Here is a 228,989-nt window from a genome sequence, read left to right as displayed (position 1 = left end):
GCACCTGCAGCGCCATGTCCTTCACCTGCAGATGGATCGGCTGGTTCTCCTCGTGATTGGTGTTCGACAGGAACACCGAGGACAGCCGGTCGAAGGTCAGGACCCCGTCCGCCTTCGGATAGACGATCCTCTTGTGCTTGGAGGCTGGGTCTAGCGTGGCGTAGTCGGCCTTGCCATGCTTCAAGGTGCCGAACAGCGAGACGCCGAACAGCGTGTTCAGCCACATGTCCAGCCCGCCGAGGCCGACGCCGAGCACGGTGCCGAAGCGCGACCAGAGCGGCTTCACGTTGCGGACCTTCTTCAGATCCTTGCCGATGTCGCTGTCGCGCCAGGCATCCTCGTAGGCGGTCAGCTCGTCATTGGCGCGGCCGTCGCCGAGCGCCTTGGCGACATGCTCGGCAGCGAGCATGCCGGATAGCACCGCATTGTGCGATCCCTTGATGCGCGGCACGTTGACGAAGCCGGCCGAGCAGCCGATCAGCGCGCCGCCAGGGAAGGAAAGCTTCGGCACCGACTGCCAGCCGCCCTCGGTGATGGCGCGCGCGCCGTAGGAGATGCGCTTGCCACCCTCGAACGTGTCGCGGATCGCGGGATGCGTCTTGAAGCGCTGGAATTCCTCAAACGGCGAAATCCAGGGATTCTTGTAGTTGAGGTGGAGCACGAAGCCGACCGCCACCTGGTTGTCCTCGAGGTGATAGAGGAAGGAACCGCCGCCGGTCTTCATGTCGAGCGGCCAGCCGAAGGAGTGCTGCACGAGACCCGGCCTGTGCTTCTCGGGAGCGACCTCCCAGAGTTCCTTCAGGCCGATGCCGTATTTGCCCGGCTCGCGACCGTCCGAAAGATTGAACTTGGCGATGAGCTGCTTGGCGAGCGAGCCCCGCGCGCCCTCGCCGATGAGCACATATTTGCCCATCAGCGCCATGCCCGGGGCGTAGCCCGGACCGTGCGAACCATCACGCTCGATGCCCATGTCACCGGTGTAGACCCCGGTCACGGCGCCTGCGTCATTGTAGAGAAGGCCCGCGGCGGCGAAGCCCGGATAAATCTCGACGCCAAGCGCCTCGGCCTTGCCGGCCAGCCAGCGGCAGACATTGCCGAGCGACACGGCGTAGTTGCCGTGGTTGTTCATCAGCGGCGGCATCAGGAAGTTCGGCAGGCGGAAGGAACCCGCCGGTCCGAGCACGAGGAAATGATCGTCGGTGACCGGCGTCTTGAACGGATGGTCGGCTTCGTCGCGCCAGCCGGGCAGCAGCCGGTCGATACCGATCGGGTCGACCACCGCGCCGGACAGGATGTGGGCGCCGACCTCGGCGCCCTTCTCCAGCACCACGACCGAAAGCTCGGGGTTCACCTGTTTCAGCCGGATCGCAGCGGCGAGGCCAGCCGGTCCCGCCCCGACGATCACAACGTCGAACTCCATGCTTTCACGTTCGATTTCGCTCATTCCGCTCCCCACATCGGCTCGCTCAGGCTGCTTGGGTAGGCCATTTTGCTGGCTCATGGGCTCCTTAGCTTATCCAGGTGCGAGGTGAAACCGCTTTTCCAGTGTTCGGGGGCAAGGTTCTCGTCCATACTGAGCCGATGCGGCAGACCGGGCTCTCCTGTTCCGTATCGCAGCAAAATCAACGGCTTCCCGGCAGGATGGCCGGCGCCGCCGCGTTCCTTGCGGCGATCCTGCTGACCCTGGGGCGCGTTGCCGCAGAGGAAGCACCCTCAAAACAGTGGCAGGCGGGCGCCTACAGCTTCTCGGATGAACTCGGCGGTTTCCGGATCGTCGGGGTCTCTGGAGCCGGCACGAAGGACGATCCGATCACCATCCGGGAGGAAATGAACTCGGCCTCTCCGGTCACCATGGTCATCCGCACAGTGCGCCCGATCCGGCCATTCGACTATTCCGGCCGCTATGCCAACGGCTTCCTGCATGTCCGCATCGAGATGCTGAACAACAGCGAGCTGCCCTGGATCGAGTTCGAATTCGAGTTGCAGGAGCAGCTCGGCAAGGCGAGCGTCTTCGGCGACGGCCTTTCCTTCGACCAGCGCCGCACCGACAGCGGCAACATCTGGTCGGAAAGTTTCGGCCAGTACAGCCGCGCCTTCGAACCGTATGACCGCCTGCTTTTCCGCAAGGGGAAGATCGATCATCTCGACAGCGCGTCGTTCAATTTCATGATCACCGATTTCACCCCGCGCTGGGAGTTCTTTCTGGTGCAGGATCCCCGCATCCCCTCCTCCTGACCTTGCAAATGCGGCCATGAGAGCCGATGGTCGCGCCCATGGATCTTCCCCTCGAAAAGGATCGGCCCGGCCTGCGCGAGTTGCTTGCCTTCTACGCAGAGGCCGGCGTCGACGAAGCGCTCACCGACGAACCTGTCGATCGCTTCGCGGTGAGCGAGGCGCAGCCCGCTCCGCTGGCAAGGCAGGCCGAGCCCGCCAGGGCGATGCCCGCTCCATCGCGCTCGCCGGAGCCGAGGATGCCGCCGCCTGCAGTGAAGACGCCCGTCGCCGTGCCTGACGAGGGGCAGGTTGCGCTGGCCCGGCAGCGTGCAGCGACGGCCGCGACGCTGGACGAACTGCGCGGGCACCTGGCCGAGTTCGACGGCTGCAACCTCAAATTCACCGCGAAGAACCTGGTCTTCGCCGACGGCAATCCGCAGGCCGACATCATGCTGGTCGGCGAGGCGCCCGGCCGTGACGAGGATCTGGAAGGCCTGCCCTTCGTCGGCCGTTCCGGCCAGTTGCTCGACCGGATGCTGGCGGCGATCGGGCTCGACCGGCAGACGGCCTACATCGCCAATGTCATCCCCTGGCGGCCGCCGGGGAACCGCACGCCGACGCCGCAGGAGACCGAGATCTGCCGCCCGTTCATCGAGAGGCAGATCGAACTCGCCAATCCGAAGGTGCTGGTCACGCTTGGTGGTCCCTCCGCAAAAACCCTTTTGCGGGTCACCGAGGGGGTGTTGAGGCTGCGCGGCACTTGGAAGGTGCATGTGACGTCTTCTGGGATGGAGATCCCCGCCATGCCGACGCTGCATCCGGCCTATCTGCTCAGAAACCCCGCCCACAAGAAGCTTGCGTGGCGGGATTTCCTGGAGATCAAGGCGAAGCTCCGGTCGCTCTCCTAGGCGTTCGCCGTCGTCCGGCGCAGCCCGACGAGCTGCAGCCCGGCAAGTAGTGCGACGGCCAGCGCCTGCGCGACGACGAAGGCGTATCCGAGCAAGGTCGGCGCCACCGCGCCACTGGCCAGCAGGCCGAAGCTCGCCGCTACCCACAGCGCGTTGATCGCGATGATGTCGATCAGCACGAGCCGCGAAGCTTCGCCGCGCCGCGCGACGGCGACAAGGAACGCGACGAACGGGAACAGCGCGAGGCCCGCCCAGAAGATCAGATTTTCAGGCAATCCGAGCAGCGGCGACAGAAACGGCGCGCCGGCGACCATGAGCAGACCCGCGGCGCCGCTGACAGCGGCGTCGATGAACAGTATCTGGCGGTGAAACGGGCTGAGCGTAAAGGACATGACGATTTCCTCTTGTTGGGCCGGCTTGCTTGCCGGCATGACAGGAAGATCGTTCGCGCTGATTGGAAAGACGATTACGCGAGAGGTAATAGATGTGATTTCCTTGCTCGCCTATCATCTGGAACATGCTGATGACTGAGAATTCACCCGGGGCACTGCTGCGCGAATGGCGGGTGCGGCGGCGCATGAGCCAACTCGACCTCGCCAGCGAGGCCGAAATCTCGCAGCGCCATCTGAGCTTCCTTGAAAGCGGCCGCGCAAAGCCCTCTCGCGACATGGTGCTCCATCTCGCCGACCAGTTGGACATCCCGCTCAGGGAGCGCAACCATCTGCTGCTCGCGGCCGGCTTCGCCCCACGTTACGGCGAGCACAATCTCGATGATCCCTCGCTGGCCGCCGCCCGCCAGGCAGTGCGTCTAGTGCTCAAGGGCCACGAACCCAACCCGGCCATCGCGCTCGACCGGCACTGGCACATGGTCGACGCCAATGCCGCGGTCGCGCCGCTGCTCGCCGACATTCTCGACCCGGCGCTGCTGCAGCCACCCGTCAATGTCCTGAGGCTTAGCCTGCACCCGCAAGGATTGGCGCCGCGCGTCGTAAACCTGTTCGAATGGCGCAACCATCTGATCGAACGGCTGAAGCGTCAGCTGGACGCCACGGGTGACCCGGTGCTCGCCGAGTTGGAGCGGGAACTGCTGTCATATCCGTCCGGACCGCGGACGCAACGCGCGCAGGACGCAAACCTTGCGGCGATCGTCCACCCGCTGAAGCTTCGCATGGGCAATGAAATCCTGACATTCATCAGCACCACGACGGTTTTCGGCACGCCGCTCGACGTGACGCTGTCGGAACTGGCGATCGAATCGTTCTTCCCCGCCGACGAGGCCACTGCCAGGGCATTGCAGGCGGCGGCAGCCGCGTCCTGACCCCCTATTGCGGGATCGACGCCTTTCGCGCCCTGCGCCGCTCGATGCCGAGCCGGCTTTCCCGCCAGACGATGAAGATGCCCGCGCCGATCACGATCGCCCCGCCGACGATGATGTGGATCGTCGGGGACTCGCCGAAAGCCAGATAGCCGATGGTTATCGCGACGATGATGGAGGTGTATTCGAAAGGCGCCACGGTGGAAGCCTCGGCATGGCGATAGGCTTCCGTCATGAGTATCTGGGCGATGCCGCCACAGACGCCCGCCATGATCAGGAACAGCGCCTGGCTGGCATCGATCGGCTGCCATCCGAACGGAAACGTCATCAGCCCGGCGACACTGGCCGTCAGCGAGAACCAGATGACGATGACCGCGCTCTTCTCTGAATGCACCAGGCTTCGGACCTGCAGCATCGCCGCCGCCGAGAAGGACGCCGCCAGTAGCGCGGCGATCACGCCGAGGATTTCGTCATTGTCCATCTGAGCGCCACCGCTCAGCAGCGACAATTTCGGCCATGAGACGATCACCACGCCGACCAGTCCTACCGCGACCGCGCTCCATCGATAGACGCGGACCATCTCGCCGAGAAACAGGGCGCTGAACATGACCACGAAAAGCGGTTGCGCATAGTTGAGCGTGATGGCTTCGGGCAGCGGGAGGCGTGTCAGGGCGAAGAAGGAGAGCCCCATCGCGCAGACACCGATAACGCCACGCACGACATGGCCGAGCGGCCTCTTCGTATAGATCGCGGTGCGCAGTTCCCGGCGATAGGCCAGGTAGGCCATCACCGGCAGAAAGGCGAAAAACGACCGGAAGAAGACGATCTGTCCGGCCGGGAGCTGGCCCGAGGCCTTGATGAAGGCCGACATGACCACGAAGACCGTCACCGAAATGACCTTCAGGCCTATTCCGACCAGAGGGTTGGCGACGTGGCTTGGGTTCAATTGCCGGTCGCCGACTGGATCGCCGTCCAGATTCGCGCCGGCGTGGCCGGCATCTCCACATGGCCGATGCCGTATGCCCGCCACAAGGCATCGGTGACGGCGTTGAGCGCGGCCGGCGCCGCGCCGATCGTGCCGGCCTCGCCGGCGCCCTTGATGCCCATGGCGTTCGTGGTCGACGGTACGTTGCGCGTGCCGAAACGGAAGAACGGGAAACTGTCTGCCCGCGGCACCGCATAGTCCATGAAACTCGCCGTCATGAGCTGCCCGTCATCGCCATAGACGGTGTCCTCGCACAGAGCCTGACCTATGCCCTGCGCGACGCCGCCATGCACCTGGCCGGCGAGCAGGACCGGATTCACCGTGACGCCGAAATCGTCGACGATCGTGTAGCCCACGACCTCCGTCTCCCCGGTTTCCGGATCGATCTCGACCTCGCAGATATGGGTGCCGTTCGGATAGGTGGCCTCGTCCTGGACGAACTCGCCCATCCCCTGCAGATCGTCGGGCTTCTTCGCCGCCTTGGCGATGTCCGCATAGCTCATCGAGCGGTCGGTGCCGACGATCCGCGCCGCGCCCTCGTGCAACTCGATGTCGAGCGACGAGGTCTCCAGTTCGTCGGCGGCGATGCGCCTGATCTTCTCGGCAAGCGCGTCACCCGCACGCGACGCCGAGACGCCGCCGAGCGGGATGGAGCGCGACCCGCCGGTGCCCTCGCCCTCGTCGAGATCGTCGGTGTCGCCCTGGCGCGTGACGATCCTGTCCACCGGGATGTCGAGCTTCTCGGCGACGATCTGGGCATAGGCCGTGGCGTGGCCCTGGCCTGTCGTCTGCGTGCCGATCTTCAGCGTTATGGTCCCGTCGCCGTTGAGTTCGACGAAGGCCGGCTCCGATCCCGGGAAGGCGCAGGCTTCGATGTAGGTCGCCATGCCGATGCCGCGAATCCTGCCAGCCTTTTTCGAGGCGGCGAGACGATCCTCGAAGCTCTTCCAACCGGCATGTTCCATGGCGAGCGTCATGTGCCCGTCGAACTCGCCAACGTCGTAGAGGCGCTTGGTCGGCGTACGGTAGGGGAACTGCTCCGGCCTGATGAAGTTCAGCCGGCGTATCTCGTCCCGTCCGAGCCCCATGTCCCGCGCGCAGGCATCGACCAGTTTCTCGACCAGGAAAGCCGCCTCGGGCCGGCCTGCGCCGCGATAGGCATCGAGGGGACAGGTGTTGGTGTAGACGCCGACGACTTCGACATCCAGCGCCGGTATGTCGTAGACACCGGTCGACATGGTCGTACCAGTGTGCGGGATCTCCGCTCCATACTGGGAAATATAGGCACCCATATTGGCGATGAGGTCGACCTTGAGGGCGAGGAAGCGGCCTTTCTCGTCCATCGCCATCTGCCCGACCGCGACGTTGTCGCGCCCCTGCGCATCGGTGAGAAAATGCTCGTTGCGGTCGCCCGTCCACTTCACCGGCCGGCCGAGGCGCTTCGCAGCCTCCATGACCAGGGCGTATTCGCGGTAGACGAATATCTTGGTGCCGAACCCGCCGCCGACGTCCGGCGTCACGACGCGCAACTGCTTCCGTCCGATCCCGAACACGCCTGCCAGGATCTTCTGCACCGAATGGACACCCTGCGATCCCGTGGTGAGCACGAAACGGCCCTCGTCGGGCTTCCACTCGCCAAGCGCCGATCGCGTTTCGACAAAATTTGCCACGAGGCGATTGTTACGGAATTCGATGCGCGTGATTTTCGCAGCCTTCGCGAAGGCGGCGTCGGCCTTCGCCCGGTCGCCGTGACGGTAGGTGAAGGCACGGTTGCTGCCGAGCTCCGGCCAGACGAGCGGTGCATCCGGATCGAGCGCGGTCGCCGTGCCGGCCGCCGCGTCGAGGCCGTCATACTCGATCTCGATGAGATCGGCGGCGTCCTGGGCCAGCGCGCGCGTATCGGCGACGATGAAGGCGACCGCGTCGCCGACATAATGCGCCTGGTCGCGGCAAAGGATCGGAATGTCGCGCGTCGGCGCCTTGGTGCCGTCCGGCTGCCGCTTCATCGAGGTCGACGTCAGGTCGCGGAGATGTCCGAGATCGGCGCCGGTCAAAACCAGATGAACACCCGGCGCAGCCTTGGCCGCTTCCACGGAAGCAATCGTGAAGCGGGCATTGGCGAAGGGCGAGCGCACGACATAGCCATGGAGCACGCCGCTTGGGGCGATGTCATCGGTATAGCGACCCTTGCCGGTGATGAAAGCCTGATCTTCAAGGCGAAGCACCGAAGCGCCCATTCCGAATTTCGGCGTGGCGACCGTCATTTATGCCTCATGTACTGATTTGAGATGCGTGCCTGAAATAGAGCACCTTTCAGTTTTGTCGATAGAAAGCCATCGTGTAAAGAGCGGCGACCTCCACGGGAGGTGTGGCGCGGCGACGGGACTGCGCGGAATTCGACGGGTAAAGCGAGAAGATGCGTACAGATACAGGCCAGGTTTTCCGGCTCGAGGACTACCGTCCCAGCGACTATCTCATTCCGCGCACTAGCCTCGCCTTCCGGCTGCACCCGGACAAGACAATCGTCACGGCCGAACTGACGATCGCAAGACGGGAAGGCGTGTCGAAGAAGGCGCCCCTCATCCTTGACGGGGACGGCCTCGTCCTGAAGAGGATCGAGATCGACGGCGCGCCGCTGGACGCTTCCGCCTACCAGGCGACGCCCGACCAGTTGACCGTGCCGGCTCCCCCCGCCGCACAGAATTTCCGGCTGACGCTGGAAACGGAAATATCGCCGTCGACCAATTCCGCATTGATGGGCCTATTCCTCACAAGCGGCGTCTACTCTACCCAGTGCGAGGCCGAAGGGTTCCGCCGTATCACCTATTTCCTCGACCGGCCGGATATCCTCTCGGTCTACACGGTGCGCATCGAGGCGCAGAAGCGCCAGGCTCCGCTGCTTCTCTCCAACGGCAACCGGCTGGAGATCGACGACCTGGCCGACGGCTGGCACTATGCCGTCTGGCACGACCCCTTCCCCAAACCGTCCTATCTCTTCGCGCTGGTCGCCGGCGATCTCGGTGTCGTGACGGACGAGTTCGTCACCGCCTCCGGCCGCAAGGTCGATCTCGGCGTCTACGTGGAGCACGGCAAGGAACGGCTCGCGGCCTATGCGATGGACGCGCTGAAGCGCTCGATGCGCTGGGACGAGGAGGTGTTCGGCCGCGAATACGACCTCGACATCTTCAACATCGTGGCTGTGTCCGATTTCAACATGGGGGCGATGGAGAACAAGGGCCTCAACATCTTCAACGACAAATACGTGCTGGCCGACGACGAGACCGCAACCGACGCGGACTTCGCCAATATCGAGGCGATCATCGCGCATGAATATTTCCACAATTGGACAGGCAATAGAATCACTTGCCGCGACTGGTTCCAGCTCTGTCTGAAGGAAGGGTTGACCGTCTTCCGCGACCACGAATTCTCGGCTGACCAGCGCTCGCGCCCGGTCAAGCGCATCGCGGAGGTGCGAACGCTCCGCGCCCACCAGTTCCCCGAGGACCAGGGCCCGCTGGCGCATCCGGTCCGGCCACGCCGCTATCGCGAGATCAACAATTTCTACACGGCAACCGTCTACGAGAAGGGTTCCGAAGTCGTCCGCATGATCAAGACGATCCTCGGCGCCGAAACCTTCCGCAAGGGGATGGATCTCTATTTCGAGCGCCATGACGGCGAAGCGGCGACGATCGAGGATTTCCTAAAAGTCTTCGAGGATGTGTCGGGCCAGGATCTCCAGCAGTTCGCGCTCTGGTATCATCAGGCGGGCACGCCGAACCTCACCGTCTCCGCTTCCCACGATGCGCGGAAAGGCGAATTCGTCGTCGAGATCGAGCAGTCCGTGCCGCCGACGCCGTCGGAGGCACGCAAACGGCTTATGCACATACCGCTTGCCTTCGGGCTGGTCGGAAGCGACGGCAAAGACATCGCCCATGGCGCGGCAGATGGCGCGGCCGTCGAGAACGGCGTCATCCACGTGAAGAAGCGCCGACACGTGGTGCGCTTCCCGGGGATCACCGAGCGCCCTGCCCTTTCGCTCAACCGCGGCTTCTCCGCGCCGGTGACGCTGTCGGTCGAGCAGCGCAAGGAAGACCAGTTCTTCCTCGCCCGCCACGACAACGACCCGTTCTCGCGCTGGCAAGCCTACAACACGCTGCTCACTGAGGCGCTGATCGCCGCCTTCCGCAGCGGGCTCGGAGGAAAACCGCCGAAGTTCGCTCGCCAACTCGTCGACCTGGCCGGGGCTATCGCGGCGGACGAGGGGCTGGAGCATGCCTTCAGGGCGCTGGCGCTGACGCTGCCCGGCGAGGCCGACATCGCCCGCGAGATCGGCAGCGGCATCGATCCCGACATCATCCTGGCTGCGCGCAACGCGCTGGCTGGCGAGATTGCACGCTCGAACGAGACCGCTTTCCGCCGCCTCTACGCCGCGCTCGAGTTCAACGGACGCTTCAGCCCGGACGCCGCGAGCGCGGGCCGCCGCTCACTGCGCAACACGCTGCTCGACTACCTCGCCCTGCTTCCGGGCGGTGACGAGCTTGCCGGCCGCCACTTCGCCGTTGCGACCAACATGACCGACCGCGCCGCGGCGCTGACCGTGCTCGCCCACCGGCATGGAGACGGGAAGCTGGCCAGGGATGCGCTCGCCGCCTTCGAGAAGCGCTACCACGCCGACCCGCTGGTCATGGACAAATGGCTGATGATCCAGGCTACGGCGCCGGGCGCGGCGACGCTCGACAAGGTGCGCGCGCTGACGGGACATCCCGGCTTCACCATGACCAATCCCAACCGCGTGCGCGCGCTGATCGGCACCTTCGCCAGCGCCAACCAGACCGCGTTCAACCGGACTGACGGCGCCGGCTACGACTTCTTCGCCCGCGCCATCCTGGAGATCGATCCGCGCAACCCGCAGCTTGCGGCGCGGCTGGCGACGGCGCTGCGCTCCTGGCGCTCATTGGAGCCGGTGCGTCAGGGCAAGGCGCGCGAGGCGCTGCTCATGATCTCCGGCACTGAGGGCTTGTCGGCGGACCTGCGCGACATCGTCGAGCGGACGCTGGCATAGGGGCTGGCAGGAAGGAATTTCGGCAATTTTCGGTCTTTTTGCCGGCTGCCACTGGACAAGCCGAATCACCTTTGATTCCTTATGGATGATTCGGATGTGCGGTGTCGCCGGATCGTCAACAGGAATGTTTGGGGGAACGGCATGGCCGGAGCGGACGCGTTGGGCGCGCCCGAGGGCTCGACTTTTGCTCGCCACAACGAGGGGCGGGACAATGTCGCAGGGAATGCGCGCATCATCGCTGCGCCAGCCTATCGCCGTCTGCTTGCTGCGGAGCCTCTGCTGAAGCGCTCGATCCCCGTCCTCATCCTCATCTTCCTGATCGTCATCGCCTCGGTGCGCTTCCTGTCGCTGATGGCGCTGCGCGACGACGTCGAACGCGATGCCAAGGCGGTGCTGGGCCTCGCCGCCGGCGAACTCGCCAACGCGCTGACGCTTGTCGACGGTGAACGCGACGATGCGGAGGCCGAAGCCCGGCGCCTGATCCAGAAGATGGCACAGGGCGGCATGCTGGCGGACGGCCATGTGCTCGCCATCACGGACGCTTCCTTCAAGGTGGTCGCCTCGACCGCAAGCGCGGCAGCGTGGAAGGGTCAGTACCTGGACGCCATCGTCTTCGGTGGCCAGCCCCTCTTCATGTTCGGCGACCGCGCCGGCGTCATGGAAGTCAGGGTCGGCGACGGCACCTGGTATGCCGCCCTCGATCTCACAGAGAACCGCTCAGGCGCGGCGGTCGTGATGATCCCGCGCGACGTCGTCTTCGCCGGATGGCGCAGCATCGTGTCGATGAACGTCACGCTGTTCGTGGTGACGGCGGGCGTCCTGCTCGTCATCCTCTACGCCTATTTCAGCCAGGCGGCGCGCGCCCAGGCCGCCGACCGCATCTATCTCGAAGCGCACCAGCGCATCGACCTCGCCCTCGTGCGCGGCCGCTGCGGGCTGTGGGACTGGGACATGGTGCGCGGCAAGATGTACTGGTCGCGCTCCATGTACGACATGCTGGGCTACCGGGCGCACGACACGATGCTCTCCTTCGGCGAAGTCGCCGAGATCATCCACCAGGACGACGGCGACCTCTTCGAGCTGGCCAAGCGCATCGTGGCGCGCGAGATCGACCAGATCGACCAGGTCTTCCGCATGCGCCACGCCAACGGGCAATGGGTCTGGGTACGCGCCCGCGCGCAGGTCATCGACCCCGAGGCGCCCGAGATCCAGTTGATCGGCATCGCCGTCGACGTCACCGAGCAGCGGCATCTGGCGCTGCGCTCGGAGGCCGCGGACATGCGGTTGAGGACGGCGATCGAGAGCATCAACGAATCCTTCGTGCTCTGGGATGCGGCGCAGCGGCTCGTCATGTGCAACTCGAAGTACCAGCAGGACAACGGGCTGTCGGACCGCGACATCATGCCGGGCGCGACGCGCTCCGAGCTCGAGGTCAAGATGCTCGCCTTCGCTTCCGAGCGGCGGCTTGCCAACGCCAACGGCCCGAAGGGCGGAGCCAGCTTCGAGCGGCAGCTCGCCGACGGCCGCTGGCTGCAGGTCAACGAACTCAGGACCCGCGACGGCGGCACCGTGTCGGTCGGCTCCGACATCACGCAGATCAAGCAGCATCAGGAGAAGCTGGTCGACAGCGAGCGTCGTCTGATGGCGACCATCCACGACCTCAGCCTGGCGCGGCGTTCCGAACAGGAGCGGTCGACGGAACTGGTCGAGCTCAACCGCAAATACATGCGCGAAAAGGATCGCGCCGAGGCCGCCAACCGGGCCAAGTCGGAATTCCTCGCCAATATGAGCCACGAGCTGCGCACGCCGCTCAATGCCATCATCGGATTCTCCGAGGTGATGGAATCGAAACTGTTCGGCCCGCTGGGATCGGACCGCTACGAGGAATACGCACGCGACATCCAGTCGAGCGGAGCCTATCTGCTGGGCGTCATCAACGACATTCTCGACATGTCCAAGATCGAGGCCGGCCAGTTCTCCGTCGACCGCGAGGAGATCGACCTCTGCCCGCTCATCCACGAGACGGTGAAGGTCATCTCGCTGCAGGCGGCGCAGAAGAACATCTCGGTGGAGACACGGATCGCCGACTCCATGCGCGTCTACGCCGACCGCCGCGCCATCAAGCAGATCGCCATCAACCTGTTGTCCAACGCCGTGAAGTTCACCGGCGAAGGCGGACGCATTTCGGTGCGCGCCCGCAACGTGGCGGGGGCGCTGATGCTGACCATCGAGGACAATGGCTGCGGCATTCCCAAGACCGCTCTGGGCAAGCTGGGGCGGCCTTTCGAGCAGGTGCAGAACCAGTTCTCGAAGAACCACACCGGTTCGGGGCTCGGGCTCGCGATCTCGCGCTCCCTGGCGCAGTTGCATGGAGGCGCGCTGAAGATCCGCTCCAAGGAAGGGACGGGCACCATCGTGTCAGTACGCATCCCGACCAGACAGCCGGAAACCAAGGGCAAGGCCGCTGCCAAGCAGGCCGCATAAGACGATCCCAGGAAAAGCCGGTCCGGTTCAGCGCTTCTCGCCGAGCAGGCGCTTGAAATGACCGCGGACCGTTGTCGCCGTCTCCTTCAGATGCGCCTCCAGCACCTTGATGTCAGGCAGGTCGGTCGCGGCGAGCAGCAGGTCGATGAGGCCGGGCGGGCTGTCGTCCTTCTCGAACGGCCCAGTGAGGCAAAGCCTGATCATCTGCGTCAGCGCCAGATAAAGCGCCCAGGCGTTCGTCAGGTCCTGCCTCGTCTGGCCGTCAGCAAAGCCGGGCGACAGCCGCGCCAGCGTCGCTGAGGTCCCCGTCACCCTGCCCTCGCCTTGCACCTGCCCGGTAAGCACGGCAACCTGCGCAATGAATTCGAGATCGATCAGCCCGCCCGGCACGAGCTTGAGGTCCCACATGTCGCTCGGCGGCTTTTCCTGCTCGATCAGCGCCCGCATCTCGGCCGCCTCGGCGGCGACTTTCTTCGGATCGCGGGGCAGCGCCAGAATCCCGGCGACCTCAGCTTCGATCTCGGCGGCAAGCTCGGTATCGCCGGCAATGACGCGGGCGCGGGTCAGTGCCATATGCTCCCACGTCCAGGCGTCATTGCGCTGGTACTTCTTGAACGCATCGACATGAGTCGCCACCGGCCCCTTGTTGCCGGACGGCCGCAGCCTGAGGTCTAGCTCATAGAGCACGCCTTCGGCGGTCGGCGCCGAAACCGCGGCGATGAGGCGCTGCGTCATGCGGGCGTAGTAGTGCGACGGCGCCAGCGGCTTGCCGCCGTCGGATTCGTCGGCTTCCGAGTCGTGGTCGTAGAGCAGGATGAGGTCGACATCCGAGCCGGCGGTCAGTTCGCGGCTGCCGAGCTTGCCCATGCCGAGGATCGCCACCCTGCCTCCGGGAACGCGCCCGTGCCGGCCCGCGACTTCGGTTTCCACTGCTTCGAGCGCCGCCCCGATGGTCAGGTCCGCGAGATCGGAAAAAGCCCGGCCGGCCCGGTTGGCATCGATCGCGCCCGCCAGCAGCCGTACGCCTATCAGGAATTTCTGCTCGGACCCGAAGATGCGCAGCCGGTCGAGCACCTCTTCGTAGCCGACCGAATTCTGGATGAAAGCCGCGAGGCGGCCGGCCAGATAGTCGCGATTCGGCAGTTCGGCAAGCAGCGCCGGATCGAGCAGCCCGTCGAAGACATGGGGCCGGCGCGTGATGACGGCTGCCAGCCTCGGCGCCGCGCCCATGATCGTAGCCAGCAGCTTCAGCAAGCTCGGATTGGACTGCAGCAGCGAGAAGAGCTGGATGCCCGCCGGCAACCCCGCCAGGAACTGGTCGAACCGCATAAGCGCCTTGTCGGCTTTCTTCGTCTTGCCGAAGGCTTCGAGCAGGGCCGGCGTCAGCTCGGTCAGCCGCTCCCGCGCTTCGGCCGACTGGGTCGCGCGATAACGCCCGAAGTGCCAGCTGCGAATGACCCGGGTAATATCGCTCGGCCGCTTGAAGCCAAGTTGTGCAAGCGTCTTCAGCGTGTCGGGATCGTCGACATCGCCAGTGAAGACTAGGTTGCCGACGCCGGACGAAAGCTCGGGCGCGGCCTCGAACAGCGCCGCATAGTGGCGCTCGACCTCATGCAGCGAGGCACGGAATGCGGCGGAAAAATCCTCTTCGCCGGCGAAACCGAGCATCTTCCCGATCCGCTCCAGCCCTTCGTCCGTGTCGGGCAGCATATGCGTCTGCTCGTCGGCCACCATCTGGACGGCATGCTCGACGCGGCGCAGGAACCAGTATTGCGCGGTCAGCGCATCGCGCGCTTCGGCGGTGATCCAGCCGCGCTTGGCGAGTTCGCCGAGCATCGGCACCGTTACGCGGCCACGCAACTCCGGAAAGCGTCCGCCGGCGATCAGTTGCTGGGTCTGCACGAAGAACTCGATCTCGCGGATGCCGCCGCGCCCGAGCTTGACGTTGTGCCCCTTCACGGCCACTTCGCCATGGCCCTTGTGGGCATGGATCTGGCGCTTGATCGAATGGACGTCGGCAATCGCCGCATAATCCATGTACTTGCGCCATACATAAGGCTGCAGTTCCTTGAGGAAGGCCTCGCCAGCCTTGAGATCGCCTGCCACCGGGCGCGCCTTGATCATCGCGGCGCGCTCCCAGTTCTGACCGCGGCTCTCGTAATAGGTCAGCGCGGCCTCGACCGGGATTGCCAGCGGAGTCGAGCCGGGGTCGGGGCGCAGCCTGAGATCGGTGCGGAAGACGTAGCCGTCCCCGGTGCGGTCCTGGAGGATGCGGACCAGCCGTCGTGCAAGCCGCACGAAAAGGTCCGTCGCCTCAAGTGGATCGACGATTGCCGGCGCCTCCGGGTCGAAAAACAGCACGAGATCGATGTCGGAGGAGAAATTCAGCTCGTGCGCGCCGAGCTTGCCCATGCCGAGGACCACCCAGCCGGAGCCCTTGCCGGGGTTTTGCGGCTCCGGCAGTTTGAGCTTGCCCTGCCGATGGGCATCGAGCAGCAGGAAGTCGATCGCCGCGTTGACGCAGGCGTCGGCGAGATCGCTCAACCGCTCGACGGTCTTCGCCGTATCGGCTTCGCCGGCAAGGTCGGCCAGCGCGATCAGGAAATGCGCCTCGAGCTTCAGATCGCGCAGCGCCGTCATCAGGCCCGCCTCGCTGACGTCCTGCGCCAGCGAGCTTGCAGCGATCTCCTTCAGCAGAGCATCAAGCCTTTCGGCGACAGTACTGTCGAACAGCCGGTCGAGCATGTCGGGCCGCCGCCGGGCGCAATCGCGCAGGAAATCCGAGAGATCGAAGACGGCCCCGAGAAAATCCTGCACTTCGCCTTTGGCAGATAGAAAGGTCGCCAGCCGCGTCAGGCCGTTCTCCTCTGCGGCGGTGGCCGCCTCTGCAAGTTCTGCCTGGGCCGCGGCGGGATCGAGAGGCAATAAAGTGATGTCCGGCTTGAGACGCAGCCCGGAACCCCTAGCCTTCGCCGCCGCGCCTGTCTTCGTCACCCGCTCTTGGCCTCCGGAAAGGTCATCGCCACCGTCAGTCCGGGCTCGCCCGGCAACAGTTCCAGCCGTCCTCCATGGAACTTCATAACGGCCTTGGCAAGACTGAGGCCGAGGCCCGAACCCGGCTGCGAGCGGCTCTGCTCCAGCCTGACGAAGCGTTCGGTGGCACGGTCGCGATCGGTCTGGTCGGGAATGCCGGGGCCGTTGTCTGCCACCTTCAGGCTGATCCCGCCGTCCGTTCGCTCGACGCTGACGCGCACGGTCGGCTCGTCCGCTCCGGCGGAATATTTGATCGCGTTGTCGACCACGTTCGACAGGGCCTGGCCGATCAGTTCCCTGTTTCCGTCGACCATGAAACTTCCGTCAACCGACGCCTCCAGCTTGACGCCGAGCTCTTCGGCGGCAGGCTCGTAGAGTTCGACGACGTCACGGGTGGCCGCGGCGAGGTCGACCTTGACCAGTTGCTCCGCCGAATAGCCGGCTTCCAGCCGCGAGATCATCAGGATCGCGTTGAACGTCTTTATGAGACGGTCGGATTCGGCGATCGTCGCCTCCAGCGCCTCGCGATACCCTTCCGCCTCGGGATTGCCCGCCAGCGCCGCTTCGGCTCGGTTGCGCAGCCTGGTCAGCGGCGTCTTCAGGTCATGTGCGATATTGTCGGAGACCTGCCGCAGCCCCTCATTGAGACCGGCGATCCTCGTCAGCATGGTGTTGAGGTTCTCCGACAGGCGGTCGAACTCGTCGCCCGCGCCGGTCACCGGAAGCCGCCCGCTGAGGTCGCCTCCCATGATGCGCTTGCCGGCGTCCGAAATGCTGTCGATGCGCTTCAGGGCGCGGCGGCCGATGAAATACCAGATCAGCAGCCCGCCGACCGCCATGATGCTGAGCGCGAAGATCAGCGCACGCTGCACGACGACGCGAAAGCGTTCCGGCTCGCCTAGGTCGCGGCCGACCAGCACGATCATCTGGTTGGGCAGGCGGGAGACGAGCGCGATCGCCGCGTGCCGGGTCTCGGTCGTTGCGGACGGCGCTTCGAGATCGCTGACATTCGGCGCCCGCCGCTCGACGATGCCTTCGCCATAGCGCTGGTAGGTGAAGGGCTGCTCCGTCCAGCCTTCCGTCTCCAGCACGCCAGGCTCCAGGCTTTCGACGTTGCCGGTCAGGATGCGGCCGTTGACGTCGGCAATCAGGTAGAGATTCGCGCCCGGCTGCCGCGAGCGCTGGCCGACGACCCGCACCAGGAACGGCAGGCCGCCGCGGCGATAGGCGCGGTCTAGCCCCTGCACCTCCTCGTTGATGGTCTCCATCGTCTGCGCGGTGAGGATGCTCGCCGACAGCGAGGTCATGTAGTGGACGAGCAGAATGGCGCAGAGCGCGAAGAGTATGAAATAGAGCGCGGAGAGCCTGGCGGCCGTCGTCCTCATGATCGCCGGCAGCCGGAGCGCCATCGATCAGGCAGCCTTCAGCATGTAGCCCGCGCCGCGCACCGTATGCAGGATCGGGCTGTCGAAGCCCTTCTCGATCTTGCCCCGCAGGCGCGAGACATGGACGTCGATGACGTTGGTCTGCGGGTCGAAATGATAGTCCCAGACATTCTCAAGCAGCATGGTGCGGGTGACCACCTGGCCGGCGTGCCGCATCAGATATTCAAGCAGGCGGAACTCGCGCGGCTGCAGCGTGATCTCGCGGCCGGCCCGCTTCACCGTATGGGAGAGCCGGTCGAGCTCGAGGTCCCCGGCCCTGTAGACCGTCTCCGCCTCCTTCGAGCTGGCACGCCGGTTCAACACCTCGACGCGGGCAAGCAGTTCGGAGAAGGCATATGGCTTGGTCAGATAGTCGTCGCCGCCAGCGCGCAGGCCGGTGACGCGGTCGTCGACCTCGCCGAGGGCGGAGAGGATGAGCACCGGCGTCGTGTTGCCGCGCGAGCGCAGCCCGGCGATCAGCGAGAGGCCGTCGCGGCGAGGCAGCATGCGGTCGACCACCATGACATCGTAGTCGCCAGCGTCGGCCAGCGCGAAACCGGTCTCGCCGTCCCGCGCCACATGGGCGGTGTGTCCTGCCTCGGCGAAGGCCTTGTCGAGATAGTCGGCGGCTTCGCGGTCATCTTCGACGATGAGAATCTTCATGGGACTTCTATACGCGAAAATGCGGCCAATGCGGATGTCGGGGGCAGAGATTTCCGGCAGCAGGCGATGGTGAGCCTGCTGCCGCCGGACGTCCCACGGAAGACTGACTAATCGTGGGACGTCCGGGATCCGGCACGCGGCTCAGGGGGTGGAGAGACGCTATCGCCGGAAACGTCAGAGCATGATCCCGAAAAACGCCCCCGCCTCTTGGAATCGAGTTCTGACGAAGAGGAGCGGGATGACGGCTGGAGGAACGTCATCCCGCCCGGACCTGCTCAGCCCTTGGCGACCGGCAGAGTGACGAAGCGGCTCGCGTCGTCACGGGTCACCTGAACCAGAACGGCTCCGCGGCCGGCCTTGGCGGCGTCTTCCATAGCCTGCTCGATGTCGCTGACACCCGAGACCGGCTTCGAGTTGACGTTGGTGATCACGTCGCCGGCCTGAAGGCCGCGGTCGGCTGCATCGCTGCCCGGATCGACATCGGTGACGACGACGCCCTTGCCGTCGTCGGACGGCGTGATCGTCAGGCCAAGGTCGCCAAGCTGGTCGGTCTGGGCCGGGGCCTCGTCGTTGCCCTGGAGCGCCGCCTGCTTCTCGGCACCCGGCAGTTCGCCGAGGTCGACCTTGACGGTTTCAGCCTTGCCGCCGCGCCAGACAGTGACGTCGACCGACCTGCCGGGCGCTATAGCGGCGATGAGACGGGCGAGTTCCTTGGGCGACGCCACGTCCTTGCCGTCCACGGCGGTGATGATGTCGCCTGCCGCGACGCCGGCCTTCTTGGCGGGGCCGTCATCCTGGGCGTTGGACACAAGCGCGCCCTTCTCGTTGTTCAGGCCAAGCGAATCGGCGATCTCCGGCGTCACCGGCTGAATCTCGACGCCGAGCCAGCCGCGCTGCACCGCGCCGTCCTTGATCAGATCCTGGACCACCTGGCGGGCGGTCGAGGCGGGGATGGCGAAGGCGATGCCGACATTGCCACCCGACGGCGAGAAGATCGCGGTGTTGACGCCGACGACCTCACCGTTGAGGTTGAAGGCTGGGCCACCCGAATTGCCGCGGTTCACCGCCGCATCGATCTGCAGGAAGTCGTCATACGGACCGGCGCCGATGTCACGGCCACGCGCCGAGACGATGCCGGCGGTCACGGTGCCGCCGAGGCCGAAGGGATTGCCAACGGCGACGACCCAGTCGCCCACCCGCACCTTGGCGTCATCGGCAAAGTCGACATAGGTGAACTTGCTGCCGTCCGGCTCGGCCTTCAGTACGGCCAAGTCGGTGCGCGGATCGGTGCCGACGAGCTTCGCGTCGTATTCCTTGCCGCTGTCGGTGACGATGGTGAACAGCGCGCCGCCTTCGACGACGTGGTTGTTGGTGACGAGATAACCGTCCTCGGAGATGAAGAAGCCCGAACCCTGGGCGACCGGACGGGGAGCGTCATCGCCACGGCGCTGACGGCGCTCGGAACGGGGGCCTTGCTGCTGATCGCCCCAGCCGCGGAACTCCTTGAAGAAACGCTTCATCGGATGGTCGTCGGGCAGATCCTCAAAGCCGCGGCCGAACATCTGGACGTCGGGACCGCTCGAAGCGGGCTCGATCTTGGCCTTGACGCGGACGCTGACGACGGCGGGCGAAACGCGCTCGACGACATCGGCGAAGCCGGGGGCCTGTGGCGCCTCGACCTTGACGGCCTCGGCGAAGACGGGAACGGTGCCGGAAGTGACGGCGCTGAAGCCGGCCGCACCGGCGATGGCGACCGAGGCGACGGCGGCGAGGAGCCGCTTGCGGCCGCTGGAAATGGGCTTGCTGGAGTTGGTCATCTGATTTCAGTCCTCTTCTCCGGATGCTTCGGCGCATCCTTGGCAAGAGAGATAGAAATCAGGACATTACGGCGCCATTTCCGGCATATGAAATTTTGGTAATGTTGAAGGCGTTGTGACTGATCGCCCAGACCCCTCTTTCGCAGAATCGCGCGCCATCATCGACTGGCTCATCGGGCCGGCCAGACAGAGCGCGACGCCGGAAAAGATCGTCGAAGGTCTCGCCGAATGGCTGGTCGGCGCGGGCGTTCCGCTGTTGCGGGTGCGTATCGGACAGCAGGTCGCCAATCCGCTTATCAGCGCATGGGGTGTCATCTGGAACCGCATCGACGGGTCGGAGACCTATACCGTACCGCGCGGCATGCTTGCCACGCCGTCCTACAAGGGCAGCCCTTTCGAGCGGGTGATCGAAACCCGCCAGCCCTTCCACAAGTCCCTGGAGGCCCTCGTGCCCGGTAAGGACCATCCCGTCCTGTTCGAGCTCGCGGAGGGCGGCAGCACCGACTATTTTGCGTTGCCCATCCACTATGGCGACGGGTCGTTCCAGGTCAGCGCCTTCAGCGCAAGCCGGCCCGGCGGCTTTTCCGATGCCGACATCCGCCTGATAGAGCATCTCGCGCCGGCCTTCGGCGCGGCGCTCGAACCCGCTGCCATGCGCCATTCGATGGCGAGCCTGCTCGAAGTCTATCTCGGTCGCGGGCCGGCCGAGCGCATCGGCAAGGGCGCCTTCCTGCGCGGCGAGACGACCGAGATCGACGCCGCCGTTCTGATCACCGACCTTCGCGATTCCACCGGCCTGTCGGAACGATTGCAGCCGGATGCCCTTCTCGAGAGGCTGGGCGCCTATTTCGAAATCGTGGTCGACGCCGTCCGCGCACAGGGCGGCGATGTGTTGAAGTTCGTCGGTGACGGCGTGCTTGCGGTCTTCCCGGCCGGCGTGGAGGAAGGCCGGCAGGCTGCGTGCCTGCAGGCTGCGCGCGCCATCGCGAATGCGTTCGCCGACCCGGCTGCCGCTGGCATGCGATTCGTTGCCGCGCTGCATGTCGGCCCGGTCGTCTACGGCAATATCGGCAGCCCCGACCGTCTCGACTTCACCGTGGTGGGGCCGACGGTAAATTATCTCAGCCGCCTGGAAGGCGTCGCGAAATCGCTTGACCGGCGCGCAGTCTGCTCGAAGGAGGTTGCCGCCGCTCTGACGGGCGAGGCGACGGTCAGCCTGGGCCATCGGACGCTGAAAGGTTTTTCTGATCAGCAGGAAGTGTTCGAACTCACACTCCCGGACCGCCCTCCGGACTGAGCTTAAAGGCTCGTCTCTGGCGATTTCGGGTTTGCGCCCAGGATGCGGTCGAGTTCCGCCGTCTCTTCCTCCGTGAGCGCAGAAGCCTCCGATCTCCGCCTCCTCTGCGAGTAAAACAGGACGCCGGCTCCCGCTACCAGCAAGAGCACGGGCGTACCCCACAGCAGCGCATTGCGCAGGCTGAAGCTGGGCTTCAAGAGGACGAACTCGCCATAACGCGACACGACATAGTCGAGGACTTCTTCGTCGCTGTCGCCCGCCATCAGCCGTTCGCGAACGAGCACGCGCAGGTCGTGCGCCAGCTCGGCATCGGAAAGATCGATCGACTGGTTCTGGCAGACCATGCAGCGCAGTTCGGTCGACAGAGCGCGCGCCCTCGCCTCCAGCGCGGGATCGGCAAGCGCTTCGCCGGGTTCGACTGCTACAGCCGGGCCATGCCAAAGCGCCATCGCCAACACTGCAAGCAGGACAGCTCGTTTCATGACGCTGCTGCCGGCTCTATCGCTTCGCGGCGGCGTCGGGCGGGCGCTCCGACCCGCAGCCGGCGATCGAACAGCGACACCGCGCCGCCCGCCATCATCGCCAGCGTTCCACCCCAGATCAGCGTGACCAGAGGCTTCCACCAGATGCGCACGACCAGCGAGCCGTCCGCCGTCTCATCGCCAAGCGACACGTAGAGCTGGCTCAATCCCATCGTCTTGATGCCGGCCTCCGTCGTCGGCATCTGCCGCACCGGATAGAAACGCTTCGACGAGACGATTTCGCCATAGGGTTTGCCGGCTGCGTCCAGCAGCGAGAACTTGGCGCGGCTTTCGGTGAAATTCGGCCCCTGGACCGGCGCGATCTCGTCGAAGCGGAGCACGTAACCGGAGATTTCAGTCGTCTCTCCCGGCTTCATCGTCAGGATGTGTTCGCTCTCGAAGGAAAGTACGCCGACGAGGCCGAGTGTTGTCAGGCCGAGGCCGAGATGCGCCAGCGCCGTCCCGAACATCGAGAGCGGCAGGCCGGTGAGGCGCCGCAGCATCGTGCCCGGCGATGCGCTTCCAAAGCCGGCCTTCAGCGCAAGATCCGTCAACGCGCCAAGCACCAGCCAGGTCGCAAGCCCAATGCCGAGCGCGGCAAGCACGGTGGCCCCGTCGATGAAGAGCATCGTTGCGAGCACGGCAAGCAGTGTGCCGGCGAAGGCGGTCATCAGCCGCTGGGCGGCTGCGAGCACGTCGCCGCGCTTCCACGCGAGCAGCGGCCCGAACGGCACCAGCACCAGAAGCGGTATCATCAGCGGCCCGAACGTCAGGTTGAAGAACGGCGCGCCGACGGAGATCTTGTCGCCGGTCAACGCCTCGACGACGAGCGGATAGAGCGTGCCGACCAGCACCGTCGCCGTCGCCGTCGTCAGGAACAGGTTGTTGAGCACGAGCGCGCCCTCGCGCGAAATCGGCTGGAACAGACCGCCCGCGGTCAAGCTCGGCGCGCGCAACGCGAAGAGCGCCAGCGATCCGCCAATGAAGACCGTCAGGATGCAGAGGATGAAGACGCCGCGGCTCGGATCCGTGGCGAAGGCGTGCACGGAGGTCAGCACCCCGGAGCGGACCAGGAAGGTGCCGAGCAGCGACAGCGAGAAGGTGAGGATCGCCAGAAGCAGCGTCCAGATCTTCAGCGCCGAGCGCTTTTCCATGACGATCGCCGAATGCAGCAGCGCGGTGCCGGCCAGCCATGGCATGAACGACGCGTTCTCGACCGGATCCCAGAACCAGAAGCCGCCCCAACCGAGTTCGTAATAGGCCCAGTAGGAGCCCATGGCGATGCCGCCCGTCAGGAACGACCAGGCGGCCAGCGTCCACGGCCTCACCCAGCGCGCCCAGGACGCATCGATACGTCCGTCGATGAGGGCCGCGACGGCGAACGAGAAGCAGACAGAAAAGCCGACATAGCCGAGATAGAGCAGCGGCGGATGGATGGCGAGGCCGATGTCCTGCAGGATCGGGTTGAGGTCACGCCCTTCGATCGGCGCCGGGGTAAGGCGGGCGAAGGGATTCGATGTCGCCAGGATGAAAAGCAGGAAGGCGGCGCCGATCCAGCCCTGCACCGAGATCACCGTCGCGCGCAGGGTCGCCGGCAGATTGCCCCCGAAAAGCGCGACCAGCGCGCCGAAGAACGTCAGGATCAGCACCCAGAGGAGCATCGAGCCCTCGTGGTTCCCCCATGTGCCGGTGATCTTGTAGATGAAGGGTTTCAGCGAATGGGAGTTTTCCCACACATTCGCCACCGAGAAATCGGACTGCGCATAGGAGACCGTCAGCACGGCGAAAGCGAGCAGCACCAGCCCGAAGCCTGCCATCGACACCGGCTCGGCGACCGCCATCATGCGGCTGTTGCTCGTGCGTGCGCCGACGAGGGGGACGACCGATTGCACCAGCGCCAGCGCGAAGGCCAGAACGAGCGCGAAGTGGCCGATTTCAACCATGCGCGGTCCGCCTCATTGCGTTTCCTCCTGCCAGACGCCCTTGGCCTTCAGGCTGTCGGCGACCTCCTTGGGCATGTAATTCTCGTCGTGCTTGGCGAGCACGCTGTCGGCGACGAACACGCCGTCCGGCCCGAAGCTGCCTTCGGTGATGACGCCCTGCTCCTCGCGGAAAAGATCGGGCAGAATGCCGGAATAGGCAACCTTCACCGAACGCTCGGTGTCGGTGACGGAAAATTCCACCTCGGTCCCCTGGTCGCGAACGATCGTGCCCTTCTCGACCAGTCCCCCGAGCCGGATGCGCTGGCCCGGCTCCAGTGTCACATTGGCCAGATCGGCCGGCATGTAGAAATAGGACGCCTTCTGGCCGAGCGCATAGAAGGTCAGGCCGACAGCCACGGCGAGGAAACCCAGCCCGCCCGCAATCACCGAAAGTCTTTTCTGCTTGCGCGTCATCGCTTCATTCCGCCGCCGTCAGGCCGAGCGAGGTCGAGAACTCGGCAAGCTGCCTGCCTTCCGCACTGTCCTGCCCCAGCGCCGCCGTGCCGCGCTTCAGCGCATCGCGAGCCTCGTCGCCGCGGCCGAGCACATGGTAAGAACGGACGAGCCGCTGCCAGCCTTCCAGGTCGCGCGGATTCTCGCGCAGCCTCTCGTCCAGCCCGGCCACCATCTGTTCGATCATAGCGGTGCGGTCTTCGGCGGACATGCTCGCCACCGCGTCGATCTCTTGCTGCGTCGGTCCCGGCGGCGCCTCGTTTCCGGCAGCCGCCAGCCTGCTGTTCGCCTCCTGGACGGCTTGCGCCACGGCCCCCCTCCAGGGTGAATCCGGCGGCAGAGTGATCATCATCGCCTGCCAGGCTTCCAGCGCCTCGGCGACCTTGCCTTCCTGCGCAAGCGCCGACGCAAGGAAGAATCTCGCCTTCGGCTGGCCCGGCTCAAGCTGCAGCGCCCGGGAAAAGGCCGCCTGCGCCTCGGCCGTCACCATTCCGCCGGCCACACCGGCGAGCGCCTCACCGAGCCCGGATTCACGCCCGGCACTTGCGCCGTCGAGGCGAATTGCGTTGCTGTAGGCCGTCACCGCCTCGTCAAAGCGGCCGAGCCGCGCGTAGATCGGGGCCAGAACATCCCAGCCGCGACCATCCTGCGGATTGGCGGCAAGATGCGCCTCGGCCCGCGCGACCAGTTCGTCGACAGTCGCATCGGCCGGGTTCTTTTCGAGACGGGCCGCCAGCGGCTGCGAAGGCAGATCAGGCGAACCGATCGCCGTATAGATGCCCCAGCTGACCAGCGGGACGGCGAGCACGGCGGCCACGCCGAGTGCACGCGTGCTTCCGCCGCCAAGACCCACCGAGCCGGCCGCCGCGGCCTTGCCGGCCTTGAGGATGCGGCGCGCGATCTCCGCCCTCGCCTCGCCGGCCTCGGCGGGCTGGATCAGTCCGCGCCCGGCATCGCGGTCGAGTTCGGCGAGTTGGTCGCGATAAACTTCGAGGTCATGCGCGCCGTCAGCCGCACGAACGGCGCTCCGGCCGGCAAGCGGCAGGAGCACCGCGAGGCTGGCGCCCAGTGTCAGCAAGGCGGCTATGACCCAAAACAGCATGCTGTCTCAAATAGCCCTCGGCACGGCAGCTGCCAATATCGAGTGTCTGCGGCGGATTGTCGGAAACGGCCGGTCCGCAGCATTTCCCGTTCAACAAAACGTCAGGTCAGCGGCGTCCAGCTGCCGTCCGGGTTCCTGCATGCGGTGCCGCGCGCGGTCTGGTTGCGGCCCCCGTTCGAAACCGCATGCGTATATTGCCGGCAATCCTGCGAACCGACGCGATAGGGCTGCGCCGCCGTCACCGAGCCGGAGACCCCGCCCGCCCCCTGCCAGTCAACTGGCTTCCCGGCCGGCGTATATTCCAGAGCGCGATATTCCGCCTGCAGGGCCTCGCGGCGGTCGCTCTCCCTGAGATTGGAACCGATCGCTCCGCCGATCAGGCCGCCGTCCATCGCCGAAATGATGGTTTCGGGCGCTGCCGGAGCGGTCGAGCCGGCCGCCGCCGAAGTCCGTCCGGCGTCCGATCCGATGGTCGAGCAGCCCGACACGGCCACTGACAGGACTATCGTCGCGGCGAAGGACGCCACCTGAATTTTCATGGATGTCACCCGGTTCGACAACGCCGCACGAGGTTTGAAGAGATTCGGGCCAGACCGGGCCGAAAACGGTGGGTTTCGAGCACCTGAGCGGTGCGTACACTCCGTATAAAAGCACCGGAAGCGCAGAAAACCGCCATTTTTAGGCCGGCCTCACCCAATGTCGACAAACCTCATCGAAGACCTCGCGTTAGGTGCCATATTTGTCCGAAATTTGGCCCGAACGCCATGGCGGAGATTCGCAAGGCCCGATCCGGCTAATACAACGGCTTTCCGTGGGATCATACCGGTTCCGAAGGTCAGGTCTCCCGCCGGGATCGCATGGAGCCGTCATCCGCTGACGCTGCGCAGTTCGACCGTCGCCTTCAGGCCGCCGAGTGCGGACCGGTCCAACGACAGCTTGCCGCCATATTCGCCAACCAGTTCGGAAACGATGGCAAGACCCAAACCCGTCCCCGGCTTCGTCTCGTCGAGCCTCTTGCCGCGTTTCAGCGCCTCGCGCGCCATCTCCTCAGGGATACCCGGACCGTCATCCTCGATGATGACGGCGAAACGCCTCTGCGCCTCACCGGCGACGGCCGGCAGTTCCTGCACCGACACCGCTATGCGGCTCTTCGCCCATTTCATGGCATTGTCGAGCAGGTTGCCGATGATCTCCTCCAGATCCTCGCGCTCGCCGGCAAAGACTATCTCGTCAGGCGGCGGGGTTAGCGACACCTTCATACGCCCGAGTTTCTCGATCACCCGCACCAGGCGCTCGAGCAGCGGCGTCACCGGGGTGCGGTAGACGACGCTGTCGCGCTGCGCCGCGACGCGGGCGCGGGAAAGATAGTGATCGACCTGCTCGCGCATTGCCGCGGCCTGCTCCGAGATCAGCGCACCCTTGGCGCCGCCGAGCGCGCGGCCTTCGTTGATCAGCACCGCCAGCGGCGTCTTCAGCGAATGGGCGAGATTGCCGACCTGCGTGCGCGAGCGCTCGACGATGCGGCGGTTGTTCTCGATCAGCGCATTGGTTTCGTTGGCGAGCGGCTCGATCTCGGCCGGGAAACGCCCATCCAGCCTCTGCGCCTGGCCCTCGCGTACCATCGCCAGCGCGTTCCTCACCCGGCTGAGCGGCCTCAGCCCGAGCAGGATCGCCATGGCATTGATCGCGATCATGCCAATGCCGAACAGCGACAGGTAGGTGAACAGACGCCGGTCGAAAGTGCCGATCTCGTCCTCCAGCTCGCTGCGGTTGCCCATGACGCGGAAGCGCGCGATCCGGTTCGCCGCATCGAGCACGAACTCGCTCTCGACGACGATCAGCTCCTCGCCGGCGAGGCCGTCGGCAAGATAGCTGCGCTGGAATTGCGGATTGAACGGCACCTCCGAGACGGGTGGCGACGGGATCGCCTCGGTCATCGAGGTCGAGCGGATTTCCCCGGTCAGCCCCTCGGAGACCGGTTCGACCGAATAGTACCAGCCGGAATTCGGCTCGGAGAATCTCAGGTCGCCGAGATTGGGGCTGCCGCTCAGCACGCCCTGCTCGTTGACGCCGACCGAACCGATCAGGTTGAAGAGATGTGCCGAAAGCAGGCTGTCAAAGCCGCGCTCACTGGCCTGCCTGTAGAGCGTCGAGATCACCGTCGAGATGACGATCAGCGCCAGGATCGCCCAGCCCGTCGAGAAGGCGATGACGCGGAAGGCGAGCGAGCGCGGGCCGAACGTCATTCCGGACGAGCGCGCCGCCATGTCCTGCCGTTCAGGCCTCGGGCTCGCGCATGCGATAGCCCATGCCGCGCACCGTCTCGATCATGTCGACGCCCATCTTCTTCCTGAGCCGCCCGACGAACACTTCGATCGTGTTGGAATCGCGGTCGAAATCCTGGTCGTAGAGATGCTCGACCAGCTCGGTGCGCGACACCACCTCGCCCATGTGATGCATCAGATAGGCGAGCAGCCGGAACTCGTGCGAGGTGAGCTTCAGCGGCGTGCCGTCGATATCAGCCTTGGACGCCTTGGTGTCGAGCCTCAGCGGCCCGCAGGTCAGCTCCGACGAGGCATGCCCCGCTGCGCGGCGGATGAGCGCGCGAACCCGCGCAAGCACTTCCTCGATGTGGAAGGGTTTCGTCACATAGTCGTCGGCGCCGGCGTCGATGCCGGAAACCTTGTCGCTCCAGCGGTCGCGCGCCGTCAGGATCAGCACAGGCACTTTCTTGCCGTCGCGGCGCCAGCGCTCCACTACGCTGATGCCGTCCATCTGCGGCAGACCGATGTCGAGCACCACCGCGTCATAGGGCTCGGTGTCGCCGAGAAAATGCCCTTCCTCGCCGTCGAAGGCCTTGTCGACGACATAGCCGGCGTCCGTCAGAGCCTCCGAGATCTGGCGGTTGAGCTCCTTGTCATCCTCGACGACGAGTATTCGCATGAGAGAATCCTGTTGTCCGGGACGGGATCAGAAATGGGCACAAACCGGATGCATGGAAAGCACAGCCCGCGTCAATTCGCGGGAACCGTGAATTCCTCGCGACGCGGGCGCCCGCCATCCTTGCCCGGAACGAGCACCACGACCACGCACACAGTCTGTCCGCCCTTGTTCGCCTCGCGCACGTTGGCCAGCTGCCCGCCGTTTTGAGCAGCGATCTGCTGCCCTATGCCGTAGCAGTCCGCCGCCGCGGCCGGCCCGGCGCCAAGCAGCCCGGCCAAGAAAAGGCCGAGCGCGGCAAGGCTGGATATGGCGCGGAACGTCTTCATGACACGCTTTCTAGCCCATTGCCGCTGAACGGGGAATGAACGTGAAGGCAGAATTTTCGTCGATTCCGCGCCATCGAGCCGGTTCTATCCAATCCTGCTGCTCGCGCCCAGCCGCCCGAAAATCGCCACCAGGCCGCTGATCGCGGTGATCGCCTGGAGCAGCGTCTCGGTCAGCGCGGCATTGTCGAGGCCGGCGACGGGCAACCCCAGAATGCCGGCGGCCGCCGTCAGAATCGTGATCAGCGAGGCCCAGATGGTGCGCGAAAGATACCACGGCTTGGAGTTGGTCATTGTTTCCCTCGATGGTTGGAGTTCAGAGAAGCGAAAGGCGACGCGTGGCCGGAATGCCCCAGCCGGCTGCTAGGCTGAGCTGGCGCACGGTCACGTCGATCTCGTCCGGCGGCGCGCCGAAATCGGCCGCGATGTCGGCGCTGTCGTAGACGAAGCCGGGCTGAAGCGTCGTCGCGGTCCGCACCAGCGCTCCGCCTGGATGCGCGATCTGGACCTGGTATTCCTCGCGCTCCTCGCCGAGCGGTATGTCGCTCGCCGTCCAGCTGTCGGCGTCGATGCGTCCGCGCCGGACCCACGACAGCGCCACGTCGCCCGAACCGTCCTTCGTTGCCCTGACATGCACCGGTGACAGCGGCAGCAACGCGCGCAGCCCTCCGATCCCCGAATGATCGGAGAAATCGGCGCCGGACAGATCGGCCCCTGCCGGGCCGACGCGCCAGTTGAGCAGCAGCCCGGCCTCGCTGGCGAGCAATCCCGCCGGCTGAACGGCATCGTCGAGCACGACCAGATGCGCCCCCGCCGCAGCGCCCGCGGTGGTCGCATCGTCCGTGCCGAGCTGGCCGCGCAGCAGGCCGCCGAGCCGCCAGATTTCAGGCGCGATCTCTTCCGCCGTCTCGAACTGCACGACCTCCCACGCGCCACCGGTCGAGCGGATCGCGACCGAATTCGCGCCGTTCAGCAGTTGCGCGCGGCTGATGCTGGAGAACTCGCCGCCATACAGCTCGATGGTGAGCGTGACGGAATGATCCCGGCGCCCGACGACGCCCGGCGGCAATGGCTCGGCCAGCACGCCGACATCGGCCGGTAGGGCGATGGTCGTGCGCTGCGTGAAGCCGGTATCTTCGGGCGATGCGAAGACCGCCTGGCTCCGCCACGGCTTCTGCCATGCGGCGAGGCGGAATTGGTCTTCCGCCGCGCCCGGCCCCGCGCCCGTCGGCAGGTCGAGGAACAGCGCCAGCGGCTGCCCGATGGCCGGCGGCGGGGCGTTGGCGATCGCATCCGGATTGGCCGACTGCCATTGCATTCCCGCCGCACGCAGAATCTGCCGTGCCGACACCTTTCGCACCAGCCCGTCCTCGATCTCGGTGACGAGCCAGTCGTCCTCGCGGCCTGGCAGGCGCACGACAGCGCCAGGCACGACATCTTCGTTCGGCTGCGTCATCGCGAAGGCCACGCTTTCGCGCTCGGTCCAGGTGCGGCGCAGCCATTCGCCGATCAGCGCCCTGCCCTGCCCGGCCTCAAGCACGCCGGGAAAACCGATCGCGTGCTGCCGGCTGCCCAGCTCGCCCGTTCGCGCGTGACGCACCGAGATCACCTGGTATTCAACTAGCGGGTCGCGAAAGCTGAGCACCGCCTCGGCCGGCAGCTGGTGGTCCGGCTGGCGCACTGTTTCCGTGACCGGATCGCGTCCGTCCGAGACCATTTCGGCGATCTCGACCGACCCGGCCGCCGGGGCGGCGCCGCTCCGGAAGACCAGGCTTCCGGGCGTCTCAAGCACGGCAAGGCCGAACAGCTCGACTAGTGGCTCCAATGCCCCGCGCGCCGAACCGGGCTCGTCGATCACATAGCCGTGCACCGTCCCGTCCGCACCGTCGATATCAGCGGCGGGCAGGCCGTGATCGGCGAGGATCGCGTTGATCAGCGTGCCGACGTCAGGATTGCCGAGCCTGCCGTTCAGCCAATGGCCGTAGTGCCAGTTGCCATGATCCGACCAGCGGTCGGAGCGCAGCGGAAAGGCCGGATAGGGCCGCGCGTCCCAGGCCCAGACATAGAGCCGCTCTGGATCGACCATTCGCCTGCCATCGACCGTCGAGACGGGATTGTCCGTCTCGTCGAAACCGTCGCTCCCCGGATCCCAATGGCGTTGGTGCGCCATGAGGAACCGCTGTTGCGCGAGGTCCGAACGCCCGCCGCTGGAGAAATAGGGCAGCGTGCTCTCCGCCGACTTCGGATCGGAAAAGACATTGGGCTGGTTAGGCCCCTTGTCGGTCGCGGGACAGCCGACCTCGGTGAAGAAGAACGGCTTGCTCTCAGGCACCCAGCCCGTCGGCTCCGCGGCCTCCTCGCCTCCGATGCGGTTGAAGTGCGGCTCGGACCACCAGCTTTTCAGGTCCTTGTATCGGAACATCCAGGGCTTGCCGAAAGCTCCGTCGGTAATCGGGGCGCGCTCGCGTCCGCGCCTTGCCTCGAAAGTCGGATAATACCAGTCGAAACCTTCGCCGCCCGCTATCGCCGCTCTCAGCCCGGCCGGATCGTAGGGACCCGCAAAACCATCCGGATTGCCTGTCGCGTGATCGCCGTCGCGCCAGTCAGACAGCGGCATGTAGTTGTCGATACCCACCGCATCGATAGCGGGATGAGCCCACAGCGGATCTAGATGGAAATAGGTATTGCCGGTGCCGTCGAGCGGATGGTGTCCGAAATACTCGCTCCAGTCCGCGCCATAGGTGATTGTGGTCGAGGCCCCGAGCATGGTGCGCACCTCGCCCGCCAACGCGCAGAGCGCCGCGACAAATGGGAACGCGTCGTTCTCGTCGCGCAATGTCGTCAGACCGCGCAGTTCGCTACCGATGAGGAAGGCGTCGACGCCGCCAGCCGCCTGCGCCAGCTTCGCGTGATGCAGCACGAAGCGCCGGAACCTCCAGTCGCCGGCGGAACCGGAAAAATTGATCGTATTGGAGGAAGCCGAGAACTGCCCCGGCAACGCATTGCCGAGAAAATCCTCGATCTGTTCGCGGGCCGCAGCCGTGCGGTCGGCTGTGCCGGGCATCAGCGGCGCTGGGTCAGCGGTTATGCGTCCGCGCCAGGGATAGGCCGGCTGCGCCGGGTTGCCGTGAGGATCGGGCAGCACGTTACCATCAGGCACATCCATCATGATGAAGGGATAGAGCGTCACCTTCAGCCCGCGCGCCTTTATCTCGGCGATGGCGTCCATCACGCTGCGGTCGGACGGCGTGCCGCCATAGGCCGCGCCGTCGCCATGCGTAGAGACCACCATCGCCGCGCCGCGCGACAGACCCGACACCCGCCAGTCCCTCGAGAAACCCGAGCCGTTGGTCGTGGTCACCGCCGGCCGTACCCGGCAATGCCCTGCCCTGAGATCGTCGCCGAACCACGAGACGACCAATGCGACATGCGCGAGATTCGGGCAGAGCATCTGCAGTTCGTCGAGCGAGGCACTGAGGTCGCTGCCTTCCAGCAGCGTATGGCGGTTCACCGCCTCCGTCTCACCTTCGCGGTGCTTGCGCGTCACCAGCGATGGCGACAACCCGTATTCGGTCGCGCCCGGGATCAGCGAGACCGCCCGTATCTTCTTCGGCAGCTCGCCGACGGGCCGCAGCACCTCGAACTGGAATTGCGGGATACGGTTGCCGTAGTCGGCCAGCGCAAAGCGCTCGATCGCCACATAGGCCGTGCCGCGATAGGCCGGTGTGTTGCCCGCGCCCTGCTTCGCGGCGATCAGCGGATCGGCGGCCTGCGCCTCCGTCCCGCGGTAGACGCGCAGCTCGATCCTCTCGCGGTCGATCTCGCGCCCGTCCGCCCATACGCGCCGGATACCCGCGATCTCGCCCTCGCAGAGCGCGAAGGCGACGTTGGCGAAATAACTGTATTCGGTGAGCTTCGGCCCGGACTTGCCGCCCTGCCGCTGGGTCTTGCGTTTCTCGTCGAAGCGCGTCGCCCAGATCATAATGCCGCCGACGCGCGCGGTGCCGTAGACGCGCGGCAGCGCCGCGCCCTCCTCGGCGGTGAAAGGCCGCGCACCGGACAGCCTCGGCCCCTCGATGCGGCGCGTCCCGTTGATCAGCGCCTGGTCGATCGTATAACCGGCGAGCGCGCCTGCCGCCGCGCCGATCACGCTGCCGATCGGACCGAGTAGGCCGCCTATGGCCGCGCCCGCGGCCTGAAGCAGGATGGTTGCCATGCGGCGCGTCCGATCTCAGTTGACTGGATTTCGTTCCGGAAAGGCGAAGACGCCGGCGACCCGCCTTCGCCACTGCGGCACCAGCGCCGACAGCGACACGGCCATGCTCTCATAAGCATGTACGAAGCGATCCTGTCCGATCAGAATCCCGGCATGCTTGGCCGGCAGGTGCGGCCGCCAGCGGAATATGAGCAGGTCGCCTCCCGCCATCTCGTCTTTCGGCTTCTCGCGAAAATGCCGAGCCACGCCGGTCAGCAACTTTTCCGTGCCCGCCTCGTCCCAGTCGGGCGCATAGGGAACCGGCTGCTCAGGTACCGTACCGTAGAGCCCCTGCCAGACGCCGAGCACGAGCCCGATGCAGTCGCAGCCGACGCCTTTCCTGCGTCCCTGGTGCCGATAGGGCGTGCCCAGCCAGGTGAGCGTCTCGTCGATCACCTGGCTGGCGATTGCTGAATCTGGTTCGCTCACGGCACCACCGGCCCACCGTCGAACCGGCCACCATCGACGACATAGCTGTAGGCCGTGTCGTTACCCGGCAGATGCGGGAAGCCGCGAAAATTCAGTGCGTTGGCGAATTTGGCCTTGCAGGTCGCGAATTTCTTGTCGCAGCCGGCGACGACCCGGAACGTATCGCCTGCCGCCGCGACGATCCCGCTTCCGGGCCGCAGCACCAGCACCGTCCCCGCCGCGTCCCTGCGATGCTCCTCCACGCGTTCGCTGCGTCCGGCGCTGGCGCCAGTCGTCCAGGTCAGCACGCCATGCGTGAACCATCCTGCCTGGAAGCTGTCGAGCCCGGTCACGACAGGCGTCGACGGCGCCTCGTAGGCCACCAACGACCCCGTGCCGGTGAAATCCGGATTGTCGAGGTCGACGCGGCAGTGCGCGTCGCCGAGTTCCGCGTCGCAGCTTCGACTGACATAACGCCCGTTCGGCCGGTCGAGCGCATGGACCAGACTTTCGAGCTCCGCCACGAAGCGCCCGTCCGTCCGCGTGATCTTGCCGACGGTCGCCTTGCGCAGCAGCACGAAATCATCAGGCTGCCGCCAGTTGACCAGGAAGGTCTCTACCGTCGCTCCGTCATAGAGCCCGGCCGCGATATCCTCCTCGCTGATATCGTCCGACGACAGCGCGCCCTCGACGTCGACCGTGTCCACCGCGAGCCCCAGCGTGTCGCGCGCCTCGCTGGCGGCCAGTCCCGTCCGCGGCGCATAGAGCCCGGCAGCGACGGTCAGCGGCCGGTCGTGATCGGTATAACCCGCCACTTGGCCGTCCTGGCGCGTCAGCCGCCAGCAATGGCAGACCGTCGTCACCTCGCGGGTAAGATGCGCGGCCAGCGCCTCCGGCCAGGCGCTCACGATTGCACCTCGATCAATGGGATGGACGGGATCTGTCCGGCCTTGAAGGCCGTCAGGCTGATCGCGATGCGTTCGGTGTCGAAGCGCACCGGCACGTCGAACTCGTAGCCGGCCGTAACTTCCTCGCCCGCACCGGGAATGCTGCCCGTCGCGAACACCACTTCACCGGTAGCGAAGTCGAAGCTCCAGTCTTCAGGCGTCGCTTTTTCCACACCGTCCACCGCCACCCGCAACGTTTCCGGCCGCGGCCTCGCGATCAGCCGCCGATAGGCATCCCCGCCCTCGCCATAGGTCTTGGTCAGCGCAAAGCGCGCCGCCGTCCCGTCGCCGACGCCGATCGTCTGGTCCGCCGCCAATACCTCTTCCTCCGGCCGGCAGGATTTCATGTCGAACGGATCGCGGAAGCGAAACGCGTGCAGCGAGCCGCGCCGCGCCTCGAAGAAGGCAAGCACGTCATGCAAATCCGACAGCGAACGCACGCCCGTCCCCGCATCGTAGTGCCGGCGCGACTGCGAGAAGCGTGCGTTGCGCTTCTCGCGCCCGGAAGTCAGCGTGACGATCTCGTTGCGGCGCTCCGGTCCGCCGGTAGCGCCGAACGATACGGCGAGCGGAAAGCGCACGTCGTGAAGGCTCGATAGCTCGGACATTGGTCTCCTCAGAAGGTTCGCGTTCCGCGCGAGACGGCCCTGGCCAGCATGCCCGTCACCTGCGCCTCCGACTTGCGGAACGACGAGGCATCCGGCGTCGTCACGTTGAAGACGACGTTGACGCTGGCGCCTCCGCCGGCAGCCGCCACGCCAAGCCGCCCGTCGGCCGAGCGCTGCAGCGGCAGGATCGCTTCCGGCCCGGCCTCACCCATCACGCCGACATTCCTGCCGAGCGGGAAATAGCTCGGCGCCGACACGACACCGCCGGCCGCGAAGGGCACGACATGCCCGGGCACGCCGCCCTTGGCGAAAGGCATAAGTCCCGCAAGTCCGCCGAACAGGTTGGAGAACAGCCCGCCTGCCAGCGACTGCAGCGGCTTCAACCCCTGCTCCAGCGCCAGCCCCGCAAGGTTGAGCCCGATCCGCCGCAAGATGTCGTCGAGATCCCTGCCGCTGACGGCCGCGCTCCTCAGCGCGCCCGAAAGCTGCGAGCCGAAACTCGCCGACAGTCTTTCCAGATTCTGCAGCGCGTCCTGGAAAGGCTGCGTGTCCGCATTGATCCTGACGGTGACGTCCTCAGCCATGCCGCTCGCCTCTTTCTCCGTCAGGGAACCGTTGCATCAGGTCCGCCAGATCGTTTCGCCCCGGCGCGCTCGTTCGACTGCCGAGCACGCTCATCGCGCGTTCCATCTCGCGCGGCGTCATCGACCAGAACTCGTTTGGCGAAAGCCGCAGCAGGCCGAATGCCGTGGCCATGACGCTGTCCCACGGGAATTCGTTCGGCTTGCCTGCCGCGGCGCTCAAGGGTTTGGCGTTTCGGCCCCGGCAGTTCCGAAAGTCGTGGTCAGAAGGTCGCTGACGACAGCGGCAAATCCCGCCGCGCCCGTCTCCGAACGCATCGCCGCCACGGCGTCGTCGGATATCTCGTTGCCGGCGCCGCGCAACCCGGCGCCGATCACGCGGATCATGTCCTGGGCCGACAGGCGGCCGCGCGAAAAACGCTCGACCAACGCGCCGAGATCGTCGGCCGCATAGGCCGCCTCCAGTTCGGCCAGCGCGCCGAGCGTCAGGCAGAGCCGGTACGCTTTGCCGTCGAATTCGGCATCGATCTCGCCGCGCCTCCTGTTCGCCGTCATGGCGCCACCGTGAAGCCGATCGGCCCTGCCGATTCCAGAGCCACCTCGAAGGTCACCTCGCCGTCATGGCTGCCCGTATATTCGAGCGCCGTGACCTGGAACGGTCCCTCGACCGTGCCGAAATCCGGCACGGCGAGTTGCCAGCCCACGATCTCCCCGGCGAAAAAGCGCTGGCGCATCAGCGCGTCCGACTGCGCATCCTTGAAGATACCGGAGCCACTAACCGCCGCGCGCTGCACGCCCGCGCCCGCCAGCAGTTCGCGCCAGCGCCCGGCCGACTCCGCGTCGGTGATGTCGACCGTCTCGCTGTTGAAGGCGATGCGCTTGGAGCGCAGGCCAGCGACCGTCACGAAGCTGCCGCCATTGTCGATCTTCAGAAGAAGGTCCTTGCCCTTCTGTGCGACCATTTTTCGGTCTCCTTTGTTTAAGCAAGGGGAGTAAGGGAATAGGGGAGTACGGGAACAGGGGGACGGGAGAGCAGTGGGGAAAAGCCTTGGGCAAATAGCGGAGCAACCGGGCGCAAGCAGTTGGCGAGCCAGCATGACGAGGGTTGGCATCCCCTACTCCCCTACTCCCCTACTCCCCTACTCCCTCCGTCACCGCCCTGAACCGCAGCAGCCCGTGATGCGCCTCGTTGCGGTCGTCATACCGAGCCTCTGAGAATTCGAGCCTGAGGTTGACCAGGTTGTGCCCTTCGAGCTCAAGCGCTGCGTCGTGCAGCGTCCCGCGCACCAGATCCATGATCTCCAGCGCCTCCTTCTTGCCCTTCGCCTTCGACCACACATGCAGCGTGAAAAGCTGCTCGGCGCCGCTCTCGGTGCCGGTGCTCCAGTCGTAGACGCTGGTTCGCCCGAAGGTGATGTAGGGAAAGGCGACGTTGGCCGGCGCATGGTCGAGGATGCGCGTGCCGACCAGCGCGGTCAGCGCGGCGTTCGCCCCGAGCGCGCCGAAGATCGCCTTCTGCAGCTCAGCGGCCGAATTCATCGCCAGCCTCCAGCGACAGACGCTGTGACTCCGCAGAAAGCAGCGTCAGCGCCCTTTCGTTGCGCAACACCGCCTGCCGTTCGGCCTCTTCGTAGTCTTCCCCAGCAGCATGCGCCTTCAGGCGCAGCGCGCGCACCATCCCGTCTAGCGTCAGTTGCATCGCGATCTTCAAGGGCCAATCTCCCTCGTCCGGCACACCAGGTAACGCCCCGTGTCGTCCGGATCGTGCACCGTCACTATGTCGAAAATTCTTGCCTGCCTGACGAAGCGCATGCCGGCGGCGACGCCATTCCGCCAGCGCAGCGTCACGCGATGCGTCACCGTCTCCATGGTCTGGTCCGGGCCGAACCGGCTCGTCGCCGAAACCGGCTCGATCTTCGCAAACACCGTGGCGATCTCCGCCCAGCCCTCCGTATGACCGCCCAGCCCGTCCGGCACCGGCGTATTGGCCTGCAGCGCAAGCTCGCTGCGCAGCGAACCCGGATCGAGGAACATGGTCGGCATCACAGTCTCCGCGACCGGTACGAAGCGACGATGCGGTCATAGGCGGCGGGATAGGAGACCGGCTGCTCGGCCGGCTCGAAATGTGCGCGGAATTCATACCAATGTCCCACGAGCAGCAGCATCGCCCGCTTCAAGAGGTCGGGCACGTCGGTGCCGGCCTCGCCGTAGCCGGCGGAAAAGTCGATTTCGATGCCGTTGAACATGCGCAGCGGCTCCGGCCGCGCCTCGAAATGCAGTCTGGCCGGCCGCGACAGCGTGTCCAGCTGGTAGTCGGCCGTATCGATCAGCGAGGCCTCGCCCTCAGTGCCGAAGGCCGTCACCGACAGCACCGTGCGCACAGGGTGAACGGCCAGCAGAGCGCAGCCCTGGCTCGGCCATGCATCCAGCGCCAGCCGCCAGTCCTGGTCGATCAGGGCGACGCCCGTCGCCCGTTCCAGATCCTCGCGCGCGGCGCGGATCAGTCCCTGAAGCAGCGCGTCCTCGCTGTCGTGCGCGATCCTCAGATGCGCCTTCGCATCGGCAAGCGTCACCGGCTCGGCCGCCGGCTCGACGGTTCGAAAAAGCGTCATGCTGTGCTGTTCCGTTTGGAGGAAGGGAGCGGTCCCGGCTGCCCACATCCGGCCGGGACCGCGACGGCAGACATGGATGCGGAGTCCCTGACCGCTTCAACGTCTGCCTGTTTGCGATTGTATCGCCCAAGGCCGTGATCCTCGGGCTTGTCCCGAGGATTCGACTGGCGATTGTTTGACGTCGAACGAAGAAAGGATCGAGGATCACTCTCCTGTGTACGCAGATCCTCGGGACAAGCCCGAGGATGACGGTGGACGAGGGCGTGGCGACCCCTCAGCCGTATTCGATTGCCTGCAGTTCCACCCGCAGAAGGATGCCGGCAGGCGGATGAGAGGCGGTGCACGTCTAAGAGACTCGTCCCATCTGCCGTCCTCCCGGCAGGAGAGAACTCAGCTTACGCCGTACTTCAGCAACTTAATCGCATCAAAATCCTGCACCCCGCCGCCGACGCGTTTGGTCGTGTAGAACAGCACGTAGGGTTTGGCGGAATACGGATCGCGCAGCACGCGCACTCCGGTGCGGTCGACGACGAGGTAGCCTCGCGAAAAATCGCCGAAGGCGATGGGCGTCGTGTTGGCGCCGGCGTCCGGCATGTCCTCCGCCTCGACCAGCGGGAAGCCCATCAGCATCGCGCGCTGGCCTGCCGCCGCCGGCGGCTGCCAGAGATAGTTGCCGTCGGCGTCCTTCAGCTTGCGGATCGAGCCTTGCGTCTTCCTGTTCATCACCCAGTTGGCGTTCTGCCGGTAGCCCGACTTCAGCGCATAGACCAGGTCGATCAGTATGTCCGACGGATCGCTGGCCGGCAGGTCGCCCGAGACGCCTGTCGCGACATAGCCGATCTGCCCCCACACCCAGCTCGATTCCGCAACCTTGGTATAGTCGAGGAAACCCTTCGGCTTGTTGGTGCCGTCGCCGGCGACGAAGGCCGCGCCTTCCTGTTCGGCGAAGGCCGCCTCCACCTCGCCCGATATCCACTGGTCGAGGTCGACCACCGTGTCCTCGAGCAGCGAGGCGGTCGCCGCCGGCATGGCGTAGAGCTCCATGGTCGGGAAGGAGAGCTCGGCGAGCGTCGCCGTATTCGTCTGCGGACGCGCCGCCGTCTCGGCGACCCAGCCGACAGCGGGCCCGGTCACGGAGAAGGGCTTCTTCAGCACTGCCGCCGAGACCTGGCGCACCGCTGCGATCGAGCGGATCGGCGACAGCTCGGCGAGCCGCTTGCCGATCTCGGTCTCCGTCTCGTCGGGCACCAGATAGCCGCCGTCCTGGCCGGAGCCGTAGGACATTGCCTTGGTGTCGAGCGCGCGGATCAGGCGGTCGTCGCCCGAGCGCATGTAGGCATCGAAGGCCTGCTTGTGCTCGGACGGAAACGACCGCCCGCCGCGATCGAGCGTCGGCCGGATCCCTTTCAGCGTGAGGTTGTCGATCGCACGCTTCTGCTCGTCGAGCGCCTTCGAGATGCGGTCGACCTTGTCGACCGTCAGCACGTCGGCGTTCTTGCTTTCCAGTTCCGCGAGGCGGCGGTCGTTCGTGTCCTTGAACGCCTCGAAGGTCGTCATGAACTCGTCGAACGCGTCGGCGAGTTCGGCATGGTTGCCCGCCGACTTCGCTTCCGGCGCGCGGGCAAGGTTCTGTTCGGTCATCGTGTCGTTTCCCATGTTCTTGTCTTGGGTGTCGTCATCATGCGTGTCGCCTCTCGGATCCTGTCCGTGAGGCGTCCGTCCGGGGCGGCATCCCGCGCGCCAGCCAGGCTGGCGAAGCCTCTTGCGATCACGCATCTGGCCTCGCCTCTCGTCAGCCCCGCATCCCGCGTGAGCCAGCCTTCGAATTCTCTCGTGGTCGGCAGCCGCCGCCGGCGACCCTTCACCATATCGATGCGCGCGTCGGGCAGCATCGGGAACGTCACCACCGAGATTTCCCAGAGGTCCGCCTCCAGGATGCGGCGCACGCCGCTCCTCGGATCGTTCTTCGCCTTGACCGCGCGGAAGCCTATCGACAGGCCGTCGAGTGCGCCGCCTCGCATCAGCGACAGCACCTCCCTCGCCCGCGCCACGTCCTTCGCCAGCCGCCCCCGCACGAACAGCCCGCGCGCGTCCTCGCGGATCTCGGTCCACACACCGATCGGTTCAGCCGGATCGTGCTGGAACAGCATACGTATGCCCGCCGCGCCGCGCGCCTTCAGTGACGCCGAAAAGGCGCCCCTCTCCACCACGTCCTTGCCGAGATCGACGCGCCCAAACAGGCTCGCATAGCCCGAGAACACGCCGTCCGGCTCCACCTCGTCGAGCGTCAGCCCGACGAACTTCCGCTCGCCAATCATCCTGTTTCCTTGTTTTGAAGCCGTGCCGGTGACGGTCCGGCCTGATGCAATCGTGTGGCAGCGGCTATTGCGACCGATTTTGGCGTATGCCCCTCAACGCCGTCATTCTCGATGCCCTCAACACCGTCATCCTCGGGCTTGTCCCGAGGATCTGCTGCAGGCGGTCAGTCGTTACAAACATCGATATCGCCGTAGGCCCAAACCCATCGACCTCGGCGGATCCTCGCGACAAGCCCGAGGATGATGTCGAAATGTGTGACATCTGCACTCGCGGTAGGGGTGGACCGGACAGACGGCGGATCATCGTCCACCCCCCCGCCTACTTCCGCCTCAGCACCCTGATGACCGCTCCTACCGCCCACCAGGCGCAGAGGCTCGCCGCCGCGGACCCCATCAGCATCGTCTCGGCGGTTCCGAGCCAGCGCTGCACGCCAAGCTCGACCGCGATCTTGACGCCCGCCGTGCCGCCGAAGACGAGGCCGCACACGACACCGACAGCGAAACGCACCGCCGCCTCCCGCCGTCCGTGCGGCAGGATATAGGCCAGCGACACAGCCGACCCCGCGACCGCGCCGGCGCCCTTGGCCGCCCACAGCCAGGCGGTGCCGGAAATATCCGTCATGTCGAACTCCTCGCGGTTCAGGTTCTACAAGCTTCCGCAGGCGAAGCACTACTCGGCTTCACTTGCGATCTGCTGTGAAATACAACTCTATTGAGATCCGGTCCGAACAGGAGCCAAGTTGAACGATTGAAAGGCCTGGCTTTCCGGCTCTGTCCAAGGCGACCCGCGATGGTCCAAATGGCCGCGCTGTTCGCTGTGCTGGTGGTCGGCTGGCACATCCCGCTGCCGGGCCTCGACCTCGACAACATCCCGAAACGCTACTCGCTGCTGGACAGCGCACCGATCCTTTTCTCGATCTTCGCACTCGGCCTTCTGCCGTTCTTCACGGTCCTGGCTTATGTGGAGGTCGCCAAGCTGGCGATCCCGCCCCTGGCCAAATGGCAAGGCTCCTCGATCCGGAATGCGCGGCGTCTGGCCGTCATCGTTTTCGTCCTGTCCCTCGCGGTGGCGGCTTGGCACGGCTTCGGCATCCTGCTGGCCATGATCGCCGGGGGGATCGTCAGGCCCGACGCGATCGCCTTCGTGCCGGTCGGATTGGCCACGTTCATCGGCAGCACGGCGTTGCTGATCTGGCTGGCGGACGATTTTGGACCGCCCGACCTCGGTGGCGGCTTCTGGCCGTTGATGGCGATGATGGCGATTGCCGGTTTTCCCGAGCAGTTTTCCGTGCTGGCCAACCTCTTCCACGTCGGACAGATCTCGGAACGTCATTTGCTGGTCGTAGTTCTGTCGCTGGTGGCCGGGCTGGCGCTTGTCGCTTTCGCCAACGAACTCCTGTCGCGAAACGTGTCCGCCGGCGGTGTAGCGAAAACCTCGATCCTGCTGTGGCCATCCTACCTCGCCGGCGTGGTCGCCGGACATGCCCAGGTCCTGCTGCCAAGCGACCTGCACGATTGGCCGTTCGTCTCCGTACCGTTCGTCGAGATGGCATACGTCGCTATCGTTACCGTTCTCATCCCGGTCTTCGTCTTTGCCTATGCCGGCAGTTTTCAGCCTTCGAAGGCCAAGGAGCCGGAACGGTGGCCATTGCCGGTCCTGTTGGCGGTCTCCGCCATCCAGATGGCTTTGAATGTCGGAACCTGGCTGCTCCCGATCAGCCTCGGGATTCCTCCCATGGCTTCCGGCGGCGAATTGCTCGTGATCGGCACCGTCATGCTCGCGCTGGTCGCTGCCTCGGCCCATACCCCACCATCTCGCGCTTCTCGTCGTCGCTGAGGAAGCTCGCCGCCCCGACCCTTGCCCAGAGCGCGTCGCGCTCGGCCGTCAACCCCTCGACCAGATCGGCGTCGTACCAGAGCTTCAGCCCCTCGCCGAAGGCCTGCCCCAGCCAAGCCGAAAACTCCTTCGCCGTCCTCGCCACCAGCGGCAGCACCGTCATGCGGTAGAAGGCGCGGTTCGCTTCCTGGTAGTTCGCATAGGTGTTGTCGCCGGGGATGCCCAAGAGCATCGGCGGCACGCCGAAGGCGAGCGCGATGTCGCGCGCCGCCCCGTGCTTGGCCTCGATGAAATCCATGTCCTTCGGAGTCAGGCCCATCGCCTTCCAGTCGAGCCCGCCTTCGAGCAGCAGCGGCCGTCCAGCGCGGGCCGCGCCCGAATAGCCGTCCTCCAGCTCCGCCTTCAGCCGGTCGAACTGCTCGTCCGAGAGGTTGCCGCCCTCCTTCGGCGCATAGACCAGCGCGCCCGACGGCCTTGCCGAATTGTCGAGCAGCGCCTTGTTCCATCGCCCCGCCGCATTGTGGATGTCCAGCGCCATCAGCGCCGCCTCCAGCGGCGCGAAGCCGTAGTGGTCGTCGAGCGGGTGGAAGAGCGAAAGCTGCAGCGCGCCCTCACCAGCCACACCCACGCCAACCCTGCGTTTTGCGCTCCCCTCGCGATAGTCCAGCGCGGTCGGCCAGCCGGCCGCATCCGTCAGCACCGACACGCGGTCGGGCCTCAGAAGATGCAACTCGCGCGCGTCTTCGCCCGCCGAGGCGATCTCCACATAGGCGCTGCCCGACAAGAGCAGATGCCCGTAGAGCGCTTCCAGGAACGACCCGCCCGCCTGCCGCTGGTTCGGCCGGTCGAGCAGGTCGAGCAGCGGATGCGTGTCGAGTTCCCCGCCGTCCTCGTAGAGCAGCCAGGGCACCGCCGAGGCCGTCTCCGATATCAGCCGCACCGAGCGGTGCACGACCGGGTTCTTCATGAACCCCTCGCGCGCCAGCGCTGCATAGTCGCGCCTCGTCCAGTGCGCCTCGCCCGCCGCATGCAGCGCGACGAAGCCGGTGGCGCTCTTGCCCTCGGGCACGATCCGTCCGCCGTCCCTTTTCCAGGGCCAGTTCCACTTCATGTGTTTTCCTTTTGAAAAGGCAGTAGGGCAGTAGGCGAGTAGGTTAGTAAGGGAACAAGGGATTTAAGAGCTCGAGCTGAACTTCGAGCGGCACCACCTACGGCGGCCCCTATTCCCCTATCTCCCCTACTCACTTACTCCCTCAGACGAAGTCCCTGATCCTTGGCTCACCGCCGTTGCGGATCAACTCGCCAACCGCCCAGACCAGCGCGTCGACCCGGTCCGGCGAGCGCCCGCCTGACAGCCCGTCCGGGCCGAAATCGCACATCTCGTCCTCAAGCTCGGCGAAGCGTCCCGCGTGTTTCACCCGGCCCTGGCTGTAGAGCGCGGCGATCGGCTCGGCGCGCAGCCATTTTCCCCTGTTCGCCCTGACCGCCTTCACCGGCACCGTCTCGTCCACGGTGCGGATCACCGCCGTCACCATGTCGCCACCCTGGTTCACCTCGGCGACGATCGCATCCGCCTCAAGCCGGTGGTAGAGCGCCACCGCGGCAGTCGCCCAGTCGCGCGGCTTAGCGCGTTTGAGCGTCGCGTCCGCCAGCACCACCGCCCTGCCCTCGCCGTCGAGCCCCGCCGCGACGATGCCGCAGGCGTCCGAAGTCTTTCTGGAACTCGCCGGCGGGTCGACCGCCACGACGATGCGGCGCATCTCGCCCGCCTCCTGGACAAAGGCACCGGCCAGCATCTCGCGCGACCACAGCGCGTCCTCGCGGTCCTCGACCAGCTCGCCTTCCAGCTCCTGCCGGCCGAGCCGGGTGCCGCCATAACGCTTCGTCAGCGCCTCGACGAAACCCGCCGCCAGGTTCTTCGCGTTCCTCTCCGTCGGCAGCCTCCCATGCGCCACCTGGGGATCGGCGAGCAGCATCTTCATCAGCCTTGTCGGCCGCGGCGTGGTGGTGATGATCTGCATCGGCCGCGAGCCCAGCCGCAGCCCGAACTGCAGCATGTCGAAGGTCGCCTCCGCGTTCTTCCACTTGGCTGCCTCGTCGCACCATGCCGCGTCGAACTGCGGCCCGCGCAGGCTCTCGGGGTCCTCTGACGAGAACATGTGCGCCACCGCGCCGCTCGCCGGCCATACCAGCCGCCGCCGCGACGCCTCGAAGCGCGGTCGCTCGACGCGCGAGACGGCAAGGATGCCCGACGGCCCCTCGATCATCACCTCGCGCACATCGGCGAGCGTCTCGCCAACCAGCGCGATCAGCCCGTAGCGCTGCCTTTCCTGCGCGAAGGGCGGCTGTCCGTGCACCAGCCCATCCACCCATTCGGCGCCGAGCCTTGTCTTGCCCGAGCCGCGCCCGCCGGTGACCAGCCAGCAGGCGGGCCTCGGGTCCTTCCCGAGCGGATATTGCTCCAGCCGCGCGGAGAAAAACCACGACCCATCGAGCGCGTCAGCTCCGTGCAGCCCGATCTCGCTCTCGCACCATTTTTTCAGCGAGCTCCTGCGCAAGCTCGACGATACGTTCGTGGATCCGTTCGAGGATCGCCGCCCGGTCTTCATCCGTCCTGATCTGCTTCTTTCTGGCGATTTCCTCGGCCCGCTTGCCTCCGTCGATACCGATCAGCCCGTTGAGACTCTTGATCAGCTGGGACAGCGTTTCGATTTCGCTCTTGTTGATCTTGCCGCCGTTTTCCAGCGCGGTCCGGCCCGCCTCCTCGATTCGGGCGAGCAGCATGCGGGCGACCTCCCGCACCTTGCCGCCGATGTCTTCCTCCGGCTCCCGATCGAGTTCCCAGCCTGCGCGCTTCGCCTCGATCGCGATCCGGCGCGCCGAGCGGCCGGTCGCCTGCGCGACCAGTTCGATGGTCGGTCGCGCGTCTTCCACGAGCGCGCGGATCGCCCGCCACTGCGCGAGCGGCTTACGTATCATCTTGATGCTCCTGAGTTTTTTCCCTTCGCCCGGTTCACGGGGGAAGGTGACCCGAAAGGGGGACAGGCGACGTCAACGACTGGTGCAGAGCAGCGCGACCCGGCCGCGATCCTCTCAACCACGCGCAATTTTCCGACGATAGCGAAATCCTAGCAGACCACCGTCACGGCGTCAAGGACTTTTTTCCTAATTATATACTTGACAAAGTACGGCCTTGGACTCATAAGAGAACCAAGGAGTTACCGATATGCGCCTCGACCACCCGATTTTCACCGACGCCGACGCAGCCCGCGAGCATCTTGAAGCCCAGCGTTGGCCGCATGGCCCGTCCTGCCCGCATTGCGGCAACATCGACGGCGAGCGCATTACCAAGATGGAAGGCAAGGCGCATCGTCCCGGCCTCTACAACTGCATGGAATGCCGCCAGCAGTTCACCGTCACCGTTGGCACCGTATTCGAGCGTTCCAAGATCGCCTTGAACGTCTGGCTGCTGGCTACCTTCCTCATGGCTTCGTCCAAGAAGGGCATGAGCGCCCATCAGCTTCACCGTATGCTTGGCGTCACCTACAAGACCGCCTGGTTCATGGCGCATCGTATCCGCGAAGCCATGAAGGAAGACGTTGCTTCGTCCGGCCCGCTTGGTGGCGAAGGCAAAACCATCGAAGCCGACGAGATGTATATCGGTAAGCGCGAGACGCCTCGTAAGCTCGCTCGTGGCCGCATCGCTACGCCTACCAAGTCGGGCAAGGCTGGCGGCGCTGACAAGCGCATCGTCGTCGGTCTGGTCGAGCGCGGCGGCAAGTCCCGCATGTTCCATTTGAACGACGCCAACAGGGAAACCGTTCGCGACGTTCTGGTCCGCAACGCTGACCGCGCCTCCACCCTCTACACCGACGAGTCCCGCCTCTACACCCGCACCGGCGAGGAATACGCCTCGCACAAGACCACCAAACATTCCGCTGGCGAATATGCCCGCCGCGAGGGCGATGTTGTCGTGCATTCGAACACAATCGAGAATGTATTTTCGGTGTTCAAGCGCGGCATGGTTGGTGTCTACCAGCATTGCGGCGAAGCACATTTGCATCGCTATCTTGCCGAGTTCGATTTCCGCTACAATCGCCGCGCCGCGCTCAAGATCACCGACCGCGAGCGCCATGACCAGTTACTTGCCATGATCGAAGGCAAGCGCCTTACCTATCGGCGGATTGGTGAAGCCGATTACGCCTAAGCAGAAAGCGCGAAGGCTGTTAGCTATCCGCAAGCGAAAGATCAGTGGCGCTTAAGTTCTTCCATCTTGGGTCTTATCCAGTCCCAAACCCAAGGCAGAGCCCACCCTTCGTATGCATCGGGCGCGATGGGCATGACCAGAAGGTGATCTTCCGGCTTTAGGCGAAGGCGTATCGTGTTCGTAATCTGGTCGGGAGATTTCTCCGTCCAAAGGAGCCAAGTCCATGCGTGGAACCTAATCCAGTCCAGCGCTATCGGGGTTAGAGCTTCATCGATCAACTTTGGGTTAGCCGGTGTTTTTACCCAGCGCACGGTCACCATGTACAGTTTAGCCATGACCGGGTGTCCCAATTTGCGTTGGGGCCGGGTTAGACGTTGGTTCCGCTGTCAGGTCGATGGTTGGAGGCGGCAACTTTGCCGACTGCTCAACTTCGAGATAGCGGACAAGTTCGGCGCCATCCAAAACTGAATGGTTCGGATGACTCTCCGCGTAGTTGAACGCCTTCCATATGTATAAGCCAGCGGCCAGAAACGCACATGCGGCTAGGCCTACAACCATCCAAGGGTCAGACCTCACGGCGAAAATCGCCATCCCCAACACCAGTAACAATGCAACAGCAACCGGCGCGGTTCTTCCCACTACGCCGGGCCCAAGCTTGATGTGTTGAAGCGGCCCCCACCAAGAGCCGACCCCTGAATTTGAATCGGCATTGAGCATAACTCTCGGGTTTTAGCGACAGGCTACAAAATTAGCGAGTCTCTTTCTTTGGAGACTTGGGGGATTGCTTCCGAGTCTCTTTGTCAGCAGCTTTATCGTGCGGCTTCGGCGGCGTTTTCAGCATCCGCTTGAGCGTGTCGTTGAACCGCTTATCGTCGGCCTTTTGGTCCTCTTTCCCCACTATCCACCTCGATTTCTCGGGGAATCTGCAAAATAACGGCCAAGGATCAAAACGAATCCTTGTCAGGACAAAACGAGTCGCCTCTTGCTGGAAGGGCTAATGCGACGAGCGCCGATGATCCAGTGGTTGCACCCACGTAAGATCACCGGCTCGCCTTTTGGCCCATTAGCTGGCGCTACCCGCTATGGGTGCCTTCAGAGACCGTCGTCGGGTCTCTGTCGTAGTGGGGCTAGCAGGTTCGCCTTCGGGGACCCTCATCAAGTACCTAAGGTCGGTTCAATTCCGACTAGCTCCACCGCTGCCCACCATGAATCATGTCAAGCCAAATTCCAACCCGCTTGACACCTTTTCTTTTTCCACAGTTTCCGGCCTGTCACGCAAACGAATCATAACCCGCCGAATCGTACTTTGTCACGTATATAATTAGGACTTTTTTCCTATTTTTCTTGATACCCCATCCTGCCCGCTGGGCGCCTCATTTCGGCAAACCAGCCTTGAGATACCCTTCGACAAAGTGCTCCCGGTCGTCCGGATTCTGAAACGGATGGATATCGGCCCAGCGTCGGGCCTGGAAACCGGGATTGTCGGAAAGGAACAGCGCAGCCTCCGCCTTCGCCTCGTCGAGGCGGCCCAGTTGCGCCAGGCTGGCGGCGAGCACCCGCTGGGAGCCCGTTCGATAAGTCGTTTCGTGCTTCAACGCCTCGATCGCCTCGATCGCCTCCTCATAACGGCGCGCGGCATAGTTGGCGAAGCCCAGCACCCAAAAATAGACTCGTGGAGGATATGGGTTGAGCCGGAAGGCCTTCTGGACGCTTTCGACCCCTTCCCCGGCCCTTCCCTGGAAGACACGCAGGTCGGACTGCAGGGCCCAGGCGTCGGCATAGTTGGGATTGAGACGCAGGGCCTCGCCGAACTCCATGTCGGCGCGGGAGAGATCCCCTTCGTAGGCGTGGATGTAGCCCAATATCATCCGCGCATCCGCATTTTCCATGTCGAGTGCTCCCGCGCGATCGGCAGCCTTCAGGGCTGTCGCGCGGTGAAGCTGCATATCCTCTCCCCACATCGCCCATGCCGCGCAGTGGCTCATTGCAAGCCATGCTGTTGACCGTGCGGCTCCGCCGGGCGGCGCTCGGCCTGCTCTCAAGCCGCGACCCTGTCTCGGCGATCGCTTATGAGGCTGGTTTCGGCGACCTTTCCACCTTCAACGCCGCCTTCCGGGACCGATTCGGCGCCCCTCCTCGGGTTTTCCGGCGGCGAGGCGGCCTGACAGTGCCTTCTTTGCAATAGCTGCCGGGTTTGGCGCGACAACCCTTGATTCCCCTTGCCGCGGGGGCAAAAATCGGTGACAAGACGGCGGTCGGGGCGCAGGCGGGCTACGCCCTGAAATCGCCTCCAAAGCTTTCCAGTATCGATCGCAGCCCGAGCCGGACGCCGCCGAGTGAATCGTCGACCATGAACCGTCCCATGCCGCGCAAACCGAAGAGCCCCAAAGCGACGCGCCTGATGGCGATCGACGCATGGATCGACTCGGCATTCTACGAGATCGGGTTCAAGGCGAGCGAGATCTGGGAAACGTTCACCATCTTCTTCCGCCGCTTCCGCTACACCGGCTGGAAACGGGTGTTTTTCGAGCTCCTCGGCGAAGGTTTCACCATGGGCGCGGCTGGCTCCGTGGTCATGCTGGCGCTCGCCATGCCAGCCTTCGAGGAGACCGAAGGCAACTGGCGCGCGCAGGACGATTACGCCGTCACCTTCCTTGATCGCCAGGGCAACGAGATCGGCCAGCGCGGCATCATCCAGCGCGAGTCGATCCCCGTCGACGAGATGCCCGACCATGTCATCAAGGCGGTGCTCGCCACCGAGGACCGCCGCTTCTTCGAGCATTACGGCATCGACTTCCTCGGCCTCTTGCGCGCCATGTCGGAGAACATGCGCGCCAATTCCGTCGTGCAGGGCGGCTCCAGCCTGACGCAGCAGCTTGCGAAGAACCTCTTCCTCTCCAACGAGCGCACCATCGAGCGCAAGGTCAAGGAAGCCTTCCTTGCCATCTGGCTCGAGATGAACCTGTCCAAGAAGGAAATCCTGCAGCTCTATCTCGACCGCGCCTATATGGGCGGCGGCACCTTCGGCATCACCGCTGCGGCCGACTTCTATTTCGGCAAGTCGGTGAAGGACCTCAACCTCGCCGAAGCCGCCATGCTTGCCGGTCTCTTCAAGGCGCCCGCCAAATACGCGCCGCACGTCAACCTGCCGGCGGCGCGCGCCCGCGCCAACGTCGTTCTCACCAACCTCGTGCAGGGCGGTTTCATGACCGACGGCCAGGTGCTGCAGGCGCGGCTCCATCCCGCCGACATCGTCGACCGCGGCGACCGCAACACGCCCGACTATTTCCTCGACTGGGCGTTCGAGGAAGTGAAGCGGCTTACGGCCAAGTCCGGCGTGCGTTCGATGGTCGCGCGCACCACGATCGACATGAACCTGCAGCGCGCGACGGAGGAATCCGTCGAGTACAACCTTCGCCAGCACGGCAAGGAATACGGCGTCACCGAAGGCGCCGTGGTGGTCATGGAGGTCGGCGGCGCCGTTCGCGCCATGGTCGGCGGGCGCGACTACGGCCAGTCGCAGTTCAACCGCGCCACCAAGGCGCTGCGTCAGACCGGCTCTTCCTTCAAACCCTATGTCTATGCGGTCGCCATGGAGCACGGCTTCACGCCGGATTCGATCGTGTCCGACGGGCCGATCACCTGGGGCAAGTGGGCGCCGAAGAACTATGCGCGCAGCTACGGCGGCGGCATGGACCTCACCACCGCCTTGGTGAAATCGATCAACACCGTGCCGGTCCGGCTCGCCAAGGACTATCTGGACATCCCGCCGATCAAGGCGATGGCCGAGGCGATGGGCGTGGAATCGACGGTGAGCTCCCACAAGACCATGGTGCTCGGCATCTCGGGCATGACCGTGCTCGACCAAGCGACGGGCTACAGCGTCTTCCAGAACAACGGCATGGCGGGGCTCCGCCACGGCATCACGCAGGTCCTCACGCGCTCTGGCGACGTGCTCTACGACTGGGACAAGGATGCCACGCCACCCAAACGCGTGCTTTCGACGACCGCCGTCGGCTACATGAACTCGATGATGGTGCAGGTACCCGAGCGCGGCACCGCGCGGCGCGCCGCCCTACCCACCATCCGCTCGGCCGGCAAGACCGGCACCACGCAGTCCTATCGCGACGCCTGGTACATCGGCTACACCGGCAACTATCTCGCCGCCGTCTGGCTCGGCAATGACGACTTCTCCGTCACCCGCCGCATGACCGGTGGTTCCCTGCCGGCGATGGTCTGGAACCGGCTGATGACCTACGCGCACGAGAATGTCGACCTGAAGCCTATCCCCGGCATCGAAAATCCGTTCGTCGACGCGACGGTCATCGCCAAGGCCGAGGCCAAGCAGAAGAAGCAGGAGGACGAACTCGGCGACATCGAGCGGCGCCCGGTGTTGTCGGGCTCGACCACCAGGGCGCTGCGCGCCATCGCCGACGTCTTCAAGAACTCTTCCGTCATCGACGCGCCGCCGGAACCCGAAACCCTTTCGGCGCTCTAGCCGTACCGGCCCGGCGTGTCCCGCTTGCCATCGAGGTCGCCCCCGCGCTATCCGAAGCGGCTCGTTCCAACCGGCGATCCATGCTGAAAACCGCCTTCCTCACCTTCGTCGTGCTTTGCATCTCCATTGTCGGGGGCGGCGCCAGCGTCTGGTACACGCTGAAGGCCAATGAAAGCGTCGGCGCCGTCACCATCGGCGAGTGGACCGCCTTCCCGCTGATGGGCACGCTCGACGCCGACCCCTACTCCCGCGCGCGCGTCGCCCGCGAAGGGTTGCTCACGCTCGGCCGCGCCGAAGGGCTTTCCTTCTCCGCCCAGCGCGATTCCGACGGCGGCGCGCTCCGGCGCGAATGCAGCTACCGCATCGAGGGGCCGGTGCCCTCTGCCCGCTTCTGGACCCTCTACGCCGCCGATCCGGCAGGCGCCGTCATTTCCGCCGGCACGCGGCGCTCGGGCGCGCTGCACTCCTACCAGGTGCTTCGCCTCGCCGACAATTCCGTGTCGATCGCGGCCGGCGCCCATCCCGCCCCCGGCAACTGGCTGGCGCTTTCGGGCACCGGCCCGATGACGCTCGTGCTCACCTTCTTCGACACGCCGATCGCGTCCAGCACCGGCGCCTCCGACGTCGTGCTGCCCTCCATCGTCAAGGTCGGTTGCGATGCTTAGGCTGTTCTACGCCTGCCTGATCGGCCTCGTCGGCGCCGGCATCGTGCACATCGCGGTGCTCTTGCTCCTGCCGCAGTTCTCCGAGCGCGACGCGTGGTCGAGCCTCGCCGAGGCCGGGGATTTCTACAAGGCCGTGCGCATCGACGCCGCCGACGGCAGCCCGCCCATCGTCAAGGCCGCCGGCCCGCTCTTCCATGCCTCCGCCTGCCGGTTCGACCTCACCAACGGCCCGGTCCACCTGCGCGCGCCGGGCACCGTCCCCTTCTGGTCGGTGTCGATCTACAACCGCGCCGGCCAGAACGTCTATTCGTTCAACGACCGCGCCACCGACAGGGGTGCGCTCGACTTCGTCGTGCTCACCTCCGATCAGATGATCGAGGTGCGCAAGGCCGTGCCGGAGAGTTTTCAGAAAGCGATCTTCGTCCAGGTGCCTATCGGGGAAGGCATCGTTCTGGTGCGCAGCTTCGTGCCGGATCCGACCTGGGAAGAGGCGACATCGGAATTCCTCGCAAGGCTCGCCTGTACCGAGGAATGAGTTTTCCGGCCAAGCCGGTCAGCTTGAGGATGGCGAATCCAGGGAACGTAACCCGCTCTAATGCCGCGGCTCGGGCTTGTCCCGTTTCGTCTCCGCGCGGCCGGCGGCCGCTTGGCGCGGCTCCGGCTCGTGACGCTCATAGCGTATGCCTGGGAAGATCACGATCGACGCCGTGTCGCCCGCGGCGAGTGGTTTTCGGACCGTTGCCGCAACCCGCGGCGCAAATGCCAGTACGCTGCCCATGACTGCGATTTCCTCTCGGCTTGACCCGGAGCAACCACGCAACGCCTCCGTATTCATAAGGCCAGCAGACGGTTAACAGGACTTTAACGGATCGCCGCTAATTTGAAATCAGACCGGGCGTCAGGCAGTCCGCCTGGCACCGGTCGGCCATGATCCCGAATGCCCGGTTTCGGACGGGATGATGGCAGCATCAGTAAGTGTGTCAGGCGTACAGACGTGTCTTCCTCCGATTTCCGTCAGATCACGATCAGGAGCGATGCGCAGAGGGCGGAGCGGCTTTTCCGCGCCTCGGTTTCGGCATTCTGCTCGCTGCCGCGTCCGTCCAGGCGCGAGATCGCGCAGCTCGAGGACCTCGCTTTGCCGCTCTTCGACCTCGTCTCGGTCGAAGCCAAGCGCTACGTCGCCGCCGCGCTTTCCGAATGCGCCTACCCGCCTGCGGGTCTCGTCAGGCGTCTCTGCGACGAGACCGTCGACATCGCGGCACCCCTGCTCATCCGCTCCGGCGCGCTCACCGACATCGACCTCATCGCCTTCATCGGCCGCCACGGATATGGTCATGCGCGCGCCATCGGCCGCCGGCCGGAGCTCAACCCGGCCATCGCCAAGCTCGTCGCCGCGCTGGAGAGGAAGGTCGTGCCGCTGAGGCCGCGCGAGACCGTGTCGGCACAGCGCCCGCAAGCGGCTTCCTCTACCGCCGTGCCAGCAGCACCTACCGAGGAGCGCGCGCCCGGCGACGCCGCCGAGGAAACCCGCCGCCGGTTGCGTGCGATGATGCGCCCTGCCTCGACCCTGATCTCGACCACGGGATCGCGCGACCGCACACCATACGACCGGCTTCGTGAAACGGTGCTCAGCGGCCATGCCGCCTTCTTCCAGACCGCGCTTGCCGACGCGCTAGACAAGGATTTCTCGGCCGTCCGCGATGTTAGCGAAGACCCCTCCTATGCATGGCTGCTCGACGCGCTGCGCATGCTCGAGGTCGGTGATGAGAAGGCGTTCCTCGTCACCGCCGCGCTCTACCCCGCGCTCTTCGGCGATCTGCAGGCGATCCGCCTCTTCCTGTTGCGCTATGCCGCAATCAGCCGCGAAGAGGCTTCCGAGCGCATCGCTTCGTGGAAATCGAGCATCGCCGAAGCTTCGACGGAACCGCCGGCCTCCTTGCGCAGCCGCGACATGCGGGCTGCCCGCTGAGCCGAGCCGAAGCAGCCGGAAAAATTTCGAACCGGCTTCCCGAAATGGTGACCTGAACTACGTCTCGGCAACCGAGATCAGATCTTCGATCGTGCCTTGCCCCGGCTCGATCTCGACCACCCAGATGTCGTAGTCGAACCGCTTTTCCTTCTCCAGTCGCGCGTCGAGCGCGGCCTCGTCCTCCAGTGCGTAGCGGATGAAGAAACGCTCGTCGGGTTTCGCCGTGTCATAGCTCGTCTGGGGCGCCGGCCCGAACAGCTCGGCCCCGCCCAGCCTGTCGCGCACGATCACGAACACCGCGCCCGCTTCCGTCGCGCCGCGCTTCGCGATCGCCGCGAAACCGCCCCCGGAAAAGACACGCTTCACCAGCGCCGAAACCCAAAAATCCGTCGTCACCCGCATGGGGCTGCTCTAGAGCAATTTCAGGGAAAATGGAAACCGGCGTCGCGTGTGCGATCGCGACAGACCAAGGCCGGATCGGCGCCGAGGGCCGTAGGGAGACCAGGTGACCGACTCACTGGATCAGCCCGATTTCCTTCATCTTGGCGTAGACGGCCTGATCGGCTTCGCCCGTGACCTCCAGCCCGAACAGCGACTGGAATTCCTTGATCGCGGCAGCGGTCCTTGCCCCCATGAGGCCGTCGATCTCGATCGCCTCATTGCCGAATTCCTTCAGTCCGGCCTGCACCCTGGCGATACGCTCGTCGCGCGTCAGCGACGCCTGCTTGGGGGCAGCCTCGCTGGCCGCCTGGCCCGTCGTCGCCACAGCCGGTTGGGCTGCCTTGTCGCGCGGCGCCGGCGATGGAAGCACGGCCTGCTTGATCGAGCCGGTGCCCAGTTGGTCGAGCAGACCGTCATCGACTGAGCCCGTCACCGCCATTCCCATCTTGGACTGGTAGGCCTCGATCGCCGTGCGCGTATTCGGACCGAGTAGCCCATCGACCTCGCCGCTGTAGAAGTTGAGTTGCCTCAACGTTTCCTGCACTTCCTTGATCGTCGGATCACCCGTCACGACCCGCAGTTGTTCCGGCTGCTGGTCCTCGTTCGGACGTTCGATCAGGATCGTCGTTTCGTCGGGAAGCCCAAAGGCGGGTTCGGGCGCGCCGGGCCTCAGGAAATCCCGGGTGGCGAAGAAGGCGCCGGAATGCGCGTGCGGCTGGTACCACAGCGCGTTGGCGGACACGAAGCTCAGCGCCACCAGGAACGCCGTCGAGCCCCCGACCAGCGTGGGGTTGCGCGCGATCAGTCCGAGCACCGCGCCGACGCCGTCCCCGAAAGTCCAGGGCTCGTGCTCTTCAAGCTGTCTTGCGGAACGTCCCATCGAAGTCCTCTTTGGATCTGTTCGGCTTCATCGCAAAAACCTCGGCCGCTTCCCTTTCGATCTCCCGCGCCGGCGGATCGGCGGGCAGGTTGATCGTGACGGTCGTACCATGGCCCGGCTCGCTCTCGATCGCCATCGTGCCGTGGTGAAGCGCGACGAGCCCCTTCACCAGCGACAGGCCGAGGCCTGCGCCTTCCAGGCTGCGCGTATAGTCGTTCTGCAACTGCGTGAACGGCTTGCCGATCCGGGTGAGATCGTCGGCCGACATGCCGATGCCGGTATCCGACACCCAGAAATGCAGCCGCGAGCCGAGACGTTTCCCGCCGACCGCCACCGTTCCGCCTGCCGGCGTGAACTTTATGGCATTCGAGATCAGGTTGATCAGCATTTGCTTGACCGCGCGCTTGTCGGCATGCACCTCGCCTATATCGGAGGCCAGCGCAACCTTGAGATTCAGCTCCTTGTCCGCCGCCTGCCTTTCCAGCATCGACCGGCACATGTCGACGGCCTCGCCGAAGCGGAACGGCTCGCACTCGGCCGGATAGGCGCCGGATTCCAGCCGCGACACGTCGAGGATGGAATTCACCACGGCAAGCAGGTGGCATCCCGACTCGCGCACCAGCGTCACATATTCCTTCTGCCTCGGATCGGAGAAGCCGCCCAGCAACCCGTGCAGCAGCATGTCCGAAAAGCCGATGATGGAATTGAGCGGTGTGCGCAGTTCATGGCTGACCGCCGCGAGCATGCGGCTGCGGGCGATCTCGGTGCTTTCCGCGGTATCCACCGAAGCCGCCAGCGCCGCGCGCAGGGCCGCCGCCTCGTCGTCCGCGCGCACCAGTACCGTGATGACCGGCCCGGTCGACGTCTGTGCATCCGACGGCCGCATCATCTCGATGACGAAGGACCGGTAATCCGCGGCAGCGGTGCCGGCAGACCCCGGAACCCTGATCCTTGCCTCGACCCGCCGAAACCCTTCCTTCTCGCGCAAGTCGGCCAACGCGCACATATAGGCGACGCGGTCGGCGACATGCAGCCGGTCGAACAGGCCCGTCGACAAAAGCAGTTCAGGTGCAAGTCCAAGTATCCGGCGTGACTGCTGCGAGGCATCGAGTACGTCGCCGCCCGCGTCCATACGCAGCACCACGGCCTCGACGATTTCCTCCAGCGGACGCTTCTCGTTCGTATCGCTCTCTGCCTTTTCGTCCAGCCAGGCGGCGATGCGCGGCGCGACGAAGGCGAGATAGCCAAGCGGGATCACCCAGTGGGCGGCTGCCGGCGACGCTCCGGCGAAGAGGACCGGCCCGAGCGTTGCCTGCAGCGCCAGTGCGGCGAACCCGGCAACCATTCCGCCAAGTGCCGCCTTCGGCGTCCGCCTCACCCACCACGCCTCGAAAGGCAATGCCGCAAGGATGATTGCAGCCGGCGACGCAGACCCTCCGGCCGACGCCACGATCCCCGCAAGCGCCACGGTCCCGAGCACCAATGCGACCGCTTCCGCAATGCGCGCCCGACCGGTCGTGGCGACGAGAAGCGCAGAGAGGAGAGCGCCGCCGAAGATCGCGCTTATGCCGGCGAGCGTTGCCGCAACGCCGACGAGGGGCGACAGCAGGACGGCTGCCGGCGCGGCGATCATGAAAGGAGCAGCCAGAAGGACACCGATCAGCCGTCGCTGGCGAAGACGCTCGGCAGGTTCGCGAACGGCGCCATGGACCAGACGCTCACAGCGCGCGGCGACGGCGTCAAGCAGCTCACCGGTTCTGGTCCCAGACAGACGCAATCAACGCACTCGCACTAATACAGTATTTGGCCCGCTTGGCGGGTCGCCTTTGTTGTCCTCGAAATTCGCATTGAGCCTTTAAGGAATGAATAAAGCCCGGGCCGTTTGACCTCGGCTCGGCGGTGAATAACGGGGTTGCGACGACGCCCAGCTTCTTCTGGTTCTACCTATGGTAAACGGGGGCTTAGTTTTCTCGATCTCTGCAACCGTGCCGGGTTGCCCGTCTGGCACCCTCTGAATCCGGAAAAGAGAATTCAGATCAACCACTTGCATGATGAACGACCAGTTGATGCGCCGAGCGGCATTTTCAGCCATCTCGATTCACGTTCGAATCGCTAAAATTTGAATCAAATTTGCCTCGAATGTTATTCTCGGCTGCAAGCCGTCCTTCGGCTGGTCGTGGCATTGTCGCGCCGGTGATGAGACCCCGCTTCCACGATTGCTGCTGCGGGACGGAACAAGAGGACGGACGAATGGGCTTCCTGATCCGAATGGCGTTCTGGTTCTCGCTGGTGCTTCTGGTGCTTCCCCTGGACACCGGCGCGAACGGCGACAGCGTCAGCCCGATCCAGGCTTTCTTTGCCGCTCGCGAGGCCGTCGACGACGTCTCCGGCATATGCGAGCGCAAGCCCGGCGTCTGCGAGGTCGGCATAGCCGCCATGCAGACGATCGGCGCAAGGGCGCGCGAAACCGCCCGCAACGCCTACCAGATGTTCGAGGAGAACGGCGACCCTGCGCCGGCCGACGAGGTCGGCTCGCTCATCGCGTCCGAACAGCCTGCCTCCCGGACGGACGAACCCACCGATTCCTCCGCGACCGGCAGCGTGACAGTCTCGAAGTGATGTCGGGGCCGTTGTTTCCCGCCCTGGGAACAGCCCCTTCCTTCCCGCGGACTAGCGATCGGCCAGAGGCATATTCCAAGCTTTTTCGTGACCTCGGCCTCCGCTCGGCCTATATCCGGCCCATGACGACCATTGAGGCGATCCGCGACGACTTTGCCTTCCTCGACGAGTGGGAGGACCGCTACCGTTATGTCATCGATCTGGGTGCGGCGCTGCCGCCCTTCCCGGACGAATCGCGCATCGAAACCTACAGGGTGCCCGGCTGCGTCAGCCAGGTCTGGCTCACCACGAAGATCGGCGACGGTCCCGACCCGGTCGTCGAGTTCCGGGGCGATTCGGACGCCCACATCGTGCGCGGCCTCGTCGCTATCATGCTCGCGCTTTTCTCGGGTCGGCGCGCCAGCGAGATCGGCGCGACTGACGCCGAGGCCCTGCTCAGGGAACTCGGCCTCGACGAGCATCTGACGCCGCAGCGTGCCAATGGCCTGCGCTCGATGGTCAAGCGGATCAAGCGCGACGCCGAGGCGGCGCTGAAGCAGACCGCCTGAGCCGTACGCGACCGCAACTTTGAGAACCCGACCCGCTCAGGTAATCGACGGACGATAATCCGCCGTCCCCCAATGAAGCATCTGCCGCGGCCGCCTTTCTCGCGCGGTCCGAGGATTGTAGTGGCGGCTTAGCGCGCCGAGCGCCGTCTTCAACACGACCTTCGCCGACCGCGCCGGCCAGCCACGTTCCATCTCCACCGTTTCCATCCCCTTGAGGAAGCAGCACACGTCGATGAGGATGCCCGACAGTTCCGGGCCGACGTCGCGGATCGCGCTCTCCACCCGGATCCTGGCGGCGAGCGCCGCGTCGGTCAGGTCGGCGATGCCGCCGTCGCGCCGCCCGGATGAGACGCTCGCCACCCAGTTGGCGCCCAGGCGCGGCATGATCTGGCCGCGCGTGTAGTCGGCGCGCAGCCGCTCGCCAGCCTGGAACTCGGCCGAGGTCAGGAAAGCCTCCCCGTCCCTGCCCTTGCGCCGCATCAGCTGACCGAGTGGCGATTCCGACCAGTTGACAGCAACCGTCTCGATCCTGCCGTCGTCGCTGATCGCCATGGTTCCGATGTCGCGTCGGCTTTCGGGCAACCTCCATTCCTCCGGCGCGACGTGCTCCACCTTCCCCCCGACCATCCGCAACTCGCCCGCCCGCATCATTTCCGCCAGCAGCTTCCGTTCGACCGAGATCGTTCCGCGATCGCCAGCATCGAGCAGCACCTTGCCCTCGGCCGCCGTGTCGGCCAGCTCCGCCGGCCCCTGCGCCAGGAAACGCAGGACGCGCGCCTGTGCCTTGTCCTTCAGCTCCGTTTCCGTCTTCCCCATTGCGTCAGAGCCCCAGTCGGTTGCCGAACGCCGCGAGCGCCACCCGTTCCGTCATCGTGATGATGCGGTCGAAGTCGGTGTCGTCGCGAAGGTCCTCGACCAGGTGGCAGGCATAGAGCACCGTCGTGCGGTCCCGGCCGAACGCCCGGCCGATATCGGTCATGTTCAGCCTGAGGATGACATGGGCGACATACATCGCCACCTGCCTCACCCGCGAAACGCCGAGGCTCGACCGGCCCGGCTTGCGGATCTCCTTGCTCGACACGTTGAACAGCGCCGCCGTGATGTCGATCATGCCCTCGCACAATTCGATCGCGAGTTCGTCGCGCGCCCCCGACGGCCGGCTCGTGAAAATCGTCTCGGTGATGCCCCGCCAGGGTGCTTCCTCGATTTCGGAATGTGCCGCCGATTTGATGGATGTGAGTTGCACTGAACTTGTCCCCCTCCAGAATATAGGAATAAGTTCTTATATCGGGAGCCGGCAGTGGTGTGAACAAATAAAGAACGACCAGCCGACCATAAATCCTTCAAACTATTGATTTTACTTCTTATTTTTCAGAGCATCACAGAATTTTCCCGTGATTTTCTCCCCGCTTCCGCTGCGGCCCTCACACTCGCATGCCATTCGAAACAGGATTTACCGGCATGAACGGGCTTCGGCAGGAAATAGCGGCCTTCCTTGAAAACAAGCAGACCAGGGCATCGGAAGCCCGGCAGATGGCGGCGTTGCAGATCGCCTGCCACTTCGACCTCGCCGAAGCGCTGGGCGCCGAACCCGCGTTACGCTCGCGAATCGTCGTCCGGCTGGAGCGCATGATCGAACGCGAGCGGCAGCGCGGCATGCGTAGGCACTGGAGCTACGACCTCAATCGGCATATCGCGCTCAAGCAGGCGCTGGACAGCCTTCGCCCGGCGGCGACCGGTACCGCAGCGACCAGATGCACAGCCGAACGGATCGCAAGGACCATGAAAAGAAAACGGCGCCCGCAGGCGCCGCTTCAGATCTTTGGCTAAATCTTGTCTCGCACCAACGAGACGGAGCCAAAATCACTTTCCGCCTCTGCCGGTCTTGCGCTTGCGGCCGAGGCCCATCTTCTTTGCGAGCTGCGAACGGGCCGCTGCATAGTTCGGAGCCACCATCGGGTAGCTCGGATCCAGGTTCCACTTTTCGCGGTACTGGTCCGGCGTCAGGCCGTAGTGGGTCATCAGGTGACGCTTCAGAGACTTGAACTTCTTTCCGTCCTCGAGACAGACAATATAGTCGTCATGCACCGAACGCTTGGGATTGACAGCCGGCTTCTGCTTGTCGGCCGGCGGCGCCTCGGTCCCGCCACCAACCCGGCCGAGCGCCGCGTGGACATCAGCGATCAGGTTCGGAAGCTCTCCAGCGGGCACCGGATTGTTGCTGACATAGGCTGCCACCACATCCGCGGTCAGCTCGATCAGCATTTCACTATTTCTGGTAGGCTGCTCGGCGATTTCCATATTCTTCAGGCCCCAACATAAAGTTCTGTTTGTTTGCCCCTTTTAGTCTAGAGCGGGGCTGTGCGCGATTTTGCACAGGCTAAGCCCATGATTCGCGTCGCGTGTCGTTATGAAACGCGTGAAAGTCCAAGTCAATTGGATATTTGATCAGTATTACGGCACGAATACCACTTTTTCTGTATATCGCTGCTATTTTGAGCTCCTTACTGAAACTCTTTAGGCCTTTCTTACGTATGCGTTCGCCCTTACGTTACGTCAATTCGAGCGAAGTCTATGTAGATCACCATCAGGCGACGTCAAGCCACCGCCCGTTCGAAGCAGTCTAAGCTGGCGCGTTTCGTTGGAAGACCTGGAACCGCTAAGGCTCAATGCGGCGTAATATACCGGCCATAGACCCAGCCGGTGACGAAATTGCCGTTCTGGGCAGGGTCATGCCAGATCTGGCACCAGCGATAGCGAACCAGTTGTTCCTGCTTCCATTCGGGATGACCGGAAATATCGAACAGATTGACGCCGCCGGTGCATTTTCCGGTCATCTGCAGCACCGTGCCGTTCGGATATGCTGCCTGTTTCTGCGAGTTACTGGCAGGATATTTGCGCACATTGAGCGTATCGCCGAAGGGCACGTTCGTTATCTGCCAGGCGGCAAAGGTTGCGGCGGAGGCCTGGATCGTGGCAAGGCCGATCGCGGCGGCGGCCAGTATAGACGCGGTTCCGAAACGGGAAATCATCAAATCCTCCTTGGAGTCTCCCGATTGATATGCGCTGAACCTAGATATCCACCCTTGAACCGGCCCTGATCGGCGTGTTCATTCGGCATTCAAGAATTTTCGTCAGCGAGACGCAATGACCCAAAAACCTGTATTCCCAGCCATCGATGCGCCCAAGACCGAGGAGCGTCCCGTCGAAGATACGCGCCATGGCGTCACCCGCATCGACGAATTCGCTTGGCTGCGCGCCGGCAACTGGCAGGAGGTGTTCAAGGATCCGTCGGCTCTCGACCCCGCCATCCGTGCCCATCTCGAGACAGAAAACGCCTACCAGGTCGCGATGCTGGCCGACGCGGCCGACCTCAGGAAGCGGCTGTTCGAAGAGATGAAGGGGCGCATCAAGGAAGACGATTCCTCCGTCCCCATGAAGGACGGCCCGTTTGCCTACGGTTCCTCCTACAAGAAGGGCGGAGAGCAGCCGCGTTTCTTCCGCATGCCGCGCGAGGGCGGCGCCGAGCAGATCATCCTCGACGGAGACGCCGAGGCCGATGGCAAGGCGTATTTTCGCATCGGCAGCAGCGATCATTCGAGCGATCACCGCCGCCTCCTATGGGCCTTCGACGACAAGGGCTCGGAATTCTTCAGCCTGCGCGTACGCGACATAGCGACCGGCAAGGACCTAGACGACGATGTGTCTGACACCAGCGGCGGCGGTGTCTGGAACGCGGCCAATGACGGCTTCCTCTACACGCGCGTCGACGAAAACCACCGCCCGTCCAAGCTGTTCTTCCATGCACTCGGGACAGACAACGCGCAGGACAGGCTGGTCTACGAGGAAACCGATCCCGGTTTCTTCATGGATGTCGGCGGCTCGCGCAACAACGACTGGATATTCGTCTCGATCAACGATCACGAAACCTCGGAGTTCAGGCTGCTCCACACCGACGATCCGACGGCGGAGCCGAAGCTGGTGGCGGCTCGGGAAACCGGACTGCAGTACGACCTCGAGGAAGGCGGTGACGTCTTCTTCATCCTGACCAACGCCGACGGTGCCAAGGACTTCAAGATCATGACGGCGCCGGTCTCCGATCCGACGCGCCCCAACTGGAAGGAACTCGTCCCCCACGAACCTGGCCGGCTGATCCTCGCGCTCCTTGCCTTCAAGGACTTCCTCGTACGCCTGGAGCGCAAGGACGGACTGCCGCGCATCGTCATACGCGACCGCGCGACCGGCTCCGAGCACAGCATCTCGTTCGATGAGGAAGCCTATTCGCTCAGTCTGCTCGGCGCCTATGAATACGACACCGACGTCATGCGCTTCTCCTACTCCTCGATGACGACGCCGGCGCAGGTCTTCGACTACGACATGCGCACACGCGCACGAGTACTGCTGAAGACGCAGGAAGTCCCGTCGGGCCATGATCCCGACCATTATGTAACCCGCCGACTGATGGCACCTTCGCACGACGGCGAACTCGTGCCGGTGTCGCTGATCTATCATCGCGACACGCCGCTCGACGGCTCGGCGCCGATGCTTCTCTATGGCTACGGCTCCTACGGAATCACGATCCCTGCTGGCTTCAACACCAACATCCTGTCGCTCGCCGATCGCGGTTTCGTCTATGCGATAGCCCATACGCGCGGCGGCAAGGACAAGGGCTTTTCCTGGTACGAGGACGGCAAGCGGGAAAAGAAGAAAAACACTTTCCTGGATTTCATCGCGGTCGCGGGACACCTTGTCTCGCATGGCTATACCTCCCACCACCGCATCGTCGCGCAAGGCGGTTCGGCCGGCGGCATGCTGATGGGTGCGATCGCCAACATGGCGCCTGAGGCTTTCGGCGGGATCATCGCGGAAGTGCCGTTCGTCGACGTGCTGACAACGATGCTCGACGACACGCTGCCGCTCACGCCTCCGGAATGGCCGGAATGGGGCAATCCCATCGCTTCGGAGAAAGACTACCAGACGATCGCCGCATACTCGCCCTACGACAATGTGGCGGCGCTCGACTATCCGCCGATCCTCGCGGTCGCCGGTCTCACCGATCCGCGCGTCACCTACTGGGAACCGGCGAAATGGATCGCGCGGCTGCGCGCGCATACCGCGAGCGGCAATCCGGCGCTTTTCAAGATCCACATGGATTCAGGCCATGCCGGCGCATCCGGCCGCTTCTCACGGCTGGAGGAGATCGCATATGTCTATGCCTTCGCCCTGAAGGTCGCGGGCAAAATGGACGGCGACAAACTCACCTGACGTCGCCTTCCCAACCTCGGCCATCCGCCAGAGCAGCAATTGTCGTCCTCTCCCTGGAATCTCATCGATGCTCCTCGTTGACACCTATCTCGACAAATCGCGGATCCAGGGCATGGGTGTCTTCGCCAAGCACGCGATATCGAAAGGCGCCTTGGTCTGGCGGCTCGACGAACGTTTCGACCGGCTGATCGAAGTCGGCGTTTACGAAAGCATGGCTGGCCCGGTGAAGAACTATCTCGACCGATATTGCTATCCACGCCGCAGCGACCCACGCTTCATCGTCTTCGAGGCCGACGACGCACGCTACATGAACCATGCGGAGGAGCCGAATTTCGGTTTCCTCTCGGAGAACGAGGCGGTTGCGCTCCGCGACATCGCGGCCGGCGAAGAACTCACCTGCGATTACAACATCTTCTTCGAGGACGGCTTTGAGTTCCTCGGTGATCGCTGAGGCGTCTCAGCCGGACGGCTGGGTGCGGGCCGGATAGCCATTCGGGTGCGGCGGGACGCTTTTCAGATAGGCGGCGATCGCCTCCCGGTCAGCCGGTTGGAGCCGCGCCAGATTGCGCTGGACCTCGACCATTGAACCGCCCACCGAATCAAATTCGGGGGTGAAGCCGGTTTCCAGGTAGCTGGCTATGTCACTCTCCGACCAATCGCCGATGCCGCCATCCCCTGAGGTGATATTCGGCACGACGCCGTCGCCCTCCGCTGCGACCGCTCCGGACAACCAGCGCGCCTTGTCGGTGCCCCCGGCAAAATTCCGCGGCGTATGGCATTCACCGCAATGGCCTGGGCCTTCGACCAGATAGCGGCCCAGCCTGACGTCTTCCGGCGCATCGGAAGCAAGCGCGATCACCGGTTCGTCGCTGAGATAGAGGAGCTTCCACAGACCAATGCCACGGCGGATGCTGAAGGGAAACGACAGGCTGTGATCCGCCGCCTTGCCCGCAACCGGAGGCAGCGTCCTCATGAAGGCGTAGAGATCGGCTATGTCGGCCGGCTTCATCCGCGCGTAGGACGCGTAGGGGAAAGATGGGTAGAGGTGGCTGCCGTCGGGTGCTACCCCACGCATCATCGCGTTCGCGAAATCCTCCACCGACCAGTTGCCTATGCCGTCCTGCGGATCGGGAGAAACATTCGGCGTCACGAAGATGCCGAACGGCGTATTCAGTTGCAGCCCGCCGGCAAGTTCAAGCCGCGCTTCCCCTTCGGACTTCGGAGGCGCGTGGCAGGAGGTACAGCCGCCCGCCCAGAATATCCGCTCGCCGCGCGCCGCGTCGCCAGTGCCGAGTTCTGCAAGAGTCGCGGCATCGAGCTTTTCCGGCTCCGTCAAAAACAGAAAAGCGACCGCGCCGATGCCGCCAAGCACCAGCGCGGAACCAATCAGCTTTCGCCAAAGGCTCAGCGGTCAGCCTTTCTTGATGCGGAAAGTCTCGTGGCAGCCACCGCAATTGGACCCGACCACACCCATCTGGGCCTTGAGACCGTCGACATCCGCCGGGGCCGCAGCAACCGCCGCATCCGCATCCGACTTGAACTTGTCGATCGCCGCCTGGAAACCGGCGGGATCTTCCCAGATCTTCGGCGCTGACGTCGTGTCGCCACCTGTCTCGCTGCCCGCCGGCCAGAGCGTTGCCGGGTCCATCTTTCCGGCGTCCTCGCTAAGCCTGTTCAGGGCAGCCAGCACGATGGCCGCATCGAAGGCAGCCTCGCCTTTCACGATGCCGGTCAGTTCTTTCATCGCCTTGCCGTTGGCCTTCATCAAGGCTTGTCGATCAGCGATCGGATCGGCGAACGCGGCCGATGTCACCAGCGCCAAGGCTGAGATGGCGAATACAAGCTTTCTCATCAATCCCTCCGGATGGGCGTGTCATGTCGCAAGACGCTAACGAAAACGCGGCGCGGAAAAAGCCAAACTGCTCTTCACGGTTGCGTGATCACCTGCTATCGGGCAGAAAAAAGCCCCGGCGAACCGGGGCTTTTCGAGATCAGCCCTTGGCTGCCTCGTACATCTCCAGCACGTAATCCCAGTTGATCAGGCTGTCGACGAAGGCCTCGAGATATTTCGGCCGCGCGTTGCGGTAGTCGATGTAATAGGAATGTTCCCACACGTCGACGCCGAGGATCGGCTTGGCGCCGTGGACCAGCGGATTCTCGCCGTTCGGTGTCTTGGAGATGGCGAGCTTGCCGTCCTTCACCGAGACCCAGGCCCAGCCCGATCCGAATTGCGTGGTTCCGGCCGCCACGAAATCGGCCTTGAACTTGTCGTAGCCGCCGAGATCGCTGTCGACCGCCTTCTGCAGCGCGCCCGGCAGCTTGTTGCCGCCGCCGCCCTTCTTCATCCACTTCCAGAAATGGATGTGGTTGTAGTGCTGCGCGGCGTTGTTGAAGAGACCCGGATTGGAGCCGAAGGACTTCTTCACGACCTCTTCGACCGAAAGCCCGTCCATGCCGGCTTCGGCCGCAAGCTTGTTGCCGTTGTCGACATAGGCTTTGTGATGCTTGTCGTGATGGTATTCAAGCGTCTCCTTCGACATGTAGGGCTGCAACGCCTCGTAGTCGTAGGGCAACGCGGGCAATTCAAAAGCCATGGTCATACTCCTTCTTTGATAATACCCCGGCATCCGTGCCGGATGGTTCGCGAGAACGGCCGGTTCAACTTCCCCGGAATGCTTCAATCTAGGGCGCTAGGCCGCAGGCGTCGAATGAGCCCACTCCCAATAAAGCTCGCGCGCCTTCTTGGCCACCGGGCCCGGCTGCAGATGGCGGTCCTCGATGCGCGTCACCGGGATGATCTTGGAATGGTTACCGGTCGAGAAGATTTCATCCGCCTCCCGGAAATCGCGCACGCAAAGCGTCCTTTCCGAGGTCTGGAAGCCATAATCGGCGAGCAGCGATATGGTGCGCGCGCGGGTGATGCCGGAAAGAAACGTTCCATTCGGAGCCGGCGTCATCACGTGTCCGTCCTTGACCAGGAAAATGTTGGAGGAACCCGTCTCGGCCACATTGCCCAGCATGTCGAGCACGAGCGCGTTGTCGAAGCCGCGCATCTTGGCCTCGAGAATGGCCCTGCCATTGTTCGGATAGAGGCAGCCCGCCTTGGAATCGGTCGGCATGGTCTCGATGGTCGGCCGGCGGAACGGCGACACCGTGATCGAAAAACCTTCGGGCGAGATCATCGGCGATTCATAGAGGCAGAGGCAGAAGCGCGTCGACGCAGGATCGGGCGGCACGCCCATATAGCCGCCATGCTCGGCCCAATACATGGGTCTGATGTAAACAGCCGTGTTGCCGTCGAATCTCTTCAGCCCCTCCCATGTGAGGCCGATGATCTCCTCCTCCGTCATCGTCGGCTTCAGCCCGAGTGCGATTGCCGACGAATTCAGCCGTTTCGCATGAAGGTCGAGATCGGGCGCCACGCCTTCGAACCATCTGGCGCCGTCGAATACGCTGGACGCAAGCCACATGACGTGGCTGCGCGGGCCGATCAGCGGGACGTTGCCTTCGTACCAATCGCCTTCTGCATAGGTCCAAGTCGTCGTCTGCGCCGGAGTAGCCAAGGTCATCGGAGCATCCATATGTTCATGCCGCAGAGGCGGTTATGTCATTGTTTTCTCACCCGGCGTCAACGGGATTCAGCATGAATCGTTAAGGCCAGCCCGGGCAAACGGGCCGCCCGGTCAGACCTTGCGTTGCCAAAAAGCCACAAACGCGGACGATCACAGCTTTGCCTTTCTTTGCCCAAGCTGAAGCCCGATTTGGAACCTCTATCGCCCTGGTCGCTTATCGGGAACCGGATCTGGCCGGAAAAGCCGTCGCGTCAGTCAAAAAGAGCAAGAAAACAAAGATGTCATCACCTTCTTCCACGTCCGGCTTCGTCACGCGCCGTGGTTTCCTCAACCTTGCCGGACTAGGAGCTGCTTCCCTCGGCCTTTCGGCCTGCGCTACGTCCGGCACAGGCCCCTCCTATGCGGAGGCCCCGCCTCCGGCAGGCCCCGAAGCGCGCTATGGCAGCTACGTCACCATGTACGGCCCGGTCTTTGACGGCGGCTTCGAAATACCGGCCGTGCCGATCGAGCGCATGGATCCGAAATTCCTGAGGCAGGTGGTGCCCGACCCGACCGGCGAGCCGGCCGGCACCATCGTGGTCGATACGTCGCAGCACTTCCTCTACCTCGTGCTCGGCAATGGACAGGCGATGCGCTACGGCGTCGGGCTCGGCCGCGCCGGTTTCGAATGGGCCGGTCGCGCAAATGTGGAGTGGAAGCAGAGGTGGCCGAAATGGACACCACCGAAGGAGATGATCGGCAGGCAGCCAGAACTCGCGGAATATAGCGCGGAGAACGGCGGCATGCCGCCCGGCCTCAACAACCCGCTCGGCGCGCGCGCCCTCTACATCTTCCAGAACGGAGAGGACACGCTCTATCGCCTGCACGGCTCGCCGGAGTGGAATTCGATCGGCAAGTCGGTTTCGTCAGGCTGCGTGCGGCTGATGAACCAGGACATCATCGACCTTTACGATCGGGTACCTGGCCGCGCTCCCATTCTGGTCACGGGCGGGATCAGCATGTCCTGATAGTTCGAGCAGCCTGTCAGAAGCCCTTCTTCAGGCTGCCGAGGATACCCCGCACGATCGCCCTGCCGACCGAGGATCCCATGGAGCGGACAACCGATTTGACGGCAGCCTCGGCGACCGTCTGACGGTTCGAAGGACGCGGGGCTCGTGGACGCGGTTGCGGCTGGCGATCGCCGGAACGAGAGCCGCTTCCTTGCGGCCCGTCGAAATCGGGCAGCGTCCAGCGTGTACGACCGCTATCCTGCTGGTCACGGTCACTAGCTCGCTGCTCGGCATTCTGTGCGTCCGCAGCCTTCTTCTGCAGTATCTCGAAAGCCGATTCCCGATCGATAGGCTTTTCGTATTGGCCGGCGACAGGGCTTTCGGCCATCAGCTTTGCGCGCTCCTGCGGGGTGATCGGGCCAATTCGCGAGGCCGGCGGCCGGATCAGCGTGCGCTGAACCATGGACGGTATGCCCTTGGCCTCGAGCGTCGAGACCAATGCCTCGCCGGTTCCGAGCTGGGTGATCGCGGTCGCGCAATCGAAATCCGGATTGGGACGGAACGTGTCCGCCGCCGTCTTGACCGCCTTCTGCTCGCGCGGCGTGTATGCCCGCAACGCATGCTGGATGCGGTTGCCAAGCTGCGCCAGCACGGTCTCGGGCACGTCGAGCGGGTTCTGCGTGACGAAATAGACGCCGACGCCCTTGGATCGGATCAGGCGAACCACCTGCTCGACACGGTCGACAAGCACCCTGGGCGCCTCGTCGAAAAGAAGATGCGCCTCGTCGAAGAAGAAGACGAGCTTCGGCTTGTCCGGATCGCCGACCTCCGGAAGCACCTCGAACAGTTCCGACAGCAACCACAGCAGGAAAGTCGAATAGAGCCGCGGATTCATCATCAGCTTGTCGGCGGCCAGCACGTTGATCGCGCCGCGCCCGTCGCGCGTGGTGCGCATGATGTCGGCGATCTTCAATGCCGGCTCGCCGAAGAAATTAGCGCCACCCTGCTGTTCGAGAACAAGCAGGTTGCGTTGGATCGCGCCGACCGAAGGTTTGGTGACGTTGCCGTAGCGCGCGCTGATCTCGTCGGCGCGACCGGCGATGTTGGCGAGCAGCGCCTGCAGATCCTTCATGTCCAGCAGGAGCAGCCCTTCCTCGTCGGCGATCTTGAAGGCAATGTTCATGATGCCTTCCTGAGCCTCCGAAAGGTTCATCAGGCGCGACAACAGTAGCGGTCCCATTTCCGAGACGGTCGCCCGCACGGGGTGTCCCTGCTCGCCGAACAGATCCCAGAAGATCACCGGAAATTCTTGGAATTCATAGGGATCGAGCTTGATCGCCTCCGCTCGTGCCGTGAGGAAATCCTTGGGCTCGCCCATCATGGCGATGCCGGAAAGGTCGCCCTTCACGTCCGCGCAGAAGACCGGCACGCCTTGGTTGGAGAAGCCTTCGGCGAGGATCTGCAGCGTCACGGTCTTGCCGGTGCCGGTCGCGCCGGTAACCAATCCATGCCGGTTACCGTATTTGAGAAGCAGTTGCTCCGGCTCCTGATAGCTATCATCCGGCTTGCGGCTGGCCCCGATGAAGATGCTGGTGTCGTCCGCCATATATATTGCCTCTCCGCTGCTGCTTCGCGCGAACGCGGGCTCACGCGCCTCGTGAAACGTATAGTTGCGCCGCCGCGACGCCACAATGGCAAAGCTATGTCCCAAAACGGTCGCCAAGCCCCAACGCGTGTTGCGGCGCGGGTAAGCTGGCCTTACTGTCTGCGCCGCGCCGAAGCGGCGGCCACGAGGAAATGGAATGAACTTGACGAAAGTGCTCGGCGAAGCCGGTTTTCCGACGGCCAGCCGTGAAAAATGGCAGATATTGGCCGAAAAGGCACTCGCCGGAACCACGTTCGAAGACGCTCTTGTTTCGTGGACCGACGACAGCATCCGCATCGACCCGCTCTATCAACGAAACGCCGATGCCTCGCTGCTGCCGCGCCGAAATCCGCAAGCGCCATGGCTCGTCGTCCAGCGCATCGACGATCCCGATCCGGAGCGCGCCAACAGGCAGGCACTGGACGAGGTGGCGCAGGGCGCGACGGGCCTGTCGCTGGTGTTCGAAGGCGCGCCCAACGCATTCGGCTACGGCCTTCCGGCAACGCGCGACACGCTGGACACGGTGCTCGACGGCATTCCGCTCAACCGCATTCATCTCCGTATCGACGTACACCCGGCAAGCCGGGCGATGGCCGACTGGCTGGTCGCATATCTGACGAAGGTGCGCGCGGACCCGAGCAAACTCAGCCTGTCCTTTGGCATAGATCCGGCGGCGATCTTCGCCGGAACCGGACGCCTCTCCATGACGATCGAGGCGCTTCAGGCCTCCATGCCGCAATCGCTGGCGCACTTCTTCGCGCTCGGCATACCGGGCGTGCTCCTCGAGGCCGACGGCCGCGTCTTCCACAATGCAGGCGCAACGGAAGCGCAAGAGCTCGGCGCGACTCTCGCTTCGGCCGCCGCCCATCTCAGGCTGTTCGAGGATGCGCGGCAGGCGCTGGTTTATGCCGCGCCCCATATCGGATTTGCCGTCAGCGTCGATCAGGATCAGTTCCTGTCGATGGCCAAGGTGAGAGCCCTGCGCAAACTCTGGACGAGGATGCTGGAGGTCTGCTCGATCCCTCCTTCGGAGGCCTCGATCCACGCTGAAACCTCTTACCGGATGATGACGGCGGCCGACCCCGAAACCAACATCCTGCGTTCCACTATCGCTTGCTTCGCGGCCGCGACCGGCGGGGCGGATTCAATCACGGTCCTGCCGCATACGCTCACCCACGGCCTGCCGGCAGGCTTCGCACGCCGCATCGCCCGCAATGCGCAGCTTGTCATGGCGGACGAAAGCCATGTCGGCTTTGTTGCCGATCCCGCCTCAGGGGCAGGCGGCGTCGAGGCGCTGACCGATGCACTGTGCGGGAAGGCCTGGGACGAATTCCGGGCCATCGAAAAGGAGGGCGGCATTCTGAAGAGTCTCGCAGGCGGACACTTGCAGCGCCGTATCGCGGCCGCACGCGACGAGCGCGGCAGGCAATACCGCGACGGTGACCGGCCGATCATCGGCACGACTCTCCACCGGCTCGGCAAGGAAGAGCCGATTGAAACGCTTGTGGCCGACAAGCAGCCGATACCGACTGACGGCGCCGTCTTCTGCGAGCGGCTTGACGCCGTACGTCTGGACGAGCTTGTCGGAGGACAGCCATGATCCCCGATTTCAGCAGCATCGACTGGAGCGAGGCGCAATCGGAACCGCGGAAGATCGCGGGAGAGTTCTGGCGTACGCCGGAAGGCATCGCTGTGAAGCGGGCTTATGGCGCGAGTGACCTGTCAGGCCTGCCCACCCTCGACACGTGGCCGGGCATCGCGCCCTATGTCCGCGGTCCCTACCCCACCATGTATGTCCGCCAGCCATGGACGATCCGCCAGTATGCCGGCTTCTCGACGGCGGAGGAATCCAATGCCTTCTATCGCCGCAACGTCGCGGCTGGGCAGAAGGGGCTCTCCGTCGCCTTCGACCTCGCCACCCATCGGGGCTACGACAGCGACCATCCTCGCGTCGCGGGCGATGTCGGCATGGCCGGCGTGGCGATCGATTCCATTCTCGATATGCGCCAGCTCTTCGACAAGATTCCACTCGGCGAAATGACTGTGTCGATGACCATGAACGGCGCGGTGTTGCCGATATTGGCGCTCTACATCGTTGCCGCAGAGGAACAGGGCGTCGCGCAAAAAGATCTCGCCGGGACCATCCAGAACGACATCCTCAAGGAGTTCATGGTCCGCAACACCTACATCTATCCGCCAAAACCCTCGATGCGGATCGTCTCGGACATCTTCGCATACACCTCGCGGGAGATGCCGAAGTTCAATTCGATCTCGATCTCCGGCTATCACATGCAGGAGGCGGGAGCGACGGCCGACCTCGAACTCGCCTACACCATCGCCGACGGCATCGAATATGCGCGCGCAGGCCTGGCAGCGGGCCTCGGCATCGACGATTTTGCACCGCGCCTCTCCTTCTTCTGGGCAACCGGGATGAACTTCTTCATGGAGGTCGCAAAACTGCGCGCCGCCCGGCTGCTGTGGGCTGCCCTCATCCAGAAGAACTTTTCGCCACAGAACTCACGCTCGCTGTCACTGCGCACCCATTGCCAGACGTCCGGCTGGTCGCTCACCGCGCAGGACCCTTACAACAACATCGCCCGCACCATGATCGAAGCGATGGCCGCGACGCAGGGGCACACGCAGTCGCTGCACACCAATGCCTTCGACGAAGCGCTTGCCCTGCCCACCGATCATTCGGCGCGCATCGCCCGTAACACGCAGCTCATCCTGCAGAAGGAATCGGGCACGACCCGCATCATCGATCCCTGGGGCGGCTCGGCCTATGTCGAGCGGCTGACGCACGACCTGGCCGTACGCGCCATGTCCCATATCGAGGAGGTGGAGGCGCTCGGCGGAATGGCCGCAGCGATCGAGAAGGGGATCCCGAAAGCGCGGATAGAGGAAGCCTCCGCCCGCACGCAGGCTCGCATCGATTCCGGCGAGCAGATCCTCGTCGGCGTCAACGCCTGGGCTCCCCAGCACGACATCGAGGTCGACGTGCTCAAGATCGACAACGCCGAGGTGCGGGCCCGCCAGCTCGCCAAGCTGCAGATGCTCAAGGGTACCCGCGACGTCGCGGTCGTGGAGAAGGCTCTCGACGCGCTCACCGAAGCCGCGCGCAACGACACGGACAATCTCCTCGACTTCGCGATCCGAGCAGCGCGTGCGCATGCGACGGTCGGCGAGATATCGTGGGCACTGGAAAAAGTGTTCGGACGTCACACCGCTTCGGTCCAGACGATTTCAGGCGTCTATCGCAAGGAGCTGGGAGAAAACCCTACTGCCGACCGCGTTACGGCTAAGATCGAGGCCTTCGAGAAGAAGACCGGTTTTCGCCCGCGCCTTCTCGTTGCCAAGATGGGACAGGACGGCCACGACCGCGGCCAGAAGGTGATAGCCACCGCTTTCGCCGATCTCGGCTTCGACGTTACCGTGGGAGCGATGTTCCAGACCCCCGCCGAGATCGCGAAACTTGCCGTCGAGCGGGACGTCAACGTCGTCGGCGCCTCCTCGCTCGCTGCCGGACACCTGACGCTGGTTCCTGAACTCAGGGACGCCCTGCGCAAGCTCGGCCGTCAGGATATTCTGATCGTCGCCGGCGGCGTCATCCCGCCTCAGGACTACGAGGCGGTTCGACAGGCAGGGGCTGCGGAAATTTTTCCGCCAGGAACGGTTATCCCCGAGGCTGCTGAACGGTTGATGGATAGATTGCTGACCACCAGATAGGCTGAAGGGTGAACAGCCTGTCCCGCTGCGCGGCGATCAGTCGGCGCTCATCCCGACTATCTCCCATTCCTTGCCGTTGACGACGGCCACATCCCCGATCGTCTTGCCGAACAGCGCCCGCGCCATAGGCGAGACATGCGATACGCTGCCTTTTCCGGCATCGGCTTCATCCTCGCCGACGATTTTCCAGCTTTTGGAGTTCCCGTCGTCGTCTTCGATCGCAACGGTCATACCGAAGCGTACGACCTTGCTGTCGGGATCCGGCAGCGAGAGTTCGGCGCTCTCCCGACGCGCAACCCAGTAGCGCAGGTCGCGCGAGACTGTCGCGATGCGCTGCCGGTCCGATGCTGCCTCGGCCTTGGCCAGTTCCTGTCGCAGCGCGGCGATCTCGTCATCAACCTGCGCCAAGCCACGAGCCGTCACCAGGTTCCTGTGCGGACTTACCGGGCGCTCGCCAATATCGGCGATCGCATTCTCGTTGTCGTCTTCCCGTGTGAAAGCCCTGCTCATCGGTAGACCTTAGGTCAGTCTGGCGATGCAACTCAAGGCCGGGATGACCAGGTCTGCCTGAGCGTCAGTAAAACCAGGCTGGACTGACCTCTACCCGGTCAACGCCTCCGTCGGTCGCACGCTGCCGACAGGCACGCCCTTGCGGCTCGGTATGACCGGGCGCGCCAGTTCGTCGAGCCTGGCCGACAGAGCCTCGTCCGCGTTCAGCAATCGCGACAATACGGTCGCGACCATCGCTTCTGCGGCGCGGCCGGCACCGTCGTCGCATTTCAGTGCGATGCCAAGTCCGAGGTCCGGAACCGCCGCGCAATAAACACCTTCCGCACCGGTCTTGACGAAGATACGGCCAGGCGCCGCCTGCATCAGCGACAGATCCGCCGCATCCGACCCGGAAACGAAGAAGGGCTCGGCCATGCAGGCGGAAAGCAGGCGCTTCGCCGCCCTTGCCCTGTCGGCGGACAATCGCTCGCCTGTCGTCATCTTCGCAAAACCGAGCGCGAGGTTGCGGATCGGAATCGCATAGGTCGGGATCGAGCAACCGTCGATCGCAAAGTTGCCGGCACCGTGCGGCGCTTCCGTCACATTCTCCATCGCCTCGCGGATCGTCGCCTGGAAGGGGTGCTCGAAGGAGACATAGCCTTGATGCTCCAGCCCGATATGCGTGCATGTGCACAGAAAGCCGGAGTGCTTGCCGGAGCAATTGTTGTGCAGCGCGGTAGGCATCCCGCCGGACCGAGCCAACGCAATCGTCGCATCATGATTGCCTGGCCAGTGCGATCCGCACTCCAGCGCGCTTTCGTCCAGTCCGGCACCGACGAGCATCGAGCGTGCGAGTTCGACATGCGCGGCCTCGCCCCTGTGCGAGGCACAGGCCAGCGCCAGTTCCCTGTCGCCGAAACGCAATGCATCCGCCGCCCCGCTTTCCACCAGCGGCAGCGCCTGGATTGCCTTGACCGCCGAACGCGGGAAAACGGGCTGCGCGACATTGCCAATCTCGAGCAGAGCCCTGCCGGCTGCGTCGCAGACAGCAACCGCGCCGCGATGCACGCTTTCCACGTGTTCGCCACGCAGGATCTCGACGAGGACGGGATTGGCCATAATTCCACCTGAAATGCCGGGCGCCTTGAGAGGCTTACCGGCGGCAAACCATAAGGCAAGGGGTCCCCATGCGCTTGGTCAAGAACTTTGCTTTGGCCATCCTCCTCGTTTTCGTCATGCCAGCACTCGCCACGGCAGGCTGGTGGAGCACCCAGGGACATCCCGGCTCGTGGCGCAACGCCGACTGGTCGTCGTCGGGTATCCTTCCTCGCACGCCGTCAAAGGACGAGGCCGCCATCTATGTGCTGGCCGCCCGCACGGGCGGCTTCAAGGGCGCCTTCTCCTTGCACAGCTGGCTTGTGGTCAAAAAGCCGGGCTCAATCAGCTACGACCGCTATGACAAGGTCGGCTGGGGTTCACCGATCCGCCACAATACCTACGCCGCCGACGGCCGCTGGTACTCTAACGCACCCGAGATCGTCGCATCTGCCACAGGCCCCGAGGCTGCGCGGCTCATCCCTGAGGTTGATCAGGCAATAGCTGACTACCGCTACTCACATCGCGGTGATTACCGCATCTGGCCAGGGCCGAATTCCAACAGCTTTGTCGCGCATGTCTTGCGCAGCACACCCGATCTCGGCGCCATCCTGCCGCCGAACGCGACTGGCCGCGACTATGCTCCCGGCCTGTTCGCGGTGGATCTGGCTCCGGACTGGCGAGATATCCATGTCACGTTGGGAGGATTTCTCGGCTTCGCCGCAGGCGTGAGAAGCGGTATCGAATTCCACTTCGCAGGACTTGTCGCCGGCCTCGACCTCGCGAACCCTGCCGTCAAAATCCCTGCCTACGGAACAGTCCGCCTCTTCTGAGCGAAACAGCCGCGATGACGCCCTATTGGTCGAAGGCTTGAAACAGGACCTTGCGCAGCGTCTGATCCGGCTCGCCGTTGGCGACATTGGGGAAGAGTACGTCGTCGACCAGCAGCCGGTCGCCCTCCGCCACCAGTTTCAGCCTGTCGGTCCAGTTGGCCTTCGGCGTCTCCGGAAACAGGTAGTTCACCTCGACCTCGACGCGGCCGGGCTTCTGGTCGACCTTGCCGGCCTCGCAACCTTGCGCCAGATCGGGGAACGACTGGTATGGAATGCCGTCGCCGAAGGGCGGCTTCTCGTCGGGGGTGGCCTTGGCGATCACGTCGCTGCGCGCCTTCGCTTCGTCGATCGTCTTGGCCAGCGACGGCGTCAGCAGCGCAAGTGTCGCCGCCTCGTCGTCGGCAAGCCTGGCCTTGCAGAATGCACTGGCGATGGCGGACGGATCGTCTGCCGCCAGCGCATCGCCCGCAAACAACGCGGCCGACGTGAGCGACAGCGCGAACGAAACAGCAAACCGCATCGATTTCTCCACGAGGGCGAGGTTCCTAGCCCAATATTCCGGACGACAGGAAGCCGCCATCGACCGAGAGCGTGTGGCCGTTGATGAAGCTCGCCTCCGGCGACAGCAGGAAGGCGACCGCTGCCGCCACCTCGTCCGGTTCACCGTAGCGGCCCTGTGGAATCTGCCGCATCCAGAGCCGTCTTTCCTCCGGTCCGTGCAACTTCGATACCATCGGCGTCTCGATCGGCCCCGGCGCAACGCAGTTCACCCTGACGCCGCGATTGCCGAACTCCAGCGCCAGCACCTCCGACATCAACTTCAATCCGGCCTTCGACGCGCCATAGGCGACGCGGCCACGGTTGGCGCGGATACCGGAGACCGAAGCCATGTTGACGATCGAAAGCGAAGCTCCCATCCGCTCCAGCGCCGCTCGAGACGCTATGAAAGAGCCGACGAGATTGACGTCGAGGATTTCCCGGAACAGCTCCGCGCTCGTTTCGTCGGCGGGCAAGTCGCGCACGATGCCTGCCGAATTGACCAGCCCGCCGACGAGGCCGAGCCTGTCGACGACCTCGTCAAAGGCAGCGCTGATGTCGTCCTCGTCAGTGACGTCGGCTGCCAGGAAGATCGCGTTTTCGTCGGCAAAGGCGCCTTCGGCCGAAACGAGCGCGTCGGCGTCCGCATCGACCACGGCAACCGGCCAGCCGTCGTCCAGCAACCGCTTCACCACGGCCATACCAATTCCGGAGGCGCCGCCCGTCACGATGGCTGGATGTTTCATCTGATCCTTTCGAGGATCGAGACGTAGTTGGCGACCGCTGCGCCGCCCATGTTGAAGATGCCTCCGAGCGTTGCGTTGGGAACCTGGATGCCCTCCGCCTCGCCCGCCAGTTGCATGGCCGTCAGCACGTGCATCGAAACGCCTGTGGCGCCGATCGGATGCCCCTTGGACTTCAATCCGCCCGACGGGTTGACGGGCAGCCGTCCGCCCATCGCCGTCTGCCCCTCCAACGCGACGCGCCCTCCCTCGCCCTGCGCGGCAAGACCCATGGCCTCGTATTCGATGAGCTCTGCGATGGTGAAACAGTCATGCGTCTCGACAAAGGAAAGGTCGTCGATCTTCGCGCCCGCCTTGTCGAGTGCCCGCGACCACGCCTCTCCGCAGCCCTCGAAAAGAAGGATGTCACGCTTCGACATCGGCAGGAAATCCTGCACATGCTCGTTGGCGCGAAAGCCTATCGCGCGGCGCATGGAAAGGGCATCCTCAGCCTCGGCTAGCACCAATGCTGCCGCACCGTCCGATACCGGCGAGCAGTCGGTCCGTTTCAGCGGCCCCGCGACGAACGGGTTCTTGTCGCTTTCCTGTCGGCAGAAATCGAAGCCAAGATCCTTGCGCAGCTGTGCGTAAGGGTTGCCGACCCCGTTCCGATGGTTCTTGGCCGCGATCATGGCCAGCGCATCCGACTGGTCGCCGTGACGCTGGAAATAGGCCTGCGCGATCTTGCCGAAGACGCCTGCAAAGCCGGCCGGCGTGTCGCCGTCCTCAGGCAGGTACGAGGCCTTGAGCAGATTCCTGCCGATCTCCGGGCCCGATGTCGTCGTCATCTGCTCCGCGCCGACCACCAGCACGATGCGCGCCGCGCCGGCGTCGATCGCACGTATCCCCTGCCGCACCGCGGCCGAGCCGGTCGCGCAGGCATTTTCCACGCGGGTGGCCGGCTTGAACCGAAGCCGGTCGTCCGCCTGCAGCACCAGGCTCGCCGTGAAATCCTGCGGCGAGAAGCCGGCGTTGAAATGTCCGAGAACGATCTCGTCCACATCCTCCGGGCCGATGCCGGCATGTTCGATCGCCTCGGTTGCGACCTTTGTAATCAGGCTTTCGAGCGTCTCGCCTTCCAGCTTGCCTAAGCGCGAATGTGCCCAGCCGACGATGCTGGCTGTCATCTTTCTCTCCCTGTGCGGGGACTGAGGGCGTTATCCTAAAATGGACGCGCAGGCACGGGTCGTAAAGACCAAGGCGCAAAGTTAGCATTTCCGGACGGAATCTTTATTGATTGATCAGTCAATAAAAAATACTTTTGCCGGAGAGGTCTCGAATGCCGAAAGTCGGAATGGAACCGCTGCGCCGCCGGGCGCTGATCGATGCGACGATCTCCGCGATCGGCGATCGCGGCTCGCTCGACGTGACCATGTCCGAGATCGCGAGCCGCGCCGGCGTATCCTCCGCGCTGGCGCATCACTATTTCGGCGCCAAGGACGAGTTGCTGCAGGCGACGATGCGGCATCTGCTCGCCGAACTGAATGCCGACACGCGCCAGGCGCTTGCGGCCGCCTCGACGCCGCGCCAACGCGTTTCCGCCGTCATCGCCGTCAATTTCTCCGACAAGCAGTTCCAGCCCGAGACAATCGCCGCCTGGCTAGCGTTCTATGTCGAGGCGCAGAAATCGACGGCGCTGAGGCGTCTGCTGCGCATCTATGCGCGCCGTCTCCATTCCAATCTGATGAGCGGGCTTTCCGATCTGTTGCCGCTCACAGAGGCGGACAGTGCCGCCGAAGGCATCGCCGCGCTTATCGACGGGCTCTACATCCGCCGCGCACTCAAGCAAGGTGAGCCGGACGCGCACTCTGCGATCACATTGGTCACCGACTACCTAGAGATGAAACTCGCTCTCAGACCGGCAGCGCCCACGCCCCGTTCGAGATGAAGGAGAGGAGAGACGGATGATAACGGTATGGGGACGCGCAACGTCCAGCAATGTGCAGATCGTCATGTGGGCGCTGGCCGAGATCGGGCTGGAATGCAATCGCATCGATGTCGGCGGCTCCTTCGGCGGTACCGACACGCGCGACTATCTCAGGATGAATCCCAACAAGCTTGTCCCGACCATCCAGGACGGCGATCTTACGCTGTGGGAGAGCGCGGCGATCGTTCGCTACCTCGGGGCGAAATATGCCAATGCCAGCTTCTGGCCGACGGACCCGGTCGAGCGGGCACGCATCGATCAATGGGCCGAATGGTCGAAAACGACGTTCGGCCCAACCCTGCTCACGGGAATCTTCTTGCCGCTGATCGTGACCCGGGAAGAGAACCGCGACGCCAAGGCATTGGCCGCGGCTGTGACGCGCATGCAGGGCTTGGCGAAGATCATCGACGCCAGGCTGGCCGAAACCGCATTTCTCGGCGGCCAACACCCGGCATTCGGTGACTGCATCTTCGGGACGCTTCTCTACCGCTACTTCACCCTCGATTTCGACCGGGCCGAGACGCCGCATTTGCGCGCCTATTACGACCGGCTTTGCGCCAGGTCGGCCTATGCGCGCCACGCGATGGTTTCCTATGAAAGCATGAGAGCAAAATGATCCCTACCCTCGACCATCTCAAGCGCGCCTACGCCGTCACGTCGCAGGCGACGCAGATCACGCCGCTGCTCGAATCCGCCGCGCTCGCAAAGCAAACGGGTGCGGCGCGCGTCTTCGTCAAACCCGAATCGCTGCAATGGGCGGGCTCCTTCAAGGTGCGCGGCGCCTATTGGCGGCTGAAGCAGCTTTCTCCCGAGGAAGCCAAGCGAGGCGTGGTCGCCTATTCGTCCGGCAATTTCGCTCAAGGACTGGCGGCGGCAGGCCAGGCGCTCGGCATTCCCGTCACTATCGTCATGCCGATTGATGCGCCTGCCGCAAAGCGCGACGCCACGGCCGGATACGGCGCAACCGTCGTGCTCACCGACCACGGCGAACGCCCCCGCGAGGAGGTTGCCTCCGAGCGTGCGCGGCAGATCGCCAAGGAAGACGACCTTGTTCTTCTCCACCCCTTCGACGACCCCGAGATCGTGGCCGGCCAGGCCGGCGTCGGGCTGGAAGCGCTCGACCAACTCGCGGCAAAGGGTGTTCAGGCCGACATTCTTTTCTGCCCCGTCGGCGGTGGCGGTCTGATCGGCGGCGTTGCGCTCGCTTTCCATTATCTATCGCCGAAGACCGAACTTATCGCCGTCGAGCCGGAGGGCTTCGATGGCATGGGCACCTCGCTCGCCCGCAATCAGATCGAGACCATGCCGCTTGGCCCGAAGTCGATCTGCGACGGGCTGATGGCACGCCGGCCGGGCGAAGCGCCCTTCGCGGCGGTCAAGCCAACCGGTCTGCGCGGCGTCACCGTTGACGATGCCTCGGTGCGCCAGGCGATGAAGACCGCCTTCGAGCGTCTCAAAGTGGCTCTGGAGCCCTCAGGCGCCGCGTCGCTTGCTGCTGCTCTCGGCGGCAAGGCGGATGTCAAGGGCAAGACGGTCGTCGTCGTCGCCAGCGGCGGCAACGTTGCGCTCGCCGACTTCGTGAAGCATGTCGAAAATGCTTGAGGCCGACTTTGTCATCATAGGCTCCGGCTCGGCGGGCTCCGCCCTCGCCTATCGTCTCTCGGAGGATGGCAAGCATTCGGTCATCGTCATCGAATATGGCGGGACCGATTTCGGCCCGCTGATCCAGATGCCGTCGGCGCTCTCGATCCCGCTCAACATGAGCCGCTACGACTGGGGCTTTTCCAGCGAGCCGGAGCCGCATCTCGGGGGCCGTGTTCTCGCCACCCCACGCGGCAAGGTGCTCGGAGGTTCCTCCTCCATCAACGGCATGGTCTATGTGCGAGGCCACGCGAGGGACTTTGACCACTGGTCCGAGCAGGGCGCTTCCGGCTGGGCCTTCGCCGACGTTCTCCCCTATTTCAAGCGCATGGAACACGCCAAGGGCGGTGAAGATGGCTGGCGCGGCACCCAAGGGCCACTGCACGTGCAGCGTGGCCCGCGCCGCAATCCGCTCTACGCCGCCTTCGTCGAGGCGGGCAGACAGGCTGGGTTCGAGCTTACGGACGACTACAATGGCGCCAAGCAGGAAGGCTTCGGGCCGATGGAGCAGACGATCCATCTCGGCCGCCGCTGGTCTGCCGCCAACGCCTATCTCAGGCCCGCGCTCAGGCGCAAGAATGTGAGGCTCGTCAATGGCTTCGCACGGCGCGTGATCATCGAGAATCAACGTGCCATTGGTGTCGAGATCGAATCTCGCAAAAAGATTCAGGTCGTCAAGGCAAGACGCGAAGTCGTCATCGCGGCCTCGGCAGTCAATTCGCCAAAGCTTTTGATGCTGTCGGGCATCGGGCCGGCCGGAGAGCTTAAGCGCAATGGTGTCGATGTCATCGCCGACCGCCCGGGCGTCGGTCGCAACCTGCAGGACCACCTGGAGCTCTACATCCAGCAGGAATCACTGCACCCCATCACGCTCAACTCGGTCTTCAATCCCTTCTCCAAGGCCCTGATCGGCGCCGAATGGCTTTTCTTCAAGACCGGTCTCGGGGCAACCAATCACTTCGAGGCGGCGGCCTTCGTTAGGTCCGCACCCGGGGTCGACTATCCTGATATCCAGTACCACTTCATTCCGGCGGCCGTTCGTTATGACGGCAAGGCCGCGGCCTCCGGACATGGCTTCCAGGCGCATGTCGGGCCGATGCGCTCCAAGTCCCGCGGCACCGTCACGCTGCGCTCGCCCGACCCGTGGACGAAACCCGAAATCCGCTTCAACTACATGTCGCACCCTGACGATTGGCGTGACTTCCGCCACTGCATAAGGTTGACGCGAGAGATCTTCGGGCAGGCTGCCTTCGACCCCTATCGGGGCCGCGAGATTTCGCCCGGTAGCCGGGTCCAGACCGACGACGAACTCGACGGCTTCATCCGCCAGCACGCGGAGAGCGCCTATCATCCCTGCGGGACCTGCAAGATGGGCAGCCTGTCTGATCCGCTGAGTGTGGTCGATCCTGAATGCCGCGTCATCGGGGTCGAGGGCCTGCGCGTCGCCGACTCCTCGGTCTTTCCGCGCGTCACCAACGGCAACCTCAACGGCCCCTCGATCATGACCGGAGAGAAGGCAGCCGACCACATACTCGGCCGCACTCCGCTGCCGCCGTCCAACCAGGAGCCCTGGATCAATCCGCGTTGGCGCGAAAGCGATCGCTGAACGCGTCGGGCGTGCTAAAGAGGCGTAAAGCGCAAGGGAGTCTCCGATGAAAGCCCAGCCCAAGGCATCGCATTACATCAACGGCAGCTTCGTCGACGACGAGCGCGGCAAGGCCATTCCGGTCATTTACCCGGCGACCGGCGAGACCATCGCAACCGTGTATTCCGCCACAGAGAATGTCGTCGAACTGGCGATCGAGGCCGCCCGCGAAGCGCAGCCCGCCTGGGCTAGGCTGAAGCCCGTCGAGCGAGGCCGCATCCTGCGCCGCGCGGCGGACATATTGCGCGCCCGCAATGACGAGCTGGCGCGGCTGGAGACGCTCGACACCGGCAAGGCTATCCAGGAGACGCTGGTCGCCGACCCTGCCTCGGCAGCCGACGCGCTCGAATATTTCGGCGGAGCAGTCGCCAGCTACAACGGCGACTATGTCGATTTCGGCGGCCCCTTTGCCTATACGCGCCGCGAAGCACTCGGCGTCTGCGTCGGCATCGGCGCCTGGAACTATCCGATCCAGGGCGCCGGCTGGAAGTCCGCTCCGGCGCTGGCCATGGGCAACGCCATGGTGTTTAAGCCCTCCGAAAACACGCCACTCTCCGCTCTCGCCCTCGCCGAGATCTACACCGAGGCCGGCCTGCCCAATGGCCTTTTCAACGTCGTGCAGGGTTATGGCGACGTGGGCGCCGCTCTCGCCTCCCACCCGATCGTCGCTAAAGTATCGCTCACCGGCTCGGTGCCGACCGGCCGCAAGGTACTCGGCCTTGCCGGCTCGCTGATGAAGCACGCCACGATGGAACTCGGCGGCAAGTCGCCGCTCATCATCTTCGACGACGCCGATGTCGAGAACGCCGTTGGCGGCGCCATGCTGGCGAACTTCTACTCCACCGGCCAGGTCTGCTCGAACGGCACGCGCGTCTTCGTACAGAACGGCCTGCACGATCGCTTCCTCGACCGCCTCACCGAACGCACCAAGGCGATCCGCATCGGCGATCCGCTCGACCCCGAGACCCAGATGGGGCCGCTCATCAACAGGGCTCAGCATGAGAAGGTGCTGTCCTATATCGACATCGGCAAACAGGAAGGTGCGACGCTGCACCACGGCGGCGCAGAGCCCTCACTCCAGGGCTTCGAATCCGGATTCTACGTCGAGCCGACGATCTTCACCGGCGTCACCGATGGCATGCGTATCGCCCGCGAAGAGATCTTCGGACCGGTCTTGTCCGTGCTGAAGTTCGATGCCGAGGACGAAGTGATCGCCCGCGCCAACGACACCGAGTTCGGTCTTTCGGCTGGCGTCTTCACGCGCGATCTGCCGCGGGCCCACCGCGTGATTGCCGAGCTGCAGGCCGGCACCTGTTGGATCAACCACTACAATCTCGCGCCGGTTGAAATCCCCTTCGGCGGCTTCAAGCAGTCCGGCATCGGCCGCGAGAACTCGCTCGCCGCCCTCGACCATTATTCGCAGCTGAAATCCGTCTACGTCGAGACAGGCGACGTGGTCAGCCCTTACTAAACGCCTCGAGTCCCATCCATTTTCGCACCAGCCAGGACGATTATTTTTGCCTTAATTACCTAGGAGAATCATCCTATGGCTGAAACCTCAATCGAGTGGACCGATGCGACGTGGAATCCTGTTGCAGGATGCACGATCCTGACGGCAGGCTGCACCAACTGCTACGCAATGAGAATGGCTTCCCGGCTCGAAGCCATGGGTGTCGAAAAATATTCAGGGCTGACGCGGAAGAGCGGAGGCCGTGCCAAGTGGACAGGCAAGGTTGTTCTCGACCCCAAATCCCTTTCCATCCCCGCCGGCTGGTCCAAACCCCGCCGCGTGTTTGTGAACTCCATGTCCGACCTTTTTCATCCCGACGTTCCAGCCCATTTCATTCGACGAATCTGGAAGGTCATGGCGGATACGCCACGTCACACCTATCAAATCCTTACGAAACGCCCCAGCCGTATGGCTGCGGTTCTTAGTCTCAATGGCTTTCAAGTGCTGCCAAATGTGTGGCTTGGAACGAGTGTCGAAGATAGCCATGTACTGAGCAGGCTAGACGAACTGCGTCAGGTTCCCGCCGCAGTCAGGTTCGTATCTTTTGAGCCTCTCATTGGGTCGGTTGCTGAGGGAAATCTCAAGGATATTCAATGGGCGATTGTCGGGGGCGAAAGTGGCCCGAATGCAAGGCCGATGGACCCACAATGGATTGATGAAATTTTCGATCAATGCATAGATGCCGACACTACATTCTTCTTCAAACAGTGGGGCGGTAAGAACAAGAAAGCTGCCGGTCGGGTCTATCGTCAGCGCACTTGGGACGACTTGCCTCGCTTGAGTATGTGAGAGGCAATGTCTGTCGCCAAACGGACGGCTGCTGGGCTAGGATTGGATACAGCGAAGAAGAGCGAGGCAAGCGGCGCGCCATTCTTGTGATGGAGGCGAATCGGATCAAGGACCGTTCCTTTGAATGCGCTCGATAGTCGTTCTTTTACGTAACCCTCGATAGCATCGATGTCTGCTCGCCGCACAGCCTGAGCTTCAGTCTCGAACATATCCTTTCGCGAAATGTCGTGGTCGTACCAGCGTTCACGCCAGTTAGGTGTCCCCAAGACACGATCAAGGTTGGCTTCTTTGAAAACATCCAAACGCGTCGGATCATGTGGCGCGTTCCGGTAGAGGCCAGACAGCGGAAAAAAGTACCAGCAGTCCAAGGCCTCGGTCTTAGCTATCGCTTCGACTGTCGACCAAGAAACCTCCATTCCATAAGGATCGAGAAAGATAACACCGCGGATACCCCGCGCTACCGTGTTCGCACCTCGCCAATTGGTCCTCGCACAAAGTCGCTGAACAAGTTTGTTTGCGTCTCCCTGCCGAGGGATAATCGACCTAGTTGGAAACTGATCGATCATCGCCTTCAACTCGGCAAACCGCGACGTATCCTGCTCGATCAACACAACTGAATGCAAAGGAGGATCGATCTCCAAAGCAATGCGCGCCGACCCAGGAGTGGAAATCTCTTCCGGCTCGGCGAACTCCGGACCGAAAAGCGGGAGGGCGGGGCGAACTTCCGTTCGAGACCCCGACCCTGCAAAAGCGTCTATGTAGATGCAAGCGAAGTTCTGATGGCGAAGTGCGAGCGAGAATGCCTGCAGATACTCTTGCAGGCAACGAAGCTTTTTCGGCGTATCAGGGCCGCCAAATTTATGCGCTGCCATTCCCCTTCCCCCTCTCGAGGAAAGCAAATCCGGCAACTGGTGTCGAGTCTCAAAGCTTTATCGAGAAGATTTTCGTCGGGTTACTTAGCCGTCTCCTCCGTCCCATCCAGATACTGCGTCAGCGCGCTGACCAGGTGATAGAAGATGCTGGCCGGCACCTCGGTCGCCAATGAACGTCCGCGTTCGTCGATGCGGTCGATCCAGAGCCCCGTCGGCGCTGGATCGATGTGCCAGCGGAACAGACGGCCGACCCGCGCCTCGACCTCCGGCTTGAGGTCCGGACCACCGCTGCCGTCTAGCGCGATGGCAGCCTTGATCGCCTCAGCCTGCGGCCAGCTGCGCGACAGGGGATCAAGCGGCATGCCCTGCCGGGATACTGCCCCGTAGGCCAGTCCTGTTGCGCGGTTCAGGCCATTGGCGATCGCCGACGCATAGAGCTTGCGCGCGTAGCCACTCATTTCGCTGCGGCCGCTCTTCCCAGCAAAATCGGCCAGCAGAGAAGCCCATTCGAAATGATGTCCAGGTTCCGTCCAGGTCCCTGCCTCGCCAGCCATTGGCCGCCAGCTTTCGTCGAAGAACTCGCCGATCGTCCAGCTTTCCGGGTCGAAGAAATGCTGCTTGAACAAAGCGATGATCCGCTCGGCGCGCATCAGATGCGACGCATCGCTGGTCACGGAATGCCAAGCGAGAAAAGCCTCGAGCAGGTGCATGTGCGGGTTGGACCGGCGCGTCGCTTCCCGGGTCGGTGTCTCAAGATAACCGCCCGCCTCGCTATCCTCCAAATGAGCGTCGAGGAAGGCGAACGTCTCCTCGCCCAGCCGCAATGCATCCGGATTGCCGCAGCGATGCGCCCATGCCAGCGCCAGCAAGACGCAGCTGTGGTCGTAGGCGTCCTCGATCGGGTCGGCGACGCTGCCGTCCACGTTCAGCGTGCGTACCCAGCCGCCGCGTTCCGTGCGGCCGTTCTGGCCCATGAACTCGAGCCCATGCGCGATCAGCCTGTCCGCCGGCCCGTCCCAGCCGCGCATCTTGGCAACCGCAAAGGCATAGACCTGGCGTGCCATGGTCCGCATGCGCTTCGACTTTGGAAGCGGCGAACCGTCAAAGCCGAGCGCCTCGTGGAAGCCGCCATGGATATCGTCGACACCTTTCGTCGACCACAACGGCAAGGTCTCGTCGAACAGCCAGTGATGCACCCGCCGCCGCCAGGCGCCACTGACCAGAACGCGGTCCGGCGCCGGCGTGAAGCGCGTCTCCAGGCGGCCGCTCTTTTCGAGCTGCTCGACGATCTTCTTGACGTTCTGGCTGTGACTCACTGGCGCGACGAAGGTCGCGTCCGGCGTCGAGACGATGGCGACGTTCTTCAGGCCGATCGCCGACAGCAGGTTGCCGTCGCTGCGCAGGTACGAATTCTCGCAGTCGATCGCGACCACATCGCCGAGGATCACATTGCCATTCCCGTCGGCCGCGCTGACATCGAGCAGCGACTGCCAGGAGCCGAGATCGCTCCAGCGGAAGCCGGCCGGCACCATGGCGATCCGCTCGGCCTTTTCCATGATTGCGTAGTCGATCGACTCCGACGGAATCGCCTCATAAAGAGCAAGCGGCATATAGAGACCGGACAGGTCGCTGGTCGCAGCCGCAAATGCCGTTTCGGCCGCGCTCCAGATGTCAGGGCGAAGCTTCAGGAACGCGTCGCGCATCGCCCCTGCCCGGAACAGGAAGATGCCGGTGTTCCAGTAGAAAATTCCTGAGGCGAGATATTGCTCGGCCGTATTTCGATCCGGTTTCTCGACGAAGCGCGAGACGTCGAGCACATGGCCACCATTTGCGGCCTCGATATAACCGTATCCTGTTTCCGGCTGGGTCGGCCGGATCCCGAACACCACGATCCGCCCTTCGCGCGCCGCCGGAACGCCCTCCTCCACCGTGTGCCAGAACTGCGTGTCGGTCGATATCTCATGGTCGGACGGCACGACCAGCATGACCGCATCGCCATGTTCGGCAAGCGTTCGCAGCGTCGCGATCGCCACTGCCGCGGCAGTATTCCTGCCCACCGGCTCGAAGATGGCGCCGCCGCCCCGCACATCGATCTCGCCGAGGTCTCCATGCACGCGGTGCGCGTGTTTCTCGGAGGCTATCAGATAGATCGGCGTCGCCCCTGCCGACCTCGCAGCCAGCCGACGCAAGGTTTTCGCCAGCATAGAGCCTTGGCCCGACAGGTCATGGAACTGCTTCGGGTTGTCCTCGCGCGACAACGGCCATAGCCGCGAGCCGACTCCACCACTCATCACGAAGCTGACGATCTTTTCGCTCATCCCGTCCGCTTCCGGTCCTCAGAAAGTTTGATTGTAGGCGCCGACTTCAGGATTGCGGCGCAGCACCGCATCGACGGCTTCGAACATCTCGCGCCGACGCTCCGACGAAACGGGGCTTTCCACCACCACCACCAGTTCCGGCTTGTTCGACGACGCCCGCACCAGCCCCCATGTTCCGTCCTCGGCGACCACTCTGACACCGTTCACCGTGACAAGGTCTGCGATCTTCTGGCCCGCAAACATTTCGCCGCCGGCCTTCATCGCCTCGATGTCCGCAAACACCCGCTCCACGACGCCGTACTTCACTTCGTCGTCGCAATGCGGCGACATGGTCGGCGTGCCATAGGTGGTGGGCAACTCAGCATAGAGATCCGCCATGGACTTTTGGGGATTTCGGTCGAGCATCTGGCACACGGCGATTGCAGTGACAAGGCCGTCATCGTAGCCGCGCCCGATCGGCGGATTGAAGAAGAAGTGGCCGGATTTTTCGAAACCGGCGATGGCGCCGAGTTCGGCAACCCGCCGCTTGATATGCGAATGGCCAGTTTTCCAGTAGTCGGCCGTAGCTCCGTTCGCCTTCAGGACCGGGTCGGTCTGGAACAGGCCCGTCGACTTCACATCGACCACGAATTTGGCGCCCGGATGCAGGGCGGAGATATCCCTTGCCAGCATGACGCCGACCTTGTCGGCAAAGATCTCGTTGCCGAGATTGTCGACGACGCCGCAACGGTCGCCGTCACCGTCGAAGCCAAGTCCGACATCCGCACCCGTTTCAAGCACCTTGTCGCGGATCGCATGCAGCATCTGCATGTCCTCCGGATTGGGATTGTAGCGCGGGAAAGTGTTATCGAGTTCGACGTCGAGCGGGATCACCTCGCAGCCTATGCGCTCCAGCGCCTCCGGCGCAAAGGCGCCGGCCGTGCCGTTGCCGCAGGCCGCCACTACGCGCAGCTTTCGCGCGATTCTTTTCTCCGCCGTCAGGTCGTCGAGATAAATCTTCCTGAAATCGGCCACGAACTCGTATGCGCCGCCACCTACCAGGTCGAAGTCGCCGGCCAGCACGATCTCCTTCAGCGCCGACATCTCTTCCGGCCCGAACGTCAACGGGCGCTGAGCCCCCATCTTCACGCCGGTCCAGCCATTCTCATTGTGGGACGCAGTAACCATCGCGACGGACGGCGTATCGAGTGCGAACTGCGCGAAATAGGCCGTCGGCGACAATGCGAGCCCAATGTCCTTCACCCGTGCGCCGGCAGCCATCAGTCCTGATACCAGCGCCAGCTTGATCGACAGCGAGTAGCTGCGGAAATCATGGCCCGTGACGATCTCGGGGCCGACGCCGCGCCTGCGGATCAGCGTCGCAAGTCCCATCCCCAGCGCTTGTACACCGATCAGGTTGAGGTCAGGCTGCCTGTCCGATCCCGGATGGCCAAACCACCACCGCGCGTCGTACTCGCGAAAGCCCGTCGCCTTGACCAGCGCCCTCGTCTCGAAATCGAAGCTGTTCGGGCTCGTCTCCCCGACGATCTTGAACGGCACTCGCAGATACTCCAGATAGGAAGAAAAAGTAGTTCAGTTTCGCGCTGGCAGCGCTCCTAGCCCTATAGGCCATGATCCCCGAAAGTTGCAGCCTTTTCGTCATTAGGGCGTGGATCGGGCGGCGCCAACGCTCCCGAAAGCGAAAGCGGGCGGGCAACAGTTAAAACGCAGCCTTTCATGCTTGCAGTATCAAAATCGCGCGGCTATAAGCCCGCGTCTGGTCACGGAGTGTAGCGCAGTCTGGTAGCGCACATCGTTCGGGACGATGGGGTCGCAGGTTCAAATCCTGCCACTCCGACCAGTAGATCAAGCTCTTTCTTTTCCCGACCCTATTGCACAAACGCCGTCGAACGATGCCCGCCGAGGACTATCGATCCTCGTTCTTCGGAATCCCGAAGCGGTTCATGGTGGTCGGCAGCGGGATTTTGCTCCGCAGTTGCCTCACCGGGTCCGATGACGCGGACAAATGTCACATGATGCCGAAGGTCTTATAAGCCTCAACCGCGCTCATCCCCTCGCGAATCGCCTTGGCGACAAGCTTCTCGCCACGCACCTTCTCCAGCGCCAGGCGGACGACCTCCTCTTCCGCATCCCGGGGAATCACGAGGACACCTTCCTTATCGCCGAACAGGAGCGACCCCGGTACGATCCGGACGCCGCCGATCTCCAGCGCGCATCGGTAGTCGATGACCTTGCCGCGCGCGCCCTGGTCCTGCGCATAGTACCCCGTGCAGAAGCATGGGAAATCGAGCGCGCGGATGCCGTCGATGTCGCGGGCGAAACCGTCGAGCAACGCGCCGCGCGCACCGAGAATTTTTGCGCGGGTCGACATCAGTTCACCCCATAGCGCATAGCGCGGAGACGCCCCGCTGGCGACATAGATCTCGCCGGCCTTCAAGTCGTCCAGCGCCTCGAACATCAGGCCGAAGGCCTTCTTCATCAACGGGTTCTGGGTCGCCTCGCCTTCGGAAGGGAAGACATCGGTCTCCAGCACGGGCATGGCGCGGCCGAGGAGCCGCATCCTTTCGTCAACCGGCTTGTAGATGGGCGGCAGGAACTGGTGCTGCAGGCCGATCGTGTCCATCACGTCGCCGACCACGGCAACAAAAAGTTCCGTCTCGAAGAGACTGAACATCTCGGCATCGTCCGCGTAGAGACGCGTTGGCTTGGTCATGAACTCATCCTCAATAGGCAGTGGCAAACGTTTAGGACGGAGCGAAAAACTACTCGGCGGCGACCGCTATCGGCCGGCTGACCGACGGTCCAAGGGCCGCGGCGTTCTGCACCAGGGCGCGCATATAGCCGAGGGCGAAGGCCTTGCCGGCATGCCACGGCGCATTGCAGGACATCTCGGGCGTATGGTCCGGGATCAGGACGCCTTCGTAGCCTTCGTCACGCAGGATGCGAACGATCTCCGCCATGTCGATGTCGCCGTCGTCGACGAAGGTCTCGTGATAGTTGGGCACTTTGCCGCGCACGTTGCGGAAATGGATGTAGCCGATGCGCTTGCGGCGGGCGAAACGCCGGACGTGTTCGTAGATTTCGTCCGTGCCGGGCATTTCCTGAAGCGAGCCGAGGCAAAGCTCAAGGCCGTTCGACGGTGAGTCGACGATGTCCATGAGACGGTCGTACTTCTCCGGCCGGTTGACCAGCCGGGCGGCGCCACGGAGCGCTTCCGCCGGGGGATCGTCGGGATGCGCCGCCATCATCACGCCGGCTTCTTCGGCGACCGGAACGATCTCCCGCAGAAAGAACTCCAACTGCTCCCAGAGCTCCTGGCTGCTGACCTTCACCGGCTCGGCGCCCGCACGGCCAGCACGATAGCGCATATTCCAGACAACCCCGTCGGGCAGCGGCAAATCGGGATCGATCACAGCAAGATCTAGCCCGACCGACATCGCCTCGCCGCGCGCGAACGGCCCGCGCGACCAGCCCCAGACGCCCGCGATAGAGAAATTGTAGCCGATGCAGGGAACACCGGCGCGGCCGGCATCGCGCACGAGCTGCTTCAAGCCTTCGAGTTGTTTTTGCCGATCCGGACCGCCGAGCAGGACATCGGACCAGAAACGCGGCGACAGGTTTTCGATAGCGGCGAGTTCCAGCCCGTTGTCGCGCACCGTCTTCACCAGCCCGGCAAAGTCCTCGTAGGTCCACAATTCATCGGTCGAGCAGTCGCCCCAGCCGTCATTTTCGGTGCCGGCCGAAAGCGAAGGGTCGCGTCCCTGGAAATAGTTGGTGAGATGCGCCACGATGTGGGTGGCGCCCGCCTGCCGGGCAAAGCGGAAATTCTCAGGTGTCAGCGAATCCCGATAAAGGCCAAGTCCGATCTTCACGAATGCCCCCTATTTCACGCCGATGCCGGCGGTGAGGCCGCCATCGATCTTGTAGTCGGCGCCCGTGCAGAAGCCTGCCTTGGATGAGCACAGGAAGGCGATGAGTTCCGCCACTTCCTCGGGCTCGCCGATGCGGCCGATCGGATGTGCCTCGCCGAACCGCTTGTAGGCCGCTTCGACATCGGCGTCGGTGCCATTCTCGCCGCGCGCGGCCTTCTCGAGGATCGGCGTGCGGATCGAACCGGGGCTGACCGAATTCACCCTGATGCCGGACCGCGCGTAATCGAGGGCCAGCGAGCGCGTCAGCGTGTGGATCGCACCCTTGGTCGTCGCATAGGCAGCAACATTCTGCTGGCAGGCGAAGCCCTGAACGGAGGAGACGTTGACGATGGCGCCGCCACCACGCTTGATCATTTCCGGAATCCCGAAATGTGCGGTCAGATAGATCGAGCCGACATTGACGGACATCGCCTTGTTCCAGGTCTCGAAGTCCGTGCTTGTCGCCGTCCCGTAGGGATGCACCGCGGCGGAATTGACGATGATGTCTAGGCCGCCGAAACGATCGACTCCCGCCGCCACCGCCGCTCTCACCTGATCCGGCACCGACACATCCGCGCTGAGCACCAGCGCATCGGCGAGTTCCGCCTGCAACGCGGCATTGGCCTCCTCGACGATGCCGCAGGCGACGATTGCCGCTCCTCCCGACGCAAGCCGCCTGGCGGTCGCAAGCGCTATGCCGGTCGTTCCCGTGATGAGCGCGACCTTGCCGCTGAATTCACTCATGTCTTGCCTTCCTTGAGACTGGATGGTTCTGCCGGCAGGAACTGCTGGCCGAAATCGAGGTGTCGGCTCATCAGATAGGCGTAGGCCAGCCGGTCCCGCGCGCGCAACGCGTCGATGATTTCGCCATGAGCCCGCTTCGTGTCGCCCAGCACCGGGCGCTTCTCCTTGCCGATGGTCATGATACGCACGATGACCGGGGACAGGAACGCATACATCTCTGCAAGCGTGCGGTTGCCGGCCAATCCTATCAGCGCGCTGTGGAAGTCGAAATCGTGCTGCGCGGCCTCCTCGACCGACCGGCTTTCGAGGATCCGCGCGTTGGTCGTTTCCAGAACGTCTATCTCGGCCTCGGTCGCATGCAGCACGAGATGATCGCCGATGCCGACCTCGATGATCCGACGAAAGCCCTGGATGTCCTGGAACGAGGATCGCGACACGTCCATCTGGGCGGCGAAAAAGTTCTGGATGGCGGAGCCCTGACGGTCTGTCAGCACAGCCCCCACGCGCGGCTTCGCCTCGATCAGGCCGTAGGTCCGGATCGTCCGCAGCGCCTCGCGCACGGTGTTGCGGCTGGCGCCGAAGAGGTCGCACAGCTCGCGCTCGGTCGGCAGCACGTCGCCGACGCTCATGCCCCGCACCCGAATGAGATCGAGGATTTGGCCGGCCAGCGTATCGACGGCCGACGGGCTGCTCCCGTCGGGTCCTGCGAGCCGCCCCCGCGGTGCCTGAGCCGATTCGACCAAGTCGATTTCCTCCTTAATTGTTGGACCACAATTACCCTACAGGACCCGAAAGGCAACCGTTTTAATGGTAATTCCTTATTTCTTATCCAGTGCGCGCTTGGCAAATGGCAGTTGACAGCTCTTCTGGTCCAACAATATGGTCCCAGCTCTTTACGGAGGTATTTCAGTGGAACAGTGCTGGCGCTGGTATGGACCGGATGATCCGGTCACGCTCGATCAGATCAAACAGGCTGGCGCGACGGGTGTGGTTACGGCTCTGCACGACATCTATGACGGCCGCGCATGGCCCCTGGCCAATGTGCTCGAACGCAAGCGCATCATCGAAAGCAGCGGACTGACATGGTCGGTCGTCGAGAGCATCCCGGTCCACAATTCGATCAAGGTCGGTTCGCCCGAAAGGCAGCGCTACACCGGCTGGTACAAGGACAGCATCCGCGCGCTGGCGGAAGCCGGCATCCACCTCATCTGCTACAACTTCATGCCGGTCGTCGACTGGACCCGTACCGATCTTGCCTACCGGCTGCCGACTACCGGCTACGCCCTGCGCTTCGATGCGATCGACTTCGCCGCCTACGACCTTTTCGTGCTCCAGCGCAGGAATGCCGCCGCGGACTACAGCACGGCACGCATTGCCGAAGCCGAGTCGCGGCTGAAGGAATTGAGCAACGAGCGGATCGAGCAGATCGAGCGCAACCTGATCGCCGGCCTGCCGGCGACCGAACGCAGCTACAACCGCGAGACGATGCGGGAGGCGCTTGCCGAATATGACGACATCGGCCCCGACCAGTTGCGGTCGAACCTTGCGTGGTTCCTGCAGGAGATCATCCCGGTCGCGGAAGAAGTCGGCACGCGCATGTGCATCCATCCCGACGATCCGCCCTTCTCTCTCTATGGTTTGCCGCGCATCGTCTCGACCGCCAATGACGCCCGTTTCATCCTCGGCGCCGTCGACAGCCGCGCCAACGGCCTGACGCTCTGCACCGGCTCCTATGGCACGCGTGCGGACAACGACATCGTCGCCATGGTCGAGGAATTCGGCCCGCGGATCTACTTCGCCCATCTGCGCAACGTGACACTGGAGGATGACGGCTCGTTCTACGAGGCCGAGCATCTCGAAGGCGGAACGGACATGGCGGCTGTCGTGCTGGCGCTCATGAAGGAGGAGGCGCGCCGGCGCCGTGACGGTCGCACCGACTGGCGCATCCCGATGCGCCCGGATCACGGCCATCTCCTCGCCGACGACATCGGCAAGACCAGAATCAATCCGGGTTACTCGCTGATCGGCCGGCTCAAGGGGCTCGCGGAACTGCGGGGGATCATGCGCGCCGTAGAGCGCTTCGATCTGGCCTGAGACGGAACAAGCCACAACCTGTTTGCACTTGTAAAAACTATTTGCTCAGGTAAAAATATCCGCTAGAGCTTGATGAACGGGCCAAGGCCGTCACAGGAGGAAGTCAGGGAATGGTGAAGCTGCGCGGTCTGGCGTGGGACCATCGGCGGTGCTGGGGACCGCTCGACGCAAGCGTCGAGCCCTGTAGCGCCGCGCATCCCGGCATCGAGATCGAATGGGATCGCCGCAGCCTCTACGAATTCGGAGAGGGCGCCCTCGATTCCGTCCTTTCCGCCTACGATCTCGTCATCTTCGACCACCCTTTCATCGGCGACATTGCACGCGAGCGGCTGATGGTGCCGTTCGACGACTATCTCTCCGGCGACCAGATGGACTTCTTCGAACAGGATTCCGTCGGCTCCTCCTGGCAATCCTACGCAAAGGACGGCCACCAGTGGGCACTGCCCATCGATGCCGCCTGCCAGGTCGCCTCCTATCGGCCGGATCTGATGACCCGCTACGGTCAGGCGCCAGGCTCTCTTCACGAAGTGATCGAACTCGGGCGCGCCCTGCGCAAGGACGGAAAATGGCTCGGGCTGCCTCTGGTCCCAACCGACGCCATGTGCCTGCTCCTGACACTGACCAACCCGCAGGAAAACGGCGAGCAGTTTTTCGCGGCGGACCGGGTCGTCGAGGCGATCGATCAGTTGCGGCAACTCGCGGCGCTTTCGCACCCGGATTCGCCGAAGTGGAATCCCATACGCTGCTACGATCACATGATCGCGAACGATGACGTGGTCTACGTGCCCTTCGCCTTCGGCTATGTGAACTACGCGTCGAAGCCCGACGCGCCCCATCTGCTCTTCGCCGACGTGCCTACCCCGGCGTCTGCAGGCGCCCTGCTCGGTGGTGCCGGCATCGGCGTCAGCGCCCAGTCCAGGCATCGCCAGGAGGCCGTCGACTATGCGCTGTTCCTGTGCTCGCCGGACTATCAGCGCGGCGAATATGTGACCGCAGGCGGACAACCGGGATCGCTTTCGGCGTGGAAAGACAAGGCCGCTAACGATCTGTCGCGCGATTTCTTCAAATCGACGCTGCGCACCATCCAGTCTTCCTATCTTCGTCCGACGCATCCGGGTTTCATCGCCTTCTTCCGCGAATGCGCTCCGCGCGTTCAGGCCGCCATCAGCGGTCAAACGTCGACGTCAGACCTCGCAGGTACGCTGAACCGCATCTATCGCGAAACCCGGTCCGGCAACGAGCTCTCGCGGAGCGTCGCCTGATGGGCACCACCATCATCAAGGCGTTCGAGGAAGGCGAAAGCGGCCGCAACGAATATCGCGCGCCGGCAGCCGAAAAGGCGCTCGACATACTGGAACTGATGGCCGACCAGGCCGACGGGCTGACACAGACCGAGATCGCCAACGGCCTCGGACGCTCCATCCACGAGATCTACCGCATTCTGCTTCTCTTGGAGAAGCGCGGTTACATCGTCCGCACCCAGTCGGATCGTTTCCGGCTGTCGCTCAAGCTGTTCGAGCTGGCGCACCGGCATCCTCCCGTCAACCGGCTCGTCGAATGCGCCTTGCCGGTGATGCGCGAACTCGCCGGCAATGCCGACCAGAGCTGTCACCTGGTCGTTCGCGAGGGCCAGAATGTGCTCGTCGTGCTGCAGATCGATTCACCCTTGCCGATGCGCTACTCGGTTGCGCTCGGCTCGCATTTCCCTATGCTCGAAACGAGTTCGGGCGCGGTCCTGCTCGCTCATCTGGACGGCGCGGAGCGAGAGCTCGTCATCGAGCGCATCCTTGCCGCCGGCGAAGGACAGGGCACCCGCGCGGAAATCGAAAAGCGGCTCGACGAGGCGGCAAGGCTTGGCCACGAGATGCGCCGCTCGCTGGCCGTCGAAGCCTGCACCAACATCTCGACGCCGGTGCGCGACCATACAGGCACGGTCATAGCGGCGCTGACTGTTCCGTTCATCCCGCAGAAGGCCGCACGCTTCGACCTTCACACCGTGTTCAAGCGAACCACCGCCGCCGCCGAGCGGATATCGGCAGCGCTCGGCGCCGCCGAACCATCGACATGACGCCTCATATACCAACCCGGAACGGCGGGCGAATCCGTTCTCCACTTGAATGACAACCCCTGGGAGAAGAACATGAACTGGTCCAAATCCTTACTGTTCGCATCGGCAGCCACATTGGCCATGACGGCCTTCGCGCAGGCGCAGGACATGCCGAAGCGCATCGGATACGTCACCAACTATGCCACCCACGAGTGGTATCAGAACGTCATCAAGGGCATGGAGGCCCGGGCCAAGGAGCTCGGCATCGCGTTCGAAGTCCAGGACGCCAACCTCGACATCGCCAAGCAGGTTGCGGCCGCCGAAGACTTCATGGCGAAGGGCGTCGACGTCCTCATCATCACGCCCGTCAACGAAGAAGGCGTGGTGCCGCTCCTGCGGCAGGCCAAATCAAACGACATGGCCGTCGTGCTGGAAGGCAATCCGGTCAAGGGCATGACCACCATGGTCGCGATCTGCGACTACGATACCGGCTATCATGCAGGCGTCGAAGCCGGCAAATACGCCAAGGAAAACCTCAACGGCGTCGCCAAGGTGATGAACGTCGGCCTTCCGCTGCTCTCGGCCACGGTCCTGCGGTCGCAGGGCTTCATGGACGGCATCAAGACCGAGATCCCCGAAGCTGTCATGGTTCATGATCTGGACGGCGGCGGCAATCCCGACCGCGCGCTCGAGGTTTCCTCGGCAGCGCTCGCCAAGAATTCCGACATCAACATCATCTACGGCATCAACGACAACTCGTCGCTCGGCGGCCTCCAGGCCTGGAAAGCGGCCGGCAAGTCGCAGGACGGGCTTCTCACCGTCGGCACGGGCGGCGAAGGCCTCGCCTTCATCAACGCGATGGAAAACGAGCCGTCCTACAAGATCGAGGCGGCGATGTTCCCCGAAAAGGTCGGCTTCACAGCCATAGACGCGGCCGTGAAGGTGTTCAACGGCGAGGAAGTTCCGGAGCACATCGTCAGCCCCACCGCGCCGATGATCGGCGAGGACTGGAAGAAGTACTATTCGGTCGAAGGCACCACGCGCACCGTCAACTGGGAAGGCATCAACTCCGTCCAGGCGCCGGAGAAGTGCATGAAGACTTCCGCCGATCTGAAGTGAGCTGGCGGCAACGCCAGACGATCCTTCCCGCTTCGGCGGGAGGGATCGGGACTACCGCAATGCGCGGAACCACCCATCGGCGTTTCGGATCGGCAGCCCCATCGAGCGGAAGCCGAAAGGAACTCGGGAAGGGATTGAAATGAGCGAAACCACGCATCCTTCGCCCGGACGGTCCGCGGGCAGCCAGTTCCTCGGCAGCGAGCAACTTGTCCTCGCGCTTATCCTGGCCGCTCTGTGCATCGCGATTTCGATCGCCGCGCCGCAGTTCTATTCCGAAGCCAACATCATCGCCATCCTGCGTCAATGCGCGCTGGTGCTGATCGTCGCCTCCGGCATGACCATGCTGATCATCACCGCCGAGGTCGACTTGTCGGTCGGCGCGTCGCTCGCCTTCGTAGGCTGCATCGGCATGGCGGCGCTCAACGCTACCCACAGTCTTGCACTTGGCTTTCTGGCAGCGCTCGCCTTCGGCGGCGGGGTCGGCCTCATCAACGGCCTTGTGGCCACGAAGCTAAAGGTGAACTCGCTGATCGGCACAATCGGCATGATGATGATGCTGCAGGGCGGCGTCTATCTGTTCACCCGCGAAGCGGTGCAGAACCATCACCATATCGCCGCCTTCACGGATCTCGGCGCGGGATATGTCGGCCCTATCCCGGTGCCGGTGATCTTCGCCGCCGTCATCTTCGCCGTCGCCTATGTGACGCTGCGTTTCACGACGCTCGGCCGCTACATCTATGCCGTAGGCGCCAACGAAAAAGCGGTGCGTCTTTCGGGCATGCGTTCGGACCGCCTCAAGCTGTTTGCCTTCGTCGTCACCGGCCTGTGCGTCGGCGTCGCCGGCATGATCCTGGCGTCGCTGATGAATGCGGGCCAGCCGACCGCCGGCCGCGGCTTCGAACTGACCGTGATCGCAGCCGTCATTCTCGGCGGTACCTCGCTGTTTGGCGGGCGCGGCTCGATCGTCGGCACGCTGCTCGGTGTGCTCCTGCTCAAGGTCATCGACAACGGTATCATCATCCTCGGCTGGAACCAGGATCTGCAGATGGTGGTTCCCGGCGTCGTCATCATCGTGGCGAGCTATCTCGACATCATGAGGAACAGGGCCAATGCCAGCTGACATCCTCCACGCCGGCGAAAGTGCCGGAACGATCGACCAAACGATGCCCGCACTCGAAATGCGCGGCATCGACAAACGCTTTCCGGGTGTGGTCGCCCTCGACAACGTCGATCTGACGCTGCAGCCCGGCAAGGTCCATGCGCTGATGGGCGAGAACGGCGCCGGCAAGTCGACGCTCATCAAGATCATGGCGGGCGTTTACGGCAAGGATGCCGGCATCATCCGCATTCAGGGTCGTGAGGTCGACATCAAGTCGCCGCGCGACAGCCTCAAAGAGGGCATCAAGGTGGTCTTTCAGGAGATCGCCCTGATCTCCGAATTCACCGTTGCCGAGAACATCTTTCTCGAAGGCTATCCGACGGGCAAAGGCGGGTCGATCGACTGGAAGAAGATCCGCAACGATTCCGCAGCTTTGTTCAAGCGCATCGGCTTCAACGTCGATCCCGCCGCGCGCACCGGTTCGCTGCCCGTGAGCCAGCAGCAGATGGTCGAAATCGCGCGGGCGCTCGCCCACGAGGCAAGGGTCGTCGTGATGGACGAGCCGACCTCGTCACTGACGCCGAACGAGGTCTCGCTGCTGTTCACCGTGATCCGCCGCCTGACCGGCCTCGGCATCGCGGTCGTCTATGTCAGCCACAAGCTCGACGAAGTCTTCGAAATCGCCGACACGGTGACGGTTCTCCGCGATGGCCGCCATATCTCGACCAAGCCGGTGGGCGAGCACACCAACGACACGCTGATCCAGGACATGACCGGCCGCCGGATCGACAATCTGTTCCCGCGCCAGCGCGGTCCGGCCGGGACCAAGGTCGCCTTGTCGGTGGAGGGCCTGAGCACCGCCAAGAAGCTGAAGGACGTGTCGTTCGAGGCGCGTGCCGGCGAGGTGCTCGGCTTCTTCGGGCTGATGGGGGCCGGACGCACCGAACTCGCAAAGGCGATCGTCGGCTACGACCCGATCACCCGCGGCACCATAACGATCGACGGACACCGGCTTGCTCCGCACGACACCAGGACCGGCGTCGGCCTCGGCATCGGCCTGCTCACCGAGGACCGCAAGACCGAGGGGCTGATGGGCGAACTGCCGGTCTACCAGAACGCCAGCCTCGCATCCCTCGGTTCTTTCGCGAGACTGGGCTTCGTCGACAAGGCGAAGGAGCGCAAGGCGGTACAGGAATATGTCGACCGCTTCCGCATCAAGACGCCTGGCCTTGGCCAGAAGATCAAGAACCTGTCCGGCGGAAACCAGCAGAAGGTGCTGATCTCGCGCTGGCTCATGCGCGGCCTCAAGGTGATCGTCGTGGACGAGCCGACCCGCGGCATCGACGTCGGCGCCAAGTCCGAGATCTTCGCCCTCATCGACCGGCTGGCCGGCGAGGGTCTTGCCGTCGTCCTAATGAGTTCGGAAATGCCCGAACTGCTTGGCCTCGCCGATCGCATCGCGGTCATGTGCGAAGGACGCCTGACCGCGACCATGTCCCGCGACGAGGCCACACAGGAGAAGATCCTCAATGCGGCGATCGGTTGACGCAATGACCTTGCACGCTTTCAGGAGCACCCGCTCATGACGAACGCTTCCACGGCGATCGACGCTGCAGCCACGGGGCCGTCCTTCGTTGCACGGCTGCTGCGCCATCAGGAAATGGCGTTGCTCCTCTGCCTCGTCCTTGTGATCGCCTTCTTCTCCTTCACGGCGGAGAACTTCTTCTCCGTGCGCAACATGACCAATGTGCTCGGGCAGGCGTCGCTGGCGCTCACCGCCGGCATCGGCTGCGCGATAGTCTTCATTTCCGGCGAGGTCGACATCTCGATCGGGTCGCTGCTCGCGACGATCGCCCTGCCGCTGATCATCATCATGAACGAGACCGGCTCACTGGCGCTCGGCGTCAGCGGCGCCCTGCTGTTCGGCCTGATCGTCGGCTGCATAAACGGATATCTGACTGCCTATGTCGGCATCAATTCGCTGATCGTGACGCTGGGCATGATGTTCGTCCTGCGCGGCGGCGTCTATCTCTACACCGGCCAACGCGCCATCCCCGATGACGCCATGCTCGACAGTTTCATCCTGCTGTCGGATGGCCGCCTGTTCAACGTAATACCCTATTCCGCGGTGATCGCGCTGATCCTGCTTTTCGCCTTCGCCTACATGATGCGCCACCGGCCATTCGGGCGGCAGATCTACGCGGTCGGCGGCAACCAGGAGGTGGCGCGGCTGGCAGGCTACGACGTGCGCCGCGTCAAATTCATCTGCTTCATCATCAGCGCACTGCTGGCGACTGTCGCCGGCATCATCCTGGCCGCCCGCGTCGGCTCGGCGCAGCACACGGCCGGCCTCAACTTCGAGTTCCAGGTGGTGGCGGCGACGGTGCTCGGCGGCGTCAGCCTCGCCGGCGGCATCGGCAGCCTTTGGGGCATGGCGCTCGGCGTGCTGATCCTGCAGTTCCTGTCCAACGGTTTGCGCGGCCTCGGCCTGCCGACCGAATGGCAACTGGTCATCACCGGCATGATCATCATCGCCGCCGTCGCCTTCGACGAGGCGAAACGCCGGCGCGCGAATGGAGGCTGACATGGCTCGCTTGAAAGGAAAAACCGCCGTCATCACCGGCGCCGCAGACGGCATTGGCCACGCGATATCGGAGGCGATGGCGCGGGAAGGCGCGCATGTCGTCATCTCCGACATCGCAGATGCGCAGGGCGAGGCTTTCGCAGCCGAGTTGCGGGCAGCGGGCCACAAGGCCGACTATGTGCATTGCGACGTCTCGCAGGAAGCTGATATCGCCAAGGCCATCGAGACCGCGGTCTCGAAGACCGGCCGTCTCGACGTGATGGTCAACAATGCCGCCATCGCAATCGGCGGCATGCCTGTCCACGAGATGACGGACGAGCAGTGGCATCGGCTGATCGCCGTCAACCTGACCAGCGTCTTCCGCGGCTGCAAATACGCCCTGCCCCACATGATCGCCCAGAAATCCGGCTCGATCATCAACATGGCGTCCGCGCAGGGGCATATCGGCCTCGACGGCTGGACCGCCTATGCCGGCGCAAAAGGCGCGGTGATGGCGATGACGCGGCAGATGGCGGTCGAGTTCGGCCCGCTCAACATCCGCGTCAACTCGATCTCACCCGGCACCATCAACACGCCGATGAACGACAAGCTGATCAAGGAAATCGGCGGCAACCTGGCCAAGGCCTGGGTGAAGATGCACCCGCTCGGCCGCATCGGTGAGCCCTCGGAGGTGGCCGAGGCCGCCGTCTATCTCGCATCCGACGCTGCCGGCTTCACGACCGGCATCGATCTGCGCGTGGACGGCGGGTTGGTCGTCGCCCCGCGTTATGTTCCCGACCTTCTTTGAAGAACAAGAGACAAGACATGAACAAGGCACTCGAAGGCGTCCGCATCCTCGATTTCAGCCATCTGCTGCAAGGACCGTTCGCCACCCAGATGCTCGGCGACATGGGCGCCGACGTCATCAAGATCGAACGCGCCGGTTCGGGCGACATGTTCCGCGGCATGACCTTCTTCGCGAAATGGGTCGGTGGTTCGGAAAGCCCGAACTTCCTCGCCTGGAACCGCAACAAGCGGTCGATCGCACTCAACCTGAAAAGCCGCAAGGTGCACGCCATCATCATGGAGATGGCGAAGACGGCCGACGTGGTGGTGCAGAATTTCCGACCCGGCGTTCTGGCCAAGCTCGGCTACGGCTACGACGACTTCAAGGCGGTCAATCCCCGCATCATCTACTGCTCAGGATCGGGCTACGGCGAAGAAGGCCCCTATGTCGAACGCCCGGGTCAGGACATGCTGATCCAGGGGCTCGCCGGACTGATCTCCAATACCGGCCGCGGCGACCAGGCTCCCGTTCCCGCAGGTGCCGGCATGGCCGACCAGATCGGCGCGATGAACATGGTCTATGGCATCCTGTCGGCGCTCTACTATCGCGAGAAGACCGGCAAGGGGCAGAAGATCGAGGTGAATCTGCTCGCCGGCATGCTTGCCCATCTCAACCAGGAATATGTCGCCGTGCTCAATCTCGGCGAGGATTTCGTGCGGCCCAATTCCGGCATCGGCCATCCCGGCATGCAGGCGCCGTTCGGTATCTATGAAACGAAGGACGGCGGCTACGTCTCGATCGCCATGAGCCCGTTTAAGACGCTGTATACGGTGCTGGAGGCTCCGCAGCTCGCGCCCTACGATGACCTGAAGACCTTGTTCGACAAGCGCGACGAGGTGTTCGAGAAGGTCAATGCCGAGACGAAGAAATTCTCCACACAGGACCTGCTCGCGCGGCTGCTCGCCGCCGACATCTGGTGCGCCGAGGTGAAGGATATCCGCCGCGCAGCCGAGGACCCGCAGGTCACCCATATGGGCATGATCACCACCTACGACCATCCGCGCGGCGGCAAGGTGAAGGTGGTGGCGCCGGCGGTGCGCATGAGCGAAACCCCGGCATCGATCGAGCGCCCAGCACCGCTGGTCGGCGAGCATGGCCGGGAAATCCTGGCCGAATTCGGCCTCTCGAAGGACGAGATCGCAGAACTCGAGGCGGCAGGCGACATGACCGTGGACGCGGCCTGAGCATGAGCACCTACCAGACCCTGACGGTCGAAATGTCTGGTCGCGTCGCAATCGTCACCTTCCGGCGCGCCGATCAGCTCAATGCCATGAACCGGCTCATGCAGGGCGAGATTACGGCCGCCTTCGAAGCGCTGTCGGAGGATGAGAGCGTCGGGGCGATCGTGGTGACAGGCGAAGGGCGCGGCTTCATGGCCGGCGCCGACATCAAGGAATATGCGGCGCAGACCGCGCCTGAGTTCGACAGTTTTCAGGCTGCCGGTACGCGTATGTATGCGGCGATCGAAAACAACCGCAAACCGGTGATCGCAGCCGTCAATGGCTTCGCCCTTGGCGGCGGCATGGAGCTGGTGCTCTGCTGCGACATCGTCATCGCCAACCAGTTTGCCAAGCTCGGCCTGCCCGAGATCAAGCTCGGCCTGGTCCCCGGGGGCGGCGGTACGCAGCGCAGCGTCGCCAAGCTCGGCCGCAACCGCGCCAACATGCTGCTGATGACGGGGGCTATAGTGCCCGCTTCGGAATTCGTCGACGCGGGGTTGGTCAACGAGATCGTCGACGTGGAACATCTCATGCCGCGTGCGCTTGAATTGGCCGCGATGATCGCCGCCGAGCCGCCGACCGCGATCGAAGGGCTCAAGCGGCTGACCGCACATGCGACAGCCGGCGACCTCGCGGGAGGGCTCGCAATGGAGCGCGATATACTGGGCGGGCTCTACCGCAGCGAGATCGGGCAAAGGCGCGTGCGCGAATTCGCCGAGAAAAGCGCCGAGCGGGCCCGGAAGGCGAAACCGTGAGCAGATCGGGTGATGATGATCATCGCGGGCTCGGCTGGGCGCATGGCGCGCTGACGGTACAACGTCTCGGCGCCATGCTGGCGCCCCTCACCTTTGTTCTCGCCGATGGGCGGCAGGTTTCGCCATTCCACATCGCGCCGTGGGCCGATGAGCCCGAAGCTGAGGCGCTGCCCGGCCTTCTAAGAAAACTGCGCGGCGAATGGCCCTGCATGCCGTTCGGATATTCAGTGCCCGCCGATGGCTGGCCGGATGCGTGGTCGCGCGTCATGGGCCCGCCCGAACCCGACGAGGAAGCGCATGGCCATTCCTCGAACCACGACTGGACATGGGTCGACGGCGATAGTCGTTCGCTCTCGCTAACGCTCGACTATCCTGCATCCAGCCCGGTCGCACGCGTCGAAAGAACCGTGACGCCCGACCCGGCTGCGCCTGCCGTCGACATCGAATTCACTGTCGTCGTGCGCCGCGCATGCCGCCTGCCGATCGGCCTGCATCCCGTCTTTCGCCTGCCCGCGCAGACTGGCGCCGCCGAGTTGGAGCTTGGAACGTTCGATCACGGCCGCACCTATCCGGACGATGTCGAACCCGGCGCCCCCCTTTTTGCAAAGGACGCAACCTTCTCCAGCCTGAGCGCGGTTCCCGCCCGCGCCGGCGGCACGGTCGACGCCTCTCGCCTGCCTCTGGCCCCCGACACCGAGGAACTCCTGCAGATCCAGGGGCTCGACGGCACGGTAGCGCTCACAAACCATGCGGAAGGCTATCGGGTACGACTGTCCTGGCAGAAGGAGCATTTCCCGAGCCTGCTGCTCTGGTACTCCAATCGCGGCCGCAAGGCGTTCCCATGGAACGGCCGTCATGTCGCAATAGGTGTCGAGCCAATCTGCTCGCCTTTCGGGCTCGGCCCGGCAACCGCTGTTGCCGACAATCCAATCGCGCGATCCGGTGTCCCGACAGCGCTGGAGTTCACACCCGAGCGTCCGTTCACCACACGCTACCGTATCGAGGCGGCGCCCCTATGACCATTCGTGCCGACCATCCGAACCTCTCGCTGGTCAAACCGAACCGGCCAAAGTTCGTAGAGGTCGATGAACTGGCCGCCATGGTTCGCTCCGACGAGAGCTTCGGCGTCGGCGGCCACCACTTCGCGCGCCTTCCGATCGCCTTGCTCCGCGCTATCGGCAAGAGCGGCGTCAAGAATCTGCGCTACGTGTCCTGGGCGGGCGGCTTGCCGCTCGAACTGCTGCTCGAAGCCGAGGCAGTCGCGGAGATCGACATCTGTTTCTCCAGCCTCGATATCTTCGGCCTGCCGCCACGCTTCCGCGCGGCCGCCGAAACTAATGCCTTGCCAGTGCGCGACTGGACCGCGCTTGCCATGATCCAGGCCTTGCGCGCCGCCCAGCAGAACCTGCCGTCGATGCCGTTCCAGCTTCCACAGGGATCGGACATGATGGCACGGATGCCGCAAGCCACGGTCGCACGCGACCCGTTCAGCGGCGCCGAGGTCGGCCTAATCCCTGCCCTGCGCATCGACACCCTCGTGCTGCACGCCCAGCGCGCCGACGAAAGCGGCAATGTGCAGATCATAGGCCCCCGCGCCCTCGACTACGCCATGGTCGGCGCCGCCCGCCAGGTGCTGGTCACGGTCGAGGAGATCGTTCCGGTCGGTGCGCTGAGCAACGACGGTCGCCAGAGCATCCTGACCCGCAACCAGGTGTCGGCAATCGCGCTCGCGCCAGGCGGGGCGTATCCGACCTCCTGCCTGCCTTTCTACGTCACCGACTATCAGGCTCTGTCCGATACCTTTGGCTCAAGGGAAACACCCCTGATGGACAGCCTGTCCATCCCGGCCGAGGGGATTGATGGCGTCCTTCGCGATGCCGCGAAAGTTCGAGCCGATACGGTTTCGGCGGTCCCTCTGCCTGCCGTGCGCCACGACGCCGCCGATGCCTCGATCGACGAGGTCATCGCCGCCCGCATTGCCGTGGAACTCGACAATGACAGCTTCGCAAGCGCCGGCGCCGTCTCGCCGCTTGCGAACGTCGCCTACCGGCTGGCAAAGGCGACGCATGCGCCGGACATGATCATCACCACGATGTCGTGCGGTCATCTCGACATCGCACCGAGCCCGATGATCCTGTCGCTGATCGAAAGCCTCGATGCTGAAACCGCCGTCGCGCATGCCGGCGGCGACGATACCTATTCGACCTACTACCAGCCCGGCGCGGTCACCCACGAGATCGTGGCGGCGGCGCAGGTCGATCGCCGCGGCCGCGTCAACACCATCGCCTTGCGCAAGCCGAGCGGAGGCATGATCCGCCTGCCCGGACAGGGCGGCATGGCCGACGTCGCCAACATGCATCGCGACTACCTGCTCTACATCACCAGGCATTCGCCGCTGTCGATCGTCGATGCGGTCGAAACTGCCAGTTCGGCGCGCGGACTGCTGACGGCGGCTGAGCGCGGGTCGCATGGCTACCGGACCGGTCGCGCGCTGGTGATCACCGACCTCTGCGTGTTCGAGCTCGATCCATCGAGCCGCGAACTCATCGTCGTCGAAACCATGCCCTGCGTCACGCGCGATCAGATCCGCGATGCCACCGGCTTTGCCGTAACTTTCAGCGCGGACTGCCGCGAGACCGCCCTTCCCTCGGCCGAGACGCTCGCCGTTCTGCGCGAACGCATCGACCCGCTGAGCTTGCGCCGGCTGGAATTCGTCAGCGCCAAGGAGCGTGGCGCCCTGATAGCCGAAATTCTGAGCGCCGACCGCTCAGCGGTCGAGCGCTGCATCGCCGCCTCGAAGCAACTGGGGCAGACCGCATAGGGGGTGATATCCATGGCGAAACCGTTGCTCGATATGTCGGCCGCGCGGGTCTTTTTCGATGGCATCTTCACCGATCCGCGCGTTGCCCATCCCGAATGCGTTGCGATCCATCGCGACGGTTCGATCTGGTGCGGCACCGAGACGGGCGACCTGCTGCGCGTGGCCGCCGATGGCGGTTCCGTCACCCGCATAGGCAGCACCGAGGGCTTCCTTCTCGGCATCGCCTTCGACAGCGCCGGAAACTGCTTCGTCTGCGACCTTAAGCACGCGGCGGTCTTCCGTTGGGACGCCGGGTCAAACCGCATGGAGCGCTTCGCCGCGTCCGGCATCCGTGTGCCGAACTACCCTGTCGTCGACGAGAAGAACGGCTGGCTCTATGTGTCGGACAGCGTCGGCGAGGACAATCGCTCCGGCGTCTTCCGCTACGATCTGAAGACCGGCGAAGGCGGCCTCTGGTGCCGCGACCCCATGTCGTTCGCCAACGGCATGGCCATGGCGCCAGACGGCGCCGGGCTCTACGTCGTCGAAAGCGATGCCCCCTGCATCAGCTATGTGCCGATCCTGGAAGACGGTGCGGCGGGAGCGAAGCAAGTCGTCATCGAGGACGTGCGCAACGTCCCCGACGGTCTGGCCTTCGCTCCTGACGGATCGCTGTTCATTTCATGCTACGAGCCGAGCCGGATCTATCGCTGGCGCAAGGATCGCGGGCTGGAAACGCTGATCGAAGATCCCACGGCAACGACGATCGCGCATCCCACCAACATCGCCTTCAAGGGCAACAAGCTCTACACGGCAAATCTCGGCCGCTGGCACGTCACCGAGATCGATCTGTCACCGCTGGGTTCGTCCTGATCTGACGACCGTACCTCCGTCAGAGCACGCGTCCTAGGAAGCAGCCGAGTGGCTGCAGCCTGATCGCAACCCCGTCGAGCGCCGCATTGCGCCCGGGAAATTCGATCTCGTCGAAGATCAGGGTGCCGGGCGGCAGCATCCACCGGCGCTCCTCCTGCGCGAAATTGAACACGCAGATCAGCCTCTCGGGACTCGCCTCGCGGAAGAAGGCGAGCACATCGTCTTGTCCGTCGATGAATGTTATCGAGCCCCGCATCAGCGAGGAATGTCGTTTTCTCAGCGCCAACATGGCGCGGTAGTGCGAGAGCACGGAATTCGGCTGTCCCTGCTGGACGTCCGCGGCGCTTGCGCGATGCTCCTCGGGGATCGGCAGCCACGGCTTGCCGGTCGAAAAGCCGGCGTTCGCTGCGCCGGCCTCCCAGACCATCGGCGTGCGGCAGCCGTCCCTGCCCTTGAAACCCGGCCAGAACCTGATGCCATAGGGATCGCGCAGGTCTTCGAAGGCAATCTCGGCCTCCGTCAGCCCGAGTTCCTCGCCCTGGTAGAGGCAGATCGACCCGCGTAGGCTGGCAAGCAACGTGATCGCGAACTTCGCCACCGCGTGGACATCCTCGCCGGGCCGTGCCCATCGCGAGACGTGCCGCACGACATCATGGTTCGAGAAGGCCCAGCAGATCCAGCCGTCCTTGACGTTCTTCTCGAACGCCTCGGCGCATCCACGGACATGCCTAGCCAAGAACTCCGGCCCGAGCAGGTCGAACGTGTAGCACATATGCAGCTTGTCGCCGCCTTCAGTGTAGGCCGCGAGGGTTTGCAGCGAACGGCTCTCGTCGCCGATCTCGCCGACCGAGGCGCGCCCCTCATATTCGTCGAGCAGTGCGCGGAACCGTCTCAGGAAGCCGAGGTTTTCGGCCTGCGTCTTGTCGAACAGATGTGTCTGGTACATGTACGGATTGGTCGCCGTGATCGTCCCGGCCATCGCCTCGTCCAGGGGCGGGTTGTCCCGCAGCCAGCGATCGTGGAAATAGTAGTTCACCGTATCGAGCCGGAACCCGTCCACCCCGCGCTCCAGCCAGAAGCGCACGGCCTCGAGCAGCGCATCCTGGACTTCCGGATTGTGGAAATTCAGGTCGGGCTGCGACGCAAGGAAGTTGTGCAGGTAGTACTGCCGGCGCACCGAATCCCATTCCCACGAAGAGCCGCCGAAGACGGAGAGCCAGTTGTTCGGCGCCGTCCCGTCCGGCTTCGCGTCGGCCCAGACATACCAGTCCGTCTTGGCGTTCGTCCGATCTGCCCTGCTCTCCACGAACCAGGGATGCCGGTCGGACGTATGAGACAGTACTTGGTCGATGATGACCTTAAGCCCCTGCCGATGCGCCTCGGCCACCAGCGCATCGAAATCCTCGAGCGTGCCGAACATCGGATCGACCGTGCGATAGTCCTGGACGTCGTACCCCATGTCGGCCATCGGCGACTTGAAGAAGGGAGACAGCCAGATCGCGTCGACGCCCAGCGAGGCGATGTGCGCCAGGCGCCGCGTCACGCCCTTGAGGTCGCCGCTGCCGTCGCCGGTCGTATCCTGGAAAGAGCGCGGATAGACCTGATAGGTCACCGACCCCCGCCACCAGTCCGCACCGTGCTTCGTCTCGCTCATCACTCGCCCCTTGTCCCGCCAGAAACTTCCTCGATCGCCAGGGCGACCGTGCGGCCAGCTACGATCCAGTGGCTTTCACCCGGCTTCTGTTCCCCTGGCAGGAGCAGCTTCCACCGGAATTCATCACGCAACGGCAGCGAGAAGGAAAGCCCTCGGCGGTCGCCGTTGACCATGACCGCAAGACGACCGCCCCCCGCGGTGCCTCCCGCCAACACCATCGACAGCCGCCGTCGACGTGGGTCTGTCCATTGTTGCGTGCCGAGCGGCTGGCCGGTCTCGTCCAGCCATGCGACGTCGGGGATGCCGTCAACCGCGTTGCCGGTCAGGAATGCCGTTTCGGCCAGCGTCGGCGCAGCCTTGCGGATCGCGGCAAGCGCAAAAGCATAGCCCTCCAGCGCTTGGTCCCGCCCCACCCAATCGAGCCAGGTCAATTCATTGTCCTGCGCATAGGCGTTGTTGTTGCCCTTCTGCGTTCGGCCGAATTCGTCACCCGCCGTCAGCATGATCGTACCGCGGGACATGAACAGCGTCGTCAGCAGCGCGCGGATGTCCCCTGCTCGCTGCACCCTTACTTTCTTATTGGCGGCCTCACCCTCGGCGCCGTTATTCCAGGAAAAATTCTCGCCATGCCCGTCGCGGTTGTCCTCGCCATTGGCCTCGTTGTGCTTTCTCCCATACGCCGTAACGTCGGCGAGCGTCATGCCGTCATGGGCTGCGACGAAGTTCACTGTACGGGTCTGCGTCGCGCCGCTTCGCTGAAAGATGTCCGACGAGCCTGCCAGTCGCGTTGCCAGCGTGCCGATCGTATCGGTATCGCCGCGCCAGAAACGCCTGGCGTCGTCGCGGTAGCGGTCATTCCACTCGAGAAAGTTTTTGGGAAAATTGCCAAGCTGGTAGCCGCCCGGCCCGATGTCCCAGGGTTCGGCGATCATGATGCGGTCGGCAAGCACAGGGTCCGACCCGATCGCAGTCAGCAGCCGCGCATCAGGAACGAAGCCATCTGCCGTCCGGCCAAGTACCGTGGCAAGGTCGAAACGAAAGCCATCGACCCCGGCGTGGAGCACGAAATGCCTGAGCGTATCGAGGATCAGCGCCTGCACGACCGGTTGCGTACAATCTATCGTGTTGCCGGTGCCGGTGTCGTTGACCAGCGAACCGTCCTCGCGGTGACGGTAGTAAGTTCGCGCATCGAGACCTCGCAGCGACAGCGTCGGCCCGAACACATCGCTCTCGCCGGTGTGGTTGAAGACAAGATCGAGGATTGTGCCGATCCCCGCATCGCGTAACGCGGCGACTGTCTCCCTCAACTCCGCAAGGCCGCCCGGCGCCAGCCTCGGGTCGAGCGCCATGAAGGTTACGGGATTGTAGCCCCAGGCGTTCGTCAGCCCGAGTGGCGGCAGATGCCTTTCATCGATCCACGCTGTCACCGGCATCAATTCCACCGCCGAGACGCCGAGCTTCTGCAGATGCTCGATGACGGCAGGATGACGGAGTGCTGCCAGCGTACCCCTCTTCCGCTTCGGAACGGCCGGGTGCAGCATGGTGAAGGCGCGGACGTTCAGCTCGTAGACCAGCCTGCCGGTCTGGAAAAGCGGCGTCTGGTGCGAAACAGGCTCCGGCAATGCAATGGCGATCGCCTTCGGCACCAGCGGAGCCGTATCGCTCCCCTCTCCGGGCCGTCCCGACAGCCGTGAATCATAGCTAAACGGCCTGTCGATCTCGATCGCATAAGGATCGACCAGCAGCTTGTCCGGATCGAACCACAAACCGCGCTCTGGCGCATAGTCGCCATCGGCGCGGAAGCCGTAACGCGTGCCCTCCCCCAGCCCCGAAATAAAGCCCGAGAAAACGCCGCCGTCACCGCGTGACAGCTCGACCCTGTCGGCCTCTCGGCTTCCCTTGGCGTCGAAGATCGACACCCATGTGCGGGAAGCCGACCCTGACCAGACGCCAAAGCGCACTCCGCCCTCGGAAACGCTCGCACCAAACCGCCGCCCGGTCGCAGCCGCCGGCTGGCTCGTCATCAGGTGATGACGCTCGGCTTGTTGCGGCCCGTGTGACTTCGGATGCCTGCGATGTCGTCCGCTGCCGCGATGAGGTCGGCCAATGCTTCCTGTGTGTCGAGGTCGTGGCGCGTCTTGTCCGGCTCGAAGCGCTCGATATAGACGCGCAACGTCGCGCCGCTGGTGCCGGTCCCCGACAGGCGGAAGACGACGCGCGAGCCGCCCTCGAACAAGACGCGTATGCCCTGGTTCTTGCTCACCGAGCCGTCGACCGGATCGTTGTAGGCGAAATCGTCTGCCGCCGCGATCTTCATGCCGCGCACGCTCGTTCCCGGCAGCGAGGAGAGCTTGCCGCGCAGTTCGGTGATCAATGCGTTGGCGCGCTCGCTTTCGACCTCCTCATAGTCGTGACGTGAATAGTAGTTCCGGCCATAGGCGGCCCAGTGTTTCTGCGCGATCTCCTTTACGCTCTCGCCTCGCGCCGCGAGGATGTTGAGCCAGAGTAACACAGCCCACAGCCCGTCCTTCTCGCGCACGTGGTCGGAGCCGGTGCCAGCACTCTCCTCGCCGCAGATCGTCGCCTTGCCGGCATCGAGCAGATTGCCGAAGAACTTCCAGCCCGTCGGCGTCTCGTACATGCCGATACCGAGCTTCTCCGCCACGCGGTCGGCCGCGCCGCTGGTCGGCATAGAGCGCGCAATCCCCTTCAGGCCCTTCCGGTAGCCTGGTGCAAGACGGGCATTCGCTGCAAGCATCGCCAGCGAATCCGACGGCGTGACGAAGATGCCCTTGCCGATGATCAGGTTGCGGTCGCCGTCGCCATCCGACGCCGCGCCGAAGTCCGGTGCATCGGGGCCCATCATCTCGTCGTAGAGATGTTTTGCGTGCACCAGGTTCGGGTCGGGGTGATGGCCGCCGAAATCCGGCAGCGGCACGGAATTCCTCGCCGTTCCCTTCGGAGCCCCAAGCAGGTTCTCGAAAATCTCCTTGGCATAGGGCCCAGTCACCGCGTGCATGGCGTCGAACCGCATGCGGAAGCCCGCCTTGAACATCGCGCGGATCGCCTCGAAGTCGAACAGGCTTTCCATCAGCTCGGCGTAGTCGCTGACCGAATCTATCACTTCGACCGTTACGTCGCCGGCTTTCACTGTTCCCACCGTGTCGACATCCACCGGATCGAAATCGGCGATCCTGTATTCACCGATCGTCTTCGACCGCTCGAAGATCGCATCCGTGATCTTCTCCGGCGCCGGCCCGCCGTTCTCGGCATTGTACTTGATGCCGAAATCCTCATGCGGCCCGCCGGGATTGTGGCTCGCCGAGAGGATGATGCCGCCAAGCGCCTTGTATTTGCGGATCACGTTCGATGCCGCCGGTGTCGACAGGATTCCGCCCTGCCCGACCATAACCTTGCCGAAGCCGTTCGCAGCCGCCATACGGATGACGATCTGGATCACCTCGCGATTGTAGAAGCGACCGTCCCCGCCGAGCACCAGCGTCTTGCCCTCTCGCCCCTCCAGGCTGTCGAAGATCGCCTGCACGAAGTTCTCGACGTAGTTCTCCTGCTGGAAGACCGGCACCTTCTTGCGCAACCCCGAAGTCCCGGGCTTCTGGTCCTGGTAGGGCTTGGTCGCGACCGTTCGTATCATTTCTATCAAGTCCTTCTCGCAATCAGCGAACGATAGAGCTCAGCGTATTTCGCCGCGCTCCGGTCCCAGGAAACGTCTGATTTCATGCCCTGACGCTGCATCGTGGCCCAAGCAGGGCGGTCCGCGTAGATTGCGACTGCGCGCTTGATGGCGTTAAGCAGCGCATCGCCGCTTTCCGCGTCGAACTGGAAGCCGGTCGCCACACCGGCGGACAGCGCAGCCTCGTTGGCGTCGATCACCGTGTCGGCCAGGCCGCCTGTCCGCGCCACGATCGGCACGCAGCCGTAGCGCAGGCCGTAGAGCTGCGTCAGTCCGCAGGGCTCGAAACGGGACGGGATAACAATCGCGTCGCAGCCACCCTGCATGAGATGCGACAGCGCCTCGTCATAGCCGATGACCACGCCCATCCGGCCGCGATGGCGTGCAGCGCCCGCGAGCAGTGCGCCTTCCAGCGCCGCGTCGCCCGAACCCAGCACCGCCAGCCGCGCGCCTGATGCCAGCACCTCGTCGAGCACGCCGACCAGCATGTCGAGGCCCTTCTGCCATGTCAGTCTGCTGACGACGCAGAAGATGGGGCTGTCGTCATGCGCCAGGCCGAAGCGCTCCTCGACCGCCTTCTTGTTGGCCGCCCGCTTCTTCAGGATCTTCTGCGAATAGGTCGCCTTGAGATGCGCGTCCGTCTGCGGGTCCCAGGTCTCGACGTCGATGCCGTTGACGATGCCGTGGAGATCGGCCGAGCGCATCGACACCAGCCCGTCAAGCCCCATGCCGAAATCGGGGGTGCGTATCTCCTGCGCGTAGGTCGGGCTCACAGTGGTGATCGCCCACGCCGCCTGCAGCCCGGCTTTCAGGAAGCCGACGCCGCCGTAATATTCGACGCCGTCGAGGCTCATCGCCTCGGCAGGCAAACCGAGTTCACCGAAGATGCCCGCGCCGAAGCGGCCTTGGAAGGCGAGGTTGTGCACGGTCATCACCGAAGGCGTTCCCGCCGCCTGCCCGTATCGCATGTAGGCGAGCGTCAGCGCCGCCTGCCAGTCATGCGCGTGCACCACGTCCGGCCGGTAGCCCGCGATTGCGCCGGCGGCGATATCGGCGCCCGCAAAGCTCAGCGCCGAGAAGCGCCGCCAGTTGTCCGGCCAGTCGGCACCCGTCGAGTCGCCATACGGCCCGCCTGGGCGGTCGAAGAGATGCGGCGCGTCGAGCACCAAGAGGTCGAGGCCGGCAACGCTGGTTGCGAACACCGACGCCTTGCCGCCGTGCATGGCGGGATATTGGTGCAGCGGCGCACTCTTCACGACCGCCTTCAGCACTTGCGGAAAACCCGGGATCAGCGTTTTCGTCGCGATACCCTGCCTTGCCAGCGCAACCGGCAACGCGCCGGTCACGTCGGCAAGCCCGCCGGTCTTGATCAATGGAAAAATCTCGGGCGTGACTGCCAGAACCTGCATCAAGAAAGCCTCTGCCGCATCCGCATCCTGTCAGTTGCCCAACCTGTCGATCATCTCCTGGGTGATCAGGCAGATGCCTTTCTCCGAGACGCGGAACCGCTTGGCGTCACGCGCGGGGTCCTCGCCGACGACCAGTCCCTCGGGAATATGCACGCCGTGGTCGATCACCACGCGCTTCAGCCGTGCCTTGCGGCCGACATGGCAGTCGGGCAGCATCACCACCTGGTCAAGCGTCGAATAGGAATTGATGCGCGCGCCGGTGAAGATCAGGCTGCGCTTCAGGGATGCGCCCGAAACGATGCAGTCGCCTGATATCAGCGACGATACCGCCATGCCGCGCCGGCCTTCGGTATCGTGTACGAACTTCGCCGGCGGCTTCAGTTCGGCATAAGTCCAGATCGGCCAGTCGCGGTCGTAGAGGTCGAGTTCGGGCTCGACATCCGTCAGGTCGATATTTGCTTCCCAATAGGCGTCGATCGTACCCACATCCCGCCAATAGGCCTCGCGTTCGGCGCTCGAGCGCACGCAGGATTTGGTGAATCGGTGCGCCACCGCCTTACCGTGCTCGACGATGTAGGGGATGATGTCCTTGCCGAAATCGCGAGTCGATTCAGCCTCTTTGGCGTCGCGGCGAAGCTGATCCATGAGGAACTTCGTGCGGAACACGTAGATGCCCATCGACGCCAGGGCGACATCCGGCATGCCTGGAATACCGGGGGGATCGGCAGGCTTCTCGATGAAGGAGATGATCTTGTCGGTATCATCCACATGCATGACGCCGAAGCCTGTCGCCTCCATGCGCGGCACTTCCAGGCAGCCCACGGTGACGTCAGCGCCCTGATTCACGTGCTGGCGCAACATCTGCTCGTAGTCCATCTTGTAGATATGGTCGCCGGCCAGGATAACCATGTACTCCGGCCCGTAAGCCTCGATGATGTCGGCGTTCTGGTAGACCGCGTCCGCCGTGCCTTCGTACCACTGCGTCTCCGACACGCGCTGGCTTGCCGGCAATATGTCGAAGCTCTCGTTTCGTTCCGGCCGCAAGAAATTCCAGCCGCGCTGCAGATGGCGGATCAACGAATGCGCCTTGTATTGCGTCGCCACGCCGATGCGGCGGATGCCTGAATTGAGCGCATTGGAGAGCGCGAAGTCGATGATGCGCGTCTTGCCGCCGAAATAGACGGCGGGCTTCGCTCGCCGGTCCGTCAGTTCCTTCAGCCGGCTGCCGCGCCCCCCGGCAAGCACATAGGCCATGGCGTCGCGCGCCAGCGGCTGCGTGTAGTTCTTCGTTTCGCCCATCTCTCCCTCCCAGGCCTAGTCCGACGTCAGTTCGAGCATGACCGTTGACAGTGGCGGCAGCGTCATCGAGGCCGCGACCGCGCCGTTTCCGTCGATCTTTGCCTCCACCGTTCCCCGATTGCCGATGCCCGAGCCGCCATAGTCCACCGCGTCGGTATTGACTATCTCACGCCACCTCCCCGCTGCCGGCAACGGCACGCGATAGTCTCGCCGCGGCACCGGCGTGAAGTTCGAAACGACAACCACCGGATTTGCGCCTGGGGCCTTGCGGACCCACGCATAGATCGAGGTTTCGGCCTCGTCCGCGAGGAGCCAGCCGAAACCTTCCGGCTCGCAATCGCGCGCATGGAGCGCCGGCTGCGAGCGATAGAGATGGTTCAGGTCACAGATCAGCTTCCGCATGCCCCGGTGCGGCGCATGCTGCAATTCGTGCCAGTCGAGTGCCCTTGCCTCGCTCCATTCGTTGCGCTGGGCGAACTCCTGACCCATGAACAGAAGCTTCTTGCCGGGATAGCCCCACATGAAGGCGTAATAGGCGCGCAGATTGGCGAACTTCTGCCAGTCATCGCCAGCCATCTTGGTGAGCAGCGTGCCCTTCCCGTGCACCACTTCGTCATGCGACAGCGGCAGCACGAAATTCTCCGAGAAGGCGTAGAGCAGCCCGAAGGTCAGCTCGTTGTGGTGGTGCTTGCGATGGACCGGCTCGCGCGACAGGTATTCGAGCGTGTCGTGCATGAAGCCCATATTCCACTTGAAACCGAAGCCGAGCCCGCCCTCATGGACCGGCTGCGACACCTTAGGCCACGACGTCGATTCCTCGGCGATAGTCATGACGCCGGGATGATGGCCATACAGCTCCTTGTTCATCCGCTGCAGGAAGCTGACTGCTTCCAGGTTCTCGCGACCGCCCTTCTCGTTCGGGATCCACTCACCGGATTTGCGCGAATAATCGAGATAGAGCATCGAGGCCACGGCATCGACCCGTAGCCCGTCGACGTGGAATTTTTCCGCCCAGTAGAGCGCATTATTGACGAGGAAGGATATCACCTCGCGGCGGCCGAAATTGTAGATCGCCGTGTTCCAGTCGGGATGGAAGCCCTTGCGCGGGTCCGCGTGCTCATAGAGTGCCGTGCCGTCGAAGAGCGCCAGCCCGTGGGCATCGACCGGGAAATGCGCCGGCACCCAGTCGAGGATGACGCCGATGCCGGCGCGATGCGCGCCGTCGACGAAACGCGCAAACCCTTCCGGTTCGCCGAAGCGGGCGGTTGGCGCGAACAGGCCGGTCGTCTGGTAGCCCCAGGACGGATCGAACGGATGCTCGGAGATCGGCATGAATTCGATATGGGTGAAGCCGGTCTCGACCACATAGGGGATCAGCCGGTCGGCGAGTTCGTCCCAGGACAGGAACGAGCCGTCCTCGTGACGCTGCCACGATCCGGCATGGACCTCGTAGATCGAGATCGGCTGACGGCGGAGATCCGCCGCCCGCCAGAAGGCGCGATGCGCCTCGTCGCCCCATTCGTGCGCGAGCGGCGCCGCTGTCACGGACGCGGTCGCCGGCCGCAGTTCCGAACGCGTCGCATAGGGATCGGCCTTCAGGGGAACCAGTTGGCCCTGGGCCCCGACAATCTCGTATTTGTAGGCCTTTCCCGGCTCCAGGTCCGGAATGAATATCTCCCAGATTCCTGTGTCCTGCCGGTTGCGCATCGTGTGGCGACGGCCGTCCCAGTCGTTGAATTCGCCCACCACCGAGACACGCTTTGCGTTGGGCGCCCAGACCGCGAAGTTGAAGCCGGTCGCTCCCTCATGCTCGATGAGATGGGCGCCGAGCTTGTCGAACAGCCTCAGATGCGACCCCTCTGCGATGTAGTAATCGTCCATCGGCCCCAGCACCGGACCGAAAGAATACGGGTCGGTCATCCACCATTCGCCGCCAGCATTGGCAAGACGGTAGCGGAGCGGCTGGCGCGCGGTGATGTCGACCATGCCTTCGAAGAAACCGGCGTCATCGCGGCGCGCCAGCACGCCGACCTCGCGGCCGTCCAGCGTGAAGGCCGTCGCGGCTTCGGCATGCGGCACGAAGCAGCGGGCGACAAACCCGTTTACCGCTTCCTGTACGCCAAGCACCGCGAAGGGATTGCCATGCACGCCGGCCACGATGGCTTTGACATCGCCGGATGCTGCCTCAAAGGGTCGGGCCTTCGTCGCGGCGGCACGCGGCTTCTTCATATCCCGAAGATCCTCCCTGCCCATGGCAGCTTTGTCGCGACCGGTTTCATGCAATCACATCATGCGGCAACGTTCCAGATTTCCTTCGCGTACTGGCGTATGGTGCGGTCGGAGGAGAACCACCCCATCCGCGCGACGTTGCGGATCGCCCGTGCATACCAGTCCGGACCGTTGCGCCATACACCTTCGACCTCGCGCTGGGCTGCCGCGTAGGAGTCGAAGTCGGCAGCGACCATGAACCAGTCGTGCTGGTAGAGCCCGTCGATCAGCTCGCGATAACGCTGCGGATCGTCGGGCGAGAAAACACCCGAGGAAATGGCGGAGAGCGCCTGCGAAAGCTCCGGCGAACCCTCGATGGCGCTGCGAGGATCGTAGTCGCCGGCCCGGCGTTCGGCGACCTGCTCGGTCGTCAGGCCAAAGATGAAGATATTGTCGTCTCCGACATGCTCCTTGATCTCGACATTGGCGCCATCGAGCGTGCCGATGGTTAGTGCGCCGTTGAGCGCGAACTTCATGTTGCCGGTGCCCGAGGCTTCCATGCCAGCGGTCGAGATCTGCTCCGAAAGATCGGCTGCGGGCATCATGATCTCGGCCAGGCTGACATTGTAGTTCGGCACGAACACCACTTTCAGCAGCCCGCGCACGGCCGGGTCGCGATTGATCACCTTGGCCACGTCGTTGGCGAGTTTGATGATCAGCTTCGCATTGTGGTAGCTCGGCGCCGCCTTGCCGCCGAAGAATTTCACGCGCGGCATCCAGTCCCGTTCCGGATGCGAGCGTATCTGGTCGTAGAGCGCGACCGCCTCGACGATATTGAGGAGCTGGCGCTTGTATTCGTGGATGCGCTTGATCTGGATGTCGAACAGCGCCGACGGATCGAGCTTCACGCCAAGGCGCCCCGAGACGAAGTTGGCGAGCCGTACCTTGTTGGCGCGTTTCACGGCGGCGAAATTCTCGCGGAACGCCGCGTCCTCGGCCAATTTGTCGAGCCTCTTCAGCTCTGAAACATCGTCGAGGAACTTGTCGCCGATCGTTTCGCGCGCCAGCCCCGTCAGGCCGGGATTGCACTGGATCAGCCAGCGGCGCGGCGTGATGCCGTTGGTCTTGTTGTTGATGCGATCCGGGTAGAGCCTGTGCAGGTCGGCGAACACGGTGTCCTTCATCAACTCCGTGTGCAGGGCCGAAACGCCGTTGATCGAATGGGAACCGACGAAGGCCAGATTGCCCATCCTCACCCGCCGCTCATTGCCTTCCTGGATCAGCGAGATGCGGCTGATCTGCTCGTCGCTGAAGCGGCCGGTGGAACGAGCCTCCAGCAGCACCTGCGCGTTGATGGCGTAGATGATCTGCATGTGCCGCGGCAGGAGGCGATCGAAGAGCGCGACAGGCCAGCTTTCGAGCGCTTCCGGCAACAGGGTGTGGTTGGTATAGGCGAAGGTCCGCCGGGTCGCGTCCCAGGCTTGGTCGAAGTCGATGCCGTGGACGTCCATGAAGAGGCGCATCAGCTCGGCGACCGCGATTGCCGGATGCGTGTCGTTCAGATGGATCGCCGCCTTGTCCGGCAGCGACAGGAGTTCCCCATACTGGCTCAGATGCCTCTGCACGATGTCCTGCAGCGAGGCGGTCGAGAAGAAGTATTCCTGACGCAGGCGCAGCTCCTGTCCCGCCGGATTGGAATCAGCGGGATAGAGGACGCGCGACAGCGCCTCCGCCTTGTTGCTCTCGCGCAGAGCCCCGATGTGGTCGCCCGCGTTGAAGGCATCGAGCAGCAGCGGATCGATCGCCATCGACGACCACAATCTCAGCGTGTTCACCCGGTTGCCGCGCCAGCCGACGACCGGCGTGTCGTAAGCGACCGCGAGAATGCGCTCGACCGGCTTCCAGACGTGGCGCTCGAGATGGCCGTCCTTGTCGGTGATCGATTCCACATGACCGCCGAAACCGACCTCGAAGGAACGCTCGCGGCGTTCGAACTCCCAGGGATTGCCGTGATCGAGCCAGGTTTCCGGAAGCTCGACCTGCCAGCCGTCGGATATTTCCTGGCGGAACATGCCGTTGGCATAGCGGATGCCGTAGCCATGCGCCGGTATGTCGACGGTCGCCATCGATTCCATGAAACAGGCGGCCAGCCGGCCGAGACCGCCATTGCCGAGGGCGGCGTCCGGCTCGAGGCCGGCGATCACGTCCAGCTCCACCCCAAGCGACTTCAACGCCGCGCGCATGTCGTCCAGAAGCCCGAGATTGGAGAAGGCGTCCCGCATCAGGCGCCCGATCAGGAACTCGAGCGACAGGTAATAGACGCGTTTTTCCTGCTGGTCGTAGGCTTCCTTGGTGGATTCTATCCAATGATCGATGATGCGGTCGCGCACCACCTTGATCGACGCCGTCAGCCAGTCATAGGGCGTCGCCACCGACATGTCCTTGCCGACCCTGTATTTCAGGGCCCTGAGGATTTCCGCCGCCAGCGTTTCGGGATCGGATTGGGTCAGTATCTGCCTTGGGAGCTTCGGCTTCGTCACGCTCGTCATATCGCCTCAATGCGTTGCCGTTCGCCCCGAAAGGCAGTCCGGTACAGCATCCTCCCGCTGCAATGCTACCCATTTCGGCGAGTTTCTCAATCCGCCCCGAACATCCCGCAGGACTTTGTTTCGCGTCATGCCCTTGCGTCAGGCTGCGATCGCGGCTTTGGGCGGCTGTTTCGCGCCCGTCATGAACGCCACCGCATCCGACATCGTATGTTCCTTCGGGTCGATGACAATCAGGCGGCGGCCGAGCCGGTGGATGTGAATGCGATCGGCCACCTCGAAGACATGCGGCATGTTGTGCGAGATCAGCACGATTGGCAGGCCGCGTCGCTTCACGTCGAGGATCAATTCCAGCACGCGGCGCGATTCTTTCACGCCAAGCGCGGCGGTGGGCTCGTCCATGATGATGACCTTGGAGCCGAAGGCGGCAGCGCGCGCCACGGCCACTCCCTGCCGCTGGCCGCCCGACAGCGTCTCCACCGGCTGCGCTATGTTCTGGATGGTCAGCAAGCCGAGTTCTGAGAGCTTCTCACGGGCTATCCTGGCCATGGTGGAGCGATCCAGCCGCCTGAATATGCTGCCGGTGATACCGGGCTTCCGAATCTCCCGGCCGAGGAACATGTTGTCGGCAATGGATAGCGCCGGCGACAAAGCGAGGTTCTGGTAGACGGTCTCGATCCCTGCGTCGCGCGCTTCCATCGGCGACTTGAAATGCACCGGTTTGCCGTCGAGCAGGATCTCGCCGGCATCCGGTATCACCGCACCACACAGCGCCTTGATGAGGGTCGATTTCCCCGCGCCGTTGTCCCCTATGACGGCGAGGATTTCGTTGGGCCGCAATTCGAAGTCCGCGTGGTCGAGGGCGACCACGCGCCCGTAGCGCTTGGTGAGGCCGCGCGCCTCCAGAACCGGTACGACGCTCATGCCGAAATCCTCCGGATCCATTGGTCGATCGTCACGGCCACGATGATCAGAACGCCGACGGCGAAATCCTGCCAGAGCACTTCCAAGCCGCTCAACGCCAGGCCGTTGCGAAACACGCCCACTATGAGCGCCCCGATGAGCGTGCCGATGATCGAACCGCGTCCGCCGAACAGCGAGGTGCCGCCGATCACCACAGCGGTGATCGAATCGAGATTTGCAGTTTGTCCCGCCTGCGGGCTCACGCCGCCGATGCGGCCGATCAGAACCCAGGCCGCCACGGCGCAGATCAGTCCGGCCAGGGCATAGACCGCGATCAGCGTCCGCTTGGTGTTGATGCCCGAAAGTCGCGCCGCGTCCGGATCGTCGCCGGTCGCATAGACGTGGCGCCCGAACGCAGTTCGGTTCAGCACATACCACAACAGGATCGCCAGCAGGATCATCAACAACGAGCCGTAGGTGACCACCCACCCCTTCAGGAATGGCAGGTCCAACCCGAAAGTCGCCATCAGGTCGTAGGGTTTGATCAGGGTGCGCGTCCATTGGAGAAACGGCGCGGCCGCCTCGATATCTTGCGCGCGGATGGTTTCGCTGCGGGAGTACCAGACGTTGAGCGCACCGAATATGCTCCAGGTGCCGAGCGTTACGATGAAGGGCGGCAGCCGGAGCATCGTGACGAGCAAGCCGTTGACCATGCCGCAGGCCAATCCCACCAGAAGCCCGAGCGGGAAGGCGATGAAGAGCGGCACGCCATAGACCACGCAGGTGCGGCCCATCACCACCGAAGAGAGGATCATGATCATGCCGACGCTGAGGTCGATGCCGGCGGTCAGGATTATCAGCGTCTGCGCCATGCCGAGGATGGCGATGATCGTGACCTGCTGAAGCACGACCGACAGGTTGAGGGGCGAAAGGAATTTGCCCGGCGCTGCAAAGGCGAAGATGAGGACGCCGACCAGCAGCACGATGAATGGAATTGAAGTGGGATATTGGTGCAGGAAAGCCTGCACCTTTCTTACCGGCCCCCGCTCGCTTTCCTCGAAGCTCGCAACTGACTGGCCGCTGTTCGTTAGCCCGCGTTCGGCATGGGCCGAACCCGCTGCGTCATCGCTCATCCGCGGCTCTCCTCCCCCGGATATTGTCGAGGGGCCGCTTGGGGCGGCCCCTCGCGATCATGGACAATAACTGCCCGATGGCCGATCTGGAAGTACTTAACCCCAGCAGAGCTTCAGGCCTTCCTCGACTGTGATCGAGGGAACACCGTCTACCGGCTTGGCGGTAATGAGCTGCGCGCCCGTATCGAAGAAGCCGATCGCCGGATCGATCTCCGGCAGCTTGCCCGATGCGATCGCTTCGAGCGCCATCGATGCCATCTTCAGCGGATATTGCTGGCTTGTCGCGCCGATGACGCCGGCCTCGACGTTCTTGACGCCCGGGCAGCCACCGTCGATTGAGACGATCATCACGCTGCCGTCGTCCTTGCCGACCGCCTTCAACGCTTCCCACGCCCCGGCCGCTGCGGGCTCGTTGATCGTGTAGACGACGTTCACGTCAGGGCACTTCTGAAGCGCGTTCTCCATCGCCGTGCGACCCTTTTCCTGGTCGCCCTGGCTGATCTCATGCGTGCAGATGCGCTTGTCATCCTCGTCGCCCCATTTGTTCGGGTCCTTAACGTCGATGCCGAAGCCCTGCATGAAGCCCTGGTCGCGAAGGAAGTCGACGGTAGGCTGGTTGGTGGCAAGATCGAGGAAGACTATCGAGGCGTCAGCGGCCTTGTCACCGAGCGTCCCCTTGGCCCACTCGCCGATGAGTTGGCCGGCCTTGCGGTTGTCTGTTGCAAAGGTCGCGGTTGCCGCGTCCATCGGGTCCAGCGGAGTATCGAGCACGATCACCATCAGACCGGCGTCCCTGGCCTTCTGGATGGTCGGCACGATCGCCTTCGAGTCCGAAGGCACGATCGCGAAACCCTTGGCGCCGGCCGAGATCAGGTTCTCGATCGCCGCCACTTGGCCGTCATTGTCGCCGTCGAATTTGCCGGCTGCGGTGATCAGGTTGAGTCCCAGTTCTTTCGCCGTGGCTTCGGCGCCTTCACGCATCTTGACGAAGAACGGATTGGTTTCGGTCTTGGTGATGAGACCAACGGTATCCGCGGCCAGAGCGGCACTCGCCACGCCGCAGAGCGCGAGACCCGCGACCGCCGCTTTCAGAAATTTGAAGTTCCTCATGACTTCCTCCCGGTGGAACACATGGGATCCCGGTCCGCCCGGAATCCTCGAACATCGGCTTCGACCCCTGCTTCTCCAAGTCGTGCGCCGCCTCGAAGGGAACACCAGCCAATAGAGGCTGTCAATAATTAAATCACTCTTATTTATTATTGACAGAAGCGGTTCCGGAAACGCATTCTCCGCCGAAAAATCGGACAAGAACGACGGAGAGTTTGCGTGGAGAACGGCCCCCTCAGGCATGGTTCGCCCGAAGTGGCCGCTGCCCTTCTTCATCATCGCGGCACCAACCAGAGCGGCATGCGGGACCAGAACGAACGCCTGGTCCTTTCGCTCGTCCAGCAACACGGAAGTCTCGCAAAGACCGAAATCGCGCGCATGACGCGGCTGTCCGCGCAGACCGTGTCGGTCATCATGCGCGAACTCGAGGTCGAGGGACTGCTCGTCAGACAGGCTCCCATGCGCGGCAAGGTCGGCCAGCCATCCATTCCGATGGCCCTCAATCCCGACGGCGCCTTCTTCATCGGCCTCAAGATCGGCCGCCGCAGCGCCGAGTTGGTGCTCATCGACTTCCTCGGCAATCTGCGCGGCATGCTGCAGAACTCCTACCGCTATCCGGCGCCGCGCGAGATCCTCGATTTCGTCGACTCCGGGATGACGCGCCTGCGTGCGGGCCTGAAATCCGGGCAGGACAAGCGGATAGCCGGGCTCGGCATCGCGATGCCGTTCGAACTCTGGAACTGGGCGGACACGGCCGGCGCACCGCGCGAGGTCATGGATCAGTGGCGCCGCCGCGACATCCGCGCCGACATCCAGGCGCTATGCAGTTTTCCTGTCTACCTGCAGAACGACGCCACGGCCGCCTGTGGCGCGGAACTCGTCTTCGGCCAGACCGGCAATCTCCGCGACTTCATCTATTTCTACATCGGCGCCTTCGCCGGCGGCGGCGTCGTGCTGAACGGCCGGCTTTACAGCGGCCCCACCGGCAATGCCGGCGCACTGGGCTCCATGCCGGTCCCCGGCGCCGATGGCCGCCCGACCCAGCTCATCGACGTCGCTTCGCTGGCGATCCTGGAAAAGGCGTTGAACGCGCGCGGCACGGACGCCTCCTCGCTATGGACGTCGCCCGACCGGTGGCCTGGCGAGTGGTCATCAGACGGACCGGCATTCGACGCCTGGTTTGCTGCGGCCGGCGCCGCCCTCGCCTATGCCATCGTCGCGTCTTCCTCGGTCATCGACTTCGAGGCGGCAGTGATCGACGGCTGGATGCCGGCTGAAGCCCGGCGGAAGCTGGTGGACGCAGTGCGCAACTCGATCGCAGCGATCGACGTCGAGGGCCTGCGGATCCCCGATGTGCTGGAAGGCACGGTCGGCATCCACGCGCGCGCGCTCGGCGGCGCCAGCCTGCCACTGTCGGAACGCTTCCTCGTCGGCGCTACGGCGCCCGCACGGGCATGATGGGGCCGGCTGTTGCGGGCAAATGGCCGCGGCTGTATGGAGGCCGCGACGTCCGGGTGGACGTCTTTTCTGGGGGAGCGTCCTGAATGATCATCTGCTGCGGCGAGGCGCTGATCGACATGCTGCCGCGGAGATCGACGTTCGACGAGCCGGCATTCGCTCCCTATTCGGGCGGCGCGGTCTTCAATACTGCGGTCGCGCTCGGCAGGCTCGGCGTGCCGGTCGAGTTCTTCTCGGGCCTGTCTTCCGATCTTTTCGGGCAGCAACTGCGCGCGACGCTCGCCGAAAGCAAGGTGGGCTCCCGCTACGCCCACATCTCCGGACGCCCAACGACGCTGGCCTTCGTGCATCTCATCGACGGGCACGCGAGCTATGTGTTCTACGACGAGGGAACGGCGGGGCGCATGCTCTCCACCGCAGACCTTCCCGCCTTCGACCGCAATGTCGACGCCCTGCTCTTCGGTGCGATCAGCCTCATTCCCGAACCGTGCGGCTCCGCTTACGAAGCCTTGATGGAACGCGAAGCTCAAAACCGCGTCGCCATGCTCGACCCCAATATCCGGCCGGCCTTCATCCCCGATCGCCAGAAACATCTCGCCCGCATACAGCGGATGATCGCGATGGCGGACATACTCAAGCTGTCGGACGAGGATCTTGGCTGGTTCGGCGCGACCGGCGCGCCGGAAGACGCGATCGCCCAATGGCTGGAGCTTGGTCCAAAACTCGTGGTGATGACACGCGGCAGCCGGGGGGCCACCGGCTACACGAAAAACCACAAGGTGACTGTCACGCCAGAACCTGTGACCGTGGTCGACACGGTCGGCGCCGGCGACACGTTCAACGCCGGCATCCTGGCATCCCTGCACGAGCAGAATGCGCTCTCCAAACAGCGAGTCGCACAGCTGTCCGAGGACGAGATCCGGGATGCCCTTGCCCTCGGTGCGGCCGCCGCCAGGGTGACGGTTTCGCGCGCAGGCGCCAATCCGCCGTGGCGATATGAACTTGGCTAAGCGAGCCCCGCCGGGCTGAAAACGCGATCACTTTATGTTTCGGAAGGTTCGGTCGGCCGGCGCCCGGTGCGCAAAAGCCAGCGGAACCGCCATTTACGACGCATCATCGCAGTAACACACGGCGTGTGACGCAACGACAGCCCCGCCGCGCCGCTGCTTTTTCGCCTGAATCTTGTCTGCTATCAGCGGCTTATACTGGGCAATGGCGAGACAGACATGCAATTCATCGACTTGGGCGCGCAGCGCGAGCGGATCGGCGACAGGCTGAAGGCCGCCATTGATCGTGTCGTCGAGGACGGCCGCTACATCCTCGGACCACAGGTCGCTGAGTTCGAGGCCAAGCTCGCCGCCTATGTCGGCGTCAAGCATTGCATCGCCTGCGCCAACGGCACCGACGCCCTGCTCCTTCCGCTCTACGCCTCCGGTATCGGTCCGGGCGACGCCGTCTTCGTGCCAAGCTTCACCTTTGCGGCGACTGCGGAGGTCGTCGCGCTGGCGAAGGCCGAGCCGGTGTTCGTCGACGTCGATCCCGACACCTACAACATCGACATCAAAAGCCTCGAGGCTGCGATCGCGATGATCAAGGCGGAAGGCCGTCTGAAGCCCCGCGCCATCATACCGGTCGATCTTTTCGGGCTCGGCGCCGACTACGACGCCATCATGGCGATCGCCGAACGCGAGAATCTATTGGTGATCGAAGACGCCGCACAATCGATCGGCGGTTCCGTCGACGGCAGGATGTGCGGTTCTTTCGGCCATGTCGGCGGGACCAGCTTCTACCCCGCAAAGCCGCTCGGCTGCTACGGCGACGGCGGCGCCATGTTCACCAATGACGATGCGCTCGCCGACAAGCTTCGTTCCTTCGCCTTCCACGGCAAGGGCGAGACCCAGTACGACAACATCCATGTCGGCATCAACTCGCGCCTCGACACGCTGCAGGCCGCGATTCTGCTCGAAAAGCTAGCCATTCTCGAAGAAGAGATGGTCGCGCGCCAGGCGGTGGCCCAGCGTTACGCGGAAGGCCTCGGCGACGTGGTCAACGCATCCGCCAACCTGCCAGGTACCCGCTCTGCCTGGGCTCAATACGCGATCGAGACACCACACCGCGACCCGCTCAAGGCGCATCTGCAGGAAAACGGCATCCCATCAGTTATTTACTACGTGAAGCCGCTGCACCAGCAACTCGCCTATAAGGATTTCCCGGCTGTCCCAGGCGGCCTGGCAGTTTCGGAAACGCTGCCGGAGAGAATCCTTTGCCTGCCAATGCATCCTTATCTGAGCACGGAAGATCAGGACCGGATCATCTCGACCATCCGCAACTTCATTGGCCGTAACTCCTCGAAGCTAGCGGCCGCCGAATAGCGTTCTGGCCTTGCCGGCGATTATGCCGGCAATGCGGAAGCATCCACCCCGCCCCTTGCAATGAAGAAAGGGTTGGCGAAGTCTGCGTCGTCCGGTTGGCTGCGCTTGCCATAGGCGAGCGGCTTGCCGTCCAGCGTCGTCGTGAACCCGCCCGCAGCGCGCAGAACCGCATCACCCGCGGCGGTGTCCCATTCCATCGTACGACCAAAGCGCGGGTAGATATCGGCCTCACCATTGGCCAGCAGGCAGAATTTCAGCGACGAGCCAACCGAGACGATTTCGGCCGATTTGACCTTCCGGATGAAGCTGTCGGTCTCCGGCGTCAGATGTGAACGGCTGGCAACGATCTTCAGCGGCGCATGTCCCGAACGCACCCTTATTGAACGACGGGCGACAACTTCGTCATTCGCGTCCAGTTCGATCAGTTCCGCCCCGCCAGGCCCGCCTGAAAAAAAGCGTTTGCTGCTCGGCGCATAGACGACGCCGATTTCCGGCGCGCCGTTGCGCACCAGTGCTATGTTGACGGTGAAGTCGCCGCTGCGCTTGATGAATTCCTTGGTACCGTCCAGAGGATCGACCAGGAAGAAGGCTTCGCCCAGATCCGCGGGCAGGATGCCAGCCGCAGCCTCCTCCTCCGCCACGCACGGGATCGAAGGGAAAGCCGAGCGCAGACCATCGAGGATGACGCGCTCGCTGGCATGGTCGGCCTCGGTAACCGGAGAAGAATCGTCTTTCCGGTCCACCGCGTAACCGGCATGGAATATCTCCATGATCCTACGGCCGGCAGACAGTGCCAATCGTTCGAAAACAGCAAGCATCGCTTCGTCGTCAGATGCCGTCGCCGGCTTGGTATTCTTCTGCAAGATCACGCTCGTGTAGCCAAGTTTCGAGGACGTCTACCATCTCCTCGGGCGTCTTGCCGAGCGTCAGGAGGTGGATTTCCGGACTTTCCGGCGTCTCATAGGGCGAGTCCACTCCAGTGAAGTTCTTGAGCTTGCCTTCAAGCGCCCTTGCGTAGAGGCCCTTCGGATCGCGCCTTGCGCATTCCTCGAAAGGCGTGTCGACAAAGACCTCGACGAACTCGCCTTTCGCCATCAACTCGCGCGCCATGCGACGTTCCGCGCGGAAGGGAGAAATGAATGAGACGATGACGATGAGGCCGGCATCGGCCATCAGCTTCGCCACTTCGGCGACGCGGCGGATGTTCTCGACGCGATCAGCATCGGTAAAGCCGAGATCTCGGTTCAGCCCATGCCGGACATTGTCGCCGTCCAGTATGTATGTATGCCGGCCAGATGCATGGAACTTCTTCTCGAGCAGGTTCGCGATGGTCGACTTGCCGGAGCCGGAGAGACCCGTAAACCAGAATACGGCCGGCCGCTGATTCTTCGCGATCGCGCGCTCCCGCTTGCCGACGTCGAGCGCCTGCCAGTGGATGTTCTCTGCACGGCGCAGCCCGTGCAGGATCATGCCGGCGCCAACCGTGGCGTTTGTGATGCGGTCGATCAGGATGAAGGCGCCGGTAACGCGGTTCTCCGCGAAGGCGTCGAAGGCGATCGGAGCCTGTGTCGCTACGTTGCAGACACCGACCTCGTTCATCTCCAGCGACTTCGCCGCTTCCTGCGCGAAATTGTTGACGTTGACGCGGTATTTCAACTCGGTGACCGTCGCGCTCACCTGGTCAGTCTCCGTCCTCAACAGGTAGGAGCGGCCAGGCTTCAGCGCGTTTTCGTCGAACCAGACGATGTTGGCTGTGAACTGATCAGCGACCTGCGGGCGCTCCGTCGGTGACACCAGCATGTTGCCCCGCGAGACCTCGACCTCGCTGTCCAGCAGCAGGGTGACCGCCTGCCCGCTGACGGCGGCCGTAAGGTCGCCCCCCTGCGCGACGATCCGTTTGACGCGCGCCGCCTTGCCGGACTTGGCCACCACCACCTCGTCGCCCTTTGCGACAGTGCCGGAAGCCACCGTGCCGGCATAACCCCGGAAGTCGAGGTTCGGGCGGTTCACATACTGGACGGGAAACCGGAAGGGACCTTCCGCCGCCGCGTCGTCCACGACCACCATTTCAAGGTGCTCGACCAGCGTCGGCCCCGAGAACCATGCGGTGCGCTCGGATCGCGTGGTGACGTTGTCGCCATAACGCGCCGACATCGGGATCGGTACGATCGACTTGAAGCCCAGGCTCTTGGCGAATTCCAGGTAATCGGCCGTGATCTTGTCGAACAGCTCTCGGTCGAAATCGACGAGGTCGATCTTGTTGACCGCCACGACCACGTGCCGGATGCCGAGCAATGAGGCGATAATGGAATGGCGCCTGGTCTGGGCCACCACCCCTTGCCTCGCATCGACCAGCACGATCGCAAGGTCGGCGGTCGATGCGCCGGTAGCCATGTTGCGAGTATATTGTTCGTGGCCTGGCGTATCGGCGACAATGAACTTCCGCTTCGGCGTCGAGAAGAAGCGATAGGCGACATCGATGGTGATGCCCTGCTCGCGCTCTGCTTCCAGACCATCGACCAGCAGCGCGAAATCGACATCGTCGCCAGTGGTGCCGTGCTTTTTCGAATCGTTTTCCAGTGCCGCGAGCTGGTCCTCGAATATCTGGCGCGTATCGGCCAGCAGTCGTCCGATCAGCGTCGACTTGCCGTCGTCGACCGACCCACAGGTGAGGAACCTGAGCAGCGACTTGCGCTCTTGCCCGGCAAGGTAATCACGTACGTTTTCTGCCGCTGCAACGCTTTCGGCCAGGACAGGGCGCATTCTCAGAAATATCCTTCGCGCTTCTTCTTTTCCATCGATCCGGCTTCGTCCCGGTCGATCAGGCGGCCCTGCCGCTCCGACGTGCGGGCGACAAGCATTTCGCTGACGATGCCCTCCAGGCTGTCGGCGTCAGATTCGATCGCTCCCGTCAGCGGGTAGCAGCCAAGCGTCCTGAAGCGCACCAGCCGGTTCTCCACCGTTTCGGACGGCCTGAGCTTCATGCGCTCGTCGTCGCGCAGGATCAGCATGCCGTCGCGTTCGACCACCGGCCGCCGCTTCGCGAAATAGAGCGGAACGATCGGAATGTCTTCCTGCAGGATGTACTGCCAGATATCCAGTTCGGTCCAGTTCGACAGCGGGAAGACACGGATCGATTCGCCCGGCGAGACGCGCGTGTTGTAGATCTTCCACATCTCGGGGCGCTGGTGCTTGGGGTCCCAAGCATGCTGCGCGTTACGGAAGGAGAAAATGCGTTCCTTGGCCCGCGATTTCTCTTCGTCGCGGCGAGCGCCGCCGAAGGCCGCGTCGAAGCCATATTTGTCGAGCGCCTGGCGTAGCCCGACTGTCTTCATCACATGCGTGTGCACGTTCGAGCCATGGTCGAACGGGTTGATATTGTCGCGGACGCCGTCCTCGTTGACGTGCACAAGGAGATCGAAACCGAGCTTCTTCGCCATGGCGTCCCGAAATTCGATCATCTCCCGGAATTTCCAGGTCGTGTCGACATGGAGGAACGGGAATGGCGGCTTCGCCGGATAGAACGCCTTCATCGCCAGATGCAGCAGGACGGACGAATCCTTGCCGACCGAATAGAGCATGACCGGCTTCGCGAAGGACGCAGCCACTTCGCGGAATATGTGGATGGCCTCGGCCTCTAGACGGTCGAGATGGGTGAGCCTGGCAAGCATGGGAAGCCTTCGAATGTCGCGGCCGCCTGACGCAAGGTAAATCGCGTCAGGCCGTGATTTTCGCGGATATTCTCACAAATCCCCGATTTCTCAAGCGGCAGCTCACTAAAGATCGGCACATCGGCCATGTGGAGTTTGCGCCCCCGCAATGCTGGCTAGAAAGCTGTTCTAAAAGGATCGGGCGACTTCTTTCGTCATTGTTGCGGATGACTCAGAACTTCACTTCAATCCGCTGGCGGGATCCTTCGTCATCGACTATCGTCCCGGTAGGGGCAGGGAGACAACCGTTCCTGGCGCCTGCGATTACAGCGAATGCACGATTCAAAGAACAACAACACCGGCATTCCGCTTCCCCGTTGGTTTTCCAATTGGTTGCTCGCGCATGGCGACCGTCGCAGCCAGATTTACACCTATATCTGTTTTGCCAGCGCGCCGGTGCTGGGCTCCGTGGTCAGCGTCGCCGTCATCGTCGGCGGCGTAGGCGGCATCCTGGAAATCCTGAAGGGCTTGATGCCGCTCAGCCGGGATCGTTTCCTGCTTTACGCCACGGTGCCGATATACCTCTACTGTGCATCCTATCTGGTGGCGCTGGTCGCCAATCCGATGCCGGACTGGCACGCGGCCGCGCCCGTGGTGCCGCTTCTGCTTTTCCCGTTCCTGTATTCAAGCTGGTGTCTGTCCAGGAAGGAAACCATCGCGCGAAGCGTGGTAACGGCAAGCATGATCGCCTGCTACGGAGCGCTGGTGCTCGCGGCCATCCAGTTCCACGGCTACGGCATTCGTGCCGAGGGCGGCGCAGGCAACCCCATCGTCTTCGCCGCTGTGACCTGCATGGCCGCGACCATCGTGCTTGCCGGGGCCTTCATGCGGGAGGGCATGGCGGCCGCGCTGCTTTTCGGGGCGTATTGCGCCGGCAGCATCGCGATTCTTTATTCCGGGTCGCGGGCGACTTGGCTGGCGCTATTCCTGTCGACCGCAGCTGTCCTCTGGATCTTCCGCGAGCGCCGGCACGCCCTGAGCTCGGCTCTGGCCGTATCCTGCACGGCGCTGGCCATCGGCGCCTTCTCCTTTGTCGGTACTCAGATCATACCGAGCCGCGTCGAGGCGCTGGTCAACGACTGGAGGCTGATGAGCGAGCAGGGGAATTACAACACCTCGCTCGGCCAGCGAGCGGAACTCTGGCGGATCGGCATATCGGCGATAGAGGAAAGCCCGGTGCTCGGGCACGGGCCGCAGGCGACGAGGCCGCTCATCCGGAACGGATTCAAGAAGGCCGGATTGGATGTTGGCTACAGCCATCTCCACAATGGCTTTCTCACCGCCTGGGTAGAGGCGGGCATCGTTGGCATGCTTTCGCTGATGGCGGTTTTCATTGTCGCCGCCTACCTCGCCGTGCGGACTCTCGCGACGAGTTCGGCTGCAGACGCCAGGCTGGGAGCAATCCTGCTGATAGCGGTCGTCACGACCTATGTGGTGAACGGCCTCGTCGGCATCATCGTCGGCCACGACATACTGGACACGGTGCTCATAGCCTTCCTGGCGGTCGGCATCTACCTCTCCGCGGGCACGTCCATGCTCCGGGAAGAGGTTGCGGAAGCAGAACATTGCGCTGGTTCTTCGACGCTCCCGCCGAAACGTTCCCCAGACACGCAGGAACCGGCTTTCGTTCCGGAATCATAATAGAACCGGCGGGTCAGTTAGGCCGGCAGCGATGAGCCGTGCGGCCGCTCTACTTCACGCCGGGGCGGGCGAAATACTCGTCGGCCTTCCCATCCCATGCGATGCGCCCGTGATCGAGCGAGATGATGCGGTTGCAGACGCGCCCCAGAAGCGAGTTGTTGTGCGAAGCCAGGACGATGATGCCGGCCTTCGTCACCATCTTCTCCAGCCGCGCCTTCGCCTTCTCCTGGAAATCCTTGTCGCCGGCGCCAATCCACTCATCCATCAACAGGATCTCGGGCTCGAAGCTCGTCGCGATTGCGAAGGCAAGACGCGCCGACATGCCCTGGCTGTAGCTGCGCACCGGCATGTCGATGAAATCGCCGAGTTCGCTGAACTCGACGATCTCCTCCATCCGCTGTTCGATCTCGCGGTTGCTCCAGCCGTTGATCAGGCCGCGCAGCACGATGTTGCGCCTGCCCGTCGCGTCGTGGCGGAAACCCAGGCCGATGTTGAACAGCGCATCGCGTCGGCCCTCAGCCTCGAGCGAGCCGACGGAGGGCTCGTAAATGCCGTAGAGCACCTTCAGCAGGGTCGTCTTGCCCGCGCCGTTGCCGCCGACCAGGCCGAGCCGGTCCCCGGCCCTCAGCTCGAAGCTGACATCGTCGAGCGCGGTGACGTAGCGTCGCCCGCCACCGGCGAAAAAGCGTCCGCCGACGGTGGTGCGGGTGTCGCCCTTCAGCTTGACGTCCCTCGGCACCGGATAGCGCAGGCCGACATTTGTTGCTCGAATGGAAACCATGGTCAGAGCTGGAACACGATCTGTCGATTGAACTTGCCGAGCATCACCAGCGCCGCCACGGACAGCAGCGCCGTGATCGACAGGGTGATTGCCCAGGAATTCCAGGCAATGGTGCCGGCGATCATGGGCTGGCGCACGATGTCTATATAGTGGGTTAGCGGGTTCCAATGATAGAGCGCGCCGCGCCATCCGCCGGCGCCTGCAGGCATCCAGAACACGGGCGTCAGGAACATCAGGAGCCGCGTGACGTTGACCACCATGAACCGCAGGTCGGGGAAATAGGCTGCGGCAATGCCGAGCAGGACGCCCACCGCAGGCGCCGTCAGCAGGAGAACGGCAATCGCCGGGACGACCGACAACAGGGCCGGCGTCAACTCCATCCCGCCGTAGAGGAGGACCGGGATGGCGCCGAGAAGCGCATAGAACGACCGTATGGCGATCACCAGCGTCTGCCTGAGCACATAGAGCGAGATCGGCAGCACCGTGCCCTTGATGAAGCCTTCCTCCCGCGCAAACAGCGACACGCTCATCGACAGCGTGTCGTTGATGAAAAGCCATACGAGCATGCCGGCGGCCACATAGGACGTGAAGTGGGCCTTCCCGCCGCCGTCGCCGAGAATCAGGATCAGGGTCCCGACGAAGAGCAGATAGTTGAGCAGCGGCCAGACGGGACCGAGCACGGTGCGGCGATGCGAATCGGCAACGTCCTCGGACGCCAGCGCCCACCAGACGCTTCTGAGCCTTAAGGCAGCGCCCAGGTCGGACAGCCCGCGCCTAGCGAGTTCGATCATCCTTGCTCCACGAAGTCACGGGCGCTGCTAGCACATCCCGGGCCGAACACAAGCGTCAACGACATTCGATCGGAATGCCAAGGATGGGATCCGCGGTGTCGATAACTCACTCCATCGCTGCTTCCCTAACGGCAGATCTTCTTTGAGAAGTTGAACGGAAGTGCTAAGCGAGGCGTGGTGGGTATGGAAAGCGGGGGGCAGCTATTCAATATTCCAGACTACCTGACGAACTGCACGGCGTTGCAGCTGCCGGAGCCGTTACCGGTCGCGCGCGACGTTCACTGCCCCGCACGACAATCCTGTCGCAAAAGTCTCTGCTACGACAAGCGTTGGCGAGATAGACCTTGCCGCCATCGTCCAAAGTCAAGGCTGAACTGATATCGGCTCTGGACCTTAGGCTGCCGCGGTGTTCGAGCGTCGACGAACTCTGCGATGCGGGAGAAGGAATCCACCTCATGGAGCCGGAACACTATCCGGCGCCAGCCCCGACCGTTTCCCTCAACCCTTCTGCGCTTCGCACAAATAGTTTCCTGTCGCCGCCGAGACCATACAGCTTTGGACCGTTCTTCCTGGCCAAGCTTCGCAGTCCGCTCTACTTGAAATACTGCAACTTGGTTGCAACGCCGGACGGCGTCCTCATTCATGAATCCTATCCCAACCGAGGCGCAACTTTCGGCAAATGGCCGTTCACTTACCTGCCGGGAATTGAGAGCACCGACGAAGGGTATATCTACTCGCCCGGACCGGCGGTCGATGTGCCGGATGACGTGCTGATCGTTGCGCATTCATCGGCCTCCGTGTTTGGCCATTTCGTCATGGACTCGCTTTCAGTGGCCATTTCGTTGCGCCGGCAGATCGTGCAACGCGGGCTGAAGATTGCGCTGTTTCAGCCTCAACAGTGGATGCTGGATCTTCTACGCTTCGCAGGCATACCCCAGACTTCCATCATCACGCTCAGTGAGCGGATCGTTCGTTTTCGGTCCGCAATCATAACTTCCGCACTGGCCGCGCAAACGACCTACACGCCCGGCTCGCTTGCGGTGGAGACCTTCGATCACCTCCGAAGGCGGACCTTCCTGCGTGCACGTGTGCCTCCACTGAAACTTTTCCTGCGTCGTGGCGGCGCTACCGCGCGAATGTCCAACGAATCCGAAGTCGCTGATCTTTTCGCCGAGGCGGGTTACGCCGTGCTGTCTCCCCACAAAATGTCGATCCCGACACAGATGGCCATCGCATCCGGGGCGGTTGCCGTCGCAGCCTCGTATGGCTCTGGCCACGCACTATCGGGATTTATGTCTGCGGGCGCGACCGTCATCGAACTCCTGCCTTCCGATGCCGAGGACAATTGGTTCATCCGACTTGCAGCGCGGCGGCACCTCAATCATCGGATCGTTGTTGTCGAGCGAAGCGCCAACGTCGATGTCCAGTCGCTGAAGACACAACTGGAAGGTCTGCTTTGAAGGATCACAGCCTGACTGAGGATATAGACGGTTTGTTCGGACGATGCCGACGTGTTGCTATTCAATATAGCAGGTGTTGTTTGAAAAGCTGAAACCAGGTGCTAAGAGCGCCGAGATGAGCGCTGCACCACGGGAAAGACTGGATGGAATGGACGCGCTGCGCGCCTGGGCCGCAGTCGGAGTGGTTGTTGTCCACGTCTATTCCTTGAACCGCATCGTAACGCCGCCGGCGATCGCAGAGGTGGTCAACAAATTCGGGCTTGGCGTCGAATTGTTCTTCGCGCTGAGCGCCTTTTGCCTGGCCGTCGGCTATTTCGGAAAGCTGGGCACCGAAGAAACCATTCGCCGCTTTATGGTGCGGCGCTTATTTCGCATCGCGCCGTTGATGTACTTCATGATCGCGTTCTGGACCCTCGAAATGACCCGTCGCTACGGGGAGTTCCCAGGATGGGACGCGCTGGTCCTCAACGTCACCTTCCTGTTCGGCCTCATACCCGGCAAGGCAGAAGGGATCGTCTGGGCCAGTTGGTCGCTGGGCGTGGAAATGCTCTTTTACCTGGTCTTCCCCCTCCTCTGCATATTCGTGAAATCGTGGCGATCGGCTGCCGCGCTGTTGCTTGTCACACTGATCGTCTCGATCGGTTGCCGATGGGCCATCCTCGATGGCGGCGAACTTCCAAAGTCATTCGCGCGGCAGAATATCGTAACAGCCTCACCCTACTTCGTTATGGGTCTGCTCGCCTACTTCGTCTGGCGGCGATTGTCCGGACTGCCGCAGCGCAGGATCGTCAGCCACCTGCTCCTTGGCGGCTCGCTGGCCTGGTGGGTGCTTGTCGGACTTTCCGGGTTGGGATCCTTGCGGATTGGCGACCTGCCTGTCGGGCATTATGCGATCGGACTTGCTTTTCCGGCCCTGATCCTTTCGCAGGCCCTTCACCCGACATCGTTGCTCGTAAATCCAGCAACCGTATTTGTCGGATTGCGAGGCTACAGCGTCTATCTGCTGCACCCCGCGGTGATCCTCTACACCATGCCGCTGGTGCGGTGGATCTATGGCTCGACCGACACGATGAAATCCGGTGACTGGTCGCCCTTCATCTGGTCCTGCCTCGCGGTCACGGCGATCACGATCTTCTTGGCCGACGTGGCTTACCGCCTGATCGAGAAGCCGGGTGTCGCGCTCGGCAAGCGGCTGTTGTCCAGGACAGCCTCGCTTCCTGCGCCGTCTCCTTCACCTCAGACACAAGCTCTTTGAGCACCAAAGACGCGGGACATCTTGCGTCGTTTGAAATAGAACCGGCAATGCTACTGAAAGCACGGGCGATCAGGCGATGACGGCAATTTCAAAAGATGACGTTTTCCGAGGCATGGTCGAAAAGCTGGAGCGCCATCTAGCCTCCAACGACATCACTGAGGCGCGGGCAATACTCTCCCAGATCCCGTTGGACGTTTTCGCTGCCCTGACATGCACGGACGAACTGGCGTCCTTTCCCGCAGCGTCCGCATACTTCCCGAAAATGCCCGCTGAACAGTTCCAGCGCAATTGGGTCGGCAGTTCAGGGATAAGTCTCCTTCAACAATCCGTCGCCTTTGTCCGAGCATGCGTCCGCGAGTACGAAACTCGGAGCGGCCGGAAAATAGATGATGCCGCGATCCTTGACTATGGAGTGGGCTGGGGGCGCCTGCTGCGGCTATTCAACAAATATGTTCCCGACGATCGGTTGTTTGGCGTCGATGCTTGGGAGCCGGTGCTGAAGGTCGCTAAGAGTTTGGGGGTAAGGGGGCAGCTTGCCCAAGTGGCGTCGATTCCGGATCAACTGCCTTTCAATCTTAAATTCGATCTCATTTTTGCATTCTCGATATTCACGCATCTGTCACCTCGAAGCGCAAATGCCGTTGCGAAGGTCTGCGCTGACAGCCTCTCTGCCGACGGTTTGATCGTATTTACCATGAGGCCCATATCGGCTTTCGATCCGGTTCATCAGCCCGAGATTGTCACGGGGTACAAAACGAGCGGCTTCGGCTTCGAACCCAGCAAGGATGTTGCGCCGGTCGACGGCGACGTTCCCTATGGAAAAGCCGCCATCAGCCTGGAATATATTCGGGACAACTGGCCCTGGTTACGAATCGCCGGGTTGGAATATAACCTGATCGACCCCCATCAAATTCTGGTTCTACTTAGACGAGCATAGAATTAGGTCGCCCGTCGCCATGGTTTCTTCTGTACAAAAGCAGGTCGTAGGCGGGACCGCCGCTCATAGATACCATCCCGGCGAGGTTGCCGTTCCGGAAGCATTGCCCGGGAAGAAGCTGGCGCCACTGCCGCTTGTGTTGATGCCCCCGCCTGCCGTTGCAGTGTAGCGTGGGCCGGTGGCAGCTCCCGAAAACGAGCCGGAAGCCAATATGGCGCCCATGTTCGAAGCGTTGGCATAGGCGATGGAAAAGGCCGGCGTGCCCGTCAGGGTGACCGTCACGCCAGTCGCCCGGATATAGGCTCCGAATTGGGCATTGAGGTGGTAGATCGATCCCCCTGAAATCGTGTAGGCTGACAGCATCGACAGGAACGCACCCGGAGCGGCGGCCAGGATGTGGCTCGCAACGCAGGTTCCAAACTCCAGGCCAGCGCCGCACAGGAACCGGGATGCCGCATCCAGTCGAATGCCGCCACCAGCGGAGTTGGTTATCTTCATGTTTTGCAGTGTGACGATGCCGGGCATCGGGGCCGTCGCGTGAAAAGCCGCACCCGATGAGGTAGAGGCAATCACCGTGTTCGATGCGCCCGCGCCCGACACGACGATATTTCCGCCGACCCAGGCCTTGTTGAAGGTTATCCCCTCGAAAGAACCGCTGCCGACGCTGATCGTGACCGTATGGCCGTTGAGGTCGATCGTGCAGATCGTGTCGAACGCCTTCTGCAGCGTCAGGAACGCGCCGGCCGCGCTGTCGGCGAGGCCAGCGTTGCCGTCGCTGCCATCCGCGCGGACATGGTAGGTGCGGTTCCCGGTCAGGGTCTCGCGCACGTGCCGCCGCGTCACAATCTGGTTTTCGTCGCCGAGCGGCAACGCGGCCGGCAGGCTGACGCGGCCGGTCGCCCGGTCGACCTTCAGCGCCTCGGTCCATGCGGTACCGTTGGCCGAGACCTTCACGTGCCAGTCGTCGTCGCCGGCGAGGCCGAATTCCGCCCTGCCCGAATAGCCGGATTGAAAGACCAGCGAAGCGGTGTCGCCGGCGGCCGCCTTGTTGATCTTGAGCCGGTGGTCGCCGTCTTCCTCGTCGAAAAGCGACGCGGGGCTCTTGACGGCCAGCCGGTTGGCCGGGTCGGCGGCCGTGTTCACGCCGACCAGCGGCGCCGGGTTCACGCTGTGCACCGCGGCGTCGATCCACGCCGCCCCGTCGAACCCGAGCAGGCGGTCTTCGTCGGCGACCCAGACGACCCAGCCCGCCTTCGGCGCAAGAAATGCCCAGGCCCCGTCCTGCCAGGCGGCTATCGTTCCGTCCTTGCCTGCCCAGGCGTCGGTCCCGACGGCGGCGATCAGATAGCGGGCGCCGTCCACGGGCGTTGCGGGAGGCGTTGGGAGGTCCCGGTCCAGCACCGCCAGTTGCACCAGCGCATCGAGCGTCCTGACCGCTTCATTGTGGGTCACGTGCTTCTGCGCCTGCGAGGGCATGATGTAGGGAAGTTGGAGATTTGCGGAGTTTTCCATTGGGTTCCTCGATCGGTTGCGATCGCCAATGGTAAGTGCGCGTGGGGAAGCGTGGATAAAGTCACGCGTTTTTTTTATTTTCCGGGCTGATCAGTTTGCGCAGAGCCGAACTTTTCGATACTTGCGAAGCATTGTCCGGTCCTGTCAGATATCGACCTGGCTTGATCTTTCCGTCAGGTAAACGATGCTTCACTTCGATGGCGCGGCTGTGACAAAACGTCAATTGTTTCGACAGCCGATATTGGATTCAACGATCGGCGCAATGTGATCGGATCTGGTCCAACAGGATATCAGCGCCAGATGTACAGTGGACAGCTCGGCCGTCATATCGCGGCATTGCCGCGCGGTGCGAAGAAATTGCTGTTCGTGTGCTTCGATTTCGTGGCGTTGATCGCGGTCCTGTGGCTCAGCTTCTCGCTCCGGCTCAACCATCTCTTCGTTCCCAATGTCGAACAGGCGCTGCTCATGCTCGCGGCGCCGATGATCGCGCTGCCGATCTTTGTCCGCATGGGGCTCTATCGCGCCGTGTTGCGCTTCCTTCCGGAACGGGCGATCTGGACGATCCTCAAGGCCGTGACCGTGGCGGCGCTCGCGTGGGTCAGCCTCGCCTTCCTCACCCAGATGACCGGGCTCGCCGGCGTGCCGCGATCCGTGGCGGTGGTCTACTGGTCGCTCAGCGTTCTGGTGATCGCCGGCAGCCGGTTCGGGTCGAAGTGGCTATTCTGGGCGGATCCGGTGGCGGCGGCGAACGTCCAGCGGACCTTGATCTACGGTACCGGCAATCCGGCCATGCAACTCGTCAACGCGCTCGTGTCCAGCCGCAAACGCAACGTCATCGGGTTCATCAGCGACGATCCCGGCCTCAAGGGCATGGATATGCTCGGCCTGCGCGTTTACGGGATGGCCGACCTGGAGACAGTCGTCAACGGTTTCGACGTCGACGAGATCATCGTCACCACGCCGATGCCGACCGGCGAGGCGCAGCGTGCGCTGGTCACACGCTTCAGCTCGTTGCCGATAAAATTCAGGATCCTGCCTGCGATCGCCGATCTCGCCGCCGGCAAATATTCGATCGGCGACATCCGCGACATCGATATCGACGATCTGCTGCGTCGGTCTCCCGTGCCTGCCGATCCCGAGCTGATGCGCAGCGTCATAGACGGGCGCGTCATCCTGGTCACCGGTGCGGCCGGCTCGATCGGCTCCGCGCTCGCCCGCACCTTGGCCAAGCTCAATCCTGCGAAGCTCATCCTTATGGATTTCAACGAGTACGGGCTCTACCAGATCGGCCGCGACATTGCCGCGAACACCCCCTTCCCCATCACCCATATACTGGGATCGGTCACCGACGGCGCACTCGTCAGGCGGATTCTCTGCGACAATCGGGTCGATACCGTCTATCACTGCGCGGCGTTCAAGCATGTGTCGATGGTCGAGGCCAACTGTGTGGAGGGCGCGCGCAACAACGTGCTCGGAACATGGACCGTCGTCGAGGCCGCCTATGACTGCGGCGTCACCAATTTCATCCTGATCTCCTCCGACAAGGCGGTGCGCCCGGCCAGCGTTATGGGTGCGACGAAGCGCTGGTCCGAGTTCATCGTCCGCCACTATGGCACCAGGAGCGACAATCACGGTATCGAGCGCAACTTCGCCTCGGTCCGATTCGGAAACGTCATCGGCTCAAGCGGTTCCGTCGTCCCGCTCTTCAAGGAGCAGATCGCCGCCGGTGGCCCGGTCACGCTGACCCATGAGGACATGACCCGCTATTTCATGTCCGTGCAGGAGGCTGCCGAACTGATCATCCAGGCGACCGCGCTGTCGAAATCCGGCGACGTGCTCCTGCTCGAAATGGGCGAGCCGGTCAGGATCAAGGAACTGGCCGAAGCCATGATCCGTCTGTCCGACCGTTCGGTACGCGACGCGGACAACCCGGACGGCGACATCGAGATTGTCACCATCGGCATGCGCGAGGGCGAGAAGCTTCACGAGGAACTGTTCTACAATCCGGACGGCGTGACGCCGACGTCGCATCCAAAGATCCTGCGCGGACGCCGCCGTCACGCATTGCCCATCGACGTTCCCGCCAGGATCGCCGGCATCCGCGACCGGATCGAGGCCCGCGACGAACCCGCGGTCCGGCAAATGCTGTTCGACTTCGGCTCCTAGATGACGGCTTCGCCCGTTCCGAAGGCAGGAAGCGCAAGCGTGCCGTCTAGCGAGCCCGCAGGCACGGTGGCGATATGGCTGGCGACGAGGAACGGCGCCGCCTTCCTCGACGAGCAGCTTCGCTCGCTTGCAGTTCAGACCCATCCCTCGATCGATATCTGGGCCTCGGACGATGGCTCGACCGACGCCACACCAACGATCCTCTCGGCATGGCAAGACCGTTGGGCAAAGGGAACCTTCAGCGTCCGCGGAGGTCCCGGCAAGGGTTTCGCCGAGAATTTCCGGGCATTGATCGCGAACGACGCGGCGCAGGCGGATTTTTTCGCCTGCTGCGACCAGGACGATGTCTGGGAAGCCCACAAGCTGGAGACTGCGCTGGCCTGGATGCGTTCGCAGGACGGTTCGCTGCCACTGCTCTTCTGTTCACGGACGCTTACCGTCTCGCAGTCGGGAGAGCCGATCGGCATATCGCCGCTGTTTCGCCGAAAACCGTCCTTCCGCAACGCGTTGGTGCAGAGCCTGGCCGGCGGCAACACGATGGTGCTGAACCGGGCCGCGCGCGATATCGTGGCGCTCGCCTCGCGACGCTCACCCTTTGTCAGCCATGACTGGTGGATGTATCAGCTGGTCACAGGCGCCGGCGGCATCGTGCACTATTCGCCCGAACCGCTCGTCCGCTATCGTCAGCATGGCGCGAACCTCGTCGGGGCCAACACCTCCTGGACGGCCAGGCTGGGGCGGCTGAGGCGCCTGCTCCGCGGGCAGTTCGCGGAATGGAGCGAGATGAACCTCGCCGGCCTCGAAAGGAACCGTGATCTGCTGACGCCCGACGCGATTGACACCATGGAGCTTTTTGCCCGCGCCCGCGGGGCGCGCAACCCGTTCGCCGCCGCGACCGGCCTCAAAAGATCCGGCGTCTACCGGCAGACGCCGCAGGGTACGCTGGGGCTGTGGGCGGCGCTCGTGCTCAGGCGGATGTGATCGCCGTGAACCGCGCGCAGGACCTCGCTTTGGCAATTCCGCTTGCGCTCGTTGCCTGTCCCCTCGTCGTGGCCGCGGCCCTGTGGGTAAAAACCTCGTCGCCCGGGCCTGCCTTCTTCGCGCAACAGCGGGTCGGCCGCAACGAAAAGCCCTTCAACTGCCTGAAGCTAAGGACCATGTATGTCGGCACGAAGTCGCTGCCGACGCATGAGGTAGGCAAAGAAGCCGTAACAAGCGCGGGAAAGGTCCTGCGCGGGCTGAAGATCGACGAGCTGCCGCAGCTCTGGAACGTGCTCAAGGGCGAGATGAGCCTCGTCGGCCCGAGGCCCTGCCTGCCTACCCAGAAGGAACTGATAGAGCGCCGCAGGAAACGCGGCGTCTACGCACTCAGGCCCGGCATCACCGGGCTCGCCCAGGTCGAAGGCATCGACATGTCGGACCCGGAGAAGCTCGCCGCCAGGGACGCGGACTATCTGACGGGCCGGACCTTCTGGATGGATCTGCGGATCATCGTAAAGACTGTATTTCGGCCCGACCGGGCTTGAGCGCTTCGTGCACGCCTTTCCGAATCTTCATCACCCGGAACTGCTCCGTCTCCTCGACGACCTCGAACAGGCCCAGGACGGGCTGATACCTGCCGCGCCGGAAATCGTGGATCACCACGATGGTCTCCGGTGAGGAAACCAACGCTGCGATGTAGGCGCACTCTACCCGCCGCCGGCCGTCGATGAAGATGAAGTCGTAATCCTCGCGATTACGCAAAGGGCTCGTCGAGTAGTTCAGCTCCGGATCGGCCTGCGACTTGCCCGGGCCGGTCAAATCCTCGAGCCGAAATTCGATCCGGTCCGATGCGTAAACGAATTTTGCCAGATCGCGCTGGTATCTGGGATTGTCGTCAATGCTTTCGAGCCGAAAGTCGACGCCAAGGGAATCGAGGACCATGGGTGCCAGCAAGGACGTGAAGCCCGAACCCCATTCCAGCATCCGAAACAGGCTCTTACCCGCGGCGTATTTCGTTATGATGCCCGAAAACTCATCAAGATAGGGAGAGCCGTAAAAGCTGGAAGCGCGGATGAATTGGTCATTGAATATGAACTGGCACAGGTCGTTTTTGTAGGGAAGTCCGTCCCCACCCCGTCGATACACAGAGAGGCGCTGCGCCTTGGGGAATGCTTCCCCCAGGATTCTTTGCGTCTCGGGCGTCTGGAATCGCATGTATAGGCCAAAGGCCATGAGGTAGTTGGTCTTGTTCAGGTTGTAGAAGCGGCCGGCGACCTCCCTCACGCCTTTCCCACCTGCAATCAGTTGCGGCAGCTCATATGGCTTGGTGCCGTGGAAATGGATGATTTCGGGCAATTCCTGGTGCCCGGAGAAGGGTCGCCAGTTAAGCCGCTGCGGCAACGCCTCCCATTCGCCGGGGAAGAATTTGTTGATCGCTCCCTGGTCATAGAAGCCGCTGTCACCGTGGAAATAGAAATCATGCTTCGCCGCAAAGTCGATCAGACCGGCAAGGCGTTTGCGGAACGCTCCCAGATTGATGACCATGACGCCGGAATTCAGGATGTGCTTGTTGGGGACCGGTCCGCTCGCAAGCATCGCGTATTCCGGCGCTGCCGCGAACAGCTCGGGCCTCATGTCGATGCGCGGATCGCGGGGGAAGAGAACGTCGACGTCCGTATAGAGGACGACATCGTCCGTCTGGTCGATGACGGGAATGTCCAGCCGCAAGTAGGCGCCACGCGCGTGCGCGGGATTGAAGCCTTGCTGCGCCTTGGCCGCATTTATCCGATCCAGAAAGGAATTCTGATGGAAATGAACGGTCACGCCGATGCGCTGGAGATATCGCGTGATTTCGTTCGGGGCGCCGTCGTAGATGAAATGCGGCTCTAAGGTAGTGTTTTGAAGCGCAGAGTGAACGGCTGCGAACATGCTTTCCGCAAAACCGTTCATGCCGTGTTCGTTCAGGCAGAAATACCATTTCATCCGGAGGTTCCTAACGCCATCACAACAACATCAAAGCCCCACACCGCCGACACACGCGCTTCCGTGGAGCCTGCTCCTAAAGTTCCTCGGTTCGGAAACTCGATTTCGCGGCGGCGGCCGCCAGCACTCTCTCCACCGCATGCGCGAGCGTGCCGTCGACCTGTCCCACCTCGTACTCGAACATCTCCGGCAGCAGCTTCAGTTCCGCGACGCGCTTTAGCGCGTCCACCCGGAACCAGAACATCGAGCCTGCAACGAAGTCGCAATCGTAACTCTCGGCAAGTTCCCCAATATCAAGCTGCTGGAACAGATAGTCGAGCCAGCGCCGGTTTAGGACGTGCCGCGGCGGATGCGCCAGGGAAAGCACGGAGCCCGACGGCGCCAACATCCCGAGCGTCGGATCGTCCTCGAAGCGTTTCCTGTTTTTGGCGAAAATCGCCTGCGATCCGATCAGCTCGTCGAACGCGTGACGCCGCAGCGCCTCCCCGTCATTGCGCTGCGGCGACTTTTTCGTGTGGACCTTGCAGGCATAGCGATATCCCTGCTCTCGCGCGAATGCCAGTTGATCAAGGAAAGGCGCAAGATCCCTTCCCCTGTTGTCGAATAATTCAATTCTAACTCCAGGGAGATTGTCGAGGAGATATCTGATGCTTTTTTCCGAAACGGCGCGGCCCGCCGATATCGTTACGTCGACACCACGCAGTCTTGATAGGGTATCGACGATCTCTCCAATGAGTTCCTCGTAGTGCACATGCACTATGACGAGCGTGTCATTCTTCTTCTCAAACCGGTCGCTCGATGCTTTGACACGCTCGGACACCTCCTCCGAAGCGACATACAAGTCCCTCAGAATGTTTCCGGTGGCGTGCAGGTAGGCATACCCGTATCTGCGGTCCGGCTCCAGGTGCGCCCCTTCGGCCCATTCGTTCCAGGCGTTGATGAAGACGAAAGGCGGATAGTTTGTGTCCGCCGCGGTCTGCTCGACCGCATAAGCGACCGACCGCTTGAACCACGAGGCATAGGCGCTGGGCGAAGACCCATGGAAGATGTGCCCCGCGCCAGGCCGGCGTGCTTCGTTGTCCCATCCCGGAGAAACGGTCTTTATCAAAGGATAGTCGGCGGTCCGCTGGCTGGCGTAACCGTCCGCCAGGTCTTCGTAGCTGTAGATGTTCCCCCGGAAATACGGATTCACCAGGGCGATTTGCTTGGTTATGTTCGACGCGGGTATTTGATGGGGCGGGAACTCGATGGCCGCGTCGAACCCATATGGCCTCGGGTCGGTGATCTCGAACGAGCGGGCCGCGATCAGGTAGATCTCGCCGATGCCTGCTTCCCTGCATCGCTGCCGCCATCTGTTCGCCGTGGCCTTGGGGTCGGGTAGCTGAGATACCCGGTAGACGATCAGCATCGGCTTGCCGTCATGGCGGATGTAGCGTGGATCGGAAAAGGCCGGAAAGAGAGCCTCGATGAAGGCGATGTCATCCTCCGGGGAATATTTCTGGGAGATCAGGACTTCGTTTTCCTGCCCGTCCCAGCGCCGGGTCCAGTTTTCGTTTGCCCAGCAGAAGCAGAATGGCAGCTTGATCGTCTTCGATGCCAGATACTGGTCGATCGGACGCTCAAGCAGCCGCTTTCCGCCGAACCAATAGTAGTGGAAGCAGAACCCTCCTATCCCATACCAGTCGGCGAGACGGGCCTGCTTCTCCATGGTCTCGACCAGGCGTAGATCATAGAAACCAACGTCGATCGGCAATTGCGGCTGATGGTGCCCGAGATATTGGGGCGCCGCCTTGGTTACGTTCGTCCACTCGGTGAACCCTTCCCCCCACCAGGCATCGTTTTCGGGGATCGGATGGAACTGCGGAAGGTAGAATGCAATGGCTTTGACCGGCGCTCGTTCGACTGCAATCCGCTCCGCTGCCTTGGACACGAACTCGAGGTCGATTCCGTCCTTTTTCCGCGCTCTGGTTGAAACCGCCAACGCATATTCTTCCGCCAGGGAAACCGTTCGAGGTCCTGTTTCCATGACAGGCATGCTTCTTGTGGCGCGGATCAGCCTCGCAACTTCAGACGCCCCTCCCCTGGAGTAGGCGCCTACGAGCTTCCTGGCATTCTTCGTGGATAAAAAAGTTCCCTTTGGGTCACGCAGGCCCAGTTTCAGAAGCGTGGCAGTATAGCCGGACCAGCGCGCAAGCCTTCTGATTTTCTCTACTGGCATCTAATGCTTGCGTTCCTCGAAGATCGGCCGTTCACATCCACGCGTCATATGCTCGTACAAGCACGGTGTAGCACAGGCAACCGCTTAAGCAGTTGAATCCCTCCTTTTTACGGAACTGGCTCAAGGCTACCAGATGCTGCCGCTGGGTCACACCGCTTCTCCACCCGGAATGCGACGGCCAACGAGGCTGTGAGACTGCCGATCACGTGAACAGATTTTCCGCCCTTGCCGGCGCAAGTCTCTGATTTCGCTGGGAGATTAAAATAGTTGGCAGAAATCGATTCACACCCTTTGCGCCTCCCGCATAATGGCCGCACCGCCCTCGCGGGAACCCTGGTCCGGACCGGGGATCAGGGGAGGGCGGCGGTACCGGTTCGGTCGCGCGGAGGTGGCGCGGCTGGGTGATGAGCCCCGAGGACCGGGCCCTGACCGAGGTCGCGCGGTGAAACGATTCTGCGTCCCCTCCAGGTAGGGCAAGAACGCCGGCGGGGTGCGGGAAACCGGCCACGTAATACTATTGAGAGGCCAGGCCCCGTGCCCCGCTTCCCGATTTCTCCTCCCGGCGGTGAGGAGCGTTCTTTGAAAAGGCCAGACTGCGCAAGCAGGGCGTGGCGATGATGAAGCGCGGGTGTCCCTCCCCCTTGAGGGGGTGAACAGCCGGTTCACGGAACGCGAATTCGTCATGCCGGTGGCATGACGAAAGGCCGGCGAACGCCGGGACGCTGCGCAGCAGTGGACAACCGACGCAGGCGGTTGGACGGGTGGGGTCGCCGGTGAAGTGCTCTGCGCCAGCAGGACTTCAGCCGATCAGCCGTTCCACCACGGTCCTGCACGAATCCTGCCAGGCGGGCGGACGCCAGCCGTGGACTTCCAGGAGCTTTTCGCAGGACAGGCGCGAATTTCGCGGTCGGCGCGCCTTCGTCGGATAGTCGGCCGTCGTGATGTCTTCGACTTCCGCCGACGGCCCGCCGAGGCTGGCGCTTGTCGCGAGAATCTGCCGCGCGAACCCCGCCCAGTTCGTGTCGCCTTCGCCCGCCAGGTGGAATATTCCGTAGGTTTCCGGTTGCCGGTCGGCGATGATGGTTCTCGCGATCCGCAAGACGCCCTCGGCGACATCGGCTGCGGCGGTCGGGTTGCCCCACTGGTCGGCGACGATCCGGATGCGATCGTGCTGACGCGCCAGGGCGAGCATCGTCTTGGCGAAATTCTTCCCGAACGGGCTGTAGACCCAGGCGGTGCGCAGGATCACGTGGCGCGGATTGGCGGCGGCGACCGCTTCTTCGCCGTCGAGCTTGCTGCGGCCGTAGACGCTTTGCGGGTCGGTCGCGTCCGTCTCGACCCGCTCGCCCTCCAACTCACCCGAGAAGACGTAGTCGGTCGAAAGATGAATGATTGCCGCACCCGCCTCGGCCGCCGCGGAGGCTACCGCTCCCGCGCCCGCTGCATTGATCGCGAACGCCCGCTCCGGCTCGTCCTCGGCCTGGTCGACCGCCGTATGGGCTGCCGCGGAAACGACGACGTCCGGCTGTGCGGCGAGGATTGCCGGCCTGATCGTTTCCGGCTGCAGGAGGTCGAGTTGCGGCCGGCCGATCGACACCAGTTCGATATCGGCATCGGCCGCCGCGCGTTCCGCGAGGCTCCTCGCCACCTGGCCTTCGCGGCCGGTAACCAGGATTCTCACCGCGGCGCCAACGGCGAGCCCAGTCGCTCCCCGGCATACCGCCCGTCACGGATCGGTTTCCACCACCAGTCATTGTCGAGATACCAGCGCACCGTCCTGGCAAGGCCGCTCTCGAAGGTCTCGGAGGGCTGCCAGCCCAGTTCGCGGCTTATCTTCGACGCATCGATGGCATAGCGGCGGTCATGCCCCGGACGGTCGGAAACGAAGGCGATGAGTTCGCGGTAACTGCCGCCGCCGCTTCGCGGCTTCATGTCGTCGAGCACGTCGCAGATCGTTTCGACCACCACGAGATTGCTGCGCTCGGAGTTGCCGCCGACATTGTAGCTTTCGCCCGGCACGCCCTTTGTCGCGACGAGTTCCAGCGCGCGCGCATGATCGTCGACGTAGAGCCAGTCGCGTATGTTTGCGCCGGTGCCATAGACCGGTATCGGCTTCTCGTGCAGCGCATTCAGTATCGCCAGCGGAATGAGCTTTTCGGGAAAATGGAAGGGGCCGTAATTGTTGGAGCAATTGGAGACGACCACCGGCAGGCCGTAGGTCTCGTGCCATGCGCGGACCAGATGGTCCGACGCCGCCTTGGAAGCTGAATAGGGCGAGGACGGCGCGTAAGGCGTGTCCTCCGTGAATACGCCTTCGTCGAAGGGCAGGTCTCCGAAAACCTCGTCGGTCGATATGTGGTGGAAACGAAACGCGTTCTTCTTTTCGCCGGACAGTCCGTGCCAATATGTCAGTGCTGCGGAAAGCAGGCGGAACGTGCCGACGATGTTGGTCTCGATGAAGGCGGAGGGCCCGTCGATCGACCGGTCGACATGGCTTTCAGCCGCCAGATGCATGATCACGTCGATGTCGTGCCGGCGCAGCAGATCGTCGATGACCGAAGCATCGCAGATATCGGCGTTCGCGAAGCTGTAGTTGGGATGGTTCTCGATCTGGCGAAGCGATTCGAGATTGCCGGCATAGGTCAGCTTGTCGACATTGACGACGTGATGGCCGGGATTGCCGCAAAGGAGCCGGCAGACCGCCGACCCGATAAAACCCGCTCCGCCGGTGACCAGAATGTTCATGGGCCCTCTACGAGCTTCCTCCGGCACATCGCGCACCAAGTCATCCGCAAATTATTCAAAGATCTGGGCATCGGCGAGAAGCGGCGCTCCGCGATCCTTGTCCGAAAGCGTGATCCCGGCTGCAGGGACCGGCCAGTCGATGCCGATCGCCGGATCGTCGAACCTTATCGACCTGTCGTGCTCGGGGGCGTAGCGCTCGGTCACCTTGTAGACGACCTCGGTGTCGGGAACGAGCGTCACGAAGCCGTGCGCGAAACCTCTAGGCACGAGGATCTGGTTCCATTTCTCCGCCGAAACCTCCAGCCCCAGCCACCTGCCGAAGGTCGGGGAGTTTTTTCGTATGTCGACCGCGACGTCGAAAATCGCGCCGTGCACCACCCTGACCAGCTTGTCCTGGGCGAAGGGCGGCAGCTGGTAGTGAAGTCCGCGAAGCACGCCCGCCGCTCTCGACAGCGAATGGTTGTCCTGCACGAAGACCAGGTCAATTCCCGCCGCGACCAGACCAGGCGCGCTGTAGGTCTCGGAGAAGAACCCGCGATCGTCGCCGAACCGCTGCGGCGTGATCTCATAGACGCCCGCGAGTTCGAGTTCCTTCACCTCAACCATCCTGCTGCGTCACCTCGGCCATGCGCCGCCGCAGATATTGGGCGTATTCGTTGCTGCCGAGCCGATCGGCGCGGAACAGGACCTGTTGCGGATCAAGCCATCCCATCTCGACGCCGATCTCTTCCGGACAGGCGATCTTGATGCCCTGCCGGTGCTCGATGGTTCTGACGAAGGAGGATGCGTCGTGCAGGCTGTCGTGGGTGCCCGTGTCGAGCCAGGCAAAGCCGCGGCCAAGCCTGTGAACATGGAGATCGCCGCGTTCCAGATAGGCGTTGTTGACTGCCGTTATTTCGAGTTCACCACGCGCCGATGGCGTCGTCGACGCGGCAATTCCAATGACGTCGTTGTCGTAGAAGTAGAGCCCCGTCACCGCCCAGTTCGATTTCGGCTCAGCCGGTTTTTCCTCGATAGACAGCGCCCGTCCGGTGGCCCGGTCGAAGCTGACGACGCCGTATCTCTGTGGATGGTCGACCTGATAGGCGAAGACCGAGGCTCCGCTCGTAAGCGACGCGGCCTGCTGGCAGATACGCGAAAGGCCCTCGCCGAAAAAGATGTTGTCGCCGAGGACCATGGCGACGGAACTGTCACCGATAAAATCCCTGCCGATGATGAAGGCTTCCGCCAGCCCTCTCGGCTCCGCCTGCTCGGCATAGGAAAGGCGAATCCCGAAATCGGAGCCGTCGCCGAGCAGCCCGCGGAAGCCCGGCAGGTCGCGCGGCGTCGATATGACGAGGATTTCCCGAATTCCCGCCAGCATGAGAACGCTGAGCGGATAGTAGATCATCGGCTTGTCGTAGATCGGCAATATCTGCTTCGACACCGCCAGGGTAAGCGGATAGAGCCGGGTCCCGCTTCCTCCCGCCAGAATGATGCCCTTCATCGAGTCCTCAGTCCAAGCAGGAGATCTACGATAGGGAGAGGGCGAAAAATTGGGTAGGGAACGGGATTATGCACGATCTGTCTTGCTCTTGAGCGGCCCCGCAACCCAGCCCGGATTACCGCCTTCAGCGAGCATGGTCAACGACTTGGGCGTCTTGCGGGAATGGCACAGCGACGCCCGGTCGAAGGCAGGATCAGCCACGCTTCGGCAGCAGCGACCAAACGGCAGGCACGATCGCCGCAGCAAGTGCGACCTTGATCAGGTCCGGGACGATGAACGGGACGACGCCGAAGGCCCAGGCTTTCTCAGCCCCGATCAGCACTGCGAGCCAGGCGAAACCCATGGTCAGCATCACGGCGTTTGCCGCAAGCATGACGCCGAACAGTTTTACCGGGTTGCGATCAAAACCGCGATCGGCAGCCCAGCCGACAATCGCGGCCATCACGACGAAACCGGCTAGATAGCCGCCGGTGGTGCCGAGCATGTAGGCAATGCCGATGCCCTTCTCCGGCGTGCTCTGGAACACCGGGAATCCCATCGCGCCCTCGGCCATATAGAGGAGGAGGGTCGCGACGCCGAGCCTGAAGCCGAAGCCGGCAGCGATCAGCAGGACCACCAAGGTCTGCAGCGACATGTCGACCGGACCGAGTACGACCTTCGTCTTTGCCGAGATCGTCAGGAGCAAAGTCCCGAGGACGGCAAGGAAAATCTGCCCACCCAGGCGCGCGACACCTTTTTGGGGCAGAGCAAGATCGATGAGCGGACGAGCGGTGACTGCAATGGCCATGGTTCTTCCCATTTTTTGAAAATGGCTGACGCTCAGCCGGTCGATTCCGGTATATTTGCTTCCATGATACGCGGCAAATGGTTTCAGCAGGATCGCCGATGCGCCTGAATTTCGATCTCGGCTTCGAACCCTCCTATGGCGAGTTGGTGCCTGTCTTTCCGCGTGTCGCCCGTGTGACCGCGAAAAACCCCGGTCCCTTCACCTTCCATGGCACGAACAGCTATCTCGTCGGAGAGCGCGAACTGGCCGTCATCGATCCGGGGCCGGAAGACGACGACCATTTCGACGCGCTGGTCGCCGCCATTGACGGTCGGCCGGTCACGCATATCCTCGTCAGCCACACGCATCGCGATCATTCGCCGCTTGCTGCGCGGCTCAGTCGAGCGACGGGCGCACCGGTTTATGCCGAAGGGCCGCACCGTTCGGCCAAAACCCCGCCGACCGGCAGGCCGTTCGATAGCGGTGCCGATATGGACTTCAAGCCGGATGTTGGCTTGGCGGAAGGCGATCTGATCGCTGGCGAGGGCTGGACGCTTAGAACCGTCCTTACACCGGGCCACACTGCCAATCACGCCGCCTTCGCTCTCGACGGCACAGGGCTCCTCTTCTCGGCCGACCATGTCATGGCGTGGTCGACCACGATCGTCGCACCGCCCGACGGCTCGATGGCGGACTATATGGCATCGCTCGACAGGCTGATCGAGCGCAGTGACACGCTCATGCTTCCGGGCCATGGCGGTCCGGTCAAGAATCCGCAGGATTACCTGCGCGGCCTGAAGGAACACAGGCTGGCGCGCGAGCGGGCGATCCTTGACCGTCTCCGACAAGGCGACCGGTCGATCGAAGATCTGGTCAAGGCAATATACCGCGACACCGACCCCAGGATGCATGCTGCCGCTGGACTTTCCGTGCTCGCGCATCTGGAGAGCCTGGTGGACAGGAAGCTGGTCGAGACCGACGGCGACCTCTCAATCGGGGGGATCTTCAGACCGGTCTAGAGGTTCCGACGGTTCCTCCGGAGGCGGCTGCGCCACCGGCGGTTGAGGTTCCTCCGGCTTTGGCGGCTCGGCGGGTTCAACCGGCGTGACGACGGTGAGATAGGCGACCTCGACGTCGAGGTCAGCGAGGAAGAATGCGATACGAGCGGCGTTGTCGCCGAAATCGTGCGGACCGTATCGGGATGCCGAGCGCATGTCGACATAGGTCGACGTGCCTTCGTCGATCAGGCGTATGGCAACGTCGGCTGGAAGCCCCAGCAGGGGAGAACGCGCCTGCGCCTCGATGGTGATTTCGGTTGCGTCAGGCGGAAAGTCGGCGGAGCCGATGATCGGCCAGCGGCGATCGTCCAGTACTTCCTGCACCACTTCCGCGACTTGCGCTATCGGCGCCTCGTAGCGTCGACCGGTCGCCGTCGGATAGTTGTCATGCTGCAATTTGCGCCGCTCCGGCGTGAACGGCTCGATGCGGTTCATCCCATCCGTGCGCTGCGCGGCTGCGGCTGCGAGTTCCGGCGGATCGTCCGTATCGGTTGAAACGTCGTTGAGCAGTGGCAGCGTGACGCCGCGATAGGCGGTGATCCCGAAGGGGGTCAACACAAGCAGCGCGACCAGGATCGCGAAAAGCAGGCTTCCGCCGCCCTTGCCGCCATAATGCCAGAACAGGAAAAGCGCCCGCACCGCGAATAGCAGCGCCAATATCGCAAAAGCCGCGACTGTTCCCAGAACCGGAAAGAAGTCGGGCGTGCTCAGAAATCCGATGCGATGCCCTAATCCAGCAGTTAGGAACAGCACGGCGGAAAAGACCGCTATCCGCCGCGACCACACGGTGGCGTTCGAAACGCGCCGTTCCAGAAATTCGTCCATCCCGTGGTCGTCGTCCCGTTGCCGCCCGCGGCGAGTACTTAAGGCCTTTTCCGTCCGGGTTGAAGTGCAAACGCGGCGACAGCGCTTCCCCATCGTCTGAACGACGCTATCCACAGGCCTGCGGCGGCCGTTACTCGACGGCAGTGGTCTTTGCCACAATGCGGCCACCGTCGCCGTGGATTCTAGCGCTGTGGCGGGTTGTGTATTGCGAACATCCAAGGGATTGCGCATGGACGCCCAGAAATCCGCGGACCAAGGCCCGGAACCGGTCCCCGAATCCCCGACGCTGCTTGCTCCGTCCGACACCAAGCTCCTGGCGGCCCCGGTGCTGCCCCAGGTCTCCGACGATGATTTCGAAGAGGTTGTGCGAGGCGCGTTGGAAGCGGTTGGCGGCACGTTGCTCTTCAAGATGAAGGTCGGTGCCGACGACGATGTGCATCACGCCGCCGCTGCGGTTGTCGGCCTCGGGGCAAGCCGTCAATTCCTGCTGCTGACGCTTCCGGCGCAGGGCGGCCAGCTCAAGGTCGAGACGACTTCGCGCAGCAACAGCCCGCTGGCGAAAATCGCCGAATCCTATGCCGGGCTGATGGACGTGCTGAAGGCAGCCGCCTGAACCCGCGATTGCGACCTGACGCTTGACGGAACGTGATGTTGATCGCCACGTTATGATCGATCACAGGGAGCATGACGATGAACATCGCGGCCAATCCTTCGCCCGGATTCCAGCGGAACCCATCTCACCGGATAAGCGTGGAGCCCTTCGACGGGGCGGTCACGGTGGTTTTCTCGGATGCGATACTGGCCTCGTCCGACAGGGCACTGGTCATGCGCGAGGCGGACCGTCCGCCGGTCTTCTACATTCCATTCGTGGACGTCTATTTCGAGTTCCTGAAACGCAGCGGTACCTCCACTCATTGTCCCTACAAAGGCGACGCTTCCTACTGGAATGCGACAGCGGTGGGCGAGGCGGTCAACGATGTGATGTGGGCCTATGAGGGCCCCTATGACGAGATGGTCGAGATCAAGGACCACGGCGCGTTCTATCCCGACAAGGTCAGGATAGAAGCAAATCCGAAATCCGGAGAGGCCGGGGCCGATCTCTAGGCCTGCCCGTCAGCCGGCCTTCACCACAGCAGCCTGGGCGGCCGCCAGCCGAGCGATCGGCACGCGGTATGGCGAGCACGATACATAGTCCAGCCCGACCTGCTGGCAGAAGCGGATCGAGGCGGGGTCGCCGCCATGCTCGCCGCATATTCCGAGCTTGATGTCCGGCCGCGTTGCCCTGCCCTTCTCGGCAGCCATCTTCACCAGTTCACCGACGCCGTCGATGTCGAGGGTGACGAAAGGATCCTGCTCGACGATGCCCTTTTGGCGATAGGTCTCCAAGAAGGACGCCGCATCGTCGCGCGAGATGCCGAAGGCCGTCTGGGTGAGGTCGTTCGTCCCGAAGGAAAAGAACTCGGCCGATTCCGCAATGACATGCGCCCTGATGGCGGCGCGCGGCAGCTCGATCATCGTGCCGGTGAGATAATCGATGCTCGTCCCCGTCTCCTCCATCACGCTCTTCGCTACTGCATCGATGCGGGCCTTGACGAAATCCAGTTCCTTCTTCAGCCCGACCAGCGGCACCATGATCTCGGGTACCACCGGCCTGCCGGTCCGCTTGCCGGCTTCGACGGCCGCTTCGAAGATGGCACGCGCCTGCATCTCGGCGATCTCGGGATAGGAGACGGCCAGCCGGCAGCCGCGGTGGCCCAGCATCGGATTGAACTCGTGCAGCGCGTCGGTGCGCTGGCGCAGCTTCTCGGCGCCGACATTCATGACCGCCGCCACCTCCTCGATCTCCTGGTCCGATTTCGGCAGGAACTCATGCAGCGGCGGATCGAGTAGCCGGATGGTGACCGGCAGACCTGCCATGATCTCGAAAAGCTCCAGGAAATCCGAGCGCTGCATCGGCAGCAGCTTGGCAAGCGCAGCGCGCCGGCCTTCCTCCATGTCGGAGAGGATCATTTCGCGCATGGCGACGATGCGGTCGCCGTCGAAGAACATGTGCTCGGTGCGGCAGAGGCCAATGCCTTCAGCGCCGAAGGAGCGCGCCATGCGCGCATCGGCGGGCGTCTCCGCGTTGGTTCGCACCTTCATGCGCCGGATCGCATCCGCCCATTCCATGATCGCGGCAAAATCGCCGGACAGTTCCGGCTGCAGCATCGGCACTGCACCCTTGAGCACCTGCCCGTTGCCGCCGTCGATGGTGATGATGTCGCCCTTGCGGAAGGTCACTCCCATCGTCGTCAGCGTGCCGTTCCGATAGTCGACGCGCAGCGAGCCCGCGCCCGACACGCAAGGCTTGCCCATGCCGCGCGCCACGACGGCCGCGTGGCTGGTCATGCCGCCCCGCGTGGTCAGGATGCCTTCGGCCGCATGCATGCCATGGATGTCTTCCGGGCTCGTCTCGATGCGGACGAGGATAACCTTCCTGCCGAGCGCCTTCATGTCTTCCGCCTCATGCGAGGAGAAGACGATTTCGCCGGTCGCGGCGCCCGGCGAAGCCGGCAGGCCGACGGCGATCACATCGCGCGCGGCCTTGGGGTCGATGGTCGGATGCAGGAGCTGGTCGAGCGAGGCCGGGTCGATGCGCGAAATCGCCTCCTCCCGGGTGATCAAGCTTTCGCCGGCCATGTCGACGGCGATCTTCAGCGCCGCTTTCGCGGTGCGCTTGCCGGAGCGCGTCTGCAACATCCAGAGCTTGCCGCGCTCGATGGTGAATTCGAGATCCTGCATATCGCGATAATGCTTCTCGAGCCGGTCCGAGATCGCGACGAAGGAGGCGAAGGCCTCCGGCATCACCTTTTCGAGCGACGGCTTGTCGGAGCCGGCCTGGATGCGAGCCCTCTCCGTGATGTTCTGCGGCGTGCGGATGCCGGCGACCACGTCTTCGCCCTGCGCGTTGACCAGGAACTCGCCGTAGAGCGCCTTCTCGCCGGTCGAAGGATTGCGCGTGAAGGCGACGCCGGTGGCCGACGTGTCACCCATGTTGCCGAACACCATCGCCTGCACGTTGACGGCGGTGCCCCAGCTTTCGGGAATGTCGTGCAGCCGGCGGTAGGTGACAGCGCGCGGGTTCATCCAGCTCGAAAAGACGGCGCCGATCGAACCCCAGAGCTGTTCCTGCGGGTCCTGCGGGAAGGGCCGCCCCAGTTCTTCCTCGACCTTCGCCTTGTAGAGCGCGATCACCGCCTGCCAGTCGGCTGCCGATAATTCCGTGTCGAGTTCATGGCCGCGATTTGCCTTCTCGTCCTCGAGGATTTCCTCGAAGACCTCATGATCCAGCCCGAGGACCACGTTGGAGTACATCTGGATGAAGCGGCGATAGCTGTCATAGGCGAAACGCGGGTCGCCGGCGTCTGCCGCCAGCGCCTCGACGGTGACGTCGTTGAGGCCGAGATTGAGCACCGTGTCCATCATGCCCGGCATCGACGCGCGCGCCCCGGAACGGACGGACACGAGGAGCAGGTTCTGGGGATCGCCGAGCCGCCGGCCCGTCAGGGCGGCGATGTGGTCCAGCGCGGCCGAGACCTGTTCCTTCAACGCCGACGGATATTCACGGTCGTTGGTATAGTGCCAATTGCAGAATTCGGTGGTGATCGTGAAGCCGGGCGGGACAGGCAGGCCGAGACGGCACATCTCCGCGAGATTGGCGCCCTTGCCGCCCAGCAGGTTGCGGTCTCCGGCATGGCCTTCGGCCGCCCCGTCGCCAAAGGTATAGACCCACTTTGTCATGCTCGCTCCTCTACAGCGCCTCAGCCGGCAAACGGTCGTCGGGGAGCGATAGAATGCTGCACTGCAAAAAGCAATTATCGTCAGGAACTACAATCGATTAGGTCCTGCAAGCTCCGGCATCAAAAGTTTCCGACAACCGGAAGGCTTGCGTGATCGTCCATTCCAGAATAGAACATAAAGTGAACATATAGTGTGGAGAGTACGCATGAGACAGACAGGCAAACTCGACTATCTCGAACTGCCGGCGACGGGCGGAACGCTCGACAGCGTCAAGGCTTTCTACAGCGCCGCCTTCGGCTGGACCTTCACGGATTACGGGCCTACCTATTCCGCCTTCGAGGAAGGTCTCGACGGCGGCTTCGATGCCGATGCCGCCGAAGGCTCGCAGAAGCCGCTGCCGGTTCTCTATTCCGAGGACCTCGAAGCGACGCTGGCCGAAGTCGAGGCAGCCGGCGGGAAAGTGGTCAGGCCGATCTTCTCTTTTCCGGGCGGCAGGCGATTCCATTTCCTCGATCCCGCCGGCAACGAGCTCGCCGTCTGGAGCGAGTGAAACCGGCGCTGGAGAAACGAAGCTGCGTCCGTTCGGCGCGATTGTGCTTTTCAGGGACGCTGTTATAAGGCCGCCCAGCTTGCGAAGTTTGGGGCGTAGCCAAGCGGTAAGGCAGCGGTTTTTGGTACCGCCATTCCCTGGTTCGAATCCAGGCGCCCCAGCCAAGCGTCGCAGCATACGCTTCCTCCCCACGCCTGCGCGCTCGATCCTTCGAGTCACCTCCCCCTGATTGCGATACGGATACACTTCATCATCGCCACGCCCTGCTTTCGCAGTCTGGCCTTTTCAAAGAACGCTGCTCGCCACGGGAGCAGAAGTCGGGAAGCGGGGCACGGGGCCTGGCCTCTCAATGTTATACGTGGCCGGTTTCCCGTACCCCGCCGGCATGCTTGCCCTACCTGGAGGGGACGCAGAATCGTTTCACCGCGCGACCTCGGTCAGGGCCCGGTCCTCGGGGCTCATCACCCAGCCGCGCCACCTCCGCGCGACCGAACCGGTACCGCCGCCCTCCCCTGATCCCTGGTCCGGACCAGGGCTCCCGCGAGGGCGATGCGAGGAGTATCGCTCAGGCGGGAGCGACGTGGATAAACAGCCGCAGAATTTACTCGATATCGAGTAAATTCAATTGGTTATGAGGAAAACCCATCCACGCGACCGGAACCTTGTCCGGCACGCCGGGCTCGTTTGCCTGGCCTAGCGCACGATCGACATATAGCGGCCTGCAAACATCTCTCTTCCGCCGAGCTGGGCGGTGCAATCCGAGGTGAAATCCGAGTTGCCGGTCATCTCGATGGTGTTGCCGACGATTCTCAGACATTTGGAGTCGGTCGTCGACATCGAGTTTCCTGCGTAGAAAATGTGCGCGCCCGGAGCGTAGATGAAGCCCTCGACGTATGAATCCGACGTGCCGTTTATCGAGATCGTCTTGGTGTTGCTCTTTTCCTGGTAGATGACGATTCCGGCGTAGTCGCCTGACGTCGGCGGCTTGAGCTGAACCCGCTGGTTGCCGTTGACGGTGAACTCGGCACCCTCCATCAGGAAGATGGTGACGCCGTCGCCCTTGATGGAGCCGTTGCCGCCCAGGTCGACACTGCCGCCGCGCAGAATATAGGTGCCGGGCTCCAGGATAATGGTGCCCGACAGTTTCTTGCCGCAATAGGTGCCCGGCGACAACGTCTTTTCCTTGCCGCCCGGGACGTTCTGGCACCCCGTGTAGGACGGCGGCTTGACACGCGCCAAGGGATCGAACGACGGGTACTGGTTCTCCATCGGGGTGCTGCAGTCCAGAGTGACGTTCGAACTGGACTTGATGCCGTATGTGCCGCCGACCGAACTGGTGCAGGCTGCCGTCAGCAACGCGGAACCGCCACGCGAAATGGAACTGTCGGCTCTCGAGTTCGAGGCGATGACACAGCCCGTGAGGCTGACATCAGTGGACCCCTGGAACTTCACCGCTGCCGAAGCGGCCGGGTCGAGGGCGAGCACGCATGCGGGCGGGCCGCGCTTGATCTTGACGACGCTGCGCCTGTTCAGGGGCCAGGCAAGCCCGCCGAGCACGCCGTGGTGGGTCAGCGCGGAGTGGACGATGATGAAATCCTCTTCACCCTCCGACGTCGCGAGCGCACTGAGATCGCCGGTCAGCTCGTCCTCGAACTCGAACGGCAGATCGTCGCCGCCGAGGATACCGGCCATGTTGTTCTCGTAGTAGCCCTGCCCCAGCTCGGTCAGTTCCTCGTCCGACATGCCGAGATGGTAGGCGCCGGCGATTGCCAGAGCCGACGCATCGAGCGAGTTCTGCAGCTGATCGGCCTTGTTCAGCGCGTTGGTCAGGTCGACCGCACCCGCAACCGCCGCCAGCAGCGGCACCATCGCGATCGCGGTGATCATGCCGTAGTTGCCCGCTTCCGAGCGCCAGAAACGCTTGAACATCGCGGCATCTGCCCCAAAGCCACACCGAGACAGGATCGCAGACAAACGTTTCGGCGGTATTCCCGGAAACGTTAAAATTTGACCGGCCGCCCGGGGCCGACGCGAGATTTGCGCCGCCTTTCCATTCCCTATGCCGCAGTCCCGACGGCGATCAGAAGGCCTGGCCGTGCCCCTTTCGGAACATTTGCCCGACCGTCGTGTTGTCACGTGGGCTTGCAAGCATCGAAATAGCTGGAGGACAGGATGAAAAAACTGATCATTGCCGCGGCCGCAATCCTGGCGATCGCCGGCTGCAGCCGGACCGAACAAGGCGCAGTCGTCGGAGGAGCAACCGGGGCGATCGTCGGCGGCGCGGCCACGGGCGACGCCGGAGGCGCGCTGGTCGGAGGCGCCGTGGGCGCCGCGGCGGGCGCCCTCATCGGACGCGCCACCGAACCCGGCCGCTGCTATTATCGCGGACGCGACGGACGCCGCTACGTGGCGGAGTGCCCACGGGGGTACTGAGTCGGATCAAGCGATGGCGGGCTGACGGCGGTCAGCTCGCTTCGCGCATGCGCTCCGCGGTTTCCAGATTGACCGAAACGAGCTGGCTCACGCCCTGCTCCGCCATAGTGACGCCGAACAGCCTGTTCATGCGGGCCATGGTGATCGGGTTGTGGGTGATGACCACGAACCGTGTCTCGGTCGAGGCCGCCATCTCGTCCATGAGATTGCAGAAGCGCTCGACATTGTGGTCGTCGAGCGGCGCGTCGACCTCGTCGAGCACGCAGATCGGCGCCGGGTTGGTGAGGAACACGGCGAAGATCAGCGCCATGGCCGTCAGCGCCTGCTCGCCGCCGGACAGCAGCGTCATGGTCTGCGGCTTCTTGCCGGGCGGACGGGCGAGGATTTCGAGGCCCGCTTCGAGCGGGTCTTCCGACTCGATCAGCTGAAGCTCGGCGGTGCCGCCGCCGAAGAGATGCGTGAACAGCCGCTGGAACTGGGTGTTCACCACCTCGAAGGCGGCGAGCAGCCGCTCGCGACCCTCACGGTTCAGGCTCTGGATCGCCTGGCGCAGCTTGCGGATCGCCTCGATGACGTCCTCGCGCTCCGAAACGATCGTCTCGTGGCGTTCCGTCAATTCCCGCTGCTCTTCCTCGGCGCGCAGGTTGACTGCGCCGAGGCGCTCGCGCTCGACCTTCAGCCGGTCGAGCCGCTTTTCAACCTCGGTCATGTCGGGCAGCGGCGCGTCGGCGTCCAGCTCGGCCTGGCGAATCGCCAGATGCGGCAGCGTGTTCAGCACTTCCTGGATGCGCGCCTCGGCTTCCTTGCGGCGCTCGTCGGCGGCGTTCAGCCTCTCCTCGGCGCGGGCGCGGCCCTCGCGGGCTTCCGACAGATCGGTGATCGCCGATGTCGCGGCCTTGTCGAGAACGGCCTGTCTCGTCTCGGCTTCCTGCAAACGATCGGCCGCGGCCTTGCGCAGCGTTTCCGATTCGGAGAGCTGGGTGAGCAGCGCGCGGCGCTTCGCAGCGATCTCGTCGGGGGTGTCGTCCAGCGCCTCGAGTTCGGACGCAGTCTCGGCGCGACGCTCGGCGAGAGATGCGATGTGCGTCTCGGCATTGGCGGCCCGCTGCACCCAGGTGCCGCGTTCCGACGCGATGGCTGCGAGCCGCCGTGTGCGTGCTTCGGCTTCGCGCTTCAGCCCCTCGTGGAGGGCGCGCGCGTCGGCGAGCACGCCGCGGTCGCGGGTGACTGTCGCGGCCAGCGCCTCAAGCCGCTCACCGAGATCGCCGAGATCGGGCGCGCCGGCAAGCTGCGCCTCCGCTTCGGCGACGGCGCCCGCAGCTTCGGCCAGATCGTCGGCGATGCGGGAGCGCGATTCGACCAGCGCATCGCGCCGGCTCGCCAGTTCGCCGGCCGCCTTTTCGGCGCGCGCCAGCGCGTCACGAGCCTCGCCGAGCGCCCTCTGCGCGTCTCGCCAGGCCTGGCGGGCGGCGGCTTCGGCGGCGACCCGGTCGCGCACCGCAGCTTCCGCCGCGGCGAGCGCTGCCTCGGCTGCCCGCACCTTGTCGGTCGCGGCGGCCATCTCCAGATCGAGTTCGGCAAGACGGTTCTTCTGCGCCAAGCGCTGTGCGGCAGCCGTCGGCGCATCGGCGCTGGCGGTGAAACCGTCCCAGCGCCAGAGGGCTCCATCCTGGCTGACCAGGCGCTGGCCGGTTTTCAGCGCACCCTGCAGGCGACGGCCATCGGCGGCGTCGACGATGCCGATCTGCGCCAGGCGGCGCGCGAGCTGGCGCGGACCGCGCACGACGCTTGCAAGGCTGCGCACGCCTTCGGGCAATGCCGGGTCCGTTCCACCGGCGTCGATGTCGGCCCAGTGGGCCGGCGCGCCCGGATCGAGCGCGGCGTCGAGATCCTCGCCGAGAGCGGCGCCGAGCGCCGTCTCGTAACCGCGGTCGACCTTGATCTGCTCCAGCACGGCCGGGAAAAGATCGCCCGTCACGGCGCTCAGGATCTTCGCCAGCGTGCGCGCCTCGGCCTCGATGCGGGCGAACTCGGCGCGCACCTCCTGCAGGGGCGGGCGGGCGGCGCTTTCCTGGGCGCGGGCCTCGGCGACAGCCGTTTCGGACGCGGCGGCGGCCTCTTCGGCCGCTTCGACGGCGGCCTCGGCCTCCTCGGCAAGCATTTTCTTCTCGGCCGGGTCGGCGAGAGCGGCGATGCGCTCGGCGATCTCGGCCGCCTCGCGGTCGAGATTGGCGAGCTGGCGCTCCAGCCGGTCGCGGCGCTCGGCCGTATCGCGCAGCGAGCGCTCGATCTGGTTGCGCGCAGCGGCGGCCTCGGCGCGCTCGGCGGTGAGCCTGGCGAGCGCCGCTTCGCTGAGGGTCAGGGCGGACGATGCGGCTTCGAAGGCGGCGCGGGTGGAAGTTTCACGCTCGACGGAGGAATCGTTCTCCTCGCTGAGCGTCGCCTCTTCCGCTTCGAGACGCTGCAGCACGTCCGCATTGTCGCGGACCATCTGCTCCTCGCGCGCCACGTCGGCGTCGAACTGTTCGAGGCGACGGGCGAGTTCGGCGCGGCGGCGCTCGACGCGCGCGGCCTCCTCCTCGATCTGCGACTTGGCGATCGACAGGCGCTGATAGGCGGCGGCGGCAGCCGCCTCGGCCTCGCGCAGCTCCGGCAGCTTGTGGGCAGAGATTGCCTGCTCCTTCGCCGCTTCCATCTGGGCGCTGGCGCGCTCGCCGACCACCGAGGTGGCAGCGGAAAGGGCAGACTGCGCCTCGGCCTCCTGCGCCTTGGCGATGGTCCAGCGGACGTGCAGCAGCGTCGCCTCGGCCTTGCGGATGTCGGCGGAGAGGTTCTTGAAGCGGGAGGCTTGGCGGGCCTGGCGCTTCAGGTTCTCAATCTGGCTTTCGAGCTCGCCGACCACGTCGTCGAGGCGCTCAAGGTTCTGCTCGGCGGCGCGCAGGCGAAGCTCGGCCTCGTGGCGGCGCGTGTGCAGGCCGGAGATGCCCGCGGCCTCCTCTAGCAGCGCGCGGCGGGCCTGGGGTTTTGCCTGGATCAGCTCGCCGATGCGGCCCTGCCCCACCATCGACGGCGAGCGGGCGCCGGTCGACTGGTCGGCGAAGAGGAGCTGCACGTCCTTGGCGCGCGCCTCCTTGCCGTTGATGCGGTAGACGGAGCCCGCCTCGCGCTCGATGCGGCGCGACACCTGCAATTCGTCGGCATCGTTGAAGGCGGCCGGCGCGGTGCGGTCGGCATTGTCGAGGAAAAGCGTGACTTCAGCGGTGTTGCGGGCCGGCCGCGTGCCGGAGCCCGAGAAGATGACGTCGTCCATGCCGGACGCGCGCATGTTCTTGTACGAGCTTTCGCCCATCACCCAGCGCAGCGCCTCGACGAGGTTCGACTTGCCGCAGCCGTTGGGGCCGACGATGCCCGTCAGCCCGCGCTCGATGACGAACTCGCCGGGTTCGACGAAGGATTTGAAGCCGAGAAGGCGCAGCCGCGAGAATTTCATGCGCGCCTACCCACAGGCGCGCGGAAACCCGCCCGCCCGCCAGGCGGGCAAGCGTCAGAGCATGCCGTCGATGATCGCCGACATTTCCGCAATCGTAAGGGCCCCTTTGTAGGTGTTCCCGTTGATGAAGAAGGTCGGGGTGGAGTCGACCTTGAACTCCTCCGCTCCCCGCTTCTGCACTGCTCTCACATCGTCCAGAAGCTTCTGGTCCGTCAAGCAGGCCTCGAAGGTCTCCTGTGAAAAACCGGCAAGCTTGGAGATCTGCAGCAGGGCGTCCTTGGCGTTTTCCACAGCCGCCCAGTTCTGCTGCTGCTTGAACAGCACGTCGATCATCGGGAAATAATTGTCTTTCGAGCAGCGCGCCAGCATGAAGCCGGCCTCGGCGCGCGGATCGAACGGGAATTCGCGGAAGATCAGCCGCGCCTTGCCGGTGTCGATGTACTTCGTCTTGAGTTCAGGCAGCGTCGTGGCGTGGAAATGTGCGCAGTGCGGGCAGGTCATCGACGCGTATTCGACGATGGTGACAGGCGCATCGTCCTTGCCGAGCACCATCTCGGGCAGCGCGCCGGGCTCGAGCAGCTTGGCCATGTCGACGCTGCCCTGGGATTGCGGCGCAGCGGCGGCCGGGGTCGCCGCCGGAGCTTCCGCAGCGGCAGGCTGAGCCTCGGCGGCCGGCGCCTCAGGGGCAGGCGCGGGCGTCTCGGCTTGCGCCGTCTCGCCTGAATCGCTGCAGGCGGCAGTGAGCGCCGCCGCCGACACGGCGAGCAGCGAAAGAACGGTTCTGCGGGGCAGAGAACGGGACATGCGAATCACCTGACAATGGATGGATATTGCAATGCCTCAGCACCACAAAGCGAGAGTTTGCGCGAATTAGGGCATGCCGGTCCCCAATCCAATCGTCAAAATTGTGGCCGCGATCACATTTCGTTCACCGATTCAGGCATGAGGGGCGGCGAAACCGGCTTCTCACGTGCGGCAATTCCGGCCGGAAACCTCTTCTGAAGAGACCGCAACTCAGCTTTTCGGCTTGCGCATGCCGACGATGGTGGCGCCCAGGCGCTCCAGCGAGGCCCTGAGGCCGTCGTCCTCGATCTTGCCGACGGTCGTGGAGAGGCGGGTCTTTTCGTCCTGCGAGAGCGCGCGAGGGGTCGGCTTCGGCCCGCTGGACGGCGGCGATACCGGCTTCTGCACGATCCTGACGCGGCCGATCGCCGAAAAGCCGAGGAAAGCGTTGACGCGGCCGATGATCTCACCGGTTTCGTGCTGGAGATGGAGCGCGGCAGCCCCCTCGCAAGCCACCACGAGGACGGCCGGCTCGAAAGGATCGTCGTCATGCAAACGGCGTGGCCACTGGATCTTTTCAGGACGCGAACTCTTCGCCAGCCGGGGACCGACGATCTCCTCCCATGACTGGACGAGCCCGATCGAGATGCCGGCGCGCCGGCGCAGCACGGGATCGAGGATTTCCGTCGCCAGGTCACTGACGGCGACGGCATTGCGGTTATGCCTTTTTCCTGCCATGCGCGTTCTGCACCCAGATTATCGTTTGTCGCAACTTCCAGGAAAATCGGTTCGGACTTTTCCTGGAATTGCTCGGTCAGCCAATCTTTGGCAGCTTCGGAAGCAATGGCACTCACCGGCAGAGCCCGCAAGGGAGAGTTCGAGCAGGACGGCTTGGCCGGCCGGCTTCTCGCCTGGTACGACGCGCACCATCGCGACCTGCCGTGGCGCGTCGCTCCGTCGGCGCTCGCCAAAGGGACGAGGCCCGACCCGTACCACGTCTGGCTGTCGGAGATCATGCTGCAGCAGACGACGGTCGAGGCAGTAAAACCCTATTTCCGCAAATTCCTCGAAAAGTGGCCTGAGGTCACGGACCTTGCCGCTGCGGAAACTGAGGACGTGATGAAGGCCTGGGCCGGCCTAGGCTATTATTCGCGGGCGCGCAATTTGAAGAAATGCGCCGATCTGGTCGCCTCAGCGAAAGGCGGCAAGTTTCCCGACAGCGAGGCGGGTCTGCGCGAGCTGCCCGGCGTCGGCGCCTATACGGCCGCTGCGATCGCCGCGATCGCGTTCGGGCGGCCGGCGGCCGTTATGGACGGCAATGTCGAACGGGTCATGTCGCGGCTATACGAGATCCGCACGCCGCTGCCGGATTCGAAGCCGGAGATACGCGTTTTTCTGGAGGCTATCGTGCCGGCGGAGCGGCCGGGCGACTTCGCCCAGGCGATGATGGACCTCGGCGCGACGGTCTGCACGCCGAAGCGGCCGCGCTGCATGCTGTGCCCGCTGCGCGAAAACTGCCGCGCCATCCTTTCCGGCGATCCCGAGCTGCTGCCGATGAAAGGCGCGAAGGCCGAAAAACCGCTGAGGCGGGGCGCGGCCTATGTGGCGATCCGGGACGACGGGGCGATCCTGTTGCGGACGCGGCCCGAAAAGGGCCTGCTCGGCGGCATGAGCGAAGTGCCGACCACCGGCTGGACGGCCCGCATCGACGGCGACACCGGCGCGGACAGCGCCCCCTTCCCGGCCGAGTGGCTACGCGCCGGCAGCATCAGCCATGTGTTCACGCATTTTTCGCTGGAGCTTGACGTCTACCGGGCAGAGGTCGGCGCCGTCCCGACGCCGGACGGCTGGTGGTGGTCGCCGGTCACGGCCGTGCATGACGAGGCGCTGCCGACAGTCATGAAAAAAGTCATCGAATCCGCCATTCCGGGCGCAACGAAACGCAGGCATTGAAGGGAAGAACATGACCGAAATCCGCCACATCGTGTTCGACATCGGCAAGGTGCTGGTGCACTACGATCCTGACCTGCCTTTCAGCCGGCTGATCCCCGACGCGGCGGAGCGGAAGTGGTTCTTCGAAAATGTCTGCACCTCGGCCTGGAACATCGAGCAGGACCGCGGACGCACCTGGGAAGAGGCGGAGGCGGAGATCATTCCGCTGTTTCCCGATCAAGAGGAGAACATCCGCAACTTCCGCCGCCACTGGCACGAGATGGTGCCGCACGCCTATGACGACAGCGTCGCGCTGATGGAAAGGCTGATCGAGTCCGGTCATGACGTGACGCTGCTGACCAACTGGGCGGCGGACACGTTCATCGAGGCACGCCAGCGCTTTCCGTTCCTGGAGAAGCCGCGCGGCGTAACGGTTTCTGGGGAGATCAAGACGATCAAGCCGGATCGCGCGATCTACGACCACCACGTCAAGGCATTCGGCATCGAGCCTTCGGCGGCGCTCTTCATCGACGACAGCCAGAAGAATGTCGACGGCGCAAAGGCGGCCGGCTGGCAGGCGGTGCTGTTTACCGGGGTAGAGCCGCTGGAAGCCGACCTCAGCCGACTGGGCATCAGGTGGTGAAGACGGGCCGGAGGCCGATCAGGCCCCTGCCCGCTCCATGCCGAGGCGTGCGATGCGGCGAAGCTCGTCGATCTGGGTGAGCCCGCCATTGCGTTCGTAGTGCCAGAAGGTCCAGCCGTTGCAGGCGTCGAGGCCCTGGACGGTTGCGCCGACCTTGTGGATCGAGCCGGCGACGTCGCCGACCGCAAGCGTCCCGTCGGCGCGTACCTTCGCCGCCCAGCGCTTCTTCGAATCGTAGAGCGTCGTGCCCGCCTTCATCACGCCGGCGTCGATCAGGCTGACGAAGGCGACGCGCGGCTCGGCGCGCTTGCCGGAGATGGTGGCGAGGTCTTCAAGCGCCATCGGCACCACCGAAGCGATGCGTTCGGCGGCTGCGTCGATATAGGTCTGCTCGCGGTCGATGCCGACGAAATTGCGACCGAGACGCTTGGCGACAGCGCCGGTCGTGCCTGAGCCGAAGAAGGGGTCGAGCACGACGTCGCCCGGCTTCGTCGACGATAGCATTATGCGTGCGAGCAGCGCCTCCGGCTTCTGCGTCGGGTGCAGCTTCTCGCCGTTCTCGTCCTTCAGCCGCTCCGCGCCCGTGCAGATCGGAAACAGCCAGTCGGAACGCATCTGCACGTCGTCGTTGGCGGCCTTCATCGCTTCGTAGTTGAAGGTGTAGCCCTTGGCCTTCGGATCGCGGGAGGCCCAGATCATCGTCTCGTGCGCATTCTGGAAACGGCGGCCGCGGAAATTCGGCATCGGGTTGGTCTTGCGCCAGACGATGTCGTTGAGGATCCAGAAGCCGAGATCCTGCATGATCGAGCCGACGCGGAAGATGTTGTGGTAGGAGCCGATCACCCAGATCGTGCCGTTGGGCTTCAGCACGCGGCGCGCCGCAAGCAGCCAGGCCCGCGTGAAGGCGTCATAGGCGGCGAAGCTCTCGAACTGATCCCAGTGGTCGTCGACCGCATCGACCTTGGACTGGTCGGGACGGTGCAGATCGCCGTCGAGCTGGAGGTTGTAGGGCGGATCGGCGAAAACGACATCGACCGACTTTTCGGGGAGCCGTTCAAGCGCGGCGACGCAGTCGCCCTTGAGGATCGTGTTCAGCCATTCGGGCTGGCTGGAAACGGGGACGGAGATGTCGAGAAGCGCCGCTGCGGACATGCTGGATACTCGAATACGCGTTACGATTCACTTTCCGTTATGGTTACCGTTCTCGGTAAAGATTTAATGAAGCGCCCGCGCAGAGACTCGGGCCGTAATTTGCGGTTCCGGCGGCCATGGTGTAAGGCGCGCCGCTTGAACCCGCCTCCCCCAACGGTGCCTCCCCGACCATGCCCCAGCCAGACCTCGTCATCTTCGATTTCGACGGCACGCTCGTCGACAGCGAGATCATCGCCGCCCGCGTCGAGGCGGAGCTGATCACCGCCGCCGGCTACGAGATCTCGGCCGAGGAGCTATCCGAGCTCTATGCGGGGCTGACGTTCAAGGACATCCTGCTCAGGATCGAGGAAGTTGCCTCCATCCCCTTCAAGGTCTCGCTGATCGACCAGGCGGAGGAACTGGTCGACCAGCGCCTGCGCAACGAGGTGCGGATCATCGAGGGCGCGCGCGAGGCCGTCGCCTCCGTCACGGCCAAGCGCTGCATCTGCTCCAACTCGCGCTCGGAACGGATCAGCTTCATGGCGGAGAAGACCGGGCTCGGCCCGTTCTTCAGCGGCCACATCTTCTCGTCGCTGGAGACGCCTTCGGGCAAGCCCAAGCCGGCGCCCGACGTCTTCGTGCACGCCGCCACCACGCTCGGCGCCAACCCGGCGAACACCTTCGCCATCGAGGATTCCGTGCATGGCATAGCCGGGGCGAAACTCGCAGGCATGCGCGTCATCGGCTTCACCGGCGCGGCCCACAGCTATCCTGGGCACGCCGACGTGCTGACCGAGGCGGGCGCCGAAACGGTGATCAGGCGCTGGGCTGACTTTCCCGGCGTGATCGCCGCGCTTTCCGAGTGGTCGGACGCCTGAGCGTCCTACTCCTCGTCCCGCTTCTTCTTCGGCGGACCGGCGTCAAAGCCGGCGAAGACCTGCAGCGTATTGTCGGCGGGGATCGGCACGCTGACGTTGGGATCGCTGACGATGAACTGCTGCACCTGGTTGCCGCTGACATTGACCTGGTGATTGATCTGCTTCGAGTAGATAACCTCGCCGCCCTGAAGAACGACGACCCGGATCGGCAACGTCACCGTCCCGGAGACGCCGGCAGGACCCGGCACGACGCGGCCGGCGGCCGCAACGTCCATGGTCAGCATGCCGGTGGCGCGGCTGCAGCTGCGCGTCACCTCGGAGATAGACGCCTGGAAGGAAAGCTTGGCGGGGTCTTCCTCGCCGCCCTTGGCGTAACGGTTGAAGTAGCCGGTGTCCTCCTTCAGCGTCACCTGCGGGCAATAGCCCAGCAGCTCGCTCGCCAGGACCTTGCCTTCCTGCGGCTTCTTCTCCTTGTCGCCGCCAAGCCCGAGCACCCCGCCACCGTCGCCCGACTGGCAGCCCGCGGCTGCAAGAACGAACCCGGCAAGCGCGAAACCGGTCAGAAAGCGACCGCTAGTGAACCGAAACGCCATAAACTCCACTTCCCTCTCGCAAAGCGGCTGCTCTATAGCAACCACCGGGCAAAAATGCGACTGACCTGAGTGCGAAATTAACGATCGGCCGGTATTCACCGGCAGGCAGAATGGACAAAAACGCATGAAATATGTGAGCACGCGCGGGGAAGCCCCGGTCCTCGGATTCTCGGACGCGGTCCTTGCCGGGCTAGCGCGGGACGGCGGGCTCTACGTCCCGCAGGACTGGCCCCGGTTCAGCGCCGCGGAAATCCGCGCGATGCGCGGGCTCACCTATCCCGAACTGGCCGTCCGGCTGCTGACGCCCTTCCTCGGCGGCGAAATCCCCGTCTTCGAGCGGCTGGCTCGCGAAGCCTACGCCACCTTCCGGCACGACGCGGTCTGCCCGATGGTACAGCTCGGACCGAACAGCTTCGTGCTGGAACTCTTCCATGGCCCGACGCTGGCCTTCAAGGACGTGGCGATGCAACTGCTGGCGCGGCTGATGGACCATGTGCTGGCCGAGCGGGGCCAGCGCGCGACGATCGCCGGCGCGACGTCGGGCGATACCGGCGGCGCCGCGATCGAGGCCTTCGCCGGGCGCGACCGCACCGACATCTTCATCCTTTTCCCGCACGGCAAGGTGTCGCCGGTGCAGCAGCGGCAGATGACGACCCCGACCGCCGAAAACGTGCACGCGCTCGCCGTCGAGGGCAATTTCGACGACTGCCAGGGCCTGGTGAAGGACATGTTCAACGACCACGGCTTCCGCGACCGCGTGGCGCTGTCGGGCGTGAACTCGATCAACTGGGCGCGCATCATGGCCCAGATCGTCTATTATTTCTCCTCCGCGCTCTCGCTGGGCAGTCCGGACCGGGCGGTTTCGTTCACTGTGCCGACCGGCAATTTCGGCGACATCTTCGCCGGCTACGCGGCGAAACGCATGGGCCTGCCGATCGATCGGCTGGTCATCGCCACCAACGACAACGACATACTGGCAAGGACGCTGGCGACAGGCGACTACCGGACCAAGGGCGTCGTGGAGACCACCTCGCCGTCGATGGACATACAGGTGTCGTCGAACTTCGAGCGCTTGCTGTTCGAAGCCGGTGAACGCGATGCGGGCGCGGTGCGCCGCTACATGGACGGGCTGAAGCAGTCGGGCGCCTTCTCGATCGAGGCGCAGGCGCTGGCGCGCATCCGCGCCGAATTCGACGCCGGCCGCACGACGGTCGACGAAGCCGCCGACACGATCCGCTCGACGTTGAAGGCCAACGGCTATCTGCTCGACCCGCATACCGCGACCGCAGTCCACGTCGCCCGGCAGGCCGCGTCGCGCGAAACGCCGATGATCGTGCTGTCGACGGCCCATCCGGCCAAGTTCCCCGATGCCGTGGAGGCCGCGTCCGGCATCCGGCCGGCCTTGCCCGAATGGCTTGCGGGAATGATGGACGCAGAGGAAAGATACACGGTACTTCCATCCGACCTAAAAATGGTGGAAGATTATATAAGCCGTCGCGCACGAGCGGCGCGTTAGGGAGTTTAGTCTATATGGGTGTTGAGGTAAGCCGTCTGTCGAACGGCCTGACAGTCGCAACCGAAACCCTTCCAAGCATCGAATCCGTTGCATTAGGCGTCTGGGTCAAGTCCGGCGCGCGAAACGAACGCGACGACGAGCATGGGATGGCGCATCTGCTGGAGCACATGGCGTTCAAGGGGACGTCGCGGCGCAGCGCCTTCCAGATCGCTTCGGAAATCGAGAATGTCGGCGGCGAGATCAACGCCGCCACCAGCGTCGAAACGACGTCCTATTACGCGCGGGTACTTGCCGACGACGTCCCGCTTGCCATCGATATCCTCGCCGACATCCTGACCGAGTCCAAATTCGATCCCGTCGAGCTGGAGCGCGAGCAGCACGTCATCCTGCAGGAGATCGGCGCCGCCCACGACACGCCCGACGACATCGTCTTCGACAAGTTCACCGAAACGGCATACCGGCACCAGACGATCGGCCGCTCGATCCTCGGCACGCCGGAGACGGTGAAGTCCTTCACGTCGAAGCAGATCCACGACTTCATCAACCGGCAGTACGGCGCCGAGCGGATGATCGTCGTCGCCGCAGGCGACGTGAAGCACGACGACTTCGTACGCGAGGTGGAGAAGCGGTTGGGCTCCTTCCGCAGCAAGTCGGACAGCCTGGTTCCCGCCTATGCCCAGTATATCGGCGGAGATTTTCGCGAAAACCGCGACCTGATGGACGCGCAGATCATCCTAGGCTTCGAGGGCCGCGCCTATCATGTGCGCGACTTCTACGCCAGCCAGGTGCTGTCGATGATCATGGGCGGCGGCATGTCGTCGAGGCTCTTCCAGGAGGTGCGCGAGAAACGCGGCCTCTGCTACTCGGTCTACGCCTTCCACTGGGGCTTTTCGGACACCGGCATCTTCGGGGTCCATTCGGCGACCGGGCAAAGCGATATTTCCAGGCTCATTCCGGTCATCGTGGACGAACTCCAGAAAGCCGGCGAACACATCGCACAGGACGAACTCGACAGGGCCCGCGCGCAGTATCGTGCGGGCCTCATCATGTCGGGTGAAAGCGCCTCCAGCCGCGCCTCGCAGATCGCCCGCCAGCTTCTCCTGTTCGGCCGCCCGATCGCCAAGGAGGAGCTGATGGAGCGGCTTTCGGCCCTGACGATCGAGCGTCTCAGGGACCTTGCCTCGCGCCTCTTCTCCACCACGCCGACGATCGCGGCGGTCGGTCCGGTCGGCAAGCTCGCCCCCTACGAGGCGATCCGCGATGCCCTCCCCGGACAAGAGACGAGCCTGCGCCGGCGCGCGGTCTGATCGCGGCCCGTCCACATGCTTGCGCTTCCGTTCTTCCGGCGCGACCCTCCGGCGCTGAAGGGCGGTCGCGTGACGCTCAGGATGCCGGTTTCGGGCGACTACCGCGAATGGGCGAAGCTGCGTGGCGAGAGCCGCACCTTCCTGGAGCCCTGGGAGCCGACCTGGGCGCCCGACGAGCTTGAGAAGTCGGCCTGGCGCTATCGCCTGAGGCGCTACCACGAAGATTTCCACCGCGGCACCGCGATCGCCTATTTCATCTTCGAGACGAAATCCGGCAAGCTGCTGGGCGGCGTGACGCTCGGCAACATCCGCCACGGCGTCGCGAAATCCGGCCATATCGGCTACTGGATCGGCGAAAGACATGCCGGCAAGGGCTTCATGGTCGACGCGCTCGATCTGCTTGCGCGGCACGCGTTCGAAACGATGCGGTTGCACCGGATCGAGGCTGCCTGTATTCCCGGAAACAAGAGGTCGATCCGTGTGCTTGAAAAAGCCGGATTCACACGCGAAGGGCTGTTGCGATCCTACCTCAAGATCAACGGGGGCTGGCAGGATCACTATCTCTATGCGCTGATCGCTGACGATCGGCGCGACGCCAGGGCAAAGGACTGATATTGGCAACCGATTCCCTCAAGACCCGGCTTGCAGCATTTGCCCTGGCGGCCATCGCCCTGCTTTACGCTGTGACAGGTGCGCTGGCGATCGAACCCATCAAGATCTCGCGCGACAATGTCGCCCTCGACCTCTCGGGCGCAGTCCAGATCTACCAGAATCAGGGCGAGAACTTCCAGGTTTCGACAGCTCCCGGCCCCGACGGAATCGTACGGCGCATCGAGGTGGAGGCGAATGACGAGCGCTCCTCCGGCGACTGGGCGGTCTTCGCGCTCGCCAACACGACGGACGAGCAGATCGACAGGCTGATCGTCGCACCCCATTTCCGCCTGGTGAACTCCGGCCTGTTCTGGCCCGATCTCGGCTCGAGCCGCATCGCGGCGATCACGCCCTCCGAAGGTTTCGCGCTCGACCGCCAGGCAAGCCCGGACGCCGACGTGTTCCTGGTGACGCTCAATCCCGGTTCGGTGGTCACCTTCATCGGCGAACTCGCTTCGCCGAACCTGCCGCAGGTCTATCTTTGGGACCCGGAGGCATACAAGGACTCGGTCAACTCCTACACGCTCTACCGCGGCATCGTGATCGGCATCGCCGGCCTGCTGGCGCTGTTCCTGACCATCCTGTTCGTGGTGAAGGGAACCTCGATGTTCCCGGCGACGGCGGCGCTCTCCTGGGCGGTGCTCGCCTATATCAGCGTCGACTTCGGCTTCCTCAACAAGATCATCGAGATATCGCCCGGCAACGAGCAGATGTGGCGGGCCGGCACCGAGGTGGGGCTGGCGGCGACATTCGTGGTGTTCCTGTTCGCCTATCTCAACCTCAACCGATGGCACGGGCATTTCAGCTACGGCGCCTTCGTCTGGATATGCGGCCTGGTGCTGATCGCCGGCGTCGCCATCATCGATCCGGCGGTGGCCGCCGGCATCGCCCGGCTCTCCTTCGCTGCGACCGCGATCATCGGCATCGGCCTGATCATCTTCCTCGGCATACGCGGCTACGACCGCGCGATCATGCTGATACCGAGCTGGGTGATGGTGCTGATCTGGCTGACCGGCTCGTGGATGGCGATCACCGGCATGATCGACAACGACGTGGTGCAGCCGGCGCTGGGCGGCGGGCTCATCCTCATCATCCTGCTGATCGGCTTCACCATCATGCAGCATGCCTTTGCCGGCGGCGCGCTGCATCAGGGCCTGTTCAGCGACATGGAGCGGCAGGCGCTCGCCGTGGTCGGCTCGGGCGACATCGTCTTCGACTGGGACGTGCTGCGCGACCGCGTGGTGACGAAACCCGATATCAGCCTGCAGCTCGGCCTGCCGCCGAACAGCCTCGGCGGCCCTGCCCGCACCTGGCTGCCGGCGCTGCATTCGGACGACCGCGACACGTTCCGCACCACGCTCGACGTCGTGCTGGAGCACCGTCGCGGCAAGGTCGCGCAGAGTTTCCGCCTGCGCGGCGCCGACGGCCACTACCACTGGTTCTCGCTGCGCGCGCGGCCGGTGGTCGGATCGGACGGCGAGGTCATCCGCTGCGTCGGCACGATGGTTGAGGTCACCGAGCAGAAGAAAGCCGAGGAGCGGCTGCTGCACGACGCGGTGCACGACAATCTGACCGGACTGCCGAACCGCGAACTCTTCATGAACCGGCTGGAGGCGATCATCTCGGTCGCCAAGTCGGAGGACAAGATCCAGCCGACGGTGTTCGTGATCGACATCGACCGCTTCAAGCAGGTCAATGACGGGCTGGGCATCTCGGCGGGCGACACGATCCTTCTCACCATCGCGCGGCGCCTTCACCGGCTCCTGAAACCCAAGGATTCGCTGTCGCGCTTCGCCGGCGACCAGTTCGCGCTGATGCTGCTTTCCGAGCAGGATCCGGCCCGCATCGCCGGCGTCGCCGACGCCATCAAGCAGGCGATCCGCGCGCCGATCAACTTCGCCAAGCGCGAGATCGTGCTGACCGCCTCGATCGGCCTGATCACCTGGACCAACTCGCAGAACACCGCCGAGGACATGGTCAAGGACGCCGAGCTCGCGATGCACCAGGCGAAGCGTTTCGGCGGCGACCGCATCGAGCCGTTCCGTCCGGCCTTCCGGTCGGTCGGCACTGACCGGCTGCAGCTCGAGTCCGATCTGCGCCGGGCGGCCGAGCGCAAGGAGTTCACGCTGGCCTACCAGCCGATCGTGCGGCTGGAGGACGGGACGGTCGCCGGTTTCGAGGCGCTGCTGCGCTGGGACCACCCGCGCCGCGGGCAGATCCCGCCGTCCGACTTCATCCCCGTGGCGGAGAGTTGCGGGCTGATCGTCCAGCTCGGCCTGTTCGCGATGCAGAAGGCGGCAGAGGACCTCGCCGGCTGGCAGAAGCAGATCGGCGACACCCCGCTTTCCGTTTCAGTCAACCTTTCCAGCCGCCAGTTGATCCGCCGCGACCTGGTCAGCGACGTGCGCTCGGTGATCGCTCGGGCCAACCTCAAGCCGCGCTGCTTCCGGCTGGAGCTGACGGAATCGCTGGTGATGGACAATCCCGAGCAGACGAACCACGTGCTGACCAAGCTGAAGCAGCTCGGCATCGGCCTGTCGCTCGACGATTTCGGCACCGGCTACTCGTCGCTCTCCTACCTGACGCGGTTCCCGTTCGATACGATCAAGATCGACAAGAGCTTCGTCGACGACACGACGCCGAAGCGGGCCGTGCTGCTCAAATCCATGGTCAACATGGCCCACGAACTCGGATTGTCGGTGGTGGCCGAAGGCATCGCCGACGAGAGCGATGCGCTGGAACTGCGCCAGATGGGCTGCGAATATGTGCAGAGCTTCATGTTCGGCGCGCCGATCCCCGGCGACCAGGTGCTGAAGATGCTGAGGGAGCAGTACCCGCTCGCGCAGGCTTAACGCCTTTCCTTCTCTCGCCGTTTACGGGGAGAAGGTGCCCCCGCAGGGCGGATAAGGGCTTGAGCCCAATTCCCAAATGTTCGCGCTGCCCCTCACCTGTCGGCTCTGCCGACATCCTCTCCCCGCAACGGGGCGAGGAACGTGGCTCAGGCGTGGCCGGCGGTGCGGCTGAGATGGGCGAGGTCGATGCCGATCGAGGCTAGGATACGGTCGTATTTGCGGTCGATGTCGGCGTCGAAGAGCAGGTCCGGCGTGGCCGGGCAGGTCAGCCAGCCATTCTCGGCAATCTCAGTCTCGAGCTGGCCGGCGCCCCATCCCGAATAGCCGAGCGCCATCAGCGCATGCCGCGGGCCGCGTCCGGCGGAGATGGCCCGCAATATGTCGACGGTCGCGGTCAGGCAGATGTCTTCCGACACCGGAAGCGAGGACTCGACGGTGTAGTCGCCCGAATGCAGGACGAAGCCCCGGCTGCGATCGACAGGCCCGCCGTTGCGCACCACGAAGTCGCGCGTCTTGCGCGGCAGGCGGATGGCCTCCTGCTCGTCCATGATGCCGAGCTGGACCAGCAGGTCGGGAAACTGCATCTGCTGGACCTGGTTGATGATCAGGCCCATGGCGCCCTCGTCGCTGTGGGCGCAGATGTAGATGACGGAACGAGCGAAACGGTCGTCCTTCATGCCAGGCATGGCGATGAGGAACTGGTCGTCGAGAAATCCGCGGACTGCGGATTTTTTCTGCCGCAAGATGTCCATCCGGTCAAAATAGCCGGTTTCGGCCCCGCATGAAAGGTGGCTTTCGCCTTCCACAGCCAGCTGGTACACGCAAAAATGATGCGCTGCATCCTTCCGGGCGTTGCGGAGCGCCCCCCGCACGGTTCAAATGTCGCCCGAATGAAAGCCCTTCCTGCATACGCGATCCTCGCAGCGCTGCTTGCCGGCGGGCAGGCCCATGCCTCGTCGAGCGAGTGGTTCGAGATGGAGGGCGCACGCATCCGCCTCGTCACCGCCAGCAAGCCGGATGCGGATGGCCGGCTGAGGGGAATTCTGGACATCGAGCTGAAGCCCGGCTGGAAGACCTATTGGCGCGACCCCGGCGACGCCGGCGTGCCGCCGACGATCGATGTCTCGGCGAACCCCGACATCCTCGGCGCGGAACTGGATTTCCCTGCCCCGCAGCGGCACGACGAAGGCGGCTTCAAATGGGCGGGCTACGACTATTCGCTGGCACTACCTGTCCTGTTCACGCTCAGGCAATCCGCCGAACCGGGGACGATCAACGCCAATGTCTTCCTCGGCGTCTGCGAGACGATCTGCGTGCCCGTGCAGGCGCAACTCGCGGTCGACACGGCCGGCGATCCGGACAATGCGGACGATGTATCGGCGGTGGCGGCAGCCTTTGCCGCCGTGCCACCCGCCGCGACGCCCGAATTTGGCGTGAAGGTTGCGGAGACGGCCGGCGACAAGATCGTGCTGGAGGCGAGCTTCCCCGGCGACCCGGCGACGGCGGAACTCTTCATCGGAGGCGAGGAAGGCTATGCATCGACCACCCCGGTAAGGGAGGAGCGCGACGGCAAGACCTTCTTTTCCGTCGAGGTGACCCGGCCGGACAAAAAGCCCGAGGGCGAGGGGCTGCACTACACGCTGGTGACCGACGCCGGCGCCGTCAATGGCATCCTGCCCTATTTCTGAGATCATCCACCCACGGCCGGACGGTTGCCGCTGGCGGTATAAGCCGGTAACTGACTGTCGGACATAAACCTGAGGATTTTGCGATGACCATTGCCGCCGGCGAAAAACTGCCTGAAGCCACGTTCAAGACCATGACATCAGACGGGGCGAAAGACCTCTCCACCGCCGACATCTTCGCCGGCAAGAAGGTGGTTCTGTTCGGCGTGCCCGGCGCCTTCACGCCGACCTGCAGCAACAACCACCTGCCCGGCTATCTCGAGAATTTCGACGCGATCAAGGCACGCGGCGTCGATACGATCGCGGTCGTCGCCACCAACGATGCCTTCGTCATGGGCGCCTGGGCGCGCTTTACCGGCGGCGAAGGCAAGATCCTCTTCCTCGCGGACGGCAGCGGCGACTTCGCCCGGGCGGCGGGGCTGGACGTCGATCTCAGCCAGCACGGCATGGGCCTGCGCAACAAGCGCTTCTCGCTGATCGCCGACGACGGCGTAGTCACGGCCATCAATGTCGAGAGCAAGCCCGGCGTCAACGAATCCGGCGCGGCGCACATTCTCGGACAGCTCTGAGTTTACGCGCTAATAGCTCTGCGTGGACCGGCGGGGTTTTGGCTTCGCCGGTTTTTCGTCCGGCGCTGCGCGCCGCGCCGCGCCGGCCATGGCGGCGCGGATGGGGTCGACTTTTTTCGGCGTGGGCGCGGCAGCCGGCGCGCGGCCGCCCTTCTTGAAGGGCGCCATGCCTTCGCGGGCAAGCTCGTCGGCGCGCTCGTTCTCGACATGGCCGGCATGGCCCTTGACCCAGTGCCACTTGACCTTGTGACGACGGTTGGCCTCGTCGAGCGCCTGCCAGAGCTCGCCGTTCTTGACCGGCTTCTTGTCGGCGGTCTTCCAGCCATTGCGCTTCCAGCCGTGAATCCAGCTGGAAATGCCGTCCATCACATACTTGCTGTCGGTGTGGAGGAGGACTTCGCACGGCTCCTTCAGCGCGTTGAGCGCCGAGATCGCCGCCATCAGTTCCATGCGGTTGTTGGTGGTGACCGCCTCGCCGCCCGACAGCTCCCTGGTGGTGCCGTTGAAGCGCAGGATCGCCCCCCAGCCGCCGGGGCCGGGATTGCCCGAACAGGCGCCGTCGGTGAAAATCTCGACCGTTTTCATCGCAATCCGTACTCGGTGGGCGACTTGACCGCGCGGTGGAAGCGCAGCCGGCGGATATATTCCATCGGATCGCGCTTCTGCACCAGCGCGCCGTCGGGAATGGTCAGCCAGTCGTAGAGCCGGGTCAGCATGAAGCGCAGCGCGGAACCGCGCGCCAGGATCGGCAGCGCCTGCTTCTCCTCCTCGCTCAGCGGGCGCACCGCCTGATAGGCGGCGAGAAGCGCCCTGCCCTTGGTCTGGTTGAAGGAAAAATCCTTCTCGAAGCACCAGGCGTTGAGGCAGGTGGCGACGTCGTAGGCATAGAAGTCGTTGCAGGCGAAATAGAAGTCGATCAGGCCCGACAGCTTTTCGCCAAGGAAGAAGACGTTGTCGGGGAAGAGATCAGCGTGGATGACGCCGGAGGGCAGATCCTTCGGCCATTCCCGGTCGAACAGCGCGAAGTCGGCATCAACCTCGGTGGCGAGCCCCTTCTCGACCTCGTCGGCGCGCTCGTGCGAGCCGGCCCAGAGCTTGCGCCAGCCGTCGATGGCGAGCGCGTTCGGCCGGGACAGCGGAAAATCCATGCCGGCGACGTGGAGTTCGGCAAGCGCCCTGCCGACCTCGCGGCAATGCGCGACGGTGGGACGGCGCATCCACATGCCTTCGAGGAAGGTGATCAGCGCGGCCGGGCGGCCGGCCAGCGTGCCGAACAGCTTGCCGTCGTGCCGCTCGACCGGCAGCGGGCAGGAAATGCCCTTGCCGGCGAGATGGTGCATCAGGCCAAGGAAGAAAGGTAGGTCGTCGATGTCGACGCGCTTCTCGTAGAGGGTGAGGATGAACGCGCTCTCGGACGTGTGGAGGAGGAAGTTGGAGTTCTCCGAACCCTCGGCGATGCCCTTGTAGGAGAGCAGTCTTCCCGCAGGATATTCCTGCAGGAAGCTTTCCAACTCGCCTTCGGTAACGTCGGTGTAGACCGCCATGTGCCGCCCGTCAGCCGTTGACGAAGGCCATGTCGGCCTTGGTGAGTTCGACATCGCGCAGCGCGCGCATGACCGGGAAATTCTCGGTCTCGGTGGCGGTCACGGCGAGATCGACGGTCACATCGAAGCGCTCGCGGAACGCATCGATGATCTCATCGACGATGATCTCGGGGGCCGAGGCGCCCGCCGAGAGACCGAGCGTGCCGATCTCGCCGATGCGCTCCCACGGGATTTCGGAGGCGCGCTGGACGAGCAGCGACATTTTCGCGCCGGCGCGTTCGGCCACCTCGACCAAGCGCATGGAGTTCGACGAGTTGGGCGCGCCGACCACGAGGAAGAGATCAGCCCCGATTGCCGTCTCCTTCACCGCTTCCTGGCGGTTGGTGGTGGCGTAGCAGATCGACTCGGCCGCCGCCGCCTTGATCTCGGGGAATTTCTCCTGCAGCGCGTGGATGACGCCGGCAGTGTCCTCGACCGACAGCGTCGTCTGGGTGACGAAGCCGAGGGCTGCCGGATCGGCCGGATCGAAGCGGGCCACGTCTTCCTCGCTCTCGATCAGTGTGACCGCGCCCTCTGGAAGCTGGCCCATCGTGCCGATCACCTCCGGATGGCCGGCATGGCCGATCAGGACCACATGGCGGCCAAGCCGCTGGTGGCGCATCGCCTGCTTGTGGACCTTGGAGACCAGCGGGCAGGTCGCGTCGAGATAGAAGAGGTTGCGCGCCTGCGCGTCGGCCGGAACCGACTTCGGCACGCCATGGGCGGAAAAGACGACCGGGGCGTCATGGTGTTCCGGCGGGATCTCCGAAAGCTCCTCGATGAAGACGGCACCAAGCTTCTGCAGCCCCTCGACCACATAGCGGTTGTGGACGATCTCGTGGCGGACATAGACCGGCGCGCCGTATTTCTTCAGCGCGAGCACGACGATCTGGATGGCGCGGTCAACGCCCGCGCAGAAGCCGCGCGGCTGGCAGAGCCTGATGGTGAGCGGCGGTTTTGTCGGTCGGTCAAGCATGGTGCCGAAATGGGCTGGGGGGGTGCGGCATGTCAAGGGGACCGGTGAAATTGGGAGAGAGGGAAAGCGTTGCAAGGTCGCGTTTCATCACCGCCACGCCCGAGTCTCCTTTCGCTCGCGGGCCGCACCGCCGCCTCTTGTCTCTTCACAATTCCGGACGCAAAACCGCTGCGCACTTTTGCTGGAATTGCTGTCGGCGGCTGGCCCTCCGCGAGGGCGCGACAGAGGTCGCGACGCCCGCTTGGGCTTGCGGCGTGCGTGGTCGTTGCCACGCCCGCCGAAACGTCTGGCCATTGCGGGAGGCGGCGCATGGCTGCGACGTCTTGTAAGTAATCTAGTTGACGCGCAGCCATGCGCCGCCGGCGTTTTTTCCCGTTGCCGTGCCCGGCCCATCCCCTTCCGATAGGCTGGAGGAGCGGGCGCGCAGGCCAGCGACAGGACCGGAGCCGCCCGTGTGACCAACACGGGACGCGATCCAGCGCCACACTTGCCTGGATGGAGGTCGTGTACACCCGTTCCCACAAGCAAGCTGCTGACGGGGAGTATGGGGGAGGTCAGAGGGGTGTGAACAAAACCGCCCGAATATTTTTGAGATTCACGTGAAATCAATGGGTTGGGCAAGGAGTTTATCCACGCCTCGTCATTCCGGGGCCGCGCAGCGGGACCTGGGATGACGATGACCTGAGATGAAGTCGCGAAGACGTCTGCTATTGGTCACGTTCCGCTTCGCCGCCCTAGGATCACGGAGGAAGGGCCCGCCTGCGCCTCCAGGCGACAGCCATGATCGCGGCAAGCGCGGCGGCGAGGCCGTACCAGGTGACGGCGTATTCGAGATGCTTGTTGGGCAGCTCGATCAGCGTGACGCCACCGGCAGGCCAGCCGCCGGGGTTGGGGGCGGCGTCGGCATCGATGAACAGCGGAACGATTTCGGCGCCAGCGGGCAGGCCGGCGCTCGCCGCCATGGCATCGCGGTCCTTCCAGTAGAAGATGTTCTTCGCCGGATCGTTGTCCGGGACGAGCGACGACGGCTTTTCCGCAAGCGGGTTGCGCGCTAGGCCGGTGACGGTCACTTCGCCTTCGACCTGGCCCTGCGGGCGTTTCGACGCATCCTTGAGGTCGTAGGGCACGAAGCCGCGATTGACGAGGACGAAACGGCCGTCTGCCAGCTCAAGCGGCGTGTAGACGAAGAAGCCGGACTGCCCTTTCCATGTGGCGAGGAAATGCCGCTCGCCCTCATGATGAAAGGTCCCTGTCGCTATCACGGGCGTGTAGTCGACGTCGCCGGTCGAGTGGTAGCGATCCTCGGCCTCGGCGAGCGGAACCGGCGCGGCGTTCCTGCGCGCCTCGATGGTCTCGATCAGCCCCTCCTTCCAGTGCAGGCGCTGGACCTGCCAGGTGCCGAGGCCGATCAGGATGGCGAAGGCCGCGAGCCCGAGAATGACGACCAGCCAGGGAAAGCCGCCGGGCCGGTCGGCAACGCCAGGGGGGCTCGCCGTCATCTGTCGAGCCGGCCCTCGGCAGCCTTGTTGGCATATTGCAGCGTGACGAGCACGCCCTTGATGAGGCGCAGGCCGCCGAGGCTGAGCACCAGCGTCAGCGGAATCCACAGCATGAAATGCAGCCAGAGCGGCGGATTGAAGCTGACCTCGGTCCAGAGCGCCAGTCCGACCACGATGAAGCCGATGATCAGGATGACGAACACGGCCGGCCCGTCACCGGCATCGGCGAAGGAATAATCGAGCCCGCACTCGTCGCAGTCCGGGGCGATGCTCAGGAGGCCGGAGAACAGCCTGCCCTTGCCGCAGCGCGGGCAGCGGCCCTTCAGGCCGGCCGCTATCGGCTCGATCGGCGGGTATCCCTTGTTGTCGTTCACCGCGGTCACGTCATTCAAGTCCTGTCCCGCCGGCATTATGCCGTTCGATCAGGCCAGAAAAAAGTCGGCCACGTTGCCGCGGCCGACTGTTCCTTGCACATGCCCTGCCCAAAAGTCCGCGACTTCCGGAGGCAGGCGTCCTAGTGCGTCGCGATGGTGGCGCCCATCGAGGCCCAGACGTAGATCGAAGCGAAGAGGAAGAGCCAGACCACGTCGACGAAGTGCCAGTACCAGGCGGCCGCCTCGAAGCCGAAATGCGCCTTCGGGGTGAAGTCGCCGCCGATCGCGCGCAGCAGGCAGACGATCAGGAAGATCGTGCCGATGAACACGTGGAAGCCGTGGAAGCCGGTCGCCATGAAGAAGGTCGCGCCGTAGATGGAATCGTGGAAGTTGAACGGCGCGTGGATGTACTCATAGGCCTGCACGAACGAGAACAGGACGCCAAGGCCGACGGTGATCGCCAGGCCGTTGACCAGGCCCCTGCGGTCGCCGTGGAGCAGCGCATGGTGCGCCCAGGTGACCGTAGTGCCCGAGAGCAGCAGGATGATGGTGTTGTAGAGCGGCAGGTGGAAGGGATCGAGCACCTCGATGCCCTTCGGAGGCCAGACGCCGCCGGTGTACTCGGTGCGGGCGACCTGGGCGACCTCGCCCGGGAAAAGGCTGGCGTCGAAGAAGGCCCAGAACCAAGCGACGAAGAACATCACCTCGGAGGCGATGAACATGATCATGCCGTAGCGCAGGTGCAGCGACACGACCTTGGTGTGGTGGCCTTCGTGGCCTTCCTTGATCGTGTCCGACCACCAGGAGAACATGGTGTAGAGGACGATCGCCAGGCCGATGAAGAAGACCCAGGGGGTGGCGAAGTTCAGCCCGAAGACGTGGAACTCGTTGCCCTTGAGATACTGCATCCAGCCGACGCCACCGAACGCCATGACCAGCGCGCCGACGGAGCCGATGAAGGGCCATGGGCTCGGATCGATGATGTGGTAGTCGTGCTGCGGTTTTGCGTGAGCGTGTGCGTCCGCCATGTCATCCCCCGAGATTTTCGTCGGTGTTGGTGGTGTCCGTCTTCCCTTCCCCCGGCGCTGCGGCCACGGGCTTCTCCGTCTCGATCGGGAAGAAGGTGTAGGAAAGCGTGATGGTGGTGATGTCCTTCAGTTCCGGCAGGTCCACTATGTCGGGGTCGACATAGAAGACGACAGGCATATCGATCGTCTCGCCGGGCTTCAAGGTCGTATCGGTGAAGCAGAAGCACTCGACCTTGTTGAAGTAGGAGCCTGCCGTTCCCGGCGTGACGTTGAAGGTGGCGCGACCGGCGGTCGGCACCTGGAAGACGTTGGTCGCCGTGTAGTGCGCCTGCGCCGTCTCGCCGATCTTCATCGTTATTTCGCGCTGGACAGGCTGGAAGTTCCACGGCAGGCCGGCAGACACGTTGGCGTCGAAGCGCACGGTGATCTTGCGGTCGAGCACGCGGTCCGAATACTGCTCGACGCGCTGCGTCGTGCCGCCATAGCCGGTGATCTGGCAGAACATGGAGTAGAGGGGGACGGCGGCATAGGCCATGCCGACCATGCCAACGAAGAAGGCAAGACAGACGCCGGCGACGAGCCGGTTCGACCGTTCCTTCTTGCGATTGGTCTCAGCCGCGGACATCGCCTCGCCTCACAACGGCCGGACGAGCACGGCGGAGCCGAGCTTGACGATCGACACCACGTAGACCAGCACCACAAAGGCGCCGAGCGCCAGCGCGATCGCGATGTTGCGGCTGCGGCGTGCCTTCTTCTGCGCTTCGGTCGGCTTGACTGTCTCGATATCCATGACGCTCACGCAGCCGCTCCCGTGACGATCCGCTCGACCACGCTGTCGGCCAGGTAGATCGCGAAGATCGCGAAGAGATAGAGCAGCGAATAGCCGAACAACGCCTTGGCCGGGCGCATGGCGCGATCGTCCGCCGGCATCATCAGCACGGCCCAGGCATACCAGACGAAGCCAAGGCCGAGCGCGGCGGCGGCGACGCCGTAGGCCGCGCCGGCATAGTCGAGCACCCAGGGCAGCACGCCGACGACGGCGAGCACGACCGAATAGGCGAAGATCTGGCGCTTGGTCGAGGCCTCGCCGGCGACGTTGGGCATCATCGGCACGCCGGCGCGCGCGTAGTCGCCGGACTTGAAGAGCGCCAGCGCCCAGAAATGCGGCGGCGTCCACAGGAAGATGATGAGGAAGAGGATAACGCTTTCCAGGCTGATCGAGCCGGTGGCGGCGGCCCAGCCGATCATCGGCGGGAAGGAGCCGGCGGCGCCGCCGATGACGATGTTCTGCGGCGTCCAGCGCTTCAACCACATCGTGTAGACGACCGCATAGAAGAAGATGGTGAAGGCGAGCCCGGCGCCCGCCACCCAGTTGACGAAGACGCCGAGCGTCATCACCGAGAGCGCCGACAGAACGAGGCCGAAGGCGAGCGCCTGCTGCGGCAGGATGCGGCCGGCCGGAACCGGGCGCGACGCGGTGCGGCTCATGACGGCGTCGATGTCGGCATCGTACCACATGTTGAGCGCGCCCGACGCGCCGGCGCCGATCGCGATGGATAGGATGGCGACGATGGCGACGAAGGGATTGAGCGTGACCGGTGCGGCGACCATTCCGACGAAGGCCGTGAACACGACGAGCGACATCACCCGGGGCTTCAGGAGCTCCAGGTAGTCGCCGGCCGTCGCCTCGGAGAGGACGGCTTCGTCGAGAACGGTCTTGTCCAAAAAGGTCATGCTACTTCGTAGTCACTCTTTCTGCCGCAATCCCGAACGAACCGGGCCGTCCCGGGATTGCTTCTTCTGCCGCAGCCCGGGGTGAAACCTGTTCCCGGAACCGCCCTAGGCCATGCGTACAAACTTCCGTTTGGCCGGATGCCGCCGGCGGGCGGCGGCATCGATTAAGCTGGCCTTACTTGATCCTCGGCAGCTGCTCCCACTGGTGGAAGGGCGGCGGCGAGGAAAGCTGCCATTCGAGCGTGGTCGCACCCTCGCCCCACGGATTGGCGCCGGCGACGCGCTTCTTGGAGAAGGCCTCGAAGACGCCGAACAGGAAGATGAGCACGCCCAGGCCCGAGAGATAGGAGCCGTAGGAGGAGACCATGTTCCAGCCCGCGAAAGCGTCGGGATAGTCGATGTAGCGGCGCGGCATGCCGGCGAGCCCGAGGAAGTGCTGCGGGAAGAACACCAGGTTGACGCCGATGAAGGTGACCCAGAAGTGGGTCCGCGCGATGAAGGGCGAGTACATGTAGCCCGTCATCTTGGGGAACCAGTAGTACCAGGCCGCGAAGATGGCGAAGACGGCGCCGAGCGACAGCACGTAGTGGAAGTGCGCCACCACGTAGTAGGTGTCGTGCAGCGAGCGGTCGAGGCCGGCATTGGCGAGCTGGACGCCGGTGACGCCGCCCACGGTGAAGAGGAAGATGAAGCCGATCGCCCACAGCATGGGCGTGCGCATCGAGATCGACCCGCCCCACATGGTGGCGATCCAGGAGAACACCTTCACGCCGGTCGGCACCGCGATGACCATCGTGGCGAACACGAAGTAGCGCTGCGTGTCGAGCGAGATGCCGCTCGTGTACATGTGGTGGGCCCACACGATGAAGCCGACGACGCCGATCGCGACCATGGCGTAGGCCATGCCGAGATAGCCGAAGATGGGCTTGCGCGAGAAGGTCGACACGATGTGGCTGACGATGCCGAAGCCCGGCAGGATCAGGATGTAGACCTCGGGGTGACCGAAGAACCAGAACAGGTGCTGGTAGAGGACCGGGTCGCCGCCGCCCTCGGGCGCGAAGAAGGTCGTGCCGAAGTTGCGGTCGGTGAGCAGCATGGTGATGGCGCCCGCCAGAACCGGCAGCGAGAGCAGCAGCAGGAAGGCGGTGATCAGCACCGACCAGGCAAAGAGCGGCATCTTGTGCAGCGTCATGCCCGGAGCGCGCATGTTGAAGATGGTGGTGATGAAGTTGATGGCGCCGAGGATCGACGATGCGCCCGCGATGTGGATCGACAGGATCGCCAGGTCCATAGCCGGCCCGGGCTGACCCGAGGTGGAGAGCGGCGGGTACAGCGTCCAGCCGCCGCCGACGCCGTAGGCAGCCGGGGCGCTCGGCATGAAGGCCGAGATGATGAGCAGGATGAAGGCCGGCGGCAGCAGCCAGAACGAGATGTTGTTCATGCGCGGGAACGCCATGTCCGGCGCGCCGATCATGATCGGCACCATCCAGTTGGCGAAGCCACCGATCAGCGCCGGCATGACCATGAAGAAGATCATGATCAGCGCGTGCGCCGTGGTGAAGGCGTTGTACATCGACTTGCCGCCGTCGACGGCGACGTCGCCATCCATGCCGTAGACCATCTGCGCCAGACCGGTGAAGATCTGGATGCCCGGCTCCTGGAGCTCCATGCGCATGACGATGGAGAGCCCGGCGCCGATAATGCCGGCGATGATCGCGAAGATCAGGTAGAGGGTGCCGATGTCCTTGTGGTTGGTCGAATAGACCCAGCGGACCCAGCCCTTCGGCTTGTGGTCGTGGTGGTCTTCATGATGGTGGGTTGTCGCGCCTGCCATGGTCCCGTTCCCTGATTTCTGTCCGCCTGACGTCAGTTGCCGGCGAGTGCGACCGGTTGTGAGCCTTCGACCTCAGCCATCAGCGCCTTGTTGGCGCCCGGAAGATCGGTCTTGGCGGCTGCCAGCCAGGTCGAATACTGCGCGTCGCTCACCACGCGGATGGCGATCGGCATGAAGGCGTGATCCTTGCCGCACAGCTCGGAGCACTGCCCGTAGTAGAGGCCTTCCTTGTTGGCCTTGAACCACACCTCGTTGATGCGGCCCGGGACCGCGTCGGTCTTGACGCCGAAGGCCGGCATGGCGAAGGCGTGGATCACGTCGGCAGCGGTGACCAGCACGCGCACCATGGTGTTGACCGGAACCACCATCTCGTTGTCGACGGCGAGCAGCCGCGGGTAGACGGCGAGGTCTTCCTTGCCGGCTTCCTTGCGAGCCTCCAGATCATCCGGCATCATCGCCGAGTTGAAGGTGAGCGGCTCCTCGATCTGGTATTCGTAGTCCCAGTTCCACTGGTTGCCGGTCGCCTTGACGGTGAGCTTGGCTTCTTCCTGCGGCGTGTACTGTGCAGTCAGCAACTGGAAGGAGGGCACGGCCAGGAAAAGCAGCACGACCACCGGACCGACGGTCCAGATCACTTCGATCAGCGTGTTGTGGCTGGTGCGCGACGGCGTCGGATTGGCGCTGGCGCGGTATCTGACGATGCACCAGGCGAGCAGGACGAGCACCAGCACCGTGATCGGGATGATGAACCACAGCGAATAGACCTCGAACCATTCGATCTGCGCCATGATGTCTGTCGCAGGGGGCTGGAACCGCGTCTGCCAGTCTACCGGCTGCGCCGCATGAGCCGCGACGCTGGCGAGAAAAGCGGCGCTTGCGCCAGCCGTTGCAAGAAGTCTTCTCATAGACCTGTCCGTCTCCCACTCGCGTGCAGGCAAACCGCAGGGACCCGCACCGGATCCGCCTAGATTACTCTCCTGGCCCCCTAGCGGGAATCCCGCTGGTTGCCTTGGCCGGTTCAAACCATACTCTCTTTCCTACCGCAAGGAAGGAGCGGAGCAAACCATGCGGCATTTTTGCGCGACGGCGCGGCGGCTCGGCCCGCAGCACGCCGGGACCGGCCGGGACGCCCGGCAGGGCAAGGCGCGGCCTTGCGCGGCTTGAGCGGGCGAAGGCCGCAATTCGGGCAAATTTCCACGTGAAAAACCGGCAAACCGCCGCCGTCCGCTGGTCGGGATACGGCATTACCCTATAATCCCAGGCGTCATGGTATGTCATGCCGTGATTCGCGATGGAGCAATAATGATATCGGGGCTTGGAAGAACCTTCGCAAAGGTCGCCTGCGCTTTCGCCCTGGCAGGCCTCATCCTGCCAACCCAGGTCCTGCCCGGCCAGGCGCAGCAGAACGGCTCCGTGCGCTCCACGCACGGCTCCTGGTCGATCATCTGCGACACGCCGGCCGGCGCGAGCTCCGAACAGTGCATCATGATGCAGAACGTGGTGGCGGAGGACCGCTCCGACCTCGGCCTGTCCGTCGTCATCCTGAAGACCGCAGACCGCAAGGCGGAGATCATGCGCGTGCTGGCGCCGCTCGGCGTGCTGCTGCCGACCGGCCTCGGCCTCTACATCGACAAAAAGGATAACGGCCGCGCCTATTTCAAGCAGTGTTTCTCCGATGGCTGTTATGCCGAGGTGATCCTCGAGCAGCAGTTGCTGGACACGCTGCGGAACGGCAAGGAAGCCACCTTCATCGTCTTCGCCACGCCTGAGGAAGGCATCGGCATACCGGTCGACCTTGCCGGCTTCGGCGAGGCTTTCGACGCATTGCCCTGAGGTCTTTCGACCTTCGGGTGGGACTGGTCTGACCCGAATCTCGATAAACCGTTGCGGCAGTTCCTGCGCTTCAATCAGTAATTTTCGACGCATCGCCTGACCAGGCGCCAAGCGACCTTTGGACCACTGGCAACGCTGGCCCTGCGCCGCTAGGGTCGGGTCGGCACCAGAAGAGATCCGCAAGCAGGAGAAGATTTATGAGCGAGATTTGGCTGCGCACCGGCGAGGCAACCGTTCTGGCGGCTGAAGGCCAGGCGACCGACGCCATGCCGGAAGTCGTCATCGGGTCGATCAGGGGCCCGGTCGGGCAGGCGTTCGCATCGATGATGGGCCAGGTGAAGGGCCACACCCGCATGTTCGTGGTGCGCGACCTCAACCAGGCGGTCAAGCCGGCGACCATGATGACGACCAAGGTCACCATCAAGAACATGGCCTATGCGGAGCTCCTGGGCGGGGTCGTGCAGGCGGCGATGGGCGACGCGATCGTCGATTGCCTGTCGGAAAACATCCTGCCGCGCGACCAGGCGGACGATCTCTGCATGATCATCACGGTGTGGCTCGACCCGCGCTGCGCCGAGGACGAGAACCTCGACAAGAAGGATCTCTACCGCACCAACTACGAAGCGACGAAGCTGGCGATCTCGCGCGCCATGAAGGGCGAGCCGACGGTCGACGAGCTGATCGCCAACCGCAAGACGGTGAAGCACTACGCGCTCGACGGCGTGATCGACTACTGATCGCGCGGAGGCGCGGGGGGCACGCCCACCAACCGTCTGCCCATGCCCTCAGGCTGCCCCCTCTCCGTCCCGGTCCTCCGGACCTCGCCACCTCTCCCCACTTCGTGGGGCGAGGAAAGGCGCCTCGCAGACACACTGGATTGGACGGGTGCAAAATCCTAGATAGAGCGCATCCTGCCATCCAAAGGCCCCGATCCATGACCAAATCCCTCACCTCCCTGTTCGACTGCTCGGAAGCGCGCCTCAAGGAGATCGTGTCGCAGACGATCGCCGGCGCCGACGACGGCGAGCTGTTCCTCGAAACCAGCGAAAGCGAAGCGCTGGTCTTCGACAATGGACGGCTGAAGACGGCGAACTACAGCACAGACCAGGGATTCGGTCTGCGCGCCGTGGCCGGCGAGGCGGCGGGCTATGCGCATGCGAGCGAGCTTTCGGAAGCAGCGCTGCTGCGCGCCGCCGACGCGGTTTCTGCGGTCAAATCAGGCTATTCCGGCACGCTGGCGGACGCCCCTCCCCGCACCAACCGCCATCTCTATGGGGAGGAAAACCCGATCGGCGCGCCTTCCTTCGCGGAGAAGGCCAAGCTCTTGACCGAGATCGACGCCTATGTGCGCAATGCCGACCCGCGCGTGCGCCAGGTGACGGCGTCGCTGGCGGCGTCCTGGCAGCATGTCGAGATCGTGCGCAGCGACGGGCAGATCGTGCGCGACGTGCGCCCGCTGGTGCGCCTCAACGTGTCGGTGGTGGTGGGTGACGGCGACCGCCAGGAAAGCGGCTCCTACGGCGCCGGCGGGCGCAAGGGATTCGGCGAGTTCGTCGCCGAGGACAGCTGGAAGCACGCGGCCGACGAGGCGCTGCGCCAGGCGCTGGTGAACCTGCGTGCCGTGCCGGCGCCGGCCGGCACGTTCGACATCGTGCTTTCCTCGGGATGGCCTGGAGTCATGCTGCACGAGGCGGTGGGGCACGGGCTGGAGGGCGACTTCAACCGCAAGAAGACGTCCGCCTTCGCCGGTCTCCTGGGTCAGCAGGTTGCCGCCAAGGGCGTGACGGTGGTCGACGACGGCACGATCGCCGAGCGGCGCGGCTCGCTCACCATCGACGACGAGGGCACGCCGACAAACCGCAACGTGCTGATCGAGGACGGCAAGCTGGTCGGCTACATGCAGGACCGGCAGAACGCGCGCCTGATGGGCGTTGCAGCCACCGGCAACGGACGACGCGAGGGCTATGCGCACCAGCCGATGCCGCGCATGACCAACACCTACATGACCGAGGGCCAGTACACGCCCGAGGAGATCATCGCCTCGGTGAAGAACGGCGTCTATGCCGTCTCCTTCGGCGGCGGCCAGGTCGACATCACCTCAGGAAAATTCGTGTTCGGCTGCACCGAGGCCTACATGATCGAGGACGGCAAGGTGACCCAGCCGATCAAGGGCGCCATGCTGATCGGCAACGGGCCGGACGCCATGCACCGCGTGACCATGGTGGGCAACGACCTGAAGCTCGACAACGGCATCGGCATGTGCGGCAAGGCCGGCCAGGGCGTGCCTGTCGGAGTCGGCCAGCCGCATCTCAGGATGAACGCCATGACGCTCGGCGGCACGCGGGTCTGAACCCCGCGTGACGTCGTCGATCGTCATCCTGACCGGCGCAGGCATCTCGGCCGAAAGCGGCATCTCGACCTTTCGCGATCCGGACGGGATCTGGGCGAAGGTCGACTATCGCGAGGTGGCGACGCCGGAGGGATTCGCCGCGAACCCCGCGCGGGTACACCAATTCTACAACTGGCGACGCAAGAACGTACGGACCGTGGAACCCAACGCGGCGCATGTCGCGCTGGCGAGGCTGGAGCACGCATTTCCGGGCGATTTCCTGCTGGTGACGCAGAACGTCGACAGCCTGCACGAGCGGGCCGGCTCGCAAAGGCTGATCCACATGCACGGGCAGCACGACCAGGCGCTCTGCAACGCCTGCGGCGGGCGCTCGGCGTGGGAGGACGAGATGTCGCTGGAATCACGCTGCCCCGCCTGCGAACAGACTGGCCATATGCGGCCCGACGTCGTGTGGTTCGGCGAGATGCCCTACCAGATGGAGCGAATCCAGGCGGCGCTGGCAGCTTGCGACCTGTTCGTCTCGATCGGCACCAGCGGCAATGTCTATCCGGCCGCCGGTTTCGTGCGCGAGGCGCAGGTGACGGGTGCGCGGACGGTGGAACTCAACCTCGAGCCATCGGCCGGCGCCGCCCATTTCGACGAGACGGATCACGGACCGGCCACCAGGGTTGTGCCCGACTTCGTGGAGAGGCTGCTTTCCGGAAGGGGTCGGTGAGATGCCTGTCCGTGACATCGTGCGGTTCCCCGAGGCGCGGCTGAAACTCGTGGCCCAACCGGTCGAGCGCTTCGACGCGGAACTCGCCGGGCTCGCGGCCGACCTCTTCGACACCATGCGGGCGGCGCCCGGGATCGGCATCACCGGGCCGCATGTCGGCGTGCTGCAACGGGTGGTGGTGCTGCAACTGACCGAGGCGGAAAAGCCCCTCACCTACGTCAATCCCGTCATCACATGGGCGTCGGACGAAAAGATCCGGCATGCTGAGGGCAGCGTGTCGATGCCCGGCGTGACCGAGGAGATCGAGCGCAGCCGGGCCGTGCATGTCGCCTACCGGGATCTCGACGGCAAGGAGCGTTTCGAGGAGGCCGAGGGATTGCGGGCCGTCTGCCACCAGCATGAGATCGACCAGCTCGACGGCATCTTCTGGATCCAGCGGCTCTCGCCGCTGAAGCGAGAGCGGCTGGTGAAGAAGTACCAGAAGATAGCACGCCGGGCGTGAGACAGGTCAGAAAGTGACCTTCACGAAAGGCGCGCTGAGCGTGGCCTCGCCGTGATGGACGGCTTCGATGTTGTTGCCATCGGGATCGAGCAGGAAGGCGGCGTAGTAGCCGGGATGATAGCGCTCGCGTTCGCCCGGCTTGCCGTTGTCGACGCCGCCGGCTGCGAGGCCGGCCTCGTAGAAGGCATCGACCATGGCGCGGTCCTTCGTCTGGAAGGCGATGTGGTGGCGCCCCGTCAGTTTTCCGGCCGCGGCCTCGCTGTCGGCGGTGGAGATGAAAAGTTCGTCGGCCCAGAAATAGTCCTTGCCCTCACCGGCAATGGGAATCCCGATCGCGGCGAAGACCGCCTCGTAGAAACGCCGGCTGGCGTCAATGTCGCGAACGATGAGCTGGATGTGGTCGATCAGTCGGCCGCGATACAGTTCCTGGGTTTCCATGCTGCTCTCCTCGTTATGACGCCATGAAAGCTAGGCGATAGGCTGACGACGTCAATGAAGCCTAGAGCCAGGAGGCCGGGGATATCGGCAGACGGCCGTCGGGGTCGACGACCTCGAGGCGCGGCGCGCCTTCGGCATTCCAGCGCCAGAGCGCAACGCAGGTTCCGCCCGGCGACATGAAGGACGGGTAGATCACGCCATGGAAATCTTCCGCCAGAAGGCGGGCGCGCAGTTCGTGCGTCGCCGGGACAAGACCCTTGTCCACCATGTCGCGCCATTCGCAGCGGTGGATGTCTTCGCCGATGCCCAAGGATCGCAACGTTTCCGATGCCGTGAGATCGGCGAGACGTGCGCCGATGAGCTCCAGTTGCGCGATCAGCGCCGGATGCTGCACGAAACCCTGGTTGTATTCCGCCCATGCGGTGGAGAGTTCGCGCGCGGCGTAGATAGTCAACGCCCCGACCGGGTTCCAGCGACCGCCGAAGCGCGCGGCCCCCTCGCCCGACAAAGGCAAATGCGCCCAGCGGGGCACGAAGGCGCGCCACAGGGTGACCGTCTGCTCAGGCATAGACGCCGGAGCGGACTGCCTCCAGATAGGCAAGCACCTTGTCGGCCTTGCCTTCGCGCACGAGATCGTAGGCCGTCTTGCCGGCCCAGCCGGGGATGGGCTGATGCTTGAACCAGATCGCGGCGCGCTGTTCGCCGCCCGCCATCTCGCCGGCCATGGCGAGGATGCGGACGATCGGGCTCAGGGCGGCATCGGCCTTGCGCCCCGTTCCGGCGGCCAGCGTATTGCGCGCGACGCCGGCAAGCTCGGCCAGTTCGGACAGGTTGACGCCGAGCGAATCGGCGATACGCCGCGCCGAAAGGAACGGCAGCGGCTCGTCACCGAATTTCGTTGCCGCCAGTTCGAATGCCGCAACACCCATGAGCAAATTCCTCGCTCAAATTGATACCATCTTTTCAAAATAAGCTCAAACAGCGATCAATTCAAGCGCGACGCAGCTTCACCGCCTTTTCCTGGGCTTCTCGAGCAGCGCCACGGCCTCGATATGCGGCGACCAGAGGAACTGGTCGATCGGGGTGACGCTTTTGACGCGGTAGCCGCCGGCGACGAGGATCGAGAGGTCGCGGGCGAGCGTGCCGGGATTGCAGGACACTGCCGCGACATATGGCACCTCGGAGCGGGCGATCTGCTTCGACTGGTCCTCGGCGCCGGCGCGCGGCGGGTCGAACACGATGCCGTCGAAGGCGTTCAGCTCCTTGAAGGTGAGCGGACGGCGGAAGAGATCGCGCTTTTCGACCGTGACACGCTTCAGGCCGGAAGCCTGACGAAAGCCGCGGTCGAGCGCGGCAAGCGCCGCCGCATCGCCTTCCACCGCATGGACCTCGGATTTTTTCGCCAGCCTCAGTGCGAAGCTGCCGGCTCCGGCGAAGAGGTCGGCGACCTTCTTCGAGCGCGCCAGATGGGGAAGCACCAGATCGGCCATGGCCTGCTCGGCGGGCGCCGTGGCCTGGAGGAAAGAACCCGGCGGCACCGGGACGGCGATGTCGCCGAAGATGATCGCAGGCTTTCTCGGCTCGACGATGATCTCGCCATCGACGGAAAGCCGCGCAAAGCCTTCGCGGGTCACGGCGGCAGCGGCTGCGAGGCGCTGCCCGTCAGCCATTTTGCCGGAACCCTGGGCGGCGATGTCGAGCCCGGAGGCGGTGGCCGTGACCGTCATGTGGAAAGGCTGGGGCGTGGCCGTGATCGCGCCGGCAAGCCCGCGCAGCTTCGGCAGGGCGGCCACGATCTCCGGCAGCGAGATCGGGCATTCGGAGATATCCACGATCTCGTTGGAATGGGCGCGGTTGAAGCCGAAGACGACGCCGCGCTCGGTCTTGCGGGCGGAGAAGGTGACGCGGCGGCGCGTTTGCGGCGCGCAAGGGATGATGTCGGCGACCTCCGCTTCGACCTTGGCGGCGCGCAAGGCGCCGACGATCTTCTGCCGCTTCCAGTCGAGATAGGCGCGCTCTTCCAGATGCTGGATGGCGCAGCCGCCGCAGACGGTGAAATGGCGGCAGGGCGGCTCGACGCGCTGCGGCGAGGCGGAAAGCACGGCGATGAGATCCGCGCGATCCCTGATGCGCGCAGCCGTCACCTTCTCGCCGGGCAGCGCGAAGGGGATGAAAACCTGGCCGGTTTCGGTCTCGGCGATGCCGTCCGCCTGTGCGCCTAGGCGGGTTATCTCGAAGGTCGCGCTCATCGATCCTTGATCCCGCCAAGCAGGAATTCGCGGTTGCCGTCGCCGCCGGCGACGGGGGAATCGCAGACGCCGAGCGCGCGCCAGCCGGCCTGGGCGTCGAGCCAGGCTCGGAGCTTTTCGGCGATGCGCGGCCCTTCGGCGGGGTCTTTCAGGATGCCGCCCTTGCCGATCGCCTCCCGGCCTGCCTCGAACTGCGGCTTGACGAGGAACAGGCCTCTGGCGTCGGGCGCGGCGAGCGACAATGCCGGAGGCAGCGCAAGCATCAGCGAGATGAAGCTGACATCGGAGACGACGAAGTCAGGGGATTTGCCGCCAAGATGTTCGATAGTGAGATCGCGCGCGTTGAGGCCTTCGATGGCGGTGACGCGGGGATCGTCGCGAAGGCGCAGGTCGAGCTGGCCGTGGCCGACATCGAACGCGGTCACATGGGCCGCGCCGCGTTCCAGAAGCACCTGCGTGAAGCCGCCGGTCGAGGCGCCGATGTCGAGCGCCTCGCTGCCCACGGGGTCGAGGCCGAAATGGTCGAGGCCGGCCAGAAGTTTCAACGCCGCGCGCGAGACGTAGCGGGCAGCCGGATCGTCGGCAGCGATCACGCTGGACAGGGGAACGGCCTGACCGGGCTTCGCAACGACCGCGCCATCGACGGAGATCGCGCCGCGCTCGACGGCGTCTCTGGCGCGCGAGCGGGTGGCATAGAGGCCGCGCAGGACGAGAAGCTCGTCCAGCCTGACGCGGTCATCGGTCTTTCGGGGTGCGGATGGAACCGGCATGGGGCCTTCATTGGAGAAGGACCGGCCGGAAGGCAAGCGGGACCTAGAAGGTCGCGGGATCTGCCGCCCGGCGGTCCATGGCGCGGGCCATGCCCTCCGGCGGCCTGTCGGGCTGCATGCGCCGCCCGGCGCTCATGTCGGTCGTGCCCATGACGGTGTCGCCCTGGACGACTACCATCACCGGCCTCGCGTCGAAAGCGAAGCCGCCGCGTATGTCGCCGATCCTGGCGGCGACGATCGCCATGACAGCCTCTTCCAGCTTGCGGTCGTAGCGCGGCTGGGCCGTTGCCTGCCCTGCCAGAACGATCACCGCAAGCGCACAACCGAGCGCTTTCATCCCGCCGAATTCTCCCTGCCTGGGAGAATTCGCTATCAGCGCGGCGCTAAGAAACGCCCAAGAGACACGGTAAGCAAACCCGCAAATGTTAACCTAAACAGCAGGTTAGCGGCAGCGTGCCGGTCAGCCGTCAGGCTCGGGCCGCCTGCGTCTCCCGCAGGCCGAGCGCGGCGAAGACCGTCTTCACGATCCCCGCACTGTCGAGGCCTGCCTCGGCATACATCTTCTCCGGCTTGGCGTGGTCGGTGAAGATATCGGGCAGCACCAGCGGGCGGACCTTGAGGCCCGACTCCAGCAGCCCCTGATGCGCCAGGAAATGCAGGACCTGCGTGGCGAAGCCGCCGATCGCGCCTTCCTCCACAGTGACCAGAATCTCGTGCTCGCGCGCGAGACGCCGCACAAGATCCTCGTCGAGCGGTTTTGCAAAACGCGCGTCGGCAACCGTGGTGGAGAGGCCCGCGGCGGAAAGTTCTTCCGCCGCGAGCAGGCAATCGGCAAGCCGGGTGCCGAAGGAAAGCAGCGCGACCTTACCGCCTTCCCTGAGCACCCTGCCCTTGCCGATTTCGAGCACCGAGCCACGCTCGGGAAGGTCGACGCCGACGCCGTTACCGCGCGGATAGCGGAAGGCGATCGGCCCTTCGCCATACTCGGCAGCCGTACGCACCATATGGCGCAGTTCCGCCTCGTCGGCTGCCGCCATCACCACCATGTCGGGGAGGCTGGCGAGGAATGTGGTGTCGAAGGCGCCGCAATGGGTCGGGCCATCGGCACCGACAAAGCCGGCGCGGTCGATCGGGAAGCGCACGGGCAGCTTCTGGATCGCCACGTCGTGGACGATCTGGTCGTAAGCGCGCTGCAGGAAGGTCGAATAGATCGCCGCGAAAGGCTTGAAGCCTTCCGCAGCCAGACCCGCCGCGAAGGTGACGGCATGCTGCTCGGCGATGCCGACGTCGAATGTGCGGCTCGGAAAAATCTCGCCGAAGAGATCGAGCCCCGTGCCGGACGGCATCGCTGCAGTGACGGCGACGATCTTCTCGTCGCGGGCTGCCTCGTCGATCAGCGTATCGGCAAAGACGCGCGTATAGGCCGGAGCGTTGGCCGGGGGCTTCGCCTGCGCCCCGGTGATGACGTCGAAGCGGTTGACGCCGTGATATTTGTCGCTTGCGGCCTCGGCCGGCGCATAGCCTTTGCCCTTCTGCGTCACGACATGGATCAGCACCGGCCCGTCGATCGTGTCGCGCACATTCTTCAGGACGGGCAGCATGTGCTCCAGATTGTGGCCGTCGATCGGGCCGACATAATAGAAGCCGAGCTCCTCGAACAGCGTGCCGCCGGTCCAGAAGCCGCGTGCGAACTCTTCCGAGCGGCGCGCCTTTTCGGCCAGGAACTTCGGCAGCTTCTTCGCCAGCTGCTTGGCGGTGTCGCGCAGCGAACGGTAGGTGCGGCCGGACACGAGGCGTGCGAGATAGGCGCTCATCGCGCCGGCGGGCGGGGCGATCGACATGTCGTTGTCGTTGAGGATGACGATAAGGCGGGCGTCGAGCGCACCGGCATTGTTCATCGCCTCATAGGCCATGCCGGCGGACATGGCGCCGTCGCCGATGACGGCGATGACATTGTTGCGGCCACCCTTCAGGTCGCGCGCGACCGCCATGCCGAGGCCGGCGGAGATCGAGGTCGAGGAGTGCGCGGCGCCGAACGGGTCGTATTCGCTTTCGGCCCGCTTGGTGAAGCCGGAGAGCCCGCCCTCGGCGCGCAGCGTGCGAATGCGATCGCGGCGGCCTGTCAGGATCTTGTGCGGATAGGCCTGGTGGCCGACGTCCCAGATCAGGCGATCGTCCGGCGTGTCGAAGACGTGATGCAGCGCGACGGTGAGTTCGACGACGCCGAGCCCGGCGCCGAGATGGCCGCCGGTGACGGAGACGGCATCGATCAGCTCGGCGCGAAGCTCCTCGGCGAGCTGCGGCAGGTCGCTTTCGGGCAGGCGGCGCAGGTCCGCGGGAACCTTCACCTTGTCGAGCAGCGGCGTCTTCGGCTTGCGGGTCATTGTCGGTCAACTCCGGCTGCGGCAGCGGGACAAACCTGCGAATAGGAACATGGCCGGCAAATGTAAATGAGCCTCGGGATCTCAATTCTCCGGCAGAGGGATGAATTCCTTGTCGTCTCCCGGCACGATATCGAAGCGGCCGGTCTTCCATTCCTCCTTAGCCTGCTCGATGCGCTCCTTCGAGGACGAAACGAAATTCCACCAGATATAGCGCCTCGAACCCAGCGAGGCGCCGCCGAACAGCATGAAATGCGCGCCGCCCTCGGAGGAAACGACGATCTCGTCGCCGGGCTTGAAGACCAGCAGGCGATTGTCGGGAAAACGGTCGCCCGAGATGGTGACCGTGCCCTCCAGCGTGTAGATGGCGCGTTCCTCGGCGTCGGCGGGAATTCTGACGCTCGCGCCCGGCTGCAGGCGGATGTCGGCGTAGAGCGTGTCGGAGGCCGCACGGACCGGCGATTTCAGTCCGTCGAAGGCACCGATGACGACGCGGCCGGATGCGCCGCCATCGTCGAATTCCGGCAGCTCCGCGGCTGCGGTGTTCTCGAAGAGCGGCGCGACCTCCTCCTTGCCGTCCGGCAGCGCCAGCCAGGTCTGCAGGCCGGAGACCGACATCGGCGCGCCCCGCAATTCTTCCGGCGTGCGCTCGGAATGGACGATGCCGCGGCCGGCGGTCATCAGGTTCACGTCGCCGGGCGCGATGACCATTTCGGTGCCGAGCGAATCGCGGTGCCTGATCTTGCCGTCGAAGAGGTAGGTGACGGTGGCGAGCCCGATATGCGGGTGCGGGCGCACGTCGAGCGCCTGCCCTGCCCTCAGCAACGCCGGGCCCATGCGGTCGAAGAAGATGAACGGGCCGACGAGACGGCGCTTGGCGGTCGGCAGAGCACGCCGCACCTCGAAGCCGCCAATATCCTTGGCGCTCGGGATGACCATCAGCTCGATGGCGTCGCAGGCGAGCTTGTCGCCGACTTCGGGATCGGTTCCGGGGAAGAAGCTCATGGCGCGAGTTTAGGCCAGCCGGCGCGCGAAAGCCAATGGATTGCCGTCTACGGGCACCGAACGGCCGAGCACGCACCTGCGGCTACAAACTTATGACCGTATCGCTATATGCCGCGACCTGCCGGTCGTGTGACACAAGCCGCATGGGCTCGCTCAGAGCCTGCGCGATCAGAAGTCTGTCGAATGGATCGGCATGCAGCCGGGGCAGATTGTCCACCATCGCCGCATGCTCCACGGTGACCGGCAAAAGTCCGAACCCTGCGTTTTCGAAAAATCCGATCGCTTCGCGTCCCGAGAAGGGCGGACTGCTCACCCTTCCCAATTTGTGCTTCACCGATATTTCCCAAATGCTGATCGCCGATACCCAGGTCGAATTGACCTCTTGCTTCATCAACTCCCTGACTCGGCCAGGAATCCGCTCGGGCGCGACGAGCGCCCATATCGCAACGTGGGTGTCGAGAAGCAGTCTCAAAAGTCGTTGGGCGATGCGTCGAACATCGCCGCAATCTCTTCATCGGTCGAATTGAACTCTTCGAGGGACATGGGAGGGTATTTGCCCTTCAGCAGGCCCAGCCGAACTTTCTTTTTCGGCTCCGCATCAATTGACACCAGCTTTGCCGCGGGCTTGCCGTTGCGGGCGATGATGATTTCCGTTTCGGCGCCGCTCTCGACCGCCTCGACGAGCTTGGACAGGGAAGTCTTGGCTTCCAGCATGTTGACCGTGGTCATGACCGAATGTCCTTAGCTAACCCTGGCTAAGGTAGGGAGCCGCGCCGGAAAATTCAAGCGAATCGGATCAGCGTGCGGGCCTTGGCCTTCGCCGCCTCTTCCTCGCGGTTCTTCGGCGGCTGGGTGGTTTCCATGGCATCGATGAGCGCGCGGACGTTGGCGGCTATGGCTTCGACGGCGCGGTCGAACACTTCCTCGTTGCGCTTCGACGGCTTGGTCGAGCCGCTGACCTTGCGCACGAACTGAAGCGCGGCGCTGCGCACCTCGTCGTCCGTCGCCGGCGGCTCGAAATTGAAGAGCTGTCTGATGTTGCGGCACATGTCGGCCTCCAAAAAAGCTGTTGCGGCTTATCTGGGCAAGCGGCCGACCGAGATCAACCGCCGGTAGGCCCGCCGAAACGATAGGTGACGCCGATGACCGGCCCCGACATATCGACATCGAACACGAGGCCGTCGTCGTCATAGTCGACCGACATGTGCTTGTAGCCCAGCGACGCGGACCAGTGGTCGTTGAACACGTAGTTGACGGTTCCCAGCACCGACCAGGTGAATTCGGAGCCGACGCCGAAGCCGCCGATGTCGGCCTGCCCCATCACCGACAGCTTGTCGGTGATGTTGTAGAAGACCCGCGCGCCGACCAGCGGGTCGAACCAGCTGAAGTCCTCCTTGAACGAGCGGCTGCCCACATTCTCGAGCCGCAGCGTGAGATCGTTCGAAACGTACCAGAAGCGGCCGCCCGCAAGCGCATCCAGGCTGAACTGCGGCGTGTCGACGACCCGGTAGCCCGCCAGACCCGCAGCGTAGAACTGCACCGAGTCCAGTTCGGCGTCCAATTCGACCTCGGGCGCGAGATCGGGCAGCGGCCCGACGACCTCGGCCGCCGAAAGATTGACGTACATGAGGTCGCCGGAGAAGACGAAACGGTCGCGGCGAGCCCAGATATTGGCGAAACCGCCGAATTTCAGATTGTCCCAGACCTCCGAGAACGGCACGTCGACTTCGACCGTGGGGGCGCGCGGAAACGGCGAGATGTCGCCTTGCATGCCGGATGCCCACAGATAAGGCGTGACCTGCACGACCCAGTCCGACGCGCCGAGCGGCGGCGGCGCAGCCTCGGGATCTGCCGCGGCGGCGATGCCCGACGCAAAAATGCCAGCGGCGAGCGCGCAGCCGCCCAACGTCTTCGATGCCATCACCTTCATCCCCTCACGGTATCCTTGTAGAATCGGCCGTCCTTCATGATGATTTTCAAGTTCTTCTCGGGATCGGCAAGAAGTTTTATGTCGGCGATCGGGTCGCCGTCCACCAGCAGGAGATCGGCGTAGGCGCCGGCCTCGATGACGCCGATCCTGTCCGGGTATGGATTGCGCGGACCGGACATGGCCAGCAGCTCGGCGTTGGTCCCGGTCGCCATGAGCAGGATCTCGTCGTTCGAATACCAGCGGGCCATGGTGGTCAGGATCGCGCCCTGGTTCTTCGTCATCGACGGTTCGAAAAGGATGTCGGTGCCCCAGGCGGTCTTCAGCTTGTATTTTTTGGCCAAGCCGTAGGCCGTGTCGGTGCCGGCGAACATCGTAAGCTGCTTGGCACGGTTCGCCGAACCTTCCGGATAGGGATTGGCGAATTCGTTGTCGACAAAGGCTTGGCTGGAGAACCAGATGCCCTTGTCGGCCATGATCTTCGCCGTCTCCTCGTCCATCAACTGGCCATGGTCGATGCAGCGGACGCCGCCCCGTATGGCGGTCTGCATGGCGCGTGGCGTATAGGCGTGGACGGTGACGTAGGTGCCCCAGTTCTCGGCGCAATCGACCGCGGCGCGGAACTCGGCTTCCGTGTACTGGCTGACGTCGATGGGATCGAAGTTGGAGGCGACGCCGCCGCCCGCCGCAAGCTTGAGCTGGCTGGCGCCGAGCATCAATTGTTCGCGGGAGCGCTTCAGCACCTCGTCGACGCCGTCGGCGATCATGCCGCCGCCGACAGCCTCTCCGCGACTAAGCGGCGCATCCGGCTGTGCGGGAACCTCGTAGGGAAGCCTGAAGTCGCCATGGCCGCTGGTCTGCGAGATCATCGCGCCGGAGGGCCAGATGCGCGGCCCGGCGTTGAGCCCGCTGTCGATCGCACGCTTGAGGCTGAAGGACGGGCCGGCAAGATCGCGGATGCTGGTGAAGCCGCGCATGAGGGTTCGCTCGGCCTCGGCCGCGGCCTCGAGCGTGATGAAGCCGACGTCGGCGGTCAGCAACTGCAGCATCGGCAGCGACGCCATCATGGAATGCCAGTGCGCGTCGATGAGGCCGGGCATGAGCGTGCGGCCGCCGCCGTCGACGATCTCGGCTCCGTCGGGTGCGGATCCTCCGGCAGGCTCGACTGCCTTGATCTTGTTGCCTTCGACGACGACACGCTGGCCCTCCGCGAGCTTGCCGGACTTGCCGTCGAAAACCTTGACGTTGGTGAACACGACCGGGCCGGCCGGCGGCGCGGGGATGGCGGCTGAAGCGCGCTTCGGCCAGAGCGCGGCGGCGCCGACAGCGGCAGCGCCGGAAAGGAATGCGCGGCGTGAGAATTTCTGCTCGACCAGCGCGTTGAGCCGGAGGAAGGCGGGGCTATGGCAAATACAGCCGACGGGTCGCGTGTCTTCGTCTTCAGCGGAAGAGCAAATAAACAAGGTTATCCCCTCAAAAATCTCGCACTGTGAAGCAGTTGAGGGCGGCAGCGTAGAATAGTTCAGGTGGCAACGCCAGATTGAAACCGGCCGCCGACCAAGTTTCGCCGCAGCGACGTCGGCCGATGCGGTCAGCAGGAAATTTCAAGGAAGGGATGGCCTCGGCACGGGCCATCCACCAGCGAGCTACTCGGCGTCGAGCGGTTCCGTTCCGACCGGCTTGCCGTCGCGCGAGAGGCGGATCTTCTCGACCCGGTCCTCGGCTGCCTTGAGCAGTCGGTCGCAATGCGCCTTCAGCGCCTCGCCGCGCTCGTAGATGCGGATCGACTGGTCGAGCGGCACGTCGCCACGCTCGAGGTCGTCGACGATCTTCTCCAGCGCCTCCAGCGCCTTCTCGAAACTCATCGCCTTGATGTCTTCGTTCGCTTCCTCGGCCATCTTCATCCCTTCATCAAACGGCCGACATGGGCTGCGACCGAGAATGCCAATCCCTGCAGATCGTAGCCGCCTTCGAGCAGGCTGACGAGCCTGCCTTTGGCGTGACGATCGGCCCTGTCCATGAGCTGCCCGGTCGCCCAGTCGAAATCCTCCTCGGTGAGGTTGATCTCGGCCAGCGGGTCGCGGTGATGCGCGTCGAAACCGGCGGATATGATGATCAGGTCAGGCTGAAAATTATCCACGGCGGGAAGCACGCGCGTGTTGAAGGCGTCGCGGAACAGATCGCTGCCGGTGCGGGGCGCAAGCGCGGCGTTGACGATGTTGCCGACGCCGGTCTCGCTCGGCGCGCCGGTGCCCGGATAGAGCGGCATCTGATGCGTCGAGCAGTAGAGCACCGAGGGATCGTCCCAGAAGATGTCCTGCGTGCCGTTGCCGTGATGCACGTCCCAGTCGACGATGGCTACGCGCTCCACCCCATGCGCCTTCTGCGCGTGGCGAGCGGCGATGGCGGCGTTGTTGAAGAGACAGAAGCCCATCGCGGTCGTCTTCTCGGCGTGGTGGCCGGGCGGGCGCGAGGCGACGAAGACGTTGTCGGCACGGCCGGAGAATACGTCGTCGACCGCGGCGTTGGCGGCGCCAATGGCGGTGATGGCCGCCTGCCAGCTCTTCGGACTGGCGGTGGTGTCGGCGTCGATGCGCTGGATGCCGGTCTCGGGGATCGCGGCCTGCACCTTTTCCACGAAGGATTGCGGATGGGCGTAGAGGATGGTCGCGGGGTCACCCTCGGGAGCCTGCACGCGGTCGAGGCCGGAAAACTTCTCCTCCTCCAGCGCGCGCTCGATGGCGCGCAGCCGGTCAGGGCGTTCCGGATGCCCGGGAGGCGTTATGTGCTCCAGGTATATCGGATGGGAATAGAGCCTGGTGACCATGACCCGATATAGGGGTGTACGCTCCGGGTTTCCACGCCTTGCGCACCCCTTCCCCTGATGTTCACAGGCTTTACGAGGCCTCTTCCCGGGTTCCCGACGCGGCCCCCCAGCGCGAGCCGCCGACCGACGCAAGCGCGTGATCCTTGAGTTCGCGGAAATGCCTGGAAGCGTCGGAAAGGCGCATGTCCCAGGCGGGATCTGGCGTTTGGCCCTCAATCGCGCGGAAGTAGACCTGCATCAGCGCGGCGATGACGAAAGGTTCGATGAAAGCCGAGATGAAGGCCCAGGCGAACACGATGGCGAGCACGAAGGCCCAGCCGGCAAGCTCGCCCGGCATCGTATAGAGAATGGCGCCCGCCGGCGCGAGCGTCAGGAAGAAGATCACGACGCCGAGCACCCAGGTCATGACGGTGAGCCACACCGCGTTCTTCAGCATGGCGCGGGCGTTCTGGGCATAGAGCACGACGCCCTGGCGGCCGGTCTCGAAAGGGGCGTCGCTCTGGCGGCGGATATTGTAGCCGAGGATGATCTCGTCGACATAGGTGAGCGACATGCGCACAACCGCGTTGACGAACTTCGCGATGCCCTGCAGGCCGGGGATGGGCAGGAAGGCGGCAAAACCGCCGATCAGCCCGGTGATGACGCGCAGGACGCCCTTGATGAGCTGGTCGAGGACGAAGAGCACGTTGGCCTCGACGAAACGCTCGCGCACGACCGCATGGGCGTAGCCGATCTGGCTCTGCCCGCCGGGCACGTCGACGCCGTCGATCAGGTGCACCATGACGGCGATGTGGCCGGCCTTGACCAGATAGAGGATGTATTCGCGCAGCCAGTAGAACAGCATCGAGACGAGGCCGAAGCCGAAGATGCCGCCCCACATGGCGAAGGTGAACGGGCCATCCCCGCCCCAGACGTGGCCGACGCCGTAGCCGATGCCGGCTCCGGCGCCTGTCGAGACGATATAGGCGACGGTGATGCCGAAATAGACGACGATGCGCAGAATGACGAAGGGCCAGGTTCGGATGACGATGGCGAGCGTCCTGCCGATCTCGAAATCCCACATTGCCGAATCGCCCTCACGTTCCGCCGGCGCGGATTATAGCCCATGCGGGCGCCGGCCGAGAATCAGGCGGGTTTTCGGCGCAACAGCCCTTCGAGGAAGACGTTGAAGGCCTGGACCGCTTTCTCCGACACTGTCCTCGGATCGTCGGCATTGGCGATCCATTGCGAGGCATAGCCGAGGGCGCCGTTGATGACGCGCGCGGCGGCTTCGGCGTCGACATCGGCGATGATGTCCTTCTCCTGCAAGCGCGCCACGCTGTCAGTCATCATGGCGACGCAGCCGCCTGCGTTCGGCCATAACGAAGGGTCGCCAAGCACGGCGGGGCCGTCGCGAAAGACGATGCGCTGGATCTCGGGCTCAAGCGCCATCTGGATGTAGGAATTGCATTCGTCGACAAGACCCTGCCAAGGGTTCGCCGCGCTCTCCGCGGCGGCCATCATGCGGGCGGTCATTTCCGCGTCGATCTGCAACAGGACGGCTTCGAACAGGCCCTTCTTGTCGCCGAAATGATGGTAGAGCGCCCCCCTGGTCAGGCCCGCCTCTGCGGTGAAGTCGTCCATCGACGCTTGCGCATAACCTATCGTCCCGAAAGCCTTGCGCCCGGCGGCCAAGAGCTTGGCGCGGGTTTCGGCGATCATCTCCTTGCGAGGCCTGTGGACCACTTTCTACTCCGATCTGCTCCAATAACATACGCGACGTATGCCAATTGACATACGCGGCGTATGAACTTATCTCCCGAGAACTTCATACGCTGCGTATGCGAATATAGGCGGCGGGGCGCAACAAGTCGAGGAGCAGGCCATGGCCAATCCGTACAGAGAGATTTTCAGGGCGCCGGGGGCAAAGGGTTTTGCATCGGCGGGCTTCGTCGCCCGCATGCCGATGGCGATGGCGCCGATCGGCATCGTCGCCATGCTGTCGCAGACGCATGGCGAATACTGGCTGGCCGGCGCGGTGTCGGCCACCTATGCGCTCACCAACGCGCTGCTTGCCCCGCAGATCTCACGTCTCATCGACCGGCTCGGGCAAAGCCGTGTCGTGGTCCCTGCCACCATCGTTTCCGCGATTGCCTTCACGGTGCTGATTGCGGCCGCGCATCTCGACTGGCCGGTCTGGACGCTGTTTGCCTCCGCGCTTGGCGCAGCGGTGCTGCCCAGCATGTCCGCGATCGTACGGGCGCGCTGGACCGAACTGTTCCGCGGCCGTCCTGAACTCAACACCGCCTTCGCCTTCGAGTCGGCGGCCGACGAACTCATCTATATCTCCGGGGCATCGCTGTCGGTCGGTCTCTCCGTGGCGCTCTTCCCCGAGGCGGGTATGGTAGCCAGCACCCTTCTCCTCGCTGCCGGCACGGCGGCCTTCATCCTGCAGCGGTCCACCGAGCCCCGGATCAGGCCACCGGAAAAGGGCGCGCAAGGCTCTGCCATCCGCCAGCGGCCCGTGCAGATCATCACATTCGCACTCGTCTTCATCGGGGCGATCTTCGCCGCGGCCGAGGTGAGCTCGGTCGCCATCACCAAGGAACTCGGCCGGCCGGGCGCGGCGAGCCTCGTCATCGGCGTCTATGCCGCCGGCTCCTTCGTCGTCGGGCTGATCCTCGGCGCGCTTGCCCTCAAGACGTCGCTGCAGCGCCAGCTGCTGGTCGCGGTCAGCATCATCGCGGTGACGGCGGTGCCACTGCTCTTCGCCGACACGGTGCCGCTGCTCGCCCTTGCCGTCTTCGTCAGCGGTGTCGCCATCTCGCCGACCTTCATCACCGCCTTCGGACTGATCGAGCGGCGCGTGCCGGAGGCCATGCTGACCGAGGGCGTGACATGGGTGATGACCGGCATCGGCATCGGCATGGCGTTCGGGGCATTCGCGACCGGCTGGGTGGTCGACGCGTTCGGCGCGCAGAACGGCTTCTGGGTATCGGTGGTGTCGGGCGCGATCGCTCTGCTGACCGTCCTGTTCGGACAGGAGACGCTGGGCGGAGAAAAGCAGACCTCGTTGTCGGCAGCGGCTCCCCAGCCCGCCGAGTGAGCGTCCGACGCGAAAAAGCCCCGGCTTGGAGCCGGGGCCTTTTTCATCAGATGATCTCGGTGGCGGCGATCCTGATGCCGAAACCTTCGAGGCCGATATAGTGGCGCTCGCGGGAGGCGAGCAGGCGGATCGAGGAGATGCCGAGATCCTTGAGGATCTGCGCGCCGAGACCGATCTCGCGCCATTCGTGCTCGCGGCGAAGCGCCTCGTCGTGCCCTTCCGCGCCGTGCCCCGGCCGGCTGCGGTCGCGGTGGCCGACGCCGACCGAACCCTCGCGCAGGTAGACGATGACGCCCCGCTTGGCCTCGCCCATCGTCTTCATGATGCCGTCGAGGCGGTGGTCGACGCCGAAGACGTCGCGGACGACCTCTTCCGGATGCAGGCGGACGGGGACCTCCTCGCCGTCGCGTATGTCGCCGAAGACGACCGCGAGGTGCTGCATCGGGTCCCACGGCAGCGTATAGGCATGGGCCCTCGCCTTGCCGCCGGAGGTGTCGATGTCGAAGGATTCGACGCGCTGGATCAGCGTCTCCTGGCGCTGGCGGTAGGCGATGAGATCGGCGACGGAGACCCGCTTCAGCCCGTTCTTCTCGGCAAAATCCATGACCTGCGGCCCGCGCATGACGGTGCCGTCGTCATTGACCAGCTCGCAGATGACGCCGACAGGCGGCAGGTTGGCCAGCTTGCAGAGATCGACCGCCGCCTCGGTGTGGCCGGAGCGCATGAGCACGCCGCCCTCGCGCGCGATCAGCGGGAAGATGTGGCCGGGCCGCGTGAAATCGGAAGCGCCGACATTGCCGTTGGCCAGATTGCGCACCGTCAGCGTGCGGTCCTCAGCGGAGATGCCGGTGGTGGTGCCGTGCTTGAAGTCGACGCTGACCGTGAAGGCCGTCGTGTGCGCCGAATCATTGTCGGCGACCATCGGCGTGAGGCTCAGCCTCCTCGCATCCTCGCGCGTCATCGGCGTGCAGACGATGCCCGAAGTGTGGCGGACGATGAAGGCCATCTTCTCCGGCGTGCAGTGGACCGCGGCGACGATCAGGTCGCCCTCGTTCTCGCGACCGTCATCGTCCATGACGACGACGATCTCGCCGCGCTCAAAGGCGCGGATGGCTTCGACGATCTTTTTCTGGTCGTAGGACATGGCGCTCGCTTCGCTCGCAGGGGATTAGGGGAGTAAGGGAATAGGGGAACAGGGCAACAGGCGGGTCCGCCTCTTCATTTCCCTACTCACCTACTCCCCTACTCACTTACTGCCTTCCAGTTTGTCCTCTGTGCCGCAGATAATGATCGGCTATGGCGCAGGCAACCATGGCCTCGCCGATCGGCACGGCGCGGATGCCGACGCAGGGATCGTGGCGGCCCTTGGTCATGACGTCGACGTCGTTGCCGTCACGGTCGATCGAGCGGCGCGGCGTGAGGATGGACGAGGTCGGCTTCACCGCGAAGCGCGCGACGATGTCCTGGCCGGTAGAGATGCCGCCGAGGATTCCGCCGGCATTGTTGGAGAGGAACACCGGCTTGCCGTCATTGCCGATGCGCATCTCGTCGGCGTTTCGTTCGCCGGTGATTTTTGCCGCCTCGAAGCCGATGCCGATCTCGACGCCCTTGACCGCGTTGATCGACATCAGGCCCGACGCGATGTCCTGGTCGAGCTTGGCGTAGATCGGCGCGCCGAGCCCTGCCGGCACGCCCTCGGCGACGATCTCGATCAGCGCGCCGACGGAGGAGCCCGCCTTGCGTATACCGTCGAGGTAGTCGGCGAAAACAGGCACCGAGACGGGGTCGGGCGTGAAGAAGGGGTTTTCGGGATCGCCGACGAAATTCCAGTTCCAGTTGGCGCGGTCGATCTCCTTCTCGCCCATCGAGACCAGCGCGCCGCGCACCACCATGCCGGGCACGATCCTGCGCGCAATGGCGCCGGCGGCGACACGCGCAGCCGTCTCGCGCGCCGAGGAACGGCCGCCGCCGCGATGGTCGCGAAGGCCGTATTTCATCTCATAGGCGTAGTCGGCATGGCCGGGGCGATATTGCCGGGCGATGTCGCCGTAATCCTTGGAGCGCTGGTCGACATTCTCAATCAGCATGGAGATCGGCGTGCCGGTGGTGACCAGCGCATCGCCATCCTCGATCACGCCTGAGAGTATCTTCACCTCGTCGGGCTCGCGCCGCTGGGTGACGAAGCGGGACTGGCCGGGACGGCGGCGGTCGAGCTCCTGCTGGACGTCGTCGCGCGTGAAGCGGATGCCGGGCGGGCAGCCGTCGACCACGCAGCCGAGCGCCGGCCCGTGGCTCTCGCCCCAGGTCGTAACCCTGAAAAGGTGCCCGAAGGTATTGTGAGACATGCTCTGCGGCCCCGGCCGGCGCTACAGCCATTGGGCGCCGGCAACGGCTGCCTTCTATTGGCCTTTTCCGCGACCGTCAAACTAAGGGGCACGGGCCGCGGCAGCCCGTTGCCCGCGATCGCCGGCTCAAAGATTCGACGTCACCGAACGGATACGCGAGGCGGCTAGCCTTGTTGTCTCGTGGCGGACGAAAAGGCCCGGGAAAATAAGGCGGTGCAAAACCGGCCTAAAGTTTTGACACATTCAGGGTGTTTCTGCTCTGCTTCGCGCCGGGAACAGCTCGCCCGCGCTGAGCAAAAATAAGAAGAGGTCCAAAATGCGTAGCCTGACCGGCGCCCTTGCGGCCGCTATGATGCTTTCGACGATCGTTTCCACCGGCGCCTTCGCGGCCGAGGCGGAAGGCAAGGTCCAGGCCGTCGACAGGGACAATCTGACCATCACGCTCGAGAACGGCAAATCCTACAAGCTGCCCGGCGAGTTCGATGTCGAGGCGATCAAGGAAGGCATGCAGGTCCTGCTCGCCTACGACAAGGTCGGCGACCAGAACATGATCACCGACATGGAGCTGTCGGAATAGACAGCACTGGCCGCGCCAGGCGCTAAAGCCACTCCAGCCTGGAATCCTCAAGCCGTAACACGCGATCCTGGACGATCTCCATCGCGGCGACGTCGGCGACCGGCAAATCCTCGACCAGCCTGAACAGGATGCGGAGCACCCCGCCATGGGTGACGCAGATGGTCGGCTTCTCCAGCGCTTCGAACCATGGTTTTACGCGGTCGAGCAGCATCTGGTAGCTCTCGCCGGCAGAACCGGGCGCGACGAAACCCCATTTGTCGGCGAAACGCGCCGCGGTCGAGCCGGGCTCCCTTTTCTCGAGTTCGGCGTAGGTGAAACCCTGCCAGTCGCCGAAATGCACCTCCATCAGACGGGCATCGACGCGGTAGCCTTGCGGCGGCAGGCCCATCCCGGCGCGGATCAGCTCCATCGTCTCGCGGGTGCGCTTCAGCGGGCTGGCGACGAAGTCGAAATCCTCGGGACGGTCGACCAGCTCGGCGAGGCGGCGTCCGTTGCGCGCGGCCTGGCGGCGGCCGAGATCTGTCATGTCGGTGTCGGCCTGGCCCTGCAGCCGCAGCTCGGCGTTCCAGCCGGTCTGGCCGTGCCTGACGAAATAACAGAGCGGAGGCATGCGCGGGCCTGTCGTTGCGGGCGTGCGGGCGCGCTCAGTCCTTGACGGTGGAGATGTCGGGCGCATCGACGGCCTTCATGCCGACGACGTGATAGCCGGAATCGACGTGATGGACCTCGCCGGTGACGCCGCGCGACAGGTCGGAGAGGAAATAGAGGCCGGCGTCGCCGACTTCCTCGATCGAGACGGTGCGGCGCAGCGGCGCGTTGTACTCGTTCCACTTCAGAATGTAGCGGAAGTCATCGATGCCCGACGCCGCCAGCGTCTTGATGGGGCCGGCCGAGATCGCGTTGACGCGGATCTTCTTCGGGCCGAGGTCGACGGCGAGATATTTCACCGACGCTTCCAGCGCCGCCTTGGCGACGCCCATGACATTGTAGTTCGGCATCACCTTCTCGGCGCCGTAATAGGTCATGGTGAGCATCGAGCCGCCGTCGGTCATCAGCTTCTCGGCGCGCTGGGCGACAGCCGTGAAGGAATAGACGGAGATGTCCATGGTGCGCAGGAAATTGCCGTGGCTGGTGTCGACATAGCGGCCGGTGAGCTCTTCCTTGTCGGAGAAGCCGATGGCGTGGACGAGGAAGTCGAGCTTGCCCCACTGTTTCTCCAGCGTGGCGAAGATGGCGTCGATGCTGGCCATGTCGGTCACGTCGCAATGGCCGGCGACCAACGCGCCGATCTCGGCGGCGAGCGGCTCGACGCGCTTCTTCAGCGCATCGCCCTGATAGGTGAGCGCTATCTCAGCGCCCTGCTGGGAAAGCGCCCTGGAAATGCCCCACGCGATCGAACGATTGTTGGCCACGCCAAGGATCAGGCCTTTCTTGCCGGCCATCAGGCCCTGACCAACCGTCATGTGGGATTCTCCGTGTCCGATACAGCGCGAGATGCCTATCGCACAGGCACTTGAAGCCTTCAAGCCGGTAGAAGCCGGGCCGGCAGGGGCCGCGCTCGGCGTTTCCCCGGCGTCATCCTCCCGCGATCGCCTCGGCCGACGGGCCGCCGCAGCCCCTCCCCTCGTGGGGAAAGGCTCAGCGATGGCGCATCAGCGATTCCAGCTCCGGATCGCCGCCTTCGGGCAGCATGACGCGGACATGGGCGTAGAGATTGCCGTGACCGCCGGTCTTTTCCGGCAGGCCGCGGCCCTTCAGCCGCAGCACCTTGTCGGAGCTCGACCAGGCCGGAACGTTGACCGCGACGCGTCCGGTCGGCGTCTCGACGGCAAGCTTGGCGCCGAGCACGGCATCCTTTAGCGGCACCGACAGGTCGACGTGGAGGTCGCGGCCCTCCACCCGATAGAGCGGGTGGCGGCGGAGACGGATCTTGACCAGCGCGTCGCCAGGCTGGCCGAGGCCCTGCTCGCCCTGCCCCTTGAGCCGGATCGTCTGACCGTCCTCGACATAGGCCGGCAGCTTGACCGCGATCTTGCGGCCGTCGGGGAACATGGCGGTGACCTTCGGCGCGGTGGCGGCCTCCTCGACGGTGATGTCGAGCGTCACGTTGACGTCGCGGCCGGGCGGCGTCTGGCGAGGGCCGCCGCGCTGCGCGTGCGCCTGGCCGAACAGTTCGGAAAAGATGTCGCCGGCACCGCCACCGAACGGGTCGCCGCCCGTGCTGCGGAACTCGAAGTGCGCGCCGCCCGGACCACCACCTGGCCCGGCCTGCTGGCGTCGAAAACCGGCGAAGGGGTCGCCGCCCGGGGCGCCGCCGGGATGAAAACCCTCAAAGCCCTGGAAACGCGGCTTGCCCTCGGCATCGATCTCGCCGCGGTCGAAAGCGGCGCGCTGCTTCTCGTCGCCGAGAATCTCATAGGCCTGATTGGCCTGGGCGAAGCGATCCTTGGCCTTCGAATCATCGGGATTCTGGTCAGGATGGTGCTTCTTGGCCAGCTTGCGGTAGGCCGACTTTATGTCCTTTGCCGATGCGTTCTTGGCAACGCCCAGCACTTCATAGGGATCGCGCATTGTCTCTGCCCGCGATTTTCATATCTCTGGTTACGACTATAGGGAGTCCGGTCGCCTTGATATATGCGTTCGACTAGGAAGAAATTCCAGTGCCGGAAATCAGGATCGAAGTCGCGTCAGAGCGACTCGAAGCGCTGCATGCGCCAGGCGCCGGACGCGACCATGCAGGCCTCGCCCCTGTACATGCCGATCCCGTCGAAGCTTTCGCGGCTCGCGCTGAAGCTGCGGCAGAGCGTGCCCTTGCCCTTGGTTTCGAGAATGCCCGTGACCTGGCCGCGGGCGCCGGTCTCGGCATTGGCCCAGGGCAGCGGCGCGCCGGCAAGCGTCTCGACGTCGGCGGAGGTGACGGCATTGCGGATGGTCGCCTCGTCCGAAAGGCGTTCCACCTCGACGGGCGTGCGCGGCGCGGAGACATTGCTGGTGTAGAAGGTGCGGTCGACCTCGGCCTTCTCCAGGCTGAAGCCGCCGGAGCCGCAGGCGGACAAAAATGCGCAAGCGCATACGAGGCCCGCGACAAAGCATGCGCGCAGGCCAGGACCACCGAAAATCGACGGCTGATCAGCTTGCGCGGCGCGCAACAATCGGCATTCTCCCCGCAAACGAATTGGCCTGGAAGTTAAATTATGAACGAACGAGAGTTAACGAGTCATGACTTTACCGAGGCTGCCGAGCCATTCCGGCTGTTTGCCGAATGGCTGCAGGACGCCACCAAGAGCGAGCCGAACGATCCGAACGGGCTGGCGCTGGCGACTGTCGACGAAGACGGCATGCCTGACGTGCGCATGGTCCTGCTCAAGGGTTTCGACGAGCAGGGCTTCGTCTTCTACACCAATTTCGAGAGCGCCAAGGGGCGCGAGATACTGTCCTCGATGAAGGCCGCCATGTGCTTCCACTGGAAGAGCCTGCGCCGGCAGGTCAGGGTGCGCGGACCGGTCGAGGTGGTGAGCTACACGGAGGCGGACGAGTATTTTGCGACGCGGCCGCGCGGCAGCCGCATCGGCGCCTGGGCCTCGAAGCAGTCGCGGCCGCTGGAAAGCCGCTTCGCGCTGGAGAAGGCGGTGGCGGAGTACACGGCGAAATATGCGATCGGCGAGATACCCCGGCCGAAGCACTGGTCGGGCTTCAGGCTCGTGCCTGAGCATATTGAGTTCTGGCACGACCGGCCGTTCCGGCTGCACGACCGGGTGGTGTTCACACGGACGGGCGACGGCGGCTGGGAAAAGACGCGGCTCTATCCGTAGCCGAGCCAACCGCGAGACTATTTTTTATCACGGGGGATGCATGAGCGCTTCCAGCGCAATGCGGACAAGTCAGCAAAAACATACGCCCTCCCGAGCGTGCAGGGACGCATACCTGCGTTTGATCCAGCCGGAAATCATGGCGTGGGGACTACAGCAGCATCCGAATCCCGCCTCCTATTTCGGCGGCAGCGATTTTGGATACCAATGGGACTGGGCGGACTATACCGACACTTCTGCTATCAAGCTTGCCACGTTTGCGATCCTCAATCCGGGTCAACAGTTGTGGATTGGAGGGCTTCGTCTAGGTCATTTTGAGGGGATGGTCACCGACCTACCCATTTTGGATGACACGATGGGCGGGATTTTCCGGTTGCAGCGCAGATGGTCTATCAGACAACCACTGACAGGTCTGATATTCAGTTTCCGTCAGACGCGAAGTCAATCAATTGACGATGCGGCCGAACACCTGATGATGGAAGTCATTAACGAGTTCCCGAAGCTCCGTAGATATCTCTATGGGTGATTGCTCGAAGCCGACGAGTATTCACGACACGTGGCACGAGGCGAAATCCCGACCAGTGCTTGCGCCGGGGTATCTCGCCGATCGCATATTTCGCCGTGTATTCAGCGACCTACCGTTCATACTGCACGACCGGGTGGTGTTCACGAGGACGGGCGACGGCGGCTTGGAGAAGACGCGGCTCTATCCGTAGCCGAACGCCCCGCGCCCGAGCGTCGTCAAACCGTCATCGTGCTGTCGGCTTGCTGTAACGCGGCGTGGCTAGTCGGAACGGGTTCTCAACAACCGAAAGAACCCTTCCGATGATCAGACCCCTCCTCGTGTCCGCGGCGCTGTGCGCCCTGGCCGTTCCGGCCAAGGCAGAACAGGTGTTTCCGGCGACGCTCGCAGGGCATGCGCTGCTGCCCGCCTTCACGCTGGTCGCGCCGCCCGCCGATGCGCCTCGCGATGCCTGGATATCGGGCAAATTCACCGGACCGACCCGCAACGACCGCCCGATGACGGTCATGGGCGACGTCGGCGCCGCCTATGGCAGCCACGCGACCGGCATCTCGCTGCCTTTCATCGGCCAGCCGGTGCAGGGCATGTCGGGCTTCGCCATGAACCGCGCAGCCGACGGCAGCATATACACGCTGACCGACAACGGCTTCGGCGCCAAGGCGAACAGCCAGGACGCGCTGCTGTTCTTCCACCGGATGAAGCCCGACATGGCGACCGGCAAGGTCGATCTGCTTGAAACCGTGTTCCTGCGCGACCCCGACCGGATCGTACCGTTCCGCATCGCCTACGAGGGCACCGACAGCCGCTACCTGACCGGCGCCGACTTCGACCCCGAGAGCATCCAGGTGCTTGGCGACGAGGTCTGGATCGGCGAGGAGTTCGGGCCTCATATCATCCGCGCCAGCCTCGACGGACGCGTGCTGGCCGTGCACCAGACGATGCTGGACGGCAAGCCGCTGCGCGGCCCCGACGCGCCCGGAGTGACCGTGCCCGCCGCAGGAGGCAAGGACTTCCAGGTCCAGCGGTCGGGCGGCTACGAGGGCATGGCGCTGCAGCCGGGTACCAACCTGCTGTGGGGCATGCTGGAAAAGCCGCTGCTTGGCGAGGACGGCAAGCCGGAAGGCGCGTTCCTTCGCGTCATCACCTTCGACACCGGGAAGGGCGACTGGACCGGCAACAGCTACCGCTTCAGGCTGGCCGAGGGTGCGGCCGCGATCGGCGACTTCAACTTCATCGACGAGACGCGGGCGCTGGTGATCGAGCGCGACAATGGCGAGGGCGATCCCAGCCTGGAATGCAAGACCGAAGACAAGGCCGCCTGCTATGCGCAGCCGGCCAAGGTGAAGAATATCGTCCTGGTCGACACGGCCAGCATCAACGACGAGGGCTACATCAAGCGGATCGGCTCGATCAACCTGATGGACATCCAGGACCCCGACAACAAGGCGATCGTCGAGACGCAGGCAGACCGCGATTTGACGGGCAAGTTCACCTTCCCGTTCTTCACCATCGAGGACGTGATGCGCGTGGACGACACCCACATCATGGTCGCCAACGACAACAACTTGCCCTTCTCAGGCGGACGCCGGATCGGAACCGCGGCCGACAACGAGTTCATCCTGCTCGAGGTCGCGGACTTCCTCGCGGCGAAATAGAGCGCAAGCGTGCCGCCGCGGGCAGGCGTCGGCGGCGGCACAGACACGATCAGCCCTTCTTCCTGGACATGAAGGCGACGAATGCCGCGCGGGCCTCGTCGGATTTCAGCCGTTCCTGGAAAAGGTCGGTCTCCTCATGCATGCGGGCAAGGAGCGGTTCCCGAGCATCAGGTCGCGCGAGATCCTCAGGGCCTGAGGCGGCTTCGGACGGACACACCAAGAAGCCGACGTTACCCGAAGGGCCAAGTGGGGTGCAATCAGCCGAAGGAGCGGCCACGCTGCCCGCGCTGCTAGCCCTCAACCACGGATCCGCTACGGGCCGCTGGGCCGTCAAGCGATATGAATGCGGCGGGTGACCTGTCCGTTGCTTTCCCAGTAGGTGTGTTTTTTGGCGATCCACGGATCGGTCATCGCCGGCTGAACGTTGCCGTTCGTATCGATCGCGCGTGAGGTGACAGTGTGCTCCCCGACGGCAGGATGGGGCCACTCGATCGACCACATCTGCCAGGCAAACTCCGCCTTGTCGGCTTCGTCGAGGGTCGCTGACATCCACGGCCCATCGTCGATCTTCACCTCGACCCGGTCGATCGGCGCGCCCCATGCGGCTCCCACGATCCGGTAATCGTTGCCGATGCGAGTAACCCGGGCCGGCGCAGATTTGAGCCGCGCCCGTCCGACGGAGGTTTCCACCCACACAGTCTCGCCGTTGTGATCTTCCTCGCGAAGCGTAACGTAGTCGCGTCCCATGAACAGGTTCTCGAAGCGCTGATCGCGCACCTCGATGCGCTTGAGCCATTTCGCATTCGCGATCCCGTACCAGCCCGGCGCTATCAGCCGGAGCGGGAAGCCATTGTCGGGCGGCAGGGGAGTTCCGTTCATCTCGTAGCAAAGGATGTTTTTTGGATCCATGGCTTCGGCGAGTGACATGCTGCGCGCGAAATTCTGCTTGAACTTGACGTCGTCGGCTTTTTTGACCTCGCCCTCGTCGGCGCCCCAGAAGACGACCTCGATGCCGCTGTCGAGGACCCCGACCTCCTCCAGGATCGGAGCGAGCGGCGTGCCCGCCCAGCGCGCATTGCCAATGCCCCCATTGAAAAACGGGAGACCCGTATTGCCCGAACATTCGACTGTGAACGTGGCCTCCTGGCGTGGCCGAGACGTGATATCGGCGAGCGTCAGCGCAGTCGGCTTTTTGACAAGGCCGTCGATTTCGAGCTTCCAGGTGCTTGCATCAATGACCGGTCGGTTGAAATGGGCGATTGAGAAGAACTTGTCGTTGGGCGTCACCCAGGAATCGAGGTCCTCCCAGACAAGCTGGTTTTTGATGATCTCCGGAACCGGGTTCGGGGGCAGTTGATCGAGCCACTTGACGACTTCCTCACCGGAGCGGCTTGGAAAGGCATAGGCGTGTCGGGCGGCGAAGAAGGCCGCAAGGCCCGTAAGGGCAGCACTGCCCTTTGTGATGAATTCTCGACGCTGAATCTTCTGCATGAAGGCGTCTCCCGATTGCGACCGGCTTGCCGGATGCGAAATGGGATGACCGGTCTGATTGAATCGTACCGGGCAATACTTGCCTCAAATCAGTACTAATTGGATTTCAGTCCTGCTCGATGTCAAAGTCAAGAGGTTTGGGGCACGGCGAATGAGGCGTGACCACGCCCCCCTTTGAGCATTGTCACCTACGATGTCTGCTTGAACGATCGGCTTGAGGTAACAAGCAGGCCACACCGTAGCACCGTCCAAGACAACATTACCGCGGTGCTACGCCTTCTTCCTGGACATGAAGGCGACGAAGGCCGCCCGGGCCTCGTCGGATTTCAGACGTTCCTGGAAAAGGTCGGTCTCCTCGTGCATGCGGGCAAGGAGCTGCTCGCGGTTCCCGAGCATCAGGTCGCGGGAGATCCTCAGGGCCTCCGGCGGCTTCGCGGCGATTTGGCCCGCGGCTTCCATCACGGCCGGCTCAAGCTTTTCTTCCTCGACGACGGCGTAGATCAGGCCGGCCTCTTTCGCGCGCTCGGCGGAAAAGCCTTCGCCGAGGGCGAGAAGGGCAAAGGCCTGCTGACGACCGAGCGTGGTGGGCAGGATCAGGCTGGAGCCGGCTTCTGGAACAAGGCCGAGGTCGACGAAAGGCGTGCGGAACAGCGTGCGCGGCGTCGCGAAGGTCAGGTCGCAATGCAGGTTCAGCGTCATGCCGATGCCGACCGCGATGCCGTCGACGCCGGAGACGACCGGCTTCTGCGCGCGGGCGAGCGTCAGAATGAAGTTCCACGCTTCCAGCCCGCCTTCGCCGCCGGTGGCGACGGCCATGAAATCGTTGAGATCGTTGCCGGCCGAGAAGGCGCCTGATACCCCGAGGAAGACATGCACGCGGATCGCAGGATCGGCATCGCCCTCGGCGAGCGCCTGCGACATGCGCCGGTACATGGCGCGGGTGAGCGCATTCTTCTTGTCGGGCCGGTTCATGCGGATCACCTGAACCGCGCCATGGCGCTCGACGAGAATATGGTCGCTCATGGGCGAAGTATCCCCGACTGCTGGAACCTCATGCCAGCACCAGCCCCCTGCCCGCGACGGCCAGGCTGGCCGCGCCGCCGGTGACGCACTCCTTCAGCGCAGACGTCTCGGAGAGCAGGTTCTCGGCGAAGAAACGGCAGAGCGCGATGCGCCCGGCGTCGCCATCGGCGAGCGCCGCACGCGCCAGATGGGCGCCGCCGGCGGCGAGCGCGAAAAGCCTGAGATAGGGCGTCGCGCCGGCCAGCGCATCGTCGGTCCTGCCATCGCCGAGCTGCCTCTGCAGGTAACGCGTGGCCTGCTGAAGATCGTCCAGCGCCTGCTCCAGATTGAGCGCGGTGCGGCCATAGTCGGCATGGTTCGTGGCGGCGACCGCATTGGCGATCTCATCGAGCTCGCCGATATAGCCGAAGACATGGTCGCCGCCCGACTGGGGCAGCTTGCGGGTGACGAGGTCGATCGCCTGGATGCCGTTGGTGCCTTCGTAGATCGAGGCGATGCGGGCATCGCGGTAAAGGGCGGCGGCACCCGTCTCCTCGATATAGCCCATGCCGCCATGGACCTGGATGCCGAGCGACGCCACCTCGCTGCCGATATCGGTGGAGAAAGCCTTGGCGACGGGCGTCAGCAGATTGGCGCGTTCCTGCCAATGCGTCTTCTCGCTGCCTTCCGACACGCGCGCCATGTCGATGGCGTGGGCGCAGGAATAGCTGATCGAGCGGGCGATGCGGGTGAGCGCCTGCATGGTCAAGAGCATGCGCTGGACGTCGGGATGGTGCACGATCGGCGCCATGCCGTCGCCTGACCAGCCTGACGCCTTGCCCTGCCGGCGCTCGTTGGCGAAGGCGAGTGCCTTCTGGAAGGCGGCTTCAGCGACGCCGACCCCTTCGAGGCCGATGGCGAGGCGGGCATTGTTCATCATGGTGAACATGCAGGCGAGGCCCTTGTTCTCCTCGCCGATCAGCCAGCCGACCGCGCCCTTCTCCTCGCCGGCGACGAAGCCGTCGCCATAGATCATGGTGCAGGTCGGCGAACCATGGATGCCGAGCTTCTCCTCGAGCGAGGAGCAGAAGAGGTCGTTGCGGCGGCCGAGCGAGCCGTCATCGTTGACCAGGAATTTCGGCACCAGGAAGAGCGAGATGCCGCGCGTGCCGGCGGGAGCGTCGGGCAGCCGCGCCAGCACGAGATGCACGATGTTGCCGGCGAAATCGTGCTCGCCATAGGTGATGAAGATCTTCTGTCCCGAGATGCGGTAGGTGCCGTCCGGCGCGCGCTCGGCGCGGGTGCGCAGCGCGGCGAGGTCGGAGCCCGCCTGCGGCTCAGTGAGGTTCATCGTGCCGGTCCATTCGCCCGATACGAGCTTTGCCAGATAGGTCGTCTTCAGTTCGTCGGCAGCATGCTTGTGAAGCGCCTCGACCGCGCCCATGGTCAGCGTCGGGCATAGCGCGAAGGCGAGCGCAGCGGAGTTCCACATCTCGAGCGTGGCGACGGAGAGCATGGTGGGCAGACCCTGCCCGCCGAAGTCTTCCGGACCGGTCAGCGAATTCCAGCCGCCTTCGGTCCAGCGGCGATAGAGGTCTTTCCATCCCGGCGGGGTGGTGACTTCGGCGCCTGCGAGCGCGACGCCGTGCTCGTCGCCCGCCTTGTAGAGCGGCGCCACCTCGTCCGTGGCGAATCGGCCAGCTTCGGCAAGAATCGCATCGACGAGATCGAGCGAGAGGTCGGCGAACCGGCCAGTGTCGACTGCCGACCGCAGGCCGGCGACCTCCTTGAGCGTGAACGCGATCTCTTCGACGGGCGTGCGGTACATGGTTCCTCCAGGCGAGCTGCGGAGCCCGGAGCCTAGCTCCGATCCGGGCGCGCGACTACCGACTTTTTACGTAAACGTCAAAGATTCCACGTCGCGAATTGCACGGCTGCTCGCGGACTTCGAGTTCCCGGACCTAAGGCGGCAAAGATAAACCGAAATCGCGTCCCGTCGTCCTAACTTCTTGTTCCAGCATCGGATTCGTCTGGACGTCGCTCGCACTTTCCGTTCGATATCCAGGGAGAATTTGCACGCTCGCAGGGTCGGACCCGCAGTTGCATGGAGTGCCACCTACCTACGGTGTGAACGTTCCGGCCCATGGTCCGGATGCGGAATCCCCGTGTTCATCTAAATGCCTACTCCTACATTGCCGCCGCAGCGGCTCGGAAGAGCATTAACCGTGGCGCCTTTTATGCTTGATCCCGACCCGCGACGCAGGCGATAATCTCCGCGCCGGCGGGATATTGTCACATGTAGGCTGAAGCCTCTCCTGGCAGAGAGTTGTCGAGAGTAGGCCGGTCAGCAACAGGGGAATGCCGGAATATTGCTCCAGTCGATAGACCGTTTTGCCCGCATCGGCCTGGCCGTTCTTGGCGCCCTCCTCCTCGGGGCAACTGGCGGCAAGGCCTCCGACTTCTCGGAGCCGTGGAAGCGCAACGACCGCGCACTGGTCGTCGACGCCTATGAGTACAATCCGATCGACTGGCAGAAGCTGGCCGGCCACAAGCGGGTCGTAGGCTTCATCAACAAGGGTTCGGACGGCGTCTCGCCTCCCTATGAATGCAAGGGCAACGAGACCGAGGTGCGGCTCTGCAAGGCGTTGTGGAAACGCCACGCCGTGGCGCGCGAACTCTTCCACACGCGCCGGACCGTCGCCAAGGCGCTCGGTCTCAAATGGGGCGCCTATCATCTCGGGCGGCCGGGCAACCCGATCGACCAGGCCAACAATTTCATCGATTTCGCCGAGCCGGCGCCCGACGACCTGATCGCGCTGGATATCGAGGACAACGATTCGAAGAAGTGGATGTCGCTGCGGGATGCCGAGACGTTCGCGCGGCATATCCACACGCGGCTCGGCCGCTGGCCGGTGCTCTACACCAACGGCAGCACGGCACTGTACATCGCCGAGAACCGCGACCGGTACCCGCTGCTGTCGCGGCTGCCGCTCTGGTATGCGCGCTACAAGCCGGCGATCGGGCTTCATTTCCCGAAGGGCAACTGGCAGACCTATACGCTCTGGCAGTTCGCGGCCGGGACGAATTGCGACGCGCGTTCCTGTCCCTACCGCGTTCCGGGAACGCCGCTCGATATCGACGTCAACGTCGCCTCGATGAGCGCCGACGAACTACGCACCCAATGGCCGTTCGGCGAGTTGGTCGACACCAAGGACGAGGCGGTGGCGGCGGGCGAAAGCGTTCCGCTGCCGATCTCGCGGCGAGAGGCGCTCGAGGGCGGCGACGTGACCCTCGAATACGCGACGGTCGAGGAAGGCGACGAACTGCCGGTCCCAGCTTTGCTGGCGGCAGCGAAAGCGCAAAGCCCGGTGCGGGAGACGGCGTTCGCTCCGGCCGAAAACGCGGTCGTCGAAACGGCCGCCTTCAAGGCCTTCGATGCGCTGGCCAACGCGGAAAAGGTGCCGCTGCCGATCTGGCGCCGCACCGCGCTCAAGGGTGGCGACGTGACGGTGCGCTTCGTCGCCGTCGAGGACGCAAAGGACGTCCAGTCCGTGGTGCCCACGCCGGCGCCACGGAGCGAGGCCGGCGTCGAGAGGCCAGCGGAAACCGTCCCGGTGCAGTTCGCCAACTATGTCAGGGTCGCCGAGAAGGCGAGGCAGATCGGCCTGCCGGGCGCTCGCGAGGAGCCCAACATCTCGACAGCGGCAAAGGACGATCCCCGCCCGATCGTGCCGGCTTCCCAGTTCTCGCGCAGGGACCTGCCGGTCTTCCTACTGAGGAAGCTGGACGGCGGCGACCAGACGGCTCCGTAAGGCTTCGCCGTTCAGGCAATTCCTGACGGAAGACCGGCTCCCGCTTTTCCGGAAATCGCTTTCTAGGCCTTCTCGCGCTCGACCGCCCGCCAGCCGATGTCGCGGCGGCAGAAGCCTTCCGGCCAGTCGATGCGATCGACTGTCTCATAGGCGAGACGCTGCGCTGCGCCGACCGTCGCAGCGGCTGCGGTGACATTGAGCACGCGGCCGCCATTGGCGACGATTTCCCCGTCCCGCTCGGCCGTGCCGGCATGGAAGATCTCGACGCCGTCTCGAGCGGCCGTATCGAGGCCGCGAATGACGGAGCCCTTCTGCGGGGTGGCCGGATAGCCTTTCGCCGCCATCACCACCGTCAGCGCCGCGTCGTCGCGCCAGCGCGCGGACATATGCGCAAGCTGGCCGTCGGCAGCGGCTTCGAGCAGAACGAGCAGATCGTCCTTCAGCCGCATCATCAGCACCTGGCATTCGGGATCGCCGAAACGAACATTGTACTCGATGAGTTTCGGGCCGCCCGGCGTGATCATCAGCCCGGCAAAGAGCACGCCCGAGAAAGGCGCGCCGATCTCGGCCATGCCCAGCATGGTCGGCTCGACGATCTCCTTCATCGTGCGCTCGATCATCTCCGGCGTCATCACCGGCGCCGGAGAATAGGCGCCCATGCCGCCGGTGTTCGGGCCGGTGTCGCCGTCGCCGACGCGCTTGTGGTCCTGCGCCGTGCCGAAGGGCAAGGCGGTGGTGCCGTCGCAGAGGCAGAAGAAGCTAGCCTCCTCGCCATCAAGGAATTCCTCCACCACGACCTCGGCGCCGGCACTGCCGAAAGAGCCGCCAAAACAGTCGTCGATCGCGGCAAGCGCCTCGGCCTCCGTCATCGCCACCGTCACGCCCTTGCCGGCGGCGAGCCCGTCCGCCTTGATGACGATCGGCGCGCCCTGGTCGCGGACATAGGCCTTCGCCGCCTCGGCGGCGGTGAACCGACCATAGGCGCCGGTCGGTATATTCTGGCGCGCGCAGAGATCCTTGGTAAAGCCCTTGGAGCCCTCAAGCTGAGCGGCGGCCTTCGAGGGGCCGAACACCTTTATGCCGGCTGCGCGGAGATCGTCGGCGAGACCCACGACCAGCGGAGCCTCGGGTCCGACCACGACGAGATCGATCGATTTCTCGCGGCAGAAGGAAGCAATCGCCCCATGGTCACCGACGTCGAGCGCGACCAGCTCCGCCTCGCGTGCGATGCCCGGATTGCCGGGAGCGGCGTAGAGCTTCGTCAGCATCGGCGAGGCCGCAAGTTTCCAGGCCAGCGCATGCTCGCGTCCGCCGGAGCCGATGAGAAGAACGTTCATGCCGCAAGCACCTGCCTCTGAAAGCCGTCGGTTTCCGGTATGGCGGTCAGCCCGGCGGGTCAAGCATTGCTTCGGTTTGCCCACGGCAATCCCTTGACGCCCGGCGGCCCGGCTGCCACTCCACGTCAATGGAACAGGTTCAGACGAAGGCGGCGCAGGGCCGCGTCGCCGACGCACCGAGCGGGCATTGGGTCTACCGCGCGTTGCCGCGCGGGCTATGGCCCTATGCGCAGCTCGCCCGCTGGGACCGCCCGATCGGCTGGCAGCTTCTTTTGTGGCCGTGCTGGTGGTCGGCGGCCCTCGCCGCCAGCGCCTATGCGCGGCCGACCGACAGCTTCGCCTCGCTGATGCCGTCGCCCTGGCACCTGGTGCTTTTCTTTCTGGGCGCGGTGGCGATGCGCGGCGCCGGTTGCACCTACAACGATATCGTCGACGTCGGCATAGACGAAAAGGTCGAGCGCACCCGCTCGCGGCCGCTGCCCTCCGGCAAGGTGAACAAGCGCCAGGCCTGGACCTTCCTCGTGCTGCAGGCGCTGGTCGGGCTCGCGGTGCTCGTCCAGTTCAACAGCTTTGCGATCGGCCTCGGCATCGCCTCGCTGATCGTGGTCGCGGTCTATCCGTTCATGAAGCGCTTCACCAACTGGCCGCAGCTGGTGCTCGGCCTCGCCTTCTCGTGGGGCGCGCTGATGGGCTGGGCGGCCGAATTCACCGATCTGGGCCGGCCGGCCGTCCTGCTTTATCTGGGCTCGGTGTTCTGGGTGATCGGCTACGACACGATCTACGCCCACCAGGACAAGGAGGACGACGCGCTGGTCGGGGTGAAGTCCACCGCGCGGCTGTTCGGCGATTCGACGAAGTCCTGGCTGATCGGGCTTTATGGCGGCGCGCTGATCCTGATGGCGAGCGCCTTCTCCGCCGCGCAGGTGCCGGTGGTGGCGATGGCCGGCCTGCTCGCCGCCGGCGCGCACATGGCGCGCCAGATCTTCGTGCTCGACATAGAAGACCCCGACCAGTGCCTCAAGCTGTTCAGGTCGAACAACACCGTCGGCTGGCTGATCTTCCTCGGCCTCGTTGCCGGCGGCGCGTGGGTGGCGCTGAAGCCGCTGCTGTAGCCTCCGAAGTCGAAAAGTAGGCCGGCGCGCTGCCGCACGGCCCCCCGGCCAGCCTGCGGCTGGCCACCCTCCCCTCAAGGGGGAGGGAAAGGCGTTCACTCCGGCGCGATGATCTCTTCGCCTGATATGACGAGGCGCAGGCCGAGATTGCCTGTCTTGCGGCGCATCAGGAAGCGCGGGCGGCGCTGCGGCGTGACGCGGCGCTTGCGGCGGTCCTGGGGCGGCAGCGCCTTGATGGCGGCGCCGAGCGATTCCTCGAGCGTGCGGGCGACGCCGTCGGCCTCGATGAGGAGCATCGGCAGCCGGTAGGCGTCGGCCCAGGCGCGCCAGTCGGCGGCGACGTCCTCGAGATTGTCTGCCACAAGAAGCGGCACCGACAGCATCGGATCGTTGTGGAGCAGTTCGAGCGTCACCGTGACGGTGCCGTCGGAATCCTCCATGGCGCGCGCGGCGACGCCGCGGAAGGCGTTCGCCGGCAGCACGACGGTGGCGGGCAGGCCGCTCATCTGCAGGATGCGCTTAACGATGGCGCCCCGCTGGTCGATGGTGAAGGTCACGTCGCCGAAGTCGTCACGCGTCGCGTAGCTGACGACCTGGGGCAGACGGAACGGGTCGAGCCGCATGTTGCGGCCCGCCCAGACTGGCATCAGTCCGGTGCTCATATTGGTGCCTTCCTGTCTCTCCTGAGAGCCGGTTTTCCGGTCTCTCACGGACCGGTTTTCCGGCCTCGCTTTATGGGGAGACAGTAGCCGCGGACCCCTACCCGCCGGCTTAAAAAAGTCGGTTAAATTTTGCTGATCTCGGGGATGGTTATCGGAATCCGACCTGCTGTAACGAACCGTCAGGCTTCGTTTACAGCACCTTTCCAGGGTTCATGATGCCGGCCGGATCGAAGGCCGCCTTGACGCGGCGCATCAGGTCGATGCCGACCGCGGGCGCTGTGGCGAGAAGCTCGTCGCGCTTCAGTTGGCCGATGCCATGCTCGGCCGAGATCGAGCCGTTGAGATCGCGCACGATGTCGTGCACCGCCTTGTTCATCGGCCGATAGAGATCGAGGAAGGCTTTCGGGTCGGCGCCGACCGGCTGCGAGATGTTGTAGTGCAGATTGCCGTCGCCCATGTGGCCGAAGCAGACGACACGCGCGCCCGGGCTGACCGCCTCCACCGCGACCGCCGCGCGGGCGATGAACTCCGGCACGGACGCGACCGGGACCGAGATGTCGTGCTTGATCGAGGCGCCCTCGGGCTTCTGCGCTTCGGAGATATTCTCGCGCAGCGCCCAGAAGGCGTTGGCATGGGCGAGGCTTTCGGCGATCGCGGCGTCGCCGGCGAACCCCTTCTCTATGCCTTCCGTCAGGATGGTTTCGATCAGGCTGCGCGCGTCCTCCGGCGAGCGGCCGGACGATATCTCAATGAGCACATGCCACGGCCACTCGCCTGACAGCGGCGGCACGGCATTGTCGGTGAAGCGAAGCGAGAAATCGAGCGGCGTCTTGCCGATCAGCTCGAAGCCGGTGAGGTTGCTGCCGGCAAGCTCGGTAGCGACCCCGAACAACGCCAGCGCCGCCTCCGGCGAGGCCACACCGGCCCAGCCGACCTCTCGGCCCCTGGGCTTGGGAAAAATCTTCAGCACCGCAGCCGTGATGATGCCCAGCGTGCCCTCGGCGCCGACGAAGAGGTTCTTCAGGTCGTAGCCGGTGTTGTCCTTCTTCAACTTGCGCAAATCATCGAACACCTCGCCGGTCGGCAGCACGACCTCGACGCCGAGGCAGAGCTCGCGCGTGTTGCCGTAGGCGAGCACCGCCGTGCCGCCGGCGTTGGAGGAGAGGTTGCCGCCGATCTGGCAGGACCCTTGCGACGCCAGCGAGAGCGGGAACATGCGGTCAGCCGCGTCGATTGCGCGGTGGAGCGCCTCGAGCACGACGCCTGCCTCGACGGTGACGGTGTTGGAGAGCGGATCGATCTCGCGGACGCGATTCAGCCGGGAGAGCGACACGACGATCTCGTTGGCGGCGGCATGCGGCACCTGCCCGCCGACGAGGCCGGTATTGCCGCCCTGCGGCACGACCGGCGTCCTCGTCTCGGTGGCGAGCGCCAGAATGCGGCTCACCTCGTCGACGCTGCCGGGTTTCAGCACCAGCGGCGTGCGGCCGGTCCAGAGTCCACGCGGCTCTTGTCCATAGGGCGATGTATCGGCCTCGGCGCGCAGCGCATGGGCCTCGCCGACGATGGCCGCGAAACGGTCGAGCAGAGCGGGGTCGATCGAGGTCATGGATTGTCCCAGGAAACGTCGCGCGGCGCGGCCGCACGGGAAAGCCGATCGTTGATCGCCTCGCCGAGGCCGGAAGGCGGGATCGGCTCGACGGCGATGGTTTTCGCGCCACTGCGGTCGAGCGCCTGCATATGGGAGAAGAGATTGGCGGCGGCTTCGCGCAGATCGCCGGTGGGCGACAGGTTGAGCGTGGCGACCGCCCGCTCGGCTCCCTTTATGCGATCGCTTCCGAAAGCGAGCAGCGCCTCGCCAGGCAGGACATCGGTCGCGCCGACGCGCACGGCCGCGCACGGCGCATAGTGGGAGGCGAGCATGCCCGGCGCCTGGATCCCAGCCGCTCCCCGGACCAGCGGTCGCCCGGCGGCCGCTTCGATGACTTCCGCGGCGATGCCGCCCGGACGCAGCAGCCGGAGCGTCCCCTCCTCCACCTTGACGATGGTCGATTCCAGTCCGACCTGCGTGGCGCCGCCATCGACGATCAGCTTTATCTTCCCGCCGAGATCGGCCTCGACGGCTTCGGCCGTGGTCGAGGTGATGCGTCCCGACGAATTGGCGCTCGGCGCGGCGAGCGGGCGACCGAAGCGGGCGATGAGTTCGGCGCCGAAGCCCTGGGGCATGCGCAGCGCGATCGTGTCGAGGCCGGCGGTGACCAGCGGGTGGATGCGCGCACTCCCGGCGAGCGGCAGGACGAGCGTCAGCGGGCCGGGCCAGAAGGCATTGGCGAGCTTTTCCGACAGCCTGTCGAACTCGGCGATCCCGGCCGCCATGGCGAGGCCGGAGACATGCGCGATCAGCGGATTGAAGCGCGGCCGGCCCTTTGCCTCGAATATGCGCGCGACGGCCTCGCCGTTGGTGGCGTCGCCGGCAAGGCCGTAAACGGTCTCGGTCGGGATCGCGACGACTTCGCCGGCTTCGAGCAGCGCCAGAGCGCGTTCCATCGCCTCGCCGGTCTTCAGGATTTGCGCCACTGTTCGTTTCCCGGATTGTGTCCGCGGTTGCTATAGCGCGCCATCGCCGCAGGCAACAACCGCCGCGTTCGGGATCGAGCGCGCGTGCCCACCTCCCCCTTGAGGGGAGGTCGACGAGCCCGAGCATGGCGAGGGCGAGCCGGGTGGGGTCGGCTGAGGCAGTGCTCCGGCGGTTCTTGCGTCTCGCGCTTCATAGTTCCCCCTCTCCGTCTCGGCCCTGCGGGCCGATCCACCTCTCCCCCGCTCCGCGGGGGCGAGGAACAGGCCAAGCTCCGCCGTTGCCACGCCTCGTTTCCGATCTGGCCGTTGAAAGAAAGTCGGGAAGACGGGAGGGTCGTGACCACCAGTCTAGTTTTAATGTGGGTGGTCTTGTCGACCCAGCCTGACCCCTGGCGTCAGGCGACGGAAGGCTTTGGGCCTCCGCCCCCGTCCGGTGGCTGTCGCCGCTTTCGGCCGGGCACAC

209 protein-coding genes, 2 tRNA genes and 3 pseudogenes (1 of these 214 running past the window's edge) are annotated in these 228,989 nt (G+C 64.2%); 79 read left to right on the top strand and 135 right to left on the bottom strand.

Annotated features, from left to right (window positions below; translation table 11 throughout):
• A protein-coding gene (locus D8676_RS12905; RefSeq protein WP_121581299.1) for an electron transfer flavoprotein-ubiquinone oxidoreductase crosses the window boundary here: on the bottom strand, positions 1–1,444 show its 5' portion. 236 nt of this gene lie to the left of the window's left edge; only the first 1,444 of its 1,680 coding nucleotides appear in the window; its start codon is at positions 1,442–1,444; its stop codon lies off the left edge, out of view.
• Between the two features lie 197 nt (positions 1,445–1,641).
• On the opposite strand from D8676_RS12905, the gene D8676_RS12900 reads away from it, so the two are divergent.
• Both D8676_RS12900 and D8676_RS12895 read left to right on the top strand, forming a co-directional pair.
• Positions 1,642–2,235 (top strand): hypothetical protein, encoded by a 594-nt coding sequence (locus tag D8676_RS12900; protein ID WP_121581298.1) that lies wholly within the window; start codon positions 1,642–1,644, stop codon positions 2,233–2,235.
• A gap of 38 nt (positions 2,236–2,273) precedes the next feature.
• Positions 2,274–3,122 (top strand): uracil-DNA glycosylase, encoded by an 849-nt coding sequence (locus D8676_RS12895; protein ID WP_121581608.1) that lies wholly within the window; start codon positions 2,274–2,276, stop codon positions 3,120–3,122.
• On the opposite strand, the gene D8676_RS12890 is transcribed toward D8676_RS12895, so the two are convergent.
• Positions 3,119–3,553 carry a hypothetical protein gene (locus tag D8676_RS12890; RefSeq protein ID WP_245426778.1) on the bottom strand — a complete coding sequence of 145 codons (435 nt, stop codon included), beginning with the start codon at positions 3,551–3,553 and terminating at the stop codon, positions 3,119–3,121. The genes D8676_RS12895 and D8676_RS12890 overlap by 4 nt on opposite strands.
• 92 nt (positions 3,554–3,645) lie before the next feature.
• Between D8676_RS12890 and D8676_RS12885 the strand changes: the two genes are divergently transcribed.
• Entirely contained in the window at positions 3,646–4,440 is a 795-nt protein-coding gene (locus D8676_RS12885) for a helix-turn-helix transcriptional regulator (protein ID WP_121581296.1), read from the top strand.
• A gap of 4 nt (positions 4,441–4,444) precedes the next feature.
• Here D8676_RS12885 and D8676_RS12880 read toward each other — a convergent pair whose 3' ends face one another.
• Both D8676_RS12880 and D8676_RS12875 read right to left on the bottom strand, forming a co-directional pair.
• A complete protein-coding gene (locus tag D8676_RS12880; RefSeq protein ID WP_245426776.1) occupies positions 4,445–5,383 on the bottom strand; it encodes a DMT family transporter in 939 nt (312 codons plus the stop codon).
• A complete protein-coding gene (locus D8676_RS12875) occupies positions 5,380–7,686 on the bottom strand; it encodes a xanthine dehydrogenase family protein molybdopterin-binding subunit (RefSeq protein ID WP_121581294.1) in 2,307 nt (768 codons plus the stop codon). Before D8676_RS12875 ends, D8676_RS12880 begins: the two co-directional genes overlap by 4 nt.
• A 152-nt stretch (positions 7,687–7,838) precedes the next feature.
• Here D8676_RS12875 and pepN point away from each other — a divergent pair, with 152 nt between their 5' ends.
• Both pepN and D8676_RS12865 read left to right on the top strand, forming a co-directional pair.
• Positions 7,839–10,484 carry an aminopeptidase N gene (gene pepN, locus D8676_RS12870; RefSeq protein ID WP_121581293.1) on the top strand — a complete coding sequence of 882 codons (2,646 nt, stop codon included), beginning with the start codon at positions 7,839–7,841 and terminating at the stop codon, positions 10,482–10,484.
• Between the two features lie 141 nt (positions 10,485–10,625).
• Entirely contained in the window at positions 10,626–12,968 is a 2,343-nt protein-coding gene (locus D8676_RS12865) for a PAS domain-containing sensor histidine kinase (protein ID WP_121581292.1), read from the top strand.
• A 27-nt stretch (positions 12,969–12,995) separates the two neighbouring features.
• Here the strand turns inward: D8676_RS12865 and D8676_RS12860 are convergent, their stop codons facing one another.
• From D8676_RS12860 to D8676_RS12845, 4 genes are all read right to left on the bottom strand, one after another.
• Positions 12,996–15,962, bottom strand: a complete 2,967-nt coding sequence (locus D8676_RS12860) for a bifunctional [glutamine synthetase] adenylyltransferase/[glutamine synthetase]-adenylyl-L-tyrosine phosphorylase (RefSeq protein WP_183097084.1) — start codon at positions 15,960–15,962, stop codon at positions 12,996–12,998.
• A complete protein-coding gene (locus tag D8676_RS12855) occupies positions 15,959–17,410 on the bottom strand; it encodes a HAMP domain-containing sensor histidine kinase (RefSeq protein ID WP_121581291.1) in 1,452 nt (483 codons plus the stop codon). Before D8676_RS12855 ends, D8676_RS12860 begins: the two co-directional genes overlap by 4 nt.
• A gap of 3 nt (positions 17,411–17,413) precedes the next feature.
• Positions 17,414–18,088, bottom strand: a complete 675-nt coding sequence (locus D8676_RS12850) for a response regulator transcription factor (RefSeq protein WP_121581290.1) — start codon at positions 18,086–18,088, stop codon at positions 17,414–17,416.
• Between the two features lie 275 nt (positions 18,089–18,363).
• Positions 18,364–19,905 carry a Do family serine endopeptidase gene (locus D8676_RS12845; protein ID WP_121581289.1) on the bottom strand — a complete coding sequence of 514 codons (1,542 nt, stop codon included), beginning with the start codon at positions 19,903–19,905 and terminating at the stop codon, positions 18,364–18,366.
• 115 nt (positions 19,906–20,020) lie between these two features.
• Between D8676_RS12845 and D8676_RS12840 the strand changes: the two genes are divergently transcribed.
• Positions 20,021–21,202, top strand: a complete 1,182-nt coding sequence (locus D8676_RS12840; protein WP_245426774.1) for an adenylate/guanylate cyclase domain-containing protein — start codon at positions 20,021–20,023, stop codon at positions 21,200–21,202.
• 2 nt (positions 21,203–21,204) lie between these two features.
• Here the strand turns inward: D8676_RS12840 and D8676_RS12835 are convergent, their stop codons facing one another.
• The 24 genes from D8676_RS12835 to D8676_RS12720 all read right to left on the bottom strand — a co-directional run bounded on the left by D8676_RS12835 (position 21,205) and on the right by D8676_RS12720 (position 40,877).
• Positions 21,205–21,684 (bottom strand): cytochrome c-type biogenesis protein, encoded by a 480-nt coding sequence (locus tag D8676_RS12835; protein WP_121581288.1) that lies wholly within the window; start codon positions 21,682–21,684, stop codon positions 21,205–21,207.
• Positions 21,681–23,666, bottom strand: a complete 1,986-nt coding sequence (locus D8676_RS12830) for a heme lyase CcmF/NrfE family subunit (RefSeq protein WP_121581287.1) — start codon at positions 23,664–23,666, stop codon at positions 21,681–21,683. The genes D8676_RS12835 and D8676_RS12830 overlap by 4 nt, the downstream gene beginning before the upstream one ends.
• 12 nt (positions 23,667–23,678) lie before the next feature.
• Positions 23,679–24,119 carry a cytochrome c maturation protein CcmE gene (ccmE, locus tag D8676_RS12825; protein WP_121581286.1) on the bottom strand — a complete coding sequence of 147 codons (441 nt, stop codon included), beginning with the start codon at positions 24,117–24,119 and terminating at the stop codon, positions 23,679–23,681.
• A 4-nt stretch (positions 24,120–24,123) separates the two neighbouring features.
• Positions 24,124–25,260 (bottom strand): c-type cytochrome biogenesis protein CcmI, encoded by a 1,137-nt coding sequence (ccmI, locus tag D8676_RS12820; RefSeq protein ID WP_121581285.1) that lies wholly within the window; start codon positions 25,258–25,260, stop codon positions 24,124–24,126.
• A gap of 101 nt (positions 25,261–25,361) precedes the next feature.
• Positions 25,362–25,799 carry a hypothetical protein gene (locus tag D8676_RS12815; protein WP_121581284.1) on the bottom strand — a complete coding sequence of 146 codons (438 nt, stop codon included), beginning with the start codon at positions 25,797–25,799 and terminating at the stop codon, positions 25,362–25,364.
• Between the two features lie 327 nt (positions 25,800–26,126).
• A complete protein-coding gene (locus tag D8676_RS12810; protein ID WP_245426772.1) occupies positions 26,127–27,527 on the bottom strand; it encodes an ATP-binding protein in 1,401 nt (466 codons plus the stop codon).
• A gap of 10 nt (positions 27,528–27,537) precedes the next feature.
• On the bottom strand, positions 27,538–28,203 hold the full coding sequence (locus D8676_RS12805) for a response regulator transcription factor (protein WP_121581283.1): 666 nt from the start codon (positions 28,201–28,203) through the stop codon (positions 27,538–27,540).
• Positions 28,204–28,274: 71 nt separating this feature from the next.
• A complete protein-coding gene (locus D8676_RS12800; RefSeq protein ID WP_245426769.1) occupies positions 28,275–28,529 on the bottom strand; it encodes a hypothetical protein in 255 nt (84 codons plus the stop codon).
• A gap of 84 nt (positions 28,530–28,613) precedes the next feature.
• Positions 28,614–28,820, bottom strand: a complete 207-nt coding sequence (locus tag D8676_RS12795; protein ID WP_121581282.1) for a hypothetical protein — start codon at positions 28,818–28,820, stop codon at positions 28,614–28,616.
• Between the two features lie 22 nt (positions 28,821–28,842).
• A complete protein-coding gene (locus tag D8676_RS12790; RefSeq protein ID WP_121581281.1) occupies positions 28,843–32,742 on the bottom strand; it encodes a glycoside hydrolase/phage tail family protein in 3,900 nt (1,299 codons plus the stop codon).
• A gap of 15 nt (positions 32,743–32,757) precedes the next feature.
• Positions 32,758–33,210, bottom strand: coding sequence for an NlpC/P60 family protein (locus tag D8676_RS12785; protein WP_245426768.1), 453 nt, complete (start codon positions 33,208–33,210; stop codon positions 32,758–32,760).
• The gene (locus tag D8676_RS12780; RefSeq protein ID WP_121581280.1) at positions 33,207–34,097 is read right to left on the bottom strand and encodes a DUF2163 domain-containing protein; all 891 of its coding nucleotides are present in this window, start codon (positions 34,095–34,097) and stop codon (positions 33,207–33,209) included. Before D8676_RS12780 ends, D8676_RS12785 begins: the two co-directional genes overlap by 4 nt.
• A complete protein-coding gene (locus D8676_RS12775; protein ID WP_121581279.1) occupies positions 34,094–34,744 on the bottom strand; it encodes a DUF2460 domain-containing protein in 651 nt (216 codons plus the stop codon). The genes D8676_RS12780 and D8676_RS12775 overlap by 4 nt, the downstream gene beginning before the upstream one ends.
• Before the next feature lie 8 nt (positions 34,745–34,752).
• Positions 34,753–35,328, bottom strand: coding sequence for a phage tail tape measure protein (locus tag D8676_RS12770; RefSeq protein ID WP_121581278.1), 576 nt, complete (start codon positions 35,326–35,328; stop codon positions 34,753–34,755).
• The gene (locus tag D8676_RS12765; protein WP_348629014.1) at positions 35,321–35,500 is read right to left on the bottom strand and encodes a phage tail assembly chaperone; all 180 of its coding nucleotides are present in this window, start codon (positions 35,498–35,500) and stop codon (positions 35,321–35,323) included. The genes D8676_RS12770 and D8676_RS12765 overlap by 8 nt, the downstream gene beginning before the upstream one ends.
• A gap of 44 nt (positions 35,501–35,544) precedes the next feature.
• Positions 35,545–35,880 (bottom strand): gene transfer agent family protein, encoded by a 336-nt coding sequence (locus tag D8676_RS12760; RefSeq protein WP_121581276.1) that lies wholly within the window; start codon positions 35,878–35,880, stop codon positions 35,545–35,547.
• Entirely contained in the window at positions 35,877–36,287 is a 411-nt protein-coding gene (locus D8676_RS12755; protein ID WP_121581275.1) for a phage major tail protein, TP901-1 family, read from the bottom strand. Before D8676_RS12755 ends, D8676_RS12760 begins: the two co-directional genes overlap by 4 nt.
• A 169-nt stretch (positions 36,288–36,456) precedes the next feature.
• Positions 36,457–36,864, bottom strand: a complete 408-nt coding sequence (locus D8676_RS12750) for a DUF3168 domain-containing protein (RefSeq protein ID WP_121581274.1) — start codon at positions 36,862–36,864, stop codon at positions 36,457–36,459.
• Positions 36,848–37,036: a hypothetical protein gene (locus D8676_RS12745; RefSeq protein WP_121581273.1), complete on the bottom strand. Its 189-nt coding sequence runs from the start codon at positions 37,034–37,036 to the stop codon at positions 36,848–36,850. The genes D8676_RS12750 and D8676_RS12745 overlap by 17 nt, the downstream gene beginning before the upstream one ends.
• Positions 37,033–37,368, bottom strand: a complete 336-nt coding sequence (locus D8676_RS12740; RefSeq protein ID WP_121581272.1) for a phage head closure protein — start codon at positions 37,366–37,368, stop codon at positions 37,033–37,035. The genes D8676_RS12745 and D8676_RS12740 overlap by 4 nt, the downstream gene beginning before the upstream one ends.
• A complete protein-coding gene (locus D8676_RS12735; protein ID WP_121581271.1) occupies positions 37,368–37,937 on the bottom strand; it encodes a head-tail connector protein in 570 nt (189 codons plus the stop codon). The genes D8676_RS12740 and D8676_RS12735 overlap by 1 nt, the downstream gene beginning before the upstream one ends.
• Positions 37,938–38,327: 390 nt before the next feature.
• The gene (locus D8676_RS12730; protein WP_121581270.1) at positions 38,328–39,578 is read right to left on the bottom strand and encodes a phage major capsid protein; all 1,251 of its coding nucleotides are present in this window, start codon (positions 39,576–39,578) and stop codon (positions 38,328–38,330) included.
• Positions 39,575–40,255, bottom strand: coding sequence for an HK97 family phage prohead protease (locus tag D8676_RS12725; protein ID WP_121581269.1), 681 nt, complete (start codon positions 40,253–40,255; stop codon positions 39,575–39,577). Before D8676_RS12725 ends, D8676_RS12730 begins: the two co-directional genes overlap by 4 nt.
• Positions 40,256–40,574: 319 nt before the next feature.
• A complete protein-coding gene (locus D8676_RS12720; protein WP_121581268.1) occupies positions 40,575–40,877 on the bottom strand; it encodes a DUF6107 family protein in 303 nt (100 codons plus the stop codon).
• 168 nt (positions 40,878–41,045) lie between these two features.
• On the opposite strand from D8676_RS12720, the gene D8676_RS12715 reads away from it, so the two are divergent.
• A complete protein-coding gene (locus D8676_RS12715) occupies positions 41,046–42,092 on the top strand; it encodes a hypothetical protein (protein ID WP_121581267.1) in 1,047 nt (348 codons plus the stop codon).
• On the opposite strand, the gene D8676_RS12710 is transcribed toward D8676_RS12715, so the two are convergent.
• The 3 genes from D8676_RS12710 to D8676_RS12700 all read right to left on the bottom strand — a co-directional run bounded on the left by D8676_RS12710 (position 42,028) and on the right by D8676_RS12700 (position 45,071).
• Entirely contained in the window at positions 42,028–43,203 is a 1,176-nt protein-coding gene (locus tag D8676_RS12710) for a phage portal protein (protein WP_121581266.1), read from the bottom strand. The two genes, D8676_RS12715 and D8676_RS12710, sit on opposite strands and share 65 nt — an antisense overlap.
• 142 nt (positions 43,204–43,345) lie before the next feature.
• Entirely contained in the window at positions 43,346–44,557 is a 1,212-nt protein-coding gene (locus D8676_RS12705; RefSeq protein WP_245426803.1) for a terminase family protein, read from the bottom strand.
• 34 nt (positions 44,558–44,591) lie between these two features.
• Positions 44,592–45,071 carry a hypothetical protein gene (locus tag D8676_RS12700; RefSeq protein ID WP_121581264.1) on the bottom strand — a complete coding sequence of 160 codons (480 nt, stop codon included), beginning with the start codon at positions 45,069–45,071 and terminating at the stop codon, positions 44,592–44,594.
• 247 nt (positions 45,072–45,318) lie between these two features.
• Here D8676_RS12700 and D8676_RS12695 point away from each other — a divergent pair, with 247 nt between their 5' ends.
• Complete coding sequence (locus D8676_RS12695) at positions 45,319–46,299, top strand: IS1595 family transposase (RefSeq protein ID WP_121581263.1); 981 nt, start codon at positions 45,319–45,321, stop codon at positions 46,297–46,299.
• 1,373 nt (positions 46,300–47,672) lie between these two features.
• On the opposite strand, the gene D8676_RS12685 is transcribed toward D8676_RS12695, so the two are convergent.
• Complete coding sequence (locus D8676_RS12685) at positions 47,673–48,284, bottom strand: hypothetical protein (protein ID WP_121581261.1); 612 nt, start codon at positions 48,282–48,284, stop codon at positions 47,673–47,675.
• Between D8676_RS12685 and D8676_RS12680 the strand changes: the two genes are divergently transcribed.
• The 4 genes from D8676_RS12680 to D8676_RS12665 all read left to right on the top strand — a co-directional run bounded on the left by D8676_RS12680 (position 48,266) and on the right by D8676_RS12665 (position 51,997).
• Entirely contained in the window at positions 48,266–48,484 is a 219-nt protein-coding gene (locus D8676_RS12680; RefSeq protein WP_121581260.1) for a helix-turn-helix domain-containing protein, read from the top strand. The two genes, D8676_RS12685 and D8676_RS12680, sit on opposite strands and share 19 nt — an antisense overlap.
• Positions 48,485–48,649: 165 nt before the next feature.
• Positions 48,650–50,797 carry a PBP1A family penicillin-binding protein gene (locus tag D8676_RS12675; protein ID WP_121581259.1) on the top strand — a complete coding sequence of 716 codons (2,148 nt, stop codon included), beginning with the start codon at positions 48,650–48,652 and terminating at the stop codon, positions 50,795–50,797.
• An 80-nt stretch (positions 50,798–50,877) separates the two neighbouring features.
• On the top strand, positions 50,878–51,462 hold the full coding sequence (locus D8676_RS12670) for a DUF1214 domain-containing protein (RefSeq protein WP_121581258.1): 585 nt from the start codon (positions 50,878–50,880) through the stop codon (positions 51,460–51,462).
• Complete coding sequence (locus D8676_RS12665) at positions 51,455–51,997, top strand: DUF1254 domain-containing protein (protein WP_121581257.1); 543 nt, start codon at positions 51,455–51,457, stop codon at positions 51,995–51,997. Before D8676_RS12670 ends, D8676_RS12665 begins: the two co-directional genes overlap by 8 nt.
• A 57-nt stretch (positions 51,998–52,054) precedes the next feature.
• Here the strand turns inward: D8676_RS12665 and D8676_RS12660 are convergent, their stop codons facing one another.
• Positions 52,055–52,240: a hypothetical protein gene (locus D8676_RS12660; RefSeq protein ID WP_121581256.1), complete on the bottom strand. Its 186-nt coding sequence runs from the start codon at positions 52,238–52,240 to the stop codon at positions 52,055–52,057.
• Between the two features lie 216 nt (positions 52,241–52,456).
• On the opposite strand from D8676_RS12660, the gene D8676_RS12655 reads away from it, so the two are divergent.
• A complete protein-coding gene (locus D8676_RS12655) occupies positions 52,457–53,431 on the top strand; it encodes a hypothetical protein (RefSeq protein ID WP_121581255.1) in 975 nt (324 codons plus the stop codon).
• A gap of 57 nt (positions 53,432–53,488) precedes the next feature.
• Here the strand turns inward: D8676_RS12655 and D8676_RS12650 are convergent, their stop codons facing one another.
• The 3 genes from D8676_RS12650 to D8676_RS12640 form a co-directional block, all read right to left on the bottom strand.
• Positions 53,489–53,833 carry a DUF1491 family protein gene (locus D8676_RS12650; protein ID WP_121581254.1) on the bottom strand — a complete coding sequence of 115 codons (345 nt, stop codon included), beginning with the start codon at positions 53,831–53,833 and terminating at the stop codon, positions 53,489–53,491.
• A gap of 112 nt (positions 53,834–53,945) precedes the next feature.
• Complete coding sequence (locus D8676_RS12645; RefSeq protein WP_121581253.1) at positions 53,946–54,752, bottom strand: peptidoglycan-binding protein; 807 nt, start codon at positions 54,750–54,752, stop codon at positions 53,946–53,948.
• Positions 54,727–56,385 (bottom strand): PAS domain-containing sensor histidine kinase, encoded by a 1,659-nt coding sequence (locus D8676_RS12640; protein ID WP_245426767.1) that lies wholly within the window; start codon positions 56,383–56,385, stop codon positions 54,727–54,729. Before D8676_RS12640 ends, D8676_RS12645 begins: the two co-directional genes overlap by 26 nt.
• A 617-nt stretch (positions 56,386–57,002) precedes the next feature.
• On the opposite strand from D8676_RS12640, the gene D8676_RS12635 reads away from it, so the two are divergent.
• Together D8676_RS12635 and D8676_RS12630 are read left to right on the top strand one after the other, a co-directional pair.
• Entirely contained in the window at positions 57,003–57,371 is a 369-nt protein-coding gene (locus D8676_RS12635) for a DUF5330 domain-containing protein (RefSeq protein WP_121581252.1), read from the top strand.
• Positions 57,372–57,493: 122 nt separating this feature from the next.
• Positions 57,494–57,919 carry a SufE family protein gene (locus tag D8676_RS12630; RefSeq protein WP_121581251.1) on the top strand — a complete coding sequence of 142 codons (426 nt, stop codon included), beginning with the start codon at positions 57,494–57,496 and terminating at the stop codon, positions 57,917–57,919.
• Between the two features lie 36 nt (positions 57,920–57,955).
• Here the strand turns inward: D8676_RS12630 and D8676_RS12625 are convergent, their stop codons facing one another.
• Both D8676_RS12625 and D8676_RS12620 read right to left on the bottom strand, forming a co-directional pair.
• Entirely contained in the window at positions 57,956–58,735 is a 780-nt protein-coding gene (locus D8676_RS12625; protein WP_121581250.1) for a DUF6456 domain-containing protein, read from the bottom strand.
• 4 nt (positions 58,736–58,739) lie between these two features.
• The gene (locus D8676_RS12620) at positions 58,740–59,165 is read right to left on the bottom strand and encodes a helix-turn-helix domain-containing protein (RefSeq protein ID WP_245426766.1); all 426 of its coding nucleotides are present in this window, start codon (positions 59,163–59,165) and stop codon (positions 58,740–58,742) included.
• 215 nt (positions 59,166–59,380) lie between these two features.
• On the opposite strand from D8676_RS12620, the pseudogene D8676_RS27915 reads away from it, so the two are divergent.
• A pseudogene (locus tag D8676_RS27915) lies at positions 59,381–59,641 on the top strand (cytoplasmic protein); the annotation flags it as partial.
• Positions 59,642–59,782: 141 nt separating this feature from the next.
• Here D8676_RS27915 and D8676_RS12610 read toward each other — a convergent pair.
• On the bottom strand, positions 59,783–60,220 hold the full coding sequence (locus D8676_RS12610) for a MucR family transcriptional regulator (RefSeq protein WP_121581249.1): 438 nt from the start codon (positions 60,218–60,220) through the stop codon (positions 59,783–59,785).
• 365 nt (positions 60,221–60,585) lie between these two features.
• On the bottom strand, positions 60,586–60,951 hold the full coding sequence (locus D8676_RS12605) for an SH3 domain-containing protein (protein ID WP_121581248.1): 366 nt from the start codon (positions 60,949–60,951) through the stop codon (positions 60,586–60,588).
• 115 nt (positions 60,952–61,066) lie between these two features.
• Here D8676_RS12605 and D8676_RS12600 point away from each other — a divergent pair, with 115 nt between their 5' ends.
• Both D8676_RS12600 and D8676_RS12595 read left to right on the top strand, forming a co-directional pair.
• Positions 61,067–63,184 (top strand): S9 family peptidase, encoded by a 2,118-nt coding sequence (locus D8676_RS12600; protein ID WP_121581247.1) that lies wholly within the window; start codon positions 61,067–61,069, stop codon positions 63,182–63,184.
• Between the two features lie 67 nt (positions 63,185–63,251).
• Complete coding sequence (locus tag D8676_RS12595) at positions 63,252–63,635, top strand: SET domain-containing protein-lysine N-methyltransferase (RefSeq protein ID WP_121581246.1); 384 nt, start codon at positions 63,252–63,254, stop codon at positions 63,633–63,635.
• 6 nt (positions 63,636–63,641) lie between these two features.
• On the opposite strand, the gene D8676_RS12590 is transcribed toward D8676_RS12595, so the two are convergent.
• The 4 genes from D8676_RS12590 to D8676_RS12575 form a co-directional block, all read right to left on the bottom strand.
• Positions 63,642–64,592, bottom strand: a complete 951-nt coding sequence (locus D8676_RS12590; protein WP_121581245.1) for a cytochrome c — start codon at positions 64,590–64,592, stop codon at positions 63,642–63,644.
• 3 nt (positions 64,593–64,595) lie between these two features.
• On the bottom strand, positions 64,596–65,036 hold the full coding sequence (locus D8676_RS12585; RefSeq protein ID WP_121581244.1) for a cytochrome c: 441 nt from the start codon (positions 65,034–65,036) through the stop codon (positions 64,596–64,598).
• Between the two features lie 139 nt (positions 65,037–65,175).
• Positions 65,176–65,778, bottom strand: coding sequence for a superoxide dismutase (locus tag D8676_RS12580; protein WP_121581591.1), 603 nt, complete (start codon positions 65,776–65,778; stop codon positions 65,176–65,178).
• A gap of 96 nt (positions 65,779–65,874) precedes the next feature.
• Positions 65,875–66,753 (bottom strand): branched-chain amino acid aminotransferase, encoded by an 879-nt coding sequence (locus tag D8676_RS12575; RefSeq protein ID WP_121581589.1) that lies wholly within the window; start codon positions 66,751–66,753, stop codon positions 65,875–65,877.
• Positions 66,754–67,034: 281 nt separating this feature from the next.
• Here D8676_RS12575 and D8676_RS12570 point away from each other — a divergent pair, with 281 nt between their 5' ends.
• The gene (locus D8676_RS12570; protein ID WP_121581243.1) at positions 67,035–67,763 is read left to right on the top strand and encodes a L,D-transpeptidase; all 729 of its coding nucleotides are present in this window, start codon (positions 67,035–67,037) and stop codon (positions 67,761–67,763) included.
• A 16-nt stretch (positions 67,764–67,779) separates the two neighbouring features.
• Here the strand turns inward: D8676_RS12570 and D8676_RS12565 are convergent, their stop codons facing one another.
• A complete protein-coding gene (locus D8676_RS12565) occupies positions 67,780–69,351 on the bottom strand; it encodes a helicase HerA-like C-terminal domain-containing protein (protein ID WP_121581242.1) in 1,572 nt (523 codons plus the stop codon).
• Between the two features lie 196 nt (positions 69,352–69,547).
• Here D8676_RS12565 and D8676_RS12560 point away from each other — a divergent pair, with 196 nt between their 5' ends.
• The gene (locus tag D8676_RS12560) at positions 69,548–70,990 is read left to right on the top strand and encodes a methylmalonyl-CoA mutase subunit beta (protein WP_121581241.1); all 1,443 of its coding nucleotides are present in this window, start codon (positions 69,548–69,550) and stop codon (positions 70,988–70,990) included.
• Positions 70,987–73,116 (top strand): methylmalonyl-CoA mutase, encoded by a 2,130-nt coding sequence (gene scpA, locus D8676_RS12555; RefSeq protein ID WP_121581240.1) that lies wholly within the window; start codon positions 70,987–70,989, stop codon positions 73,114–73,116. Before D8676_RS12560 ends, scpA begins: the two co-directional genes overlap by 4 nt.
• Before the next feature lie 36 nt (positions 73,117–73,152).
• Here scpA and greA read toward each other — a convergent pair whose 3' ends face one another.
• On the bottom strand, positions 73,153–73,626 hold the full coding sequence (gene greA / locus D8676_RS12550) for a transcription elongation factor GreA (protein WP_121581239.1): 474 nt from the start codon (positions 73,624–73,626) through the stop codon (positions 73,153–73,155).
• Between the two features lie 90 nt (positions 73,627–73,716).
• Positions 73,717–74,724, bottom strand: a complete 1,008-nt coding sequence (locus D8676_RS12545; protein ID WP_121581238.1) for an asparaginase — start codon at positions 74,722–74,724, stop codon at positions 73,717–73,719.
• Positions 74,725–74,792: 68 nt separating this feature from the next.
• Between D8676_RS12545 and D8676_RS12540 the strand changes: the two genes are divergently transcribed.
• Positions 74,793–75,533: a DUF3750 domain-containing protein gene (locus tag D8676_RS12540; protein ID WP_121581237.1), complete on the top strand. Its 741-nt coding sequence runs from the start codon at positions 74,793–74,795 to the stop codon at positions 75,531–75,533.
• 22 nt (positions 75,534–75,555) lie between these two features.
• On the opposite strand, the gene D8676_RS12535 is transcribed toward D8676_RS12540, so the two are convergent.
• The 3 genes from D8676_RS12535 to D8676_RS12525 are packed head-to-tail and all read right to left on the bottom strand — an operon-like array spanning position 75,556 to position 77,979.
• On the bottom strand, positions 75,556–76,053 hold the full coding sequence (locus tag D8676_RS12535; protein ID WP_121581236.1) for a hypothetical protein: 498 nt from the start codon (positions 76,051–76,053) through the stop codon (positions 75,556–75,558).
• A gap of 25 nt (positions 76,054–76,078) precedes the next feature.
• Positions 76,079–76,816: an SDR family oxidoreductase gene (locus D8676_RS12530; RefSeq protein WP_121581235.1), complete on the bottom strand. Its 738-nt coding sequence runs from the start codon at positions 76,814–76,816 to the stop codon at positions 76,079–76,081.
• Entirely contained in the window at positions 76,813–77,979 is a 1,167-nt protein-coding gene (locus D8676_RS12525; protein ID WP_121581234.1) for an acetyl-CoA acetyltransferase, read from the bottom strand. Before D8676_RS12525 ends, D8676_RS12530 begins: the two co-directional genes overlap by 4 nt.
• Before the next feature lie 152 nt (positions 77,980–78,131).
• On the opposite strand from D8676_RS12525, the gene betI reads away from it, so the two are divergent.
• The 6 genes from betI (at position 78,132) to D8676_RS12495 (ending at position 84,364) form a co-directional block, all read left to right on the top strand.
• The gene (betI, locus tag D8676_RS12520) at positions 78,132–78,740 is read left to right on the top strand and encodes a transcriptional regulator BetI (RefSeq protein ID WP_121581233.1); all 609 of its coding nucleotides are present in this window, start codon (positions 78,132–78,134) and stop codon (positions 78,738–78,740) included.
• A gap of 16 nt (positions 78,741–78,756) precedes the next feature.
• The gene (locus D8676_RS12515; protein WP_121581232.1) at positions 78,757–79,395 is read left to right on the top strand and encodes a glutathione S-transferase family protein; all 639 of its coding nucleotides are present in this window, start codon (positions 78,757–78,759) and stop codon (positions 79,393–79,395) included.
• A complete protein-coding gene (locus tag D8676_RS12510) occupies positions 79,392–80,381 on the top strand; it encodes a threonine/serine dehydratase (protein ID WP_121581231.1) in 990 nt (329 codons plus the stop codon). Before D8676_RS12515 ends, D8676_RS12510 begins: the two co-directional genes overlap by 4 nt.
• Positions 80,374–82,026 (top strand): choline dehydrogenase, encoded by a 1,653-nt coding sequence (gene betA, locus D8676_RS12505; protein WP_121581230.1) that lies wholly within the window; start codon positions 80,374–80,376, stop codon positions 82,024–82,026. The genes D8676_RS12510 and betA overlap by 8 nt, the downstream gene beginning before the upstream one ends.
• 46 nt (positions 82,027–82,072) lie before the next feature.
• Positions 82,073–83,536 (top strand): betaine-aldehyde dehydrogenase, encoded by a 1,464-nt coding sequence (gene betB / locus D8676_RS12500; protein ID WP_121581229.1) that lies wholly within the window; start codon positions 82,073–82,075, stop codon positions 83,534–83,536.
• A 75-nt stretch (positions 83,537–83,611) separates the two neighbouring features.
• Positions 83,612–84,364 (top strand): DUF5131 family protein, encoded by a 753-nt coding sequence (locus D8676_RS12495; RefSeq protein ID WP_121581228.1) that lies wholly within the window; start codon positions 83,612–83,614, stop codon positions 84,362–84,364.
• Here D8676_RS12495 and D8676_RS12490 read toward each other — a convergent pair.
• The 3 genes from D8676_RS12490 to D8676_RS12480 form a co-directional block, all read right to left on the bottom strand.
• Positions 84,325–85,236: a three-Cys-motif partner protein TcmP gene (locus D8676_RS12490; protein ID WP_121581227.1), complete on the bottom strand. Its 912-nt coding sequence runs from the start codon at positions 85,234–85,236 to the stop codon at positions 84,325–84,327. The genes D8676_RS12495 and D8676_RS12490 overlap by 40 nt on opposite strands.
• A gap of 80 nt (positions 85,237–85,316) precedes the next feature.
• A complete protein-coding gene (locus D8676_RS12485; RefSeq protein WP_121581226.1) occupies positions 85,317–87,554 on the bottom strand; it encodes a mannose-1-phosphate guanylyltransferase/mannose-6-phosphate isomerase in 2,238 nt (745 codons plus the stop codon).
• A gap of 18 nt (positions 87,555–87,572) precedes the next feature.
• Positions 87,573–89,093, bottom strand: a complete 1,521-nt coding sequence (locus tag D8676_RS12480) for a phosphomannomutase/phosphoglucomutase (RefSeq protein ID WP_121581225.1) — start codon at positions 89,091–89,093, stop codon at positions 87,573–87,575.
• 224 nt (positions 89,094–89,317) lie between these two features.
• On the opposite strand from D8676_RS12480, the gene D8676_RS12475 reads away from it, so the two are divergent.
• Positions 89,318–89,394: transfer RNA gene (locus D8676_RS12475), tRNA-Pro, on the top strand.
• A gap of 168 nt (positions 89,395–89,562) precedes the next feature.
• Here the strand turns inward: D8676_RS12475 and D8676_RS12470 are convergent.
• From D8676_RS12470 to D8676_RS12455, 4 genes are read right to left on the bottom strand one after another with little or no spacing between them, the layout of a single operon-like run.
• Complete coding sequence (locus D8676_RS12470; RefSeq protein WP_121581224.1) at positions 89,563–90,267, bottom strand: RraA family protein; 705 nt, start codon at positions 90,265–90,267, stop codon at positions 89,563–89,565.
• A gap of 49 nt (positions 90,268–90,316) precedes the next feature.
• Positions 90,317–91,426, bottom strand: coding sequence for a mannonate dehydratase (locus D8676_RS12465; RefSeq protein ID WP_121581223.1), 1,110 nt, complete (start codon positions 91,424–91,426; stop codon positions 90,317–90,319).
• A gap of 9 nt (positions 91,427–91,435) precedes the next feature.
• Positions 91,436–92,209, bottom strand: a complete 774-nt coding sequence (locus tag D8676_RS12460; RefSeq protein ID WP_121581222.1) for an SDR family oxidoreductase — start codon at positions 92,207–92,209, stop codon at positions 91,436–91,438.
• Positions 92,206–92,952 carry a FadR/GntR family transcriptional regulator gene (locus D8676_RS12455; RefSeq protein ID WP_245426765.1) on the bottom strand — a complete coding sequence of 249 codons (747 nt, stop codon included), beginning with the start codon at positions 92,950–92,952 and terminating at the stop codon, positions 92,206–92,208. The genes D8676_RS12460 and D8676_RS12455 overlap by 4 nt, the downstream gene beginning before the upstream one ends.
• A 166-nt stretch (positions 92,953–93,118) precedes the next feature.
• Here D8676_RS12455 and uxuA point away from each other — a divergent pair, with 166 nt between their 5' ends.
• From uxuA to D8676_RS12390, 13 genes are all read left to right on the top strand, one after another.
• On the top strand, positions 93,119–94,303 hold the full coding sequence (gene uxuA, locus D8676_RS12450; protein ID WP_121581221.1) for a mannonate dehydratase: 1,185 nt from the start codon (positions 93,119–93,121) through the stop codon (positions 94,301–94,303).
• Between the two features lie 110 nt (positions 94,304–94,413).
• A complete protein-coding gene (locus D8676_RS12445) occupies positions 94,414–95,565 on the top strand; it encodes an extracellular solute-binding protein (RefSeq protein WP_121581220.1) in 1,152 nt (383 codons plus the stop codon).
• Positions 95,565–96,371 (top strand): IclR family transcriptional regulator, encoded by an 807-nt coding sequence (locus D8676_RS12440; protein ID WP_121581219.1) that lies wholly within the window; start codon positions 95,565–95,567, stop codon positions 96,369–96,371. The genes D8676_RS12445 and D8676_RS12440 overlap by 1 nt, the downstream gene beginning before the upstream one ends.
• 72 nt (positions 96,372–96,443) lie before the next feature.
• Positions 96,444–97,469, top strand: a complete 1,026-nt coding sequence (locus tag D8676_RS12435) for a sugar ABC transporter substrate-binding protein (protein ID WP_121581218.1) — start codon at positions 96,444–96,446, stop codon at positions 97,467–97,469.
• 139 nt (positions 97,470–97,608) lie between these two features.
• On the top strand, positions 97,609–98,589 hold the full coding sequence (locus D8676_RS12430) for an ABC transporter permease (RefSeq protein ID WP_121581217.1): 981 nt from the start codon (positions 97,609–97,611) through the stop codon (positions 98,587–98,589).
• Entirely contained in the window at positions 98,579–100,114 is a 1,536-nt protein-coding gene (locus D8676_RS12425) for a sugar ABC transporter ATP-binding protein (RefSeq protein ID WP_121581216.1), read from the top strand. Before D8676_RS12430 ends, D8676_RS12425 begins: the two co-directional genes overlap by 11 nt.
• Before the next feature lie 36 nt (positions 100,115–100,150).
• Positions 100,151–101,152 carry an ABC transporter permease gene (locus D8676_RS12420; protein ID WP_121581215.1) on the top strand — a complete coding sequence of 334 codons (1,002 nt, stop codon included), beginning with the start codon at positions 100,151–100,153 and terminating at the stop codon, positions 101,150–101,152.
• A 1-nt stretch (position 101,153) separates the two neighbouring features.
• Entirely contained in the window at positions 101,154–101,939 is a 786-nt protein-coding gene (locus tag D8676_RS12415) for an SDR family oxidoreductase (RefSeq protein WP_121581214.1), read from the top strand.
• Between the two features lie 17 nt (positions 101,940–101,956).
• Positions 101,957–103,162, top strand: coding sequence for a CaiB/BaiF CoA-transferase family protein (locus D8676_RS12410; protein WP_121581213.1), 1,206 nt, complete (start codon positions 101,957–101,959; stop codon positions 103,160–103,162).
• 2 nt (positions 103,163–103,164) lie between these two features.
• Positions 103,165–103,953 (top strand): enoyl-CoA hydratase/isomerase family protein, encoded by a 789-nt coding sequence (locus tag D8676_RS12405; protein WP_121581212.1) that lies wholly within the window; start codon positions 103,165–103,167, stop codon positions 103,951–103,953.
• The gene (locus D8676_RS12400; protein ID WP_121581211.1) at positions 103,950–104,972 is read left to right on the top strand and encodes an aldose 1-epimerase; all 1,023 of its coding nucleotides are present in this window, start codon (positions 103,950–103,952) and stop codon (positions 104,970–104,972) included. The genes D8676_RS12405 and D8676_RS12400 overlap by 4 nt, the downstream gene beginning before the upstream one ends.
• Entirely contained in the window at positions 104,969–106,774 is a 1,806-nt protein-coding gene (locus tag D8676_RS12395; protein ID WP_121581210.1) for a CoA-transferase, read from the top strand. Before D8676_RS12400 ends, D8676_RS12395 begins: the two co-directional genes overlap by 4 nt.
• A 12-nt stretch (positions 106,775–106,786) precedes the next feature.
• Positions 106,787–107,626: an SMP-30/gluconolactonase/LRE family protein gene (locus D8676_RS12390; RefSeq protein ID WP_121581209.1), complete on the top strand. Its 840-nt coding sequence runs from the start codon at positions 106,787–106,789 to the stop codon at positions 107,624–107,626.
• 19 nt (positions 107,627–107,645) lie between these two features.
• Here the strand turns inward: D8676_RS12390 and D8676_RS12385 are convergent, their stop codons facing one another.
• The 10 genes from D8676_RS12385 to D8676_RS12340 all read right to left on the bottom strand — a co-directional run bounded on the left by D8676_RS12385 (position 107,646) and on the right by D8676_RS12340 (position 123,579).
• Entirely contained in the window at positions 107,646–109,280 is a 1,635-nt protein-coding gene (locus D8676_RS12385) for an alpha-glucosidase (protein ID WP_121581208.1), read from the bottom strand.
• Positions 109,280–111,304 (bottom strand): glycogen debranching protein GlgX, encoded by a 2,025-nt coding sequence (gene glgX, locus D8676_RS12380; RefSeq protein WP_121581207.1) that lies wholly within the window; start codon positions 111,302–111,304, stop codon positions 109,280–109,282. The genes D8676_RS12385 and glgX overlap by 1 nt, the downstream gene beginning before the upstream one ends.
• The gene (locus D8676_RS12375) at positions 111,304–112,932 is read right to left on the bottom strand and encodes an alpha-D-glucose phosphate-specific phosphoglucomutase (RefSeq protein WP_121581206.1); all 1,629 of its coding nucleotides are present in this window, start codon (positions 112,930–112,932) and stop codon (positions 111,304–111,306) included. The genes glgX and D8676_RS12375 overlap by 1 nt, the downstream gene beginning before the upstream one ends.
• A 5-nt stretch (positions 112,933–112,937) precedes the next feature.
• Positions 112,938–114,380 (bottom strand): glycogen synthase GlgA, encoded by a 1,443-nt coding sequence (glgA, locus tag D8676_RS12370; protein WP_121581205.1) that lies wholly within the window; start codon positions 114,378–114,380, stop codon positions 112,938–112,940.
• Positions 114,381–114,410: 30 nt separating this feature from the next.
• Complete coding sequence (gene glgC, locus D8676_RS12365) at positions 114,411–115,679, bottom strand: glucose-1-phosphate adenylyltransferase (RefSeq protein WP_121581204.1); 1,269 nt, start codon at positions 115,677–115,679, stop codon at positions 114,411–114,413.
• Between the two features lie 15 nt (positions 115,680–115,694).
• Positions 115,695–117,908, bottom strand: a complete 2,214-nt coding sequence (gene glgB / locus D8676_RS12360; RefSeq protein ID WP_121581203.1) for a 1,4-alpha-glucan branching protein GlgB — start codon at positions 117,906–117,908, stop codon at positions 115,695–115,697.
• Between the two features lie 59 nt (positions 117,909–117,967).
• The gene (locus tag D8676_RS12355) at positions 117,968–120,436 is read right to left on the bottom strand and encodes a glycogen/starch/alpha-glucan phosphorylase (RefSeq protein WP_121581202.1); all 2,469 of its coding nucleotides are present in this window, start codon (positions 120,434–120,436) and stop codon (positions 117,968–117,970) included.
• Between the two features lie 138 nt (positions 120,437–120,574).
• On the bottom strand, positions 120,575–121,357 hold the full coding sequence (locus D8676_RS12350; protein ID WP_121581201.1) for an ATP-binding cassette domain-containing protein: 783 nt from the start codon (positions 121,355–121,357) through the stop codon (positions 120,575–120,577).
• A complete protein-coding gene (locus D8676_RS12345; RefSeq protein ID WP_121581200.1) occupies positions 121,354–122,469 on the bottom strand; it encodes an ABC transporter permease in 1,116 nt (371 codons plus the stop codon). The genes D8676_RS12350 and D8676_RS12345 overlap by 4 nt, the downstream gene beginning before the upstream one ends.
• 96 nt (positions 122,470–122,565) lie before the next feature.
• Positions 122,566–123,579 carry a sugar ABC transporter substrate-binding protein gene (locus tag D8676_RS12340; protein WP_121581199.1) on the bottom strand — a complete coding sequence of 338 codons (1,014 nt, stop codon included), beginning with the start codon at positions 123,577–123,579 and terminating at the stop codon, positions 122,566–122,568.
• Positions 123,580–123,795: 216 nt separating this feature from the next.
• Here D8676_RS12340 and D8676_RS12335 point away from each other — a divergent pair, with 216 nt between their 5' ends.
• From D8676_RS12335 to D8676_RS12325, 3 genes are all read left to right on the top strand, one after another.
• Positions 123,796–125,034, top strand: a complete 1,239-nt coding sequence (locus D8676_RS12335) for an ROK family transcriptional regulator (protein ID WP_245426764.1) — start codon at positions 123,796–123,798, stop codon at positions 125,032–125,034.
• Positions 125,035–125,120: 86 nt separating this feature from the next.
• Positions 125,121–126,044: a carbohydrate kinase gene (locus tag D8676_RS12330; protein ID WP_121581198.1), complete on the top strand. Its 924-nt coding sequence runs from the start codon at positions 125,121–125,123 to the stop codon at positions 126,042–126,044.
• A 216-nt stretch (positions 126,045–126,260) separates the two neighbouring features.
• Positions 126,261–127,406, top strand: coding sequence for a DegT/DnrJ/EryC1/StrS aminotransferase family protein (locus D8676_RS12325; protein ID WP_121581197.1), 1,146 nt, complete (start codon positions 126,261–126,263; stop codon positions 127,404–127,406).
• A gap of 20 nt (positions 127,407–127,426) precedes the next feature.
• On the opposite strand, the gene cysQ is transcribed toward D8676_RS12325, so the two are convergent.
• Genes cysQ through cysD form a run of 3 tightly spaced genes read right to left on the bottom strand, consistent with a single transcriptional unit; the run spans position 127,427 to position 131,077 of the window.
• Entirely contained in the window at positions 127,427–128,224 is a 798-nt protein-coding gene (gene cysQ, locus D8676_RS12320; RefSeq protein ID WP_121581583.1) for a 3'(2'),5'-bisphosphate nucleotidase CysQ, read from the bottom strand.
• A 10-nt stretch (positions 128,225–128,234) separates the two neighbouring features.
• Entirely contained in the window at positions 128,235–130,169 is a 1,935-nt protein-coding gene (gene cysN / locus D8676_RS12315; protein ID WP_183097083.1) for a sulfate adenylyltransferase subunit CysN, read from the bottom strand.
• Positions 130,170–130,171: 2 nt separating this feature from the next.
• Positions 130,172–131,077, bottom strand: coding sequence for a sulfate adenylyltransferase subunit CysD (gene cysD / locus D8676_RS12310; RefSeq protein WP_121581195.1), 906 nt, complete (start codon positions 131,075–131,077; stop codon positions 130,172–130,174).
• 312 nt (positions 131,078–131,389) lie between these two features.
• Between cysD and D8676_RS12305 the strand changes: the two genes are divergently transcribed.
• Positions 131,390–132,757 (top strand): O-antigen ligase, encoded by a 1,368-nt coding sequence (locus tag D8676_RS12305; RefSeq protein ID WP_121581194.1) that lies wholly within the window; start codon positions 131,390–131,392, stop codon positions 132,755–132,757.
• 49 nt (positions 132,758–132,806) lie between these two features.
• Here the strand turns inward: D8676_RS12305 and D8676_RS12300 are convergent, their stop codons facing one another.
• The gene (locus D8676_RS12300) at positions 132,807–133,538 is read right to left on the bottom strand and encodes an ABC transporter ATP-binding protein (protein ID WP_121581193.1); all 732 of its coding nucleotides are present in this window, start codon (positions 133,536–133,538) and stop codon (positions 132,807–132,809) included.
• 2 nt (positions 133,539–133,540) lie between these two features.
• Positions 133,541–134,329, bottom strand: coding sequence for an ABC transporter permease (locus tag D8676_RS12295; protein WP_121581192.1), 789 nt, complete (start codon positions 134,327–134,329; stop codon positions 133,541–133,543).
• Positions 134,330–134,784: 455 nt separating this feature from the next.
• Here D8676_RS12295 and D8676_RS12290 point away from each other — a divergent pair, with 455 nt between their 5' ends.
• From D8676_RS12290 to D8676_RS12280, 3 genes are all read left to right on the top strand, one after another.
• Complete coding sequence (locus D8676_RS12290) at positions 134,785–135,789, top strand: glycosyltransferase 61 family protein (RefSeq protein ID WP_121581191.1); 1,005 nt, start codon at positions 134,785–134,787, stop codon at positions 135,787–135,789.
• Positions 135,790–135,937: 148 nt separating this feature from the next.
• A complete protein-coding gene (locus D8676_RS12285) occupies positions 135,938–137,044 on the top strand; it encodes an acyltransferase (RefSeq protein WP_183097082.1) in 1,107 nt (368 codons plus the stop codon).
• Between the two features lie 76 nt (positions 137,045–137,120).
• Entirely contained in the window at positions 137,121–137,981 is an 861-nt protein-coding gene (locus D8676_RS12280) for a class I SAM-dependent methyltransferase (protein ID WP_121581189.1), read from the top strand.
• A gap of 63 nt (positions 137,982–138,044) precedes the next feature.
• Here the strand turns inward: D8676_RS12280 and D8676_RS12275 are convergent, their stop codons facing one another.
• Positions 138,045–139,493 (bottom strand): DUF2793 domain-containing protein, encoded by a 1,449-nt coding sequence (locus D8676_RS12275; RefSeq protein WP_121581188.1) that lies wholly within the window; start codon positions 139,491–139,493, stop codon positions 138,045–138,047.
• Positions 139,494–139,793: 300 nt separating this feature from the next.
• Between D8676_RS12275 and D8676_RS12270 the strand changes: the two genes are divergently transcribed.
• From D8676_RS12270 to D8676_RS12260, 3 genes are read left to right on the top strand one after another with little or no spacing between them, the layout of a single operon-like run.
• Entirely contained in the window at positions 139,794–141,659 is a 1,866-nt protein-coding gene (locus tag D8676_RS12270) for a nucleoside-diphosphate sugar epimerase/dehydratase (protein ID WP_121581187.1), read from the top strand.
• Positions 141,660–141,698: 39 nt separating this feature from the next.
• Positions 141,699–142,640, top strand: coding sequence for a glycosyltransferase family 2 protein (locus D8676_RS12265; RefSeq protein ID WP_245426763.1), 942 nt, complete (start codon positions 141,699–141,701; stop codon positions 142,638–142,640).
• A gap of 5 nt (positions 142,641–142,645) precedes the next feature.
• A complete protein-coding gene (locus tag D8676_RS12260) occupies positions 142,646–143,185 on the top strand; it encodes a sugar transferase (protein WP_183097081.1) in 540 nt (179 codons plus the stop codon).
• Here D8676_RS12260 and D8676_RS12255 read toward each other — a convergent pair.
• From D8676_RS12255 to D8676_RS12225, 7 genes are all read right to left on the bottom strand, one after another.
• Positions 143,148–144,623, bottom strand: a complete 1,476-nt coding sequence (locus tag D8676_RS12255) for a glycosyltransferase (protein WP_121581184.1) — start codon at positions 144,621–144,623, stop codon at positions 143,148–143,150. The two genes, D8676_RS12260 and D8676_RS12255, sit on opposite strands and share 38 nt — an antisense overlap.
• 76 nt (positions 144,624–144,699) lie before the next feature.
• On the bottom strand, positions 144,700–146,649 hold the full coding sequence (locus tag D8676_RS12250) for a glycoside hydrolase family 99-like domain-containing protein (protein WP_183097080.1): 1,950 nt from the start codon (positions 146,647–146,649) through the stop codon (positions 144,700–144,702).
• Positions 146,650–147,640: 991 nt separating this feature from the next.
• Positions 147,641–148,522: a dTDP-4-dehydrorhamnose reductase gene (gene rfbD / locus D8676_RS12245; protein ID WP_121581182.1), complete on the bottom strand. Its 882-nt coding sequence runs from the start codon at positions 148,520–148,522 to the stop codon at positions 147,641–147,643.
• Positions 148,519–149,586 carry a dTDP-glucose 4,6-dehydratase gene (rfbB, locus tag D8676_RS12240; protein ID WP_121581181.1) on the bottom strand — a complete coding sequence of 356 codons (1,068 nt, stop codon included), beginning with the start codon at positions 149,584–149,586 and terminating at the stop codon, positions 148,519–148,521. Before rfbB ends, rfbD begins: the two co-directional genes overlap by 4 nt.
• A gap of 51 nt (positions 149,587–149,637) precedes the next feature.
• On the bottom strand, positions 149,638–150,192 hold the full coding sequence (gene rfbC / locus D8676_RS12235) for a dTDP-4-dehydrorhamnose 3,5-epimerase (protein ID WP_121581180.1): 555 nt from the start codon (positions 150,190–150,192) through the stop codon (positions 149,638–149,640).
• Entirely contained in the window at positions 150,185–151,072 is an 888-nt protein-coding gene (gene rfbA, locus D8676_RS12230) for a glucose-1-phosphate thymidylyltransferase RfbA (RefSeq protein ID WP_121581179.1), read from the bottom strand. The genes rfbC and rfbA overlap by 8 nt, the downstream gene beginning before the upstream one ends.
• Positions 151,073–151,265: 193 nt before the next feature.
• Complete coding sequence (locus D8676_RS12225) at positions 151,266–151,859, bottom strand: biotin transporter BioY (protein ID WP_121581178.1); 594 nt, start codon at positions 151,857–151,859, stop codon at positions 151,266–151,268.
• A gap of 98 nt (positions 151,860–151,957) precedes the next feature.
• Here D8676_RS12225 and D8676_RS12220 point away from each other — a divergent pair, with 98 nt between their 5' ends.
• Positions 151,958–152,857 (top strand): MBL fold metallo-hydrolase, encoded by a 900-nt coding sequence (locus tag D8676_RS12220; RefSeq protein WP_121581177.1) that lies wholly within the window; start codon positions 151,958–151,960, stop codon positions 152,855–152,857.
• Here D8676_RS12220 and D8676_RS12215 read toward each other — a convergent pair.
• The gene (locus tag D8676_RS12215; RefSeq protein ID WP_245426762.1) at positions 152,828–153,952 is read right to left on the bottom strand and encodes a DUF1499 domain-containing protein; all 1,125 of its coding nucleotides are present in this window, start codon (positions 153,950–153,952) and stop codon (positions 152,828–152,830) included. The two genes, D8676_RS12220 and D8676_RS12215, sit on opposite strands and share 30 nt — an antisense overlap.
• On the opposite strand from D8676_RS12215, the gene D8676_RS12210 reads away from it, so the two are divergent.
• On the top strand, positions 153,951–154,334 hold the full coding sequence (locus D8676_RS12210) for a hypothetical protein (protein WP_245426761.1): 384 nt from the start codon (positions 153,951–153,953) through the stop codon (positions 154,332–154,334). The genes D8676_RS12215 and D8676_RS12210 overlap by 2 nt on opposite strands.
• A gap of 77 nt (positions 154,335–154,411) precedes the next feature.
• Positions 154,412–154,825, top strand: coding sequence for a DUF427 domain-containing protein (locus D8676_RS12205; protein WP_121581175.1), 414 nt, complete (start codon positions 154,412–154,414; stop codon positions 154,823–154,825).
• Between the two features lie 9 nt (positions 154,826–154,834).
• On the opposite strand, the gene ppdK is transcribed toward D8676_RS12205, so the two are convergent.
• Entirely contained in the window at positions 154,835–157,501 is a 2,667-nt protein-coding gene (gene ppdK / locus D8676_RS12200) for a pyruvate, phosphate dikinase (RefSeq protein WP_121581174.1), read from the bottom strand.
• A 205-nt stretch (positions 157,502–157,706) separates the two neighbouring features.
• Here ppdK and D8676_RS12195 point away from each other — a divergent pair, with 205 nt between their 5' ends.
• Both D8676_RS12195 and D8676_RS12190 read left to right on the top strand, forming a co-directional pair.
• Entirely contained in the window at positions 157,707–158,051 is a 345-nt protein-coding gene (locus D8676_RS12195; protein ID WP_121581173.1) for a VOC family protein, read from the top strand.
• An 89-nt stretch (positions 158,052–158,140) separates the two neighbouring features.
• Positions 158,141–158,215 (top strand) — tRNA-Gln (locus tag D8676_RS12190).
• Positions 158,216–158,744: 529 nt separating this feature from the next.
• Here D8676_RS12190 and D8676_RS12185 read toward each other — a convergent pair.
• Positions 158,745–159,980, bottom strand: coding sequence for a TadE/TadG family type IV pilus assembly protein (locus D8676_RS12185; RefSeq protein WP_121581172.1), 1,236 nt, complete (start codon positions 159,978–159,980; stop codon positions 158,745–158,747).
• 243 nt (positions 159,981–160,223) lie between these two features.
• Between D8676_RS12185 and D8676_RS12180 the strand changes: the two genes are divergently transcribed.
• A complete protein-coding gene (locus D8676_RS12180) occupies positions 160,224–160,484 on the top strand; it encodes a glycine zipper domain-containing protein (RefSeq protein ID WP_121581171.1) in 261 nt (86 codons plus the stop codon).
• Between the two features lie 31 nt (positions 160,485–160,515).
• Here D8676_RS12180 and smc read toward each other — a convergent pair whose 3' ends face one another.
• From smc to D8676_RS12165, 3 genes are all read right to left on the bottom strand, one after another.
• A complete protein-coding gene (smc, locus tag D8676_RS12175) occupies positions 160,516–163,974 on the bottom strand; it encodes a chromosome segregation protein SMC (RefSeq protein WP_121581170.1) in 3,459 nt (1,152 codons plus the stop codon).
• A 54-nt stretch (positions 163,975–164,028) separates the two neighbouring features.
• Positions 164,029–164,778, bottom strand: a complete 750-nt coding sequence (locus D8676_RS12170; protein WP_121581169.1) for a DsbA family protein — start codon at positions 164,776–164,778, stop codon at positions 164,029–164,031.
• 210 nt (positions 164,779–164,988) lie between these two features.
• The gene (locus D8676_RS12165) at positions 164,989–165,495 is read right to left on the bottom strand and encodes a DUF721 domain-containing protein (protein WP_121581168.1); all 507 of its coding nucleotides are present in this window, start codon (positions 165,493–165,495) and stop codon (positions 164,989–164,991) included.
• Between the two features lie 105 nt (positions 165,496–165,600).
• On the opposite strand from D8676_RS12165, the gene mutY reads away from it, so the two are divergent.
• Entirely contained in the window at positions 165,601–166,710 is a 1,110-nt protein-coding gene (gene mutY / locus D8676_RS12160; protein ID WP_121581167.1) for an A/G-specific adenine glycosylase, read from the top strand.
• A 10-nt stretch (positions 166,711–166,720) separates the two neighbouring features.
• Positions 166,721–167,332, top strand: a complete 612-nt coding sequence (locus tag D8676_RS12155; RefSeq protein ID WP_121581166.1) for an HAD family phosphatase — start codon at positions 166,721–166,723, stop codon at positions 167,330–167,332.
• Between the two features lie 18 nt (positions 167,333–167,350).
• On the opposite strand, the gene D8676_RS12150 is transcribed toward D8676_RS12155, so the two are convergent.
• Entirely contained in the window at positions 167,351–168,484 is a 1,134-nt protein-coding gene (locus D8676_RS12150; RefSeq protein WP_121581165.1) for a site-specific DNA-methyltransferase, read from the bottom strand.
• A 170-nt stretch (positions 168,485–168,654) separates the two neighbouring features.
• Between D8676_RS12150 and D8676_RS12145 the strand changes: the two genes are divergently transcribed.
• Positions 168,655–169,341: an HAD-IA family hydrolase gene (locus D8676_RS12145; protein ID WP_121581164.1), complete on the top strand. Its 687-nt coding sequence runs from the start codon at positions 168,655–168,657 to the stop codon at positions 169,339–169,341.
• A 5-nt stretch (positions 169,342–169,346) separates the two neighbouring features.
• Here D8676_RS12145 and D8676_RS12140 read toward each other — a convergent pair whose 3' ends face one another.
• Positions 169,347–169,934, bottom strand: a complete 588-nt coding sequence (locus D8676_RS12140; protein WP_121581163.1) for a hypothetical protein — start codon at positions 169,932–169,934, stop codon at positions 169,347–169,349.
• A gap of 124 nt (positions 169,935–170,058) precedes the next feature.
• Here D8676_RS12140 and thrC point away from each other — a divergent pair, with 124 nt between their 5' ends.
• The 4 genes from thrC to D8676_RS12120 are packed head-to-tail and all read left to right on the top strand — an operon-like array spanning position 170,059 to position 176,260.
• Entirely contained in the window at positions 170,059–171,450 is a 1,392-nt protein-coding gene (gene thrC, locus D8676_RS12135; RefSeq protein WP_121581162.1) for a threonine synthase, read from the top strand.
• Between the two features lie 14 nt (positions 171,451–171,464).
• Positions 171,465–172,757, top strand: coding sequence for a pitrilysin family protein (locus D8676_RS12130; RefSeq protein ID WP_121581161.1), 1,293 nt, complete (start codon positions 171,465–171,467; stop codon positions 172,755–172,757).
• A gap of 15 nt (positions 172,758–172,772) precedes the next feature.
• The gene (locus D8676_RS12125) at positions 172,773–173,369 is read left to right on the top strand and encodes a GNAT family protein (protein WP_121581160.1); all 597 of its coding nucleotides are present in this window, start codon (positions 172,773–172,775) and stop codon (positions 173,367–173,369) included.
• A gap of 44 nt (positions 173,370–173,413) precedes the next feature.
• Positions 173,414–176,260, top strand: coding sequence for an EAL domain-containing protein (locus D8676_RS12120; protein ID WP_245426801.1), 2,847 nt, complete (start codon positions 173,414–173,416; stop codon positions 176,258–176,260).
• Positions 176,261–176,406: 146 nt separating this feature from the next.
• On the opposite strand, the gene D8676_RS12115 is transcribed toward D8676_RS12120, so the two are convergent.
• Entirely contained in the window at positions 176,407–177,012 is a 606-nt protein-coding gene (locus tag D8676_RS12115) for a YqgE/AlgH family protein (protein ID WP_121581579.1), read from the bottom strand.
• Between the two features lie 138 nt (positions 177,013–177,150).
• Here D8676_RS12115 and D8676_RS12110 point away from each other — a divergent pair, with 138 nt between their 5' ends.
• A complete protein-coding gene (locus D8676_RS12110; RefSeq protein WP_121581158.1) occupies positions 177,151–177,948 on the top strand; it encodes a protein-disulfide reductase DsbD domain-containing protein in 798 nt (265 codons plus the stop codon).
• An 83-nt stretch (positions 177,949–178,031) separates the two neighbouring features.
• Positions 178,032–178,514, top strand: a complete 483-nt coding sequence (locus tag D8676_RS12105; RefSeq protein WP_121581157.1) for a peroxiredoxin — start codon at positions 178,032–178,034, stop codon at positions 178,512–178,514.
• A gap of 9 nt (positions 178,515–178,523) precedes the next feature.
• Here D8676_RS12105 and rnhA read toward each other — a convergent pair whose 3' ends face one another.
• The 11 genes from rnhA to coxB form a co-directional block, all read right to left on the bottom strand.
• Entirely contained in the window at positions 178,524–179,099 is a 576-nt protein-coding gene (gene rnhA / locus D8676_RS12100) for a ribonuclease HI (RefSeq protein ID WP_121581156.1), read from the bottom strand.
• Entirely contained in the window at positions 179,096–180,058 is a 963-nt protein-coding gene (locus D8676_RS12095) for a homoserine kinase (RefSeq protein ID WP_121581155.1), read from the bottom strand. Before D8676_RS12095 ends, rnhA begins: the two co-directional genes overlap by 4 nt.
• Before the next feature lie 10 nt (positions 180,059–180,068).
• Positions 180,069–181,073: a 4-hydroxy-3-methylbut-2-enyl diphosphate reductase gene (gene ispH / locus D8676_RS12090; RefSeq protein WP_121581154.1), complete on the bottom strand. Its 1,005-nt coding sequence runs from the start codon at positions 181,071–181,073 to the stop codon at positions 180,069–180,071.
• Positions 181,074–181,813: 740 nt separating this feature from the next.
• Complete coding sequence (locus tag D8676_RS12085) at positions 181,814–182,572, bottom strand: SURF1 family protein (RefSeq protein WP_121581153.1); 759 nt, start codon at positions 182,570–182,572, stop codon at positions 181,814–181,816.
• Positions 182,569–182,946, bottom strand: a complete 378-nt coding sequence (locus tag D8676_RS12080; protein WP_183097099.1) for a DUF983 domain-containing protein — start codon at positions 182,944–182,946, stop codon at positions 182,569–182,571. Before D8676_RS12080 ends, D8676_RS12085 begins: the two co-directional genes overlap by 4 nt.
• Positions 182,947–183,086: 140 nt before the next feature.
• Positions 183,087–183,974, bottom strand: coding sequence for a cytochrome c oxidase subunit 3 (locus tag D8676_RS12075; RefSeq protein ID WP_121581151.1), 888 nt, complete (start codon positions 183,972–183,974; stop codon positions 183,087–183,089).
• Between the two features lies 1 nt (position 183,975).
• Positions 183,976–184,599: a cytochrome c oxidase assembly protein gene (locus tag D8676_RS12070; protein WP_121581150.1), complete on the bottom strand. Its 624-nt coding sequence runs from the start codon at positions 184,597–184,599 to the stop codon at positions 183,976–183,978.
• 9 nt (positions 184,600–184,608) lie between these two features.
• Positions 184,609–184,773, bottom strand: a complete 165-nt coding sequence (locus tag D8676_RS27320; RefSeq protein WP_183097101.1) for a hypothetical protein — start codon at positions 184,771–184,773, stop codon at positions 184,609–184,611.
• Entirely contained in the window at positions 184,770–185,708 is a 939-nt protein-coding gene (cyoE, locus tag D8676_RS12065; RefSeq protein WP_121581149.1) for a heme o synthase, read from the bottom strand. Before cyoE ends, D8676_RS27320 begins: the two co-directional genes overlap by 4 nt.
• 175 nt (positions 185,709–185,883) lie before the next feature.
• Positions 185,884–187,542 (bottom strand): cytochrome c oxidase subunit I, encoded by a 1,659-nt coding sequence (ctaD, locus tag D8676_RS12060; RefSeq protein WP_121581148.1) that lies wholly within the window; start codon positions 187,540–187,542, stop codon positions 185,884–185,886.
• A 32-nt stretch (positions 187,543–187,574) separates the two neighbouring features.
• Positions 187,575–188,447, bottom strand: a complete 873-nt coding sequence (coxB, locus tag D8676_RS12055) for a cytochrome c oxidase subunit II (RefSeq protein ID WP_121581147.1) — start codon at positions 188,445–188,447, stop codon at positions 187,575–187,577.
• A 397-nt stretch (positions 188,448–188,844) separates the two neighbouring features.
• Here coxB and D8676_RS12050 point away from each other — a divergent pair, with 397 nt between their 5' ends.
• The 5 genes from D8676_RS12050 (at position 188,845) to D8676_RS12030 (ending at position 192,942) form a co-directional block, all read left to right on the top strand.
• Complete coding sequence (locus tag D8676_RS12050) at positions 188,845–189,375, top strand: invasion associated locus B family protein (protein ID WP_121581146.1); 531 nt, start codon at positions 188,845–188,847, stop codon at positions 189,373–189,375.
• A 197-nt stretch (positions 189,376–189,572) separates the two neighbouring features.
• Positions 189,573–190,112 (top strand): formaldehyde-activating enzyme, encoded by a 540-nt coding sequence (fae, locus tag D8676_RS12045; RefSeq protein WP_121581145.1) that lies wholly within the window; start codon positions 189,573–189,575, stop codon positions 190,110–190,112.
• Positions 190,113–190,309: 197 nt separating this feature from the next.
• Positions 190,310–191,725 (top strand): metalloprotease TldD, encoded by a 1,416-nt coding sequence (tldD, locus tag D8676_RS12040; protein WP_121581144.1) that lies wholly within the window; start codon positions 190,310–190,312, stop codon positions 191,723–191,725.
• Between the two features lie 7 nt (positions 191,726–191,732).
• Complete coding sequence (locus tag D8676_RS12035) at positions 191,733–192,440, top strand: NAD-dependent deacylase (protein WP_121581143.1); 708 nt, start codon at positions 191,733–191,735, stop codon at positions 192,438–192,440.
• A gap of 1 nt (position 192,441) precedes the next feature.
• Positions 192,442–192,942 (top strand): peptide deformylase, encoded by a 501-nt coding sequence (locus D8676_RS12030; RefSeq protein ID WP_121581142.1) that lies wholly within the window; start codon positions 192,442–192,444, stop codon positions 192,940–192,942.
• Between the two features lie 6 nt (positions 192,943–192,948).
• On the opposite strand, the gene D8676_RS12025 is transcribed toward D8676_RS12030, so the two are convergent.
• From D8676_RS12025 to D8676_RS11945, 17 genes are all read right to left on the bottom strand, one after another.
• The gene (locus D8676_RS12025; protein WP_121581141.1) at positions 192,949–193,380 is read right to left on the bottom strand and encodes a VOC family protein; all 432 of its coding nucleotides are present in this window, start codon (positions 193,378–193,380) and stop codon (positions 192,949–192,951) included.
• A 61-nt stretch (positions 193,381–193,441) separates the two neighbouring features.
• Positions 193,442–193,948 carry an RES domain-containing protein gene (locus D8676_RS12020; protein WP_121581140.1) on the bottom strand — a complete coding sequence of 169 codons (507 nt, stop codon included), beginning with the start codon at positions 193,946–193,948 and terminating at the stop codon, positions 193,442–193,444.
• Complete coding sequence (locus D8676_RS12015) at positions 193,941–194,309, bottom strand: antitoxin Xre/MbcA/ParS toxin-binding domain-containing protein (protein WP_121581139.1); 369 nt, start codon at positions 194,307–194,309, stop codon at positions 193,941–193,943. The genes D8676_RS12020 and D8676_RS12015 overlap by 8 nt, the downstream gene beginning before the upstream one ends.
• A gap of 78 nt (positions 194,310–194,387) precedes the next feature.
• Entirely contained in the window at positions 194,388–195,629 is a 1,242-nt protein-coding gene (locus D8676_RS12010) for a class I SAM-dependent RNA methyltransferase (protein ID WP_121581138.1), read from the bottom strand.
• Positions 195,626–196,399 (bottom strand): TlyA family RNA methyltransferase, encoded by a 774-nt coding sequence (locus D8676_RS12005; RefSeq protein WP_121581137.1) that lies wholly within the window; start codon positions 196,397–196,399, stop codon positions 195,626–195,628. The genes D8676_RS12010 and D8676_RS12005 overlap by 4 nt, the downstream gene beginning before the upstream one ends.
• Positions 196,400–196,442: 43 nt before the next feature.
• Entirely contained in the window at positions 196,443–196,736 is a 294-nt protein-coding gene (locus tag D8676_RS12000; protein WP_121581136.1) for a hypothetical protein, read from the bottom strand.
• Between the two features lie 130 nt (positions 196,737–196,866).
• On the bottom strand, positions 196,867–198,783 hold the full coding sequence (dxs, locus tag D8676_RS11995; protein WP_121581135.1) for a 1-deoxy-D-xylulose-5-phosphate synthase: 1,917 nt from the start codon (positions 198,781–198,783) through the stop codon (positions 196,867–196,869).
• Positions 198,784–198,864: 81 nt separating this feature from the next.
• On the bottom strand, positions 198,865–199,785 hold the full coding sequence (locus D8676_RS11990; RefSeq protein WP_121581134.1) for a pirin family protein: 921 nt from the start codon (positions 199,783–199,785) through the stop codon (positions 198,865–198,867).
• A gap of 82 nt (positions 199,786–199,867) precedes the next feature.
• Entirely contained in the window at positions 199,868–200,257 is a 390-nt protein-coding gene (locus D8676_RS11985; protein WP_121581133.1) for a type II toxin-antitoxin system VapC family toxin, read from the bottom strand.
• Complete coding sequence (locus D8676_RS11980; protein ID WP_121581132.1) at positions 200,254–200,514, bottom strand: type II toxin-antitoxin system Phd/YefM family antitoxin; 261 nt, start codon at positions 200,512–200,514, stop codon at positions 200,254–200,256. The genes D8676_RS11985 and D8676_RS11980 overlap by 4 nt, the downstream gene beginning before the upstream one ends.
• Positions 200,515–200,567: 53 nt before the next feature.
• Positions 200,568–200,834: a DUF2277 domain-containing protein gene (locus D8676_RS11975; protein WP_121581131.1), complete on the bottom strand. Its 267-nt coding sequence runs from the start codon at positions 200,832–200,834 to the stop codon at positions 200,568–200,570.
• Between the two features lie 53 nt (positions 200,835–200,887).
• On the bottom strand, positions 200,888–201,706 hold the full coding sequence (locus tag D8676_RS11970) for a hypothetical protein (protein ID WP_121581577.1): 819 nt from the start codon (positions 201,704–201,706) through the stop codon (positions 200,888–200,890).
• A 5-nt stretch (positions 201,707–201,711) separates the two neighbouring features.
• Positions 201,712–203,175: an amidohydrolase family protein gene (locus D8676_RS11965; RefSeq protein ID WP_121581130.1), complete on the bottom strand. Its 1,464-nt coding sequence runs from the start codon at positions 203,173–203,175 to the stop codon at positions 201,712–201,714.
• A gap of 183 nt (positions 203,176–203,358) precedes the next feature.
• Entirely contained in the window at positions 203,359–203,610 is a 252-nt protein-coding gene (locus D8676_RS11960; RefSeq protein WP_121581575.1) for an exodeoxyribonuclease VII small subunit, read from the bottom strand.
• Between the two features lie 2 nt (positions 203,611–203,612).
• Positions 203,613–204,539, bottom strand: a complete 927-nt coding sequence (locus tag D8676_RS11955) for a histone deacetylase family protein (RefSeq protein WP_121581129.1) — start codon at positions 204,537–204,539, stop codon at positions 203,613–203,615.
• A 70-nt stretch (positions 204,540–204,609) separates the two neighbouring features.
• Complete coding sequence (locus tag D8676_RS11950) at positions 204,610–205,602, bottom strand: hypothetical protein (RefSeq protein WP_121581128.1); 993 nt, start codon at positions 205,600–205,602, stop codon at positions 204,610–204,612.
• A 62-nt stretch (positions 205,603–205,664) separates the two neighbouring features.
• Positions 205,665–206,240, bottom strand: a complete 576-nt coding sequence (locus tag D8676_RS11945; protein WP_121581127.1) for a TetR/AcrR family transcriptional regulator — start codon at positions 206,238–206,240, stop codon at positions 205,665–205,667.
• A gap of 163 nt (positions 206,241–206,403) precedes the next feature.
• Between D8676_RS11945 and D8676_RS11940 the strand changes: the two genes are divergently transcribed.
• Positions 206,404–207,624 (top strand): MFS transporter, encoded by a 1,221-nt coding sequence (locus tag D8676_RS11940; RefSeq protein ID WP_121581126.1) that lies wholly within the window; start codon positions 206,404–206,406, stop codon positions 207,622–207,624.
• Between the two features lie 46 nt (positions 207,625–207,670).
• On the opposite strand, the gene ribB is transcribed toward D8676_RS11940, so the two are convergent.
• Positions 207,671–208,768, bottom strand: a complete 1,098-nt coding sequence (gene ribB, locus D8676_RS11935; protein WP_121581125.1) for a 3,4-dihydroxy-2-butanone-4-phosphate synthase — start codon at positions 208,766–208,768, stop codon at positions 207,671–207,673.
• 106 nt (positions 208,769–208,874) lie between these two features.
• Complete coding sequence (gene aroC, locus D8676_RS11930) at positions 208,875–209,969, bottom strand: chorismate synthase (RefSeq protein WP_121581124.1); 1,095 nt, start codon at positions 209,967–209,969, stop codon at positions 208,875–208,877.
• Positions 209,970–210,285: 316 nt separating this feature from the next.
• Between aroC and D8676_RS11925 the strand changes: the two genes are divergently transcribed.
• A complete protein-coding gene (locus tag D8676_RS11925; RefSeq protein WP_121581123.1) occupies positions 210,286–210,546 on the top strand; it encodes a DUF1344 domain-containing protein in 261 nt (86 codons plus the stop codon).
• A gap of 22 nt (positions 210,547–210,568) precedes the next feature.
• On the opposite strand, the gene D8676_RS11920 is transcribed toward D8676_RS11925, so the two are convergent.
• From D8676_RS11920 to D8676_RS11905, 4 genes are all read right to left on the bottom strand, one after another.
• On the bottom strand, positions 210,569–211,156 hold the full coding sequence (locus tag D8676_RS11920) for a histidine phosphatase family protein (RefSeq protein WP_121581122.1): 588 nt from the start codon (positions 211,154–211,156) through the stop codon (positions 210,569–210,571).
• A gap of 34 nt (positions 211,157–211,190) precedes the next feature.
• Positions 211,191–212,009, bottom strand: a complete 819-nt coding sequence (gene fabI / locus D8676_RS11915) for an enoyl-ACP reductase FabI (protein ID WP_121581121.1) — start codon at positions 212,007–212,009, stop codon at positions 211,191–211,193.
• Between the two features lie 175 nt (positions 212,010–212,184).
• A complete protein-coding gene (locus tag D8676_RS11910; protein WP_121581120.1) occupies positions 212,185–213,117 on the bottom strand; it encodes a J domain-containing protein in 933 nt (310 codons plus the stop codon).
• A 116-nt stretch (positions 213,118–213,233) separates the two neighbouring features.
• Positions 213,234–213,698, bottom strand: a complete 465-nt coding sequence (locus D8676_RS11905) for an RT0821/Lpp0805 family surface protein (protein ID WP_245426760.1) — start codon at positions 213,696–213,698, stop codon at positions 213,234–213,236.
• Between the two features lie 42 nt (positions 213,699–213,740).
• Here D8676_RS11905 and pdxH point away from each other — a divergent pair, with 42 nt between their 5' ends.
• Both pdxH and D8676_RS27040 read left to right on the top strand, forming a co-directional pair.
• A complete protein-coding gene (gene pdxH, locus D8676_RS11900; protein ID WP_121581118.1) occupies positions 213,741–214,358 on the top strand; it encodes a pyridoxamine 5'-phosphate oxidase in 618 nt (205 codons plus the stop codon).
• 40 nt (positions 214,359–214,398) lie between these two features.
• Positions 214,399–214,881: a hypothetical protein gene (locus D8676_RS27040; protein WP_147448190.1), complete on the top strand. Its 483-nt coding sequence runs from the start codon at positions 214,399–214,401 to the stop codon at positions 214,879–214,881.
• A 22-nt stretch (positions 214,882–214,903) separates the two neighbouring features.
• On the opposite strand, the pseudogene D8676_RS11895 reads toward D8676_RS27040, so the two are convergent.
• A pseudogene (locus tag D8676_RS11895) lies at positions 214,904–214,999 on the bottom strand (pyridoxamine 5'-phosphate oxidase); the annotation flags it as partial.
• Positions 215,000–215,180: 181 nt separating this feature from the next.
• On the opposite strand from D8676_RS11895, the gene D8676_RS11890 reads away from it, so the two are divergent.
• On the top strand, positions 215,181–216,533 hold the full coding sequence (locus D8676_RS11890; RefSeq protein ID WP_121581117.1) for an esterase-like activity of phytase family protein: 1,353 nt from the start codon (positions 215,181–215,183) through the stop codon (positions 216,531–216,533).
• A 330-nt stretch (positions 216,534–216,863) separates the two neighbouring features.
• Here the strand turns inward: D8676_RS11890 and D8676_RS11885 are convergent, their stop codons facing one another.
• The 3 genes from D8676_RS11885 to D8676_RS11875 all read right to left on the bottom strand — a co-directional run bounded on the left by D8676_RS11885 (position 216,864) and on the right by D8676_RS11875 (position 220,854).
• The gene (locus D8676_RS11885; RefSeq protein ID WP_121581116.1) at positions 216,864–218,024 is read right to left on the bottom strand and encodes a sulfite oxidase; all 1,161 of its coding nucleotides are present in this window, start codon (positions 218,022–218,024) and stop codon (positions 216,864–216,866) included.
• Between the two features lie 270 nt (positions 218,025–218,294).
• Positions 218,295–219,047, bottom strand: coding sequence for a crotonase/enoyl-CoA hydratase family protein (locus D8676_RS11880; RefSeq protein WP_121581115.1), 753 nt, complete (start codon positions 219,045–219,047; stop codon positions 218,295–218,297).
• A gap of 28 nt (positions 219,048–219,075) precedes the next feature.
• Positions 219,076–220,854: an acyl-CoA dehydrogenase family protein gene (locus tag D8676_RS11875; protein WP_121581114.1), complete on the bottom strand. Its 1,779-nt coding sequence runs from the start codon at positions 220,852–220,854 to the stop codon at positions 219,076–219,078.
• A 571-nt stretch (positions 220,855–221,425) separates the two neighbouring features.
• Here D8676_RS11875 and D8676_RS27655 point away from each other — a divergent pair.
• Positions 221,426–222,334: pseudogene (locus D8676_RS27655) on the top strand (GH25 family lysozyme); the annotation flags it as partial.
• A gap of 566 nt (positions 222,335–222,900) precedes the next feature.
• On the opposite strand, the gene purD reads toward D8676_RS27655, so the two are convergent.
• The gene (gene purD, locus D8676_RS11865; protein ID WP_121581112.1) at positions 222,901–224,175 is read right to left on the bottom strand and encodes a phosphoribosylamine--glycine ligase; all 1,275 of its coding nucleotides are present in this window, start codon (positions 224,173–224,175) and stop codon (positions 222,901–222,903) included.
• 128 nt (positions 224,176–224,303) lie between these two features.
• On the opposite strand from purD, the gene ubiA reads away from it, so the two are divergent.
• Positions 224,304–225,287: a 4-hydroxybenzoate octaprenyltransferase gene (gene ubiA / locus D8676_RS11860; RefSeq protein WP_121581111.1), complete on the top strand. Its 984-nt coding sequence runs from the start codon at positions 224,304–224,306 to the stop codon at positions 225,285–225,287.
• Positions 225,288–225,382: 95 nt separating this feature from the next.
• Here ubiA and D8676_RS11855 read toward each other — a convergent pair whose 3' ends face one another.
• The 3 genes from D8676_RS11855 to D8676_RS11845 all read right to left on the bottom strand — a co-directional run bounded on the left by D8676_RS11855 (position 225,383) and on the right by D8676_RS11845 (position 228,526).
• Entirely contained in the window at positions 225,383–225,949 is a 567-nt protein-coding gene (locus D8676_RS11855) for a DUF6101 family protein (RefSeq protein ID WP_121581110.1), read from the bottom strand.
• A 190-nt stretch (positions 225,950–226,139) separates the two neighbouring features.
• Positions 226,140–227,558, bottom strand: coding sequence for an FAD-binding oxidoreductase (locus D8676_RS11850; RefSeq protein WP_121581109.1), 1,419 nt, complete (start codon positions 227,556–227,558; stop codon positions 226,140–226,142).
• Positions 227,555–228,526 carry an L-threonylcarbamoyladenylate synthase gene (locus D8676_RS11845; RefSeq protein WP_245426759.1) on the bottom strand — a complete coding sequence of 324 codons (972 nt, stop codon included), beginning with the start codon at positions 228,524–228,526 and terminating at the stop codon, positions 227,555–227,557. The genes D8676_RS11850 and D8676_RS11845 overlap by 4 nt, the downstream gene beginning before the upstream one ends.
• Positions 228,527–228,989 lie beyond the last annotated feature (463 nt).

The sequence above is a fragment of the Mesorhizobium sp. YM1C-6-2 genome, from assembly GCF_003666685.1.
Classification (GTDB): Bacteria; Pseudomonadota; Alphaproteobacteria; order Rhizobiales; family Rhizobiaceae; genus Mesorhizobium_K.
Note: the sequence above shows the minus strand (reverse complement) of the source record. Positions and strands in the feature narration are given on the sequence as shown.

Bases quoted from the DNA above. Each gene is read 5' to 3' on its own strand.
- D8676_RS12900 (WP_121581298.1), top strand. From the start codon at position 1,642: ATGGCCGGCGCCGCCGCGTTCCTTGCGGCGATCCTGCTGACCCTGGGG.
- D8676_RS12895 (WP_121581608.1), top strand. From the start codon at position 2,274: ATGGATCTTCCCCTCGAAAAGGATCGGCCCGGCCTGCGCGAGTTGCTT.
- D8676_RS12890 (WP_245426778.1), bottom strand. From the start codon at position 3,553: ATGCCGGCAAGCAAGCCGGCCCAACAAGAGGAAATCGTCATGTCCTTT.
- D8676_RS12885 (WP_121581296.1), top strand. From the start codon at position 3,646: ATGACTGAGAATTCACCCGGGGCACTGCTGCGCGAATGGCGGGTGCGG.
- D8676_RS12875 (WP_121581294.1), bottom strand. From the start codon at position 7,686: ATGACGGTCGCCACGCCGAAATTCGGAATGGGCGCTTCGGTGCTTCGC.
- pepN (WP_121581293.1), top strand. From the start codon at position 7,839: ATGCGTACAGATACAGGCCAGGTTTTCCGGCTCGAGGACTACCGTCCC.
- D8676_RS12865 (WP_121581292.1), top strand. From the start codon at position 10,626: ATGGCCGGAGCGGACGCGTTGGGCGCGCCCGAGGGCTCGACTTTTGCT.
- D8676_RS12855 (WP_121581291.1), bottom strand. From the start codon at position 17,410: ATGGCGCTCCGGCTGCCGGCGATCATGAGGACGACGGCCGCCAGGCTC.
- D8676_RS12850 (WP_121581290.1), bottom strand. From the start codon at position 18,088: ATGAAGATTCTCATCGTCGAAGATGACCGCGAAGCCGCCGACTATCTC.
- D8676_RS12845 (WP_121581289.1), bottom strand. From the start codon at position 19,905: ATGACCAACTCCAGCAAGCCCATTTCCAGCGGCCGCAAGCGGCTCCTC.
- D8676_RS12835 (WP_121581288.1), bottom strand. From the start codon at position 21,684: ATGAAACGAGCTGTCCTGCTTGCAGTGTTGGCGATGGCGCTTTGGCAT.
- D8676_RS12830 (WP_121581287.1), bottom strand. From the start codon at position 23,666: ATGGTTGAAATCGGCCACTTCGCGCTCGTTCTGGCCTTCGCGCTGGCG.
- ccmE (WP_121581286.1), bottom strand. From the start codon at position 24,119: ATGACGCGCAAGCAGAAAAGACTTTCGGTGATTGCGGGCGGGCTGGGT.
- ccmI (WP_121581285.1), bottom strand. From the start codon at position 25,260: ATGCTGTTTTGGGTCATAGCCGCCTTGCTGACACTGGGCGCCAGCCTC.
- D8676_RS12815 (WP_121581284.1), bottom strand. From the start codon at position 25,799: ATGAAAATTCAGGTGGCGTCCTTCGCCGCGACGATAGTCCTGTCAGTG.
- D8676_RS12810 (WP_245426772.1), bottom strand. From the start codon at position 27,527: ATGGCGGCGCGCTCGTCCGGAATGACGTTCGGCCCGCGCTCGCTCGCC.
- D8676_RS12805 (WP_121581283.1), bottom strand. From the start codon at position 28,203: ATGCGAATACTCGTCGTCGAGGATGACAAGGAGCTCAACCGCCAGATC.
- D8676_RS12800 (WP_245426769.1), bottom strand. From the start codon at position 28,529: ATGAAGACGTTCCGCGCCATATCCAGCCTTGCCGCGCTCGGCCTTTTC.
- D8676_RS12795 (WP_121581282.1), bottom strand. From the start codon at position 28,820: ATGACCAACTCCAAGCCGTGGTATCTTTCGCGCACCATCTGGGCCTCG.
- D8676_RS12790 (WP_121581281.1), bottom strand. From the start codon at position 32,742: ATGGCAACCATCCTGCTTCAGGCCGCGGGCGCGGCCATAGGCGGCCTA.
- D8676_RS12775 (WP_121581279.1), bottom strand. From the start codon at position 34,744: ATGTCCGAGCTATCGAGCCTTCACGACGTGCGCTTTCCGCTCGCCGTA.
- D8676_RS12770 (WP_121581278.1), bottom strand. From the start codon at position 35,328: ATGGCTGAGGACGTCACCGTCAGGATCAATGCGGACACGCAGCCTTTC.
- D8676_RS12765 (WP_348629014.1), bottom strand. From the start codon at position 35,500: ATGGCCACGGCATTCGGCCTGCTGCGGCTTTCGCCAAACGAGTTCTGG.
- D8676_RS12760 (WP_121581276.1), bottom strand. From the start codon at position 35,880: ATGACGGCGAACAGGAGGCGCGGCGAGATCGATGCCGAATTCGACGGC.
- D8676_RS12755 (WP_121581275.1), bottom strand. From the start codon at position 36,287: ATGGTCGCACAGAAGGGCAAGGACCTTCTTCTGAAGATCGACAATGGC.
- D8676_RS12750 (WP_121581274.1), bottom strand. From the start codon at position 36,864: ATGAATTCGGCCGCTGAGCTGCAGAAGGCGATCTTCGGCGCGCTCGGG.
- D8676_RS12740 (WP_121581272.1), bottom strand. From the start codon at position 37,368: ATGCCGACCATGTTCCTCGATCCGGGTTCGCTGCGCAGCGAGCTTGCG.
- D8676_RS12735 (WP_121581271.1), bottom strand. From the start codon at position 37,937: ATGACGCTTTTTCGAACCGTCGAGCCGGCGGCCGAGCCGGTGACGCTT.
- D8676_RS12730 (WP_121581270.1), bottom strand. From the start codon at position 39,578: ATGACCGAACAGAACCTTGCCCGCGCGCCGGAAGCGAAGTCGGCGGGC.
- D8676_RS12725 (WP_121581269.1), bottom strand. From the start codon at position 40,255: ATGATTGGCGAGCGGAAGTTCGTCGGGCTGACGCTCGACGAGGTGGAG.
- D8676_RS12720 (WP_121581268.1), bottom strand. From the start codon at position 40,877: ATGACGGATATTTCCGGCACCGCCTGGCTGTGGGCGGCCAAGGGCGCC.
- D8676_RS12715 (WP_121581267.1), top strand. From the start codon at position 41,046: ATGGTCCAAATGGCCGCGCTGTTCGCTGTGCTGGTGGTCGGCTGGCAC.
- D8676_RS12710 (WP_121581266.1), bottom strand. From the start codon at position 43,203: ATGAAGTGGAACTGGCCCTGGAAAAGGGACGGCGGACGGATCGTGCCC.
- D8676_RS12700 (WP_121581264.1), bottom strand. From the start codon at position 45,071: ATGATACGTAAGCCGCTCGCGCAGTGGCGGGCGATCCGCGCGCTCGTG.
- D8676_RS12695 (WP_121581263.1), top strand. From the start codon at position 45,319: ATGCGCCTCGACCACCCGATTTTCACCGACGCCGACGCAGCCCGCGAG.
- D8676_RS12680 (WP_121581260.1), top strand. From the start codon at position 48,266: ATGCCGCGCAGTGGCTCATTGCAAGCCATGCTGTTGACCGTGCGGCTC.
- D8676_RS12685 (WP_121581261.1), bottom strand. From the start codon at position 48,284: ATGAGCCACTGCGCGGCATGGGCGATGTGGGGAGAGGATATGCAGCTT.
- D8676_RS12675 (WP_121581259.1), top strand. From the start codon at position 48,650: ATGAACCGTCCCATGCCGCGCAAACCGAAGAGCCCCAAAGCGACGCGC.
- D8676_RS12670 (WP_121581258.1), top strand. From the start codon at position 50,878: ATGCTGAAAACCGCCTTCCTCACCTTCGTCGTGCTTTGCATCTCCATT.
- D8676_RS12665 (WP_121581257.1), top strand. From the start codon at position 51,455: ATGCTTAGGCTGTTCTACGCCTGCCTGATCGGCCTCGTCGGCGCCGGC.
- D8676_RS12660 (WP_121581256.1), bottom strand. From the start codon at position 52,240: ATGGGCAGCGTACTGGCATTTGCGCCGCGGGTTGCGGCAACGGTCCGA.
- D8676_RS12650 (WP_121581254.1), bottom strand. From the start codon at position 53,833: ATGCGGGTGACGACGGATTTTTGGGTTTCGGCGCTGGTGAAGCGTGTC.
- D8676_RS12645 (WP_121581253.1), bottom strand. From the start codon at position 54,752: ATGGGACGTTCCGCAAGACAGCTTGAAGAGCACGAGCCCTGGACTTTC.
- D8676_RS12640 (WP_245426767.1), bottom strand. From the start codon at position 56,385: ATGATCGCCGCGCCGGCAGCCGTCCTGCTGTCGCCCCTCGTCGGCGTT.
- D8676_RS12635 (WP_121581252.1), top strand. From the start codon at position 57,003: ATGGGCTTCCTGATCCGAATGGCGTTCTGGTTCTCGCTGGTGCTTCTG.
- D8676_RS12630 (WP_121581251.1), top strand. From the start codon at position 57,494: ATGACGACCATTGAGGCGATCCGCGACGACTTTGCCTTCCTCGACGAG.
- D8676_RS12625 (WP_121581250.1), bottom strand. From the start codon at position 58,735: ATGGGGAAGACGGAAACGGAGCTGAAGGACAAGGCACAGGCGCGCGTC.
- D8676_RS12610 (WP_121581249.1), bottom strand. From the start codon at position 60,220: ATGGAAATCGCCGAGCAGCCTACCAGAAATAGTGAAATGCTGATCGAG.
- D8676_RS12605 (WP_121581248.1), bottom strand. From the start codon at position 60,951: ATGATTTCCCGTTTCGGAACCGCGTCTATACTGGCCGCCGCCGCGATC.
- D8676_RS12600 (WP_121581247.1), top strand. From the start codon at position 61,067: ATGACCCAAAAACCTGTATTCCCAGCCATCGATGCGCCCAAGACCGAG.
- D8676_RS12595 (WP_121581246.1), top strand. From the start codon at position 63,252: ATGCTCCTCGTTGACACCTATCTCGACAAATCGCGGATCCAGGGCATG.
- D8676_RS12585 (WP_121581244.1), bottom strand. From the start codon at position 65,036: ATGAGAAAGCTTGTATTCGCCATCTCAGCCTTGGCGCTGGTGACATCG.
- D8676_RS12580 (WP_121581591.1), bottom strand. From the start codon at position 65,778: ATGGCTTTTGAATTGCCCGCGTTGCCCTACGACTACGAGGCGTTGCAG.
- D8676_RS12575 (WP_121581589.1), bottom strand. From the start codon at position 66,753: ATGACCTTGGCTACTCCGGCGCAGACGACGACTTGGACCTATGCAGAA.
- D8676_RS12570 (WP_121581243.1), top strand. From the start codon at position 67,035: ATGTCATCACCTTCTTCCACGTCCGGCTTCGTCACGCGCCGTGGTTTC.
- D8676_RS12565 (WP_121581242.1), bottom strand. From the start codon at position 69,351: ATGGCGGACGACACCAGCATCTTCATCGGGGCCAGCCGCAAGCCGGAT.
- D8676_RS12560 (WP_121581241.1), top strand. From the start codon at position 69,548: ATGAACTTGACGAAAGTGCTCGGCGAAGCCGGTTTTCCGACGGCCAGC.
- scpA (WP_121581240.1), top strand. From the start codon at position 70,987: ATGATCCCCGATTTCAGCAGCATCGACTGGAGCGAGGCGCAATCGGAA.
- greA (WP_121581239.1), bottom strand. From the start codon at position 73,626: ATGAGCAGGGCTTTCACACGGGAAGACGACAACGAGAATGCGATCGCC.
- D8676_RS12545 (WP_121581238.1), bottom strand. From the start codon at position 74,724: ATGGCCAATCCCGTCCTCGTCGAGATCCTGCGTGGCGAACACGTGGAA.
- D8676_RS12540 (WP_121581237.1), top strand. From the start codon at position 74,793: ATGCGCTTGGTCAAGAACTTTGCTTTGGCCATCCTCCTCGTTTTCGTC.
- D8676_RS12535 (WP_121581236.1), bottom strand. From the start codon at position 76,053: ATGCGGTTTGCTGTTTCGTTCGCGCTGTCGCTCACGTCGGCCGCGTTG.
- D8676_RS12530 (WP_121581235.1), bottom strand. From the start codon at position 76,816: ATGAAACATCCAGCCATCGTGACGGGCGGCGCCTCCGGAATTGGTATG.
- D8676_RS12525 (WP_121581234.1), bottom strand. From the start codon at position 77,979: ATGACAGCCAGCATCGTCGGCTGGGCACATTCGCGCTTAGGCAAGCTG.
- betI (WP_121581233.1), top strand. From the start codon at position 78,132: ATGCCGAAAGTCGGAATGGAACCGCTGCGCCGCCGGGCGCTGATCGAT.
- D8676_RS12515 (WP_121581232.1), top strand. From the start codon at position 78,757: ATGATAACGGTATGGGGACGCGCAACGTCCAGCAATGTGCAGATCGTC.
- D8676_RS12510 (WP_121581231.1), top strand. From the start codon at position 79,392: ATGATCCCTACCCTCGACCATCTCAAGCGCGCCTACGCCGTCACGTCG.
- betA (WP_121581230.1), top strand. From the start codon at position 80,374: ATGCTTGAGGCCGACTTTGTCATCATAGGCTCCGGCTCGGCGGGCTCC.
- betB (WP_121581229.1), top strand. From the start codon at position 82,073: ATGAAAGCCCAGCCCAAGGCATCGCATTACATCAACGGCAGCTTCGTC.
- D8676_RS12495 (WP_121581228.1), top strand. From the start codon at position 83,612: ATGGCTGAAACCTCAATCGAGTGGACCGATGCGACGTGGAATCCTGTT.
- D8676_RS12490 (WP_121581227.1), bottom strand. From the start codon at position 85,236: ATGGCAGCGCATAAATTTGGCGGCCCTGATACGCCGAAAAAGCTTCGT.
- D8676_RS12485 (WP_121581226.1), bottom strand. From the start codon at position 87,554: ATGAGCGAAAAGATCGTCAGCTTCGTGATGAGTGGTGGAGTCGGCTCG.
- D8676_RS12470 (WP_121581224.1), bottom strand. From the start codon at position 90,267: ATGACCAAGCCAACGCGTCTCTACGCGGACGATGCCGAGATGTTCAGT.
- D8676_RS12460 (WP_121581222.1), bottom strand. From the start codon at position 92,209: ATGAGTGAATTCAGCGGCAAGGTCGCGCTCATCACGGGAACGACCGGC.
- D8676_RS12445 (WP_121581220.1), top strand. From the start codon at position 94,414: ATGGTGAAGCTGCGCGGTCTGGCGTGGGACCATCGGCGGTGCTGGGGA.
- D8676_RS12440 (WP_121581219.1), top strand. From the start codon at position 95,565: ATGGGCACCACCATCATCAAGGCGTTCGAGGAAGGCGAAAGCGGCCGC.
- D8676_RS12435 (WP_121581218.1), top strand. From the start codon at position 96,444: ATGAACTGGTCCAAATCCTTACTGTTCGCATCGGCAGCCACATTGGCC.
- D8676_RS12430 (WP_121581217.1), top strand. From the start codon at position 97,609: ATGAGCGAAACCACGCATCCTTCGCCCGGACGGTCCGCGGGCAGCCAG.
- D8676_RS12425 (WP_121581216.1), top strand. From the start codon at position 98,579: ATGCCAGCTGACATCCTCCACGCCGGCGAAAGTGCCGGAACGATCGAC.
- D8676_RS12420 (WP_121581215.1), top strand. From the start codon at position 100,151: ATGACGAACGCTTCCACGGCGATCGACGCTGCAGCCACGGGGCCGTCC.
- D8676_RS12415 (WP_121581214.1), top strand. From the start codon at position 101,154: ATGGCTCGCTTGAAAGGAAAAACCGCCGTCATCACCGGCGCCGCAGAC.
- D8676_RS12410 (WP_121581213.1), top strand. From the start codon at position 101,957: ATGAACAAGGCACTCGAAGGCGTCCGCATCCTCGATTTCAGCCATCTG.
- D8676_RS12405 (WP_121581212.1), top strand. From the start codon at position 103,165: ATGAGCACCTACCAGACCCTGACGGTCGAAATGTCTGGTCGCGTCGCA.
- D8676_RS12395 (WP_121581210.1), top strand. From the start codon at position 104,969: ATGACCATTCGTGCCGACCATCCGAACCTCTCGCTGGTCAAACCGAAC.
- D8676_RS12390 (WP_121581209.1), top strand. From the start codon at position 106,787: ATGGCGAAACCGTTGCTCGATATGTCGGCCGCGCGGGTCTTTTTCGAT.
- D8676_RS12385 (WP_121581208.1), bottom strand. From the start codon at position 109,280: ATGAGCGAGACGAAGCACGGTGCGGACTGGTGGCGGGGGTCGGTGACC.
- glgX (WP_121581207.1), bottom strand. From the start codon at position 111,304: ATGACGAGCCAGCCGGCGGCTGCGACCGGGCGGCGGTTTGGTGCGAGC.
- D8676_RS12375 (WP_121581206.1), bottom strand. From the start codon at position 112,932: ATGATACGAACGGTCGCGACCAAGCCCTACCAGGACCAGAAGCCCGGG.
- glgA (WP_121581205.1), bottom strand. From the start codon at position 114,380: ATGCAGGTTCTGGCAGTCACGCCCGAGATTTTTCCATTGATCAAGACC.
- glgC (WP_121581204.1), bottom strand. From the start codon at position 115,679: ATGGGCGAAACGAAGAACTACACGCAGCCGCTGGCGCGCGACGCCATG.
- glgB (WP_121581203.1), bottom strand. From the start codon at position 117,908: ATGAAGAAGCCGCGTGCCGCCGCGACGAAGGCCCGACCCTTTGAGGCA.
- D8676_RS12355 (WP_121581202.1), bottom strand. From the start codon at position 120,436: ATGACGAGCGTGACGAAGCCGAAGCTCCCAAGGCAGATACTGACCCAA.
- D8676_RS12350 (WP_121581201.1), bottom strand. From the start codon at position 121,357: ATGAGCGTCGTACCGGTTCTGGAGGCGCGCGGCCTCACCAAGCGCTAC.
- D8676_RS12345 (WP_121581200.1), bottom strand. From the start codon at position 122,469: ATGAGCGATGACGCAGCGGGTTCGGCCCATGCCGAACGCGGGCTAACG.
- D8676_RS12340 (WP_121581199.1), bottom strand. From the start codon at position 123,579: ATGAGGAACTTCAAATTTCTGAAAGCGGCGGTCGCGGGTCTCGCGCTC.
- D8676_RS12330 (WP_121581198.1), top strand. From the start codon at position 125,121: ATGATCATCTGCTGCGGCGAGGCGCTGATCGACATGCTGCCGCGGAGA.
- D8676_RS12325 (WP_121581197.1), top strand. From the start codon at position 126,261: ATGCAATTCATCGACTTGGGCGCGCAGCGCGAGCGGATCGGCGACAGG.
- cysQ (WP_121581583.1), bottom strand. From the start codon at position 128,224: ATGCTTGCTGTTTTCGAACGATTGGCACTGTCTGCCGGCCGTAGGATC.
- cysN (WP_183097083.1), bottom strand. From the start codon at position 130,169: ATGCGCCCTGTCCTGGCCGAAAGCGTTGCAGCGGCAGAAAACGTACGT.
- cysD (WP_121581195.1), bottom strand. From the start codon at position 131,077: ATGCTTGCCAGGCTCACCCATCTCGACCGTCTAGAGGCCGAGGCCATC.
- D8676_RS12305 (WP_121581194.1), top strand. From the start codon at position 131,390: ATGCACGATTCAAAGAACAACAACACCGGCATTCCGCTTCCCCGTTGG.
- D8676_RS12300 (WP_121581193.1), bottom strand. From the start codon at position 133,538: ATGGTTTCCATTCGAGCAACAAATGTCGGCCTGCGCTATCCGGTGCCG.
- D8676_RS12295 (WP_121581192.1), bottom strand. From the start codon at position 134,329: ATGATCGAACTCGCTAGGCGCGGGCTGTCCGACCTGGGCGCTGCCTTA.
- D8676_RS12290 (WP_121581191.1), top strand. From the start codon at position 134,785: ATGGAGCCGGAACACTATCCGGCGCCAGCCCCGACCGTTTCCCTCAAC.
- D8676_RS12285 (WP_183097082.1), top strand. From the start codon at position 135,938: ATGGACGCGCTGCGCGCCTGGGCCGCAGTCGGAGTGGTTGTTGTCCAC.
- D8676_RS12280 (WP_121581189.1), top strand. From the start codon at position 137,121: ATGACGGCAATTTCAAAAGATGACGTTTTCCGAGGCATGGTCGAAAAG.
- D8676_RS12275 (WP_121581188.1), bottom strand. From the start codon at position 139,493: ATGGAAAACTCCGCAAATCTCCAACTTCCCTACATCATGCCCTCGCAG.
- D8676_RS12270 (WP_121581187.1), top strand. From the start codon at position 139,794: ATGTACAGTGGACAGCTCGGCCGTCATATCGCGGCATTGCCGCGCGGT.
- D8676_RS12255 (WP_121581184.1), bottom strand. From the start codon at position 144,623: ATGAAATGGTATTTCTGCCTGAACGAACACGGCATGAACGGTTTTGCG.
- D8676_RS12250 (WP_183097080.1), bottom strand. From the start codon at position 146,649: ATGGAAACAGGACCTCGAACGGTTTCCCTGGCGGAAGAATATGCGTTG.
- rfbB (WP_121581181.1), bottom strand. From the start codon at position 149,586: ATGAACATTCTGGTCACCGGCGGAGCGGGTTTTATCGGGTCGGCGGTC.
- rfbC (WP_121581180.1), bottom strand. From the start codon at position 150,192: ATGGTTGAGGTGAAGGAACTCGAACTCGCGGGCGTCTATGAGATCACG.
- rfbA (WP_121581179.1), bottom strand. From the start codon at position 151,072: ATGAAGGGCATCATTCTGGCGGGAGGAAGCGGGACCCGGCTCTATCCG.
- D8676_RS12225 (WP_121581178.1), bottom strand. From the start codon at position 151,859: ATGGCCATTGCAGTCACCGCTCGTCCGCTCATCGATCTTGCTCTGCCC.
- D8676_RS12220 (WP_121581177.1), top strand. From the start codon at position 151,958: ATGCGCCTGAATTTCGATCTCGGCTTCGAACCCTCCTATGGCGAGTTG.
- D8676_RS12210 (WP_245426761.1), top strand. From the start codon at position 153,951: ATGGACGCCCAGAAATCCGCGGACCAAGGCCCGGAACCGGTCCCCGAA.
- D8676_RS12215 (WP_245426762.1), bottom strand. From the start codon at position 153,952: ATGCGCAATCCCTTGGATGTTCGCAATACACAACCCGCCACAGCGCTA.
- D8676_RS12205 (WP_121581175.1), top strand. From the start codon at position 154,412: ATGAACATCGCGGCCAATCCTTCGCCCGGATTCCAGCGGAACCCATCT.
- ppdK (WP_121581174.1), bottom strand. From the start codon at position 157,501: ATGACAAAGTGGGTCTATACCTTTGGCGACGGGGCGGCCGAAGGCCAT.
- D8676_RS12195 (WP_121581173.1), top strand. From the start codon at position 157,707: ATGAGACAGACAGGCAAACTCGACTATCTCGAACTGCCGGCGACGGGC.
- D8676_RS12185 (WP_121581172.1), bottom strand. From the start codon at position 159,980: ATGTTCAAGCGTTTCTGGCGCTCGGAAGCGGGCAACTACGGCATGATC.
- D8676_RS12180 (WP_121581171.1), top strand. From the start codon at position 160,224: ATGAAAAAACTGATCATTGCCGCGGCCGCAATCCTGGCGATCGCCGGC.
- smc (WP_121581170.1), bottom strand. From the start codon at position 163,974: ATGAAATTCTCGCGGCTGCGCCTTCTCGGCTTCAAATCCTTCGTCGAA.
- D8676_RS12170 (WP_121581169.1), bottom strand. From the start codon at position 164,778: ATGTCCCGTTCTCTGCCCCGCAGAACCGTTCTTTCGCTGCTCGCCGTG.
- D8676_RS12165 (WP_121581168.1), bottom strand. From the start codon at position 165,495: ATGGCAGGAAAAAGGCATAACCGCAATGCCGTCGCCGTCAGTGACCTG.
- mutY (WP_121581167.1), top strand. From the start codon at position 165,601: ATGGCACTCACCGGCAGAGCCCGCAAGGGAGAGTTCGAGCAGGACGGC.
- D8676_RS12155 (WP_121581166.1), top strand. From the start codon at position 166,721: ATGACCGAAATCCGCCACATCGTGTTCGACATCGGCAAGGTGCTGGTG.
- D8676_RS12150 (WP_121581165.1), bottom strand. From the start codon at position 168,484: ATGTCCGCAGCGGCGCTTCTCGACATCTCCGTCCCCGTTTCCAGCCAG.
- D8676_RS12145 (WP_121581164.1), top strand. From the start codon at position 168,655: ATGCCCCAGCCAGACCTCGTCATCTTCGATTTCGACGGCACGCTCGTC.
- D8676_RS12140 (WP_121581163.1), bottom strand. From the start codon at position 169,934: ATGGCGTTTCGGTTCACTAGCGGTCGCTTTCTGACCGGTTTCGCGCTT.
- thrC (WP_121581162.1), top strand. From the start codon at position 170,059: ATGAAATATGTGAGCACGCGCGGGGAAGCCCCGGTCCTCGGATTCTCG.
- D8676_RS12130 (WP_121581161.1), top strand. From the start codon at position 171,465: ATGGGTGTTGAGGTAAGCCGTCTGTCGAACGGCCTGACAGTCGCAACC.
- D8676_RS12125 (WP_121581160.1), top strand. From the start codon at position 172,773: ATGCTTGCGCTTCCGTTCTTCCGGCGCGACCCTCCGGCGCTGAAGGGC.
- D8676_RS12115 (WP_121581579.1), bottom strand. From the start codon at position 177,012: ATGGACATCTTGCGGCAGAAAAAATCCGCAGTCCGCGGATTTCTCGAC.
- D8676_RS12110 (WP_121581158.1), top strand. From the start codon at position 177,151: ATGAAAGCCCTTCCTGCATACGCGATCCTCGCAGCGCTGCTTGCCGGC.
- D8676_RS12105 (WP_121581157.1), top strand. From the start codon at position 178,032: ATGACCATTGCCGCCGGCGAAAAACTGCCTGAAGCCACGTTCAAGACC.
- rnhA (WP_121581156.1), bottom strand. From the start codon at position 179,099: ATGAAAACGGTCGAGATTTTCACCGACGGCGCCTGTTCGGGCAATCCC.
- D8676_RS12095 (WP_121581155.1), bottom strand. From the start codon at position 180,058: ATGGCGGTCTACACCGACGTTACCGAAGGCGAGTTGGAAAGCTTCCTG.
- ispH (WP_121581154.1), bottom strand. From the start codon at position 181,073: ATGCTTGACCGACCGACAAAACCGCCGCTCACCATCAGGCTCTGCCAG.
- D8676_RS12085 (WP_121581153.1), bottom strand. From the start codon at position 182,572: ATGACGGCGAGCCCCCCTGGCGTTGCCGACCGGCCCGGCGGCTTTCCC.
- D8676_RS12075 (WP_121581151.1), bottom strand. From the start codon at position 183,974: ATGGCGGACGCACACGCTCACGCAAAACCGCAGCACGACTACCACATC.
- D8676_RS12070 (WP_121581150.1), bottom strand. From the start codon at position 184,599: ATGTCCGCGGCTGAGACCAATCGCAAGAAGGAACGGTCGAACCGGCTC.
- cyoE (WP_121581149.1), bottom strand. From the start codon at position 185,708: ATGACCTTTTTGGACAAGACCGTTCTCGACGAAGCCGTCCTCTCCGAG.
- ctaD (WP_121581148.1), bottom strand. From the start codon at position 187,542: ATGGCAGGCGCGACAACCCACCATCATGAAGACCACCACGACCACAAG.
- coxB (WP_121581147.1), bottom strand. From the start codon at position 188,447: ATGAGAAGACTTCTTGCAACGGCTGGCGCAAGCGCCGCTTTTCTCGCC.
- D8676_RS12050 (WP_121581146.1), top strand. From the start codon at position 188,845: ATGATATCGGGGCTTGGAAGAACCTTCGCAAAGGTCGCCTGCGCTTTC.
- fae (WP_121581145.1), top strand. From the start codon at position 189,573: ATGAGCGAGATTTGGCTGCGCACCGGCGAGGCAACCGTTCTGGCGGCT.
- tldD (WP_121581144.1), top strand. From the start codon at position 190,310: ATGACCAAATCCCTCACCTCCCTGTTCGACTGCTCGGAAGCGCGCCTC.
- D8676_RS12030 (WP_121581142.1), top strand. From the start codon at position 192,442: ATGCCTGTCCGTGACATCGTGCGGTTCCCCGAGGCGCGGCTGAAACTC.
- D8676_RS12025 (WP_121581141.1), bottom strand. From the start codon at position 193,380: ATGGAAACCCAGGAACTGTATCGCGGCCGACTGATCGACCACATCCAG.
- D8676_RS12020 (WP_121581140.1), bottom strand. From the start codon at position 193,948: ATGCCTGAGCAGACGGTCACCCTGTGGCGCGCCTTCGTGCCCCGCTGG.
- D8676_RS12015 (WP_121581139.1), bottom strand. From the start codon at position 194,309: ATGGGTGTTGCGGCATTCGAACTGGCGGCAACGAAATTCGGTGACGAG.
- D8676_RS12010 (WP_121581138.1), bottom strand. From the start codon at position 195,629: ATGAGCGCGACCTTCGAGATAACCCGCCTAGGCGCACAGGCGGACGGC.
- D8676_RS12005 (WP_121581137.1), bottom strand. From the start codon at position 196,399: ATGCCGGTTCCATCCGCACCCCGAAAGACCGATGACCGCGTCAGGCTG.
- D8676_RS12000 (WP_121581136.1), bottom strand. From the start codon at position 196,736: ATGAAAGCGCTCGGTTGTGCGCTTGCGGTGATCGTTCTGGCAGGGCAG.
- dxs (WP_121581135.1), bottom strand. From the start codon at position 198,783: ATGACCCGCAAGCCGAAGACGCCGCTGCTCGACAAGGTGAAGGTTCCC.
- D8676_RS11990 (WP_121581134.1), bottom strand. From the start codon at position 199,785: ATGAGCTTCTTCCCCGGAACCGATCCCGAAGTCGGCGACAAGCTCGCC.
- D8676_RS11980 (WP_121581132.1), bottom strand. From the start codon at position 200,514: ATGACCACGGTCAACATGCTGGAAGCCAAGACTTCCCTGTCCAAGCTC.
- D8676_RS11975 (WP_121581131.1), bottom strand. From the start codon at position 200,834: ATGTGCCGCAACATCAGACAGCTCTTCAATTTCGAGCCGCCGGCGACG.
- D8676_RS11970 (WP_121581577.1), bottom strand. From the start codon at position 201,706: ATGGCATCGAAGACGTTGGGCGGCTGCGCGCTCGCCGCTGGCATTTTT.
- D8676_RS11960 (WP_121581575.1), bottom strand. From the start codon at position 203,610: ATGGCCGAGGAAGCGAACGAAGACATCAAGGCGATGAGTTTCGAGAAG.
- D8676_RS11955 (WP_121581129.1), bottom strand. From the start codon at position 204,539: ATGGTCACCAGGCTCTATTCCCATCCGATATACCTGGAGCACATAACG.
- D8676_RS11950 (WP_121581128.1), bottom strand. From the start codon at position 205,602: ATGTGGGATTTCGAGATCGGCAGGACGCTCGCCATCGTCATCCGAACC.
- D8676_RS11945 (WP_121581127.1), bottom strand. From the start codon at position 206,240: ATGATCGCCGAAACCCGCGCCAAGCTCTTGGCCGCCGGGCGCAAGGCT.
- D8676_RS11940 (WP_121581126.1), top strand. From the start codon at position 206,404: ATGGCCAATCCGTACAGAGAGATTTTCAGGGCGCCGGGGGCAAAGGGT.
- ribB (WP_121581125.1), bottom strand. From the start codon at position 208,768: ATGTCCTACGACCAGAAAAAGATCGTCGAAGCCATCCGCGCCTTTGAG.
- aroC (WP_121581124.1), bottom strand. From the start codon at position 209,969: ATGTCTCACAATACCTTCGGGCACCTTTTCAGGGTTACGACCTGGGGC.
- D8676_RS11925 (WP_121581123.1), top strand. From the start codon at position 210,286: ATGCGTAGCCTGACCGGCGCCCTTGCGGCCGCTATGATGCTTTCGACG.
- D8676_RS11920 (WP_121581122.1), bottom strand. From the start codon at position 211,156: ATGCCTCCGCTCTGTTATTTCGTCAGGCACGGCCAGACCGGCTGGAAC.
- fabI (WP_121581121.1), bottom strand. From the start codon at position 212,009: ATGACGGTTGGTCAGGGCCTGATGGCCGGCAAGAAAGGCCTGATCCTT.
- D8676_RS11910 (WP_121581120.1), bottom strand. From the start codon at position 213,117: ATGCGCGATCCCTATGAAGTGCTGGGCGTTGCCAAGAACGCATCGGCA.
- pdxH (WP_121581118.1), top strand. From the start codon at position 213,741: ATGAACGAACGAGAGTTAACGAGTCATGACTTTACCGAGGCTGCCGAG.
- D8676_RS27040 (WP_147448190.1), top strand. From the start codon at position 214,399: ATGAGCGCTTCCAGCGCAATGCGGACAAGTCAGCAAAAACATACGCCC.
- D8676_RS11890 (WP_121581117.1), top strand. From the start codon at position 215,181: ATGATCAGACCCCTCCTCGTGTCCGCGGCGCTGTGCGCCCTGGCCGTT.
- D8676_RS11885 (WP_121581116.1), bottom strand. From the start codon at position 218,024: ATGCAGAAGATTCAGCGTCGAGAATTCATCACAAAGGGCAGTGCTGCC.
- D8676_RS11880 (WP_121581115.1), bottom strand. From the start codon at position 219,047: ATGAGCGACCATATTCTCGTCGAGCGCCATGGCGCGGTTCAGGTGATC.
- D8676_RS11875 (WP_121581114.1), bottom strand. From the start codon at position 220,854: ATGTACCGCACGCCCGTCGAAGAGATCGCGTTCACGCTCAAGGAGGTC.
- purD (WP_121581112.1), bottom strand. From the start codon at position 224,175: ATGAACGTTCTTCTCATCGGCTCCGGCGGACGCGAGCATGCGCTGGCC.
- ubiA (WP_121581111.1), top strand. From the start codon at position 224,304: ATGGAACAGGTTCAGACGAAGGCGGCGCAGGGCCGCGTCGCCGACGCA.
- D8676_RS11855 (WP_121581110.1), bottom strand. From the start codon at position 225,949: ATGAGCACCGGACTGATGCCAGTCTGGGCGGGCCGCAACATGCGGCTC.
- D8676_RS11850 (WP_121581109.1), bottom strand. From the start codon at position 227,558: ATGACCTCGATCGACCCCGCTCTGCTCGACCGTTTCGCGGCCATCGTC.